Below are 213,371 nucleotides of genomic sequence, written 5' to 3' on the forward strand. Positions count from 1 at the left end.
GAGCGGGGAAATCGATGCGCAGCTAGCAGCACCCCCCCCCCCCCCCCCCCCCCCCCCCCCCCCCCCCCCCCCCCCCCCCCCCCCCCCCCCCCCCCCCCCCCGGCCGCCCAGCCCCTGGCGGCTGCCGGCCGGGGCACCCGGCGCCTACCAGCCCTGGAGCGGCGGGGACACCTCGCTCGGCGGCAGCTCCCACGGGCGGGTCAGCGACGCCCAGACGGCGAACGCGGCCGCGGCGGCGATCAGCAGCACCCAGCCGATCCGGCGCAGCACCCGGCGGCGCCGCACCAGCCGGTCCCCGCGTGCCGCGGCGGCGGCCGCCAGTCCGGCCGGGACCGGCGGGTGCGGCCCCGCCAGCAGTCGCCTGACCTGCTCTTCCTTGCGGTCCGGGAAGCTCACGCGGCCTCCCGGCCCGGGCGCATCGCGGCGACGGCCCGCGCGCTGAGCGCCCGTACCCGGTCGGCGGGCAGCCCCAGCTGCGCGGCCGCGACCTCCTCGGGGACGCCCTCGTGGACGCACAGCACCAGCGCGAGCCGCTCCTGCGGGGCGAGGCGGGCGAGGACGCCGGGGCCGTCGCGGTACCGGCGGGCGGTGCGGGCGTAGGCCGCGCACAGCTCGCGGCGGGTGTGGTCGTACGGGTCGTCGCCGCGGACCCGGTGCCAGTCGGCGTAGGTGCGGGCCAGCGCGCCCGCGAGGAGCCGCCGGGCACCCGGGCAGCCGGCACCGGACCCGGCATCGGACGCGTCGCCGGTCGCCGTGGCGGACTCGGCGGTCAGCAGCACGGCGACGTGCAGGAGCCGCCCCGCCGCGCCCGCGACGAAGGCCTCGAACTCGGCCCGGGGAACCGATCGGTGGTCCACAGGAGACATGGTGCGGGCAGCGCCACCGCCCCGGTCAAGGGGTCGGACGCCGCCGGGAAGCCCGGGGCGGCCGACGGCCGCGGGCCTGCGCTCAGGAGGCGGGGCCGGCCTCGGAGACGCTGCCCATCAGCTCGGACAGGGAGCCGTTGAAGCGGGTCAGCAGCGTGGTGAAGGACTCGCGCTCCTCCTCCGTCCAGCCGTCGGTGACGCGGGCCATCAGCTCGCGGCGCGAGTGCCGGACCTCCTCCAGCCGGGCCAGCCCGCGGGGGGACAGCGCGAGGACCACGGCCCGCCCGTCCTCGGGGTGCGAGGTCCGCTTGACCAGGCCGGTGTCCACGAGCGGGGCGACCTGCCGGGTCACCGTCGAGGAGTCGATGCCCATCCCGCACGCGAGCGCCTTGACGCCCATCGGGCCTTCCAGGTCGAGCCGGTTCAGCAGCAGGTACGCGGCGCGGTCCATCGAGTTGCGGGCCTGCCCGACCCCGCCCAGGCGGGTCTGCTCGGCGCGGCGCGCGAAGACGGCCACCTGGTGCTGGAGCGCGTCCAGGAGACCGGCGTCTGCGGGCGTCTCGGCCACCGCGGGCAGGTCGGAATTGGCCGGGTTGGAAGGCATGGCCGTGTGCTCTCTTCACGTGGGGCCGACAAGGATGGGGGACAGCGTACGCGGCCCCGCGGCGGCTCGTACGCCCCGTGGAAGAACTGATACGACCGGTACGAACCCGGTACGGACCAACCCCGCACAGCCGTCCCGCATGGCCGGATTTCGCCCCTTGTACGCCCTGTGCCGGGTCCGCCCCGGGCGATCCGGGGCGTACGCCGCGATCCGCGCGGGCTGCCAGACTGGCCCCATGAACTACCGCGTGCCCCAGCCGGTCCCGCAGGTCATCCTCGACGACGTACTAGGGGCGCAGAAGATGCTCTCGGGGGTCTCCCGGGTCACGCCCATGGAAGGCAGCAGGCACCTCTCCGCGCTCACCGGTTCCCCCGTCCACCTCAAGTGCGAGAACCTCCAGCGGACCGGCTCCTTCAAACTGCGCGGCGCCTACGTCCGCATCGCGGGCCTGCGCCCCGAGCAGCGGGCCGCCGGCGTCGTCGCGGCCAGCGCCGGCAACCACGCGCAGGGCGTCGCCCTGGCCTCCGCACTCCTCGGCGTGCACGCGACCGTGTACATGCCGGTCGGGGCGCCCCTGCCGAAGGTCGCCGCCACCCAGGAGTACGGGGCCGACGTACGCCTGCACGGCCAGGTCGTCGACGAGACCCTCGCGGCGGCCCAGGACCACGCCGAGCGCACCGGCGCCGTCTTCATCCACCCCTTCGACCACCGGGACGTCATCGCCGGCCAGGGCACCCTGGGCCTGGAGGTCCTGGAGCAGTGCCCGGAGGTCCGCACGATCCTCGTCGGCATCGGCGGCGGCGGACTCGCCGCGGGCATCGCGATCGCGGTCAAGGCGCTGCGCCCCGACGTGAAGGTGATCGGCGTGCAGGCGGCGGGCGCGGCCGCGTACCCGCCCTCGCTGCGCGCGGGCCACCCCGTCGCGATCGACAGCCCGACCACGATGGCCGACGGCATCAAGGTCGGCCGCCCCGGCGACATCCCCTTCCAGATCATCGGGGAGCTCGTCGACGACGTCCGCACCGTCACCGAGGACCAGCTCTCCAGCGCCCTGCTGCTGTGCATGGAGCGCGCCAAGCTGGTCGTCGAGCCGGCCGGCTGCGCCCCGGTGGCGGCGCTGCTCGCCGAGCCGGAGCGGTACGCGGACGGGCCGGTCGTGGCCGTCCTGTCCGGCGGGAACGTCGACCCGCTGCTGCTTCAGCGGATCCTGCGGCACGGCATGGCCGCGGCGGGCCGCTACCTGTCGCTGCGGCTGCGGGTGGCCGACCGGCCGGGCGCCCTGGCGGGGCTGCTGGCGGTGCTGTCGGACACCGACGCCAACGTGCTCGACGTCAGCCACGTCCGCACCGACCCGCGGCTGGGGCTGGCGGAGGTCGAGGTGGAGCTGCACCTGGAGACGAAGGGCCCGGAGCACTGCGCCGCGGTCGCGCGGGCGCTGCACGGCGCCGGGTACGCGGTCATCGGCTGACCGCCGCCCCGCCGCCCTGCCGGACTGCGGCGGAACGACGGCGGCGGAACGACGGAGCCGGAACGGCGGAGCCCCCCGCGGACGGATGTCCGCGGGGGGCTCCCGCGTGCGGTCGGCGGGCTGGGCCGCTCAGCCGGTGAAGGGCTTGACGCCGAGGATCTTGACCATGGCCGTCTTGCCGTTCGGCAGCTCGTAGTCGGCCTCCTCGCCGATCTTCTTGCCGAGCACGCCGGCGCCGAGCGGCGACTGCGGCGAGTAGGTCTCGATGTCCCCGGAGGCGTACTCGCGGGAGGCCAGCAGGAAGGACATCGTGTCGTCCTCGTCGCCGTCGAAGGCGATCGTGACGACAGTGCCCGGGGCGACCTCGCCGTCGCTGGCGGGGGCCGTGCCGACCTTCGCGTTCTCCAGCAGCTGCGTCAGCTGGCGGACGCGGAGCTCCTGCTTGCCCTGCTCCTCCTTGGCCGCGTGGTAGCCGCCGTTCTCGCGGAGGTCGCCCTCCTCGCGGGCGGCTGCGATCTTCGCTGCGATCTCCGTGCGGGCGGGACCAGAGAGGTAGTCCAGCTCGGCCTTCAGCTGGTCGTACGCCGCCTGGGTCAGCCAGGTGACGCTGTCGCTCGTCTGGGTCACGGGTGCTCCTCGTCGGTACAGGGGACTGCTTGTCCGCCGGTGGCGGGCGAAACCACGAGCCTAACAATTCGGGAAGAAAAGGGGGAGGACACCGTGTGTATGAAGTGTGTCATCGGGCCCGTGAGCAGGAAAGTGTCCGGACGGGCGTCCGATCCGGCCCGCGCCCGGCGCGCCGGCCCGCAGCCCGGCGGCGGACGGCCGACGGGGCCGGGGTCGGGGCCCGGGACCGGCAGCGCGGCGGGGGTCAGCCGGCGGAGGCGGAGCCGGACGCCTGGCAGCCCACCAGCTCGACCGCCGTGGCCCGCCCGGTCGTCTTCAGCGACACCAGCTCGTCGACCCGCGACTCCTGCTGCGGGAAGGCGAAGTCCGCCCGTCCCACCTCGCCGTGGTCGCGGTCCTGGGAGATCAGGGTGCACAACCCGGTGACCGAGGCGTCCTTGCGGACCTCCAGGTGCACCCGCACCTCGGAGTCCGACACCACCTGGAACTTGATCACCTCTGCGCTGACCGTCTGCCCGGCGACGTAGTCCCAGCCGATCCACCCGACCACGGCCAGCAGACCCACGCCCAGCACCGAGCCGAGGATCTTCAGCTTGCGGTCCGCGCGCTCGTCCGCCGACCGGCCGTAGCGGCCCTCGGGCAGTCCTTCGCGCACGGTGCTCATGATCGTTCCTTCCGGGAGGCCGGGCGGGCGTTGAATTTTCCGGTCCAACCCCGGAATTTTTCCACCCCCCGGTTCGGTCACTATAGAAGCCGTCCGCCTGACGAATCACAGAGGATCCTGTCTTGACCGAGCAGCTGCGACTGATGGCCGTCCACGCGCACCCCGACGACGAGTCGAGCAAGGGCGCGGCCACGATGGCCAAGTACGTGTCCGAGGGGGTGCCCGTGCTGGTCGTGACCTGCACCGGCGGCGAGCGCGGCTCGATCCTGAACCCCAAGCTCCAGGGTGACAAGTACATCGAGGAGAACATCCACGAGGTCCGCGCCAAGGAGATGGAGGAGGCCCGCCAGATCCTCGGCGTCGAGCAGGAATGGCTCGGCTACGTCGACTCCGGCCTCCCGGAGGGCGACCCGCTGCCCCCGCTGCCCGAGGGCTGCTTCGCCCTGGAGGACGTCGACGAGGCGGCCGGCCGCCTGGTGAAGAAGATCCGCGCCTTCCGGCCGCAGGTCATCACCACGTACGACGAGAACGGCGGCTACCCGCACCCCGACCACATCATGACCCACAAGGTCACGATGGTGGCGTTCGACGGCGCGGCCGACACCGCGAAGTACCCGGAGGACGAGTTCGGCCCGGCCTTCCAGCCCCAGAAGCTCTACTACAACCAGGGCTTCAACAAGCCGCGCACCATCGCCCTGCACGAGGCGCTGCTCGCCCGCGGCATGGAATCCCCGTACGGCGAGTGGCTGGAGCGCTGGAAGGAGTTCGAGCGCACCGAGCGGACGCTCACCACGCACGTGCCCTGCGCCGACTTCTTCGAGATCCGCGACAAGGCGCTCATCGCGCACGCCACGCAGATCGACCCGGACGGCGGCTGGTTCCGCGTCCCCATGGAGATCCAGAAGGAGGTCTGGCCCACCGAGGAGTACGAGCTCGCGAAGTCCCTCGTCGACACCTCCCTCCCCGAGTCCGACCTCTTCGCGGGCATCCGGGAGAATGTCCCGTCATGAGCGCTACCCACGCAGCACTGACGCAGCTCCTCCCGCTCGCGGGCGACACCTTCGACAAGAACAAGGTGACCCCCGGCGTCCTGGGCTTCATCGTGTTCGCGGCCCTCGCCCTCGCGGTGTGGGGCCTCATGAAGTCGATGAACCGGCACATGGGCAAGGTCGACTTCCAGGAGGCCGCCGAGCCGGCCCCGGCCGGCGCAACCCCGCCGGCCGACAAGGCGGCGTAGCCGCCGGTCCCGCCGTTGCGCGCCTGCCGCCGCGGGGCGCGCGGCCGCCTCCCCGGCCTGCCGGAGGGGCGGCCATCGGCGCGCGCTCGCGCGCGAGGGGCCGGCGTACGGGGGCACCGTACGGATGCGGTGCCCGGCGTCCGCTCGCCTGCTCGGCAGGGCCCGGCGCCGCGGGGCCGGTCGCGGGTCCGGCGCACGGCCCGGTGCCGGCCCGGCCTGCGCCGCTTCAGGGTGCGGGCGGCATCGGGACGCCCATGACCTCCTGCGCGTGCAGGTCCGGGACCATCGCCAGCCGCCATCCCTGCCAGCCCTCCGCCGGGTCCACGCCCCGCGCCAGAACCACCGCGTACGCCTCCAGGCAGTCCGCGAGCCGGCCGTCCCGCGCCGGGTGCGGCGCCTCCGCCAGCCGGCCCGACTCCGCCCGCGCCTCCTCCGTCCCGCCGCCCGGCGCCGCGTACGGCAGCAGGGTGCAGCGCATGAACCGCGCCCAGTCCTCCCCGCGCCGGTCCCCGTACGAGATGAACAGGCGGGCCGCCTCCTCGCACTGGTCCAGCGCCTGCCCCACCCGGTCGTTGCCCGCGTCGACCACCGCCAGCTCCAGGCACGTCCACGCCTCGCCGTGGGCCAGCCCGATCCGCCGGAAGTCCGCCCGCGCGTCCACCAGCAGCTGCCGGGCGAAGCCGGAGTTGCGGAGGCTGCCCGTCCGGGCCGCCCGCAGGTCGCGCGTCACCCGGCCCGAGTGGTGCCGGGCGTGCGCCAGCCCGTAGACGTCCCGCATCCGCGAGAACATCGTCCGGGCCCGCTCCAGCTCCCGCACCGCCTCGTCCGGCTCCCCGGCCTCCTCCAGCGCCTGCCCCAGGTAGTACAGCGTCCACGCCTCGCCGCGCGCGTCCTCCGCCTCCCGGTGCCGGGCCAGTGCCTCCCGCAGCCGCTCCACCGCCGTCCCCGGGTCGCCGTCCACCACCCGCGCCCGGCCCAGCTGCGTCATCGCCCAGGCCCGGCCGCGGTCGTCGCGGGTGCGCCCGTACAGGTCCAGCGCCCGGTGCAGCTCCTCCTCCGCCTGCGGGACCTCCCCGAGCCGCAGGTACACCTGCCCGAGCTGGAACTGCGCCCACGCCTCGCCGTGCACGCTCCCGTGCTCCCGATGCAGCGCGAGCGAGCGCCGCAGCAGCCCGAGCGCCTCCGCCAGGCGGGCCGAGTCCCGCTCGACCGCCGCGAGCGCGTGCAGCGCCCACGCCCGGTCGCCCGCCAGCTCCGCCGGCTCCTGGAGGTCCAGCGCCTCCCGGATACGGGCCGCGGCCTCGCGGAGCCGGCCCTGGTGGTGCAGCGTGATCCCGAGCGAGACCAGCGCCATGGCCGCCCCCGCGTCCTGCCGCGCCTCCCGGTACTGGTCCACCACCGACGACAGCGTCGTGCGGGCCCGGTCCAGCTCGCCCAGCTGGCGCGCCGCGATGCCCGTACGCCACTGCACCGAGCGCACCAGGCGGCCCTGGCCGGGCCGGCCCCGGCGGGCCGCCTCCACCGACCGCGTCAGCTCGTCGATCTCCCCGAGCCGGTACAGGTCGCCGCGCAGCAGGCAGAAGTCGCACAGCGCGCCCAGCAGGTCCAGCACCGCCTGCAGGTCGTCGACGTCCCCGGCGTGCCGCAGGGCCGCCGTGATGAAGCTCGACTCCTCGTCCAGCCAGCGCAGCGCCGCCTCCAGCGAGGCGAAGCCGTGGCCGCCGAAGTGGCCGGACCGCGTCGACATCTGGCCGTCCACCATCCGGATCACCGCGTCCGCGAGCTGGGCGTAGTCGCGGATGAGGCGGCCGTGCGCCGCCGCGGCGCCCGCCCGGTCACCGTCCGCCGCCAGGCGCGCCGCCGCGTACGCGCGCACCGCGTCGTGCAGGCGGAACCGCTCGCCGCGGACGTGGTCCAGCAGGCCCGCGCGGGCCAGCTCGTGCAGCAGCCGCGCGGCCTCGACCGGGCCGGTGCCGATCAGCGCGGCCGCCGCGGACGGGCCGAGCGAGGCCCGCCCGGCGAGCGTGAGCAGCCGCAGCAGCCGCTGCCGGTCCTCCGGCAGCCGCCCGTACGCCCGCTCCAGCGCCCGCTCCAACACCCCGCCGGCGCTGCCGCCGACACCCCCGCCCCCGCCCGCGCCGACGGGCGCCGCGGAGACGACCTGGTCCCTGCCTACGGGCGCCGCCGGGGCACCGTCGCCCCCGGCTGCGGTCGCCGCGTAGGCGCCCTCGCGCCCGTCGGCGGGCATGCCACCGGCGCCTTCCGGCCTGCCTGCGGGTACGCCGACCCCCTCGGCCCCGCCCGTGGCCGCCGCGGCGGCGGTGGGGGCGAGGGCGCGGAGGGCGAGCGGGAGTCCGGCGCCCAGGGCCACCAGCTCCGCCACGGCCGCGGCGTCCGGCTCGTCCGCGGCCCCGGCCCCGGCCCGGGCGGCGGCCGCCCGGACCAGTTCGGCCGCTTCCGCCGCGTCCAGCGGCTCCACCGGCAGCTGGTGCACCCAGGCCGCCGCCCCTGGCAGCTCCAGCGGCTCGCGAGCGGTGACCAGGACCATGCTCTCGGACCGCTCCGGCAGGAGCGTGCGGACCTGCTCCGCGTCCACCGCGTCGTCCAGCACCACCGTCACCGGCAGCCCCTGGAGCTGCTGGTGGTACAGCTCGCCGAGCCGGCGCACCTGCTGCTCCGCGGAAGAGCCCTCGCGGAAGAGCAGCTGCTCGCGCGGCGCGCCCAGCCGGTTCAGCAGGTGCAGCAGCGCCTCCCGTACCGGCAGCGGCGTCCGCCCGCCCGGGGAGCCGCCGCGCAGGTCCACCACGCAGGCGCCGCGGAACTGGTCCCGCAGCGCGTCCGCCGCCCGCAGGGCCAGCGCCGTCCGGCCGACGCCCGGCTCGCCGTGCAGCACGACCACCACCGGCCGGGTCTCCGTACTGGCCCGCGCCGCCTGCACCCACTGCGCGATGCGGGCCAGCTCGGCCCGCCGGCCCGTGAACCCCGCCGCCGGCTCCGGGAACTGCCCGAAGGACTGCTCCAGCACGCTGCGCCGCCGCGCCTGCGCACTGCGGTCGCCGCCGCGCAGCGGCGGCACCGCGGCAGGCCGGGCCTGCCGGGGCGGCCGGGCCGCGGCCGCCACCGCGCGCTGCTGCTCCAGGAACGGCCGTATCCCGCGTACCTCCAGGGCCGTCAGCCACTTCAGCCGCAGCTGTTCGGGCCCGCCGGGGCGCCCCCGCTCGCCCGCCCGCCGGTTCGCGGCCGGCAGGTGCCCGGCCGTCACCTTCGCGACCGCCGCGGCCGCGCCCGCGACCCCGGTGACGGCCCCGGCGGTCAGCGCCGCCCCGGCCGGGAACCCGAGCGACAGGTCAGCGCCGACCGCGGCGGCGGCCGCCACCGCCGTCACCAGCAGCGCCGTCGAGGTGTTCTGCCGCCGGAAGGCCTCGCCGAGCGACTCCGCCCCCGCGTCCGAGGCGTCCAGCGCCCGTACGTAGGCCTCGTACTCCTCGGCGGCGCTCGCCGCGAGGGAGTCCAGCGCCTCCCGCCCGCGGGTCAGCAGCACGGCCCTGTCGAGCGGCGCCCCCGCGCCGGCGGCCCGCCGTGCCTCTTCGTCCACGGCCCGCTCCAGCAGTCGCTCGGCCTCACCGCGATGGCTGTCCCGCATCGGCATCCCCTCAAGAGAGCTCCGGCAACATGCCCCAAGTGTGGGACCGGACCCCCCGATCCGCGACACAACTTGAGCTACATCAGAGCCAGTTGACCCCCCGCCCGCCCCCACCGCGCATATATCCACACCCCGCCCCCACCGAAGCCCGCCCGCGCCCATCCCGCGATCGCGGTGCCCGCCTCCTGCGCCCGCAAGCACCACGACCCCCGCACCGCCAAGCACGGCGCCCCCACACCGCCGACCCGGACGAGCCGCCCTGCCCGGACGCGCCCCCCGCTGCCCATGCCGGCGTTCACGCCCCTGATCGCCAACCGCGGCGGGTGCTGTGGAAGGCCGGAGTGCATGAACCACCTCGCGAACGAGACCAGCCAGTGTCTTAACCCAAGCAGGCGGCCCTGACCTGGGATTTTTCCGGAGAGCATGGCCGTGGGTGCGTACCGTGCGCGACGGAGTGAGGACGCGGGCACACCGTGCTGCTCTTGCTGGGCCGGAAACCTCGTCGTGGACGCCGTACGAGACCCGGGCCTCATATCCTGAGAGGCGACAGGAAGGAGCCGTTATGAGCGTGGATGCGGTCATGCACACGGAGTTCCCTGCCGGGTACGTGGTCCTCTTCGGTGTCGACGGGAAGGTGATCATGACCCCGCAGAGCTTCGAGCACTCCAGCACGATCAAGTCGATGCAGATCGACTCGCTCTCGCTCGGCCGGCACGCGAAGACCGCCTCCGACGTGTACATCGACTTCCCCGCCGACGAGAACTCGGCTCCGGACTTCGCGATCCTGCGGGAGGACGCGAAGCGACAGGGCAAGCGCTACGGCTTCGAGGACGTGCTGCTGATCGCGGAGGTGGTGCCGGTCTCCTCCGCTCGCAAGGATTACGACGACTGCACTGCGAAGTACGGCCGCTACGGCATCCCGGTCTACATGGTGGTGGACCCGTACGCCGCTGAGGTCGTCGTCCACACCCAGCCCGCCGGCTTCGGCTACATCGCGGCCCACACCTACAAGTACGGCTCCGGCAAACTGCCCATCGAGCTGGCCGACGGGCGGACGTACACCCTCGACCTGGACGAGCTGCCCCGACCCGAGGCTGACGCCCGCTGACGGCCGGTACCGGCTCGTGCACCGTCCGAAACGCCGACCGTACAGCGGGAGTGCCACGCTGAAGGACTGCGCCCGCGCGCTGGGTGGATCGTCTGCCGGCGGCGCAGTCGGCTCCGGAATGCTGGTCCTCCTTGGGACTGATCGTCAGGGGGGCTGCCGTGGTCGCGATCGAGTGGGCTCCGGGGCCGGGGTAACGCTCGCCAGCCGGTTGGCGAGAAATGTCGGCGTTCGCGCTTCGCAAAAACGGGGCGGGGCGGGCTCGTCAGGGCTTCGCCGGTCGTGCCGGACGCTGTGAGAGGCTGGGGCGTATGAACCGGTTGGCTGGCACGACCTCGCCTTATCTGCTTCAGCACGCCGACAATCCGGTCGACTGGTGGCCGTGGGAACCCGAGGCGTTCGAAGAAGCGAAACGGCGCGATGTGCCCGTTCTGCTGTCGGTCGGATACTCCGCGTGTCATTGGTGCCACGTCATGGCGCACGAGTCGTTCGAGGACGAGGCCGCGGCCGCCTACATGAACGAGCACTTCGTGAACATCAAGGTCGACCGCGAGGAGCGGCCCGACGTCGACGCCGTCTACATGGAGGCCGTGCAGGCCGCCACCGGCCAGGGCGGCTGGCCCATGACCGTCTTCCTCACCCCCGACGCCGAGCCGTTCTACTTCGGCACCTACTTCCCGCCCGAGCCGCGCCACGGCATGCCGTCCTTCACGCAGGTCCTGGAGGGCGTCAGCACCGCGTGGACGGGCCGGCGCGAGGAGGTCGCCGACGTCGCGCAGCGCATCACGCAGGACCTGGCCGGCCGGCAGCTGGACTACGGGCGGGCCGTCGCCCCCGGCCCCGGGGAGGCGGCGCAGGCGCTGCTGGCGCTGACCCGGGAGTACGACGAGGTGCGCGGCGGGTTCGGCGGGGCGCCGAAGTTCCCCCCGTCGATGGTCCTGGAGTTCCTGCTGCGCCACCACGCGCGCACCGGCGCGGAGGGCGCCCTGCAGATGGCCGCCGACACCTGCGAGGCCATGGCCCGCGGCGGTATCTACGACCAGCTCGGCGGGGGCTTCGCCCGCTACTCCGTCGACCGGGCGTGGGTGGTCCCGCATTTCGAGAAGATGCTCTACGACAACGCCCTGCTGTGCCGCGTCTACGCGCACCTGTGGCGGGCCACCGGGTCGGAGCTCGCCCGGCGGGTGGCGCTGGAGACCGCCGATTTCATGGTGCGGGAGCTGCGCACCCCCGAGGGCGGGTTCGCCTCCGCGCTCGACGCCGACAGCGAGGACCCGCGGACCGGGAAGCCCGCGGAGGGCGCCTACTACGCGTGGACGCCCGCGGAGCTGGACGAGGTGCTCGGCGCGGAGGACGGGGCGCTGGCCGCCGCCTGCTTCGGGGTGACGCAGGAGGGCACGTTCGAGCACGGCGCCTCCGTCCTGCAGCTCCCGCAGGGCGGGCCGGTCGTCGACGCCGGGCGGCTCGCCGGGATCCGGAGGCGGCTGCTCGAGGCGCGTGCGGCCCGGCCGGCGCCGGGCCGGGACGACAAGGTCGTCGCGGCGTGGAACGGCCTGGCGGTCGCCGCGCTCGCCGAGTGCGGGGCGTACTTCGACCGGCCGGATCTCGTCGAGCGGGCCACGGAGGCCGCCGACCTGCTCGTACGGGTCCACTTCCGGGCGGAGGACGGGCGCGCCCCGCGCCTGGCCCGCACCAGCAAGGACGGGCAGGTCGGGGCCAACGCGGGGGTGCTGGAGGACTACGGGGACGTCGCCGAGGGGTTCCTGGCGCTGGCCGCGGTGACCGGGGAGGGCGTCTGGCTGGAGTTCGCCGGGTTCCTGCTGGACCTGGTGCTGGACCGGTTCACCGCCGAGGACGGCTCCCTGTACGACACCGCGCACGACGCGGAGCGGCTGATCCGCCGGCCGCAGGACCCGACCGACACGGCCGCGCCCTCCGGGTGGACGGCCGCGGCGGGCGCGCTGCTGTCGTACGCCGCGCACACCGGCTCGGAGGCGCACCGCACGGCGGCCGAGCGGGCGCTCGGGGTGGTGCGGGCGCTCGGCCCGCGCGCCCCGCGCTTCATCGGGCACGGGCTGGCGGTGGCGGAGGCGCTGCTGGACGGGCCGCGCGAGGTGGCCGTGGTCGGCCGGCCGGACGATCCGGCGCGCGCCGGGCTGCACCGGACGGCGCTGCTGGCGACGGCCCCCGGGGCGGTCGTGGCGGTCGGCGAGCCGGCCGCGGACGGCGGACCGGGCGCGGCCGACGGCGAGTTCCCGCTGCTGGCGGGACGGACGCTCGTCGGTGACCGGGCGGCGGCGTACGTGTGCCGGCACTTCGTGTGTGCGCGGCCCGCGGCGGACCCGGCCGAACTCGCCGCACAGCTGGGCGGGCCGGCGGGTTCCTGACCTCCGGCCCCGCCCGCCCGTCAGTGCCGGTACGCGGCCAGCGAGATGCCGACGTAGTGTGCGACGAACGCGGCCAGCGTCAGCGAGTGGAAGACCTCGTGGAAGCCGAAGAAGCGCGGTGAGGGGTTGGGCCGCTTCATCCCGTAGATGACCCCTCCCGCGCTGTAGAGCAGCCCGCCGGCCACGACGAGCACGAGGACGGCGATGCCGCCAGCGCGCAGGAAGTCGGGCAGGAAGAAGACCGCCGCCCAGCCCATCGCGATGTAGCAGGGGGTGTAGAGCCAGCGCGGGGCGCCGACCCAGAAGACCCGGAAGGCGATCCCGGCGGCGGCCGCGAGCCAGACCGCCCACAGCAGCGTCCGTCCGGTGGAGGGCGGGAGGAGCAGGACGGTCAGCGGGGTATACGTGCCCGCGATGATCAGGAAGATGTTGGCGTGGTCGAGGCGGCGCAGGACCGCCTCGCCGCGCGGCCCCCAGGTGCCGCGGTGGTACACGGCGCTGATCCCGAACAGCAGGCAGGCGGTGAGCACGTACACCCCGCACGCCGCCCTGGCGCGCGCGGAGTCCGTGAAGGCCATGAGGGCCAGGCCCGCCACGACGACGGCGGGGAACATCCCTGCGTGCAGCCAGCCGCGCATCAGCGGCTTGGCCTCCGGCGCGGCAGCCGCCGCAGCGGCCTCCCGCACGACTGCGGCGTCAGAAGTCATGGTCCACATGCTACCTACGGGTCCGTAGGTTTCTCATAGTGTGCTTTACGGAAGATTGACGGGAGTGGCGATGCTCACGTGAGAGGCCCCCTGGACATATGCGCACACGCACCGGATGATCAGATGAGTGCGGTCGGCACCGGATGAGCGGAGCGCGAAGCGTCCGGGTCGCAGCCCCCACGGGGCATTCACCAAACGAACCCCTCAACAAGGAGCAATCGTGGCGCGCGACAACGCGGCTCCCACATCCGTCCCGACGAACCACAAGGACCTGATCGCCTGGGTCGACGAGATCGCGGCGATCACCCAGCCGGACAGCGTCGTCTGGTGCGATGGTTCCGAGGCCGAGTACGAGCGCCTGTGCGGGGAGCTCGTCGCGAAGGGAACCTTCCGCAAGCTCGACGAGACCAAGCGCCCGAACTCGTACTACGCCGCCTCCGACCCCTCCGACGTCGCGCGCGTCGAGGACCGGACCTTCATCTGCTCCGAGAAGGAGGAGGACGCCGGCCCGACCAACCACTGGAAGGCCCCGGCGGAGATGAAGGACATCTTCACCGGCGAGAACGGCATCTTCCGCGGCTCCATGAAGGGCCGCACGATGTACGTCGTCCCCTTCTGCATGGGCCCCCTCGGCTCCGAGCTCTCCGCGATCGGCGTCGAGATCACCGACTCCGCCTACGTCGCGGTCGCCATGCGCACCATGACCCGCATGGGCCGTGCCGTCCTGGACGAGCTCGGTGAGGACGGCTTCTTCGTCAAGGCCGTCCACACCCTCGGCGCCCCGCTCGCCGAGGGCCAGGCCGACGTGCCGTGGCCGTGCAACACCACCAAGTACATCTCGCACTTCCCGGAGACCCGCGAGATCTGGTCCTACGGCTCGGGCTACGGCGGCAACGCCCTGCTCGGCAAGAAGTGCTACGCCCTGCGCATCGCCTCCGTCATGGCCCGCGACGAGGGCTGGCTCGCCGAGCACATGCTGATCCTCAAGCTCACCCCGCCGCAGGGCGAGGCCCGCTACGTCGCCGCGGCCTTCCCGTCGGCGTGCGGCAAGACCAACCTCGCCATGCTGGAGCCGACCATCCCCGGCTGGACGGTCGAGACCATCGGCGACGACATCGCCTGGATGCGCTTCGGCGAGGACGGCCGCCTCTACGCGATCAACCCGGAGGCCGGCTTCTTCGGCGTCGCCCCCGGCACCGGCGCGCACACCAACGCCAACGCCATGAAGACGATGTACGCCAACACCGTCTTCACCAACGTCGCGCTCACCCCGGACGGCGGCGACGTCTGGTGGGAGGGCATGACCGAGGAGCCCCCGGCCGAGCTGATCGACTGGAAGGGCAACCCCTGGACCCCGGAGTCCGGGACCCCGGCCGCCCACCCGAACGCCCGCTTCGCCGTCCCGGCCGCGCAGTGCCCGACGATCGCCCCCGAGTGGGAGGACCCCAAGGGCGTCCCGATCTCCGCGATCCTCTTCGGCGGCCGCCGCGCCTCCGCCGTGCCGCTGGTCACCGAGTCCTTCGACTGGAACCACGGCGTCTTCATCGGCTCGAACATCGCCTCCGAGAAGACCGCCGCCGCCGAGGGCAAGGTCGGCGAGCTGCGCCGCGACCCGTTCGCCATGCTGCCGTTCTGCGGTTACAACATGGGCGACTACATGGCCCACTGGATCAAGGTCGGCGCCTCCGCGGACGCCGCGAAGCTCCCGAAGATCTACTACGTGAACTGGTTCCGCAAGAACGACGCGGGCAAGTTCGTGTGGCCCGGCTTCGGCGAGAACAGCCGCGTCCTGAAGTGGATCGTCGGCCGCCTCGACGGCACCGCCGAGGGCGTCGAGACCCCGATCGGCATCCTGCCGACCAAGGAGGCCCTCGACCTCGACGGCCTCGACATCGCCGACGAGGACCTCGACTTCCTCCTCACCGTCGACAAGGACGTGTGGCGGGACGAGGCCTCCCTGGTGCCCGAGCACCTCAACACGTACGGCGACCACACGCCCAAGGAGCTGTGGGACCAGTACCACGCGCTCGTGGAGCGCCTGGGCTGAGCCGTACCCCGCCCTGAACCAGGGCCCTTTGAACGTGGGAGTCCCCGACCAAGCGATTCCCACCGCTGTGGGAGCCCCCGACCAAGCGGTTCCCACCGCAGCCGCGGTCCCTCCCGGAGAGCCCCCGTGCTCCTCCGGGCGGGCCGCGCGCACCCGCCGGCGGCGGGCCCCCGGTGCACGGGGGCCCGCCGCTGCGCGTTCCGCCCGCGCGCGAGGCGTCCCGCGGCCCGCGGGCGGGCAGCCTGCTCCCGTCGACACGCACTTTTCACGGCGAGACGGGTGAGCGCACGGTGGCCGACCGGTCCCACTTCGAAACGGCGTACGCATCGGCGGGTGCTGGCAGCGGGCCCGCGGGGCCGCCAGGATCGTCCCCTGGGCGCGAGCGCGGAGGGCGCGGGGGACGCGCGGGACGTGATGGGCTGGGCGCGATGGGTGCGATGACGGCGTTGAAGCGGCACGGCCGGCTCCTCGGCCTGTCCGCGGTGGCGGCGGTGCTGGTGTTCACACCGCTGGGCCTGTACGTATGGGGCGGCGGCGGGCCGGCCGCCGCGCCGCCGCGCGACGCGGTGCAGGACGTACGAATCACCGGGTGCCGGGTCGACCCGGCGAGCCGGCGGGTGGTCGCCGCCGTCGAGGCCTCGGGGCGCCCTGGCGGCGCGGGGGCGTACGTGGTGACGGTGGAGTTCCGCGACGACGACGGGTCCCGGCCCGGCGGGCGGGCCGCGCAGGCCCTGGTGCGGATCCCCGGGGTGGCCCCGCGGGCCGTCGAACGGGCCGAGGCGGTCGGACCGGTGTGGCCGTTCGCGGCGGTGCCGTGGTGCGGGGTCGCGGGGGCGGAGTTCACGCCCGCGCCGTGAACTCCGGCGGCGGGGAGGCGTACGGGGCCGTACGGGGCCGTACGGCGGCATGGCTCCCGGTCCGGAGCCTCCGCGGCCCCGGACCGGGGCCGTCAGAGGCGCCCGGCGAGGTTCTCGGAGAACCGGCCCAGGGCGGCGGCGTGCGCGTCCATCAACTCGGCGGCGAGGATCGCGACGGTGGTGTCGGCGCGGGACGCGGCCACGACCAGCGCCCGGCCGGCGAGGTCGTGCGCCCGCCGGTGCAGCGCGGCGGGGTCCGCGGCGGGGTCGTGCGGCGCGCGGGCGGGGGCGGCGCCGCGCAGCCGGGCGACCTGGGCGGCGATGCGGTCGCCGGCGTCGCCCTGCCCGAGCGCGTCCGTGACGGCCAGCAGGGCGGTCAGGTGCCCGGCCAGCTGGTGGTCGAGCGCCTCGGCGCGGGTGCTGTGCGGATAGTCGGAGCGGCGGCCGCCCACACGGTGGACGGCCGGCTTGGTCCGGATCGGCTCGTACATGAGTGGCCTCCCGAAAGTCAGGAGACCATCCTACATTGGATTCGTTCTAAAGTTTTTCCAGATCCTGGACAGGGGGGCGGTGGAGCGGTGCCGGACCCCTCCACCGCCCCTCGGGCGTCCCTCGACCGCGGGCGCGCCCGCCGCCGTCAGTGCTGGCCGTAGCCGTCCAGGAACGTGCCGATCCGGGTGACGGCGTCCGCCAGGTCGGGGGCGGCGGGCAGCGTGACGATGCGGAAGTGGTCCGGCTCGGGCCAGTTGAAGCCGGTTCCGTGGACCACCATGATCTTCTCGGCCCGCAGCAGGTCGAGGACCATCTGGCGGTCGTCCTTGATCTTGTAGACGGCCGGGTCGAGCCGCGGGAACAGGTAGAGCGCGCCCTTCGGCTTCACGCAGGTGATGCCGGGGATCTGCGTCAGCAGGTCGTACGCGGTGTCGCGCTGCTCCAGCAGCCGCCCGCCCGGCAGGACCAGGTCCTGGATCGACTGCCGGCCGCCCAGGGCGGTCGCCACGGCGTGCTGCGAGGGCATGTTCGCGCACAGGCGCATGTTCGCCAGGATGGTCAGGCCCTCGATGTACGAGGCGGCGTGCTGCTTCGGGCCGCACACCGCCATCCAGCCGGCCCGGTAGCCGGCGACCCGGTAGTTCTTCGACAGGCCGTTGAAGGTGAGGGTCAGCAGGTCGGGCGCGATCGCCGCGGTGTTGGTGTGCGTGGCGCCGTCGTAGAGGATCCGGTCGTAGATCTCGTCCGAGCACACGATGAGGTTGTGGCGGCGCGCGATGTCGGTGAGGCCCCGCAGCATCTCGTCGTCGTAGACGGCGCCGGTGGGGTTGTTCGGGTTGATGATCACGATCGCGCGGGTGCGGTCGGTGACCTTCCGCTCGATGTCGGCCAGGTCCGGCATCCAGTCGGCCTGCTCGTCGCAGCGGTAGTGCACGGCCGTGCCGCCGGCCAGCGACACCGAAGCCGTCCACAGCGGGTAGTCCGGCGCCGGGACGAGGACCTCGTCGCCGTCGTCGAGCAGCGCCTGCATCGCCATCTGGATCAGCTCGGAGACGCCGTTGCCGAGGTAGATGTCCTCGACGTCCAGCTCGATGCCCTTGGTCTGGTAGTGCTGCATGACCGCGCGGCGCGCGGACAGCAGCCCCTTCGCGTCCCCGTAGCCGTGGGCGTCGCCCAGGTTGCGGAGCATGTCCTCCAGGATCTCCGGCGGGCACTCGAAGCCGAAGGCCGCGGGGTTGCCGGTGTTCAGCTTGAGGATGCGATGACCTGCCGCTTCGAGCCGCATGGCCTCTTCGAGGACGGGGCCGCGGATCTCGTAGCAGACATTGGCGAGTTTCGTTGACTGGATCACCTGCATGACGGGAGCTTACGGGCCCCGGGCCGGGCCCGCTGGGGATTCTGATGCCGGATCGCAGGGGTATATGTCCTGGTTCGCGTGATGGGAAGGGTGCGGGTCCGCTGGGCCTTGGAAACGCGGGCCGCGACCGCGCTCCACCTGCGGAATCGGTGTCTCCGCAACTGTCCGCCAGGGGTGGTGTTGCGCTCGTCACCCCGCCGCCGCGGGCGGGGCGCCGCCGGATGTACGGCGCCGGCGGGGGCACGCGGGTGCGGCGGGGGCGCATGCGTACGGCGCCTGAGTACGGATCATGAGTACGCGCACTCATGCAGCAGGCCCGCGCCCTGGCGGAGGGTGTCCTTCCGGGAGCACCGGGGACGGAGAGGCGGAGCAGTGGACTTCACAGTCGGCGACATGGCGATCACCACCGTGGGCACGGACGGGGACGACCGGGCGATCGAGTTCCTGGTACGCCCCCACCGCGACGGCCGCAGCGGCGGCCGCGTCGGCAGCGAGGGCCACTTCGCCATCCACCGCGAGCACGACCAGGGCTGGGAGGGCGCCCGCCTCACCATCGACCCCCAGTCGGGCAGCGTCCCGGTCGCCGCAGTCGAATGGGCGGTGGAGTTCGCCCGCGAGTACCTCTAGCACCGCGGCCGGGGTGCGGCGCGGCGCCGTCCTGCTTCCGGTCGAGCGTTCACAAAGATCGCGGCCCCTTGCCTGATCCTCCCGCCGGACCGCCTCCGCCGCCCCGGTGCGTGGTCGGATGGCGACCACGCCCGCTCGGGCGGCTTCACGCCATGGAAAGGCAGTCAGAGAATGAGCGCCCCGACGACCCGACGTCCGCTGCCGCACGATTTCCACCCGCCCGTTCCCGAACTGTCCGTCGCCGGCGCGGACCTGACGGACGGCGGGGTCCTGCCGGACGCGCACGTGTACGCGAAGGGCAACTCCTCGCCCCACCTGAGCTGGTCGGCCGGACCCGCGGGAACCCGCAGCTACGCGGTCACCTGCTACGACCCCGACGCACCCACCGGCAGCGGGTTCTGGCACTGGACGGTCTTCGACATCCCCGCGCACGTCACCGAGCTGCCGGCCGGGGCCGGAACCGGGGACTTCCGCGGGCTGCCGGCGGGCGCCCGACAGGCCAGGAACGACTACGGCACCCGGGACTTCGGCGGGGCCGCGCCGCCGCCGGGGGACGGGCCGCACCGCTACGTGTTCACCGTCCACGCCGTGGACAAGGAGCGGCTGGGGCCGGACGCGGACGCCTCACCGGCGCTCGTCGGCTTCCACCTGCGCTTCCACACCCTCGCCCGCGGCCGGCTCATCGCCGTGTACGAGGACACCGCAGCGTAGGAGCCGCCCGCGGCCCGGCCGGGGAACCGCACGATCTTCGCGTGCCCTTGCACGATCCTCTCACCGGCGGGAAGGGGCGGGCCGGCCCGTGGTGGGATGGGGGCATGTCCCTCGACGAGCTTCGCGACCTGCTGGAGCGGCACGCGCGGCCCGACCTGGCCACGGCCATCGACGGCGTCCGGATCTGCCGGGCCGAACCGGGCGCGGAGCCGGAGTACACGATGTCGGGCGTGATGCTGGCCGTCATCGCGCAGGGCGGCAAGCGTCTCGCGCTCGGCGAGCGCGTGTACGAGTACGGGGTCGGCCAGTACCTGGTCACCTCGGCCGACCTGCCGGTGACCGGACGCGTCGCGCCGGGCGGTCCGGAACTCGGCTTCGGAATGACGCTGGAGCCCTCCGTCATCGCCGAGTTGATGCTGCAGGCCGGACCGGGCGGCCTGCCCCGGCCGGCCGGGGCGCCGCGGCCGGGGATCACGGTCAGCCAGGCGCCGGCCGAGCTGATCGACGCGGTCGTCCGCCTGCTGCGCCTGCTGGACCGGCCGCGTGACCGCCGGGTGCTGGTCCCCCTGGTCAAGCGGGAGATCCTGTGGCTGCTGATGACGGGGGAGCAGGGCGAGACCGTCCGCCAACTGGGCCTCGCCGACAGCAGCCTGCGCCACATCACCCGGGCGGTCCACTGGATCCGGGACAACCACGCCCAGGCGTTCCGGGTCGAGGACCTGGCACGCGCCTCCGGGATGAGCGTCTCCGCGTTCCACCGGAACTTCCACTCGGTGACGGGGATGAGCCCCATCCGGTTCCAGAAGCAGATCCGGTTGCAGGCGGCGCGGCTGCTGATGGCCAGTCGGCCGCACGACGTGACCGGCGTCGGCCACCGCGTGGGGTACGACAGCCCCTCGCAGTTCAGCCGGGAGTACAAGCGCCAGTTCGGCGTGCCGCCGAGCATCGACGCGGCACGCCTGCGCGGACGCGCCGGCCACGCGGCAGCCGCCGTGGTCGTATAGGCCGCCTCTTCCGGATCTCGCTGGTTGAGCCCGCCTCGTCCGGTGCCGTGCACCGCAAGGTGTTCGGACAATTCACGTGCGGTCCGGTCGTCCCGCGTGATACTCCTCCCGGCTATGGTCGATCTCGTGACAGCGCGGCTCGTGCTTCATCCGATGACGGTCGGCGAGGCTGAGCGAGTGGTGGCGGGCGAGTCGGACGGCGGTGCCCGATGGGCGCCCGGATACCCCACCGAGGGTGACGTGTCCGCTGCCAGGCGCTTCCTGGGCACCTGCGCGGACACCGGTGATCCCCAGCCGTTCGGCAACTACGAGATCCGTCGCCGCGAAGACGGTCAGGCGATCGGCGGCCTGGGTTTCCACGGACCTGTGGACGAGAACGGCAGCGTCACCATCGGCTACGGCCTCATCCCATCAGCGCGAGGCAGGGGATACGCCTCCGAAGCCCTCCGCGGACTGCTGCTGTTCGCGCGGGCACACGGCGTCACCTGCGTCAAAGGCGACGCCGACCACGACAACGTCGCGTCCCAGCACGTCATGACGGCAGCCGGCATGCGGCCGACCGGAGAAGACGAACGCGTCAGGTACTTCGAGATCGCCTGGACCGGCGCGACGGCGGATACCGACCCACAGCACTAGGCGCATACGATCCGGGAACTTCCCTGGTGAGCGCGGGCGTTGTCCCGGAAGGGTGAGTTCGACCCGGCCTGCGGCGGCCGGGAGGCGATGTGCAGAATGACCCGTATGTCGATAGCGAACATCCCGCAGGCGGCCACCGCCGCAGACGCCCCGGAGATCGGCCGCACCCTGGCCCGCGCCTTCGGTGACGACCCGATGATGTGCTGGTTCTTCCCCGAGGAGGCCTCCCGCGAGGAGCGGCTCACGGAGTACTTCACCACCCTCTTCACCCGGCACTACGTACGGCACGGCGTCTGCGAGCGCACCGCCTCCGGAGCCGCCTTCTGGGTGGCCCCCGAGGCCGGCGAGCTCGGCATCCCCGACGCCGAGGCGCAGAAGGCCCTCCTGGAGGTCCTCGGCGACCGCGCCGGGATATTCGGCGAGGCCATCGGAGCCGCCGCCGCGCACACCCCGCAGGAGCCCCACTGGTACCTTGCCGCCGTCGGCGCCGACCCGGCCGCGCGCGGCCAGGGCCACGGCGCTGCCCTGCTGCGCTCCGGGCTCGCCAAGGCGGACGCGGCCGGCATGCCCGCGTACCTGGAGTCCTCCAAGGCGGAGAACCTCCCCTTCTACGAGCACTTCGGCTTCACCGTCCGCGAGGAGTTCGCCCTCCCCGGCGGCGGGCCCACCCTGTGGGCCATGTGGCGCGAGCCGCGGCAGGCGGCCCCCGCCGCCTGACCCCGCCGCGCCCCGGCGCACACGCGGGCGGACCGGGCGTCGCGTTCCGTAAACACTTGGACGCGGAACGTGTGACCAAGGGAGACTGCGGGTCTGCCCGCCGGCGGCCGGCGGGCTGCCGTACGACACCCGGGGTGGCGATGGGACCGTCCGCAACACGTTCCGCACCGCGCGGGGCGCCACCGGGCCGCGGCCCGGTGGCCCTCGCGCTCCGTTACTACGGCAGGGAGCTGGTCCGGCTCCGGCGGTTCGCGCTCCCCGCGATGCTGTCGCCGGCGCTCGGCAACATCGGCGTCAACTACATTGCGCCGCTGGTCGTCGCCAAACTCGTCGGCCGTATCGCCGACGGCGGCGCCGGCCTCGCGGCCACCGTGCCCTACGTGCTCGCCTTCGCCGGCGTCCTGCTCCTCGCGGAGGCCCTGTGGCGGGTCGGCGTGCACTGCCTGAACCGGCTCGACGCCCTCGGCATCGAGCGGCTCTACGTGATCGGCATCGACGAGCTGTTCGCGAAGGACGCCGCCTTCTTCCACGACAACTTCGCCGGATCGCTGACCAAGCGGGTCCTCGGCTTCGCCTCCCGCTTCGAGGAGTTCGTCGACACCCTCGCCTTCGCCGTCGTCGGCCGGTTCGTGCCGCTGCTGTTCGGCTCGGTCGTCCTGTGGCAGTACGAGCCGCTGCTCGTGGCCGGACTGCTGACGATGATCGCCGTCACGGCCCTGTGCGTGGCGCCGCTCGTACGCCGCCGGCAGGCGCTCGTCGGCCGGCGCGAGGCGGCCATCGCCCGGGTCTCCGGGCACGTCTCCGACAGCCTGGCGAACATGGACACCGTCCGCGCGTTCGCCGCCGAGCGGCGCGAGGCCGAGGAGCACCGGTCGCGGGTCGCGGAGTCGCGCCGGCTCACCCTGCGGGCCTGGGACTACGGCAACCTCCGCATCGACACGGTCGTCGCGCCGATGTCCGTCCTGACCAACTCCCTCGGCCTGCTGATCGCGGTCGCCGTCGTCGGCGGAGGCGCCGCCGCGGGCGGCGGGGGCGGGACCGGGCACGGCGTGGAGGCCGTCGTCGTCGCCTTCACCTACTACACCAACGCCACCCGCATCATGTTCGAGTTCAACCAGGTGTACCGCCGCCTGGAGCGGTCCATGACGGAGGCCGCCCAGTTCACGGAGCTGCTGCGCGAGCCGCCGACCGTCCTCGACCCGCCGGAGCCCGAGCCGGCGCCGCCGCCGCGCGCCGCGGACGTCCGCTTCGAAGGCGTCACCTTCGCCCACAAGGGCGCCCGGCCGCTCTTCGAGGAACTCGACCTGGCCGTGCCCGGCGGCGCCAAGTTCGGCCTCGTCGGCCGGTCCGGCGGGGGCAAGAGCACCCTGACCCGGCTGCTGCTGCGGATGACGGACGTCGACGGCGGCCGCATCCTCGTCGGCGGCCGCGACATCAGCCGGCTGCGCCAGGCCGACCTGCGCAGCCTGATCGCGTACGTGCCGCAGGACCCGGCGATGTTCCACCGCACCCTCCGCGAGAACATCGCGTTCGCCCGCCCGGGCGCCACCGACGCGGAGGTCCGGCGCGCGGCCGACGCGGCGCACGTCTCAGAGTTCGCCGACGTGCTGCCCGACGGCTTCGACACGCTCGTCGGCGAGCGCGGCGTCAAACTCTCCGGCGGGCAGCGGCAGCGGGTCGCCCTCGCCCGCGCCATCCTGCGGGACGCGCCGATCCTGCTGCTCGACGAAGCCACCAGCGCCCTCGACTCCGAGAGCGAGATCCTCGTCCAGGAGGCGCTGTGGCAGCTCATGGCCGGGCGCACCGCCCTCGTCGTCGCGCACCGGCTGAGCACCGTCGCCGCGATGGACCGGCTCGTCGTCCTCGACCGCGGGCGGATCGTCGAACAGGGCCGCCACGAGGACCTGCTCGCCTCCGGCGGCGCCTACGCCCGGCTGTGGCGGCACCAGTCGGGAGGCTTCCTCGGCGCCGAGGAGGGCGGCCCCCCGGCGGGAGGCGGCCCGGCGGGCGGCGGCCGCAACTGCGCGGACGCCCCGGCCGACGACCCGGGTACCGTGGGCCGATGAAGATCATCGACCTGGAGCCGGGAGACCCGCGGCTCGCCGCCGACCTGCTTCCCGTACTGCGGGAGCTGCGCCCGCACCTGACCGCCGACCTCCTCGCCGGGATCCACGCCGAAGGCCACCCGCAGGGCCTGCGGTTCAGCGCGGCGTACGACGACGACGGCGTGTGCGTGGGCGCGGCCGGCTGGCGCATCCTCGCCACCACCGTCGACATCCGCCGCCTGTACGTCGACGACCTCGTCACCGCGGCCCACGCCCGCTCCCGCGGCGTGGGCCGGGCCCTGCTCGCCCACCTGGAGGACCGGGCCCGCACGGCCGGCTGCCGGCTCCTCGACCTCGACTCGGGCACGCACCGCACCGGCGCGCACCGCTTCTACCTCCGCGAGCGGTTCGACATCGTCGCGTTCCACTTCGCCAAGGAGCTGGACTAGAGTCCGGCGCCCCGCCGTCGCGGGCACCGGGTCGAACGGGCGGGGGTGCGGGCCCGGGAGGGCTACGCCGGGTGCGGGGCGCGGGTGCGGTCCAGGATGACGACGGGGATGGTGCGGGCCGGGTGGGCGTGGGACTGGTAGTCGTCCAGGGCGGGCCAGAGGCCGGCCAGGGCCGGCCAGTAGACCTCGCGCTCGTCCTCGCCGGCCGTGCGGGCCAGGGCCGGGAGGACGTCCGGGCCGACCTGGACGCGGACCTCGGGGTGCGCGGCCAGGTTCCGGTACCAGTCCGGGTGCGCGGGCGCGCCCCAGGCGGCCGCGGCGACGACCAGGCGGGCCTCGTCCTCGGTGTAGATGAGGGGCGTGCGGGTGGTGCGGCCGGTGCGGCGGCCGACGGTGGTGAGCAGGAGGGTGGGCACGCCGTGCCAGAGGTGGCCGTCCTGGCCGCCGGTGGCCGCGTAGTCGCGGACGTGGTCGCGGGCGGGGCCGGGGCGGGGGTCGGCGGGGTGGTCCCAGTCGACGGTGATCGTCTGCATGCTGCTGCCTCCGTGTAGCGGACCCCGGAAGCCCCAACGATCCTGCGGCGGATCCGGATACGGCCGGTCACGCCCGTAGCGCAGGCATGGTGGTCTGGACCAAGCTCGTGTCATGGATCTGGAGTTGAGGCATCTCAAGATCATCCGGGCGGTCGCGGACGCCGGGAGCCTGACCCGCGCCGCCACCCGGCTCGGGCTCGCCCAACCCGCCCTCAGCACCCAGCTCAAACGGATCGAGCGGGCGCTCGGCGGGGCGCTGTTCGACCGCGGCCGGGACGGCGTACGGGCCACCGCACTCGGCGAACTCGTCCTCGACCGGGCGCGGGTGCTGCTGCCCGCGGTGTGCGAGCTCCAGGAGGAGGCGGCCCGGTTCGCCCGCCAGGGCACCGCCGGCCACCGCATCGGCGGGACGCACGGGCCGCTGCTCGGCGGGCTCGTCGACCGGCTCGCCCGGCAGGATCCCGGAGCGCCCGTGACCACGTACACGTCGTGGTCGGAGCGGGACATCGCCGGGTCCGTCGCCGACGGGCGGATCGACTTCGCGCTCATCGGCGTGTGCGGGGAGAGCCCGCCGCCGGAGCCGGGGCGGCTCGCGTGGAGGGAGGTCGCGCGGGACCCCGTGTACGTGATGCTCGCCGAGGACCATCCGCTGGGGCGGCGGGCCGAGATCGAGCTGACCGAGCTCGCGGCGGAGGCGTGGACCGACGTGCCGGGGGACGGGTGCTTCGGGGACTGCTTCGCCGCGGCGTGCGTGCGCGCCGGGTTCACGCCGGCCTGCGTGTACGAGGCGGACACCGCGTCCTGCGTGCATCTGGTGCAGGTGGGGCGGGCGGTGGGGCTGTGCCGGGCGACGTTCCCGGCGACCCCGGGGGTGGTCACCCGGCCGCTGGCCGGGGCCCCGCTGCTGTGGCGGCACCTGCTGGGCTGGCACCCCGCCGGGCGGGCCGCGGCCCGCGCCGCACACGTTCTTGAGCAGGCCCGTGCGGCCCATGCGGAAGCCGTGACCCGCTCCGCGGCCACCCCGACGGCGGCGCACCCCTGACCCCCGCGTCGGGGGTCCGCGAACCCTGCGCGCCCGACGCCACCGGACTCCGCCCGGGCCCGCGCCTCGAGCGCCGGCGGGGCTGGATGTGGCCGGGGCGCGGCGGGTCGGCGGTGCCTGGCGCGGCGGTGTCGCGGGCTCTGCCCGGACCCGCGCCTCTAACGCCGGCGGGGCTGGATGCGGCGGCGGTCGCCAGTCGGGTGCGGGGTGGGGCGGTGGGGGTGTCGGGGGCTGGGTGTGGTGTGCCGGTGCCTTGGTGCGGCGGTGTCGCGGGCTCTGCCCGGGCCCGCGCCTCAAACGCCGGCGGGGCTGGATGCGGCGGCGGTCGCCAGTCGGGTGCGGAGTGGGGCGGCGGGGGTGTCGGGGGCTGGGTGTGGTGTGCCGGTGCCTTGGCGCGGCGGTGTCGCGGGCTCTGCCCGGACCCGCGCCTCAAACGCCGGCGGGGCTGGATGTGGCGGCGGTCGCCAGTCGGGTGCGGGGTGGGGCCGGGGTGGGGCAGGGGGGTGCCGCGGGCTGGGCGCGGTGCGGCGGCGCCTGGCGCGGGTGTGCTGCGGCCTCTGCCCGGGTCCGCGCCCCAAACGCCGGCGGGGCTGTGACCGGCTGGGCTCTTGCTCGCCGGCGGGGGGCACGTACAGCCTCGCCGGCGTTTGAGGCGCGGGGTCTGGGGCGGAGCCCCGGGAAGTGCGGGCCGCGGAGAGCCGGCGGGCGGCGGGGGCCCGCCCCCGGTGGGGGCGGGCGTGGGCCGCAGCTAGGGGAGGTAGCGCTCGATGACCCTTCGGCCTTCCTTCTCGATCAGCTTTCGGGCCTTCTCGACCCGCTCCGGAGTCGGGTCGGCGCCCGTCGCCATGACGAGGTCCTCGGGGTCGTACGCCCGCTCCCCGCCCGTGAACAGCATCGACGAAGGGGTCACGGACTCACGCTGCTGGTCCGATTCTGTTCCCATCGGTTGCCTCCTAGGAGTACCTGCCTGGTGCCCCCATCCTCCGGCCGCAACTCCAAGAACGCACGTCGGCGCCCGGCGCCCGCCGCCCCAGCGTCCCCGGCCGCCCGGGCATAACACCGGGGGAGGGGCCAACAGGAAGTATCCGCGGGGCCGTTGGGGTCCCTACGGTTTCCGCATCCCCGCCGAAGACCGAAGGGACCCCCCATGCCCAAGCGACACGCCCGCACGGCGTGTACCGCCCTGGCCGCGGCCGGCCTGCTGCTCGCCGCGGCCGTCGGGACGGCCGCCGCCGAGCCGGCAGCCCGGACCGCGACCGCGCCGACCGCCGCCGAGACCCTGCGCACCGCCGACGCACAGCCCGAGCTGCTGGCCGCCATGCAGCGCGACCTCGGGCTGAGCCCGGACCGGGCCCGGGCCCGCCTCGCGCACGAGGCCGAGGCGGGGGCGGCCGCCGCCCGCCTGGAGAGCCGCCTCGGCCCCGCCTTCGCCGGCGCCTGGGTCGACGGCTCGGACACGGCCGGCCTGTCCGTCGCCACGACCCGCGCCTCCGACGCGGCGGCGATACGCGCCGCCAGCGCCCGGCCGGTGGTCGTCTCCCGCTCCCTCGCCTCCCTCGACGCCGCGAAGACCGCCCTCGACCGGGCCGCGACCGCCGGGACCCCGGTGCGCTACGTCGACCCCCGCACCAACACCCTCGTCGTCGAGGAGGCCGAGCCCGGCGCCGCGGCCCGCCTGCTCGCCGCGACCGGCACCGACGCCTCCCTCGTCACCGTGGTGCCGACCGAGGAGGCCCCGCGCCCGCTGTACGACCTGCGCGGCGGCGACGCGTACCACATGAACGGCAGCGGCCGCTGCTCCGTCGGCTTCCCGGTGACCCGCGGCACCACCCACGGCTTCGCCACCGCCGGGCACTGCGGCCGGGCCGGGACGACGACGACCGGCTTCAACCGGGTCTCCCAGGGCTCCTTCCAGGCGTCGGTGTTCCCCGGCAGCGACATGGCCTGGGTCGCCGCGAACACGAACTGGACGGCCACCCCGTACGTCAAGGGCAGCGGCGGTGCGAACGTGCAGGTCACCGGTTCCGTCCTGCAGCCCGTCGGCGCGTCGGTCTGCCGCTCGGGCTCCACGACGGGCTGGCACTGCGGCACCGTCCAGCAGCACAACACCAGCGTCACCTACCCCGAGGGCACCATTTCCGGCGTGACCCGCACGACGGTGTGTGCCGAGCCCGGCGACTCGGGCGGCTCCTACATCTCCGGCAGCCAGGCGCAGGGCGTCACCTCGGGCGGCTCCGGGAACTGCTCCGGCGGCGGCACCACCTTCTTCCAGCCGCTGAACCCGATCCTGTCCGCGTACGGGCTGACCCTGAGGACCACCGGAGGCGACCCGGGCCCCGGCCCCGGCGAGCCCGAGCCGGGCGGCACCTGGAAGTCCGGCACCGTCTACGCGGCCGGCGCGACCGTCACGTACGGCGGCGCGAGCTACCGCTGCCTCCAGGGCCACCAGGCCCAGGCGGGCTGGGAGCCGCCGAACGTCCCCGCGCTGTGGCAGCGCCTGTGACACGCCTCCCCGCCTGAGGACGGGGCGGGTGACCCGCGGCTGCCAAGGGGGGAGCCGCGGTGCACCCGCCCCGTGACCCTTTTCCGACCCCGCCCGCTATCCCGCCGTCGCCGCCGCCGCCGCCGTCGCCGCCGCCGCCGCCGTCGCCGCCGCCACTGCCGTCGCCGCCGCGATCGCCCCGCAGACCACCAGGTTGACCACCCGGTGCTCCCAGAAGACGGCGACGAACTCGCGGATGGTCGCGCTCGGCCAGAAGTAGCGGGCCGTCGGCGAGCCCACCACCTGCCCGTCCACCCCCGCCTTCCGTGCCATCATCGCCGCGCGGAAGGCATGGAAGTTGTTGGTGACGACGACGCACCGGTAGTCCGGACCGGCCTCCGCCTCCATCACCTCCCGGCTGAAGGCGAGGTTCTCGTCCGTCGTCCGGGAGCGGTCCTCCAGCCGTACCAGCTCGGGCGCCGCACCCCGCTCTATCAGCCAGTCCGCCATCGCCCGCGCCTCGGACACCTTCTCGTCCGGGCCCCGCCCGCCCGAGGCCAGCAGCAGCGGCACCCGCCCGCCGCGCGCCGCCTGCGCGGCCTGGAGCCGCAGGCCCTTCTCCAGGCGGGAGGCCAGCAGCGGCGACACCCGCTCGCCGCCGAGCAGGCCGGAGCCGAGGACCACCACGAAGTCGACGTCCCCGCGCACCGGCGTGCGCCCGTACAGGAAGGCGTACGCGAGGAAGCACACGAAGAGGAACGAGACGTACGCGACGAGCAGCACCAGCCCGCCGACGGCCGCGTCCATGGCGGGCGAGCCCCGGTCGGCGACGTACGCGACCAGCCCGATCAGCCCGAAGATCCCCGATCCGGCGGCCAGCGACAGCAGGTTGGCGGGGCTGCGGCCCTCCCGCCGGAGCATCGTGATGCCGTTGCCGACGAGGATGCCGCCCAGCACGAGCGTGCCCAGTGCCGGCACCAGCAGGATCAGCGCCACCGCGACGACCCTCAGCAGCGGCGGCAGCGACGGTATGAGGAACAGCACCCCGATCGCGGCCCATATGAGCGTCAGGCCCAGCAGGACGGCGTTGCGGAAGCGCCGGCGGTCCGCCCGCACGCTCACCAGGAACAGCAGCAGCAGGACGGCTGCGGGCGCGAAAGCGATCATGCGCCCCAGCGTACGGCCCGCCGGCGCCACCGGAACGGGGTTGACGGCGATGCCCGTGCGGTCGAGCCGGTCCGGGTAGCCGCCGACGGTGCGCCCGGTGGAGTCGGCGTCCTCGCCGTGGGCGAGCCGGGCCCGTTCCAGCCGGTGATCGCCGCCCGCACCTCGGCGAGGGTGCCGTCGTCGGCCGGCGCGCAGGAGAGGCCGTCGTGCAGCAGCGCCAGGTCGCTGTGGGCGTCATGTCGGCGAAGCCGGGCGCCAGGGCCGGCCCGGCGGCGCCGACGGGCAGCCGGCCGCCCGACCGGATCCGCCCGATCCGCGCGATCCGGGCCCCCCGGGCACGGCGATGTCGGCCGTGTACGGGGCCCGCCCGTGCCGTCGACGACGCGGGCCCCGCGGAGCACCAGGCCCAAGCCCTGCCCCCGGGTGAGCGGATCGGGTCCCGTGGCGCCGTTCAGAAGAAGTGGCGCCGTTCAGAAGAAGGTGCGGACCAGTTCCGTGACGGTGCCGTCGGGCCCGGTCACCGGGATCAGCGGCCACTTCTCGAAGATCGTGCAGGGGTGCGCCATGCCGAGCGCGACCCGGTCCCCGACCTCCAGTTCGGTGCCGGGCGCCGTCTCCAGCCAGGCGTGCTGGTCGGACAGCTTCGTGACGGTGATCCCGGTGCCGGGCCGCTCGGTGCCGTCGGCGCCGCGCACGGCGAGCACCTCGGGCAGGCCGAGGTCGTAGGCGATGTCGCGCTTGCCGGCGTTGACGAAGGCCTGGCCGGGCGTGGGCCGGGAGACCACCTGGGTCCACAGCCGGAAGGCCGGCAGCAGGCCGCCCTCCTCGGGGTGCCGGTTGAAGGGCGTGAGGCCCGAGTACCAGCCGTGGTCGTGCGAGACGTACGCGCCGGAGCGCAGCAGCCGCTGCACGGGCAGGGACAGCTCGGGGATGCCGGCGAAGACCTCGGCGACCGCGTCGAACCACTCGCTGCCGCCGGCGCTGACGACGATCCGCTCCAGCCCCGTGCCCTTGAACAGCCCGGCCGCGTCGAAGTCGGCGGCCAGGGCGACGAGGCTGCGCAGCCACCCCCGGACGCTCGCGGCGTCGGCGCCGGGCATGGTGGCCTCGTAGCCCGCGACGCCGGCCAGCCGCAGGGTCGGCGCGGCGGCCACGGCGCGGGCGACCTCCAGGCACTCGGCGGCGGTGCGCACGCCGGTGCGGCCCTCGGCGCCGGCGCCGAGTTCCACGACGACGTCGACGGGGCGGGTGGTGCGGCCGGCGAGGGCCGCGTCCATGAGGGCGACCCCGCGGACGGAGTCGACGTACGCGACGAACTCGAACTGCGGGTCGGCGGTCAGCTCCGCGGCGACCCAGTGCAGGGCGGGGGCGTCGACCAGCTCGTTGGCGAGGAAGATCCGGTCGATGCCGAAGGCGCGGCAGACGCGGGCCTGGTGCGGCATGGCGACGGTGATGCCCCAGGCGCCCCGCTCCAGCTGCCGCTCGAAGAGCGCCGGGGCCATGCAGGTCTTGCCGTGCGGGGCGAACTCCAGGCCGTGGCGCTCGCAGAACGCGGCGAGCGCGGCCAGGTTGTGCTCCAGCGCCTCGCCGTCGAGGGTGAGGACGGGGGTGGTGAAGCCGCCGGTGTGCAGGTCCCGGTGCTGGGCGGCCAGCTCCCCGACGGTGAGCCCGGCGTCCGCGGCGTCCGGCGGGAGGCCCTTGAAGCGGTGGTCGACGCGTTCGCGGTCGAGTTCCCGCACCGCCTCCCGGACCGTCGTGCGGGCCGGCTTCCCGTCCGTCGCGGGGTGCGGCTGCTGCCCGGCTGCCTCGGCGCTGGCCATGCGGTTCCTCCTTGCGCTGCGCCGCCGCCGCGTCGTGCGGTGCGGTCGGCGCGGGTGTTGTCCGGTGCTGTCTTACCTCCCCGGGGACGGCGGGGCAACGCCGGGCGGTTCCGGGCGCGGTGCGCGGGGCCGGGCGCGGGCACGGGCGGGGCGCCCCGGCGGAGGAGGCGCCCCGCCCGTGCGGGGTGCGTGCTAGGCGGTGCAGTACTGCGCTTCCTTGCCGATGGAGCGGTACATGCAGTCGGCGTTCTCCAGGAGTTGGAGGACGGCGTCGCGGTTGCGGGAGGTCTCGCGGTCGATCACCTCGTCGGGCGGGTAGAAGCCGCCGCCGCCGAAGCCGGACGGGTACATCTCGAAGGTGTAGCCGAAGATCTTCTGGCTGCCCCACAGCCAGTCGTCGATGGTGCCGTCGGTGATGTAGAGGTCGCTGGACTGCTCGGGCGTGTAGCCGTTGCTGTTCGCCATGCGGGTGCCGACGGTCTTGAAGACGGCGAGGTCGTCCGCGGTCAGGCCGGGGGCGGTGTCGTTGTACGTCCACCCGTACGGCCACAGCACGAGCTCGCTGTAGGTGTGGAAGTCGATGGCGGCCTTGATCTGCTGCTTGCCGCCGACGACGCGGCCGCGGACGAAGTCGGAGACGACCTTGACCTCGGGCGCCGACTCGGGTGCGGAGCCGCGGTAGGTCTCGGAGCCCTTGCTGCCGCTGGAGCCGCCGCAGCAGCCCCACTTGTAGTTCCAGTTGCGGTTCTCGTCGGTGCCGACGGAGGAGGAGCCGGAGTTCGGCTGGCGGTTCTTGCGCCAGGAGCGGTAGGAGCCGGTGGCGATGTCGTACTCGCCGCCGTCGGGGTTGAGGTCCGGGATGATCCAGATCTCGCGGCTGTCGACCATGCGGGTGACGCGGGCGTCGGTCCCGTAGGTGGAGCCGAACTCCTTGAGCAGGTAGAGCGCCATCTCGACGGTGAGGTGCTCGCGGGCGTGCTGGTGGTGCGTGAAGAGGACCTCGGGCTCGTTCTCGTCGGCGGCGACGTTGTCGCTGATCTTGATGGCGACGATGTCCCGGCCCTGGTACGACTTGCCGATCACCCGCTTGCTCATGATGGCGGGGTACTGGGCGATGCGCTGGTCGATCTCGGCGCTCATCTCGGCGTAGTTGTGGTAGCGGGAGTCCGCCGACGGGAAGTCCGCCGGGCCCGCCTGCACGCCGCGCTCGGAGCGGTCGGGCGGGCCGCCGAGGGGGATGGGCTCGTAGCCGAGGCGGCGCAGTGCCTTCGCCTGGAGGGGGTCGGCGCTGACGACGACCGAGCGGGCGTCGACCTCGTCGATGGAGACACCCGTACGGAGCAGGGCCGTTCGCTCGGCCGGCGTCGCCGGGCCCTTGATCTCGTACTGGGCGACGGACTCGTCGAGGGTCGCGGTGGAGGGGCTGGGCGGAGGGGCCGCCGTCGCGCTCATGCCGTAGGCGGGCGCGCCGAGCGCGAGCGCGAGCAGGGCCGCCGTGACGGCGGCCCTGCGTCGTGTGTGGAGCCGCATGCGTTCTCCTGGGTGGGGAGGTGGGGGTAGCCGTGCGGACGGGCACAGCGTGCTCTTGTGGCATGTCCAGGTCAAGAACCGGAAATCGGCCAGATTCCCTCGAAGCCACCCCCACTGGTACCGCCTACGGCAGGCCGTGAACCTTCGGACCCACCGCGTTGGACCAGGCGCTGCCCGCCTTGGCGTCCCAGTTCGTCGACCAGGTCATCGCCCCGCGCAGCCCCGGGTAGGTCTTCGACGGCTTGAAGGACCCGCAGTTGGTGCCCCGGGTCAGGCAGTCGAGGGCGTTGTTGACCACCGTCGGGGAGACGTAGCCGCTGCCCGCGCCGCTCGGGGAGGCCGGCACGCCGATGCCCACCTGCGAGGGGTCCAGGCCGCCCTCCAGCTGGATGCAGGCCAGCGCGGTGAGGAAGTCGACCGAGCCCTGGGAGTACACCTTGCCGTCGCAGCCGTTCATCGAGCCGCTGTTGTAGTACTGCATGTTGACGACGGTGAGGATGTCCTTGATGTTGAGCGCCGTCCGGAAGTAGCTCCCCGAGGTGGACTGCATGTCGATGGTCTGCGGGGCCATCGTGATGACGAGCGAGGGCCCGGCCTTCGCCGACAGGGCGCGCATCGCCTGGGTCATGTAGGTGGGGTTGAGGCCGTTCTCCAGGTCGATGTCGATCCCGTTGAAGCCGTACTCCTGCATCAGGGCGTACGCGGAGTCCGCCAGGTTCGCGGCGGAGGCCGCGTCGTTGACCGTGATCGTGCCCTTCTCCCCGCCGATGGAGAGGATGACGGACTTGCCGGCCGCCTTCTTCGCGGCGATGTCGGCCTTGAACCGGTCGACGGTGTAGCCGCCCAGGCCCGCGTTGTCGAGGTGGAAGGCGATCGCGCCCGGCGTGGGCGTGGCGTCGGCGAAGGAGACCGCGATGATGTCGTACTGCGGCGACACGTCGGAGAGCCGCTGGACGGTCGCGCCGTTGTCGAAGTTCTGCCAGTAGCCCGTCAGGGCGTGCTTCGGCACTGCCGGTCCGGGCGTCCCCGGACCGCCGCCGGTCGTCGTGCCGGTCACCGGCGCCGACTGCGGGCCCTCCCCGGCCGCGTTGTACGCGCTCACCCGGAAGGAGTACGAGGTCGAGGCGGCGAGCCCGGTGATCTGCGCGGGCGGCCCGGAGACCGTCCGTACGCGGACGCCGTCCTGGTACACGTGGTAGCCGGCGGCCCCGCCGACCGCGTCCCACGAAAGGGTGAGCGAGTTCGCGCCCTGGCCGGAGACGGCGGCACCCGCGGGGGCGCCCGGCAGCGACGGGCCGGGGTCGGTCGGGCCGCCGCCGTCGGGGCCGACCACGCTGAACTCGTCGACCGCGTAGCCCGGCTGGCCGTACCAGCCGTGCGCGTAGACGGTGACCTGCGTGGTGCTCGGGCCCGTGGTGAAGGTGGCCGACAGGCGCTGCCAGCCGCCGCCGGACCCGGGGGTCCAGGCCGACACGTCCTGCGTGCCGGTGCCGGAGGCGCCGAGGTGCACGTACGAGCCCTGGACCTGCGCGGCGATCGTGTACGTCGAGTTCGGCCTGACCGTGACGGTCTGGCTGCACCGGGCGTTGTCCAGGCCCGACGGCGCGGCCCGCAGCGCGGCGGCCCCGGTGTGGGCGGGGCCGGAGGCGGCGGCGCCGCTGCCGGGGCTGCAGTTCCAGTGCGTGAGCCCGGACTCGAAGCCGCCGTTGCGGGCGACGTCGACGTCTGCGGCCCGGGCGGTGCCGGCGGTCAGGGCGGTCATGCCGCCGGCGGTGAGGGTCGCGGCGCCCAGCAGGGCGAGTGCGCGTATGCGGTTCACGAGGACTCCGTGGGGGGAGTAGGGGAGGTGAACGGGGAGGCGAGAGGGGTGGCGCAGGAGGCCGTGGAGTGGCGTGGGGGGCCGGTCCTTCAACTTGGTCCAGACCAATCACGCTGTCAATGCTCTTTGCGAAGTGGCTTGAACTGATCGGCCGTCGGATCCCGGTTGTCCGGGTTTCCCGCCACCTGCGACCCGACGGCGCAGCACGGGAATTCCCAAGGCCCTGCCCCGCCAGGGGTGACGCGGATATGGTGCTGGGGCACGGGGGAGAACGCGTCGGCCGTTTGCGGTCGCGCAGGTCGACGCGGCCGCTGCGGCCGCTTGGGGGCACCGCCCGGCGCAAGCCGGGGGAGGCGCGGTGCACGGGGTGAACAGGGGGATGCGCATGCCGGTCGCCATTGCCGTCACCAGCGCCGATCTGGTGCTGCCGGCCCCGGACCGGCACACCCCGCCGGCCGCCGTCCTCACCCCGCCCGACCGCATCGCCCTCGAAGGCGCCCTCGCCGAGACCGCCTCCCTCCTCGAGCGCCACAGCCACGTCCTGGCCGTCGTGCCGCCCTGGCTGCCGCCCGCGGCCGTCCGCCGGCTGCGCACCGTCCGCGCCATCCTCGAAACCGACCGGATCGCGCTCCTCGACGTCGACCTGCCCCCGCTCGGCACCGCCCTGCTGGTCCGCCAGCTCCGCCAGCTCACCGTCTGCGACTTCAGCCCGGGCGTCGTCGCCGCGGCCGCCCGCCTGCTCTCCCACTACGTCCACGCCGGAGCCGTCCTCGGCTCCGTCGCCCGGCTCGACCGGGTCGACGTCAGCCTCAAGGCGCACGCCCGCTCCTGGTCCCCCGGAGCCCAGTTCGCCGTCCTCGCCCACCCCGTCCCCCACCTGGCCCGCCTCGGCCCCGCCGCCACCGGGTCCGGGAGCCGCGGGGCGCACGGCGCGGGCGGCCGCGGCCGGTCCCGCAAGGCCCCGGCCGCGGCGGGCGCCCTCCCCGAGGGCATGCCGACCGGACCCGCCTACGCCACCCAGCTGACCTTCGCCCGCGGCCGGCTCCCCTCCGACTGGGTGACGGACACCCTCGCCCCCGCCTGGCAGGTCCAGGGCGTCATGGAGAACCCGCTCCCGGCCGACTCGCCCGCCTGGTGGGGCACGCCCAAGCTCGTCGAGTTCGCCGCCGGCATCCCCGACCTGTCCGTCCTCTACCAACTCGTCGCCTCGGTGCGCCGCGAGGAGTGCCGCTGGTGCGGCCTGGAGCTCATCGGCGACCGCTGCGGCTTCTGCGCCGCCCCGCTCCACGCACCGCCGCCACCCGCCGCGGAGGCCGCCGCCCGCCCGGGCGCCCGTACGAGCGCCCGCACCGGCACCGCACGCTGAGCGGCCCCCCTCCCGGGGAGCCGCCGCACCACCGACCCACGACCGACCGGCCCGAACGAACGAAGAACGGCGAGGTAGTACGGCACATGAACTCACGCCAGCGCCGCGGCGTCATCCTGCTGCTCCTGTCGGTCCTGTGCGCCCTGGCGGCGTTCGGCGGGGTCCTCGTGGTGATCGGCGACGTCAACTCCAAGGTCGGCGCCGAAGTCACCGCCTACCGCGCCAAGGCCGACATCGCGCCCTACAGCCCGCTGTCCGCCGTCCAGTTCGAAGAGGTCAGCATCCCGCGGCGCTGGCTGTCCGAGACCGCCGTCGACGACCTCGGCACCCTCAAGGACAAGATCGCCCTGACCACCCTCAGGAAGGGCTCGCTGCTCCAGACCGACATGTTCGTCGACAAACCCCAGCTGCAACCGGGGGAGCAGGAGATCGCCATCATGATCGACGCGGCGACCGGTGTCGCCGGCAAGATCTACTCCGGCGCCAAGGTCAACATCATCGCCACCTTCAAGGGCGCCAAGGAGAGCGATCCCTCCCGCTCCGTCATCATCGTGGCCAACGCGCGCGTCCTCAACGTCGGCAAGCTCACCCCCCTCGACAAGGACGCCGACCGCAGGGGCCCCGCCGAGGCCGTCCCCATCACCTTCGCGCTGAACACCAAGGACACCCAGCGCGTCGCGTACGCCGAGTCCTTCGCGGAGCACGTACGCCTGGCCCTCGTGGCACCCGGCACCGACTCCGCGCCCGGAGCGGGCGACCGCACGTACACCCTCGACGGGGACAAGTGAGGCCCGGATGACCACCCGAATCCTCCCCGCAGCCGGCGACGCCGACGCCGCGCGCTCCCTCTCCGCCCTGCTCGGCCAGCTTCCGGACGCCGAGCCGGCCGCACCGCTCCCCGACTCCGGCGCGCTCCTCGACACCCTGGCGCGGCTGGCCGCCGGGTCCGTCGACGAGCTGCCCGAGGTCGTCCTCGTCCACGAGCGCATCGGGCCGGTCCCCGCCCTCGACCTCATCCGCGAAGTCGCCCTCCGCTTCCCCGCCGTCGGTGTCGTCCTGCTCTCCTCCGACACCGGGCCCGCCCTCTTCTCCGCCGCCATGGACTCCGGCGCGCGCGGCCTGATCGGCCTGCCGCCCTCGTACGAGGAGCTCGCCGCCCGCGTCCAGGCCGCCGCCCAGTGGTCCGCCGGAGTACGCCGCCACCTGGGCCGCCCCGCCGACCCGCCCGGCGGCCCCGGCGGGCGCGTCGTCACCGTCGCCGGGGCCAAGGGCGGCGTCGGCACCACTCTCACCGCCGTCCAGTTCGCGCTCGCCGCGGCCGCCGCCGGGCGGCGCACCGTCCTCGTCGACATGGACCTCCAGGCCGGCGACGTCGGCTCCTACCTCGACGTGCAGTTCCGCCGCTCCATCGCCGACCTCGCCGGCATCCACGACATCTCCCCGCGCGTCCTCCAGGACGCCGTCTACGACGACCGGACCGGCCTCGCCCTGCTGCTGGCGCCCGCCGAGGGCGAACGCGGCGAGGAGGTCGACGACCGGGCCGCCCGGCACGTCGTCACCGCCCTGCGCGGCCGCTACGAACTCGTCGTCGTCGACTGCGGCACCCAGGTGAGCGGCGCGAACGCGGCCGTGGTGGAGATGGCGGACACCGCCGCCCTCGTCACCACTCCGGACGTCATCTCCGTACGCGCCGCCAAGCGCATGGTCCGCATGTGGGAGCGGCTCCAGGTCCGCAAGGCCGAGGACACCGTGATGGTCGTCAACCGCTGGAGCAGGCACACCGAGATCCAGCCCTCCCTCATCGAGAAGATCACCAAGGCGCGGGTGGCGAACACCCCCGTCCCCGCGGCCTTCAAGGAGCTCCAGCCCGTCGTCGACGCGGGCCGCCTCCAGGACCTCGACAACCGGTCCGCCGTCAAACAGGCCCTGTGGGCCGTCGCCGGCGAACTCGGCCTCCTCGCCGCCACCGCCGACCCGGCCGACCCCGCCGGGGCGCAGGCCGCGCTCCCCGGCCGGGACACCGCCGGCGGCCGGGCCTCCGGCGCGGCCCTCGCCGTGCGGGCGGCCGGCCCCGTCGCCCGGCTGCGCCGCGGCGGCGACCGCGGCGCGCTCGGCCGCCGGCGCCGCGGCCGGGAGGGCTGACCGGTGGCCGCGCGCAGACCGCCCGACGGCCCCGGCCGCACCGGCCGCACCGGCCGCACCGGCCCCGCCGGCCCCCGCGCCGCCGGGGCCGGCGACCGCGGGCAGGTCGCCGTCGAGTTCGCCGGGATGGTCCCGCTGATCCTGCTGCTCGTCGCGGCAGTCTGGGAGTGCGTCCTCATCGGCTACGCCTTCTCCCTCGCCGGGAACGCGGCGGACGAGGCGGCCCGCGCGGGCGCCGTCAAGGGCGGCGCGGAGTGCCAGGCCGCCGCCGGCGAGCACATCGGCAGCGCCTGGGGCATGACCGCCGACTGCCGCGCGGAAGGCCGCCTCTACAAGGCCACCGTCCGTCTCGAGATCCCGGTGCTCCACCCGTCGCTGGGCTTCGGGGCCATCACCGGCGAGGCCGGCGCGGTACGGGAGAAGGAGGACTAGATGCCCCGACCCCGACCCCGACCCCGCCCCCGGCCCCGGCCCCGCCCCCGGCACGCCGGCACCCGACGCGGCGACCGCGGGCAGGTGGCCCTGGAGTACATCGGGTTCATCCCGGTCCTGCTGTTCGTCGCGCTGTGCGCGATCCAGCTCGGCTGGGTGGCGTACGTCCACGAGCAGGCCGACACCGCGGCACGGACCGCCGCCCGCGCGGAGGCCCGCGAGCGCGGCACCGGGGCCGCCGCCGGGGCGGCCGCCGTCCGGTCCGGGCTCGACCCGGTCGTCGACGTCGCCGCCGGCGGCGACGCCGTGACCGCGACCGTCACCATCACGATCAAGTCCCTCGTGCCCGGCCTGTCCCTCGACCCCGCCCGGGCGACGGCCGTGATGCCCAACGACGACCCGGAGGTCGGACCATGAGCCTGCGCGCCCGGGTCGCCACGCCCGACGACCGGCACGGCCCCCGCGAGGACGGCCTGCTGGTCTCCTCCTACCGCGCCAAGCTGCTGGAGGAGATCGACCTCGCCGAGATGTCCGCGCTCGCCCCCGCCGAGCGGCGGAGCCGCCTCGAGCGCGTCCTCGGCCACATCATCAGCCGCGAGGGCCCCGTCCTCTCCACCGCCGAACGGGCCCAGCTCATCCGCCGCGTCGTGGACGAGGCCCTCGGCCTCGGCGTCCTCGAACCGCTCCTGGAGGACCCGTCCATCTCCGAGATCATGGTCAACGGCCCCGACCAGATCTTCGTGGAGCGCGCCGGCCGGGTCGAGCAGCTCCCGCTCCGCTTCGCCTCGCACGAGCAGCTCATGCAGACCATCGAGCGCATCGTCTCCACCGTCAACCGGCGCGTCGACGAGGCCAACCCGATGGTCGACGCCCGCCTCCCCAGCGGCGAGCGCGTCAACGTCATCATCCCGCCGCTCTCCCTCACCGGCGCGACGCTGACCATCCGCCGCTTCCCGCGGGCCTTCACCCTGCACGAGATGATCGCCCTCGGCTCCCTCGACGAGCAGATGCTGCTGCTGCTCGCCGGGCTGGTCCAGTCGAAGATGAACGTGATCGTCTCCGGCGCCACCGGCACCGGCAAGACCACTCTCCTCAACGCCCTCTCCGGCCTCATCCCGGAGGGCGAGCGCATCATCACCATCGAGGACTCCGCCGAACTCCAGCTCCAGCAGGCGCACGTCATCCGCCTGGAGTCCCGGCCCCCGAACGTCGAGGGCAAGGGCCAGATCACCATTCGCGACCTCGTACGCAACTCCCTGCGCATGCGCCCCGACCGCATCATCGTCGGCGAGGTCCGCGGCGGCGAGACCCTCGACATGCTCCAGGCCATGTCCACCGGCCACGACGGCTCCCTCGCCACCGTCCACGCCAACAGCGCCGAGGACGCCCTGATGCGCCTCCAGACCCTCGCCTCGATGTCCGAGGTCGAAGTCCCCTTCGAGGCCCTCCAGGACCAGATCAACAGCGCCGTCGACATCGTCGTCCAGCTCACCCGCTTCGGCGACGGCTCGCGCCGCGTCACCGAGATCGCCGTCCTCGACTCGCACGGCCGCGAACCCTTCCGCATCACCACCGTCTGCCGCTTCGCGGCCCGGCCGATGGGCGCCGACGGCCGCGTCCACGGCTGGTTCGAGTACCACCCCCTGCCGCGCCGCGTCGCGGACCGCCTCTACATGAACAACCAGCCGATCCCGCAGGCCTTCGGCGTCGCCACGTCGGACGACCAGCTCGCCACCCGGACAGCCCTGTGAACCCACTCATCGCCCTCACGCTCGGCGCCACCCTGCTGGCCTGCGTCCTCGTCATCGCGGGCGCGCACGTCTACCTCGCCGGCCGGGCCCAGCGCGCCGCCCTCATCGCCCGCCTCGCCTCCGACGGCGCCCCCGAGCCGGCCGGACGGCGCCGCCGCTTCCCCGGCGTCGACCGCCGGCTGCGCGGGACCGCGCTCGGCCGGCGCATCGAGCGCAAACTCGCCGTCACCGGCCTCGACCTCACCCCCGGCGAGTTCTTCGTCTACGCCCTGATGTCCCTCGCCGGGATCTGGCTCCTCGCGGCCGCCTTCCTCGCCCCGTTCTTCGGCCCCGTCGCAGGACTCGTCGGCCTGTGGGCGGCCAACGCCTTCCTCGACTGGCAGCGGGCCCGCCGCACCGAGCGGTTCGTCAACCAGCTCCCCGAACTCGCCCGCATCCTCGCCAACGCCACCCAGGCCGGCCTCGCCCTGCGCACCGCCATCGCCATGGCCGCCGAGGAACTCGAAGCGCCCGCCGGGGAGGAGCTGGCCCGCGTCGCCGACCGCCTCGCCGTCGGCCACTCCATCGAGGAGTCCCTCGGCGAGATCGCCGAACGGCTCCCCTCCCGCGAACTCGTCGTCCTCGTCTCCACCCTGGTCCTCTCCGCACGCGCCGGCGGCGCCCTCGTCGGCTCCCTGCGCAACCTGACCGTCACCCTGGAGCAGCGCAAGGAGACACGGCGCGAGATCCGCACCCAGCTCTCCCAGGTCACCGTCACCGCCTACCTGGTCCCCGCGATCGGCCTGGGCTCGCTGCTGCTGGTGAACCTGATGATGCCGGGCGCACTGGACCGGATGACCGGGGCGTTCCTCGGCCAGAGCGCCGTGATCGTCGCGCTCGGCCTGTTCACCCTCGGGTTCGTGCTGATCCGCCGCCTTTCGAAGATCGACGTGTGAGGGGGAGCGAGCCGACGTGACCGCCCTGCTGCTGGCCGTGGCCCTCGGAGCCTCCGTCCTCGGGATCTTCCACGGCATCCGGCTCTACCGGGCCGAGACGAAACTCCCGTCCGACCTGGCGCTCGCCCTGGAGGTCGGCGCCACCCGCACCACCGCCGTCGGCTCGGCCGTCGACCGGATGGGCATCCGCTGGGCGCCGCTCGTGCTGCGCCTGATGGGACCCGCCCGCGTCGCCCGCAAGCGCCGCCAGATCGACATGGCGGGCAACCCGGCCGGCCTCACCATCGACCGCTACGCGGCCCGCCGAGCCGTCTACGGCTTCCTCGGAGCCGTCGGCGCCCTCGCGATGCTGCTCAACGGGCAGCTCGTACCGGCCCTGCTGATGGTCGCCTTCGGCCTGTTCTGGATCGAGGCCGGCCTGTGGTCGGCGATGCGGATGCGCCGCGACCACATCGAGCGGACCCTGCCCGACTTCCTCGACGTCCTCGCCGTCGTCGTCAGCGCCGGACTCGGCTTCCGGCAGGCGCTGGAACGCGTCGCGGACAAGTACGAGGGCCCCTGGTCGGACGAGATCCGCATCGCCCTCCAGCAGATGGACATGGGCGTCAGCCGCCGCCAGGCCTTCGACGAACTCCGCAGGCGCAACGACTCCGAACAGGTCGCCCAGTTCGTCACCGCCCTCCAGCAGGGCGAGGAACTCGGCTCCCCGATCGTCGACACCCTCATCGCCATCGCCGAGGACATGCGCCGCACCGACGCCCAGAACGCCCGCCGCCGCGCCGCCCGCGCCGTCCCCAAAGCCACCTTCGCGGTCACCCTGTTCATGCTGCCCGGGACACTGATCCTGCTGGTCTGCGGGTTCGTGTACGGGGCCGACGTCGACTTCGGCGCGATGCTCGGAGGCGGCTGATGGCACCGCTGCGCGTCCTCATCGCCGACGGCAACCCCGTCGTCCGCGCCGGCCTCGCCGCCCTCCTCGGCGCCGCGGGCGGCTTCGAGATCGCCGCGGAGGCCGCCGACGGCCGCGAAGCCCTCAGCCTCACCCGCCGCCACGCCCCGGACGTTGTCCTGCTCGACGTCCGCATGCCCGGAGTCGACGGCATCTCTGCCCTCCCGCACCTGGTGCGGCTGGCACCCGTGCTGATGCTGACGTACAGCCGGGAGGCGGAAATCGTCCGGGAAACGCTCCTGCTGGGCGCGGGCGGCTACCTCGTGCACGGCGAATTCACGGCGGACGACCTGGTCCGGGCGGTCCGCGACGTCCGCGAGGGCCGCGCCCACTTCACGCCGACGGCCGCCGGCGCGCTCCTCGCGGAACTCCGGGCCTCTTCGCAACCGCAACGAACTGTGGCACAGTCTCCGGAGCGGTTGCACAACTCTGTTCTGTTCGGGCTGAGTTCGCGGGAGGCGGAGATCATGGACCTGATCGCGTCCGGGATGAGCAACCAGCAGATCGCGGCCGCCTGCTTCATCAGCGAGAAGACGGTGAAGAACCACATCAACCGCATCTTCGCCAAGCTCCACAGCACCACCCGCAGCGAGGCGATAGCCCGCTGGCTGGGAACCGCCCGACCGGGGGTGACGGGACGTGGGTAGACGCAGCACGCAGTGGGTCCGCAATTGGGCCCCGGGACCCTTGGTGACGACCCGTAACGCGCCGTACGGTCCGCAGACCGACAGCGCCACCGGACCGGGAGGGACCCCTCATGATGCAGAGCACCCTGGCGCGGATGCGGAAGCGGTACGCCACGCCCCGAACCCGCGACCGCGGCCAGACGGCCTTCGAGTACCTGGGCATCATCCTGGTGGTGGTGGTCATCATCGGCGCGATCGTGGGCACGGGCATCGGCCAGGCCATTACCAACAAGATCAAGGATCAGATCACCGCCATCACGGCAGGCAAGTGATCGAACGGCTCGACGATGATCGCGGTCAGGCCTTCCCGATCTACGTCGTGGCGATAGCAGCGCTGCTCTTCGCGGCCTTGGCCTTCTTCGTCGTGGGCATGGCCGGTGCCACGCGAAGCAATGCCCAAGGTGCTGCTGATGCTGCTGCACTGGCCGCCGCCCGCGAGGCGCGGGACAACGTTTTCATCGGGTTGGACCTGACCGCCCTGCGGCCGACAGATTGGGAGAAGATTGTCGGGGGTGGTTCCTTCGAGGCTGGCGGCGCTTGCGCGAAAGCCGTTGATTTCGCCGCTCTGAACGACGCCACGGCACAGTGCAGGGCTGCACTTCCGAAGTTTGCCGTCTCAGTGACGACTAATGGAACCGTCGGCAGCTCGGTAGCCCCGGGCAGCTCAAGCATGCAGGCCAAGGCTTCTGCGACGGCGGTGATCGAACCTCGCTGCTCGCTCCGTTCGGCTTCCAACCCCGTGCCCGGTCCCACGGACTCTCCGAGTCCGATGCCGACCCCATCACCCTCTCCCGCTGCCGTGGGTGTCACCCTCACGTGCCGCGGCAAGCTCCTGCAGCTGGACCCCGCTCAGCCCGGCCCCTTGCAGCGACTGGCGAGAACACTCTTCACCGTACGACTGGCCGACTGACAGCGACGACAGACAAGGAATGGCGTAGATGAGCATGCGGCACACGGTGAAGGTCCGCGGGGGAGCGGCTGTTGTGGCCGTGGCAGCCCTGACCCTCACGCTGACCGGCTGTGGCGGCGGAGACGACGGCAAACCGACGGGCGCGCAGAGCTTGTCCGCCCCGCAGCCCGGGGCAGGGGGTTCACAGAGCCCTGCTCCGGACAAACCAGGTTCGGTTCCCACGGCCGTTATTGCCACGGCAGCAGGTGAAGATGGCATGGTGTTGGAAATCAACGAGGCGAAGCGGGACCAGGGTGGGTTCCTGACCGTGAGCGGTCACCTCAAGAACACCGGAGCGAAGGACTTCAACCACACGACCGCTTGGCGCGGCAATGAACTCACGGGCAGCGGTGAATCCGTAGCCGGTGCCACCCTGGTCGATAAAGCGGGCAAGAAGCGGTACTACGTGCTGAGGGACACTGAGGGCAGGTGCCTGTGCACCACCGGCGTGAACTCGATCGGCGCGGGCAAGGCGCTACCGTTCTTCGCCCAGTTCCCGGCGCCTCCCGCTTCAGCGACCGAGGTCGAGCTGAGCCTCCCGACGTTCGCCTCGGCGACGATCAAGATTTCCGGGTGACCCCATGACGAAACGCCACCGCGTCGCCGCGTCAGCAGCCGTGATCGGCATGGTCATGGCCGGATTCCAAGCCGCCGGCATCGGCGTCGGCACGGCCGTCGCCGACGACGTCAAGCCGTCCGTCCCGCCCGGCACGGAGCCTTCCGCCGCGGCGCCCGTCGCCATCGACTCCAAGGCTCCCGGCCTGAAGATCCCGCAGGGCGGGACCCTCGCGCCCGTCAAGGTGCTCGACATCGCCGAGGTCGTCGAGGACCTCGGCGGCGAGCAGCGCCGCCAGGAGACGAACCAGACCGTCATGATGGCCCTCCAGTCGGAGGTCCTCTTCCCGGAGAACAGCGCCGTCTTCAACGCGGCCGCCGCCGCCCGGATACAGGCCATCGCGCAGGAGATCAACACGCAGAAGGCCGTCCGCATCCGCGTCTTCGGCTTCACCGACGACCAGGGCAGCTACGAGCACGGCCAGGTGCTGTCCAAGCAGCGCGCGGACGCCGTGCAGGCGGAGCTGGCGAAGACGGTCACCGTGCCCGGCGTGGTGTACGACGTCCGCGGCTACAGCGAGGACTATCCGATCGCGGACAACAGCACGGAGGAGGGCCGCAAGAAGAACCGCCGGGTCGAGATCACCTTCCCCCGCAGCACGGGAGGCTAGGCCGCCTCTTCCGGATCTCGCCGGTCAAGCCCGCGTCGTCCGGTGCCGTGCGTCGCAAGGCGGAGGGCCGCCCGCGTACTGGATTGGGGTACGCGGGCGGCCCGACAACGCGGCGAGGCGCGGTCCCGCGCGGCGCGGGTGTGGGGGCACCTCCCAGCGGAGCTGGGGGAGCAAGGTCCGGAAGAGGCGGCCTGGCCCCGCTCAGCGGCAGCGGTACAGGTCGGCGTGCTCCCGCGCCCACGCCGCGAAGGTGCGCGGCGGGCGGCCGATGATCTCGCGCACGCTCGGCCGCTGGTCGAGGGTCCACCGGGTGAGTTCGGCGAGCCGGGCGCCGTACTCCCGGAGCGCGTGCAGCGTCACGTCGATGCCGTCGTCGGGCCAGCCGTGCCCGCGCCACGTCGCGCGGCTCTCGTCGGGTGTCGCCTCGACGGCGGTGATGTCCCGCCCGACGGCCTTCGCGAGGGACTCCACCCGCGCGCGGGTGGAGATCGGCGGCCCGACGGCTTCGAGGATCCTGCCGGCGTGGTCGCCGGTGCGCAGGGCCGCCGCCGCGACGGCCGCGAGGTCCTCCTCGTGGATGAAGGGGTAGTGGCCGCCGTGCAGGAAGGCCTCCCGTACGACGCCTTCGGCGCGGATGGTGTCGGCCCAGTCGGAGCCGGTCGCCGGGTAGGTGCCCTCGATGGCCGCGCCCATCACCGCGGAGGGGCGGATGTGCGTCCACTCCATGCCCGACTCCTCGACGGCCCGTTCGACGGCCAGCCAGAACCACGTCTCCGGCGGGTACGCCGCCTCGTACTCGGGCCCGTGCGAGGACAGTACGACGATCCGCCGCACCCCGGCGGCCCGGGCGGTGTCCAGCACCTCCCCGACCGTGGCCGGTACGGCGCCGGCGAGGAAGACGGCGTCCACGCCGTCGAAGACGTTCGCGCACTCCGCGGGTCGGGTGACGGAGCCGGCGGCCACCTCGGTGCCGGCGGGCCAGCCGTCGGTCTGGCCGGGCTCCGCAAGCACGCGCACCCGGTCGCCGGCGCCGGCGAGGTGCCGGGCCAGCCGGCGCCCGACGATCCGCGTGGGGCTGGATCCGGCGCCCTTGCGGGGGCGGACGGCGGTCAGCAGGTGCAGTCGGCTGCCGGACGTGTTCGTCGACGGCGTGATTCCGGGCACGGCAAGATCCTCCAACGCGGCAGCGGAGATCTTGCGCCGCCCCGGTACCGGGGCGGGTGCGGATCGGGGCGCCAACTGTACCCGGCGGGAACGGAGTCCGGAAGATCGGTGGCGGCAGGCCGCGCCGGGCCGGGGCTACGCGCCGGCGGTGCCGCCCCTCGGGCCGGTGGACGCCCACCAGGCGGTCACGCGGGCGGCCATGGCGTCGGGCCGCGAGGCCGAAGGCGCGAGGCCGAAGTGCTCCTCCAGCTCGTTCCGCAGGTACGCGGCGATCTCCGCCTGGTCCGCGCCGCGGCAGAGGCGTCCGAGGAGAGGGGCGAGCATGCAGTCGTACTCGTCGTGGACGAGGTCGGCGACGCCGATCGGATCCCACTCGTTGAGCAGGTGCCGCAGCTCTCTCCGCTGGGAGGTGCTCCAGGGTTCCACGGCCGTCAGGACGCGTGGTGGGCCTGGGTGATGAGGTCGGTCGCGACCTCCAGGGCCGCGACCCGGGTCTCCTCCGGGTCGCCCTCCACGTGCTGGAGGAACATCATCCCGGCGTGCAGCGTGAACAGCGCGCTGACGCAGCGGACCTGGTCCGTCAGGGGGCCGTCGTCGTTGCGGAGCAGCTCGACCAGGGTGAACAGGCGGCGCTTGACCGTCTCGCCGATGCTCAGCTCCCGCATCGTCGCCTGGTTCTCCTGCATGAAGCGGTACAGCTGCGCGCCCGCCGCCATGGCCTCGCTGTAGCGGCGCAGCACCTCGCGCTTGGTGTCCAGGGTGCGCGGCTGCTGCTGCGCCCACTCGATCAGCTCGTCGATCGGGCGGGTGACGTCGTCGAAGACGCTGATGATGATGTCTTCCTTGGTCTTGAAGTGGTAGTACAGCGCCGCCTTCGTGACCTCCAGCCGCTCCGCGATCTCGCGCAGCGACGTCTTCTCGTACCCCTGCTCGGCGAAGAGCTCCAGCGCGACGTCCTGGATGCGCTGGCGCGTGTTGCCTCGACGCCCCTGCGGACTGCTGCCGGCCATGCCTCTCCCCACACTGCTTGCTTGACGCCCGGCTAGTGGCGGGCTTACCTTCCCCAGTATAGTGAACTAGCCGGGCGGCAAGTAAGTACACCGTGCGCACGCTGGAGCGGGCCGCGGGACCGCCGTCCGGCAACCGGCGTGCAACGGGGAGCGGATCATGGTCGACAATGCCACAAAGACCGGGACGGCGGAGGAGGTGGAGCCGCGCAGCGTCCGGGTCGTCCTGATGGCGCTGATGATCGCCATGCTGCTGGCCATGCTCGACAACATGATCATCGGCACGGCGATGCCGACGATCGTCGGCGAGCTCGGCGGTCTGGAGCACCTGTCCTGGGTGGTCACCGCCTACACGCTGGCCACCGCCGCCTCCACCCCCATCTGGGGCAAGCTCGGCGACATGTACGGGCGCAAGGGCTCCTTCCTCGCCTCCATCGTGATCTTCCTGATCGGCTCGGCGCTCAGCGGCATGGCCCAGGACATGGGCCAGCTGATCGGCTTCCGCGCAGTCCAGGGCCTGGGCGCCGGCGGTCTGATGGTCGGCGTCATGGCGATCATCGGCGACCTGATCCCGCCCCGCGACCGCGGCAAGTACCAGGGCATGATGGCCGGTGTGATGGCCCTCGCCATGATCGGCGGACCGCTCGTCGGCGGCACCATCACCGACCACATGGGCTGGCGCTGGTCCTTCTACATCAACCTGCCGCTCGGCGCCGTCGCGCTCGCCATGGTCACCGCCGTCCTGCACCTGCCGAAGAAGAGGGCGCAGGGCAGGATCGACTACCTGGGTGCGGCCCTCCTGACCGTCGCCATCACCTCCACCGTGCTCGTCACCACCTGGGGCGGCAGCGAGTACGCCTGGGGCTCCGCCGAGATCATCGGTCTGATCGCCGTCGGCACGGTCGCCACGGCCGCGTTCCTGTTCGCCGAGACGAAGGCCGCCGAGCCCGTCATGCCGCTGCACATCTTCCGCAGCCGCAACTTCACCCTCATGTCGGTGATCGGCTTCCTCGTCGGCTTCGCCATGTTCGGCGCCGTGCTGTACCTGCCGCTCTTCCAGCAGTCCGTGCAGGGCGCCTCCGCCACCAACTCCGGCCTGCTGCTCCTGCCCATGCTGCTGTCGATGATGGCCGTCTCGCTGATCGCGGGGCGCATCACCACCAACAGCGGCAGGTACAAGGTGTTCCCCATCGCCGGCGGCGCCCTCATGGTCGCCGGGCTGTACCTGCTCGCGCAGATGGACACCGGCACCGGCCGCCTCCTCTCCGGCGTGTACATGGCCGTCCTCGGCGCCGGCCTCGGCTTCCTCATGCAGATCACCATGCTGGTGGCGCAGAACAGCGTCGAGATGAAGGACATGGGCGTCGCCTCCTCGACGGCGACCCTCTTCCGCACCCTCGGCGGCTCGTTCGGCGTCGCCCTGATGGGCTCCCTCTTCACCGGCCGGGTCACCGACGCGATGACCGAACGCCTGGGCCCCGACGCCGCCGGCTCGCTCGGCTCCGCCCAGCTCGACGCGGCCGGCCTGGCGAAGCTGCCGGAGGCGGTGCGCGAGGCGTACCAGTACGCGGTCGCCGCCGGTACGCACTCCGCGTTCCTGCTCGGCGCGGCCGTCGCCGTACTGGGCTTCGCCGCGGCCTGGTTCGTCAAGGAGGTCCCGCTGCGCGGCTCCGGCCCCGCACCGGCCGCCGCGCCCGCGGGCGGCGCCGGGGCGGCTCCCGCCGCGGCCCCGCAGGCGCCCGCCACCCGCTGACCGGACGCCGCCCGGCGGCGCGTACGGCAAGGCCCCGGCCCCCGCGGAATCCCCGCGGGGGCCGAGGCGTACCGCAGGCGTGCCCGTCCGCCCCTCCGGCCCCGGCCGCCCCGTGAGCCGCCAGGACCTTGTTTCGTCCGGTCAAGGACCAAGGTCCTCTACCAGGCCTTACGGGGCCAATGGTGGGAACTCTCGCACGGGCGTTCACGTCCTCACCCCTGGAAGGGCCGTCGGGAACGCCGATCGGGGAGGGGACGCCTCATGGGCCTCAGGGAGTTCACGGCACGCGCACGCCGGACGGGCATGCGCACGCGGGTGGCCGTCGCGGCATCGGGCGCGGCCGCGGCGATGACGGTGTGGGGGGTGGCCGCCTTCGCCGGCCCCGACCCCGCCGCCCCCGGCACCGCGGCGGACGGGAACGGCTCCGGCGGCCCGTCCGGAACCGCCGAGGACGGTGCCAAGGGCGGCGCCAAGGACGGCGCCGAGGACGGCGCCAAGGGCGGCGAGGCCCCCGCGCCGCGCATACCCGAGGACATAGCCCACGCCTCCGAAGGCGGCGCCGGCGCCGTCAACCTCACCATCGACGACGGCCCCGACCCCCAGTGGACCCCCCGCATCCTCGCCGTCCTGGAGGAGCACGGCGCCAAGGCCGTCTTCTGCATGGTCGGCCCCCGCGCCAAGGCCCACCCCGACCTGGTCAAGAAGGTCGTCGCCGGCGGCCACAGGCTCTGCAACCACGCCATGGACCACGACACCGCCATGGACCGCAAGCCCGTCGCCTACCAGGAGAAGCAGATCCTCGACGCGCAGAAGCTCATCGAGGAGGCGGCCGGCGGCGGCGCCCGTGTCGAGTACTACCGGGCTCCCGGCGGCGCGTTCACCCCCGACAGCCGGCGCATCGCCGCCGCCAACGGAATGCGCCCCCTCGGCTGGAACGTCGACACCAAGGACTTCCGGAAGCCCGGCGCCGCCGCCATCGCCGGCACCGTCAGACGGGAACTGGGCAACGGCCCGACCATCCTCCTCCACGACGGCGGCGGCGACCGCCGGCAGACCGTGGAGGCCCTCGGCCAGGTGCTCGACTGGCTGGAGCAGCAGGGCCGCCCCACCGGCTTCCCCGTCCGCACCGCCCCCGACACCCCGCAACCCCCCGCCCCCTGACACGCCGCCGGGCGGCGAACGGGTGAGGATCTGCGCCCGCCGCGCCCGCCGGGTGTTCCCTGATCTGCGCAACCGCGCGCACCCGTGCGCGCGCCCGACCAGGAGGTCCTCCGTGGCCATCGCTCCCGCCAAGCTGTCCGATCCCGTCGTCAGCGCGTTCGTCGCCGCCGTCAACGCACACGACAGGGACGCCTTCCTCGCCCTCCTCACCCCCGACGCGACGATGTCCGACGACGGCACGGACCGCGACCTGCACGAGTGGATCGACCGCGAGATCTTCGACTCCGGCGGCCACATGGACGTCCAGTCCGAGTCCGACGGCGGCCGCCGGCTCGTCGCCGACTACCGCAACGACACCTGGGGCGAGATGCGCACCGCCTGGCGCTTCACCGTCCGGGACGACCGCATCAGCCGCTTCGAGACCGGCCAGGCCTGACCGTCGCGCGCCCCGCGCGGCCGCGCCGGCCGCGCCGCGGGCCCGCGGGCTCCCGTACGGGTGAAAGCGCGGCGGCCCTCGTTCCGGGCCGCCGCGGGGCCCCGTTGGACCGGGCATGAAGCGCACCCGCTCCGCCGCCCTCACCGTCGCCGCCGCCGCGGCCGCCCTCGCGCCCGTCCTCGGCCAGGCCGCCACGGCCGCGCAGGGCACCTACCTCCAGGACCCGGCCGGCGACGACAAGGCGATGAAGTCCCTGTGGACCGAGGACGACATGCACAAGGTGGAGGCGCAGCTGCGCTTCCACCCCGGCATCCGCTACAAGACGGTGCCGCGCCCCGCCCACCCCGCCGCCCCCGACCACGAGCGGCGGACCGGCGACCCCAAGACCCTGGCCTGGGAGCCGGAGTTCGACTTCGGCTGGGCGGTGTCGGACTCGATGCTGGTCAAGAAGGCCGTGACGACCAAGGACGGCCGGCACCCGATCGTGCTGCACGCGGCCGTGCGCTCCGCGTCCCGCGGGACGGCCGTCGAGGTGCACCGGGAGCTCGCCGACCGGCCGGCGACGGGCCGCGAGAAGGTGCCGGGCGGCAAGCGGATCGCCTGCGACACCGGCGCGTACACGGTGGAGTGGTCCGTCACCCGGACCGGCTACGGGACGCTCCGGGGCTCCATGCCGTGGGACTCCAGCTGTGAGAACCACCGGACGGCGTTCTCGGCGGAGCACGGGAAGCACTGAGGGCGGGCGGCGGTCAGTTCTTCTTCCTGGCCCGGTAGGTCTTCGCGGCGATCTCCTCCAGGACCGCCTTGGGGTCGCGGCCCGGCTCGACGGCCCGGCCGATGTTGCGCTTGATGGTGTCGCTGACCTCCACCCAGGCCGGGTCGTTCACCGGGTAGAGCTGGGCGCCGCGCAGGGCCGTCAGGAACTGCTGGTCGTTGTCGTCGATCGCGCCCGCCGGGGTCCGCGTCGCCGAAACCGTCGAGGGCAGCAGGTGGTAGCGGCCCGCGAACTCCGACAGGTTCCTGTCCTGGTAGAGGAACTCCAGGAACCGCGCGATCCCGGCCCGCTTGCCGTTCTGCCGGAACGCCATGATCCAGTCGGCCACGCCCATGGTCGGCGGGGTCTCCCCGGAGGCGAGCGAGTCCGAGACCGGCATGGCGACGGCCCCCACCCCGATGCCCCGCGCACGGGCCTCGTGCGCGAGCGAGGGATAGCCGTTGAGCATGCCGACCTCGCCCCGCAGGAACGCGGCGAAGGCGTCCGCCCGGTTGAGCCGGGCCGGCGCCACCGGGCCCGTCAGGCCCGGGCCCACGAGGTTGTCCCGGACCCAGCGGAACGTCTCGATGTTCCGGTCCGAGGCCAGGCTGTAGTTGCCGGCGCTGTCCGCGTAGCCGCCGCCGTTGCTCAGCTCCCAGATCATCGCCTCGGCGTGCGCCTCCTCCGGGCCGAGCGGCATGGCGTACGGGAACCTCACGCCCTTGCCCTTGAGCGCCTTCGCCGCGTTCCGCAGCTCCGACCAGGTCTTCGGGGCGGCCGGCGCCCCCGAGGCGTTCACCAGGCCCGCCTGCCTGAACAGGGCCTCGTTGTAGAAGAGCAGCCGGCTGCTCGCCACCCACGGCAGGCCGTACAGGGTGTTCCCGATCGAGCCCGCCTCGACGAGCGGCGCCAGGAAGTTCGCCTCCGAAGCCACGGAGAGGAGTTCGTCAGCGGAATACAGCCGGCCGTCGGCCGCGAAATCCGAATAGGAGCCCATGAGGGCGATGTCCGGCGCCTTTCCCGCCTTCACCATCCGCGACACCTCGCGGTCGACATCCGCCCACGGTACGAGCCGCACCTGCACCGTGGTGCCGGGATGCGCGGCGGTGAATTCCTTCGCCACCCGGTCCCAGAAGGGCTTCGAACTGGTGGCCTTGTCGCCGCCGTATTCCGCGGCCACCAGGTGGAGCGTCCCGCTGTCGGAGCCCGCGCCGGAGCCGCATCCGGCCAGCGGGGCCAGGAGTCCGAGCACGGCCGCGGCCGCTCCCGCGCCGAAAATTCTTCGTTGCACCGGTGTTCTTCCCTGAATTCTTTCGAGTTCCGTCGCTGCTTATGGGGGGCTCCGGACCGGGGTGTCCGCCGGCGGCCCGATGGCCGGAATTCTGCCCCGTGCCGCGCGGATTGGCCCCATGGGGGCGGAACTTGTGTCCATTGCTCCAAGCGCGGCATTTACGGCTCGTGTTTTCCGCTGGAGAACCGGTTGCCGGGACGCGCGTAGAAATGCGGAAAGCCCGTTTCCGGCCGGTGCGGCCGGGAACGGGCTTCGGGGGGTGCGGGGGAGCGGATCAGGCCGCGGCGCCCGGCAGGGCGCCGCCGCCCGCGCGGTCAGGGGCCGAACTCGCCCGCATACGGGTCGGGGTCGCCGGTCTCCGGATTGCGGCCCTCCTGCCAGCGGCGCTGCGCCTTGCGCCAGTGGACGAAGCTCAGGCGCCCCCCGTCCCAGAAGGTCAGGCCGACCGGGCTCACGTCGAACTCGTCCGAGCACAGCCGGTACAGGAACTCCGCCATCCCGTACGGGTACACCGCGAACGGCTCCGCGGTGTGCCGGCCGACAACCAGGACGGGCCACCGGTCCGGGTCCGGGTCGGAGGCCAGCCAGCACAGGATGTCCGAGCCGCCCGTGACCCCCCAGGCGATGATCGCGTCCGGGTCCGCGTCCAGGGCGGCCCGGCCGCCCGCGGCGTGCCACGACTGCCGGGCGTTCGCGGTCTCCTCCGCCATGCCCGGCGGATCCCACTGCGGGCCCCGCTGGGGCAGCGGCGGCAGGATGCTCGCCTCGCCGTTGATGGAGCCCGCGCCGAAACGGCCCATGAACGCCACGAAATCGGCGGGGAAGCGGGTGTTCCAGAGGGCCTCCGCGGCCCGCCAGTCGATGTCCTCGTCGGCGCCGTGCGTCGCCGGCATGATCTGCTCCAGCGCCTTCACGCGCACGTTCTCCGTCATGCCGCTCCCCTGCCACCCCAGCCCAACCGCCCCAACCTACCGCCGGCCGGGCCCCCGCCCCACCCCGGGCCGGTGGCCTCCGGGGCGCTAGGCAGGCCCGGCAGGCCCCGGCTGCACCACCGCCACCCGGGTGCCGACCGCCAGGCCCCAGGCCGCCATCGTGCCCGCCTCCGCCTCCAGGACGTGCCGGGAGCGCAGCCGCGGCAGGCCCAGCCGGCCCGGCGCCATCGAGGCCAGCGCGACCACGCGCAGGTCCCGGTCCAGGTAGGCCACGTCGATCGCGAACCGCATCCCGAAGGTGTGCACACTGCCCGCAGGGGTGAGGAGCAGGGCGCCCGCGACCCCGTCGCGGCCCAGCAGCCCGCGCGTACGGGCCCGCCAGGACGCCGCCACCTCCAGCGGCACCCGCGCGCCCCCGGCGCCGATCCGCAGCTCCGCCCCGCCGTCCGCCCACCGCACGCCCGCCATGCGGCCACAGTAGACCGGCCCCCGGGTCCGCCGGTTGGGTCCCCGGGCCCATGCCGGGTGCGGGCGGCGGGGCCTACCTTCGGGCGGGTGGGCGTGGTCGTGATCATCGTTGCCGCCGGGTACGGGGCGGCCGCCGGGTGGCTGCTGCCGCGCGCCGCGTACCGGCTCTCCGTCGAACCCGGGGCCCCCTGGCGCACCCACTGCCCGCGCGGGCACCCGCTGCGCGGCCGGCTCGGCCCCGCCCGCTGCCCCGGCCGCCCCGCCGCCGGCACGGGGGCGTGCGGGCTGCGCTACGGGGCGCGCAGCGGGACCACCGCACTGGTCGCGGGCACCGCTTGCGCCGCGCTCGCCGCCGCGGCCGGCCCCCGCCCGGAGGCCGCCGTCTTCGCGGGGCTCGCGCCCGTCCTCGTCCTGCTCGCCCTCGTCGACCTCGCCGTGCACCGGCTCCCCGACATCCTGACCCTGCCGCTCGCCGCAGCCGCCGCGGCCGGCCTCGGCGCCGCCGCGCTCGCGCCGGGCGCCGCCGGGTCCTGGCGGCTCGCCCTGCTGGGCGGGGCCGCGCTGGGGGCCGCGTACCTGCTGCTGTTCCTGATCAACCCGGCCGGGATGGGCTTCGGGGACGTCAAGCTGGCGCTCGCCCTGGGCGTCGCTCTTGGGTGGTACGGGTGGGGGGTATGGCTCTTCGGAGCCTTCCTGGGCTTCCTCTACGGGGCCCTCTACGGGCTCGTTGTGGTCCTGCGCAGCCCGAACGGGCGGAAGCAGGCGTTCCCTTTCGGCCCCTTCATGGCGGCCGGCGCCCTCACCGGATTGCTGCTGGGCGGTTTCGGAGCGTAATCATCCGGCGCCGATGCACGCATCACGCTTTACGAAGGGTTATGGTGGAACCCCCCCCTCGGGCCGGTCCGTATCCCCCCCACGGACCGGCCCGTTTTCCTTTTCCGGTCCCGCGAGTGCGCCACGCCGGAAAACCGCAGGTCAGCCGCGCTGGGCCCAGATGTTCGTCCCGGGCGTGGAGACCGCGAAGGAGTCGATCTCCGCCAGCTCCTCCTGCGTCAGCGGCGCACCGGCCACCGCGGCCACGTTCTCCTCCAGCTGCCGGACGCTGGACGCGCCGATCAGCGCCGAGGTCATCCGCTCGTCCCGCAGCACCCACGCCAGCGCCAGCTGCGCCAGCGACTGCCCGCGCCGGGCCGCGATGCCCGCCAGCCCCTCCAGCCGGCCCAGCACGTCCTCCGAGAGCAGGCCCGGGTCGAGGGACTTGCCCTGCGAGGCACGCGAGCCCTCCGGGATGCCCTGGAGGTACTTGCCCGTCAGGAGGCCCTGGGCGAGCGGCGCGAAGGCGATGCAGCCCATGCCCTCCTCCTCCAGGGTGTCGAGCAGGCCGTCCTCCTCCGTCCAGCGGTTGATCATGGAGTACGAGGGCTGGTGGATCAGCGCCGGCACGCCCATCCCGCGCAGGATCCGCGCCGCCTCCGCCGTCTGCTCCGCGGTGTAGGAGGAGACGCCCGCGTACAGCGCCTTGCCCTGCTGGACCGCGGACGCCAGGGCGCCCATGGTCTCCTCCAGCGGCGTCTCCGGGTCGAAGCGGTGGGAGTAGAAGATGTCGACGTGGTCGACGCCCATCCGCCTCAGCGAGGCGTCCAGCGAGTTCAGCAGGTACTTGCGGCTGCCCCACTCGCCGTACGGGCCGGGGTGCATGTAATAGCCGGCCTTCGTCGAGATGACCAGCTCGTGCCGGTAGGGGGCGAAGTCCTGCGAGAGGATCTTGCCGAAGTTCAGCTCGGCCGAGCCGGGGGGCGGGCCGTAGTTGTTCGCCAGGTCGAAATGGGTCACCCCGAGGTCGAAGGCCCGGCGCAGGATTGCCCTCTGGGTCTCCAGGGGCTTGTCGTCGCCGAAGTTGTGCCAGAGGCCGAGGGAGATGGCGGGGAGCTTGAGGCCGCTGCGGCCCGTGCGCCGGTACTCCATGGAGTCGTAGCGCGCCTGCTCTGCCCGATAGGGATTGTTATCAGTCACGATGTCCTCCCTATCACGGACCTGTGACGGACCGAGTTGGGTACCCGATCCCGCCGCGCAGTAATGTGGCGGCTCGGGGGAGGGACCGCATTTCGCACGGGGGCACTGCACGGAGGGGCTGGAAGATCGTGAAGCTGCGCGACCTGGTGTACAGGCTGTACGCACGCCGGGTGGAAGGCCGCCTCGACCACGCCGCGTCGCCCAAGCACATCGGCGTGATCCTGGACGGCAACAGGCGCTGGGCGAAGGCGTCCGGAGGCACGACGGAGCAGGGCCACCAGGCGGGGGCCGACAAGATCTCCGAAATGCTCGGCTGGTGCACCGAGACCGACGTCGAGGTCGTCACCCTGTGGATGCTCTCCACGGACAACCTCGACCGGCCGGAGGTCGAGCTGCGCCCGCTCCTCCAGATCATCGAGAACACCGTCCGCGGCCTCGCCGCCGACGGCCGCTGGCGCGTCCACCACGTCGGCAACCTCGACATCCTCCCGGCGCAGACCCAGTCCGTGCTGAAGGAGGCCGAGCAGGCCACCCGCGGGGTGACGGGGATACTGGTCAACGTCGCCGTCGGCTACGGCGGCCGCCAGGAGATCACCGACGCCGTCCGCTCGCTGCTCCTGGAGCACGCCGAGAAGGGCACCACCATCGAGGAGCTCGCCGAGGTCCTCGACGTCGACCACATCGCCGAGCACCTCTACACCCGCGGCCAGCCCGACCCCGACCTCGTCATCCGCACCAGCGGCGAGCAGCGCCTGTCCGGATTCATGCTGTGGCAGAGCGCGCACTCCGAGTACTACTTCTGCGAGGTCTTCTGGCCGGCCTTCCGCAAGGTCGACTTCCTGCGCGCCCTGCGCGACTACGCCGCGCGCCACCGCCGCTACGGGGTCTGAGGACGGGGGCGCCTGACGCCCCCTTACGCCGCCGTCCCTCCGCGAGGCTTTCACCTGGGGTTCACCGAGCGTCCGTCATATGCCAAGGCATGGCCGAGGCCGATCGGGGAATACCCCTTTCAGGTCGATGCCCGATCCACGGGTGTCGAGTCTCAGCGGACGGCACGGGGTCGTCCGCCCGGGAGGCCCTTTGCACCAGGACGCACGTGCGGCTCGCACGGACGGAACGGGAGGGCCGGAAACCGGCCCTCGCAAGGGTGCCGATGACCGGTCCGGTCTTCATGGCCCGACCTCTTCCGAGGGGGTACGTCCTTCCGTGGTGACCAGCACCAAGCGCCGCCTGCCCGACAGGCGGACCTACGTCCTCGACACCAGCGTCCTGCTGGCGGACCCCAACGCGGTCACGCGATTCGACGAGCACGAGGTCGTGCTCCCGATCGTCGTGATCACCGAGCTGGAGGCCAAGCGCCACCATCCGGAGCTCGGCTACTTCGCCCGCCAGGCCCTGCGCCTGCTGGACGACTTCCGCGTCCGCAACGGCCGCCTCGACGCCCCCCTCCCCGTCGGGGAGCTGGGCGGGACGCTCCGCGTCGAACTCAACCACTCCGACCCCGGCGTCCTGCCGGCCGGCTTCCGGCTGGGGGACAACGACTCGCGGATCCTCGCGGTCGCCCGCAACCTCCAGGCCGAGGGCTACGACGTCACGGTCGTCTCGAAGGACCTCCCGCTGCGCATCAAGGCCTCCTCCGTGGGGCTGCTCGCCGAGGAGTACCGCGCCGAGCTCGCCATCACCGACGGCGGCTGGACCGGCATGAGCGAGCTCGCCCTCTCCGGCGAGCAGGTCGACCTCCTCTACTCCGAGGAGCGGCTGTACGCCCCCGAGGCCGCGGAACTGCCCGTGCACACCGGGCTCATCCTCCAGTCCGAGCGCGGCAAGGCGCTCGGCCGCGTCACCGCGGACGGCAGCGTCCGGCTCGTCCGCGGCGACCGGGAGGCGTTCGGGCTGCACGGCCGCAGCGCCGAGCAGCGCATCGCCCTCGACCTGCTGCTCGACCCCGAGGTCGGCATCATCTCCATGGGCGGCCGGGCCGGCACCGGGAAGTCGGCGCTGGCGCTCTGCGCGGGGCTGGAGGCGGTGCTGGAGCGCCGCCAGCACCAGAAGGTGATGGTCTTCCGGCCGCTGTACGCGGTCGGCGGGCAGGAGCTCGGCTACCTGCCCGGCGACCAGTCGGAGAAGATGAGCCCCTGGGCGCAGGCGGTCTTCGACACCCTCTCGGCGGTGGCCGGGCGGGAGGTCATAGAGGAGGTGCTGAACCGGGGGATGCTGGAGGTCCTGCCGCTCACGCACATCCGCGGCCGCTCCCTCCACGACGCGTTCGTCATCGTGGACGAGGCGCAGTCCCTCGAACGGAACGTGCTGCTGACCGTTCTGTCCCGGATCGGGGCCAATTCGCGGGTCGTCCTCACCCACGACGTGGCCCAGCGGGACAACCTGCGGGTCGGCCGGTACGACGGAGTGGTCGCCGTGGTCGAGAAACTGAAGGGCCATCCGCTCTTCGCGCACGTCACCCTGACCCGCTCGGAGCGCTCCCCGATCGCCGCCCTCGTCACGGAGATGCTGGAGACCCTGTAGGACCCCTAGGGGCAAAACGCCCATAGCGGTCGGCGGAGTTGACGCCGCCCGGCAAAGGCCCAGGAGCCTAGCCGGGCGGCGCCCTGCTGCACAGCCCTTCGTGCGAAACAGCGTCGGTACGGGGAGTGTGACCTTTCCCACGCAACGGGGAATTGCCTTGCGGCATCGGGGTCCGGCAGAGTCTGTTTTCCGTCAGGCCCCGCATACGGCACAGCCGTACCTCCTGTGAGGTGCGCGCAGCACCACAACTCCACAGTCGTCCGCCGTATGCCGCCCGAGCATCACGCGGCAGCCCCCGCAAGGGAGTTGCCCACGGGTCCGCGCCTCCAGTGACCGAAGCTCCACGGAGGCCAGCGTCGAGGGGCACTCTTGCGCCCGCCCGGTCACGCGGACGCTGCTGGAAGGACAACGTGTGAGCCGGATCTCGGTCCGGGGGTTCGCAGTGGCCTCGGCCACCGCGGTCACCACCGTCGGCGCCGTCGTGGGCGTCGCCGCAGGCGACCCCGCCTCCAACGATCTCGAGACCACCGCGTCCGGGGCGACGCTCCTCACCGACATCCCCGTCGGCGAGCAGGCCCAGATCCAGAGCGGATCCCTGGCGCTGCAGGCCGACGCCCTCGCCCAGGGCGCCGACACCGACGCCCGCCGCTCCGCCGAGGAGGCCGCCCGCCTCCAGGCCGCCGAGGACGCCAAGGCGAAGAAGGCCGAGGCCCAGAAGGCCGCGGAGGAGAAGGCGAAGAAGGAGCGCGAGGAGAAGGAGCAGGCCGCGAGCCGCTCCGCGACCCGCAGCGCCTCCGACTTCGCGCCGCAGAGCTCCTACACGGTGGCGCAGGTCAAGGAGATCGCCCGGCAGATCGTCCCGGCCGGCCAGTTCCAGTGCTTCTCCAACATCATCAACCAGGAATCCACCTGGAACTACAAGGCCGTGAACCCGTCCTCGGGCGCGTACGGCCTGGTCCAGGCGCTCCCGGGCTCGAAGATGTCCTCGGTCGCCGACGACTGGCGCACCAACCCGGCCACCCAGATCCAGTGGGGCCTCAACTACATGAACGGCCGCTACGGCAGCCCCTGCGCCGCCTGGACCTTCCACCAGGCCAACGGCTGGTACTAGGGCCCGGCGCGCACGCCCGGACCTCGGGGAGCCCCGCACCGTACAACGGTGCGGGGCTCCCGCGTGTACGGTCGATCGAGCGTGTTTGCGGACGGGGGAGAGGAACGACATGGCGAAGAGGCCAGGCTGGCTGGGCCGGCTCGGGAGCAGACTGAGCCGGATGGAGGCGAGGCTCGAAGCGCGGCGCGCGTCCGTGGAGGCCGGGACCGCCGACGTCGACCCGGCCCCGGCGCCGGCCCCGGCGCCCGCTCCCGCCGCCGCGCCCGCCGTGCCGCCCGCACCGGACGCCGCCGCCGCGTACTGCGGCCACCCGGTCCCGCCCGGCCCGGACGGGCGGCCGCACCCCGCGGCGGTGATCCCGTGGGGGATGCGGGTCGCCGCCGAGGTGAGCTGGCGGCTGCTGCTGCTCGCCGGGATGCTGTGGGTGCTGATGAGGGTGATCAGCGAAGTCCGCCTGGTGGTCCTGGCGTTCGCCGCGGCCCTGCTCGTCACCGCGCTGCTCCAGCCGTTCGTCGTCCGGCTGCGCCGGCTCGGCCTGCCGCGCGGCCTCGCGACGTCGGTCACCGCGGTCCTGGGCTTCGTCGTCATCGGGCTCGTCGGCTGGTTCGTGGTCTGGCAGGTCATGGAGAACCTGGACGACCTCTCGGACCGGGTCCGGGACGGCATCGACGAGCTCAAACTCTGGGCGCTGGACAGCCCGTTCCACGTGACCGAGAAGCAGATCAACGACATCGCCAAGAACCTCAGCGAGACCATCGGCACCAACACCGAGCAGATCACCTCCGCCGGCCTCCAGGGCGTGACCGTGCTGGTCGAGGTGCTGACCGGGATCCTCCTCGCGATGTTCTCGACGCTGTTCCTGCTCTACGACGGCGGCCGGATCTGGACCTGGGCGCTGGGCCTCGTCCCCGCGGCCGCCCGTCCCGGCGTGGCCGGAGCCGGGCCGCGCGCCTGGCGGACCCTGACCGCGTACGTGCGGGGCACGGTCCTCGTCGCGCTCATCGACGCCGTCTTCATCGGCCTGGGCCTCTACGTCCTCAAGGTGCCGATGGCGGTGCCGCTCGCGGTGTTCATCTTCCTCTTCGCGTTCATCCCGCTGGTCGGCGCCGTCGTCTCCGGCGCGCTCGCGGTCGTCGTGGCGCTGGTGACGCAGGGCCCGGTCACCGCGCTGCTGGTGCTGGCCGTGGTGCTGGCCGTCCAGCAGATCGAGGGGCACGTCCTCCAGCCCTTCATCCTGGGCCGGGCCGTACGGGTCCACCCGCTCGCGGTGGTGCTGTCGGTGGCGGCGGGCGGCATGGTCGCGGGGATCGGCGGGGCGGTCGTCGCGGTGCCGCTGGTCGCGGTCACCAACACGGTCGTCGGCTACCTGAAGGCGTACTCGCGCGAGCAGCTCCTGCACGGGGCCGCCGCGAGCGTCCCGGGCCCGCCGGGGGCGGCGGGACGGGACCAGGCCGCCGCGGAGGCCGACAGTGATCAGCGAGCCTGAACTCGAAGGCGGCTGGGACGCGGACCGGCCGGCCGGGCAGGCGGGGCGGCCCGCGGAGGCGCCGCCGGACGGGCGCGACCGGGCCGCGGTGCGGCGCCCGCGCGGGCCGTGGGTGTGGGCGCTGGCCGGGGCCGTGCTGGCGTCGGCGGGGTGGGCGGCCGTGCCGGAGGTCCGCGACCGCTACGCGGCGACGCCCCGGATCGCGTACCGGCACGCGGAGAACCTGTGCCGGGAGACCGGCCTGGACACCCTGGTGAAGGCGACCGCGCCGGTGATGACCCGCCACCCCAGCCACCGCGAGGGCCCGGCGGTGGACTGGGCGCACTGCGAGTACTTCACGGAGTGGGAGAAGGGCGGCACCTCCTACCAGATGCAGGTCCTGGTCGAACTGCACAAGAAGACGGACCCGGAGGCCGAGTTCGGGCAGGGTCCCGGCCTGGTCCCGGAGGCGCTGTCGGCGGCGGCGGCCGCGGAGGTGGCCGAGGTGCCGGGGCTGGGGGAGCGGGCGCTGATGGTGGAGGCGCCCGCGTTCATCAGCGGGCCGAGGCTCCGGGTCCTCGACGGCGGGGCGGTGTTCACGCTGTCCGTCACCTGGCTCGGGGACGTCGACAAGGGAGGCGGCACGCCCGGGCCGGACGAGGACGCCGTCAAGGCCGCGATGATCGAGGACATGCGCGCACTGATGGGCGGCCTGGCCAAGTAGCGCGGGAGCGCCGCGAACGCCAGGGGCCCCGCAGCCGTCGGACGGCTGCGGGGCCCCTCTCCCTGCACGGGGCGGCTGCTACTCGGCGGCGAGGGCGGCCTCGGCGTCGAGGGTGACCGCGACGGCCTGGATCACCGAGGCGATCTTGAAGGCCTCCTGGACCGTCTCGCGGTCGACGCCGGCCTTGCGCAGCACCTGCTCGTGCGAGTCGAGGCACTGGCCGCAGCCGTTGATCGCGGAGACCGCGAGCGACCACAGCTCGAAGTCGACCTTCTCCACGCCCGGGTTGCCGATGACGTTCATCCGCAGACCGGCCCGCAGCGTGCCGTACTCCGGGTCGGAGAGCAGGTGGCGGGTGCGGTAGAAGACGTTGTTCATCGCCATGACGGCCGCAGCCGACTTGGCGGCCGTGTACGCCTCGGGCGACAGGGCGGCCTTCGCCTCCGGCTCCAGCTCACGCAGGACGCGCGGGGAGCGGGCGGCGATGGCGCAGGACAGGACCGTGCCCCACAGCTGCTGCTGCGGCAGGCCGCTGTTGCCGATGACCGAGCCCAGGTTGAGCTTCAGGTCCTTGGCGAAGTCGGGTATCGAGGCCTTGAGGGAGTCGAGGGACATCCGTCACTCACCGGCCAGGAGGGCGCCCGCGTCGAGGGTGTCCTCGCCCTTGGTCCAGTTGCAGGGGCACAGCTCGTCGGTCTGCAGGGCGTCGAGGACCCGCAGGACCTCCTTGGGGTTACGGCCGACGGAGCCGGCGGTCACCATGGAGAACTGGATCTCGTTGTTCTGGTCGACGATGAAGACGGCGCGCTGCGCGAAGCCGTCCGCACCCTGCACGCCGCAGGCCTGCATCAGCTCGTGCTTGGAGTCGGCCAGCATCGGGAAGGGCAGGTCGCGCAGGTCGGCGTGGTCCTTGCGCCAGGCGTGGTGGACGAACTCGGAGTCGCCGGAGACGCCGAGGACCTGGGCGTCGCGGTCGGCGAACTCGTCGTTCAGCTTGCCGAAGGCGGCGATCTCGGTCGGGCAGACGAAGGTGAAGTCCTTCGGCCAGAAGAACACCACGCGCCACTTGCCCTCGTAGGTCTTGTGGTCGATCTGCGCGAACTCCTTGCCGGCCTCGAGCGAGACGCAGGCGGTCAGATCGTAGGTGGGGAACTTGTCACCGACAGTGAGCACGTGCTCTCCTTGCAGCAGGAAAAACGCCCTTTATGGGCGTCTTCCGAGGGGGTTGGACGTATCTCACATGCTGACACAGCTGCATTGATTGCAGAAATAGCTAGTCTTGTGCCGGGTGATCGGAGGTACCTATCAGTGGCCGTCAGTAATAAGGGGACGAAGCAGGCGACGCTCGCGCAGCTGCGCGCCTTCGCCGCCGTCGCCGAGCACCTGCACTTCCGCGACGCGGCCGCCGCCATCGGCATGAGCCAGCCCGCCCTCTCCGGGGCCGTCTCCGCGCTGGAGGAGGCCCTCGGCGTCCAGCTCCTGGAGCGCACCACCCGCAAGGTGCTCCTCTCCCCGGCCGGCGAGCGCATCGCCGCCCGCGCCCGCTCCGTCCTCGACGCCATGGGCGGGCTCCTGGAGGAGGCCGAGGCCGTACGCGCCCCCTTCACCGGGACCCTGCGCCTCGGGGTGATCCCCACCGTCGCCCCCTACCTGCTGCCGACCGTCCTGTCGCTGTTCCACCGGCGCTACCCCCGCATGGACCTCCAGGTCCACGAGGAGCAGACCTCCTCCCTCCTCGACGGCCTGGCTGCCGGCCGCCTGGACCTGCTGCTGCTCGCCGTGCCGCTGGGCGTCCCCGGCGTCACCGAACTGCCCCTCTTCGACGAGGACTTCGTCCTCCTGGCCCCCCGCGAGCACCCCCTCGCCGGGCGCCGCGACATCCCCCGCGAGGAGCTGCGCGGCCTCCAGCTGCTCCTGCTCGACGAGGGCCACTGCCTGCGCGACCAGGCCCTCGACATCTGCCGCGAGGCCGGGCGGACCGACGGGGCCGACGTCACCACGACCGCCGCCGGGCTCTCCACCCTCGTACAACTGGTCGCCGGGGGACTGGGCGTCACCCTGTTGCCGCGCACCGCGCTGCGCCTGGAGACCGCCCGCAACGAGCACCTGGCCACCGGGTACTTCGCCGAGCCGGCCCCCTCCCGGCGGATCGCCCTCGCGATGCGGACCGGCACCGCCCGCCAGGAGGAGTTCCGGGCCGTCGCCGCCGCCCTGCGCGAGGCGGTCCGCCCGCTGCCGGTCTGGCCCGCCGAGTAGGCCCCCGCCGCAGGGGAGCCGGGTGCGGCCATTCGTGGGGACTCGGCCGGCGGTCGAGGCGGCTCGGCCGTGCCCCGCGGCCCGGCTGGCACGTTGAGGGGCACCGGTCCGGCCCTGCTCCCCGAAAGGCGCGCCATGCACGCACCCCCCGCAGACACCGCCGCGCTCCCGCCGCAGCAGTCCGGTACGCCGGACCGGGCGGGCCCGGGGCCGGCCGGAGACCCGCCGGCAGCCGGCCGGGGCGGGCCGCCGCCGCTGTGGATGTGGGCCCTCGCCTCGGGGCTCTTCCTCGCGTACGCCGCCCTCTCGCTGCGCACCCACGAGCGCCTGCTGTCGCACAGCTTCGACCTGGCCATCTTCGAGCAGGCCGTCCGCTCGTACGCGGAGGGACGCCTGCCGGTCTCCGAGGTCAAGGGGCCCGGCTTCGCCGTCCTCGGCGACCACTTCTCCCCGGTCCTGGCCCTTCTGGCCCCCGCCTACCTGCTGTTCCCGTCGGCGCGCACGCTGCTCGTCGCGCAGGCCGCCCTGGTCGCGGCGAGCGTCCTGCCGCTCGCGCTGTGGGCGCGGCGGGCGCTCGGCGGCGCGGCGGCCGCCGTCATCGGCCTCGCCTACGGGCTGTCCTGGGGCGTCGCGAACGCGGTGGGCTTCGACTTCCACGAATGGGCCTTCGCCGTCCCGCTCCTGGCCTGCTCGCTGGCGGCCCTCGGCCAGGACCGGCTGCGCGCCGCCGCCCTGTGGGCGCTGCCGCTGCTGCTGGTGAAGGAGGACATGGGCGGCACCGTCGCCGTCATCGGCCTGCTGATCGCCTGGCGCGGCGGACCGGGCCGCCGGCGGCTCGGGCTCGCCACCGCCGCGGCGGGCGCCGCCTGGACGCTGCTCGCCGTGCTCGTCGTCCTGCCCGCCCTCAACCCTGCCGGGTCGTACTTCTACGCCGGCTTCCTCGGCGGGTCCGGCGGCGCGGGCGGCGGCTTCGCGGCGCTGCTGCACAAGGCGACCGCCGGGCTCGTGACCCCCGGGGAGAAGGCGGTGACGCTGGTGCTGCTGCTCGCACCGACCCTCTTCCTCGCCCTGCGCTCGCCGCTGCTGCTGGTCGCGGTGCCGACGCTGCTGTGGCGCGGGCTGTCGGACTACGCGCCGCACTGGGGGACCGGCTACCACTACTCGCTCACGGCGATGCCGGTCGTCTTCGCGGCCCTCGTCCACGCCCTGGAGCGGCGCGGCACGTCGGGCGCGGGGCTGCGCCGGGTCCTGGCCGGCGCGGCCGGCGTCTGCCTGCTGCTGCTCCCCGGGTCCTCGCTGGGGAAGCTCGCCGACCCGGCCCTGTGGCGGACCGACCCGCGGATCGCGGCCGCCCACCGGATGATGGCGCGGATCCCGGACGGGGCGCAGGTGCAGGCCTCCGACGGGCTCGTGCCGCACCTGGCGAACCGGACGAGCGTCAGCCTGTTCGGGTGGGCGGCCGGGCGGCCCGACCCGGAATGGGTCCTGGTGGACACGCAGGTCGCGCCGGAGCTGCGCTGGCCGCTGAGCGCGCGCGACGAGGCCCTCGCGCTCGCGCGGGCCCGCGCCGCGGGCTACCGGACGGTGGCCGAGGAGCAGGGCTTCGTCCTGCTCGGCCGCACCCGGGCGGGCTGACGGCCGGTCACGGGCCGGAGGCCGTCAGGGGCCGGGGGAGGAGCGGGGCGGCCGGCCGCGCGGCGGGATGGGGGCGGCGCCGCCCGGCAGCCGCCCCGTCTCGGCGAGGGCGCGCCGCAGCAGGAACTCGATCTGCGCGTTGGTGCTGCGCAGTTCCTCGCCCGCCCAGCGGGCGAGGGCCTCGTACACCTGCGGGTCGAGGCGCAGCAGCACCTGCTTGCGGGCGGCGCGGCCCGCCGCCCGCTGCCCGGCCGCCCGCTCCCCGCCGGCCCGTCCGGTGCCGCCGGAGGGGTCGCCGCTCACTGGTAGAGCGTCCCGGTGTTCACGACGGGCTGGGCGGCGCGGTCGCCGCAGAGCACCACCATGAGGTTCGAGACCATGGCGGCCTTGCGCTCCGGGTCCAGATCCACGATGTCCTCCTCCGTCAGGCGGTTCAGGGCCAGCTCGACCATGCCCACGGCGCCCTCGACGATCTGCTTGCGGGCCGCGACGACCGCGCCGGCCTGCTGGCGCTGGAGCATCGCCGAGGCGATCTCCGGAGCGTACGCGAGGTGGGTGAAGCGGGACTCGACGATGTGCACGCCGGCCGCCTCGACCCGGTCGTGCAGCTCGGCGGCGAGCTTCTCGGTGATCTCCTCGGCGTTGCCGCGCAGCGAGAGGCCGCCCTCGTCGTGGGCGTCGTAGGGGTACTCGATCGCGATGTGCCGGACCGCCGCCTCGGTCTGGGTCTCCACGAACTCGGTGAAGTCGTCCACCTCGAAGACGGCGCGCGCGGTGTCCTCGACCCGCCAGACCACGACCGCGGCCAGCTCGATGGGGTTGCCGTAGGCGTCGTTGACCTTCAGGACGGCCGTCTCGTGGTTGCGTACGCGGGTGGAGATCCTCTTCCGCGAGGTCAGCGGGTTCACCCAGCGCAGGCCGTCGGTGCGGATGGTGCCGCGGTAGCGGCCGAAGAGCTGGACCACCCGGGCCTCGCCCGGGGCCACCGTGTTCAGCCCGCACATCGCCAGCACCGACAGCAGTGCCAGGACGATCCCCCCTGCCACCAGCGCCGGTTGGGCGGAGGTGCCGTCCCCCTGGGCCCCGGCGGCGATGAGGCAGACGCCGCCCGCGACCCCCGCCAGGCCCGCCAGCAGGGCCAGCCCGCCGCCGACGCTGCGCGCCGGGAACTCGCGGATGCCGGTCCCGCCCTCTGTGGTGTTCGTCATGGTATGCCCCGTTCGCTTCGGCGACGGCCCCCCTTGGGCCTAGCAAAGTGATATCACTTTTGGTGGTTTCCGCAACCCTGGGCGCCCGGCACGCGTCGGTTCCCTTGATGTGGGTGCTGATTCTCACGTCCGAATTGACCGAAATTGGTCAGGCTTGGCAAACCTTTGTCACAACCTCCGGTGTTAGCTTTCAGAGCTGACGTCGGGGGGGAATTCGAGCGGAGCGGGAGCGATGGGCCGAGCAGATGCGCGTAGGGCGCAGCAGCAGCGCAGCGCGCGGCGGTCGCCGCGCGGGCGCGCGGACGGAAAGGGGCGCGCCGGCAAGCGGACCGGTATACGCCGCTTCTTCACCTGGAAGAAGGTCCTCGGGACGTTCTTCGGGTTGATGCTGCTCGGCATGGCAGCGCTCGTCGGCCTCTACTTCTACGTGGAGGAGCCCGACCCCAACGCCGAGGCGACCCTCCAGAGCAACACCTACAAGTACGCCGACGGCACCATCATGGCCCGCGAGGGCAAGATGAACCGCGAGATCGTCACCCTCGACAAGGTGCCGAAGGACGTCCGCAACGCCTTCATCGCGATCGAGAACAAGTCCTTCTACAAGGACCGCGGCGTCGACTTCATGGGCGTCGCCCGAGGCCTGTTCAACACGGCCACCGGCCGCGGCAAGGCGGGCGGCTCGACCATCACCCAGCAGTACGTCAAGAACTTCTACCTGACGCAGGACCAGACGGCCACGCGCAAGGTGAAGGAACTGGTGATCTCCCTCAAGGTCGACCAGCGCATGGAGAAGGACGACATCCTCGCCGGCTACCTGAACACCAGCTACTTCGGCCGCGGCGCGTACGGCATCCAGGCCGCCTCCCAGGCCTACTACGGCATCGACTCCAGCAAGCTCACCCTGGAGCAGGGCGCCTACCTGGCGGCCCTCCTCCAGGCCCCCAGCGACTACGACTGGGCCAGCGCGAGCGAGCGCGGCAAGAAGCTTGTCATGATCCGCTTCAACGGCGTCCTCGACAACATGGTCGAGATGGGCGAGCTGGACAAGGCCAAGCGCGACACCCTGAAGTTCCAGGAGCCGATCAAGCCCAAGCCCGCCCCCGGCCTCGAAGGCCAGAAGGGCTACCTGAAGCAGGCCGCGGACGCCGAGCTGCGCCGCCAGACGAAGATGTCCGCCGCCGAACTCCAGGCCGGCGGCTGGGAGATCGTCCTCAACATCGACCCGAAGAAGCAGGCCGCGCTGGAGAAGGCCGTCAACGACGAGCTGGAGTCCAAGCTCGACCGCAAGGACCGCCCCGTCGACGCCGCCGTCCAGGCCGGCGCCACCTCCGTCGACCCCAAGACCGGCGCCATCGTCGCCATGTACGGCGGCACGGGCATGTCCGACCACTGGGCGAGCAACGCGCTGCGCACCGACTACCAGCCGGGCTCGACGTTCAAGCCCGTCGTGCTGGCCTCCGCCCTGGAGACCAAGGCGGTCACCCAGGACAAGAAGCCGATCACCCCGAACGCCCTGTACGACGGCACCAGCAAGCGCCCGGTCGTCGGCAGCAGGATCCCGTTCAACCCGCAGAACCAGGACAACAAGAACTACGGCGACCCGATGATGACGGTGCAGGAGGCCACCAACTACTCGGTGAACTCCGTCTACGCCCAGATGATCGTCGACGTGAAGCCGCAGAACGCGAAGAAGACCGCGCTCCAGCTCGGCATGAAGGACCGCGAGGGCTGGCCCGAGGACAAGCCGGCCATGTCGCTCGGCACGATGAGCGCCAACACCGTCGAGATGGCCGCCGTCTACGCCACCCTCGACAACCACGGCAAGAGGGTCACCCCCTCGATCATCAAGAGCGCCGAGCACAGCATCCGCGAGTTCCAGAAGGTCGAGTCGGTCGGCGGCCAGGCGATCACCCGCGAGACCGCCGACACCGTGACCAAGGTCCTCACCGGCGTCGTCAACGACGGCTCCGGCAAGGCCGTCAAGAGCTCCGCGTACGAGGCCGCCGGCAAGACCGGCACCACCGAGTCCAACGTGTCCGCCTGGTTCACCGCGTACACCCCCGAACTCGTCACCGTCGTCGCGATGTTCGGCGAGGAGCCGGGCACCGGCAAGCAGGTCACCCTGACCGGCACCGCGGGCGGCGGCCGCGCCGGCGGCTCCAGCTTCCCCGCCGACATCTGGAAGGCGTACACGCTGGCCGCCCTCAAGGGCGTGAACACCGCGAAGTTCGACCTCTCCGAGGCGGAGATGGGCGCCGTCCAGACCCCGTCGCGCAGCACCTCCCCGTCGAACTCGCCCAGCTCGAGCAGCCCGTCGCCGAGCGGCAGCCAGCTCTCGCCCAGCCCGGACCCGAGCAAGCTCTCGCCGAGCCCGGACCCGAGCAAGAGCTCCGGCAAGCCGGACCCGACCAAGAGCGGCTCCATCAAGCCGGACCCGACGAAGAGCTCGGCCAGCCCGCCCGTCCTGCCGCCGTTCCAACAGCAGGACCAGCCGTGAAAGACCGCCGCCCCGCAGCACTGATGCTGCGGGGCGGCGGTCTTTCCGGCGGCGGGCGGCGGCCCGGCCGTCAGCGCCGGTCGCGCCCGGCGGGCAGCGGCAGCTCGAACCAGACCACCTTGCCGCTGCTCAGCCGGGTCGCACCCCAGCGGCGGGCCATCCGGTTCACCAGGAACAGCCCGCGGCCGCCCTCGTCGGTCTCGCGGGCGCGGCGCTGGCGCGGCAGCTGCGGGGAGTCGTCGCCGACCTCGCAGCGCAGCACGTCCGTCCGCAGCAGGCGCAGTGTGACGGGCCGCTCCGCGTAGCGGACCGCGTTGGTGACGACCTCGCTGACGAGGAGCTCCACCGAGTCCTCCAGCTCCTCCAGCCCCCAGCGGGTCAGCGCGCGCCGCGCGAAGCGGCGGGCCCGGCCCGGCGCGGTCTCCTCCGGGTCGAGGAACCAGTACGCGACGTCGCTGGGCGCGATCCCGTCGAAGCGGGCGGCGAGCAGCGCGATGTCGTCGTCCCGGTCGCCGGGGCCGAGCATGTCGAGGACGTCGTCGCAGAGGGCCTCCAGCGGCGGCGGGTGGTCCAGGCCCGTCAGCTGGGCGGTGGTGGCCAGGCGCTCGCGGAGCTGGTCGATGCCGGTCCACACGTCCCGCAGCCGGGACTCCACCAGCCCGTCGGTGTACAGCAGCAGGGTCGCCCCGGCGGGCGCGTCCAGCTCGACGGCCTCGAAGTCGACGCCGCCGACGCCGATGGGCGCGCCCGGCGGCACCCGCAGCACCTCGGCGCGGCCGCCCAGGTGGAGCAGGACCGGCGGCGGATGGCCCGCGTTGGCGATGGTGATGCGGTGCGACACCGGGTCGTAGACGGCGTACAGGCAGGTGGCCATGCGGTCCGAGCCGAGCCGCTGCGCCTGCTCGTCGAGGTGGTGCAGCACCTCGGCCGGCGGCAGGTCGAGCTGGGCCAGCGTCTGCGCGGTGGTCCGCAGCTGCCCCATGATGGCCGCGGACGTCATGGAGTGCCCCATGACGTCGCCGACGACGAGCGCGACGCGGCTGCCGGGCAGGGGTATGGCGTCGTACCAGTCGCCGCCGACCCGGGCCGTCTCCGCGGCGGGCAGGTAGCGGGAGGCGAGCCTGACGCCCGTCGGCTGGGGCAGGCTGTCCGGGAGCATGGTGCGCTGGAGCTCGTCGGCGATGTACGCCTCGCGGCCGTACAGGACGGCCTTGTCGATGCCGAGGGCGGTGTGCGTGGCGAGCTGGGCGGCGACCAGCAGGTCGTTCTGCTCGAACGCGGGCCGCTCCGGGCTGCGCAGGAACACGGCCGCGCCGATCACCCGGCGGCGGCCGCGCAGCGGGGCCAGGATGGCCCGCCGGCCGCGCGGGCGGGGGTGCCCGGCGCCCAGCAGCTCCGGCAGGGCGTCCTGGGCGCCCGCGGAGGAGCCGAAGACCGGGCGGACGCCGCGCAGCACCTCGGCGAGCGCCCCGCCGGGCATGATCTCGCAGAGTTCGGCGGCGGGCAGGTCGCCCTGCGGGCCGAGCAGCGGCAGCTGGCTGAAGTCGAGTTCGCCGGCGCCCCCCGCGGCCCCGGCGCCCTCGGCTCCGGTCAGGTCGTCGATCGGCCGGAGCCGGTCGGTGCGGCGCAGCCTTAAAACGACCGGGCCGACGGGCCGCTCGTCGCCGACCGGGAGCGGGTCGCGCAGGTAGACGAGGATGGCGTCGGAGAACGTCGGGACCGTGGCCCGGCACAGGCCGAGCACGATCTCGTCCAGGTCGATGCCGCGGGCGATCCGGCGCGTCGCGGCGCCCACGAACCGCAGCCGGTCGCCCTCGCGGCGGGCCGGCGACGCCCCGTCGGCGGCGGCCGGGTCGGCAGCCGGGTCTGCGGCGGCGTCGGCGGCGGCGTCCGGCAGGATGTCGCGGGCGTCCTCGGGACCGGCCGGCGGGGCCTGAGGCGCGGCGGGGGCCGCTTCCGGGGCCGGTCCGGCGGCGCCCCCGGGCGCGGTGTCCGGGAGGGCGGGGGAGGGGGCGGCCGGCGCGGAGGCGTTGCGGGCGGCGGCGCCGTCGCGGGTGCGGCGCTGGCGCGGCACGTCGGGGCCGACGCCCCCGTCGGCGTGGGCGCGGACCGGGCCGGCGCCCGGGGCCCCCGTGTCGCGTACGCCCTCGGCGGCCGGGGCCGGAGCCTTCCCGTGGCCGAGTTCGTCCGCGGCGCACGCCCCGCCGGACGCGCCGCGGCCCCGCCCGTCCGCGGCTCCGCCGGCCCCGGCGGGCAGGCCCGGGCCGCCCTGGGCCGGTGTCGCGGCGGCCGCGGCAGGCTGCGGGCCCTCCTGCGAGGTGGGGTACTCCGTCACGCGTGGCATTCCGTCCGTTTGCGCTCGATGTGCGCTGCACTCAACTCGGTCAGTCGCGGTATACCCGCTCAGCGGCGGGGGCACCACCGCCCCGCGGTTCCGCGTCCCGCTCGTTACCTCTCTCCGCGTTGACCTCCCGTCAAGTGCCGCGTACTGCGCGTGGTTTGCGCGCCGGCGGCAGGCGTGCGGTGTGCAGGGGACCTTGCGGAGGGAGATATTACGGTTCAACCCCGGGGGCGCATCAAGGGTCTCATGAGGTCATATGCGCCGGGGTGCGGTCCCAGTCCCCGGGCAGGGCCGGAACCGTCCATGCCGGATCGGGGCGCCAGTCCTCCCACCCGTCCGAGAACGGGGAGCCCCACGCCTTGACGGCCTCCAGCGCGGCCCGGCCGGCCTCCTGCACCCGGCGCGCCCGCTCCGGGCCCATCAGGCCGGCCCGCTGCGCCTGCGCGAACTCGTCCTCGTCGCGCCACGTCCAGGTGCGGTCGGGGTGGACGGAGATGTCGAGGAAGTGGTCGACGGAGTCGACGCCGCCCGACCAGCGCGTCCGGGGCTCCTCCAGGTTCACGTACCAGCTCTTGAACCGCCAGCCCGGCTCCCAGAAGAGCCACACCGACCACGGGTCCGCCGGCCGGGCCAGCTTCAGCACGCCGGTGCCGAACCAGCGTGAGCGCACCGTCGTCCGCGGCGCCGTGTACCGCGTCGCGAGCGGCTCCTCGTGGACGGGCGTGCCGTCGGCCAGGACGGGCTTGACGCATTCGGTGCCGGGCGCCATCCACACCGCCAGCAGGTCGGCGGTGTCCTCGACGACGGTGACCGGGCGGCAGATGTGGACCGCGCCCGGCAGGCCGCCCGGCGCGTGGTCGCGGTAGCGCCAGAGGACCTGCTCGCCCCGCCGCCACCGGACGCCCTGACCCTCGCCGCCCCCGCGGCCTGCGGTACCTGTCATGCGCAGATAGTAGGGGCGGGGCGGACGGGCCCGCTGCGGTGCAGGTCACGGAGGGGTTCGGGGGAGGGAAACGACCGGATCCGGCCCCTGGGAGGGGCGGTGTCAGGGCCGGGTCATGCGCAGGACGTCGAGGGCCTCGTCGAGCTGCTCCAGGGTCAGCTCGCCGCGGTCGACGTAGCCGGACTCCAGGACCACCTCCCTGATCGTCTTCCGCTCCGCGAGCGCCCGCTTGGCGACCCGGGCGGCCTCCTCGTAGCCGATGTGGCGGTTGAGGGGGGTGACCACGGAGGGGGAGGACTCGGCGTACTCCCTGGCCCGTGCCGTGTTGGCGGTGATGCCGTCCACGGTGCGGTCGGCGAGGAGGCGGCTGCCGGAGCCGAGGAGCCGGATCGACTCCAGCAGGTTCCGGGCCATCACCGGGAGCATCACGTTGAGTTCGAAGTTGCCCGCCGCGCCGGCGACGGCGACCGCGGTGTCGTTCCCCGTCACCTGCGCCGCGATCATCAGGACGGCCTCCGGGACTACCGGATTGACCTTCCCCGGCATGATCGAGGAGCCCGGCTGCAGATCCGGGAGGTTGATTTCGGCCAATCCCGTGCGGGGGCCGGAGGCCATCCAGCGCAGGTCGTTGCAGATCTTGGTCAGGGAGACCGCGATCGTGCGGAGCACGCCGGAGGTCTCCACCAGCGCGTCCCGCGCCCCCTGGGCCTCGAAGTGGTTGCGGGCCTCCGTCAGGGGCAGCCCGGTCGCCGCGGCGACCTCGGCGATCACGGCCTCCGAGAAGCCGGCCGGGGTGTTGATTCCGGTCCCCACCGCCGTTCCGCCGAGAGGCAGTTCGGCCAGCCGGGGCAGGGCCGACTCCAGCCGCTCGATGCCGAGGCGCACCTGGGCGGCGTACCCGCCGAACTCCTGGCCCAGGGTGACCGGGGTGGCGTCCATCAGGTGGGTGCGGCCGGCCTTGACGACCGCGGCGAACTCGGCCGCCTTGCGCTCCAGCGCCAGTTCGAGGTGGCGCAGCGCCGGGACGAGCTCGCGGGTGACGGCGGCCGTCGCGGCGATGTGGATGGACGAGGGGAACACGTCGTTCGAGCTCTGCGAGGCGTTGACGTGGTCGTTGGGGTGCACGTCCCGGCCGAGGCGCTCGGTCGCCAGGGTGGCGATGACCTCGTTGGCGTTCATGTTGGACGAGGTCCCCGATCCGGTCTGGAAGACGTCCACGGGGAAGTGGTCGTCCCAGCGGCCCTCGGCGACCTCGGCGGCGGCCTCGGCGATCGCCCCGGCGACGTCGTCCGCGATGACGCCGAGATCCGCGTTGACCTTCGCGGCGGCCGCCTTGATGCGGGCGAGGGCCTCGATGTGGGCGCGCTCCAGGCGCTGCCCGGAGAGGGGGAAGTTCTCCACCGCGCGCTGTGTCTGGGCCCGCCACTTGGCGTGCGCGGGGACCCTGACCTCGCCCATGGAGTCGTGCTCGGTGCGGTGGCCGCCGGCGGGGGACGTGCCGGCGTCCTGGTGCTGGTCGTTCGTCATGTGTGCTGCCTCCTTGAAAAGTTGAGCGATCGTCGTGTCCGACGTGTTCCCTTCTCCCCTGCCGCTCGGTAAGTACCGGCGGTAACAGCGACCTCGGGGAGGCGTACATGACACGTGTAGGTGCGAAACCCAGGCTCAGATGTACCTTCGCCGCCCTCGCGGCGGCCGCGGCCGCCCTCGGGGGCGCCACCGCCGTCACCCCCCTGGCCCACGCGGCCCCGGCGGCCACCGCCGCCGCGGACGCCAAGCCGCTGCCGCCCGCCCTGGAGGCCGTACGCGCCGCCGAGGCGACCCGCATCTACGGCGACCCGGCCGTCCGCCCCATGGCCGAACGCAAGACCGGCCTCATATCGCTCGGCGACAGCGAGATCTCCGGCGAGGGCACCGGCACCTACGACCCCGCCACCAACACCCCGTCCAACCAGTGCCACCGCTCACCCGAAGCGGCCGTCCACCGCACCGGCATCCCCGCCGACCTCACCTTCAACGCCGCCTGCTCCGGCGCGTACACCGGCAACATCCGCATCGGCGGCACCCCCCAGTACGCCGACGAACTCGTCCAGAGCGACACCCTCGCCATCAAGGCCCGCAACACCCGCATCACCATGGTCCTGCTCGTCGCCGGAGCCAACGACGACCTGCAGTTCGGCCCCGTCATGACCGACTGCGTCACCCGCTGGATCCTCTCCCAAGGCGCCTGCGAGCCCGCGTACGCCCCCGGCTGGCAGGCCCGCGTCGACGCCCTGCGGCCCAAGGTGGAGGCCACCGTCGCCGACCTCCGGACCGTCATGCGCGACGCGGGCTACGCCGACGCCGACTACCGGCTCGTCGTCATGGGCTACCCCAGCCCCATCGGCCCCGACTTCCGCGACAACCCCGCCTTCCCCGGCAAGCTCCCCGGCGGCTGCGCCGGATACGACTCCGACGCCGCCTGGGGCCGCAACCACGCCGTACCCGCCTTCCAGGAGGGCATCCGCGCCGCCGCCCGCGCCTCCGGCGCCGTCTACCTCGACAACTCCCGGCTCTTCCACGGCCACGAGGTCTGCATGGAGGACACCTGGGCCCGCGGGCTCTACCTCGACCTCGCCGACCACTTCCCGTGGGACGAGGACACCGCCCGCCAGTCCTTCCACCCGAACACCCGCGGCCACGCCGCCTTCGCGTCCTGCCTCACCCAGCTGTACGCCTCCGGGCTGCGCGAGGCCTCCTGCGCCGACCCCGCCTCCACCGGCACCCCGGTCCTCACCGCCGGCGCCTGGGACGACCTCTTCGGCCCGCTGCGCCACACGGCCACCGGCAACTGCCTCGACGCGGACGGCGCCGCCACCGCCAACGGCACCCGCGTCCTCGCCTGGGACTGCCACGGCGGCCGCAACCAGGGCTGGTGGTACGACACCCCCCGCCGGTCCCTCCGCAGCGAGCTCACCCACGACCGCTGCCTCGACGTCCCCGGCGGCGACTACCGCGCGGGTACCGGCGCCATCCTGTGGAACTGCCACGGCGGTACCAACCAGCAGTGGCTCCGCGACGGCGCCACCCTGCGCCCCGCCGCCGCCCCCGGCCTCTGCCTGGCCGTCTCCGCCCCGCGGCAGCCGGCCCGCCTCCAACCCTGCGACGGCACCCCGGCCCAGCGCTTCACGTAGGGCCGCCGCCGGGCGCGGCCGCGGACTCACCGCCGGCCGAGGTACTCCCGTACCTCACGCGGCCGGTTGGTGATCAGCGTGTCCACGCCGAGCCGCAGGCACAGCTCGACGTCCTCGACCTCGTCCACCGTCCACACCCGCACCCCGAGCCCCTTGGCCTTCAGCCGCCCCACCAGCCCCGGGTCCTTGCGGACGAGGTCGATGCCCGGCCCGGCGTGGCCCGCGAACGGCGGCCGCGGCGCGCGCACCGCCCGCTCGACCAGGTACACCGCGGGCAGCCCCGGCGCCAGCCGGTGCAGCCGCATCAGCGCGGTACGGGAGAAGCTCATCACCTCCACCAGCCCCTCCGCCCCGCCGGCCAGCCCGTGGTCCTTCAGGACCCGCACCAGCTCGGCCTCCAACCGGCCCCCGGCCCGCGTCGGGTGCTTCGTCTCCACGGCGAGCCCGACGGGCCGGCCCGCGGCCAGGGCCTCCTTCAACAGGTCCTCGAACAGCAGCACCTGCGCGCCGCGGTGCTCGTCGCCCTTCCAGGAGCCGAAGTCGAGCGCGGCGAGCTGCTCGTACGTCATGGCGGAGACGATCCCCGACCCGTCGGAGGTGCGGTCCACGCGCCGGTCGTGCACGCACACCAGCCGCCCGTCGGCACTGAGCCGCACATCGCACTCCAACGCGTCGGCCCCGTCGGCGATGGCCTGCCGGTAGGCGGCGAGCGTGTGCTCGGGATACTCGTGCGAAGCCCCGCGATGGGCGACGACCCGCACACCACGGGCCCCGGAAAACGCCTGGTACGTCATACGCCCCACGCTATAGCCCCACCCCCCGGGCCCCCGGCAGGGCACCGCCGGCACACGCCGCACCACCCGGCTCCTCCGCACCCGGCCCACCGCCGCGGAGGCCCGGGCCGCCTTGCGGCGAGCGACCCGACCAGCGCTCCCTCTGGCCGCGGCCTCTTCGGCGCAGATCGTGGAGGCTGCTGGCGCCCAGGCCGGCCGCGAAGCCGAGTACCCCCATACCCGAAGGGGCGGTTTTCGGAGGTCACACCTGGTAGAGCGTCGGGCGCTCTGCCACCTGGTCAGGGGTGAGGCCTTCGACGGTCAGGTTCCCTGTCCACAGGTGGTCACGGTTGGCGTAGGTCGCATCGAACCGGACGCGCTTGCCGCCGGGCTCCAGCTTCCACCCCCGTTCCCGGAACTGCCCGATGCGGTCGCTGCCGCAGACGAAGGCGCGGGTGGCCTGCGTGAGCACCCACTGCGCCTGCTCCGTCTCGCCGGCCGTGGGCCGTCCGCAGGTGCGGGCCATCTGCCACAGGCGTCCCCACTCGACTCCGGGAGTCAGAGGGCCGACGACTGCGACGTCTCCGATTCGCCGTTCGTCCAGGTGGTGCGTGGCGTAGCCGAAGACCACGCCGAACATGGCGAACACGGTGACCCGGCTGCTGCCGGTCGGACCCTCGTCGGATGCCATGGGCGGTACCTTCGCTCAGGGGAGGACCCGGGTACCTGTGACGTGCCCGGGCCCTCCTTCGTACGAGCGGATCACGACCTGACCCGCGTGTCCTGGGAGCGAGTCAGCACCCGTCGCCGTCGCCGCAGCAGGCGGGCTGGTTGCAGCCCTTCGCGGCGCCCCACATCCCCCCGTCGACGTAGAAGCCGGCCGCCTCGATCCGCTCCACCACGGAACCGATCAGGGGGCGGGTTCGAACGGCAGCCTTCGGTTCGTGGTGCAGGAAGTAGCCGAACTGTTCCTGACACCACGCGGCGTAGGCGGTGGTGTGGAGCGCGAACGAGTGCCACCCGGGGTCTACGGTGTTCGACGGGGTCATGTCGAACGCGCGGGCGTCGCCCATGACCTTGAGGAAGGCCAGGGCCTGGTCCACGATGTTGCGGGCCGTGGAGAGTTCGTGTCCGTACTCCTCGGCGCAGAACTCGGAGACCTTCTCGAACAGCTCGGGACTGACGAGGTCCCGACCCCGCCGCAAGGCGGCGGGCCCTTCGACCATGGTCGTCACAGGGAGACTCCTTCTGTTGTCGGTGGAGTTCAGGCGGCGGGCGGGGGCGGGAACTGGCTCCCACCCGTACCGCCGGACTTGTCGCCCGGATCGTTGACGCGCATTTCACATCACCCCCCCCTACCGGCTGTGGCTTGCGCTGCTTCCCGCCCTGCCGGGGGCGGGGGTTCGTGTCAGGTCCTGTCGACCCGATGAACAAGGGCGATGTCCTCGAATCCTCGGAGAAAGCGGCCGTGACCGGCGTTCAGGCCCGTGTGCGTCATGCACTGCCGATCCACCTCGGCTACGTCGGGGCCGGGAACAGCACCCCATCCGCAACCCTCGTGGAGGCAGCTCGCAACCACGGTGGGCGTGGATTCGGGGTCTCTGATGATTCGGTGCTCGGCGTACCGGAGGACTGAGCGCGTCATCGGCGCGACCCGTCCGCGTTGACGCACCGGGTGTGCCAGTAGGCGGCTTTCGGCGGGCCGTCCTTCTGCCCGAGCATTCCCCGTCGGGCAAGCTGCTGAACGGGGATGGGCATGCTGCACGACGGACACGTCTCCCGCTTTGCGGTGTACGTCACGTACTCGAAGCTGTCCGTACTGGCTGCCATCACGCACCCCTCCCGATGACTTCCCGGTCGATGTCATGACCCTAGTAAGGGGGCTAAGACGGCCTCTGCGAACTTGCACGACCTTGCAGGGAATCACCCGAGTGCGGCGATGGCTTCCGCGATCAACGCGCGTGCGGGCCGCCCATGGCAGGCAAGTTTGGCCAGCTCAGCGAACATGTGGGCGTACGTCTTGATCTCGCTGGGCTGCTTCACGGTCACCTGTGCCGTGGCTAGCTCGATGATCACTTGGTTGTCGTCGTAGATCCAGAAGCCTTCAACGGGCCACATGGCCCGTTCGGCGCTCATGGGGACGACGCCGAGGCTGACGTTAGGCAGCACGGCGATTCGGAGGAGGTGTCCGAGCTGGGCAGCCATGACATCCGGGCCACCGAAACGGGAGCGCAACGCCGACTCCTCCAGCACGATCCCAAAGTGCCGATGGGCGTCGTGTAGGTAGCGCTGTCGCAGCATGCGCACCTTGACCGCTGCTTCAACATCGTCCGGGATGTGCCTGAAGGCCACGATCCGCTTCATGATGGCGGTCGCATAGTCGGCCGTCTGGAGCAGGCCCGGGATCACCCCGGGCTCGTAGATGCGGAAACGGCTCGTCCGGGCGTACAGGGGAACGTGGGCCTCTTGGGCGTGCTTGAGGCCGGCGCGCTGCAATCGCTTCCACTCCACGTACATCTCGTCGATGCCGTGGGCCGTGGCGCGTAGGTCTTCGTAGTCTTCCGGGACGCCGCAGATGGTGACGTAGGAAAGGAGATCTTGGTCTGAGGGCGGAGTCTTGCCGTTCTCAATGCGAGAAGCCTTGGACTCGCTCCAACCCGCACGTGCGGCCAGCGCCCGCGCTGTCAGGCCGGTCGGCTTGCGAATATCTCGCAGCCGCCTGCCGAGGGCAGCACGGGCGTCTTGGACTGCTGATGAAGGTGACGTGTTCACGGGCGGGCAGGGGTCAGGTGGGCTGGTAATCCGAGTGCGGCGTGGCCCGTTCCCAGACGGCTTCGAACGCGCCCACGCACAGCTTCAGGATCGTCGGGTCCTGGGTGATCTCCAACCAGTCACCCGGGGCGCTCTCGCCGTTCCCGTCGAAGTGCAGGACGAGAACGGTCTTGTTGTCGAAAACCCAGAAGTCGTTCCCCGGGAAGGCGATGTCAGTAGCGTTGCGGCGCGGAAGCCACCGGATCTCCTCCCCAGCCTTCACGTTGGCGTCCGAGACGTGGTGCTCGAACCGGAGGTAGTCCGATTCCGGGACGGAGAACACCCGGGCTCGGCGGATGGACACGCCCCTGTCCGTGGCCTTGCGGACCCACTTCAGCCAGTGGCGGATTGCAGGGTCGTTGTCCTCGGGGAGGTCGCGGAGGCCCTGCTTCCAGGCCATGAAGCTGGGGTCGGACTCCATGTAGCCGTCCCGCATCTCCAGATGGATCGCGCTGTGCTCGGTCGAAGCGAGAAGCTCCTCAAACGACGGGACCGTCGGCACCCTTAACCTCCAAGAAGAACTGCACCATGCGTCGCGGCAGCTCGATGACATCCTCATGGGCGGGGATGTCCATCAGTTGCCTGCGTTCCGCGTCCGTCACCTTGAACCCCTGGACCAGGTACGTGTCACTGGCGTCGTCCAGGTAGATCGTGGGCGAGCCGCCGTCTTTGCTCTCAGGGTCCTTGCCAAGCTTGTGCAGAGCCATGGTGTCCTCCTCGCTCGGGGCTGACGATCTCTGTGTGCGAGCTTGCGTCGCAGGCACTCTCGGGCGCACCCAACTTGCACGAACTTGCGTGACAGATGCCCCTCTCTGGCCAGAAGCTGCCCGGGACAGACCTCTTGCGCGCCCCTGGGCGGCTTCTTCCCGCGGGTTGGGGGCACGGCAAGAGCCCCCGGCGGTCGGCGCCAGGGGCTCTCTGGGGGCGGGGGAGCGCTGGCTACGCCAGGCCGGGGCCGCGGACCGGGATGTGGGTGAACGTCGGCTCCGGGGCGGGGTTCTGGAAGAAGTCGTTGCCCTTGTCGTCCACCACGATGAACGCCGGGAAGTCCTCCACCTCGATCTTCCAGACCGCCTCCATGCCGAGCTCCTCGTACTCCAGGACCTCGACCTTCTTGATGCAGTCCTGCGCCAGGCGCGCCGCCGGGCCGCCGATGGAGCCCAGGTAGAAGCCGCCGTGCGTGCCGCACGCGTCCGTGACCTGCTGGGAGCGGTTGCCCTTGGCCAGCATGACCTTCGAGCCGCCCGCCGCCTGGAACTGCTCGACGTACGAGTCCATGCGCCCCGCGGTGGTCGGGCCGAAGGAGCCCGAGGCGTAGCCCTCGGGGGTCTTCGCCGGGCCGGCGTAGTAGACCGGGTGGTCCTTGAGGTACTGCGGCATGTCCTCGCCCGCGTCCAGCCGCTCCTTGATCTTGGCGTGCGCGATGTCGCGGGCCACGACCAGCGGGCCGGTCAGCGACAGCCGGGTCTTGACCGGGTGCTTCGTCAGCGTCGCGAGGATCTCCTCCATCGGCTGGTTCAGGTCGATGGAGACGACGTCCGACGCGGCGTCGAGGTGCTCGTCGGTGGTGTCCGGCAGGAAGCGCGCCGGGTCCCGCTCCAGCTGCTCCAGGAAGACGCCTTCGGCGGTGATCTTCGCGACGGCCTGGCGGTCCGCGGAGCAGGACACGGCGATGGCGACGGGGCAGGACGCGCCGTGCCGGGGCAGGCGCACCACGCGGACGTCGTGGCAGAAGTACTTGCCGCCGAACTGGGCGCCGATGCCGAGCTTCTGCGTCAGCTCGAAGACCTTCTCCTCCAGCTCCGTGTCGCGGAAGCCGTGGCCGAGGGGGGAGCCCTCGGTGGGCAGCTCGTCCAGGTAGTGCGCGGACGCGTACTTGGCGGTCTTCAGGGCGTGCTCGGCGGACGTGCCGCCGACGACGATCGCCAGGTGGTACGGCGGGCAGGCCGCCGTGCCCAGCGAGCGGATCTTCTCCTCCAGGAACTTCATCATGGAGGCCTCGTTCAGGACCGCCTTGGTCTCCTGGTAGAGGAAGGACTTGTTCGCCGAGCCGCCGCCCTTGGCCATGAAGAGGAACTTGTACGCGCCGCCGTCCGTCGCGTACAGCTCGATCTGCGCCGGCAGGTTCGAGCCGGTGTTCTTCTCTTCCCACATCGTCAGCGGGGCCATCTGCGAGTAGCGCAGGTTCAGCCGCGTGTACGCGTCGTAGATGCCGCGGGAGAGGGCCTCCTCGTCGCCGCCGGCGGTCAGGACGTTCTGGCCGCGCTTGCCCATGACGATCGCCGTGCCGGTGTCCTGGCACATCGGCAGCACTCCGGCGGCCGCGATGTTGGCGTTCTTCAACAGGTCGAGGGCGACGAACTTGTCGTTCGCGGAGGCCTCGGGGTCGTCGATGATGCGGCGCAGCTGCGCGAGGTGGGCGGGGCGCAGGAAGTGCTGGATGTCGTGGATGGCCTCTTCGGCGAGCTTGCGCAGCGCCTCGGGCTCGACCTTGAGGAACGTACGGCCGTCGGCCTCGAAGGTCGAGACGCCTTCGGAGGTCACCAGCCTGTACGGAGTGGTGTCCTCGCCCAGGGGCAGCAGGTCGGTGTACGCAAACTCTGGCATGACGGCAGTCATCCTCACTCGGCGGGAGCGCTGGCGACCGGATTGGCAGCGCGCAACCAGCGTAGGACCTCGCCGCGGGCGCTTGTCTGTGAGGTAAGGCTCACTCGGAACTATCGCGATCTATCGTGTCTCACTACACTGCTGTCATGGACCTGGAAAAGCACCCCGTCGCGCCTGCTGCCCCCGTCGCGCCTGCTGCCCCCGCCGCGCCGACGGCCCCCGTCGCGCCGGAGGCACCCCTCGCGCCGGCGGCACCCGCCGCGCCTCTTGCCCCCGTCGCGCCCGCTGCCCCCGTCGCGCCTGCTGCCCCCGCCGCGCCGACGGCCCCCGTCGCGCCCGCTGCCCCTGTCGCGCCTGCTGCCCCGGCCCCGGGCGGCCTGCGCGCCTCCGACGCCGACCGGGACCGGATCGCGCGGATCCTGGCCGACGCCGTCGCCGAGGGCCGGCTCACGCCGGACGAGCACTCCGAGCGCCTCGACGCGCTGTACGGCCGCAAGACCGTCGCCGAGCTGGACGCCCTGGTCCAGGACCTGCCCGCTCCGGGGGCCGCACCCGCCGGGTCCGCGTCAGCCGCGGCCGCGCACGCCCCCGCCTACGCCGGCACAGGCTCCGGCGCGCGCCCCGGCCCCTCCGAGACGGTCGTCGCCGTGTGCAGCAGCAGCGCCCGCAAAGGCCGCTGGCGGCCGCCGGCGCACACCCGGGCCGTCTCCGTCATGGGCGACATCAGCATCGACCTCACCCAGGCCGTCTTCGAGCAGCAGGTCACCGAGATCGAGGTGGCGTGCGTCCTCGGCAACGTGGAGGTCCTGGTCCCGGAGAACGTCACCCTCCGCGGGCACGGCAGCGGCGTCCTCGGCAACTTCGAAGTCAGCGGCAGCGGCACCGACAGCGTCGACCCGAACGCCCCCGTGGTCATCATCCGCGGCTTCGCCCTGCTCGGGAACATCGAAGCCCGCCCGAAGCTCGGCTCCCGCCTGGTCGACCTCGCCCGCAAGCTCCGCGACAACCTCCGCTAGTGCTGTGGCCGGACGCATGGACAACGGCCGGTCCCGCGGTCGTATTTCGGTCTTCTTCCGCCGGAGCCCCGGCAGCGCCGCACGCAGTGCATAGGGGCGCGTACAGCGGGTAGGGACAGGTGCATCGTCTCTCGCTTGCGTATCCGTCGTCAGGAGTAGACCGTGCAGCATCCGCCGCATCAGTCCCTGCAGGTAGCCGCCGTACCGAGCCTCACGGCCCGTCCGACAGCCGTGCCGAGGCCGCGGGTGCCGGCGAGGCAGGAGGAGGACGGCCCCTGGCACGCGGAGGCGGTGTGCCGCCGGGACGAGGCGGGACTGTTCTTTGCCCCCTCCAAGGAGCCCACGGCCGCCCGGCTCTCCCGCGAGGAGGCCGCCAAGCGGGTGTGCGCGCGCTGCCCTGTGATGGTCGCCTGCCGCGAGCACGCCCTGCTGCAACCCGAGCCGTACGGAGTCTGGGGCGGGCTCACCGCCGCCGAGCGGCGCGTCGTGCTGGCCCGCAGGCGCCGCCGCGCGGCCGAACTCCGTCAGACCCCGGGCGCGGGGACGATAGCCGCCGCGGGCTGAGCCCGTACGAGGCCACGCGAGAGGGGCGGTCCCGCCGCACACGGGAACCGCCCCTCTCGCTGTGCCGGCGCAGCCGCCGGCCCGGGTGCGCTCGTACGGGCGCTCCAGCCCCTACTGGGCCCGGTCGAAGTCGATGGCGCTGTACGCGCGCAGCTTCGACAGGCGGTGGGTGGAGTCGATCTTGCGGATCGTGCCCGACTTCGAGCGCATGACCAGGGAGGACGTCGTCGCGGTCTCCGAGCGGTAGTGCACACCGCGCAGCAGCTCGCCGTCCGTGATGCCGGTGGCGACGAAGAAGACGTTCTCGCCGGACACCAGGTCGTTCGTGGTCAGGACGCGGTCCAGGTCGTGGCCCGCGTCGACGGCCTTCTGCCGCTCCGCCTCGTCCTTGGGCCACAGCTTGCCCTGGATGACGCCGCCCAGGCACTTGATGGCGCAGGCCGAGATGATGCCCTCGGGGGTGCCGCCGATGCCCATCAGGAGGTCCACGCCGGTACCCTCGCGCACCGCCATGACCGAGCCGGCGACGTCGCCGTCGGAGATGAACTTGATGCGGGCGCCCGTCTCGCGGATCTCCCGGACGATGCCCTCGTGGCGGGGGCGGTCCAGGATGACGACGGTGACGTCCTCGACGGCCATGTTCTTGGCCTTCGCGACCCGGCGGATGTTCACCGACACCGGGGCGTTGATGTCGACGAAGTCGGCCGCCTCCGGGCCCGTGACCAGCTTCTCCATGTAGAACACCGCGGACGGGTCGAACATGGTGCCGCGGTCCGCGGCCGCCAGCACGGCGATCGCGTTCGGCATGCCCTTCGCGTTCAGGGTGGTGCCGTCGATCGGGTCGACGGCGATGTCCACCTCGGCGCCGGAGCCGTCGCCGACCCGCTCACCGTTGTAGAGCATCGGGGCTTCGTCCTTCTCGCCCTCGCCGATGACGACGACGCCGTTCATCGAGACGGTGGAGATCAGGGTCCGCATCGCGTTGACCGCCGCGCCGTCGGCGCCGATCTTGTCGCCGCGCCCGACCCACCGGCCCGCGGCCATGGCGGCGGCCTCGGTCACCCGGACGAGTTCCAGGGCGAGGTTGCGGTCGGGGGCTTCGGGGGCGACTTCGAGCTGGGGCGGCAGGTTGTGCTCGGTCATCGGAGCGCACCTTTCTGTACGACGACGGCCGGGAAGGTGAGGGTGTGGGAACTCTATCGCCACGCCGACAAACTGAGCAGACCGGGTCACGTATGAGCGGATTATCGGTCAGCCGTTTGTCCTGAGCGGCCGCCTTGCGGGCGCCCCGCGGGCGCCGTGCGCACGCCGCCCCCGGCGCGCCGCGCGGCCGGCGCCCCCACCCCGGCGGAGATCGCCGCCGGCCATGGGGGACGATGGGTGCGTGGCAGGTATGAAGGGCAAGCAGACGGTCTGGGACATGGTCCGGTCGCTGGCGGTCATCGGCGTGGTCGTGGCGGGGATCTACATGTTCGTCCCGCACGACGACGAGGCCGATCCGACACACGTCGTCGACTACCGGGTGGAGACGCTCACCGCCCGGCGGGCGGCGCCGTACCCGCTCGCGGCGCCGGTGGGCCTGCCGGAGGAGTGGCGGGCGACCTCGGTGAAGTTCGACCGGCGGGAGGCCCACCGCTGGCACCTCGGCTTCCTCGACCCGCGGAACCAGTACGTCGCCGTCGAGCAGTCCAGCGACCCCTCGGCCGCGTACCTGTCGAACGTCACCCAGAAGGCGAAGGCCACCGGGCAGACGCAGCAGGTGGCCGGCGTGGAGTGGGAGCGCTGGGAGGGCGAGAAGTACGACGCCCTGGTCCGGCAGGAGCAGGGCCACGTCACGGTGGTGACCGGGACCGCGCCGTTCGAGGACCTCGGCCGGATGGCGGCGGCCCTGGAGTTCAAGAAGGCCGAGTAGGCGCGGAAGGCGCCCGGCGCCCTGAGCGTGCGGAAGGCCCCGCCCCCGGGAACCGGCCGGGGTGCGGGGCCTTCGTGTGCCTGCGGGCGGCCGTCAGACGGTGGTGATGACCTCGTCGATGCCCAGGCGCGGGCCGCGCGGGTGCCAGGCGTCCGGGCCGGGCTTGCCGATGTTGACCACCATCAGCGGGGTGTGGTCGTCGTCCAGGAACTCCTTCTGGACGCCCGCGTAGTCCAGGCCGCCCATCGGGCCCGCGGCCAGGCCGGCGGCGCGGACGCCGACGATGAAGTACGCGGCCTGCATGGCGGCGTTCATCACCGCGGACTGCTCGCGGGCCGGGCGCTCGCTGAAGAAGACGTCCTTGGCCTGCGGGAAGTGCGGCAGCAGGGTCGGCAGCTCCTCGTGGAACTCGTTGTCCGCGGAGAGGATCGCGACGAGCGGCGCGGCGGCGGTCTTCGCCTGGTTGCCCTCGGCCATCAGGTTCACGAGGCGCTCGCGGGCCTCGGGGGAGCGCACGAGCGTGATGCGCAGCGGCGTGGAGTTGAAGGCGGTGGGGCCGTACTTGACCAGGTCGTAGATCGCCTGGACCTGCTCCTCGGTCACCGGCTCGTCGGAGAAGGTGTTGGCGGTGCGGGCCTCGCGGAACAGGAGGTCCTGGGCGGCGGGGTCAAGAACGAGGGACACGGGAAAGCCTTCTTCCATGCGGAGAGGTGCATCGATGCACCGACTGTACGCCCAAATTAGTCGAACTTTCAACTAAATCGGGCCGCCAGTGGCTCGAATCACCCTCCGGCCGCCCCGGGGGCCGCCGCCCGCCTCAGGCGTCCCGGCCCTCCTGCCCCTCCCCGGCCTCCTCGCGCGCGGCGAGCGCCGAGTCCAGCCGGGCGCGGGCGCCCTCCAGCCAGCGCCGGCACACCGCCGCCAGTTCCTCGCCCCGCTCCCAGAGCGCGAGCGACTCCTCCAGCGAGGTGCCCCCGGCCTCCAGCCTGCGGACGACCTCGATCAGCTCGTCACGGGCCTGCTCGTAGCCCAACGCAGTGTTCTCTGCTGCCATTCCCATTCCGCCTCGCATCTCGTCCACCCAGGTGCAACACGCACATGATTCGTCAAGTCGGGCCGGCAGGCCGCGCCGGCCGACCGCCGCCCGGCCCGTTCCGTTCCGTTCAGCCGCCCGACGGCCCGCTTTCGGCCACGCGGACGCAGAACTCGCCCTCCGCGACCCGCGCCCGCAGCTCCTCGCCCGCCACGGCCTCCTCCGGCGAGCGCACCACGTGCCCGTCGGCCCGCTGGAGCACCGCGTACCCCCGCTCCAGCGTCGCCGCCGGCGACAGCGCCACCACCCGCGCCAACGTGTGCGCCAGCTCCGAGTCGGCCCGGTCCAGCAGGTGCCGCAGCGTCCGCCGGCTGCGCCCCAGCAGGGCCTCCAACTCGTCCTCGCGCGCCTCCACCATCCGCTGCGGGTGCACGAACACCGGCCGCGCCAGCGCGTGCGCCAGCCCCCGCTCCTCCCGGTCGAGCAGCGCCCGTACGGCGCGCAGGCCCCGCCCCCGCAGCTGCTGCACCCGCTCCAGCTCCTCGCCCACGTCCGGTACGACCTTCTTCGCCGCGTCCGTCGGCGTCGAGGCCCGCAGGTCGGCGACCAGGTCCAGCAGCGGCGAGTCCGGCTCGTGCCCGATCGCCGACACGACCGGCGTACGGGCCGCGGCGACGGCCCGCACGACCTCCTCGTCGGAGAACGGCAGCAGGTCCTCCACGCTGCCGCCGCCGCGCGCCACGATGATCACGTCGACGTCGGGCAGGTCGTCGAGCTCCTTGACCGCCTGGACCACCTGCGGCACCGCGTGCACCCCCTGCACCGCGACGTTGCGCACCTCGAAGCGGACCGCCGGCCACCGCCGGCGCGCGTTCTCCAGCACGTCCCGCTCGGCCGCCGACGCCCGCCCCACCACCAGCCCGATCAGCTGCGGCAGGAACGGCAGCGGCTTCTTGCGGTCCAGCGCGAACAGCCCCTCCGAGGCCAGCGAGCGCTTGAGCCGCTCCAGCCGGGCCAGCAGCTCCCCGATCCCGACCGGCCTGATCTCCGCCGCGCGCAGCGACAGCTGCCCCCGCGGCGCGTACCACTCCGGCTTGGCCAGGACCACCACCCGCGAGCCCTCGGTCACCGCGTCCGCGACGTCGTCGAAGACCTGCCGGAAGCAGGTCACGGCGATCGAGACGTCGTGCGAGGGGTCGCGCAGCGTCAGGAACACCACCCCCGCCCCCGGCCGCCGCGACAGCTGGGTGATCTGCCCCTCCACCCACACCTGGCCGAGCCGGTCGATCCAGCCCCCGATGAGCCGGGACACCTGGCCGACGGGCAGCGGCGCCTCGGCCGACGTATTCAGACCCATGCACGCAGGCTAGCCGCCCGCGCCGACACCGTCTGCCGCGCCCGTGCCGCGGCCCGCCCCGCCGCCGCGCCCGGGCGGCGTACCGGCCGGCCGGCACCCCCGTACGATGGACCGCATGAGTGCTGCCGCCGCCCCTGCTCCCGCTTCCCGCCGCGTCCTGCTCGCCGCCCCGCGCGGCTACTGCGCCGGCGTGGACCGAGCCGTGATCGCCGTCGAGAAGGCCCTGGAGCAGTACGGGGCGCCGGTGTACGTCCGCCACGAGATCGTGCACAACAAGTACGTCGTCGAGACGCTCCGCAAGAAGGGCGCGATCTTCGTCGAGAAGACGGAGGAAGTGCCCCCGGGCAACATCGTGATGTTCTCGGCGCACGGCGTGGCCCCCGTGGTGCACGAGGAGGCGGCCCGCGGCAGGCTCGCCACGATCGACGCGACCTGCCCGCTCGTCACGAAGGTCCACAAGGAGGCCGTCCGCTACGCCAAGGACGACTTCGACATCCTCCTGATCGGCCACGAGGGCCACGAGGAGGTCATCGGCACCTCCGGCGAGGCCCCCGACCACATCACGATCGTCGACGGCCCCGACGACGTCGACAAGGTCGTCGTCCGCGACGAGTCCAAGGTCGTCTGGCTGTCGCAGACCACCCTGTCGGTCGACGAGACGATGGAGACGGTCGACGCGCTCAAGACCAAGTTCCCGCTGCTGGTCTCCCCGCCGAGCGACGACATCTGCTACGCCACCTCCAACCGGCAGGCCGCCGTCAAGGCGATGGGCGCCGACGCCGACCTGGTGATCGTCGTCGGCTCGAAGAACTCCTCCAACTCCATCCGCCTCGTCGAGGTCGCCCTCGACGCCGGCGCACGCGCCGCCCACCTCGTCGACTACGCGAGCGAGATCGACGAGGCCTGGCTGGACGGCGTCACCACCGTCGGCCTGACCTCCGGCGCGTCCGTCCCCGAGGTCCTCGTCGAGCAGGTGCTCGAATGGCTGGCCGAGCGGGGCTTCGCGGACGTCGAGATCGTCAAGACCGCCGAGGAGTCGATCACCTTCTCCCTGCCGAAGGAGCTCCGCCGGGACCTGCGCGCCGAAGCCGCGGGCCTGGTCGCAGACCGGTAGCGGTTTCCGTACCGTGTCTCCATGCAGCTCTTCGGTGTGGACATCGGCGGTACGGGGATCAAGGGCGCGCCCGTGGACCTCGACCGCGGCGACCTGGCGCAGGAGCGCCACAAAGTTCTGACACCGCAGCCGGCGACCCCCGACGGGGTGGCCGGCTGCGTCGTCGAGGTGGTCCGCCACTTCGACTGGGACGGCCCCGTCGGGGTCACCTTCCCCGGCGTCGTCACGGGCGGCACGATCCGTACCGCCGCCAACATGGACCCGGGGTGGATCGGCGTCGAGGCGGCTGACCTGCTCTCGCAGCGGCTCGGCGGCCGGGCCGTCACCGTCCTCAACGACGCCGACGCCGCCGGGGTGGCCGAGATGGCGTACGGCGCGGGCAAGGGCCGCGGCGGCACCGTCATGATGCTCACGCTGGGCACGGGCATCGGCAGCGCCCTCTTCACGGACGGCAGGCTCGTCCCCAACACCGAGCTCGGGCACCTGGAGCTCAAGGGGCACGACGCGGAGAAGCGCGCCTCGGTCAAGGCCAAGGAGGACCAGGACCTCAGCTGGGAGCGGTGGGCGCGCCGGCTGGAGAAGTACCTGGCGCACGTCGAGATGCTGTTCTCCCCGGACCTCTTCATCCTCGGCGGCGGCGTCAGCCGCAAGCCGGAGAAGTTCCTGCCGCTGATCGAGGGGATCCGGGCGGAGATCGTCCCGGCGGTGCTGCAGAACAACGCGGGCATCGTCGGCGCGGCGATGGCGGCGCGGGCGACGGCGCGGTAACGGCGGTCGCGGGGGCGGCGGCTTCGCCGGCCGGGCGGCGGGTCAGCCGGCCCGGCGGGGGACCCGCCGCTGCCCCATCAGCACCGCCTTGCGGACGACCGCGATCAGGGCGGCGGCGAGCGTCCCCGCGTACAGCCAGCCGGCGTGCAGCGACAGGGCCGACACGACGCCCATCACGTGCGCCCCGAAGCCGCCCGAGCCGCCGGAGATCGGCCAGACCCCGGCGGCGAACGCGATCGGCGCGGAGATCGGCGCGGTCACCAGGTCGGCGGGCCGCACCCACAGGGCCGTCGCGGACGCCACCGGCACGAACAGCAGCCCGTACACGAACAGCGAGCCGCCGAACAGCAGCCAGGCGATCCCGGCGACGAGCAGCATCGACGCGCACGCGAAGAGCCCGCCGCCCAGCCCCGTCAGCCGCGGCCGCGGCAGCCGGCCGCGCCGCGCCGGCACGGGCCGGGGCCGCCCGCCGCCCTGCGCGGGCACACCGGGCGCGGCGGGCCCGCCGCGGGCAGGCCGCCGCGGCTGCTGTCGCTGCGGGTGATCCGCCGGACGCGTCCTGTATGGCTCCACCCCACCAAACTAGGCGCGGCGGCCCTCCGATGCGTGCGGGGACACGCGTACATCGACCGCCGCTCATCGGAAAGTAAACTGTCCGGTGGCCCGCGCCCGGGCCGTCGCCCCCTCCAGCTACGGGAAGTCGCCAACGTGTCGCTCACGATCGGAATCGTCGGCCTGCCGAATGTCGGCAAGTCGACCCTGTTCAACGCCCTGACCAAGAACGACGTGCTGGCGGCCAACTACCCGTTCGCCACCATCGAGCCGAACGTCGGCGTCGTCGGCGTGCCCGACGCCCGCCTGGGCAAGCTGGCCGAGGTCTTCGGTTCGCAGCGGATCCTGCCCGCCACGGTCGACTTCGTCGACATCGCCGGCATCGTGCGCGGCGCGAGCGAGGGCGAGGGCCTGGGCAACAAGTTCCTGGCGAACATCCGCGAGTCGGACGCGATCTGCCAGGTCATCCGCGCGTTCAAGGACGAGAACGTCGTCCACGTCGACGGCAAGGTCTCGCCGAAGGACGACATCGAGACGATCAACACCGAGCTGATCCTCGCCGACCTGCAGACCATCGAGAAGGTCCTGCCGCGCCTGGCCAAGGAAGCCCGCATCAAGAAGGACATCGGCCCGAAGGTCGCGGCGGTCGAGGCCGCGAAGGAGATCCTGGAGAAGGGCGACACCCTCTTCTCGCAGGGCATCGTCCAGGGCTCCGACAAGGCCGAGCTGCTGCACGACCTGCACCTCCTGACGACCAAGCCCTTCCTCTACGTCTTCAACGTGGACGAGGACGAGCTGACGGACGACGCCTTCAAGGAGGAGCAGCGCGCGCTGGTCGCCCCGGCCGAGGCGATCTTCCTGAACGCCAAGCTGGAGGCGGACCTCGCCGAGCTCGACGAGGAGGACGCCATGGAGCTCCTCCAGTCCGTCGGCGCCGAGGAGCCCGGCCTGGCCACCCTGGCCCGCGTCGGCTTCGACACCCTGGGCCTCCAGACGTACCTGACGGCCGGCCCGAAGGAAGCCCGCGCCTGGACGATCAAGAAGGGCGCCACGGCCCCCGAGGCGGCCGGTGTGATCCACACCGACTTCCAGAAGGGCTTCATCAAGGCGGAGGTCATCTCCTTCCAGGACCTGGTCGACTGCGGCTCGGTGGCCGAGGCCCGCGCCAAGGGCAAGGCCCGCATGGAGGGCAAGGACTACGTCATGCAGGACGGCGACGTGGTGGAGTTCCGCTTCAACGTGTGAGCGGATGGGATAACACCACGTCGCTGACGTGGCAAACAGGCAGGTCGGAAGGGGTCGGACTCGATCGAGTCCGACCCCTTCGTCGTTACCGTGCCGGATGGGTGCCGGATACTCTGACGGCGGGTCAGCGGCAATCAGGTCTCATAAACGGTGGACCGGTGTCCCACATGAACAACCCAGACCACCAGCTCCCCGTTGTCGATCGTGTAGACCACGCGGTAGTCGCCGATGCGCAGACGGCGTCGTTCGGGCTGGGACACGAGTGCAGTGGTGTTGAAGCCGAGAGGGTCGGTCTCCAACTCCGTCAGCTTGGCCAGGATGCGCAGCGCCATGTCGCGGGGGATCTTCCGAAGCTCGGCCTGCGCCTCGGGGCGGAAGACGGTTCGGTACTCACTCACCGCGCGCCAGCGTCTCCCTCATGACGTCCTCGATCGGGATGCCGGGTGCCGGGTTGGCCATGCGCTCGTCGATGATCCGGTTGATCTCGCGCTCTTCCCATTCTTGGTACTTGCGCAGCACCTCGATGGAGACGACGGCGGCGACTTCCTTGCCTCGGCGGGTGATCACCGTGGGCACGTCGTCGCGGTCTGCGCGCTCCACGACCTCCGCCAAGTGTGCGCGCACGTCGCGGATGGACTCTATGGGCAGTGGCTGCGTCATGGACTCAAGCGTACCGAGTGTCCCATGTGTACACAACGGATGTCCTGGCGGTGGGCAGGCCCGCCTCGCCGCGGTCGCGCGTGCTGGATGTGCTGGATGAATGGGCACCGTGCTGGATCGGCGCTGGATGCTCGTGCTGGATGGTGGCGGGCCAGCTGACCGCCCATCAGGCGTCTCCCCTCCCGAAAGACGTCGAGAGTGGTACGTTATCAGGTGCCACTTGAGGGAAGAGGTCGGGATATGTCCATAACCGCGAGCCAAGCCCGCAAGGAACTCTTTCCGCTGATCAAGAAGGTCAACGAGAACCACGAGGCCATCGAGATCGTCTCCAAGCACGGCAACGCCGTGCTCGTCTCGGCCGAGGATTACGCTGCGCTGCGCGAGGGCTCGTACCTGCTGCGGTCCCCGGCGAACGCTCGTCGGCTGCTCAAGGCGTACGAGAACGCCCTGGCCGACATCAACGTGTCGGAGCGCGAGCTGATCGATCCGGAGTCGGCGGACGCCGGTGCGGGTGCCGAGTGAGGCTTGTCTTCGAGGATCAGGGCTGGGAGGACTACACGTCCTGGCTCAAGAACGACCGCAAGATGCTCGCCCGGATCAACAAGCTCATCGAGGACGTCAGGCGTGACCCGTTCTCGGGGATCGGCAAGCCCGAACCTTTGAAGTACCACCTGCCCGGGGCGTGGTCGCGGCGGATCGACGACGAGCACCGCCTCGTCTACCTGGTGACGGACAAGGAGATCGTCATCCTCGCTGCCCGATATCACTACTGACCGCCCGTGCCGGGATGGTGCTCAGCTGCTTCGGGGCGGTGTGAGCTTGTCGAGGTCCAGGCTGATCGCGAAAGGCGCAGGGCGCTGGAGGGTTCCCCGGAAGATGCCGGCGGGCGCGTACGCGCCAGTCGGTTCGTCGAGCTCGTAGACGTGGACCACGGGCGCCCCGTCCTCTTCTTCGATGCACCAGTAGTGCGGGATGCCGGCCTCTGCGTACTTGCGGAGCTTCACCGTGCGATCGCGATGGGCGGACTCGGGTGACACGGCCTCCACGACGAGCTTCACGTGCTCAGGGGCGTACCAGGTGCGGTCGGGGTCGTAGGGCAGGTCCGTCAGCAGGAGGTCCGGCTCGGGACGATTGCGGGCATCGAGGCGGATCGTCATCTCCCGCTCGACCTCGAGGCCGACCGGTGCCTGTGCCATCAGCGTGGTGGTCAGGGCGGTGACGAGGCGGCCGTGCCAGGCCCGCTGGGGCGACATCGCGAAGACAAGCGCTCCGTCGATGAGTTCGGTGTGGCGGGGTGCCTCGGGGAGGCGGTCCAAGTCCTCCGCGAACCAGCCTTCCGCGCGTGGCGGGCGCATCCAGTCGGGCAGTGCGGTCATGGCTTCACGGTAGCGGCCCGGAGGACCGGAGGTCCCGCCTCGGGAGAGGCGGGACCTTCCGGTTCGGTCGGATCCCGTCCTCCTCGTCTTGTGCGACGGGTGCGGTGGGCCGGTTGCGGCTGTGCGAGGAGCCCCGGTGGTGCGGAGGCGGCATGTCCGGCGACTGAGTTGTGACGCGATTCAGCGTCGGCGGGACCGGCTGTCGGCGAAGTCGCACTGGAGGTTGGTCCAGTGGTGTAGGTCAGCCGGGGTGTCGGGGGAGCGGCCCAGGTGGTGGCGCATGGCCTGCGTCCAGTGGTCCCAGAGGCCGCCGGGTTCGGTGAAGTGGTCGGCGTGGTGGGTGCCCAGGCGGGCGTCGAGGCGGAGGAGGGCGCCGAGGGCGGCCGGCTGGTCGTAGTCCAGGTCGGTGCGGGGGAGGTAGCGGGCGAGGTAGGCCGAGAGGAGCTCGGCGTCCGCGGGTTCGTCGAGGCGGGCCAGGGTGAAGCAGTAGGCGCTGCCGGCATACGGGGCCTCGCTCGCCAGGAGCAGGTCGCCGATGCGGGTGCGGAACCGGGCGCGGCGGTCGATGCCGATCAGCCAGGCGGCGGTGAGGCGTGAGCGCCATCCCTGCGCGAGGAGGGCTTGCAGTTCGGCGTCGGTGATCGCGGCGGCGTCGCGCAGGAGGTGGCGGGTGAAGCGGGTGGCGGGCCGCCGGCGGGGGCTCAGGTGGCGGCCGCTGTTCAGGATGAGGTAGCGCGGTACGCCCCCGTAAGCCTTTGACACGTAGGTGGTGCGTACGTCGGCCATCGTTGCAGTGTGGCGGTAGGAGGCCTCGGCGGGCCAGGGGTCTCGGGCCGCCCGGCGGCGCGGCCGGGCGGCCCGGCGGCGGTCAGAGGCCGCGGACCTCCGCGATCGTGAAGGGCGTGGGGTCGCCGTTGTTTCCCGCAGGGCCGCCCTTGTCGAACTGGGAGCGGACCACCAGGGTGCGGCCGCGGGTGTGGGTCAGGGTCGTCGGGATCTGGAGGGACGGGTCCGTGAGCGTGCGGGTCAGGCGGGCGCGGGTGCCGTCCCCGTTCGTGCGCCAGCGGGTCAGGGTGTTCGTCGTGTTGTGGACGACGCGGAGGGTGCCGTCCGGGGCGAGGTCGATGCCGTCGCCGTTGAGGAGGTTGCCGCCCTCCAGGGCGACGCGGGTGATCGCGCCGGTGCGCAGGTCGATGCGGAACAGCTCGCCCGCGATCATGTCGACCGTCAGCAGGTGACGGCCCCGCGGGTCGGCCGTGATGCCGTTGAGGCTGAACTGGCGGCCCGGGATGGGCGTCAGTGCGCTGGTCAGGTCGTATGCCGGGTGGAGGGTGCCGCCGCCCGTCGCGAGCTGTGCGCGGGTGACCCGGTAGACCACGGCCCGGACGCTGTCCGTGAGGTACGCCGTCCCGTCCGGGGTGATGGTCAGGTCGTTGACGAAGTGCGGGATGGTGCTCGGGACGTCGAAGCGCGCCAGGCGGGTCCCGGAGCGGGTGTCGTAGACCGTGACGCCGGCGGTGGAGTCGGTCACCCACAGGCGGCCGCGGTCGTCGACGCGCAGGCCGTTCGCCGTGCGGCGGCCGTCCGTGCCCGCCGGCAGGAACACCTCGGCGCGGGACCGCCCGGGCAGGGCCCGGTACACGGTGCCGTCGGCGTACGAGCCGACGTACACGGCGCCGGTGCGCGGGTCGGTGGCTATGCCCTCGGGGTAGACCCGCTCGCCGGGGAGCGTGAAGGCAGTCGAGATGCGGGCGTGCGGCGCCGCCGTGTGTGCGGACGGCTCGACCGGTGCGGCCGACGCCGCCTGGCCCGTGCCGGCCGACGCAGAGGCGGCCAGGGCGATCAGCGCCACAGCCAGTTTCTTCTTGTGCGACATCATTGTGTGACCTCTATTTGTTGGGTGAGGGCGAATGTATGTTAGAGGTCTAATGAGTGGCAAGGGGCTTAGGGTGGCTCCTATGACCTCCATGCCCCCCGAGGAGCGGATCGGCTCGCACGTCAAGCGGGCCGAGCAGGCGCTGCTCGCGGCGAAGAACGCCGCGCTCAGGCCCGCCGGGGTGACGGTCCCGCAGTACGCGGCCCTGCTCTGGCTGGCCGAGAAGCCCGGGATCTCCGCCGCCGCGCTGGCGCGCCTGTGCGGGGTGACGCCGCCGACCATGACGACCGTGCTGAAGAACCTCCAGGAGCGCGGGTTCGTCGAGCGCAGCCCCCACGAGTGGCACCGCAACGTCCTGGAGACGCGTCTCACCGCCGAGGGCCGGGCCGTGATGGAGCTGGCCGACGCGGGCGCGGTGCGGGTGGAGCGGGCGCTGGCCGCCGCCTTCACCGACGAGGAGCGGGAGCTGCTGGTCCGGCTGCTGGGGCGGTGCGCCGAGGTGCTCGACGCCCAGAGGTGAAACGGGCGCCGGAGGTTCCCCCCGGCGCCGGCCGGACCAGGTTTTTGCCGCGTTTTGGAACTGACTCCGCCGTTCGCACATCAGAACCAGGGGGAAGTCCAGCCGTTTGTCCCGCGCCCCGGGGGCATCCATGACCGTTCGGAGCCAAGTCCGTGCACCAGTACCCGCAGCGCCCGCGGCCTGACGACCAGCCGCACCCGCAGCACAGGCCCGCCGGGCCGTACGAGGCCCAGCACCCGCAGCAGCCGTACGGGGCCCCGCAGGGCGCGCCGTACGGGGCCCCGTACGGCGAGTACGCGCAGCCGCAGCAGTACGAGCAGTCCGGGCGCGGGCAGTACCAGGCCGGCCCCCCGGTCCCGCCGCCGCCCGGCCCGCGCCCCCACCCGGACGGTGGCGACCGGTACGACGACGCATACGAGGACGCGTACGACGACGAGCCGCGCCCCCGGCGCTCGCGCCGCGCGATATGGATCAGCGCCGTCGTGGTGCTCGCCCTGCTGCTCGGCGGCGGCGGCTTCGCCGCCTGGAAGCTGGAGTGGTTCTCCGGCAACGGCGAAACCGTGAGCTTCGGCAAGAACCCGGCCTCCGGCTCCGGGGGCGACGCGGGCAAGGCGGGCGGCGCGCCGACCCAGGCCGCCCCCAGCGGCGACCCGGACGTGCAGATGCCGACCGGCCCGAAGGCCCAGTTCAAGCAGACCGCCAAGCTCGACGACGGCACGATCGTCGCCAAGACGACGCTGGTCGGCGCCAAGTCCGGCTTCACCGGCGACGTGTGGGTGTGGGCCCCCAAGCAGTACGACGACCCGAAGTACGCCAAGAGCGGGTTCCCGGTGCTCATCGCGCTGCCCGGCGGCGAGGGCTACCCGACCAACTACTGGGCCGACCGCAGCCTCGGCCTGCACAAGGCGATCAGCGACGGCGTCGCGGCCGGCACCAGCCTGCCGTACGTCGTGATCATGCCGGTGCTCAACCCGGACAACAAGTACTACTACGACGGCTCCGACATCCCCGGCCAGCCCAAGATGGGCACCTGGATGGCCGAGGACGTCCCGGACTTCGCCAAGGCCAACTTCCGCACGTACAAGTCGCGTGACGGCTGGGCCTTCATGGGCTCCTCGTCCGGCGCCTTCGTCGGCATGAAGACCGTCCTCCAGCACCCGGACAAGTTCAAGGCCGTGATCGCCAGCGGCGGCGAGATCGTCCCGGACTCCCCGCTGTGGAAGGGCCACCAGGCGGAGATGGACGCGAACAACCCGGAGAAGCTCGCCAAGAAGCTGATCGACCGCAAGGGTCCGGAGGTCTACATCAACTTCCAGATCGGCACCAAGGAGGGCGGCAAGGACCGGATGGTCAAGTTCCAGCAGGAGTACGGCAAGGGACCGGTCAAGACCACCATCCGCGACATCCAGAACGGCGAGCACAACGGCTGGCACTACGTCCGGGGCATGAAGGAGGGCTCCCTGGAGTGGATCAGCAAGGTGCTGAAGGCCCCCAAGCCCGAAGCCGGCTGATCCGGCCCCGGCCCCCGGGACCCGCAGGACGCCCCGGCCCCGTCGCCCCCAGCGGGCGGCGGGGCCGCGCCGTTCCCGCGCCCCGTCACACCCGCCGCACGTCACCTCCGTCCCACGTCACACCCGTCCCAGGCAACCCTCCCCGTCGTTGGTCCCTCTGTAAGGGGTGTAAGGGGGACCGATCGGTCCGACCCCGCGCCCCCAGCGGGCGCCGGAGAGGGAACGGGACAATTCCGTGCAGCATGACCAGCTTCAGGGCGAGCGCCGCGACGCGGCCGGGGAGGGCCCCGTGACCGCGGGCCGCCCCCGCCCCGGGCGCCTGCGCAGGCGCCTGATCGGCGGAGGGCTCGCCTTCGTGCTCATCGGCGGCGGCGGTGCGGCCGCCTACGCGTTCGGCCTCTTCTCGGACATAGGGGATCCCATGTCCTTCGAGAAGACCAGGAAGCCCGCGGCGGCCACCGCCGAGGCCGTCCCGCCCGGGGTCAGCCTGCCGACCGGCCCGAAGGCCGAGTTCATCCGCACCAGCCGCCTGCCGGACGGCACGCAGATCGCCAAGACGACCCTGAAGGGTCCGAAGTCCGGGTTCACCGGCGACGTGTGGGTGTGGGTCCCCAAGGAGTACGACGACCCCCGGTACGCCAAGAGCGCGTTCCCCGTCCTGATCTCCCTGCCGGGCGGCCGCGGCTACCCGAAGAACTACTGGGGCACCGGCCCCGGCCTCGGCCTCCAGCAGGCCGTGTCCGACGGGGTGAAGGCGGGGACGAGCCTGCCCTTCATCCTCGTCATGCCGGTGATCAACGCCGACACCAAGAACCACTTCGACGGCTCGGACATCCCCGGACAGCCCAAGATGGGCACCTGGATGGCGGATGACGTCCCCGACTTCACCCGGGCCAACTTCCGCACCTTCGCCTCCCGCGACGGATGGGGCTTCATGGGCTCCTCCTCGGGCGGCTTCGGTGCCTTCAAGCACGTCCTCAAGCACCCCGACCGCTTCAAGGCCGTCATCGCGAGCGGCGTCGACATCGTCCCCGACTCCCCGCTGTGGAAGGGGAACACGAAGGCGATGGACGAGAACAACCCGGAGAAGCTCGCCGCCCGGCTGATCGCCGCCGGCGGCCCGGACGTCTACATCAACTTCCAGATCGGCACCGCCGAGTCCGGCCGCGACAAGGCGGAGAAGTTCATGAAGCAGTACGGCAGGGGCCCCGTGCACACCCGGCTGCAGGTGATCCAGGATGGTGAGCACAACGGAAAGTCGTACGTGCGCGGCATGAGGGAGGGCTCCCTGGAGTGGATCAGCAAGGTGATGTCTGCACCGACCCCCGACCCCGGCGCGCGCTGAGAGCCGTCCGGCGGGGGGCGACCGCGGCGGCCGCCGCGGGGGCGGCGGCCGCCCTCGTCGTCGCCTTCGCCCAGGCGGTGGACGAGGACGCCGGCGCCGTCCACCCCTTCCCCGGGGTCGGCGTGCTCATGGCGAACGGGGAGCACTGGTGCACGGCGAGCGTCGTCGACAGCCCCAAGGGGACGGTCGTCGCGACCGCCGCGCACTGCGTGGCCCCGGCCGGCGAGGACGGCGAGCCCGGCGAGGTCGCGCACGACGGCCGCGAGATCGGCGACCTGTCCTTCGCCCCCGCCTTCACCGGCGAGGGCGCGGGCCGGCAGCCCCTCGGGGTGTGGAAGGTACGGGCCGTCCACGTCGACGAGCGGTGGACGCGGTGGGGCGAGGACACCGCCGACTACGCCTTCCTCAGCATCGAGCCGGACGAGGACGGCCGGACCGTGCAGCAGGCCGTCCAGGAGGCGGTCGGCGGCGTCCGGGAGGCGCCCGTCCCGGAGTGGACCTCGGGCTACGAGCGCGAGGTCACCGTCGTCGGATACCCGGAGTCGGCCCGCAACCCGAAGAACCGGCCCGTCTCCTGCTCCACCCGGACCGCCCACGACGAGGACGACCCGGCGATGCTGTACATCGGCTGCGCCGGCTTCTGGACGGGCACCAGCGGCAGCCCCTTCATCGCGGACCGCGGCGGCCCGGGCAGCCCCGGCCGGCTGATCGGCGTCCTGAGCGGCGGCGACACGGACGTGGACTCCACCGCGGCGCTCTTCGACGAGCGGGCCCGCGCGCTGTACGAGCGGGCCGCGCAGGACTGACGGCCGGGGCCCGGGGAAGCAGCGCCCCGGCCGCCCCCGACCCCGCTCAGCCCTTGAGCAGGCCGTTCACCGCGCCGTACGGCAGGGCGTCGGCGACCGCGGTGTACGTGCCGTGCGCGAGGAGCTCCTCCGCGGCGCGCCGTACGACGCCGTACGCGGCCTCAGCCACCCGGGAGCCGAGGCTGACCCGGGCCGCGCCGAGGGCGCCGAACGCGGCGACGGACGGGTCGCCGGGGCCGGCCAGCACGTTGAGGGGGGCGCCGATCCCCTTGGCGAGCTCGGCCACCACGGCCGGGTCGGTGGTGCCCGGAACGAAGACGCCGGAGGCGCCCGCGCGCAGGTAGGCGGCGGCGCGGGCCAGGGTCTCGTCGAGCCGGCCCGCGGGGTCGCCGAGGCCGAAGAGGTAGGTGTCGATGCGCGCGTTGACGTACAGCGGGATCCCGGCCGCGTCGGCGGCGGCGCGGGCGGCGGCGACACGCTCGGCGTGCTCGGCCGGGGCGCGGGTGCCGTCCTCGATGTTGATGCCGACGGCGCCCGCGGAGAGGACCGCGGCGACGGTCTCCCCGACCCCCGCCGGGTCGGCGGCGAAGCCGCCCTCGATGTCGGCGGTGACGGGCACGGAGACGGCGGAGGCCACCCGGGCGACCAGGTCGACGGCCCGGTCGCGGGCCAGCGCGTCCCCGTCGGGCGCGCCGAGGGACCAGGCGACGCCGGCGCTGGTCGTGGCGACCGCGGGGGCGCCGGCGGCCTCGACGAGGCGGGCGCTGACGACGTCCCAGGCGTTGGCCAGGGCCAGCGGGGAGGCGGGGTCGTGGAGGGCCGCGAAGCGGCGGGCGAGGTCAACGGCAGTGGTCATGGCACCAGTTGACCAGCCGTCGGGCCGCCGCGTCCGGCGGTTTTCCGACACGTACGCCGCCACCCGCGGCCTGACCGGCCCGCCAAAGGCCGACCCGCGCGACCACGGCACCGGGCCGCCCGGCGCGCCCCGCCGCCCCCGCCCGCCCGTCCCTCAGGCCGCCGGCGACGCCTTCAGGCCCGCCCCGCACAGCGGCAGCACCGCCGTCCGCCCCTGCAGGGGGTCCGAGGGGGCCGCCGGGCCGACCGCGGCCCAGCAGGCGGCGGCCGTCGGCTCGACGAAGAGCCCGCGCCCGGCCAGGTCCCGGTGGGCGGCGCGCAGGGCCTCCTCCGAGACGGTCAGGAAGGTGCCGCCGGACTTCCGGACGGCGGCCAGGATCCGGCGGGCCCGCGGCGGCGCCGGGATCGCGATCCCCTCGGCGAGCGTGGGCCGCTGCTCCGCCGGGCCGGCGTCCTCGGCGCCGGCGGCGAACGCCGCGGCCAGCGGGGACACCGCCTCCGCCTGCACCGCGAACAGGGCCGGCGGGCGCACCCCGCGCCGGGCCAGCTCCTCCGCGGCCAGCGCGGCGCCCAGCAGCAGGGTGCCGTTGCCGACGGGGAGCACGAGGACCTCCGGAAGCCGGCCGCCGAGCTCCTCCCACACCTCGTAGGCGTACGTCTTGGTGCCGTGCAGGAAGTACGGGTTGTACACGTGGCTGGCGTAGAAGACGCCCGGCAGGTCCGCCTCCGCGCGCGCCGCGGCCGCGGCGGCCTCGCGACCGCCCGGAACGACCCGTACCGCCGCGCCGTGGGCGCGCATCTGGCCGGTCTTCTTCGCGGAGGTGCCCTCGGGCACGAAAACTTCACAACTCAGCCCGGCCCGTGCGCAGTACGCCGCCACGGCCGTTCCGGCGTTGCCGCTGCTGTCCGCGACCACCCGCTCGGGGCCCAGCCGCCGGGCCACTTCCGCGAGCATCACCGCGCCCCGGTCCTTGAACGACAGGGTGGGCATCAGGAAGTCGAGCTTGGCGTGAATCCGCTCCCCGAGCGGGATCAGCGGGGTGTTCCCCTCCGACATGGTCACGGAGAACGCCCCGGGCAGGGGCAGCGCGGAGCCGAACCGCCAGAGCGAGTTGGGCCCGGACCCGGGGGTGAGCGGACTGGCCGGATCGGGTGCGAAGTCGAGGTCCCACGGGCCGCCGCAGACGGGGCAGCACCAGGGCGCGGTCCGCACGTCGGCCCGCGTGCCGTCGTCGGGGCAGAGGTAGCCGGGGATTGCGTGCGTCATGTGCGGAGCGCCTTTGCTCTTTCATAACCGTTGTATGGCACGGATGTTACGCGTCCGCCGTCCCCTTGTGGGATGCGGACAGGCTGGGCCAACCTTTCGACAGGCGGTGCCGGGCCGGGCGTCCCCAAGTTTTGTCATGTCCATGGCTTACCGTCCGCCGTGCCGCCGCCATCCCCAGAGCTCCACCGACGAGGAGGACCCCCCACATGTCCATGCGTCGCACCCGCCGGAAGGCCGCCGCCGCCGGCGTGACCGCCGTCGCGGCCCTCGCGCTCGCCGCCGCCGCCGCACTCCCCGCGTCCGCGGCCGACCGCGCCCCCCAGGGCGTCATCGAGAACGCCGGCGCCCCCGGCGCCGTGGCGGGCAGCTACATCGTGACCCTGAAGGACTCCGCCGCCCGCTCCACCGCCGAAAGCGGCAAGGCCGTCGCCCGGAAGTACGGGGCGACCATCGACCGCACCTACAGCGCCGCGCTCAACGGCTACTCCGTCGAGGTCTCCGAGGCGCAGGCCCGCAAGCTCGCCGCCGACCCCGCCGTCAAGTCGGTCGTGCAGAACCGGGTCTTCACCGTCGACGGCGCCCAGGGCACCCAGCCCAGCCCGCCGTCCTGGGGCCTGGACCGCATCGACCAGCGGGCGCTCCCGCTGAACAGCAGCTACACGTACCCGGACAAGGCGGGCGAGGGCGTCACCGCCTACATCATCGACACCGGCGTGCGCATCACCCACTCGGACTTCGGGGGCCGCGCCTCCTACGGCTACGACGCCGTCGACAACGACAACACCGCCCAGGACGGCCACGGCCACGGCACGCACGTCGCCGGCACCGTCGCCGGCGGCGCGTACGGCGTCGCCAAGAAGGCCAAGATCGTCGGCGTCCGCGTGCTGAACAACCAGGGCTCCGGCACGACCGCCCAGGTCGTCGCGGGCATCGACTGGGTCACCCGCAACGCCGTCAAGCCGGCCGTCGCCAACATGTCCCTCGGCGGAGGCGCCGACTCCGCGCTCGACACCGCCGTGCGCAACTCCATCGCCTCCGGCGTCACGTACGCGGTCGCCGCGGGCAACGAGAGCACCGACGCCAGCACCAAGTCGCCGGCCCGCGTCGCCGAGGCCATCACGGTCGGCGCCACCACCAGCACGGACGCCAAGTCCAGCTTCTCCAACTACGGCAGCATCCTCGACATATTCGCCCCCGGCTCCTCCATCACCTCCGCCTGGGCCACCGGCGACACCGCCACCAACACCATCTCCGGCACCTCGATGGCCGCGCCGCACGTCGCGGGTGCGGCCGCCCTGCACCTGGCGGACAACCCGGCGAGCACGCCCGCCCAGGTCGCCCAGGCCCTCACCGCCGCGGCCACCCCGAACGTCGTGACCGGCCCCGGCACCGGCTCCCCGAACCGCCTGCTGTACGTCGGCGGCGGCACCACCACGCCGCCCGGCCCGCGCTTCGAGAACTCCGCCGACTACGCCATCAACGACAACGCGACCACCGAGTCCCCGGTCACCGTCAGCGGCGTGCCCGGCAGCGCCCCGGCGGCCCTGGCCGTGTCGGTCGACATCAAGCACACCTACATCGGCGACCTCAAGGTCGACCTGATCGCCCCCGACGGCACCGCGTACACCCTGCACAACCGCTCGGGCGGCAGCGCGGACAACATCATCCGCACCTTCACCGTGAACGCCTCCTCGGAGACCGCGAACGGCACCTGGAAGCTGCGCGTGAACGACAACGCGAACCTCGACACCGGCAAGATCGACTCGTGGGCGCTGCAGTTCTGACCCGGCACGGGGCCGCCTGCGGCCCGACCCGCACCCTCTGAGCCCGCACCGCCCGCAGGGGCGCCGGGCGAGCGGCGGGGGCGACCGACACCGCGGTCGCCCCCGCTGCGTACTATTTCGCGCATTCGCCTCCGCACCCCCCGGGATGGAGTCCCGCGCCCGTGAGCACCCCGCCGCCGCACGCCTGGCCGCCGCCGCACCACCGGCCGGCGGCGTCGCCGCAGGCGGACGGGGAGGCGGAGCTGAACGGGTTCGCGCCGGCCTCGCTGCTCGTCGGGCTGCTGTGCCTGCCGCCGCTCGGGATCGTCCTCGCGGTCGTGGCGCTCGTGCAGATCTCCCGCAAGGGCGAGCGCGGCCGGCCGCTGGCCCTCGCGGGCCTCGCCGTGTCGCTGGTGACGACCGCGGCCGCCCTCTTCGCCGCCGCCCAGGCCGCGGGGCCGCTGTTCGAGCGGCTGGACGCCATCGAGCAGTACGAGAGCACGGCGGGCGAGCTGACCGTCCCCGAGGAGCTCCAGGCGGGCGACTGCTTCAACGTCCCCGGCGGCGACCTCCTCGACGAGGACCCGCTCTTCTACCGGATCGACTGCGCGGAGGTCCACCACGGCGAGGTGACCTCCTCGACGCTGCTGGGCCAGCCCGCGTTCCCCGGCGGCCGGAAGGTCAAGCGGAGCGCTGCGCAGGCCTGTTGGCGGGCGCAGGACGCGTACGCGATGGACACCTGGGCCCTGCCCCCGTACGCGGACATGTTCTACTTCGCCCCCTCCCGCGACTCGTGGGGCGACGGCGACCGGCACCTGCTGTGCGTCATCGGCACCGCGGAGGCGGAGCACCGCGGCAGCCTCCGCAAGGACGCCGGCATGCTGCGGCCCGACCAGGCGGCCTACCTCGGCGCGGCGAACGAGGCGGAGCTGGCCCGGGGCGGCGCCCCCGACGACGACCTCGACGAGGCGCTCCCGGCATACCGGGAATGGGCCCGGTCGGTGGAGCGGGCGCTGGCCCGCGAGGCGGCGGTGCTCCGGGAGGCGCTGGCCCGGCCGGAGCTCGCGGAGCCCGCCGGGGTCCGGCTGAAGGAGGTCGAGGCCGCCCGGGCGGAGTGGCAGCGGGCCGGGGAGGCCGTGCGCCCGGACGGCTTCCGGGAGGCGTGGGAGCGGGCCGCGCGGGCGCTGACGGTGGGCGCGGAGCGGAACCTGCGGGGGGCGTACGGGCTCGCGACGACGGTGCCGGACTGGCTGGAGGCGAGGCCGGGGCCGAGCGGGCCGGAGGACCCGGAGGCGGACCCGGAGGAGGACCGGGAGGCGGACCCGGGGGCGGGCCCCGAGGCGGACCCGGACGCCGGTCCGCGGCCCGAGCCGGCGCGGCACCGGACGGGCGGGGACACCGCACGGCAGCGGGTTTGACTGACCTGCCTTCATCACTTCGGGTGAAACGCTGGCCTTCGCTTGCGGCGTACATCCGACCGTTGCCAGGGTGTGGCTGTCTGTCAACCTGATGGGAGTGCCCAGTGGCTTTCGGTGAGCAGCCGGCCTATCTCCGCGTCGCCGGGGATCTCCGACGGAAGATCGTCGACGGCTCCCTGCCCCCGCACGCCCGCCTCCCCTCCCAGGCCCGGATCCGCGAGGAGTACGGGGTCTCCGACACCGTGGCGCTGGAGGCCCGCAAGGTCCTGATGGCGGAGGGCCTCGTCGAGGGCCGCTCCGGATCGGGCACGTACGTGCGGGAGCAGCGGGTGCCCCGGCGGGTGTCCCGCTCGGGGTACCGCTCGGGCGGGTCCTCCACCCCGTTCCGGCAGGAGCAGGCCGAGGCGGGCGCGCGCGGCACCTGGGACTCCCGCAGCGAGCAGACGGCGGCGCCCGCGCCGATCGCCGAGCGCCTCGGCATCGAACCGGGGGAGCGGGTCATGCGGACCCGGTACGTCTTCCGCGACGCCGGCGAGGCGATGATGCTGTCCACCTCCTGGGAGCCGCTGTCGCTCACCGGCCGGACCCCGGTCATGCTGCCGGAGGAGGGGCCGCTGGGCGGCTCGGGCGTCGTGGACCGCATGGCCGCCATCGACGTGGTCGTCGACAACGTGGTCGAGGAGGTCGGCGCCCGGCCGGGCCTCGCGGAGGAGCTGGTGGTGCTCGGCGGCGTCCCCGGGCACGTCGTCCTGGTGATCGGCCGCACCTTCTACGCCTCCGGCCGCCCCGTGGAGACCGCCGACGTGGTCGTGCCGGCCGACCGCTACCGGCTCGCCTACCACCTGCCCGTGCGCTGAGAGGCCGCCGGGGCGCCGCCCGAAGGCGGCCGCGGGCGGCGGGTTTCGGTGCGATCGTGATCGCCCGGTCCTGTGCCGATGCCCCGGCGCACCGTCCCGTACGCGCCTCCCGGCTCCGCCCGCGGCCGCCCCGCGGGGCCGCGGAAGCGGCCGGTCCGGGCCGCTGCCCGCCGTGCTCCGGCGCCGCCGGGCCGCGCCCGGCCAGCGGGGATGCGGGTCCGGCCGCCCCGGAGGGGGCGCGCGGGGGTCCCCCCGCCGGGACCGCGTGCGCCGGTCCGCAGCCGGCGCGCACGGCTCACTCGTACGCGTGGCCGGATGCGTACGCCCGCAAGGTATCTCTTCGTAAAAACCTGTATCCGCTCAGTAAAGGTCGGGCGTAAGCTCGGGCATATGCGCAATGCGGTTTCCCGGGCCGGCGGACCGGCTGCCCGGGCACGTGGATCGGCGGAGGGTGAAGCGCGATGAACGACAGCGGTGCCCTGCTTCCGTGGCTGGTCATACGTCAGGACGACAACGGCAACCGCTACCGGGTGGGCCGGTACCCCACCCGGGCCGAGGCCCAGAAGGTGGTCGAGAGCCTCGAGCACCGAGGACACGAGCAGCTCTACTGGGTCGAGCGGATCGGCCGGACCGCCACGACGAACTGAGCGCCACGGCAGTGGCATAGGCTCCGCCCATGACGGATCGAGTGGTCGTGGGCGGGGCCCTGTGCCGTGCGGGCCGCCTGCTGGCCGCCCGCCGCAGCGCGCCCCCCGAACTGGCGGGCCGCTGGGAGCTGCCCGGGGGCAAGGCCGAACCGGGCGAGGCCGTCCCCGAGGCGCTGGTCCGCGAACTGCGCGAGGAACTCGGCGTGCGGACCGAGCCCGTCGAGCGCATCCCGGGTGAGTGGCCGCTGCGGCCGGGCCTCGTCCTGCACGTGTGGACCGCCCGCCTGCTGGACGGGGAGCCCGCGCCGCTGGAGGACCACGACGAACTGCGCTGGCTCGCCCCCGACGAGCTGGACTCGGTCGACTGGCTCGACCAGGACCGCCCCGCCGTCGCCGAGATCGGCCGCCGGCTGCGCGCCGCCCGCGCCGCGGAGCGGTCCGGCGGCGCCTGACCCGGAGCACGTCGGGTCGCACGGGGGCGCATACCGCTTGTGCGCTGGGCCGTCCGCGCCACAGTGCGCCGGGACATGCAAGACGGGTGGTACGGCGCCGCGATTATCGGGTATGTCGCTATTGGTCCTATTTGCGCAGTAAACCTCAAGGTGCCGTCCCCGCCGGACCGGACGGGCGGCCGCCCCCGGCCCGGGAAGTGATCGGCGTGATCGACACAGACGGCGAATGCGCCGAATGGGCCTTCCCCGCCGAGCCCGGCGCGGTCCGCACCGCCCGCCACGCCGTGCGCGGCACGCTCCACTCCTGGGGCCTGGAGTCCGTCGGCGAGGTGACCGTCCTGCTGGTCAGCGAGCTGGTCACCAACTCCCTGCGGTACGCCTCCGGCCCCATCGGCGTCCGCCTGGAGCACCGCAAGCAGATCGACGCAGACCCCTCCCTCGGACCCGCCCTCCTCGTGGAAGTCTCCGATCCGCTTCCGGATCCGCCCCGCGAACGCGTCGCCGGAGCCGACGACGAAGGGGGCCGGGGCCTGCACCTCGTGGCCGTCTCCGCGCGCCGCTGGGGCACCCGGCACGGAAAGTCGGGCAAGACCGTGTGGTTCGAGTTGGCTCTTCCTGGTGAGTAACAAGGTGGAGGGTGGCCGACGATCACCGGGCATGGCTCGAAACAGTCGGGACCTTTTCGTGATCGGGAACGCCGTGCCGTCCGGGGCCGTGGTGCTGAATACTTCGGTCATGGCCGGTCCGGTTGCGGTGAGCTGGAGGGGACGGTCGCGTGAGCGAGATACCTGCGCAGGCACATCAGGCCCGTGTGCCGGGGGAGGCATGGCACGACTCCCTGTGGCACAGCAGCCCGCCCGGCTCGCTGTACGACTACGTCAAGGCCGCCTCCTTCTCGATCGGACCCGACGGCCTCATCGACCAGTGGAGCCTGCGCGCCGAGGAACTCTTCGGCCTGACCGCCGCGGAGGCCGTCGGCCGCGACCCCGTCGACGCCTTCATGCCGGCCGGCCTCCGCGCAGGCGGCCACCGCCGCGTCGCCGAGATCCTCGACGGCAAGGAGTGGACGGGCCACGTCCCCTTCCGCATCCCCGGCGGGGGCGGCGCCCACGGCATCGCCGAGATCTACGTCATGCCGACCCTGACCGAAGCCGCCGAGCGGGCCGCGCTGTGCATCGTCGTCGACGTACGCGCCCTGCGCAGCATCGAATCCGACCTCGCCGCCTCACAGGCCATATTCGGCCAATCTCCCTTCGGCTTCCTGCTGTTCGGCACGGACCTGACCGTGCAGCGCGCCAACCGCCGCTTCGCCACCGTCTTCGGCGGCAGCGCCGAGGAGCACCGCGGCCGCACCGTCCACGACTACCTCCCCCCGGAGGAGGCCGACCGCATGGCCGAGGCCCTGCGCCGCGTCCTGGAGACCGGGGAGTCCGTCACCGACCTCCAGATCAGCGGCGCCGCCCCCGGCAGCCGCGAGAACCGCCACTGGTCCATCAACCTCTACCGGCTCCACGGCGGCAGCGGCCGCCCCATCGGCGTAGCCGGCCTCGGCACCGACGTCACCCGGCGCCACCTCGCCGCCCGCGAAGCCGCCGGCGTCCGCCGCAACCTCGCCCTCCTCAACGAGGCCGGGCACCGCATCGGCAACTCCCTCGACCTGGAGACCACCGCCCGCGAACTGCTCGACGTCACCGTCCCCGGCTTCTGCGACCTCGCCGCCGTCGACCTCTACCAGGGCCTCCTCCTCGGAGACGACGACCGGCCCGCCCGCCCCCAGGGCCCCGGCGTGCCCTCCCTGCCGCCCGGACTCGGCGCCGGCCGCGCCCCGTCCGCACCGCTGCGGCGCGTCGCCTTCTCCTCCGCCGTGTCCGACGCCCCCCTCTCCGGGCCCGGCGCCCCCGTCGCCGTCGGCGACATCCACCGCTACCCGGCCGCCTCGCCCGGCGCGCTCGCCCTGCGCACCGCACGGACCCGGCTCATCGAGGGCGGCGGACCGGACGACCTCGTCCAGTCCACCCTCGTCGTGCCGCTGGTGGCCCACGACACCGTCGTCGGCCTCGCCCAGTTCTCCCGCACCAAGGGCAGCGAGCCCTTCGGGGAACGCGACCGCGCCGTCGCCGTCGAACTCGCCGCCCGCGCCGCCGTCTGCATCGACAACGCCCGCCTCTACCGGCGCGAACACGAGCGCGCCCTGATCCTCCAGCGCAGCCTCCTGCCCCCCGGCGACCCGGAGGCCGCCGGCCTCGACATCGCCTGCCGCTACCTCCCCGGCAACGCCGCCACCGAGGTCGGCGGCGACTGGTTCGACGTCATCGAGCTGCCCGGCCACCGCACCGCCCTCGTCGTCGGCGACGTCATGGGCCGCGGACTGCGCGCCGCCGTCGCCATGGGCGAACTCCGCACCGCCGTGCGCACCCTCGCCCTGCTCGACCTGGAGCCCGCCGAAGTCCTCGCCGCGCTCGACGAGATCGCCCGCGGCCTCGGCGCCCCCGGCGGCTCCCAGCAGGCCTCCCGGGCCGCCCTCCACTCCCGCGACGCCGACCGCTCCGAGGTCTACCTCGCCACCTGCGTGTACGCCGTCTACGACCCGGTGACCCGGCGCTGCACCATCGCCAACGCCGGCCACATGCCGCCCGTCCTCGTCGAACCCGCCGAGCCCGGCGCCGCGCCGCGCGCGGGACTGCTGCTGGAGGTGCCGCCCGGAATGCCGCTCGGCGTCGGCGGCGAACCCTTCGAGGAGGTCGAGATCGACCTCCCCGAAGGCGCCCTCCTCGCCCTCTACACCGACGGCCTCGTCGAGTCCCGCGACCACCCCCTCGAAGAGGGGCTGCGCGGACTGCGCCACGCCCTCACCGACCCGGCGCGGCCGCTGGAGGACATCTGCGACCACGTCCTGAACACCCTCGACACCCGGCACGGCGAGGACGACATCGCCCTCCTCATGGCCCGCGTCCAGGGGCTCCCCGTCGACGCGGTCGGCGACTGGCACCTCCCGCGCGACGCCCGCTCGGTCGGCCGCGCCCGGGAACTCGCCCGCGCCAAACTGCCCGCCTGGGGCCTCGAAGGGCTGCTGGACACCACCGAACTGCTCGTCAGCGAACTCGTCACCAACGCCCTGCGGTACGGCGAGGGCGACATCCGGCTGCGGCTGCTGCTGGACCGCACCCTCGTCTGCGAGGTGTGGGACGCCAACCTCGTCCAGCCGCGCCGGCGCCGCGCCCGCGACACCGACGAAGGCGGGCGCGGCCTGCAGCTGGTCGGCCTGCTGTCGGCGGGCTGGGGCACCCGGCGCACCCACCGCGGCAAGACGGTCTGGTTCGAACTCCCGCTGCCCGGGGCCTCCGCCGAACCGGAGGGCGGGCTGTCGGCCGAGCAACTCCTCGGCCTGTACGGCTGACCGGGCGCCGGCGGCACGCGCCGCGGCGCCGTCGGGCCGGGCCGCTGCTCAGCCCCGGCCCGCGGACTTCAGCGCCGCCAGCCGGGCCTCGACCTCCTCGGCCCGCGCCAGGCCGTCCAGCGCCTCGAACTGCGCGTCCAGGGAGGAGGCCGCCAGCTCCTCGCGGCCCAGCGCCCGCGCCTCCTCCCGCCGCACCTTGTCCTCGAAGCGGCCCAGCTCGCTCGCCGGGTCCGCCACGTCGATACTGCGCACCGCGTCCAGCATCCGGTTCTGCGCCTCCGCGGTCCGCGCGCGGGCCACCAGCTCGTCCCGCTTCGCCGTCAGCTCGGCCAGCTTGCCCCGCATGGCGTCCAGCCCCTTCCGCAGCCGGCCCGCCACCTCCGTCTGCGCGGCGATCACCGGCTCGGCGTCGGCCGCCTCCTGCTCCGCCCGCAGCTGCCGCTCCAGCGCCACCCGGGCCAGCCCGTCGAAGCGGTCCGCCTCCGCCGCCGACCCGGCCGCCCGCAGCCCGTCCGCCCTGCGGCTCGCCGCGAGCGCCTTGCCGCCCCACTCCTCGGCCGCCGCCAGGTCCTCCGCGTGGTCCGCCTCCAGCAGCCGCAGGCCGCCGAGGACCGTCGCGACGGCCTGATCGGCCTCCGAGATGCTGTCGGTGTAGTCCCGGATCAGCTGGTCCAGCATCGTCTGCGGGTCCTCCGCCTGGTCCAGCAGGGCGTGGATGTTGGCGCGCGCCAGCAGGGCGACGCGGCCGAGGACGGTCTGCTTGCTCATCGGTCCAACGCTCCTCGGATCGGGAGGGGAGAACAGGAGGGGAAGGGGGCGCCGTGCCGCAGGAGTGTCAGAAGCGGCCACCTCCGCCCATCCGGCCGCGGGTGCCGCCCCCGCCGAACGAGCCCGGCCCGCCGCCGCCCCCGCCGAACACCCCGCCCCCGCCGAAGCCGCCCGGGAAGCCGCCGCCGTACCCGCCGCCGGCCCCGCCGCGCAGGATCCCGCCGAGGATGATCCCGCCCAGCACCGCCCCGCCCATGCCGCCGCGCCCGCCCGGGCCGCCGTACGGGTCCCCGTACTCCCGTACGTCCCGCTCGGCCAGCTCCTGCGCCTGCCGGGCCAGCGCGTCCGCCCGCTGCGCCTCCGCCAGCGCGCCCGGCGGGTCCGGCTCCGCCAGCGCCTGCGCCCGCTCCAGGTGCCGCCGCGCCTCCGCCAGCCGCGTCCGGGCCTCGCTGCCCACCGCGCCCCGGGCCGTCGTCACGTAGTCCGCCGCCGCGCCGATCGCGCTGCGCGCCGACAGCAGCGCCCGGTCCAGCAGCGCGGCCGCCCGCCGCCGGCCCGACTCCTCCTCCCGGGCCCCGGCCAGGGCCTCGTCCAGGGCCGCGTCCGCCTCCTCGACCCGGCGCAGCGCATCGAGAGGGTCGTACCGGCCGGCCGCCACCTCCTGCCGTACGGCGGCCGCCACGGCCTCGGCCCGGGCGATCCGCCCGGCGAGGTCCCCGGCGGGCGTTCCCGCGGCGGCCGCCGCCAGCAGTCCGCGCGCGTCGGCGAGGTCCGCGTCGGTCTCCGCGAGAGCCCCGGGCAGCTTCCCCGCGGCCTCCGCGAGCTCCTGAGCCCGCCGCTCCACCGCGTCCACCAGGATCGCCGCCTGGTCCACGGCGCCCTCGGCGGCCCGTACGTGCACGGCGGCCCGGCCGGTGTCCCCGGCGTCGACGGCGGCCCGCGCCCCGTCGAGCTGCTCCCCGGCGAACGCCAGCCGGTCCCCGGCCCGTTCGGCGTGGCCGCCGACCGGCGCGGACGCGGAGTCGGCGTACCGGCCGCGCAGCGCCGCCAGCGTCGCCGCCGCCGTCGCCGTGCGCCCCGCCAGGTCCCGCGCCCGCCCCTGTGCGGCGGCCAGCGCCTGCGGGGCGTTGCGCCCCAGGTCGCGCAGCCGGTCGAAGTCCGCCGCCTCCGCGTCCAGGCGCCGGTTCGCCTCGCTGCACCGGGCCACGATCTCGTCGAGCATCCGCCGCCGCGCCGCGTCGTCCTCCGGGTAGGCGTCGTCGAGCTGCTGGCGCAGCCGGAACGCGGCCGTCAACTCGCCCTCCGCGAACTCCACCGCCCGGGTGAAGGGCGCCACCGCCTCGTCGCCGAACTGGGCGGCCGCGAAGCCGAGCTCCTCGGTGGACGTGCGGACCGCGTCGTCGGTCTCCACCAGCAGCTCCCGCGCCCGCGCGTCGAGCCGGAGCAGCGGCACCGCCGTCGCCGTCCCGGGCTGCCCGCCCCAGCCGGTCGTCGTCCGACCGCCGCCCCGCCCGGCCCCGCGGCGGCGCCGGGAGTACGCGTACGCGGCGAGCGCCCCGGCCGCGCCGACGGCGACGACGGGGAGCACCAGGTCCCCCGCCCAGCCGGGGCCCGACCCGCCGCCGCCCGGGTCCGCCGGGCCGGGGGTGATCGGCGGCGGGGTGACGGGCCGGCCGGCGAGCACGGCGTCGTAGCCGTCGGCCGCGCCGATCGCGGCACCCGCCCAGTCGTTCGCGCGCAGCGCGGGCTCGACGGCCTCGCGGGCGACCTCCGCGAGCTGGTCCTCGGTGAAACCGGAGCCGGTGTCGGCCGAATAGCCGTACTGTCGGCCCCCCGTGGCCACCGCCAGGAGCAGGTCGTCCCGGCCGAGGCCGTTCTTCTGCGCGGTGGCGTCGGCCCAGCCCTGCGGGGAGCGCCCGGAGAAGTCCCGTACGTACGCCACGAACAGCTGGATCCGGCGGCGGTCGTACAGCCGGTCCAGCGCGTCGGCGACGGCGGCCTCCCGGCCGCGCAGCGCCCCCACCCGGTCGGTGACCTGGCCCTGCTCCGACAGGGTGACGGGGTCCTCGGCCCGGGCGGCGGGCGCCCCGGCCACGGCGCAGCCGCCGAGGGCCAGCAGCGCGGCACCCAGCGCGAGCCCGGCCCGGAGGCCGGGCCGCCCGGCGGGGGTGCGTCTCGACGGGGTCACGCAGGGAGCGTATGACCGCCCCCGGGCCCCCGCGACCGCAGCGCCGCCGCCCCCTCCCGCCGAGGGGGCGGCGGGAGGGCCAGGGGGTGTTGCGAAAGTCCCGCACGGCGCCCACGGCGCCCGGCACGCACTCTCGCCACACCGGCCGAAGTCCCGAGTGCGCCCATCGCAACACCCCCTACGGCGTGCCGGGGCGGCGCCGGAGGATCCTGTTCCCCAGCCACACCAGCGGGTCGTACTTGCGGTCGGCGACCCGCTCCTTCAGCGGGATCAGCGCGTTGTCGGTGATCCGGATGCCCTCGGGGCAGACCTCCGTGCAGCACTTGGTGATGTTGCAGTAGCCCAGCCCGTGCTCCTCCTGCGCCGCCCGCCGGCGGTCCAGGCCCGCCGCGGAGGCCGCGTCCAGCGGGTGCATGTCCAGCTCGGCGACCCGCATCAGGAAGCGCGGTCCGGCGAAGGCCTCCTTGTTCTCCTCGTGGTCGCGCACCACATGGCAGGTGTCCTGGCACAGGAAGCACTCGATGCACTTGCGGAACTCCTGCGAGCGGTCGACGTCGACCTGCTGCATCCGGTACTCGCCCGGCCCGACCCCCTCCGGCGGCACGAAGGCGGGCACCTCGCGCGCCTTGCGGTAGTTGAAGGACACGTCCGTCACCAGGTCGCGGACCACCGGGAAGGCCCGCAGCGGCGTGACCGTGACCGTCTCCGCCCGGTCGAAGACCGACATGCGGGTCATGCACATCAGCCGCGGCCGCCCGTTGACCTCCGCGCTGCACGAGCCGCACTTGCCGGCCTTGCAGTTCCAGCGCACCGCCAGGTCCGGGGCCTGGGTGGCCTGGAGCCGGTGGACGATGTCCAGGACGACCTCGCCGTCGTGCACCTCGACCGTGAAGTCCCGCAGCTCCCCGCCGCCGGCGTCGCCCCGCCAGATCCGGAACCGGGCGTCGTATGTCGTCACTCGGGCAGCTCCTCTTCGGCCAGGTACTTGACGAGTTCTTCCTTCTCGAAGAGCGCGAGCAGGTCCGGGCGGACGGGCTCGGTGCGGACCCGCTCCAGCCGGATCCGGCCCGCGGCCGGGTCCGCCGGGGGCGGCTCCACCGGGCGGCACAGCAGGTTCACCGGCCGCCAGGCGCGCTCCATCGCAGGGCAGTCCTCGCGGGTGTGCCCGCCGCGGCTCTCGGTGCGCTCCAGGGCCGCGCGCGCCACGCACTCGCTGACCAGCAGCATGTTCCGCAGGTCCAGCGCGAGGTGCCAGCCGGGGTTGAACTGCCGGTGCCCCTCCACACCCGCCCGGGCGGCCCGCTCCCGCAGGGAGGCCAGCCGGCGCAGCGCCTCCGCCATCTCGGCCTCGCGGCGGATGATGCCGACGAGGTCGTTCATCGCGCTCTGGAGCTCCTGGTGCAGGGTGTACGGGTTCTCCGCGCCCTCCCGCGCGTGGAACGGTGCCAGGGCCTCCGCAGCGGCCGCGTCCACCTGCTCCCGGGAGACCCGCGGCCGCGGGCCCGGAGCCGCCGCGAGGGCCGCGGCGTGCAGTCCGGCCCGCCGCCCGAACACCAGCAGGTCGGAGAGCGAGTTGCCGCCCAGCCGGTTCGAGCCGTGCATGCCGCCGGCGACCTCGCCCGCCGCGAACAGCCCGGGGACGCCCTCGGCCGCGGCCGTCTCGGAGCCCACCGCGACCCCGCCCATCACGTAGTGGCAGGTCGGCCCGACCTCCATCGGCTCGGCGGTGATGTCCACGTCCGCCAGCTCCTTGAACTGGTGGTACATGGACGGCAGCCGCCGCTTGACCCTCTCCGGGGACATCCGCGTCGACACGTCGAGGAAGACCCCGCCGTGCGGGGAGCCGCGGCCCGCCTTCACCTCGGCGTTGATGGCGCGGGCCACCTCGTCGCGGGGGAGCAGCTCGGGCGGGCGCCGGTTGCCGTCCGGGTCCTCGTACCAGCGGTCGGCCTCGTCCTCCGTCTGCGCGTACTTGTCCTTGAAGACGTCGGGGACGTAGTCGAACATGAACCGCCTGCCGTCGCTGTTGCGCAGCACCCCGCCGTCGCCGCGCACCGACTCGGTGACGAGGATCCCCTTCACCGACGGCGGCCAGACCATCCCCGTCGGGTGGAACTGCACGAACTCCATGTTCAGCAGCGGCGCACCGGCGAGCAGCGCCAGCGCGTGCCCGTCGCCCGTGTACTCCCAGGAGTTCGAGGTGGTCTTGAACGACTTGCCGATGCCGCCGGTCGCGAGGACGACCGCCGGGGCCTCCAGGACGAAGAAGCGGCCGCTCTCCCGTTCGTAGCAGAAGGCGCCCGAGACGCGGGCGCCGTCCTTGAGGACGCGCGTGACCGTGCACTCCTGGAAGACCTTCAGGCGCGCCTCGTGGTCGCCGTACGCGGCGAAGTCCTCCTGCTGCAGGGCGGTCGCCTTCTGCTGGAGGGTGCGGATCAGCTCCAGGCCCGTCCGGTCGCCGACGTGTGCGAGGCGCGGGTACTCGTGCCCGCCGAAGTTGCGCTGCGAGATCCTGCCGTCGGGGGTGCGGTCGAAGAGGGCGCCCCAGGTCTCCAGCTCCCACACCCGGTCGGGGGCCTCCCGGGCGTGCAGCTCCGCCATGCGCCACTGGTTGAGGAACTTGCCGCCGCGCATCGTGTCGCGGAAGTGCACCTGCCAGTTGTCGTGCCCGTTGACGTTGCCCATGGAGGCGGCGATCCCGCCCTCCGCCATCACGGTGTGAGCCTTGCCGAACAGGGACTTGCAGACCACGGCCGTACGGGCGCCCCGCTCGCGGGCCTCGATGGCGGCCCGCAGTCCGGCGCCGCCGGCCCCGATCACGACGACGTCCCACTGCTGCCGGTCGACTTGGGCCATGTCAGAAGATCCTCGGGTCGGTGAAGGCGCCGGTGGCGAGCAGGTACACGTACAGGTCGCAGGCGGCCACGCTGACCAGCGAGGCCCAGGCGAGCTGCATGTGGCGGGCGTTGAGGCGGCTGGCCCAGCCCCACATCCGGTAGCGCACGGGGTGCCGGGAGAAGTGCCTGAGGCGGCCGCCCATGATGTGCCGGCAGGAGTGGCAGGACAGCGTGTACGCCCAGATGAGGACCGCGTTCAGGAGGAACAGCAGCGTCCCCGCCCCCATGTGGCCCCACGCGTAGTCGGCGTCGCGGAAGGTGAGGACCGTGTCGTAGGTGAGGACCGCGGCGACCGGCACGGCCGCGTAGAAGAAGTAGCGGTGCAGGTTCTGCAGGACCAGCGGGAAGCGGGTCTCGCCGGTGTACCGGGCGTGCGGCTCGGCGACGGCGCAGGCTGGCGGTGACGCCCAGAAGCTGCGGTAGTAGGCCTTCCGGTAGTAGTAGCAGGTCAGCCGGAAGCCGAGCGGGAAGACGAGGATCAGCAGGGCGGGGGACAGGCCCCACCAGCTGCCGACGAGGTCGAGGTTGGGGCCGCCGCGCATCTCCTCGCAGTTCTCCGCCAGGCAGGGGGAGTAGAAGGGGGAGACGTAGGGGGCCGCGTAGTAGTCGGCGTTCGCGAAGGCCCGCCACGTCGAGTAGGCGACGAAGGCGAGCAGCCCGGCCGCGGTGCCGGCGGGGGCCGGCCACCACCGGTCGGTGCGCAGGTGGCGGGCGCGGATCGCGGCGCGGGAGGCGCCGTGGACGCCGGACGGCGGACGGGGAGGTCGGGTGCCTGTGGCCAAGGGGGACTCCGGGTGGAGTGGTCGGGGGTGGCCCGGGACGCCCGGCCCGCGGGGGCCGGGCCTGGGGTGGTGCGGGTGGCGGACCGCGGGCGGCGGGGGCCGGCGCGCGGTGCGCCCGCGGGCGGTCAGGGGGCCCGGCGGCCGCGGGCGCCGAGGCCCTCGTCGTCGCTGTCCGTCCACAGTGCGCTGTCGTACGGGGCGTCCGGGATGGTCACCATCGGCGGGGCGGCCGCCGGCCGGGCGGGCTCCGGCGGCTGCGGCGCGGTCCGCCGCTCCAGCTGCTCCACCTTGCGCGCCAGCTCGTCGAGGCTGCGCCGGACGTCGTCCAGTTCGTTCTGCTGGGACATGACTTGCCCTCACTTCCGCAGGGTGCGGCGGCAACGTTCATGTGCGCCTGCGAGTGTCGCGCCTTCCGTCCCCCGTTGTGAAGGGGACGTGCACCGGTTGCGGGCGCGCGGGCGCGATCCGTGCGCCCCTCGCCGATCCCTCTCCCATCCCCCTCCCGGGGGAACGCCGGCCCCGTCCGGCAGCGGGATTGGTCCGCACGGGTGGGCTTCGCGGCGTGGCGGGGGGCGGCTGCCCGGGGCGCGCCGGGCGGTCGATTTCAGTGTGTGTCGGCACCCGGTGTGATCAGCCGCAAATACCGCCGAACGTGGTCAGGCCGCCGGCCCGCCGTCTCACGTCGTCCACGCCCCGCCCGGAGGTGGCCCCCATGTCCCGTAGAAGGCGCAGGCCCTTGGCGCTCCTGACCTCGGGAGTCCTCGCACTGCCGCTGCTCGCGGGCTGCGGATCGGGCGACGACGCCGGTCCCGCCGCCGCGGGGCCGGACATCGCGCCCACCGCGCGCGAGAAGGTCGCCGACGGCGGTGTGCTGCGGTGGGCCGTCGACAGCCTCCCGGACACCCTGAACACCTTCCAGGCCGACGCCGACGCCACCACCGCCCGCATCGCCGGGGCCGTGCTGCCCCAGCTGTTCACGATGGACGCCAAGGGCCGGCCGGTGGCGAACCCGGACTACCTGGAGAAGGCGGAGATCGTCGAGCGGGAGCCCAAGCAGGTCGTCCTGTACAAGCTGAACCAGCAGGCCGTCTGGAGCGACGGCCGGGAGATCGGCGCGGCCGACTTCGTCTCCCAGTGGCGGGCCCTGAGCGGCAAGGACTCCGCGTACTGGACCGCCCGCAACGCCGGCTACGAGCGGATCGAGAAGATCGAGAAGGGGAAGACCGACCTGGAGGTGCGGGTCACCTTCCTCAAGCCGTACACCGACTGGCGCTCGCTGTTCTCGCCGCTCTACCCGAAGCAGGTCACCGGCACCCCGGACGCCTTCAACGAGGGCGCCCGGGGCGCGCTCAAGGCGACCGCCGGCCCCTTCGACCTGGGCGCCGTCGACAAGAAGACCGGCACCGCCTCGCTCACCCGCAACCCGCGCTGGTGGGGCCGGCCCGCCAAGCTGGACACCCTCGTCCTGACCGCGGTGCCCCGGGCCGAGCGCCCGGCGGCGCTCGCCGCCGGGAAGGTCGACATGGCCGAGGTCGACCGGGCCGGCGCCGACCGGATCGAGCGGGCCCGCAAGGAGGCGGGCACCCCGGCGGGTGCGGCCGGCGCGCCCGCGCCCGAGGCGGACCCGGCGGCCGCCGCGGCTGCGGCGACGCTGTCCTGGGCGGCCGCCCACGGCACCGACGAGGCGAAGGCCGCCGCGGAGGAGGAGCTGCGGGCGAAGGCCCAGGAGGCCGCGGCCCGCTACCCGGCCGAGCAGGCCGCCCTGCGGAACTTCACCGTGCGGAAGTCGCTGGAGCCCGCGTACACGCAGCTCGCCCTGAACGGGGCCTCCGGCCCGCTCGCCGACGAGCGGGTGCGCCGGGCCGTGGCCCGCACCCTGGACCGCAAGGAGCTCGCCGAGCTCGTCCTCAAGCCGCTGGGCCTGCCCGCCCGGCCGGTCGGCAGCCACGTGGCGCTGGCCGGGCAGCGGGCGTACGCGGACAACAGCGGCGCACTCGGCGGCCAGGACACCAAGGCGGCCCAGGCGCTCCTCGCGGACGCCGGCTGGCGCCGGGGCGGCAGGATCACCGAGCCGGCCGGCGCCAAGGCCGGCCCGGAGGCGGAGCCGCAGGACGACGGGAAGACGCCCTCCGCGGCGTCCGGCCCCGGCACCGGGAACGACGGGCTGTACATCGTGGGCCAGGACGACGGCCGCAACGGCGAGGCCCGCGGCGCGGCGGCCGACCAGCCCTCCCCGGTCCTCGCACCCGCCCCCTTCGCGGCGCAGCAGAAGGCCGTGCTGCTGGCCCAGGCGGCCGCTCTGTCCGCCGCGGCCGGGACGCCGGCCGACGCCAAGGGCGCCCCGCAGCGCGCCGACGGCGACGATGCCGACGGCGACGCCTCGCCCGCCCCGGCCCCGGCGCAGCAGACCCGCACCTCCGGATCCATGCTCGCCAAGGACGGCAGGATGCTGACCCTGCGATTCGTGGTGCCCTCCGGCCCCGGCTCGGAGGCGCTGCGCACGGTCGGCGAGCGGATCTCCCAGATGCTCCGCAGGATCGGCGTCAACACCGAGACGACGAAGGTCTCGGACGAGAGCTTCTTCAAGGACCACATCGCCTCGGGCCAGTACGACCTCGCCCTGTACTCCTGGCCCGCGACCGCCTACCCGGCCACCGACGCCCGCCCGATCTTCGCCAAGCCGGAGCCGGCCGCCGACGGCTCGCTGCTGGTGGAGCAGAACTACACGCGGGTCGGCACCGACCACATCGACCAGCTGTTCGACCAGGCGGTCGGCGAGCTGGACGAGGAGGCCTCCCGGGAGCTGGTCCGCAAGGCCGACGCCCGGATCTGGGCGGCCGCCGGCTCCATCCCCCTCTTCCAGCGGCCGCAGCTCGTGGCCGTCAAGCCGGACGTGGCCAACGCGGGCGCCTTCGGCATGGCCGCCCCCCGCTACCAGGACATCGGGTGGAAGAAGCCCGCGAAGGCGGCCGGGAAGGGCAGCGGGGCAGCAATGGAGAAGAACCGGTGACAATCAGGTGGCCCCGGGGGTGACCCGCGGGTCACAAGCTCAGAAGTGACTCAATTCCCTTGCCCGCCGGACCCCCGGCGGGCAAGGTCGTGGATACCCGTTGACCCGCGGCAGTACCCGTTCCACCACGGCCGGAGCTCCCCACCCCACATCCCGGCCGCGCTCAGCCGTACGGCCTCTTGACAGACCCCCTGGCGGGCGGTTCCCGCCATCCGACGTAGGATGGGGTAAGGCCGTGGCAGGTTTTCCGCCCGGCCAGGGCGCGCGTGCCGGACCGTACGCGACGCCATCCACGATCCCGGGAGAAGCGCCGCAGTGCCCACGCGCCACGACATCCGCAACGTCGCCATCGTCGCCCACGTCGACCACGGCAAGACGACCATCGTCGACGCCATGCTCAAGCAGGCCGGCGCCTTCGCCGCCCACCAGCAGCTCGACGACCGCATGATGGACTCGAACGACCTGGAGCGTGAGAAGGGCATCACGATCCTCGCCAAGAACACGGCGGTGAAGTACCACCCCAAGGACGGCGGGGCCCCGATCACGATCAACATCATCGACACCCCCGGCCACGCCGACTTCGGCGGCGAGGTCGAGCGCGGCCTGTCGATGGTCGACGCCGTCGTCCTGCTGGTGGACGCCTCCGAGGGTCCGCTGCCGCAGACCCGCTTCGTGCTCCGCAAGGCCCTCCAGGCCCGGATGCCCGTCATCCTCTGCATCAACAAGACGGACCGCCCGGACTCCCGGATCGACGAGGTCGTCAACGAGACGTACGACCTGTTCCTGGACCTGGACGCGGACGAGGACCAGATCGAGTTCCCGATCGTCTACGCCTGCGGCCGCGACGGCATCGCCTCGCTGACCAAGCCGGAGGACGGCACCGTCCCCGCGGACAGCGACAACCTGGAGCCGTTCTTCTCCACCATCCTGGAGCACGTCCCGGCCCCGACGTACGAGGAGGACGCGCCGCTCCAGGCCCACGTCACCAACCTCGACGCCGACAACTTCCTCGGCCGCATCGCGCTGCTCCGCGTCGAGCAGGGCGAGCTGCGCAAGGGCCAGACGGTGGCGTGGATCAAGCGCGACGGCTCGATCTCCAACGTGCGCATCACCGAGCTGATGATGACCGAGGCGCTCACCCGCAAGCCGGCCGAGGTGGCAGGCCCCGGTGACATCTGCGCCGTGGCCGGCATCCCCGACATCATGATCGGCGAGACGCTGGCCGACCCGGAGAACCCGGTCGCCCTCCCGCTGATCACGGTCGACGAGCCCGCGATCTCCATGGTCATCGGCACCAACACCTCCCCGCTGGTCGGCCGCGGCGGCTCCGGCAAGGGTGCCGACGCCAAGGCCGCGGTCAAGGACCGCAAGGTCACCGCCCGCCAGGTCAAGGACCGCCTGGACCGCGAGCTCATCGGCAACGTCTCGCTCCGCGTCCTCGACACCGAGCGCCCGGACGCCTGGGAGGTCCAGGGCCGCGGTGAGCTCGCGCTCGCCATCCTGGTCGAGCAGATGCGCCGCGAGGGCTTCGAGCTGACCATCGGCAAGCCGCAGGTCGTCACCAAGGAGGTCGACGGCAAGGTCCACGAGCCGGTCGAGCGCATGACGATCGACGTGCCCGAGGAGCACATGGGCGCCGTCACCCAGCTCATGGGCGTCCGCAAGGGCCGCATGGACAACATGTCCAACCACGGTTCCGGCTGGGTCCGCATGGAGTTCGTCGTCCCGTCCCGCGGCCTGATCGGCTTCCGTACGGAGTTCCTGACGCAGACCCGCGGCACGGGCATCGCGCACTCCATCCACGAGGGCCACGAGCCGTGGTTCGGCCCGCTGCAGACCCGCAACAACGGTTCGCTGGTCGCCGACCGCGCCGGTGCGGTCACCGCCTTCGCGATGACCAACCTGCAGGAGCGCGGCGTGCTGTTCACCGACCCCGGCACCGAGGTGTACGAGGGCATGATCGTCGGCGAGAACTCGCGCTCCGACGACATGGACGTGAACATCACCAAGGAGAAGAAGCTCACGAACATGCGGTCCTCGTCGGCCGACTCGTTCGAGGCGATCGTTCCGCCGCGCAAGCTCTCCCTGGAGCAGTCCCTGGAGTTCTGCCGCGACGACGAGTGCGTCGAGGTGACCCCGGAGGCCGTCCGCATCCGCAAGGTCGTCCTGGACCAGAAGGAGCGCTCGCGCACCGCCTCGCGCGCCAAGGCCGCCAAGTAGCCGGGTAGTTGGCGGACCCTCAGGGTCGGCCGCACTGCAGGGCAGCCCCCCTCGCCACGGAAACCCGTGGTAAGGGGGGCTGTTCGCGTTGTCAAGCGGATTATTGCGTTCAGGTGTCCGCATTCCGACCGTGACGCTCCGGATGGTGAGCCAACCGTCCGTTTCGCGCGTGTCTGTCTCTGTTCCCTTTGTCCGGATTTCGGGTTTCTGGCGCGGATCGATGTTGTGAAAACGAGACCACTGAAGTGTGGTTTACGGTCGGGCGGTCCCTGAGGATGGCTCCATTGAGCTCGGGTCAATGGGTCACACGCTGTGGGGAGCGTCGACTCACGAGCACACACGATGGGGCCGGTTTTCGCTGTCAGGGGTGTCAGCGGGCCGGGTTCCGTCACGTATCGACAGTGACTCCTGAGGAGGCAATAACCCATGCGCGGAGCAACGAGCGCCAAGTGGGTCGCCGGTGCCGTCATCGTGGCGATGGCTGCAACGGCTTGCAGCACCAGCAAGGAAGGCGACGGCAAGGCCAAGTCCGGTGGCAACATCACCGTGGTGCTCGGCGAGCCGCAGCACGGCCTGATCGGTCAGAACACCGCCGAGTCCGAGGGCGCCGAGGTTCTCAACGCCCTCTTCACCGGCCTGGTCGACTACGACAACAAGACCAACGAGCCGAAGCTCGCGGTGGCCGAGTCCATCGAGACCCAGGACTCGCAGACCTGGACCATCAAGCTGAAGGACGGCTACACCTTCCACAACGGTGAGAAGGTCGACGCCCAGTCGTTCGTCCGCGCCTGGAACTGGGGCGCCAACCAGGACAACGCCGCCGAGGGCCTGCCCTTCTTCTCGAAGATCGAGGGCTCCGACGAGCTGGCGCCGGGCAAGGACAAGAAGCCCACCGCCACCGAGCTCAAGGGCCTCAAGGTCGTCGACGAGAAGACCTTCACCGTCACGCTGAAGCAGCCCTTCTCGCAGTTCAAGACCATGCTGGGCTACAACGCCTTCTACCCGCTGCCGAAGGCGTTCGAGGCCGACCCGAAGAAGTTCGGCGAGGCCCCGATCGGCAACGGCCCGTTCCAGATGGACGGCGCCTGGGAGCACAACAAGCAGATCAAGGTCAAGCGCTTCGACAACTACGCCGGCAGCAAGGCGAAGCTCGACGGCGTCACCTTCAAGATCTACGACAACCTGGACACGGCGTACAACGACCTGCGCGCCGACACCATCCAGATCGTCGACAAGCTCCCCACCTCGGCGATGGCCACCGTCTCCCAGGAGTTCGGCGACCGCTACATCTACAAGCCGGAGTCGGGCGTCGGCTACGTCGGCCTGCCGATCTCCACCAACCCGGAGGCCTTCGGCAAGGTCGAGATCCGCAAGGCGATCTCCATGGCCATCGACCGGGAGGCGCTGACGAAGACCATCTTCAACGGCACCCGCAAGCCGGCCGACGACTTCATCAACCCCATCATCCCCGGCTACCGCAAGGGCGCCCTGGGCGAGGTCGGCACCTACAACCCGGGCAAGGCCAAGGAGCTGTGGACCCAGGCGGGCGGCGTTCCGGGCAACAAGATCGAGCTCGGCTACAACGCCGACGGCGGCCACAAGGAGTGGATCGAGGCCGTCGCCAACCAGCTGAAGGCGAACCTCGGCGTGGAGGTCACCGCCAAGCCGTTCGCCAAGTTCGGTGACATGCTCACCGACCTGGGCGACAAGAAGTACAAGGGCGCCTTCCGCATGGCGTGGTCCATGGACTACCCGGCCGCGGAGAACTACCTGCGTCCGATCTTCTCGAAGGTCGCCATCGACCACGGCTCGAACTACGGCGGCTACGTCAACGAAGAGTTCGAGAAGCTGATGGACGAGGCCGACAAGACCGTCGACCCGGCCGCCTCCATCAAGCTGTACCAGCAGGCCGATGACATCATCATCCGCGACCTGCCGTACATCCCGGTCTTCACCTACATGTCCTCCTCGGCCTACTCCAAGTCCGTGAAGAACGTCGAGATCGACGCCCAGGGCCGCATGGACCTGGCCAACGTCGAACTCAACTAACACGCTTCTTCACCAAGGGGAACTGACTCGGGGGCAAGCGGACGGAACAAGGGTTCCGTCCGCCTGCCCCCTGCCCCTGTTCAACTGCTGGAGGTCTGATGGGCCGCTACCTCATCCGCCGACTCATACAGGCGATCCCTGTTCTGCTCGGTGCCACTTTCCTGATCTACTTCCTCACCTTCGCGCTGGGCGGCGACCCCGTGCAGGCCCTCGCCGGCGAAAAGAAGGCCGACCCCCTCGTCGCCGCGATGCTGCGCGAGAAGTACCACCTCGACGACCCCTTCCTGGTCCAGTACTGGAACTACCTGACCGGTGTGCTGCAGGGGAACCTCGGAGAGACCCTGAACGGCCGCCAGGTCCTGGACCTCATCACCGAGGCCTTCCCGTACACGGTCAACCTCGCCATCGTCGCCTTCGCCATCGAGGCGCTCGTCGGCGTCACCGCCGGCATCATGGCGGCGCTGCGCCGCGGCAAGTTCCTCGACCAGCTGGTCCTGATCTCCACCCTGCTGGTCATCTCCATCCCGGTGTTCGTCACCGGCTTCGTCCTCCAGCTCCTCCTCGGAGTCGAGCTGAAGGAACTCGGGTTCGACTTCTTCCCCGTCTCCTTCAACGAGTCGGACGGGTTCAAGGCCTACCTGCTGCCCGGCTTCATCCTGGCCTCCACCTCCCTGGCGTACGTCACGCGCCTGACGCGGACCAGCCTGATGGAGACCATGCGCGCCGACTACGTGCGCACCGCCGTCGCCAAGGGCCTGCCCCGGCGCCGGGTGGTCGTGAACCACGCCCTGCGCAACGCGCTGATCCCGATCGTCACCTTCCTCGGCGCGGACCTCGGCTCCCTGATGGGCGGCGCGGTCATCACCGAGAACATCTTCAACATCAACGGCATCGGTGGCCTGATCGCCCAGGCCATCCGCCTCGACCAGGGCACCGTGCTCGTGGGCGTCGTGACGCTGCTCGTCCTCGTCTACCTGCTCGCCAACCTGATCGTGGACCTGCTCTACGCCGTGCTCGACCCGAGGATCCGCTATGCGTGACACGACTTCGGTGGAGGACTCGATGACCGACACCCAGACCGCCGGCGCCCCCTCCACGGGTACCGCCGCCAGTGGCCCCGCGGGCGGGAAGAAGGACGAGAAGCCGGAGCGGATCGCCAGCCTCTGGTCCGACGCCTGGCGCGACCTGCGCAGCAACCCGATCTTCCTGATCGGCGCCTTCCTCGTCTTCTGCATGCTCGTGCTGTCCGTCGTGCCCGGCTGGTTCACCTCCGGCACCCCGTTCGCGGCGAACGCCTGCACCCTGCAGAACTCCCTGAAGCCGCCGACCGGCGAGAACTGGTTCGGCTTCGACGTCCAGGGCTGCGACATCTACACCCGCACCATCTGGGCCGCCCGCAACTCCGTCATCGTCGGTGTCGTGACCACCACCCTGGTGCTCACCGTCGGCGGCGCGCTCGGCCTGCTCGCCGGCTGGCTCGGCGGAATCGTGGACAGCATCCTGTCCCGCATCACCGAGATCTTCTTCGCGATCCCGCTCCTCCTCGGCGGCATGCTCATCATGTCCGGCCGCGAGGGCAACGCCTGGACGGTCTCGGCGGTCCTCGCCACCCTGGGCTGGCCGCAGATCTTCCGGATCATGCGGTCGTCGGTGCTGCAGCACAAGAACAACGACTACGTCGTGGCGGCCCGCGCCCTCGGCGCGAGCACCATGCGCATCACCCTGCGGCACATCCTGCCGAACGCGGTGGCCCCGGTCATCGTGATCGGCGCGATCAGCCTCGGCGTGTACATCGGTGCGGAGGCGGCCCTGTCCTACCTCGGCATCGGCGTCCAGCCCCCGGAGATCTCCTGGGGTCTGATGATCAGCGACGCCAAGGACCGCTTCCTGCAGGCCCCGCACGTCCTGCTGTTCCCGGCCGCCGCCCTGAGCATCACCGTGCTCGCTTTCATCATGGTCGGCGACGCGGTCCGCGACGCCCTCGACCCGAAGCTGCGCTGAGGAAGGGCGTACGTTGACCAGCATCGACAAGACCACGAACGTCCCGGCGCCGCGCGCCGCGAGCGAGGGCACCCCCCTCCTCGAAGTGCGCGACCTGCACGTCGAGTTCCACACCCGCGACGGCGTCGCCAAGGCCGTCAACGGAGTCTCGTACTCCGTGGACGCCGGCGAGACCCTCGCCGTCCTCGGCGAGTCCGGCTCGGGCAAGTCCGTGACGGCGCAGGCCATCATGGGCATCCTCGACATGCCGCCCGGCAAGATCCCCTCCGGCGAGATCCTCTTCCAGGGCCAGGACCTGCTGAAGCTCCCGGCGGACGAGTACCGCAAGATCCGCGGCTCGAAGATCGCGATGATCTTCCAGGACGCGCTCTCCTCGCTGAACCCGGTGCACACCGTCGGCGCCCAGCTCGGCGAGATGTTCCGCGTCCACCGCGGGATGTCCAAGAAGGACTCCCTCGCCAAGGCCGTCGAGCTGATGGACCGGGTGAAGATCCCCGCCGCCAAGGCGCGCGTGGGCGACTACCCGCACCAGTTCTCCGGCGGCATGCGCCAGCGCATCATGATCGCCATGGCGATGGCCCTGGAACCGGACCTGATCATCGCCGACGAGCCGACCACGGCCCTCGACGTGACGGTCCAGGCCCAGGTCATGGACCTCCTCGCGGAACTCCAGCGCGAGATGAACATGGGCCTGATCCTGATCACCCACGACCTCGGCGTCGTCGCCGACGTCGCGGACAAGATCGCCGTCATGTACGGCGGCCGGATCGTCGAGACCGCCCCGGTCCACGAGATCTACAAGCGCCCCGCGCACCCGTACACCCGCGGCCTGCTCGACTCGATCCCGCGCCTGGACCTCAAGGGCCAGGAGCTGTACGCGATCAAGGGCCTGCCGCCCAACCTGCTGAACATCCCCTCGGGCTGCGCCTTCAACCCGCGCTGCCCGAAGGCGCAGGACGTCTGCCGCACCGACGTTCCGGTCCTGCACCGGGTGACCGAGCAGGACGGCACCGAGCTGCCGGGCCGCGGCAGCGCGTGCCACTTCTGGAAGGAGCAGATCCATGGCTGACCTCACCAAGGGCGAGCGCGAGCCGATCCTCCAGGTGCGCAACCTGGTCAAGCACTTCCCGCTGACCCAGGGCATCCTCTTCAAGAAGCAGGTCGGCGCGGTCAAGGCCGTCGACGGCGTCTCCTTCGACCTCTACCGGGGCGAGACCCTCGGCATCGTCGGCGAGTCCGGCTGCGGCAAGTCCACCGTCGCCAAGCTGCTGATGAGCCTGGAGCGCGCCACCTCCGGCGAGGTGTTCTACAAGGGCCAGGACATCACCAAGCTGTCCGGCCGCGCCCTGAAGGCCGTCCGCCGCAACATCCAGATGGTCTTCCAGGACCCGTACACCTCGCTGAACCCGCGCATGACGGTCGGCGACATCATCGGGGAGCCCTTCGAGATCCACCCCGAGGTGGCCCCGAAGGGCGACCGGCGCCGCAAGGTCCAGGAACTCCTGGACGTCGTGGGCCTGAACCCCGAGTACATCAACCGCTACCCGCACCAGTTCTCCGGCGGCCAGCGCCAGCGCATCGGCATCGCCCGCGGCCTCGCGCTCAACCCGGAGATCATCATCTGCGACGAGCCGGTCTCCGCGCTCGACGTGTCGGTGCAGGCGCAGGTCGTCAACCTGATGGAGAAGCTCCAGGACGAGTTCGACCTGTCGTACGTGTTCATCGCGCACGACCTGTCGATCGTCCGGCACATCTCCGACCGCGTCGGCGTGATGTACCTCGGCAAGATGGCCGAGATCGGCACCGACAACGAGATCTACGACCACCCGACGCACCCCTACACCCAGGCGCTGCTGTCGGCGGTCCCGGTCCCGGACCCGGAGGCCCGCGAGGGCCGCGACCGGATCATCCTGACCGGCGACGTCCCGTCCCCGGCCAACCCGCCGTCGGGCTGCCGCTTCCGCACCCGCTGCTGGAAGGCGCAGGACATCTGCTCCACCGAGCAGCCGCTGCTCGCCGTCCCCGAGCGCTACCAGGGCCAGAACACCCTCGCGGCGCACGAGTCGGCCTGCCACTTCGCGGAGGAGCGCGCGGTCCTCGCCGTCTGATCCTCCGCCGCACCAGCGGACGCACCTGCGGGGCGCCCGGCACCGGACACCTCCGGGGCCGGGCGCTCCGGCCTTTCCCCGCCCGGCGAAAACGCGTTGCGGGGCCGCGGGCGCCTCGCGGACAGTGGCCCGATGACCGACGTGATGACCGTGCGCCCCACCGGACCGGGGGACGCGGCCGACATATGCGCCCTGCTCAACGCCGTGGACGAGATCGAGATCGGCCGGGCCGAGACGGACCTCGCCTCCGTCGAAGCCGACCTGAACCACCCCGGAGTGGACCTCTCCACCGACTCCTGGCTCGTCTTCGAGGACGGCCGCCTCACCGGCTACGGCATGGTGTGGGCGGACTCCGAGCCGGGGCGCGTCGACTGCGACCACTACGTCCTGCCCGGCCGGGACGCCGCGGCCACCGCCCTCTTCGAGCGGATCGAGGCCCGCGCCCGCGAGATGGCCGCCGGGGCCCCGGAGGGCCGGCTGCGGCTCCAGCTCAACACCGCCCCCACCCTCGACCTCGGCCTGCTGGCCGGGCGCGGCTACCGCACCATCCGCCACTACCAGGTGATGACCCGCGCCCTCGACCCGGCCGCCGACCTGCCGCCCGCCCCGCCCGAGGGCCTCGTCCTGCGGCACTGCGGCAGCGACCCGGCCGACCCGCCCCGCGCCCACGCCCTCGTCGAGGAGTCCTTCGCCGCCCACTTCGGGCACGTGGACCGCCCGTACGAGAACTGGCTCGACCACATCGACGGCCGCCGCCTCGACTGGTCGCTGGTGTGGATCGCGAGCCTGCCCGGCCACGGCGACGCCGCCGTCCTCCTCACCCGCGACGACCGCGCCGGCATGGCCTGGATCAGCCACCTCGGCGTCCGCAAGGAGCTGCGCGGCCGCGGCATCGGCGGGCACCTGCTGCGCCACGCCTTCGCCGCCTACGCGGCCCGCGGCCGGGACACCCTCGGCCTCGGCGTCGACACCCGCAACGAGACCGGGGCGCTCGGCCTGTACGAGGCCCACGGGATGCGGCTCCACTATGCGGTGGACACCTGGGAGCTGCCTTTGCACCCGGTCGGGTGACAGCGGATCTCCCCACGGGTGCAATCGGTCGCACCAGGCGTGCGCCGGCACCCACATGGGGGGACATTGGCCCCGAAGCGAGTCCCGGGAGCCAGTAGGAGGCACTCCATGCGCGGAGCCACGCACGCCAGGCGGGCCGCATGCGCGGTGGCCGTCGCCCTCGCGGCGACGGCCTGCGGCGGCGGCAGCGACGGCGGCGGGGGCGGCGAGTCGGGCATCGTCAGCTCCTCGTGGGGTGATCCGCAGAACCCGCTGGAGCCGGCCAACACCAACGAGGTGCAGGGCGGCAAGGTCCTCGACATGCTCTTCCGCGGGCTCGTGCGCTACGACCCGGAGACCGGCGAGGCGCAGAACATGCTGGCCGAGCGGATCGAGACGCAGGACAGCCAGAACTTCACCATCACCCTGAAGGACGGCTGGACCTTCAGCAACGGCGAGCCGGTCACCGCCCAGTCCTTCGTGGACGCCTGGAACTACGGAGCGGACGTCCGCAACAAGCAGAACAACGCGCCGTTCTTCTCGGACATCGCCGGCTACGACGACGTGCACCCCGCCTCCGGCGACCCCACCGCCAAGACGATGAAGGGGCTCGTCGTCAAGGACGCCACGACCTTCACCGTCGCGCTGGACAAGAAGTTCTCCACCTGGCCCGACACCCTCGGCTACCAGGCGTTCTCCCCGCTGCCGAAGGCGTTCTTCACCGACCACGCCGCCTGGCTGGACAAGCCCGTCGGCAACGGCCCGTACACCGTGGACTCCTACACCAAGGGCACCGGGATGAAGCTGCGCCGCTGGGACGGCTACCCGGGGCCGGACAAGGCCGTCAACGGCGGCGTCGACCTCAAGGTCTACACCGACAACAACACCGCCTACACGGACCTGATCTCGGGCAACCTCGACCTGGTCGACGACATCCCCGCCCAGCAGCTGAAGAACGTCAAGAACGACCTCGGCGACCGGTACATCAACCAGCCCGCCCTGATCATCCAGACGCTCACCTTCCCGCTGTACGACCCGAAGTGGAGCAAGCCCGGCACGGAGAAGGTCCGCCGCGGCATCTCCATGGCCATCAACCGCGACGAGATCACCCGGCAGATCTTCCGCGAGACCCGCACCCCCGCCAAGGACTGGACCTCCCCGGCCCTCGGCGAGAAGGGCGGCTTCAACCCCGCCCTGTGCGGCGACGCCTGCACCTACGACCCGGCCGCGGCCAAGCAGCTCATCCGGGAGGGCGGCGGCCTGCCCGGCGGCAGGGTCACCCTCACCTCGAACGTGGACACCGGATCGCACCGCGACTGGATGGACGCCGTCTGCAACAGCATCAACAACGCCCTCGGCGAGGGCCCCGTGTGCACGGTCAACCCGGTCGGCACCTTCGCCGACTTCCGCAACCAGCAGAGCTCCTACAAGCTGACCGGCCCCTTCCGCTCCGGCTGGCAGGCGGACTACCCGCTGATCCAGAACTTCCTCCAGCCGCTCTACTACACGGGCGCCTCCTCCAACTACGGCAAGTTCAGCGACCCGCAGTTCGACAAGCTCGTCGACGAGGCCAACCAGGAGGCCGACCCGGCGCAGGCCGTCACCAAGTTCCAGGACGCGGAGAAGATCCTCGCCGAGCAGATGCCGGCCATCCCGCTCTGGTACCAGAACGGCAGCGCCGGATACGCCGAGCGCCTCTCGGACGTCGAGCTCAACCAGTTCAGCGTCCCCGTCTACGACCGGATCAAGGTCAGCTGACGCGCCCGGCGGACACACCGGCCCACCCACCCCCCGGAGCAGTCCATGGGACGTTACGTGATCCGGCGGCTGCTCCAGATGATCCCGGTGTTCATCGGCAGCACGTTCCTGATCTTCATCATGGTGTACGCGCTCGGCGACCCGGTCGCGGCCCTGTTCGGCGACAAGGCGCCCGACCCGGCGACCGCCGCGCGCATCCGCAAGGACCTCTACCTCGACCGGCCGCTGTGGGAGCAGTACCTCCACTACATGGGCCAGATCTTCCAGGGCGACTTCGGCACCGCCTTCAACGGCCAGCCGGTCACCGAGCTGATGGCCTCGGCGTTCCCCGTCACCCTGCGCCTGACGCTCGTCGCCATCACGATCGAGATCGTCGTCGGCATCACCCTCGGCGTGGTCAGCGGACTGCGGCGGGGCCGGACCGTCGACACCACCCTGCTGGTCCTGACCCTCATCGTCATCTCCGTGCCGACCTTCGTCACCGGCTACCTCCTGCAGTACCTGCTGGGCGTGAAGTGGGGCTGGGTCCGGCCCACCGTCTCCCCGGACGCCCCCCTCAACGAGCTGATCCTGCCCGGCATCGTCCTCGCGCTGGTCTCCCTCGCCTACGTCACCCGCCTCTCGCGGACCTCCATCGCGGAGAACACGAAGGCCGACTACGTCCGCACCGCGGTGGCCAAGGGCCTGCCCCGCCACCGGGTCATCACCCGCCACCTGCTGCGCAACTCGCTCATCCCGGTCGTCACCTTCATCGGCACGGACATCGGCGCCCTCATGGGCGGCGCGATCGTCACCGAGCGGATCTTCAACATCCACGGCGTCGGCTACCAGCTCTACCAGGGCATCCTGCGCAACAACTCCCCGACCGTCGTCGGCTTCGTCACCATCCTCGTCATCGTCTTCCTGCTGGCGAACCTGCTCGTCGACCTGCTCTACGCGGTCCTGGACCCGAGGATCCGCTATGCCTGAGCCGTACGACCCGCTGCAGCCCGGCGACAAGGAAGCCATCGCACCCACCGGAGCGGGCGGCCCCATGGACCTGGCCATCGAAGAAGCGGAAAGCCTGGAGAAGCCCCTCGGCGACGCCCCCGGCCCTTCCGGACCGGGCGGGAAGCCCCGCTCCCTGTGGTCCGACGCCTGGCACCAGCTGCGCCGCAACCCCGTCTTCGTCGTCTCCGCCCTGCTGATCGCCTTCCTCGTCGTCATCGCGATCTGGCCCCAGCTCATCGCGAGCGGCGACCCCCTGAAGTGCGACCTGTCCAAATCGCAGGAGGGCTCGGCCCCCGGCCACCCCTTCGGCTACGACACGCAGGGCTGCGACGTGTACACCCGGACCGTGTACGGAGCCCGCGCCTCCATCACCGTCGGCGTCTGCGCCACCCTCGGCGCCGCCCTGCTCGGCTCGCTGCTCGGCGGCCTCGCCGGCTTCTTCGGCGGCTGGGGGGACGCGACGCTCTCCCGCGTCGCCGACATCTTCTTCGGCATCCCCGTCATCCTCGGCGGCCTGGTCTTCCTGTCCGTGGTCACCAGCACCACCGTCTGGCCGGTCGTCGGCTTCATCGTGCTGCTCGGCTGGCCGCAGATCGCCCGCATCGCCCGCGGCTCCGTCATCACCGCCAAGCAGAACGACTACGTCCAGGCCGCCCGGGCGCTCGGCGCTGGCAGCACCCGGCTGCTGCTGCGGCACGTCGCCCCCAACGCGGTGGCGCCGGTCATCGTCGTCGCCACCATCGCGCTCGGCACGTACATCGCCCTGGAGGCCACCCTGTCCTTCCTCGGCGTCGGCCTGCGCCCGCCGACGGTCTCCTGGGGCATCGACATCTCCAATGCGGCCCCGCAGATCCGCAACGCCCCGCACATGCTGCTCTGGCCGGCCGGCGCGCTCAGCATCACGGTGCTCGCGTTCATCATGCTCGGCGACGCGGTCCGCGACGCCCTCGACCCCAAGCTGCGCTGAGGAGTGCCGGCCCCATGCTGCTCGAAGTCCGCGACCTCCACGTGGAGTTCCGCACCCGCGACGGCGTCGCCAAGGCCGTCAACGGAGTGAACTACTCGGTCGACGAAGGCGAGACGCTCGCCGTGCTCGGCGAGTCCGGCTCCGGGAAGTCGGTGACCGCCCAGGCGGTCATGGGCATCCTCGACGTGCCGCCCGGCCGCATCGCGGGCGGCGAGATCCTCTTCAAGGGCCGCGACCTGCTGCGGATGAAGGAGGACGAGCGGCGCCGGGTCCGCGGCGCGCAGATGGCGATGATCTTCCAGGACGCGCTGTCCGCGCTGAACCCGGTGCTGACCGTGGGCGCGCAGCTCGGCGAGATGTTCGAGGTCCACCGCGGGATGTCCCGCAAGGACTCCCGGGCGCGGGCCGTGGAGCTGATGGACCGGGTGCGGATCCCGGCTGCCCGGCAGCGCGTGGGCGACTACCCGCACCAGTTCTCCGGCGGCATGCGCCAGCGCATCATGATCGCGATGGCGCTCGCCCTGGAGCCCTCCCTGATCATCGCGGACGAGCCGACGACCGCGCTCGACGTGACCGTCCAGGCCCAGGTCATGGACCTCCTCGCGGAGCTGCGGCGCGAGCTGAACATGGGCCTGATCCTGATCACGCACGACCTCGGCGTCGTCGCCGACGTCGCGGACAAGATCGCCGTCATGTACGCGGGCCGGATCGTCGAGGCGGCCCCCGTCCACGAGCTGTACCGGGCGCCCGCGCACCCGTACACGCGCGGCCTGCTCGACTCCATCCCGCGCCTGGACCAGATGGGCCAGGAGCTGTACGCCATCAAGGGCCTGCCGCCCAACCTGGTGGACATCCCGCCCGGCTGCGCCTTCAACCCCCGCTGCCCCATGGCCCAGGCGATCTGCCGCACCGACGTCCCCCCGCTGTACTCGGTCACCGGTACGCCCGCGCGCCGGACGAGCGCCTGCCACTTCTGGAAGGAGTGCCTCGGTGGCTGAGCCGATCCTGGAGGTCCGCGACCTCGTCAAGCACTACCCGCTGACCCGCGGCATCCTCTTCAGGAAGCAGATCGGCGCGGTCAGGGCGGTCGACGGGGTCTCCTTCGGCCTGGCCCGCGGCGAGACCCTCGGCATCGTCGGCGAGTCCGGCTGCGGCAAGTCCACCGTCGCGCGGATGCTGGTCAACCTGGAGCGCCCGACGGCCGGCGCGATCTCGTACAAGGGCGAGGACATCACGAAGCTGTCCGGCCGCGCCTTGAAGGCCGTCCGCCGCAACATCCAGATGGTCTTCCAGGACCCGTACACCTCGCTGAACCCGCGCATGACGGTCGGCGACATCATCGGGGAGCCCTTCGAGATCCACCCCGAGGCGGCCCCCAAGGGCGACCGGCGCCGCAGGGTCCGGGAGCTGCTGGACGTGGTCGGGCTCAACCCCGAGTACGTCAACCGCTATCCGCACCAGTTCTCCGGCGGCCAGCGCCAGCGCATCGGCATCGCCCGCGGCCTCGCCCTGCGGCCGGAGGTCATCGTGGCCGACGAGCCGGTCTCCGCGCTCGACGTGTCCGTGCAGGCGCAGGTGGTCAACCTGCTGGAGCGGCTCCAGGACGAGTTCGACCTGAGCTACGTCTTCATCGCGCACGACCTGTCGATCGTCCGCCACATCTCCGACCGCGTCGGCGTCATGTACCTGGGGCGGGTGGTGGAGACCGGGACGGACGCGGAGATCTACGACCACCCGACGCACCCCTACACGCAGGCGCTGCTGTCGGCCGTCCCGGTCCCGGACCCGCAGGCCCGCGCGCACCGGGAGCGGATCGTCCTGGCCGGTGACGTGCCCTCCCCGGCCAACCCGCCGTCGGGCTGCCGCTTCCGCACCCGCTGCTGGAAGGCGCGGCAGCGGTGCGCCGACGAGGTGCCGCTGCTGGCGGTGCCGGAGGCCTTCCCGGAGGGGCCGGCGGCGCATCCGTCGGCCTGTCACTTCGCCGCCGAGAAGCACGTGGTGCCCGCGGCGGGGGAGCTGCCGCCGCCCCCGCCGCCGCCGGGGCCGCTGCACGGCGGCTAGCGCGTGCGCCTGCGGCGCATTCCCGTACCGATCATTTCCGGCCACCGCGATGGTTTCGCCGCGTGGTGGCGGCGCCCCCTCCGGTGCCCTCGCGCCCCTGCTCCCGCCGCCCCAATTCGCCTGCCAACAGGGCGAATTGGTCGCCTCTGTCAGGAGATGCGGGCTTCTCCGCACGGATGCGGGGCGGCCGTGTGGGCGCCGGCGACCGGCCGAGCCGGCGTACGCGCCCGGCGCCCGCGCATTCCCGTGACCCTGCGCATGCGCGGGGTGCGCCCCTCGTGCTGCCGGAATTCGATCGATGCGCTGGTACGGATAGTTATGATCCGTAGCGCACGGTGGGTATGACTCCGCCGAGCAGTGAGTACGAGTACGCGTACCGATGTCCGCTCGACGTGGAGGTGAAACGCCGTGGCACTCTCGATCTCGGCCGTGGTGCTGCTGGCGATCGTCGTCTTCCTGCTGGTCCGGCGATCGGGCCTGAAGGCGGGACACGCCGCCGTCTGTGTGCTCCTCGGCTTCTACCTGGCGAGCTCGACCATCGCGCCGACGCTCACCCAGCTCACCTCGAACGTGGCCAGCATGATCAGCGGTCTCAAGCTCTGAAGCCCCAGCCGCCGATCACCGCACTACGCTTGGCCCCATGAACGGTCTTCCCGCCCGTCGTCTGCTCCTCGTGCACGCACACCCGGACGACGAGTCGATCAACAACGGCCTCACCATGGCCAAGTACGCGGCCGAGGGTGCGCACGTCGCTCTGGTGACCTGCACCCTCGGAGAGGAGGGGGAGGTCATCCCGCCCTCCCTCGCCCACCTGGCGGCCGACCGCGACGACACCCTGGGCGCCCACCGCGTCGGCGAACTCGCCGCCGCGATGGCGGAACTGGGCGTCACCGACCACCGGTTCCTCGGCGGCCAGGGCCGCTTCCGCGACTCCGGGATGATGGGCCTGCCCCAGAACGACCGGCCCGGCTCCTTCTGGTCCGCCGACGTGGACGAGGCCGCCGCGCACCTCGTCGAGGTCATCCGGGAGCTGCGCCCGCAGGTCCTCGTCACCTACGACCCGGACGGCGGGTACGGCCACCCGGACCACATCCAGGCCCATCGCGTCGCCATGCGCGCCGCCGAACTCGCCGCCGAGGGCGCGTACCGGCGCGACCTGGGCGAGCCGCACCGGATCGGGAAGGTCTACTGGAACCGGGTGCCGCGCTCCGTGGTCGAGGAGGGCTTCGCGCGGCTGCGGGAGGCGGGCGAGAAGGTGCCGTTCCCCGGAGTCGCCTCGCCGGAGGACGTCCCCGGCGTCGTGCCCGACGAGCGCATCACCGCCGAAATCACCGCGGACGAGCGCTTCGTCGCCGCCAAGGCGGCCGCGATGCGCGCGCACGCCACCCAGATCGCCGTGGACGGGCCCTTCTTCGCCCTCTCCAACGACCTGGCGCAGCCGCTGTTCGCGCGGGAGTTCTACGAGCTGGTGCAGGGCGCTCCGGGAGCCCCGGCGGGCCGGCGCGAGGACGACCTCTTCGCGGGGGTGCAGGCATGACCCGGCCCTGGACCTCCGGCCGCATCGCCCTGCTCTTCGGGCTGTTGGTGCTCGGCGCGGTGGTCGGCCTGGCCGGCTGGCTCGTCGTGGACCTGTGGTTCCCGGGCGGGCTGGTGCTCGCCGTGCTGGCCGCCTTCGGGCTGTTCCTCGGCGGCAGGATCGCCGACGGCAGCGGCATCGGGGTGGGTGCCGGCGTGGTCGGCTGGTTCCTGGCGTACGTGGTGGTCGGCACCCCGCGCCCCGAAGGGGACTTCCTGCTCGGTTCGTCCGGAATCGCCACGTACGCCTACCTTTTGGGCGGGACGGTGGCCGCTGTGATCTGCGCCACGCTGCCCGGTCCGTTCCACCGCCCCGTTCAGGCCGCCCCGTCCGCGGAGTGACGTGCCGTTGAACTCGGTCGCGGTGTCAGTTCCGGGCCGTTGGGCGCCCCGCGGGGCGGCGTACGCCGGGGGCTTGGGGAGACCGAAGGGGAACCTCTGATTCCACTCGCTCAGTTGCTTCCGTGCCGCGGACAGTATGGTGGTCGGGCCGCCGAGCTGCCCGAGCACGCAACGACGGGCGGCGGAGCCAACCGGGAGAACCTGCCTTGAGTCGTGAAACCGACAGTCCGTCCGCCGGGCCCCAGGGGGGCGGTGGAGCCGCCTACCCCTCGGGCACGCAGCCGTACGGATCCGGCCAGCACCCGTCCACGGACCCAGCGGCGACTGCCTCGGAGGAGAACTCTGTGACCTCGAACCCGTCCACGCCCGACACCGACGGGCCGAAGACCGAGACCACCCTGACGACCCGGATCCGGATCAACATCCCGGGTTCGCGGCCGATCCCGCCGGTGGTCATGCGCAAGCCCGTCGCCGAAGCGGAGGCGGAGGCCGATGCCGCCGCGGCCCCGGCCGGCCGGCCCGGCGCCGAGCCCGAGCCGCCGCGGGCGCTCGGGCCCGCGCCCGCCCCCGCCCCCGCCCCCGCGCCCGAGCCGGCGGCCGAACCGGAGGGGTCGGCGAACAACTGGTTCGCCCCGCGCAAGCCGCCCCAGGCGGCCGCGGCCTCCTCCGCCGCCCCGGCGGCCCCCGCGCTGCCGAAGCGCACCCCGGCCGCGGAGGGCCCCGCCCCGGAACCGCTGCCGGTCCGCACCCCCGCCCCGCCCGTGCGCGGCGGCGCCCCCGGCGCCGGCTTCGCCCCGCCCGCGGCCCCCGCGGCCGGCGGCGCCCCCCAGGGCTTCGCCCCCGCCGCTCCGGCCGCCCCGCAGCCGCCCGCCCCGGCGGGCCCCGGCTTCACCGGCCCGCCGGTCCCGCCCCCGGCAGGGCCCGGCGCCGGCGTCGGCGCCACGCAGGGCTTCCCCGCCTTCCCCGGCGACGGCGGCCAGGCCGGTACACCCGCAGCCGAGGCGTTCCCCGGCGACGGCGGCCCCGCGACGGAGCCGTTCCCCGCGTTCGACGCCCCCGAGCGCCCCGGCCGCCCCGCCGGCCCGGCCGGCCCCACCGGCGGCCCCGCGCTCGGCTCCTTCCCCGTCGACGGCCCGCGCCCCGAGGCCGCCCCGCGCTGGCCCGGCCCCGACGCCGCCGCCGCGCGCACCCCCGTCCCGCCGCCCGGCCCCGCCGCCCCGGCGGCCCCCGCCGCGCCGGCCGGCCCCGCGGCCCCCCGCGCGCCCAAGCCGTCCGCCGACCGGCCGGCGGCGCCGCGGCCCGCCAAGGCGGCCGCGCCGAAGCCGACGAAGGTCGCCAAGGCGCGCTCGAAGCTGGTCCTGGTCGGCGGCGGCGTCGTCTCCCTGCTCGCGGTCGCGTACGGAGCCGGCCTGCTGCTGAACCACTCGGACGTCCCCAAGGGCACCACCGTCCTCGGCGTCGACATCAGCGGCAGCCGCGACGAGGCCGTCGCCAAGCTCCAGACGGCCTTCGGCAACCGCGCCGCCGCGCCGCTCCAGCTCACCGTGGGCGGCAAGCCGGTCGAGTTGAAGCCGGACAAGGCCGGCCTGAGCCTGGACGCCCAGACCACAGTCCGCAACGCCGCGGGCAGCGACTACAACCCCGTCACCGTCATCGGCTCCCTCCTCGGCAACGAGCGCGTCGCCGACCCGGTCATGCCGGTCGACGAGGAGAAGCTCCAGGTCGCCCTGCAGGAGCTGGCGGGCACCGCCGGCACCGTCACCGAGGGCACCATCAAGTTCGACACGGGCAAGGCCGTCGCCGTCCCCGGCAAGGCCGGCACCACCCTCGACACGGGCGCCTCCGCAGAACTCGTCACCAAGGCGTTCCGCGACATGGTCGCCACCGGCTCCGCCGCCCCCGTCGAACTCCCGGTCACCACCAAGGAGCCGGCCGTAGACCAGGCCGAACTCGACCGGGCCATGAAGGAGTTCGCCGAGCCCGCCATGTCCGGCATCGCCACCGTCAAGGCCGGCCCCAAGTCCATCCCGTTCGGCCCCAAGTCGCTGCCGAAGATCCTCAGCATGCAGGCCGTGGACGGCAAGCTCGTCGAGAAGTACGACCTGGAGGCCCTCAAGGCCATCTACGGCAACAGCTTCGACGGGGTGCTGATCACCCGCGGCACCGGCGAGAAGACCCCGGTCTCCCCGCAGGACGTCGCCGGGGCCCTCGGCAAGGCCCTGCGCGGCAAGACCACCGCCGAGCGCACCGTCACCATCGACACCAACCCCAGCTGACGGCGCGGCCAGCCGGGCACGCACACGGCCCCCGCCCCCCCGACACCGGAAGGGGCGGGGGCCGCCGTCCGTACGCCGGGCGCGCCCGGCGGGCGGTCAGTTCAGCAGGGCGCGCGCCGAGCGGGCCTCCGACCGGATCCGCGCCGCGGCCGCGGCGTCCACCGCCTCCACCACCTGCGCGTACGCCTCCAGCTCGGCCGCTCCGGCGGCGAACCGGCCGCGCTCCACCAGCAGCTTCGCCCGCTCGTAGCGCAGGGACGCCGGGTGCGAGGGAAGCAGCAGCGACAGCTCCAGCGCCCACAGCGCGACCCCCGACTGCTCGGGCCGCGTGGCCGCCCACGCCCGGATGTTGTTCAGGATCCGCAGCACGATGTCCAGCGTCCGCGCGGGAGTGCGCGGGCCCGACGCCTGCTCCGCCGGCCCCGCCCCCAGCGAGGCGCCGCCCGCGAACGGGTCCACCACCACGCCCTCCTCCGGGTCGCCGAAGCCCACGACGAAATGCCCCGGCAGCCCGAGCCCGTACACCGGCGCGCCCGCCCGCCGCGCGACCTCCAGCCACACCACCGACAGCAGGATCGGCAGGCCGCGCCGGCGCCGCAGCACCTCGTGCAGCAGCGAGGACGACAGCCGCTCGTAGTCCGCGGGCGTGCCGTGGAAGCCCATCCGGCCGCCGAGCAGCTCCGTCACCGCCGACGCCCAGGCCCGCGCCCCGCGCAGCCCGTACGGCAGCATGCCGGCCAGCCGGTCCAGCTCGATCTGCGCCTCGTCGAACGCCCGCTCGTCCAGCGCCGGGTCGGCCTCGGCCGCCAGCAGCAGGCACAGCACCGACAGGTCGGGGCGCTCCGCGCGGGCCTCCTCGGCGAACTGCTCCCGGAGCCGCGGGATCACGGCCGGGCCGCCCGGTAGTGGTGGTAGGCGTGGTGCGGGGCGAAGCCCAGGCCGTCGTAGAGCGCGCGGGCGGCGTCGTTGCCGGCCTCCACCTGGAGCCACGCCGCGGAGGCGCCCTCCTCCAGGGCCCGGGCGGCCAGCGCGGCCATCACCGCCGTCGCCAGTTTCTCGCGCCGCCGCTCCGGGGCGACCTCGACGGCCGCGAAGCCGGCCCACCGGCCGTCCACGACGAGGCGGCCGATCGCGGCGCCGGGCACGGTCGCGAACCACACCGACGGTCCGGCCTCCAGCACCCGGCGCGCCGTGTCCGGGTCGCCGACCCGGCCGTAGCGGGAGAGCCACTCCTCGTCCGGCGCCCGGGACAGCCGTACGGCCGCGGTGTCCGCGGCGGTGTCGGCCAGCGGCGCCAGGGCGGCGGTGCGGACCTCCGCCGACACCTCGCGCCGCCAGCCGCGCCGCTCCAGCTCCGCGAGGAGCACCTCCTGGGTGCCCGCGGCTCCCGTCGCCCCCTGCACATAGGGCGGAAGTCCTCGTTCCGCGTACCAGTCCGTCACCCGGGCGAGTGCTTCACCGAGCGGTATCCCGGGGTCGCCGAGCGCCAGGACGGAGTTGGCGCGCCGCGTGAACCCGGCGGCCGCCCGCAGCGTCCACCCGCCGAGCCGCTCGCTCTCCAGGGGCTGCCAGGCCCGCGCGCCGACGCGCGCCAGCTCCTCGAAGGAGGCCGCCGGGCCCCGGCGCCGGGCCGGCGCCGCGGGCACGACCTTGCCCGCCACCAGCGAGGATTCCGCGATGCGGACGGATTCCCCGTCCTTGCGTGTGATCGTCAGCACACCCCGGTCCCAGGATGTGAGAACCCCTACCGTGTCCGTGAACGCGGGCCTGCCGTCCGGACCCCCGTCCGACCGTCGTACGGAGACTCGTTTACCCACGTCAGCGGGGGTGATACGGATCTCCAGCAGCCCACCGGCAGTGATTTCCACAGCTCTGTCCGCCCCTCCTGTTCGGATCGTGCCCGGGAACGGAGATACTAGGCGTGGGCATCGACGACGCCGCGCTCCCGCGCGATATGGACAGCCCTACCGAGGAGGAACGAGAGCGTGACCTACGTCATCGCGGAGCCTTGTGTCGACGTCAAGGACAAGGCATGCATCGAAGAGTGCCCCGTCGACTGCATCTACGAGGGCCAGCGGTCCTTGTACATCCACCCGGACGAATGCGTCGACTGCGGCGCCTGTGAGCCGGTCTGCCCGGTCGAGGCCATCTTCTACGAGGACGACACTCCGGAGGAGTGGAAGGAGTACTACAAGGCGAACGTCGAGTTCTTCGACGAGCTCGGTTCGCCCGGTGGTGCCTCGAAGCTGGGTCTGATCGAGCGCGACCACCCCTTCGTCGCCGCGCTGCCGCCCATGGGCGAAGGCCACTGACGGCTGCCCCCACGCGGGCGGAACGCACCTCGGTCCCGTACGGCCCCGCGCCGCGCGGGACCGAGCCGTTCACCCGCCGCACCGGACCGCACGAGAGAGCAGAGAGCACCGTGGCCGCAGTATCCGCACGCCTTCCCGTCTTCCCGTGGGACAAGCTGGAGCCGTACAAGGCGACGGCCGCGGCGCACCCCGACGGCATCGTCGACCTCTCCGTCGGCACGCCCGTGGACCCGGTGCCGCAGCTGATCCGGAGCGCGCTCGTCGCCGCCGCGGACTCCCCGGGCTACCCCACCGTGTGGGGGACGCCCGCACTGCGCGACGCGATCACCGGCTGGCTGCGCGGCCGCCTCGGCGCGAGCGCCGCCGGCCACCGCAACGTCCTGCCCGTCGTCGGCTCCAAGGAACTCGTCGCCTGGCTGCCCACCCAGCTCGGCCTCGGACCCGGCGACAAGGTCGCCTACCCGCGGCTCGCCTACCCCACGTACGAGGTCGGCGCGCGGCTGTGCGGTGCCGAGGCCGTCGTCTACGACGACCCGACCGAACTCGACCCGGCCGGCCTGAAGCTGCTGTGGCTCAACTCGCCGTCGAACCCGACCGGCGCGGTCATCCCCAAGGACGAACTGGTCCGCATCGTGGCCTGGGCGCGGGAGCACTCGGTCCTCGTCTTCAGCGACGAGTGCTACCTGGAGCTGGGCTGGGAGGCCGAGCCCGTCTCCGTCCTGCACGACGACGTCTGCGGCGGCTCCTACGAGGGCCTCGTCGCCGTCCACTCCCTGTCCAAGCGGTCCAACCTGGCGGGCTACCGGGCCGCGTTCGCCGCCGGCGACGCGGACGTCCTCGGGGAACTCCTGGAGATCCGCAAGCACGGCGGCATGATGACGCCGGCCCCGGTGCAGGCCGCCACGGTCGCGGCCCTCGGCGACGACGCGCACGTCGCGGAGCAGCGCGGCCGCTACGCCGCCCGGCGGGCGGCGCTCCGCGCGGCCCTGGAGGCGCACGGCTTCCGCGTCGAGCACAGCGAGGCCAGCCTCTACCTGTGGGTGACCCGCGACGAGCCCTGCTGGGACACCGTCGCCCGCCTCGCGGACCTCGGCATCCTCGTCGCCCCCGGCGACTTCTACGGCGAGGCGGGCGCCCGGCACGTCCGCGTCGCGTTCACCGCGACGGACGAGCGCGTCGGCGCGGCGGTCAAGCGGCTCGCCTGAGGCGGCGCGCGCGGACCGGCGCGGACAGGCCGAGGGGCCGGGAGTGCGCACTCCCGGCCCCTCGGCGTCCTGCGGGTCCGTCAGCCGGCGGTGCCGTTCAGCGGCAGGGAGCCCAGGGGCAGCGCGTCCGTCGGCAGGGAGCCGGTCGGCAGCGCGTCCGTCGGCAGGCCCTGCGCCGGGACCGCGCCCGCGAGGTCGCCGGCCGGGACGGCGTCGGTCGGCAGGCTCCCGGCCGGCAGCCCGCCCAGCAGGGCGCCCGCGGTGTCGGCGACCTGCCCCGGCGCGGCCGGGACGGCCTGCGAGGCGGCGTCCGCGGCCTGCGGCCCGGTGAGGGCGCCCAGCTGCGGCAGGGACGAGTCCAGGCCCGCGGCGCTGGCCGCGCCGGCCGCACCGACCACGGGAGCGGCCCCGGCTGCGAGCAGCAGCGCGGTACGGGCGATCCGGCGGGTCAGGGGGAGGGACATGTTGCTCCTAAGCGGTAGCGGCTGAGTACGCCCGCTACAACCGCTCACGGGGCGGGGCGGGTTGCGGCGCCCTTCGGTAAAGGATCGGTAACGCATCGTTTAATCGGCTTCCGGGAAAAGCGCATTGGATGCCGACGACCAGCACTTCCTCGCCCCGGAGCCGCCGGAGGCCCGCCCCCCGGTTCACCCCCTGCGGGTGACCTCCCGTACGCGCGACCGGGCGGCCGGGAGCCCCCGGCTCAGCCCTTCACGAAGATGCGGACCTGTCCGCGCTGCGCCCCGCGCGCGTCCGCGCCGCCCTTGGCGTCGCCGCCCGCTGCCTGCCAGCGGCCCTTCTTCTCGCCGGCCACCCAGCTGCGGTCCGCGTACGAGACCCGCGCGACGCCCAGCGACGGCGCGTTCGCGACCGCCCAGCCGGCGATCGCCCGGCTGCCGCGCGCCGCCTGCTCCCCGCCGTCCGGCTTCTCCGCCAGCGCGACCTCGGCGTCCGCCGCCTGCGCGCCGCCGGCCGGCCCGGCCTGCTGCTTCGCGAAGGCGTGCAGCCCGCTCCCGCCGAAGATCCGCTCCAGCTCGCCGCGCACCCGCTGCGGATCGCCCGGCGCCGCCGGCGCCGGACCGCCGCAGGTCAGCTCGCCGGTCCCGGCGAACGCCGCCGTCAGCACCGCCGCGTCCGGCTCGTGCTTGGCGTACGCCTGCGGGTAGCCGCTCAGCTGCACCTTCTGCGCCGCCTCCGTCAGCGGCAGCCGCGAGTACCCCTTCACCTTGACGAGCCGGTCGTAGAAGATCCCCGCCGAGTAGACGGGGTCCCTGATCTGCTCCGGCGTCCCCCAGCCCTGCGAGGGCCGCTGTTGGAACAGCCCGAGCGAATCCCGGTCGCCGTGGTCGAGGTTGCGCAGCGCCGACTCCTGCATGGCCGTCGCCAGCGCGATGGTCACCGCCCGGTCGGGCAGCCCCTTGGCCACCCCGACCGCGGCTATCGTCGCCGCGTTCGCCGCCTGCTCGGGCGTCATGTCGTACGTACGGCGGCTGCCCCCGGGGGAGCCGTCCCCGGCCGAATCCGCGGCCGTGCAGTGCGGTGCGCCGCCCCCTCCCATCGACTCGAACCGGACGACGAGGTAGCCGGCCAGCGCGAGCAGGACGCACAGGCCGGCGGCCGTGCGGAGCCTACGGCGGCGGCGGGGGCGGGAGTGATCGCTTCGTGACACGCGGCCCACCGTACTTGAGCCACGTCGCACGTCCACCGGTCGGACGTGAGACGTTCGCCGCAGCACGGCGCGTTAGGGTCGGGGCATGTCCGAAACCGAGCTCGACCTCACCCTCGACGCCGCCCGGCTGACCGCGAGGCTCGTCGACATCCCGTCCGTGAGCGGCGACGAGAAGGCCCTCGCCGACCTCGTCGAACACGCCCTGCGGGGCCTGCCCCACCTCACGGTCGACCGGTACGGCAACAACGTCGTGGCCCGCACCCGCCTCGTCCGCCCCGAGCGCGTCGTCCTCGCGGGGCACCTCGACACCGTGCCCGTCGCCGGGAACGTCCCCTCCCGCCTCGACGGCGACGGCGTCCTGTGGGGATGCGGCACCACCGACATGAAGTCCGGCGTCGCCGTCCAGCTGCGCATCGCCGCGACCGTGCCCGAGCCCAACCGCGACCTCACCTTCGTCTTCTACGACCAGGAGGAGGTGGCCTCCCACCTCAACGGCCTGGGCCGGATCGCCGAGGCCCACCCCGACTGGCTCGCCGGGGACTTCGCGGTCCTGCTGGAGCCCTCGGACGCCGAGGTCGAGGGCGGCTGCCAGGGCACCCTGCGCGTCCTGCTGCACACCTCCGGCGAGCGCGCCCATTCCGCCCGCAGCTGGATGGGCTCCAACGCCATCCACGCCGCGGCCCCCATCCTGGCCAGGCTGGCCGCGTACGAGCCGCGCCGCCCCGTCATCGACGGCCTGGAGTACCGCGAGGGCCTCAACGCGGTCCGCATCGAGGGCGGCGTCGCCAACAACGTCATCCCCGACGCCTGCACCGTGACCGTCAACTTCCGCTACGCGCCCGACCGCAGCGAGGCCGACGCCCTCGCCCACGTCGAGGAGGTCTTCGCGGACTGCGGCGTCACCGCCCTCACCGTCGACGACTCCTCCGGCGGCGCCCTCCCCGGGCTCTCGCACCCCGCCGCGAAGGCCTTCATGGAGGCCGTCGGCGGCCGCGCCATGCCCAAGTTCGGCTGGACCGACGTCTCCCGCTTCAGCGCGCTCGGCGTCCCCGCCGTCAACTACGGCCCGGGCAACGCCCTGCTGGCCCACAAGGTCGACGAACGGGTCGACACCAAGGCGATCCTGCACTGCGAGGAACGACTCCGCGCCTGGCTGACCTCCTGAATTCCCCCTCCCGTCACCTCCGTGCGCCTACCCTGATCCAACGATCAGCAGGAGGGAGCACATCATGGGCAACCACCGCGATGCCGAGGGGGACGCCCCGCACCGCCCCGAGGAGCAGCAGCTCGGACCGGTGCTGCGCCGCCGCGGCCAGGTGCAGGCGGGCAGCACGACCGACCAGCGGCTGCTGGACTCGGCCGGGCCCTCCGAGTGGGTGCACACCGATCCCTGGCGGGTCCTGCGCATCCAGTCGGAGTTCATCGAGGGCTTCGGCACGCTGGCGGAGCTGCCGCCCGCGATCAGCGTGTTCGGCTCGGCGCGCACCCCGGCGGGCTCGCCGGAGTACGAGGCCGGCGTCCGCATCGGCAGCGCGCTCGTCGAGGCCGGCTTCGCCGTGATCACCGGCGGCGGCCCCGGCGCGATGGAGGCCGCCAACAAGGGTGCGCGGGAGGCGAACGGGGTCTCCGTCGGCCTCGGCATCGAGCTGCCCTTCGAGCAGGGGCTGAACGAGCACGTCGACCTCGGGCTGAACTTCCGGTACTTCTTCGTCCGCAAGACGATGTTCGTGAAGTACAGCCAGGGCTTCGTCGTCCTCCCGGGCGGACTCGGCACGCTCGACGAGCTGTTCGAGGCCCTGACCCTGGTCCAGACCCAGAAGATCACCCGCTTCCCGATCGTGCTCTTCGGCACGGACTACTGGAACGGGCTGGTCGAGTGGCTGCGGAACACGGTCATCGCCCAGGGCAAGGCCTCCGAGCGCGACCTGTACCTCTTCCACGTCACCGACGACGTGGAAGAGGCCATCGCGCTCGTCACGAAGGAGGTCGGCAAGTAGCCGCCCCCGCCGGGGCCCGGCTCAGGCCAGGCCCCGGCGGGCCACCGCCGGCTCCCGGTGCCCCTGGATCGCCCGGACCATCTCCAGGACCTGCCGGGTCTCGGCGACCTCGTGCACCCGGTAGACCTGCGCGCCCAGCCAGGCCGAGACCGCGGTCGTGGCGAGCGTGCCGAGCAGGCGCTCCTTGACGGGCCGGTCCAGGGTCTCGCCGACGAAGTCCTTGTTCGACAGCGACACCAGCACGGGCCAGCCGGTCTCCGCCATCTCCGCCAGGCGCCGCGTCGCCTCCAGGGAGTGCCGGGTGTTCTTCCCGAAGTCGTGCCCCGGATCGATCATGATCGCGTCGCGCCGGACGCCGAGGGCCGCGGCCCGCTCGGCCAACCCCACCGTCACCCGCAGGATGTCCGCCATCACGTCGTCGTACGCGGTCCGGTGCGGCCGGGTGCGCGGCTCGACCCCGCCCGCGTGGGTGCACACCAGGCCCGCCCCGTACCGGGCGGCGACCTCGGCGAGCTTCGGGTCGACCCCGCCCCAGGCGTCGTTCAGCAGGTCGGCCCCGGCCTCGCAGACCGCCTCGCCGACCTCGTGCCGCCAGGTGTCGACGCTGATCACCACGTCCGGGTGGCGGCGCCGGACCTCGGCGACGAAGCCGACCGTGCGCCGGGCCTCCTCGGCCGCGTCCACGTGCTCGCCCGGCCCCGCCTTGACCCCGCCGATGTCGATGATCGCCGCGCCCTCGGACACCGCCTGCTCCACCCGCTCCAGGGCGGGCTCGTCGCGGAACGTCGCGCCCTGGTCGTAGAAGGAGTCGGGCGTCCGGTTCACGATCGCCATGATCACCGGCTCGTGGGTGTCGAACTCGCGCGTGCCCAGTCGCAGCATCCCGTTCTTTCCTCCTCAGGGGGCCCTCGCGCCCCGTCCGCGACCTTAACCTGGTCACCTGGTGGTCCACCGGCCGCCGCCGGGAGGTGCCCCGCAAGTCTCTCAGGGAGTTGATCGTGTTCTGGTTCCTGCTGATCGCGCTGGTCGTGGTCGTCACCGCGGTCACCCTGGCCGTGATCGGGGGCGGTTCGGAGGCCGTCCTGCCCGAGGCGGAGCCCGACCGGGTCGCGGACGCCCTGCCCGAGACCCGTCCCGTCGCCCCGGCCGACATCGAGGCGCTGCGGCTGCCGGTCGCCGCGCGCGGCTACCGGATGGCCGAGGTGGACGAGGTCCTGGAGCGGCTCGCGGCCGAGATCGCCGAGCGGGACTCCCGGATCGCCGAGCTGGCGGCAGCGGTGGCGACCGCCGGGCGGCCCGCTGCCGCGGCCGGGGACGCGCCCCGGGGGGAGGCGGAGGCCGCCGCGAAGGAGCCGGAGCAGCAGCCCGCCGCCGTCGACCTCGGCAAGGACGCCCGGTGACCGCCCTCGCGGGCGCCGACGGCGCGCTGCGCTGCCCGTGGGCCCTGGCCACCGAGGACTACACCGCCTACCACGACACCGAATGGGGCCGCGCCGTCCACGGCGACGACGCCCTGTACGAGCGGCTGTGCCTGGAGGCCTTCCAGTCCGGGCTGTCCTGGCTGACGATCCTGCGGCGCCGCGAGGGCTTCCGCGAGGCCTTCGCGGACTTCCGGATCGAGGCCGTCGCCGCCTTCGACCACCGGGACGCCGAGCGGCTGCTCGCCGACGGGCGGATCATCCGCAACCGCGCCAAGATCGACGCGACGCTCGCCAACGCGCGGGTCCTCGCCGGCTGGAAGCCCGGCGAGCTCGACACCCTGATCTGGTCGCACGCCCCCGAGCCGGGCCGCCCCGCCCCCGCCTCGATCACGGACGTCCCGGCCGTGACACCGGAGTCCACGGCGCTCGCCAAGGCGCTGAAGAAGGCCGGCATCCGCTTCGTCGGGCCCACGACCGCCTACGCGCTGATGCAGGCCTGCGGCCTCGTCAACGACCACCTGGCCGACTGCACGGCCCGCACCCCGGCCGCCCCGGGGGCCGGGGCGGCCGGGGCGGCGCCGGGTCCGGCGGCCGGTCAGCGGCCGAGGTAGACCGGCGGCTGCTTGGCCAGGAAGGCCTGGACGGCGATCCCGTGGTCCTCGGAGGCGCCCGCCCGGGTCTGCAGGACGTCCTCGCGCTCCAGGGCGTCGGCGAGGGAGTGCGAGGCCCCGTACGCGAGGGACTCCTTCAGCGCGGCGTAGGCGACCGTCGGGCCGGCGGCCAGCGTGCGCGCCACGGCCTCGGCCTGCGCGTGCAGCTCCTGCGCCGGGACCAGCCGGTTCGCGATGCCCAGCTCGAACGCCTCCTGCGCCTTCACCGAGCGGGGAAAGAGCATCAGGTCGGCGGCGCGCGAGGCGCCGATCAGGCGGGGCAGCGTCCAGGAGACGCCCGAGTCGGCGGTCAGCGCCACCCCGGCGAAGGACGTGTTGAAGGACGCGGCCTCGGAGACGACCCGGAAGTCCGCGGCCAGGGCGAAGCCGAAGCCCGCACCGGCCGCGACGCCGTTCACGCCCGCCACGACCGGCTTCGGCATCTCCGCCAGCGCCCGCACGATCGGGTTGTAGTGCTCGGAGACCGTGGTCATGGTCAGCGACGAGCCGGTCTCCCGGTCGGCCTGCAGGTTCTGCACGTGCTCCCTGAGGTCCTGGCCGACGCAGAAGGCGCGGTCGCCCGCGGCGGTCAGCAGCACGGCCCGCACCGCCGGGTCGTCGGCAGCCGCCCGGACGGCGTCGCGCAGCGCGACCTTCGCCTCGGTGTTCATGGCGTTCATGGCGTCGGGACGGTTGATCGTGATGGTGGCGAGTCCGTCGGTGACGTCGTAGAGCACGCTGTCGGCCATGTCGGGGGTCCCCCTTCGTCGCGGGCTGGGCTACCGGCCGGTACCGGGCGGTGCAAGGGCCAGCATGGCGGACCGCGCCGCCCGAGGGCATGTGATGTGCGTCAAAGAAAGCGGGCGCGGCGCCCGCGCGGAGCGCGCGCAGTATCGCAGGCAGGTCCCCGAAATGAGTGGTTTTGGCAGAGGGCGTTGCCCAAGCGTTCCCTTCCGATGTTGGTCATCGGGTCCTGACATGCGGGATAATGGCCGGGAAGCAATGTGTTCGATGCCGGGTTCCAGGCGCCTGAATGGGGCCGTCGGCTGACGATGAGCTGGTTTCAGGAAGGGGAACGAGCATGGCGGCCATGAAGCCGCGGACGGGCGACGGCCCGCTCGAGGTCACCAAGGAGGGGCGGGGCATCGTCATGCGCGTACCGCTCGAGGGCGGCGGTCGGCTGGTCGTCGAGCTGACGCCGGACGAGGCGGACGCCCTGGGTGACGCCCTGAAGAAGGTCGTCGGCTGACCCGTCGGCAAGACCGTCTGCATACTCTGCGCTGCCCCGGCCCGCGATCCGCGTCCGGGGCAGCGTTGTGCGGTGCGCACGCCGGAGCATGAGCACCGGCCCGCCGGGCCCGTGTCCGCCGCGGCCGCGCCCGCCCGGCCCGCGTGCCCGCCGTGCGCCGCACCCCCGTCCGACCGCGCCGCGCCCGCCCCGCCCGATCCGCCCGGGTTCCCTTCCCCCGGCGGTCCGGGCCGCCTCCGCGCGCAGGGGCGGCGTACGCCGTTCCTTGAAAGCCGAGCCGTGACCGCCGCCCCTCCCGCCCCTCCCGCCCCGCCCGCCTTCGCCGACTGCACGCCCCGCCAGAAGGCCGCCCGGGTCCTGTCCGACGTCCTCGCGCCGGCCCACCTGGTCGTCCTGCTGCTGCTGGTGATCGGCCTGCACAGCACCGGGACGGCGGCCGGGCTCGGCTGGGGCCTGCTCGCCGCCCTGTTCTGCGGTGCGGTGCCGATCGGCATCGTCCGGCTCGGGGTGCGCCGGGGCGCCCTCACCGACCAGCACATCCGGGTCCGGCGCCAGCGCCTCGCGCCCATGGCGCTGAGCCTGGGCTCGGTGGCCGCGGCGGTGGGCCTGGGGCACGCCCTCGGCGCGCCCCGCGAGGTGCTCGCGCTGGTCGCCGCGATGCTCGTCGGGCTCGCGACGACCCTGCTGGTCACGGTGGGCTGGCAGATATCCGTGCACATGTCGGTGGCGGGCGGCACCGTCATGGTCCTCTGCCTGGCGTTCGGGCCGGCCGCGCTCCTCGCGGCGCCGCTCGCCGCGGCCGTCGGCTGGTCCCGGCTCGTCCTGCGGGCGCACACGCCCGCCCAGGTCGCCGCGGGCACCGCCCTCGGGGCGGTCACCGGGCTCACCTTCGCGCTGCTGCGCTGACCGGCCGCGCGCCCGTCCGCGTACGCCCGCGGTCAGCGCCGTACGGCGCACAGCAGGCCGTCGCCGACCGGGAGCAGGGCCCCTTCCAGCGCCGGGCTCTCCCGGACGCTGCGCAGCAGCTCGCGGACGCGCAGGACGTCCGCCTCCTGGGCCGCGGAGTCGACCGTGCGGCCGTCGCAGAAGACCCCCTCGAAGCACACCAGCCCGCCGGGCCGCAGCAGGCGCAGCGATTCGGCGAGGTAGTCGAGGGACTCGGTGGGGTCGCCGTCGCAGAAGACGAGGTCGTACCCGCCGTCGGCGAGGCGGGGCAGCACGTCGAGGGCGCGGCCGGGGATGAAGCGGGCCCGGTTGCCCGCGAACCCCGCGGCGCGGAACGCCTGGCGGGCGAAGGCCTGCCGGTCGGCCTCGGGATCCACGGTGGTCAGCACCCCGTCCGGGCGCATGCCGTGCAGGAGGTGGATGCCGGAGACGCCGGTCCCCGTGCCGATCTCGGCGACCGCCTTGGCGTCGGCACTGGCGGCGAGCAGGCGCAGCGCGGCGCCGGTGCCCGGCGAGACAGAGCGCAGGCCCGCCTCGCTGGCCCGGTCGCGGGCCCACCGCAGAGCGTCGTCCTCGGCGACAAACGCGTCGGCGAACGCCCAGCTCGTCTGCCGGTTGCCGGTAATGACCCTCTCCTGTCCCCATAGTTGGCGCAACGGTGACTGTATCCGCTGGCGTCGGGAACCCGCAGATGGGACCGGGCGTTGGAAAGGGCAGCGGACCTATGCCGGAAGGCGGGAAGGGCCCCGGGCGGGGCACAGAGGGGATGGATGGGGCGGCACCGGTAGGAACGGTGCGGCGACCCCCGACACCCCAGGCAAAGTTAGGGCAAAAAAGCTTATCCGGAGCTGACGGGAGGGGTGGCTATGGTAGGGGCTCCACTGGACACCACCAGAGCCGATAGGGGAGGTGCGGCTGCGCCTGTGGATCGTGGGGGCGTCTGGAGACGCCTCTTCTGGTCGGCGGGTGAGCCGAAATCCGTGACTGACACCGCTGACCGTTTCCACTCCGCCGTGACCGCAACCACCGCGACCTTCGCCGCCGATGCGGGCCCGCAGGCGTGGACCCCTCCCACGTGGGAGGAGATCGTCAGCACGCACAGCGCCCGGGTGTACCGCCTCGCCTACCGCCTGACGGGCAACCAGCACGATGCCGAGGACCTCACGCAGGAGGTCTTCGTCCGGGTCTTCCGCTCGCTGTCCACCTACACCCCCGGCACGTTCGAGGGCTGGCTGCACCGCATCACCACGAACCTGTTCCTCGACATGGTCCGCCGCAAGCAGCGGATCCGCTTCGACGCGCTCGGGGAGGACGCCGCGGAGCGGCTGGCGAGCCGCGAGCCGTCCCCGCAGCAGGTGCTCCACGACACGCACTTCGACGCCGACGTGCAGCAGGCGCTGGACACCCTCGCGCCCGAGTTCCGCGCGGCGGTCGTGCTCTGCGACATCGAGGGCCTCTCGTACGAGGAGATCGCCGCGACGCTCGACGTGAAGCTGGGCACCGTGCGCAGCCGCATCCACCGGGGCCGCTCGCACCTGCGCAAGGCGCTGAAGCACCGCTCGCCCGAGGCCAGGGCCGAGCAGCGGGCGCTGGCCGGGGTGGCCGTGGGCGTCCCGGGCAGCGGGGGAGAGGGCGGAGCCCAGTGACCGGAGTCAAACCCTCCCCTGCCGAGCATCACCTGGGCGACCGCCTTGCCGCCCTGGTCGACGGCGAGTTGGGCCACGACGCGCGGGAGCGGGTCCTGGCGCACCTCGCGACCTGCCCCAAGTGCAAGGCCGAGGCGGACGCGCAGCGCCGCCTCAAGGCCATGTTCGTCGAGAGCGCACCGCCGCCGCTGTCCGCCGGGCTGCTGGCCCGGCTCCAGGGGCTCCCCGGCGACGGGCCCGACGGGCCCGCCGGACCGCCCGGCGGCGACCTGTTCGGGTACCGGGCGCCCGAACCGCCGCAGCAGGGCTTCCGCATCGCCGAGGTCGGGCGGCCCCGGCGGCGCCTCGCCTTCGTCGCCGCCGGCGCGGTGTCCCTGGCGGCGATCGCCCTGGGCGGGACGTTTCCGCTGAACACGGTCGAGCCGAACGTGCGGGGCGAGTCGCCCGCGACCCGGCCCGGCCCCGCCCTGCCCGCTGCCCCCGCCTCCGGGGCCGGCCCGGGCCCCGGCAGCGGGCCCGGCGCCGTGTCCGTGGCCGACGCGGTCCTCCGCGACCGCGCGCGGCGGCCCGGCCCCGCCGCCGACCCGCAGGAGGAAGGCCCGCTGCCTCCGCTCCACCCCTCCGCCCCCACACCCTCCCGCCCGGTCTCGCTCCTCCGCTGACCCGGGCGGCCTGCCCCGCCCTGTCCCGGCCCGGCCGGGACAGGCCGCGGCTGCCGCCTCCGGGGAGCGCGCGGGCCCTGTTCGCCGGGGGCGCGGGGCCTGCGGGGTCCGGCAGGGCACCCGCCGCGCTGTCGGGCGGTCCGTGCTGTCGGGCCGTCCGCGCGGCCCACCGCCCTGCGGCGCCGGGCGCCTGCACCGCGGGCAGGACCGGCGCCCCTGAGACGAGCGGGCCTCGGGCCGCCATCCTCCGCCGCGCGCCGACCTGGTTGAATCTCCGGCAGGTGCGCCGCCCTGCGGCGGCAGGCAATCCGGGGAGCGCCCATGGCCGACGAGCAACAGTCCCAGCCGACTCCGCCGCGGCGGACCGGCCCCGCCGAAGCCCCGGCGGCGGCACCGGCAGCCGCCGCATGCCCGAACCCCGCCCCACCCGCCGAGCCCGGCCCGGTCCCGGCCCCCGAGCCCGCTGCCGCGGACGGACGGCCCGCCGGGCCCGATCCCGTACCGCTCGCGAAGGCCAACCCCCTGCCCGCCGGTTCGGACGGGCATCCCGCCGACGCCCGGCCGGTTCCGCCGGCTGCCTCGGAGGAGCCGTCCGTCGAACCCGGGCCGGTGGTGCTCCCCGCTCAGGACGTGGCCCCCGCCGAGGGCTGGTCCGGCTCGGGGGCCGGGCAGCGCGCGTACGACCCGTGGCAGGCGGGGACGTTCAGCATGCCCGATCAGGGCGCGGCGGCTCGGGGGACGGTCGTACGGCTGCGGCATGCCGTCGCCCTCGGGCTCGGGATCGCCCTGCTCGCCGGCGGCACCGGCGGCTGGCTCGGGGTGCTCGCCGAGCGGCAGGCCGGTACCCGCCTCGAACTCCCGCAGGCCGCGGCCGACAACAAGGACCGGGCCCCCGGCAGCGTCGCCGGCATCGCCGCGACCGCGCTCCCCGGCGTCGTCACCCTCCACGTCCGCGGCGGCGGGGGCGGCGGCACCGGCACCGGGTTCGTCCTCGACGGCCAGGGGCACATCCTCACCAACCACCACGTCGTGGCCGGAGCCAAGGACGTCACCGTCACCTTCAGCACCGGCGAGAGCACCACCGCCTCCGTCGTCGGCAGCGACAGCGGCTACGACCTCGCCGTCGTCCGCGTCACCGGCGTCCGCGGGCTGAAGCCGCTGGCCCTCGGCAACTCCGACGGCGTCCGGGTCGGCGACCCCGTCGTCGCCATCGGCGCCCCCTTCGACCTGTCCAACACCGTCACCGCCGGCATCATCAGCGCCACCGGCCGGCCCATCACCGCCGGCGGCGACAAGGACGGCAGCGACATCAGCTACGTCGACGCCCTCCAGACGGACGCGCCCATCAACCCCGGCAACTCCGGCGGCCCGCTCCTCGACGCCCAGGCCCGCGTCATCGGCATCAACAGCGCCATACGCGGAGCCGAGAAGACCGGCTCCGACCGGCAGAGCGGCAGCATCGGCCTCGGCTTCGCCATCCCCGTCAACCAGGGCAAGCGCGTCGCCGAGGAGCTCATCCGCACCGGCCGCGCCACCCACCCCGTCATCGGCGTCACCCTCGACATGCAGTACACCGGCGCCGGCGCCCGCGTCGGCGCGCAGGGCGAGGGCGGCAGGCCCGCCGTCACCCCCGGCGGCCCCGCCGCCCGGGCCGGCGTCCGACCCGGCGACGTGATCACCAAGGTCGACGGCGTGCGCGTCCACGGCGGGGACGAGCTCATCGTCAAGGTCCGCGCCCGCCGCCCCGGCGACCCGCTGCGCCTCACCCTGCTGCGGGACGGCCGCGAGCAGACCGTCCGGCTGGTCCTCGGTTCCGCGGAAGGGTCGTGACCCGCTGCCGAACCGGGGATGATGGAGGACCGATGTAGGGCCCCGGGCGCCCGGCCGGGTACCGTTGTCGTGGCCCGACGAGGAGAGAGCCGAGGAGCGGCAAGGTGTTCAACGACATAGGCGCACTCGAGCTGGTCACCATCGTGGTTCTCGCCATCCTCGTCTTCGGACCGGACAAGCTGCCGAAGGTCGTCCAGGACGTCGCCGGCTTCGTCCGCAAGATCCGCGCCTTCTCCGACAGCGCCAAGCAGGACATCCGCTCCGAGCTGGGACCGGACTTCAAGGACTTCGAGTTCGAGGACCTGAACCCCAAGACGTTCATCCGCAAGCAGCTCTCCACCAACGAGGACCTCCGCGACATCCGCAGCAGCTTCGACCTCCGCCAGGAGCTGAACGACGTCACCGACGCCGTCAACGGCCGCGACGGGGAGCCCGCGCCGGCCTCCGCCGCCTCCGGCCCGGACCTGGTGAAGAAGCCCGCCGCGCCGTCCTCCGAGCAGCGGACCCCGTTCGACGCCGACGCCACCTGAGCCCCGTCCTGCCCGGCGATCCGGGGTCCGGTGGCTATCCTCCATGAGTCCGGACCCAGGACGCCCGAGGGGGGCGGGCCGTTCCGGACCCCACGGAACGAGAGGCCCCATCGATGGAGACGACGAGCAGTAGCCGGGTCGGCGCCCAGCCCGCCGAAGCGCCCGAAGCACCCGCCGCCGAACCCGCCGCGACCGCCCCGCCGGCCACACCCGCCGCCCCGGCCGCGGCGGTCCCGCACACCGCCGCACCGCCCCACGAGGAGACCGCGGCCGCCCCCGTCCCGGCCGCCCGCCGCACCGCCGACGGCTTCCGCCGCGCCGGATTCCCCTGGTACGGGCTGGACAGCGCCTTCACCGGACACCGCTGGCTGATGCAGGTCGGCACCGGCGCCGACGGCACCGTCGAGCACGGCTCCACCGGCCACGGCGACGAGCCGTCCGTGCGCGGCGAAGTCGCCACCGGCGAGAAGGAGCGCTTCGCGGTCGTCGTGACCGTCGCCGCCAACCCGCACCGCCGCAGCAGCGACGGCACCGGCATCCTGGAGGCCACCTCCGTCTCCTCCGCCGCCTGGCTGGCCGGCTCCGGCCTGCTGGCCTACAGCTGGCCCGGCCAGATGGACCACACCCTGCGCGACGACTGGCTGGAGCAGCAGACCGAGGCGGCCTGGGAGCTCGCCGACCACCTCGACGGCCCGGACTGGTCCGCGCTGTCGCTGCCCGTCGACGGCGAGCCGACCCCCTTCCACTACCGCGAGTCCGAGTTCGGCTGGGTCCTCGCCGGCACCACCCCGGCGGGCGTCCACCTGGGCGCGTACGGCCGCGGCATGAGCGCCTACGGGATCGGCTTCGCCGTCATCGGCGACCTCGCCGCCTACGAGTAGCCGCGCCCGGACACGCCGGAGGGGCACCGCCGCAGCGGTGCCCCTCCGGTCGAGGCGGTTCAGAACTTGTTGCGCGGGGTGATCCCCAGCGACATGCCGGCCAGGCCGCGCGCCCGGCCGCCCAGCTTGCCCGCGATCGTGCGCAGCGCCGCACCCGCCGGGGAGTCCGGGTCGGACAGGACGACGGGCCGGCCCTCGTCGCCGCCCTCCCGCAGCCGGACGTCGATCGGGATGGAGCCCAGGACCGGCACCGTCGCGCCGACCGTCTTCGTCAGGCCGTCGGCGACCTTCTGGCCGCCGCCGGTGCCGAACACGTCGACCATCTCGTCGCAGTGCGGGCACGGCAGCCCGGACATGTTCTCCACCACGCCGACGATCTTCTGGTGGGTCTGGACGGCGATCGAGCCGGCGCGCTCGGCGACCTCCGCCGCGGCCTGCTGCGGGGTCGTCACGACGAGGATCTCCGCGTTCGGCACGAGCTGTGCCACGGAGATCGCGATGTCGCCGGTGCCCGGCGGCAGGTCCAGCAGCAGCACGTCCAGGTCGCCCCAGAAGACGTCCGCGAGGAACTGCTGGAGCGCACGGTGCAGCATCGGGCCGCGCCAGACGACCGGCGCGTTGCCCGGGGTGAACATGCCGATCGAGATGACCTTCACGCCGTTCGCCGACGGCGGCATGATCATGTTCTCGACCTGGGTGGGCCTGCCCTCCACGCCGAGCATGCGGGGCACGCTGTGGCCGTAGATGTCGGCGTCGACGACACCGACCTTCAGGCCGTCCGCCGCCATCGCCGCGGCCAGGTTCACCGTCACCGACGACTTGCCGACGCCGCCCTTGCCGGACGCGACCGCGTACACGCGGGTCAGCGAGCCCGGCTTGGCGAACGGCACCTCGCGCTCGGCGGTGCCGCCGCGCAGGGTGGCCGCCAGCTCCTTGCGCTGCTCGTCGCTCATCACGTCCAGCGTCACCTCCACGGAGGTGACCCCGGGGACCTTCGCGACGGCGTCCGAGACGTTCTTGGTGATGGTCTCGCGCATGGGGCAGCCCGACACCGTCAGGTAGACCGTGACCGCGACCGCGCCGCCGTCGCCGACCTCCACCGATTTGACCATGCCGAGCTCGGTGATCGGCCGGTGGATCTCGGGGTCGTTCACCGTCGCCAGCGCGTCCAGGATCGCGTCCTGCTCGGGCACGGCGGCGGAGCTTGTGTCGGTAGCCATGCGTCGATGGTACGGCTCGGTAGCGTGCCTCCGGAAAGGCCGCTAGCGGTCGCCTTCGTCACTCTCCTGCGGGAACATCCGCCGGTCGTCCATCTCCTTGATCAGGTCCTGGAACTCCGAGCGGATCCAGTCGCGCGTCGCGACCTCGCCCAGGCCCATCCGCAGCGCCGCGATCTCCCGGGTCAGGTACTCGGTGTCGGCGATGGACCGCTCGTTCTGCTTGCGGTCCTGCTCCAGGTTGACGCGGTCGCGGTCGTCCTGCCGGTTCTGCGCGAGGAGGATCAGCGGGGCCGCGTACGAGGCCTGGAGCGACAGCATCAGCGTCAGGAAGATGAACGGGTACTCGTCCCAGCGCAGGTGCCGCGGAGCGAACACGTTCCACAGCACCCACACCACGATGACCAGCGTCATCCAGACGATGAACCGGCCGGTGCCGAGGAAGCGCGCCACCCGCTCCGACAGCCGGCCGAACGCCTCCGGGTCGTACACCGGCAGCAGCCGCCGCCGGTCCGCCCGCGGCTGGTCCAGCCGTCCGCGCGCCGACCGGGTCAGCGCGCTCGACCCCGTCGCCGCGGCCCGCGCCCGCAGCCGCTCCGAGGCCTCCTCCTCCCGGCCGCTCTGGCCGTGCTCCCGCGCGTCCTCGCGCGCGTGCTCCCGCGCCAGCTCGCGGCGCACCCGCAGCTGCTCGCGGCGCCGCTCGCGCGCCGGGTCGCCCCGCCGCTCACCGGCCACCGGGGACCTCCTCGGAGTGGAGGTCCGTCTCCCGCCAGTCGTCCGGCAGCAGGTGGTCCAGGACGTCGTCCACGGTCACCGCGCCCAGCAGCGCGCCGCCCTCGTCGACGACGGGCACGGCGACCATGTTGTACGCGGCCAGGTAGCTCGTCACGGCCGGCAGCGAGGCGTCCGGCCGCAGCGGCGGCAGGTCCGTGTCGACGATCGAGCTGACCAGCGTGAACGGCGGGTCGCGCAGCAGCCGCTGGAAGTGCACCGTGCCCAGGTACTTGCCCGTCGGCGTCTCGTCCGGCGGCCGGCACACGTACACCTGCGCGGCCAGCGCCGGCGACAGGTCCGCCTGCCGGACGCGGGCCAGGGCGTCCGCGACGGTCGCGTCCGGCCGCAGCACGATCGGCTCCGTGGTCATCAGGCCGCCCGCGGTGTTCTCCTCGTACGACAGCAGCCGGCGCATGTCCGCGGCGTCGTCCGGCCGCATCAGCGTCAGCAGCCGCTCCTTGTCGTCCTCGGGCAGCTCGGACAGCAGGTCGGCGGCGTCGTCCGGGTCCATCGCCTCCAGGACGTCCGCGGCGCGCTCCTCCTTCAGCTTGCCGAGGATCTCGACCTGCTCGTCCTCGGGCAGCTCCTCCAGGACGTCCGCGAGCCGGTCGTCGTCGAGGGCGCTCGCCACCTCGGCGCGCCGCTTCGGCGTCAGGTGGTGCAGGACGTTCGCCACGTCCGCCGGGCGCATCTGCTCGAAGGTGGCGACCAGGTTCTCGGCGCCCTGGCCCTCCTCCTCCAGCGAGAACCCGGTCACCGCCGACCACTCCACGGTCAGCGTCTCGCCGCGGCGGCGCAGCGCGCCCCCCTTGCCCTTGCGTACGAAGATCTTGTCGATCTCCCAGTCGCGGCGGGCCGGCAGCTGCTGGATGGCCACGTCCAGGACGGTCGCCTCCTCGCCGGTCGCGGTCAGCCGCACCCGCCGGTCCAGGAGCTCGCCGAGGACCAGCCGCTCCGTGGGCCGCTGCTCGAAGCGCCGCATGTTCACCACGCCGGTGGTGATGACCTGGCCGGACTCCACCCCCGTCACCCTCGTCATCGGCAGGAAGATCCGGCGCCGGCTGACGACCTCGACCACCAGCCCCAGCAGCCGCGGCGGACGCCCGCCGACGCGCAGCATCGCCACGAGGTCGCGGACACGGCCCACCTGGTCGCCGTTGGGATCGAAGACGGGCACACCCGACAGATGCGAGACGAAGATCCGCGGGGCGCCTCCGGCCATTCCAGCGCCTCCCAGAGCGTCGATCACGGTCCTGCCTGCCGCCCCTCAGGCTAGCCCGTGGGGTGCGCGGCCGTCCTGGTGGGGCCGTCCGCCCGGGGTGCGCCGCCGCCCGCCTGCCCGCCGGACCGGGCACCCGCCGACCGCCGGCATACGGGCGGGTACGCTGCCTGCTGCCCAGGAAGCACGACGAGAGGCACCTGCACGTGACCGCCCTTTCCTCCGCCGCACGGCTGCGCCGCGCCGCCGTCGCCGGTGTCGTCTTCGCGGGCCTGGCCGTCGCCGGGACGGGCTGCGGCGCGGACCCCGACGAAGGCACCAACGGCGTCGGCAAGCTCTCCGCGGGCCAGATCGAGGGCAAGGCGAAGGCCGCCGCCGGCGCCGCGTCCTCCGTGCACCTGTCGGGGACCCTCGTCAGCAGCGGAAAAACCTTCACCCTCGACATGCGCCTCGGCAAGGAGGGCGGCTCCGGCGAGGTGAAGTCCAAGGAGGACACCTTCCAGCTGCTCCGCGTCGGCGACCAGCTCTACCTCAAGGCGAGCGCCGCCTTCTGGGGCACCTCCGAGGCGGCCGGCAAGCTCGGCGACAAGTACGTGAAGGTCCCTGAGAGCGACCCCACCTACAAGCAGTTCCGCGGCTTCACCGACATGCACGTGCTGCTCGACGGACTCCTCGGCCTCGACGGCAAGCTCGCCAAGGGCGACTACACCAAGGTCGGCCCGACCCGCGCCGTCCAGGTCACCGCCGACCAGGGCAAGGGCGGGAAGCTGGCGGTCTCCCTGGAGGGCACCCCGTACCCGCTGCGGATGGAGCGCGCCGGGGGAGCGGGCACCGTGGACCTGAGCGACTGGGGGCAGCCCGTGCAGCTGGACCCGCCGCCGGCGGACCAGACCCTCGACTACGGCTCCCAGCTGCCGACGACGAAGGAGCCCGGCGGCGGCCCGGCGCCCGCGCCGACCGGCCAGGGCTCGGGCCAGGGCTCGAACCCGGCCGGTTAGGGGGTGTTGCGAGAGTCCTGTGCGGCGCCGTGGGCGCCGTGCGGGACTCACGCAACACCCCCCTGGCCCGCCGGGTCCGCCTACGCCCCGCGGGCGGCCTTCTTCCGCTTCAGCAGCAGCTTCGGCAGGCCCGCCGGGACCGGCCGCCGCGTCACCGCCGGCGAGCCGACCGGCACCGCGGCCAGCGATCCGTCCGGCAGGTCGGTGCTCGCCGCGACCGGCTCCAGGCGCAGCAGCCGGCACTCGCGCGCCCAGCGTGCCGTCATCCCATCGGAGTCGGGGGCGTTCAGCCGCTTGCCCTTCAGCTCCGCGGCCGCCGCCTCCCACGCGTCGCCGCCGGGGGGCAGCTCGCGTACGGCCGCGGTCCAGGCGACCAGCCGGCCGCCCTTGTCCTTGCTGCGGACGGTGACCTCGGCCGTCGCCCCGTCGGCGAGGCCCGGCAGCGGCTGCTCGCCGGGGCCGTCGCCCAGCACGTGCGCCGCGCCGTCCACCCAGGCGTGCCACAGGGCGCGGTCGGCGCCGCCGCCGCGGACCCAGATCAGGCCGGACTTCTTGGTGGCCTCCTCGACGAGGGCCAGGTCGAGCGTGCTGAGAGTCATGCGCACCAGGGTAGGGGAGGGCCCGCACGGTCCGGAGGGCCGGCGGGGCGGGCCCGGGGGGCTGCTACAGCCAGCCGTGGCGGCGCAGCGCCCGGTGGATGGTGAAGCAGATGCCGACGATGGTGGCCATCACCATCGGGTAGCCGTACTCCCACTGGAGTTCGGGCATGTGCGTGAAGTTCATCCCGTACACGCCGCAGATCATGGTCGGCACGGCGATGATGGCCGCCCAGGAGGTGATCTTGCGCATGTCCTCGTTCTGCGCGACGGTCGCCTGGGCCAGGTTGGCCTGGAGGATCGAGTTCAGCAGCTCGTCGAAGCCGACGACCTGCTCGTGGACGCGCGCCAGGTGGTCGGCTACGTCGCGGAAGTACTTCTGGATGTCCGGGTCGACCAGCCGCATCGGGCGCTCGCTGAGCAGCTCCATCGGCCGCAGCAGCGGGGCCACGGCCCGCTTGAACTCCAGCACCTCCCGCTTGAGCTGGTAGATGCGGCCGGCCTCGCCGCCGCGCGCGACGCCCTTGGCGGGCGCGGCGAACACCGCGCTCTCGACCTCGTCGATGTCGTCCTGCACCGCCGCCGCGACCGCGATGTAGCCGTCGACGACGTGGTCGGCGATGGAGTGGAGGACCGCCGAGGGGCCCTTGGCCAGCAGCTCGGGGTCGTCCTGGAGGCGGTGGCGCAGGCCGCGCAGCGAGCCCTGCCCGCCGTGCCGGACGGTGATCACGAAGTCGGGGCCGGTGAAGCACATCACCTCGCCGGTCTCCACGACCTCGCTGGTCGCCGTGAGTTCCGCGTGCTCCACGTAGTGGATCGTCTTGAACACCGTGAAGAGGGTGTCGTCGTAGCGCTCCAGCTTCGGCCGCTGGTGGGCGTGGACGGCGTCCTCCACGGCCAGCGGGTGCAGGCCGAAGACGGCGGCGATCCCCGCGAACTCCTCCTCGGTCGGCTCGTGCAGCCCGATCCAGGCGAAGCCGCCGTCCTCGCGGACCCGCCGGATCGCCTCACGGGGCGTCAGGCAGGCCGAGCCGACGGCGCGCCGGCCGTCGCGGTACACCGCGCAGTCGACCACGGCACTGCTGGCCGAGGGGTCGCGGGTGGCGTCGTAGCCGGGCTGGACGGGGTTGGACCTGCGCAGCGCCGGTCGGACGGCGGCTCGGAGGTAGGGCAGCATCGACATGGCAGGCTCCTTCGCGCGCACGGCCGCGGTGGGCGTGCGGGGTGGGAGATCCCTCCGGCAGGGGCGGCCTGCCGGAGGCGGGCGCGCCGGCAGGGCGGAGGGAAAGGGACGGGAGGACAGACGTTCCGCCGTCGCTCTTCTGCTGATCGGATGATCAAACGGGGCAGGGTGCGCCCGTACCAGGGGCGGAAGAGCGATTGGTACTGCACGATCGACTTCGGTCCACGGCAGTCCCCACCTCCTCCGGCCGGTCCCCCGTGGGGGACGTCCTGTCGCCGGGGCCCCGAGGCACCGCTTCTGCGGTGCGGCCCCGACCAGCGGTCAACACTATCAGCCGACGGATGGTCAAGACCCGCCCTTTACCCGCCTGATACGAGTTCTATGCTCGGCGCATGGCAGAAATTCTGGCTCTCGTCGAAGCCCGGCTGCGCAGCGCCCTCGGCGAGCCCGACGCCCGCGCCGCCGTCACCTTCCTCGGCACCGACCGCATCGAGGTGCTCCGCTTCACCGGGGACGGCCTCGTGCGGTATGCGACGCTCGGCATGTCCGCGTCCCCGATGGCCGACCCGACCGCGGTGGTCGCCGACCCGCTGCGCGGCCCGCGGGCCGAGCTGGTGCTGACGGTGCGGGCGGGCCTGGCGCCCACCGACCGGGTGCTGCGGCCGCTCGCCGTGCTCGCCGCCTCCCCGCAGGTCGAGGGGCTGGTCGTGGCGCCCGGCGCGTCGCTCGACGTGGGCGAGCCGCTCTGGGAGGGCGCGCCGTTCACCTCGGTGCTCGTCGCGGAGCCCGGCGGGCTCGTCGAGGACCTCGAACTGGACGAGCCGATGGAGCCCGTGCGGTTCCTGCCGCTCCTGCCGATGACGGCGAACGAGGCCGCCTGGAAGCGGGTGCATGGCGCGGCGGCGCTCCAGGAGAGGTGGCTGGCGCGGGGGACGGACCTGCGCGACCCGCTGCGTACGTCCGTGGCGCTGGACTGAGGCATCCGGACGGGTGATCGCGTCTTGACGGGGCGCCGGGCGGGGAGGAGCGTGGCTCTCTATGAGGGGCGAACCGAGTTGCCCGAAGTGCGGTGGCCGGGTCAGGGCGCCCGGACTCTTCTCCGACTCCTGGCAGTGCGCGGTGCACGGCGCGGTGCACCCCCTGCAGCCCGTCATCCCGCCCAGCGTCGAGGCGCTGGAGGTCGTCGTGCGCCGGGCCAAGGTGCCGGTGTGGATGCCGTGGCCGCTGCCGGTGGGGTGGCTCTTCACGGGGGTGGCGGCGGCCGGTGACGACCGCAGCGGGGGCAGGGCGACCGCCGTGGCCTGCTCCGGGCCCGGACCGCTGGGCGGCCCCGGTGAGTTGGTGCTGATCGCCGAGGAGCTGGGCGTCGGGCTCGGCTCCCGCTACGCCGGCATCGACGGCCCCGACCCCGGCTCCGCCATCGACGTCTCCTCCCCGCCGCACGCCAAGGTCGTCGCCGGGGGCCGGCCGACACCGCTGTGGCACGTGAACGGGACCCCCGGCGACCGGGCCGTCTTCGCCGGCGAGGCGCGGGGCCTGTGGCTGTGGGCCATCGCCTGGCCCGAGCAGTCTGGCCTGCTGATGTACGACGAACTGGTCCTGACGGACCTGCGCGAGGCGGGCGCCGAGGTGGACATGCTGCCCTGCGGGGCCCTCAGCCCGCGGATCCTCGGCCTGTAGTGCCGCAACCGGGGGACGGGAGGGGCGCGGGCGGGCGTTATCCTGGGGTGTCCCCGCAACCCCGACCCCTGGAGCCATGGCCGTGCGCATCGACCTGCACGCCCACTCCACGGCGTCCGATGGGACCGACACCCCCGCCGAGCTGGTCCGCGCCGCGGCCGCCGCCGGGCTGGACGTCGTCGCACTCACCGACCACGACACCGTCGCGGGGCACGCCGAGGCTGTCGCGGCCGCCCCGGCCGGGCTGACCGTCGTCCCCGGTATGGAGCTGTCCTGCCGCCTCGACGGCATCGGCATGCACATGCTCGCGTACCTCTTCGACCCGGAGGAGCCCGAGCTGGCCCGCGAGCGGGAGCTCGTCCGTGACGACCGCACGCCGCGCGCCCACGCGATGATCGCCAAGCTGCGCGGCCTCGGCGTGGACGTCACCTGGGAGCAGGTCTCCCGGATCGCCGCCGGCGGCTCCGTCGGCCGGCCCCACATCGCCACCGCGCTCGTCGAACTCGGCGTCGTGCCCACCGTCTCGGACGCCTTCACCGCGGAATGGCTCGCGGACGGCGGGCGCGCCTACGCCGAGAAGCACGAGCTCGACCCCTTCGAGGCCGTACGCCTGGTCAAGGCGGCCGGCGGCGTCACGGTCTTCGCGCACCCCGCCGCCGTCAAGCGCGGCCGCTGCGTGCCCGAGTCGGCGATAGCCGAACTCGCCGCCGCCGGACTGGACGGCATCGAGGTCGACCACATGGACCACGACGACGCCGCGCGCGCCCGGCTGCGCGGCCTGGCCGGCGACCTCGGCCTGCTGGTGACCGGCTCCAGCGACTACCACGGCAGCCGCAAGACCTGCCGCCTCGGTGAGTACACCACCGACCCGGAGGTCTACGGCGAGATCACGCGCCGCGCGGCGGGGGCCTTCCCCGTCCCGGGCGCCGGCGGAGACACGCGCGCGTAAGGCCGCCCCGCCCGGCAGCCGCCGGGCCCGCGCCCGCACGCCCCGCCCCCAGCACCCTCCTCGGAAACACCCCTCTCTCTGCAAGGCATCACTGTGTTCGACTTCGCCGTCTTCGGATCCCTATTTCTCACCCTTTTTGTGATTATGGACCCTCCGGGGATCACGCCGATCTTCCTCGCCCTGACCTCCGGCCGCCCCGTCAAGGTGCAGCGGAGGATGGCCTGGCAGGCCGTGTGCGTGGCCTTCGGCGTCATCGCCGTCTTCGGCATCTGCGGCCAGCAGATTCTGGACTACCTGCACGTCTCCGTCCCGGCGCTGATGATCGCCGGCGGTCTGCTGCTGCTGCTCATCGCCCTCGATCTGCTGACCGGCAAGACGGACGAGCCCAAGCAGACCAAGGACGTCAACGTCGCGCTGGTCCCGCTCGGCATGCCGCTGCTCGCCGGGCCCGGCGCGATCGTCTCCGTCATCCTGGCCGTGCAGAAGGCCGACGGCGTCGCCGGGCAGGTCTCGGTCTGGGCCGCGATCGTCGCGATGCACGCGGTCCTGTGGCTCACGATGCGCTACTCGCTGGTGATCATCCGGATCATCAAGGACGGCGGTGTCGTCCTCGTGACGCGGCTCGCGGGCATGATGCTCTCCGCCATCGCCGTCCAGCAGATCATCAACGGCGTGCTCCAGGTCGTCCGCGGCGCCTGACGCCCGGCGCGCTCGCGCAGGCGAACGCCCCCGCACCGGACCGGTGCGGGGGCGTTCGGCGTGGGGGGGCGAAGCGTCAGGAGGACGCGCTCTCGGCCGGTCGGATCAGGATGCGCTGGCCGATCGAGGCCGCCTGCTGCACGATCCGGTTGACGGAGGCCGCGTCCACGACGGTGCTGTCCACGGCCGATCCGTCGACGTCGTCCAGGCGCAGAATCTCGAAGCGCACGGCTTCTCCCTTCGTCAGTGTTTCCCTTGCACTGTTCCAACGAGGTGGAGGATACAAACATTCCCTACGCTAAATAAATTTTTTCCCAGGCTAACTACCTGGCCGCGGACGCCTGCGCCTGGCGGGTGCGTGGCGCCGCCGGAGCGGTCCAGGCCACCACCGACCGGGCGCTGAACGTGGGAGGCGAGCTGCGTGGCGATTGGGTGATGCGAGTTCCCAGGGCCGTGATCAATCCGGATGCGGCGCGTTCCTGAGTGTGCAGGCGTCCCGTGAGCGTGCTGCCCGCCCTCCGCGAGACGGGTCCGCGCCTCCTGGGACCCCACACCCACTACTGCACTGCCGTGTCGCTCCGGCCGCTGGTGACGGGCTTCGGTGTCGGTGGCCGACGTGCGGCAGTAGAAGGAGGTCCGCAAGTGTCCACCTCAGTACGAGCTGTCGTCCCACGTCGTGACGCCGGGTCGCAGATCCGCTCCCTGGCGGCTGCGATGCTCGCCACGGGCGTGTCCCTGGCTCTTGTGCCGGCCCTGGCGAGCCCTGCCCGCGCGCAGGGCTCCTGTCTGCAAACGGGCAGCCAGGTGGCGTGCACGTTCGACTACACCGGGGCGGCCCAGACGTTCACGGTGCCCGCAGGTGTGACGCAGATGACCGTGGACGCCCTGGGCGCTTCCGGCGGTGCGGGAGGCAGCGATCCCGGCGGCAGCGGCGCCTTCGGAGGTGCCGGTGCCGAGACCGTCGCCACCCTGGCCGTCACACCGGGACAGACTCTGCAGGTCAACGTCGGCGGTGAGGGCGGTTGGGCCGCGGAAGGCGGTCCGGGCGCCGGCGGGTTCAACGGCGGGGCCGCCGGCGGGTCGTCGGACCTCTACCACGGCGGTGGCGGCGGGGGCGCCTCGGACGTCCGTTCCGGAGCCTTCGACCTGCTCTCCCGGCTGGTGACGGCCGCCGGCGGAGGAGGCGGCGGCGGAGGCGCCGAACTGGCCGGCGGCGCCGGTGGCGCCGGTGGCCAGACGGGAGTGGACGGCGCCAGCGGCGCCTCGGGCACCGCCACCACCGGCGGCGGTGGCGGCGAGGGTGCGACGCCCACCGCGCCGGGCGCGGGCGGAGCCGGTGGGGTCGGCGCCGATGGCACGGGCGGGGCCGGTGCCGCCGGCACCCTCGGCACCGGCGGCACCGGCGGCCCCGGCGAAGCCGGAGACCCGGGCAGCGGGATCACTGCCGGCGGTGGCGGGGGCGGCGGAGTCTTCGGCGGAGGCGGCGGAGGCGGCGGAGGCATCACCAACACGGAGTTCTCCGGCGCCGGCGGTGGCGGCGGCGGATCCAGCGCCGGACCGGTGGGCAGCGCCTTCACCACGGGCGCGAACTTCGGAAACGGGCGCGTCATCCTCACCTACACCCTGCCCGCGCCTCCTGACGGCAATGGCGGCACGTCCATCCTGCCCATCAATCTCAGCGGGCTGTTCTCGGTCTACAACAACACCAACACCAACACCAACACCAACATCAACAGCCCCAAGGCCAGCAACACCAACACCCAGACCTTCGGAGTCACCAGGCCCTGACAGCCGGCACCTCGAAGAGCCCCTCTCCCAGCACGGCCGCCCGGCGAGGGCCCAGTCACCGGGGCAGACCACACTCCTGGCCTGCCCCGGTGACCGCACCAGATCCCATCGACGCTGTCGGCGTAGCCACATGGCAGTAGTACTGACGGCGCAGGGAAGGCGTCATCCGCTCAGCTGGGCGGATGCCCCCCCCAGCTGTCCGGCCGCATGTCCCTGATGGGCGCCCGGCCGGGCAGCCAGCCCGCCGAGAAGGGACCACTCGGGCGAAACGGAGCAGACGTCGACACCCGGCGCCACATGTCCGTTCTGCGTGGCCTCAAGAGAGCAGGGCCCAGAACGATGCCAGCGCCTCGGCCGTGGCCTGCGGGTTCTCCGCGTTGGGGGAGTGCTCCGCCCCCGGTACGACCACCCGCCGCGCCCCGAGCCGGTCCGCCATGTCGTCCAGCAGCGGCACCGGCCACGCGTAGTCCACCTCGCCCGAGACGACCAGCTTGGGCAGGTCCACGGCGGCGAGCTCGTCGACCAGGTCCGGCTCGGAGACCAGCACCCGCCCCGTGGCGATCAGCTGCTCGGGGACGGTCGCCAGCCAGCGGTCGCGCAGGAACCGCTCCAGGTCCGGTGCGTCGGCCACCGCGTCCTCCGGATCGTAGGAGCGCATCGCGGTCCACACGCCCGCCATGTCCTCGCGCATCGCCTCCAGCGCCGCCACCAGCAGCTTCGTCCGCGCCTGCTGCTCCTCGGAGATCGCGCCCGGCCCGCTGCTCATCAGCGTCAGCGAGGCGAACGGCGAGGCGTCCCGCAGGACCGCGGCCCGCGCGACCAGGCCGCCCAGCGAGTGCCCGAGGAGGTGGAGCGGCCCCCCGCCGCCGAGCGCGGCGGCCTGCGCGAGGACATCGCGCGCCAGCTCCTCCAGGGCGTACGCGGACTCCGCACGCGGCCCCGGCGTCTCGTGCTGCCCGCGCCCGTCGACCGCGACGACCCGGTACCCGGCTGCCGCCAGCGGCTCCAGCAGCCCGAGGAAGTCCTCCTTGCTCCCGGTGAAGCCGGGAACCAGCAGGGCGGTGCCGCGCACCGGGGCACCCGCCTCGTGCACGGCGAAGTCGCCGCGGGCGGTGGTGAGGCGGTACGCGCGGGCGTCGGACGGGAGGGTCAGGCGGGGCGGCTTGCTCATGGCCCGAGGTTACCGGCCCGTAGGAGGCTGTCCACTCCTGGTCCGCCCGCCCCCGGGAACGCCGGAGGCCCGGCCCCCCGGGTGCGGGGGAGCCGGGCCCGTGTCCCTGCGCCGCGGCGGCTCTACGCCTCCGCGGCCGGCGCGACGGCCTTGCGCGTACGCGTGCGCTTCGGCTTGGCCGGGGCGTCCTCGGCGGCAGCGGCGGCCTCGGCCACCGGAGCCTCCGCGGTCGCGGCCGCCTTGCGGGTACGGGTGCGCTTCGGCTTGGCCGGGGCTTCCTCGGCGGCGGCGGCCACCTCGGCCACCGGGGCCTCCGCGGCGGGCGTGACGGCCTTGCGGGTGCGGGTGCGCTTCGGCTTGGCCGGGGCGTCCTCGGCCGCAGGGGCCTCGGCGACCGGTGCGGGCGCCGCGGCCGGAGCGGCAGCGGCGGCCTTGCGCGGCGGCCGGGTGGTGCGGCGGGCCGTCCGGACGGGCTCGGCCGCCGGCGCGATCTGGAAGTCCGGCTCCGGCCCGGCCGGCAGCGCCGGCGCCGCGACGGGCGCGGCCGCGGCCGCCGCCAGGATCGACGTCTGGGTGGGCTTGCGGGTCCGGGCCGCGCGGCGCGGCGCGGCCGCGGCCTTGGCCGGCGCAGCCTTCGCCGGCGCCTCGACGGCGCGGGCCTCGACCACGGCCGCCTCGGCAACCGGCGCCTCGGCAACCGGGGCCGCCGCGACGGCGGCAGCGGCGGCGTCCGCCGCCGACACCCGGGTCCGCCGGCGGCGCGGCCTGCGCGGCTCGTCCGCGGCGGGGGCCTCGGCGGCGGGCGCCTCGGCCACCGCGGCGGGGGCCGCAGCGGTCTCGGCAGCCTCGGCCACCTCGGCACCGCCGCGCGTACGGCGGCGCTGCCGCGGGGTGCGCGTCCGGGCCGGGCGCTCCGCCTCGGCGGAGGCCGCCGGGCGGCGCTCGCCGCGGCCGCCCCGGCCGCCCCGGCCGCCGGTCTCGCCCAGGTCCTCGATCTCCTCGGCGTCCAGGCCGGCCCGCACGCGCTCGGCGCGCGGCAGGACACCCTTGGTGCCGGCCGGGATGCCCAGCTCCTCGTAGAGGTGCGGGGAGGTGGAGTACGTCTCGACCGGGTTGTGGAAGTCGAGCTCCAGCGCCTTGTTGATCAGCTGCCAGCGCGGGATGTCGTCCCAGTCGACCAGCGTGATCGCGGTGCCCTTGTTGCCCGCGCGGCCGGTGCGGCCGACCCGGTGCAGGAAGGTCTTCTCGTCCTCGGGCGTCTGGTAGTTGATGACGTGGGTCACGCCCTCGACGTCGATGCCGCGCGCGGCGACGTCGGTGCACACCAGGACGTCGACCTTGCCGTTGCGGAACGCGCGCAGCGCCTGCTCGCGCGCCCCCTGGCCCAGGTCGCCGTGGACGGCGCCGGCCGCGAAGCCGCGCCGCTCCAGCTGCTCGGCGATGTCCGCCGCGGTGCGCTTGGTCCGGCAGAAGATCATGGCGAGTCCGCGGCCCTCGGCCTGCAGGACGCGCGCCACGAGCTCCGGCTTGTCCATGTTGTGCGCGCGGTAGACGCGCTGCGTGATGTTGGCGACGGTCGCGCCCTCGTCGTCCGGCGAGGTGGCGCGGATGTGCGTCGGCTGCGTCATGTACCGGCGGGCCAGGCCGATGACGGCGCCCGGCATGGTCGCCGAGAACAGCATCGTCTGCCGCTTGGCCGGCAGGTGGTTGATGATCTTCTCGACGTCGGGCAGGAAGCCGAGGTCGAGCATCTCGTCGGCCTCGTCCAGCACCAGCGCCTTGACGTGCGACAGGTCGAGCTTGCGCTGGCCGGCCAGGTCGAGCAGGCGGCCGGGCGTGCCGACGATGACGTCGACGCCCTTCCGGAGCGCCTCGACCTGCGGTTCGTACGCGCGTCCGCCGTATATGGCGAGGACGCGGACGTTGCGGACCTTTCCGGCGGTCAGCAGGTCGTTCGTCACCTGGGTGCACAGCTCGCGCGTCGGGACGACGACGAGGGCCTGGGGGGAGTCGGTGAGCTGGTCGGGCGTGGCCCGGCCGGCCTCGACGTCCGCGGGGACGACGACGCGCTCCAGCAGCGGAAGGCCGAAACCGAGCGTCTTGCCGGTTCCGGTCTTGGCCTGTCCGATGACGTCCGTGCCGGAGAGGGCGACGGGAAGGGTCATCTCCTGGATCGGGAAGGGGGTCGTGATGCCGACGGCTTCGAGGGCCTCGGCGGTCTCGGGAAAGATCCCGAGTTCTCGGAACGTAGTCAGGGTGCTGCCTCTTCTGTGAGACGCGGCACGAGGCGGCGAGGGGGTCCTACCGTGCCGGGCTTGCCGTACTGGGACGTGCGAAGCTGCGCGGGACCACTGCCTTCGCTCAAGCGCTTGCGCCGCTGAGGGGGCCCCTCTCGGACGCGGTACGCATGGACGTACGCATCACCGAGGGCGGTCGGGTTGGAGCCGATCGGGCCACCGACCGGGCATCCTCATTCGGATGGCCCGCCGAGTATTCGGCAGGCGCAATACCACTGTACCCCGGATTCCCGCAGGCGTGTCGGGTGAATTCACCTGGTCGTCGTGTCCGGGTCGACGGGACCTCCTGCGACGCGGTTGCCTCAGGGCCGTCGGGGGCGGGCTATTGTGCGGACCATGTCGACCGTAGAAAACGCAACGCCCGCCGACGACGGCGCCTCCGCCGGGTCCGGCGGCATCGCCGCCCAGGACTGGGCGACCGCCTCGGCCTCGCCGCAGTACCGGGCCGCCGTCGTGGACCTCCTGGGCGCGCTCGCGTACGGCGAGCTGGCCGCATTCGAGCGCCTCGCGGAGGACGCGAAGCTCGCGCCCACCCTCGACGACAAGGCCGAACTCGCCAAGATGGCCGCCGCCGAGTTCCACCACTTCGAGCGGCTGCGCGACCGGCTCGCCGCGATCGACGCCGAGCCGACCGCCGCGATGGAGCCCTTCGCCAAGGGCGTCGACGACTTCCACCGCCAGACCGCCCCGTCGGACTGGCTGGAGGGCCTGGTCAAGGCGTACGTGGGCGACTCGATCGCCAGCGACTTCTACCGCGAGGTCGCCAGCCACCTGGACGCGGACACCCGCGCCCTGGTGCTGGGCGTCCTCGACGACACCGGGCACGGCGGCTTCGCCGTGGAGAAGGTCCGCGCCGCCATCGAGGCCGACCCGCGCTGCGGCGGCCGCCTCGCCCTGTGGGCGCGCCGCCTGATGGGCGAGGCCCTCTCACAGGCGCAGCGGGTGGTCGCCGAGCGCGACGCCCTGTCCACCATGCTGGTCGGCGGAGTCGACGGGATGGCGGCCGGCTTCGACCTGGCGGCCGTCGGCGAGATGTTCGCCCGGATCACCAAGGCGCACACCAAGCGGATGGCGGCCCTGGGCCTCGCCGCCTGACAGCGGCGGATCCGGTCGTACGGCGGCCCCGGCGCGCGTACCGCGCACCGGGGCCGCGGTGTCACGTGCTGCCGGAGGGGCCGCCGGGCGGGCGCCCTCCGGTGCCGGAGCGGGGCGGGCGGGGACGGTCAGCCCCGCGACGGAAGCGAAAACGGAGCCCTGGGCGAGCCGCCGGCGGCTCCGCCCGGCCGCAGCAGCAGCGACAGCACCACGGCGGACACCAGCACCGCGCCGGCCAGCGTCGCCATCGGGCTGGCGTGCCCCGGGCCGAGCGCGTATCCCGTCAGCCAGGCCCCGAACAGGGCGCCGAGGACCCCGCTGACGAGCACCACCCGCGCGGCGGGCAGGCGCCGGGCGAGCAGCCGCACCGCCCCCGCCGCCAGGGCCAGGCCCAACAGGGCGGAGCCGAGCGCTTCCAGCAGCAGCATGAGGGCCTCCCGCAGGCCGGGGCCGAACCAGGTCAGAGCCGTCCTACCCGAAGCGGAAGACGCGGAAACGGCCCGGCGGAAGCTGCCGCCGGGCCGTTTCGGCCAGTTCCCGAGGCGCCCTGCAAGCGCCTCCGACACGGGTCAGAGCGCGCCGAAGCCGACCTTGCGGACGTTCGGCTCGCCCAGGTCCACGTACGACAGGCGGTCGGACGGCACCAGGATCCGGCGGCCCTTGTTGTCGGTGAGGCTGAGCAGCGGCTCCGAGCCCGTCAGCGCGGCCGAGACGATGCGCTCCAGCTCCTCGGCGCTCAGGTCGCTCTCCAGCACGATCTCCCGGGGTGCGTGCTGCACGCCGATCTTGACCTCCACGGCTTCGTCCCTCCGACGGTCGTTGTGCGCGATCAGCCGCGCCGTACCGGTCCACATTAGCCCGCAGAGGGGACGGGCGAGCCGTGCTCCGGGCACGCTCGCAGCGAACAGCGCGGGGGGGGGGGGGGGGGGGGACCCCCCCCCCCCCCCCCCCCCCCCCCCCCCCCCCCCCCCCCCCCCCCCCCCCCCCCCCCCCCCCCCCCCCCCCCCCCCCCCCGCCGCCGGTCAGGAGGCCGGACCCGCCGCGCCGCCGTCCGCGCCGTGCAGCGGGAAGCCGGCGATGCCGCGCCAGGCCAGCGACGTCAGCAGGCCCACCGCCTTGTCGCGGGCGACCGGGCTCTCGCTGGAGAGCCAGTACCGGGCCACGACCTGCGAGACGCCGCCCAGGCCCACCGCCAGCAGCATCGACTCGTCCTGGGACAGCCCCGTGTCCTCCGCGATCACGTCGGAGATCGCCTCCGCGCACTGGAGGGACACCCGGTCGACGCGCTCGCGCACCGCGGGCTCGTTGGTCAGGTCGGACTCGAACACCAGGCGGAACGCGCCGCCCTCCTCCTCCACGTACGCGAAGTAGGCGTCCATGGTCGCGGCGACGCGCAGCTTGTTGTCCGTCGTCGACTCCAGCGCACCGCGCACCGCCTGGAGCAGGTTCTCGCAGTGCTGGTCCAGCAGCGCCAGGTACAGGTCCAGCTTGCCGGGGAAGTGCTGGTAGAGCACCGGCTTGCTGACCCCGGCCCGCTCGGCGATGTCGTCCATCGCCGCCGCGTGGTACCCCTGCGCGACGAAGACCTCCTGGGCCGCGCCCAGGAGCTGGTTGCGTCGGGCTCGGCGCGGCAGGCGCGTGCCCCGAGGACGCGCTGCCTCCGTCTGCTCGATGGCTGTCACGCCGCCTCCCACTTTCTCTCATGCACAGTGCGCTCTGCGCCGCGCCCGCCATCGTACTTTTCGGTAACCGCGAGCGGGGGGTTCCGGTCGAGTTTTCTCGCTCTGCGGACCGCCCGGAGGCGCTGGTCAGGGCGCCCTGGCGGGTTACCGGGCGGTAGAAGGCAGCGGCGGACGGCTCAGCGGTAGTCCTCCTCGTCGAGGGGCACCACGCGCGCCTGCTCGACGGCGTCGCCGTCGGCCGCCTCGCCGCGCTCCACCCCCGTGACGCGGTCGTCGTCGTCATCCGGCCGGAGCTCCGCCAGCTGCTCCGCCGCATCGGCCTCCGGCGCCTCCGCGTCCAGCGACTCCCGGAACTTCCTCCGGAAGGTGTCCGGCTCTGCCGGGTCGACACTCATCTGGCTCTCCCCTTCCCTCACCCCTGGTCCTGCCTACCCAAAGCCTAGGAGGATCGCCGGTGCACCGCTACGCGGCCGGTCTCGGCCTGTGACGCCGAACACAAGAGTCCGGACGTGATCGTCTCGTAACATTGCCCCCATGTCTTCGACCGAGCCGCCGGGTGTGCGCTCCGCCGCCGAGCCGTCCCCCCGGGCCGGCGCCGCCCGGGTGGCCGAGGGGGAGCAGCTGCGCACCGACCGGCTGCCGGGCCTGGAACTCGCCGTGCGGTTCCGCCCCGCCGCCGCCCGCACCGGACTGCCGCCCGCCCTGTTCGTGCACGGCCTCGGCGGCTCCTCCACCAACTGGTCCGGCCTCATGGCGCACCTCGCGGACCGCGTCGAAGGCGAGGCCCTCGACCTCCCCGGGTTCGGCTGGTCTCCGCCGCCCGCCGACCGGAACTACTCGGTCACCGCGATGGCCCGCGCCGTGATCCGGCACCTCGACGCCTCCGGCCGCGGACCCGTCCACCTCGTCGGCAACTCCCTCGGCGGCGCCGTCACCACCCGCGTCGCGGCCGTCCGCCCCGACCTGGTGCGCACCCTGACCCTGGTCTCGCCCGCCCTCCCCGAGCTGCGCGTGCAGCGCTCCGCCGTGCCGACCGGCCTCCTCGCCCTGCCCGGGACGGCCGCGCTGGTCGACCGGCTCACCCGCGGCCTCACCGCCGAGCAGCGCACCCGCGGCGTGACCGAGCTCTGCTACGGCGACCCCTCGCTGGTGCCGCCGGAGGCCTTCGCGCAAGCCGTCGAGGAGATGGAGCGGCGCATGGCGCTCCCCTGGTTCTGGGAGGCGATGAGCCGCACCGCCCGCGGCATCGTCGACGCCTACACCCTCGGCGGACAGCACGGGCTGTGGCAGCAGGCCCGGCGCGTACTGGCCCCGACGCTCCTCGTCTACGGCGGCCGCGACCAGCTCGTCTCCTACCGCATGGCCCGCAAGGCCGCCTCCGCGTTCCGCGGCTCGCGCCTGCTGTGCCTGCCCGCGGTGGGGCACGTGGCGATGATGGAGTGCCCCGACGTCGTGGCGAAGGCCTTCCGGGAGCTCCTCGACGACACCGGGAAACATGTCCGATATACCGACGACGGCAGAGGCTGAGCACCTTGGGACGACACAGCCGCAAGGGCCCCGCTCCGGCAGGCCGGCCCCCCGAGGCCGCCCCCGCCGCGCCGCCGGCCCCGTACGGGCAGGGCGCAGGCCACGAGCCGTACGCGTACGGACACGAGGCCTACGGGCAGGCAGGCCACGGGCCGGACGCGTACGGGCAGTACCGGCCCTACGGGCAGTCCGGCCAGCAGCAGTACGAGCAGCAGTACGAGCAGCAGGACGAGCAGTACGAGCAGTACGCGTACGAGGAGCACGCCCCCGGCGGCAGGCACGCTCCGTACGGGGGGCGGCACAGACCGTACGAGCGGCCCGCCGGCCACCCCGAGCAGCGCGAGCCCGGCGGAGCCTGGGGCCCCGGCCCCGGCACCGCCTACGGCGACTGGCGCGGCCTCCCGGACGGCGGCGCGGACCCCGCCCGCACTCACCGGCCCGCAGCCGAAACCGTTCTCCCCGGCGCCGGCCCCGCCGCCCGCCGGCCCGGAACCCCGGCGGACCCCTCCGACGACCGCACCTCCACCGGCCCGCAGCGCCGGGTGCCCGCCCCCCGCGCGGACGGCGCCGAGGAGCCGCAGGCCGGCGGGCCCGGCGCGGGACGCAGCCGCAAGGCCCTCACCTACACCGGCATGGCCGCCGCGGCCGTCACCACCGTCCTCGCCGTCGTCGTCGCCGGCCACATGTCGGCCGACGCCGACGGCAAGTCCGCCTCCCCGCGCGCCGCGGGCACGGCCGGCGACCGGGCCCTGCCCGGCCAGTCCGCGGCATCCCGCTCCGACGGCCGGGCCGTCCCGCAGGCGCCCGAGGCCCCGGCGCCCGCGCCGGAGCTCACGTACGAGCAGAAGATGGCCCAGCAGCTCCCCATCGACGAGAAGCTCAAGGGGCCGGGGACCTTCGAGACGGTCCCCGGTGTCGCCGCAGCCCCCGGCAAGGGGCAGGTGGTCCGCTACCGGGTCGACGTCGAGACGGGGCTCGGGCTGGACGCGCAGCTGTTCGCCGAGGCCGTCCACCGCACCCTGAACGACGACCGCAGCTGGGCGCACGGAGGCCGCAAGACCTTCGAGCGGGTCCCGGGCGGCAGCGCCGACTTCGTCATCACCCTCGCCAGCCCCGGCACCACCGGCGTGTGGTGCGCGAAATCCGGGCTGGACACCACCATCGAGAACGTCTCCTGCGACTCCGCCAACACCGAGCGCGTGATGATCAACGCGTACCGGTGGGCGCAGGGCTCGCCGACGTACGGGGTGGACCAGATGTTGGCCTACCGGCAGATGCTCATCAACCACGAGGTCGGCCACCGGCTCGGCCACGGGCACGTGAACTGCCAGACCCCGGGCGCCCCCGCGCCGATCATGCAGCAGCAGACCAAGTCGCTGGAGATCAACGGGATCCGCTGCAAGCCCAACCCGTGGGTGTTCCCCGGAAACTGACGGGCGGCCTGGCGGCCGGACAGCCGGACAGCCGGAAAGCGCTTCGCTCCGCGGCTTGCCCGCCCCTTCGGGCCCCCTCCGGGTAGCGCGCTCGAACGCGAACCGTACGGGAAAGTTACGACTCTTCACCCCTTCCGGTGGCGCGACGGACAACCGTCCGCCGCGCCACCGGCGCATCCGCTTGAGTTCTCCCGCGGCCGGTCGCCGGACCGGCGGCCGCCGCCACAACGGGAGATTCGGGGGTGCCACTCGTGCGGATCGGACTGCTCACCGAAGGCGGCTATCCGTATGCCGCGGGCGAAGGCCGGCTGTGGTGCGAGCGCCTCGTGCGCGGACTGCCCCAGCACGAGTTCGAGCTCTACGCCCTGAGCCGCAGCGCCGAACAGGAGGAGCGCGGCCGGGTCGTGCTCCCCGAGCACGTCACCCGCGTCTGGACCGCCCCGCTGTGGGCGCCCGCCGACGACGGCCGCACCCACTCCCGGCGCGAGCGCCGCAGGTTCGCCGACGCGTTCGGGGAGCTGGTGGACGGCATCTGCACGGGCGCCGCCGAGCCCTTCGCCGCCGGACTGTACGGGCTCGCCGAACTCGCCCGCGAGCAGGGCGGCATGTACGCCGCCCTCCGCTCGGAGACCGCGGTGCGGACGCTGGAGTCCGCCTGCCGGGCGCCCGGCGCGCGCCGCTCCCTCCGCGAGGCCCAGGTGGCCGACTTGCTGGAGTCCGCCGACGCCCTGGAGCGGCTGCTGCGGCCGCTGTCCCTCGACTGGTACGAGGACCTCCGGGAGGTCGACGTCTGCCACGCCGCCGCGGGCGGGGTCGCGGCCCTCCCCGGACTGCTGGCCAAACGCTTCTTCGGGGTGCCGCTGCTGGTCACCGAGTACGGGGTGCGGCTGCGCGCGCACTACCTGGACCGCCCCGAGGGCGGCCGGCCCGCCGTGCGCGCCCTCCTCGCCGCCTTCCACGTCCGGCTCGCCAGCGAGATCTACGCCCGCGCCGACCTCCTCACCCCCGGCAACGCGCACGCGCGCCGCTGGCAGGAGCGGTGCGGCGCCACCCGCGACCGGATGCAGACCGTGTACCCGGGGATGGAGGCGGACCGATTCGCCGCCGTCGGCGAGGACCCGGCCTGCGGCGACCCCGGCACGCTCGTGTGGGTCGGCCGGATCGAGCCCGGCAAGGACCTCTTCGGACTGCTCCACGCCTTCGCCGAGGTCCGCAGGGCCGCACCCGGCACCCGGCTGCGGATCTTCGGCACCGCCGCCGCGGTCCCCGGCTACCTCGCCGACTGCCGCTCCCTCGCCGCCCAGCTCTTCCCCGACGAGGCCGCGGACGCCGTCACCGCCGGGGAGAACCCCGTCTCCTTCGAGGAGATCGGCGGGCCCGAGGCGGCCACCGCCGCCGAGGCCTACGGCAGCGGCCGCGTCGCCGTCCTGTCCTCCGTCGTCGAGGGCTTCCCCGCCGGCCTCGCCGAGGCGATGTTCTGCGGCCGGGCCACCGTCTCCACCGACGTCGGCGCGGTGTGCGAGGTCATCGGCGGCACCGGCCTCGTCGTCCCGCCCCGCAACCCGCGCGCCCTCGCCGACGCCTGCCTCGCCCTGCTGCGCGACCCCGAGCGCGCCCAGCGGCTCGGGGCGGCGGCCCGGGCCCGCGCCCTGGAGCTGTTCACCGTCGAGCAGAACGTGGCCGCCTTCCGGGAGGCCTACCTGCGGCTCCTCGCCCGCGGACCCGCCCGGCCCGGCGCCGGCGTCCTCTTCGGGCAGCCCCCCGAGGCCCGCGTCCCCGGCCACTGGACCAGCCCCGGCTGGGCCGACCCCGAGCCGGACCCCGAGCCGGAGCCCGACCCCGACGCGGCCGCCGCGGCCGGAGACCCCGCCGGCGCGCCCGCCCCGGCCCCCACCACGGAGGCGACCGTATGACCCCCGACGAAGCCGGGGCCGCGGCGCCCGTCGCCCCCACCCCCCGCCGCCGGGCGGCCGGGGACCCCGTCAAGACCCTGCTGCACCGGCACCGGGCGCTGTGCGAGCGGGCCGTGGACCCGCTGGAGATCGCGGCCGGGCTGGAGGCCGGCGGGATCACCGACCGCACCGCCGCCCGCTTCCGCCACCGCGACGTCTTCTCCCTCGCCGAGGAGCTGTACGCCCGCACCCCCCGCGCCCACGAGACCGCCGAGCCCGCCGCGGCCGGCCACCGCGACGCCCGCGCCCTGCGCGCCTTCGGGCTGGCGCTGCTGCCCGGCGCCGCCGCCCTCGCCGCGGCCGCCGCCGCGCTGCCGTACGCGGGCGCCCTCGCCGTCGCCGCCACCGTCGCCGCGCTCGCCCGGCCCGCCGCCTCCGGGCGGACCGCCCGCGGCCGCGGCGCCCTCGCGGTCCACCTCGCCGCCGCGGCCGCCGCCGGCTGGGCCGTCCACCGCCACGGCACCCCGCTCGGCGTCGCCCTCGCCCTCGCCGCCGCACCCGGCCACCTCGCCGCCACGGCGTTCGCCGCCCGCGCCCGCAGCCGGCTCGCCGCCAGCCGCGCCCTCGAGGACTTCGCCGCCTCCGCCCGGCCCCTGCTCCTCGCGGCCACCGCCGCCCAGACCGCCGCCGCAGCGGGGGCCGCCGCAATGGCCGGGGCGCCGCTCACCGAGGCCGTGCCGCTCGCCGTCCTGCTGTTCCTCGCCCGGCTGCTCCTCGGCCACGGCGCCCCCCGCCCGCCCGTCGCCGCAGCGCTCGCCCTCGCCCTGGTCCCCGCCGCGCCCGCGGCGACCGCCGCCGCGGCCGGCCTCCTCGCCCTCGCCCTGACCGTCCTGGCACGCGCCTCCGCGCACGCCCGGACCTGAGGGCCGCCCGCTCCCGGAGCCGACACGGAAGCGGCCAAGGCCCGCCCCACCCCTCCCGCCCGACCGAAGAAGAAGGAGACACCGCATGACCGGCCAGCCAACCAACCGAGGGGCCGCGCGATGAGGGTGCTGCTGATCGGAGCCAACGGATACCTCGGCCGCTACGTCGCCGACCGGCTGCTCGCCGACCCCGCCGTCCAGCTGACCGCGCTCGGCCGAGGCGACGACGCAGACGTCCGCTTCGACCTCGCCACCGGCAGCCCCGGCGCGCTCACCCGGTTCCTCGACGCCGTCCACCCGGGCGTCGTCATCAACTGCGCGGGCGCCACCCGCGGCGGCGCCCGCGAGCTGACCCGGCACAACACCGTCGCCGTCGCCACCATCTGCGAGTCCCTGCGCCGCAGCGGCTGCGGCGCCCGCCTCGTCCAACTCGGCTGCGCCGCCGAGTACGGGCCCAGCCAGCCCGGATCGTCGACCGCCGAGGACGCCGTCCCCAGACCCGGCGGGCCGTACGGGGTCAGCAAGCTCGCCGCCACCGAGCTGGTGCTCGGCTCCGGCCTCGACGCGGTCGTCCTGCGCGTCTTCTCGCCCGTCGGACCCGGCACCCCCGCCGGCTCCCCGCTCGGCCGGCTCGCCGAGGCCATGCGGCGCGCCATGCAGTCCGGGGACGGTGAGCTGAAGCTCAGCGGACTCGGGGTCCAGCGGGACTTCGTCGACGTCCGCGACGTGGCGCGCGCCGTGCACGCCGCCTCCCTGTCCGCCGCGCAGGGCGTCGTCAACATCGGGACCGGGCGCGCCGTCCGGCTCCGCGAGGCCGCCGCGGTCCTCGCCCGGGTCGCCGGGTACGGGGGCGCCCTCCATGAGATCGACGTCCCGCAGGGCGGACACGGCGGGCATCTGCAGGGCCACGGGCCGCACCACGGCGGCCACGGCCGGGCCCCCTCCCTCGCGGCGATCGGCGCCCCCCGCTCCGAGGCCACCGCCGAGCAGCTGGCCGCCGCCCCGCCCGCAGCCGCGTACCCCTACCCCGACGGCTGCGGCGCCTGGCAGCAGGCCGACGTCCGCACCGCCCGGGACCGGCTCGGCTGGCGGCCCCGGATCAACCTGGAGGAGTCCCTCGCGGACATCTGGATGGAGGCGGCGTGCCGCATCTGACCACAGAGGCACCGGCCGCCGCCGCCACCGGCTCCGGACGCCTCGGCCTCGGCATCCCCGGCTACGCGCACCCGCTGCTCGCTCCCGTCGAATGGGCCGAGCTGACCCGCCCCGGGACGCCCCTGCACTGGGCCGTGCTGAACGTCACCGACGGCCCCGGCTCCCGGCCCGACCCGCACTGCACGGAGGCGGTCGGCCGGCTCCGCGAGGCCGGCGGGACCGTCCTCGGGCATCTCGCGATGCGGGACGGCGAGCGGACGTTCGGCGAGCTGGTCTCCGACGCCCACCGCTTCGCCGACTGGTACCGGGTCGACGGCTTCTACCTGGACGGGGCCCCGGCCGACCGGTACGGGCTCGCCGAGGTGCGCCGCGTCGCCGACACCCTGCGCGGCCTCGGCCGGGACCTGCGGATCGTGCTCGGGCACGGCACCCACCCCCACGAGGGCTACGCGGACGTCGCCGACCAGCTGGTCACCTTCTGCGGGGCCTGGGCGGACTACCGCTGGTCGCAGGTGGCGGAGTGGACCGCCGACCACCCGCCGGAGCGGTTCTGCCACCTCGTCCACGGCGTGCCGCGCACGCACCTGGAGGAGGCGCTGCGGATCGCCCGCTGGCAGGGCGCCGGGACGATCTGGTTCACCGACCGGCGCGGTGCCCCGGGCCGGGACCCCTGGGCGTCGATGCCCGCGTACTGGGACGAAATCGTCTCACGTATCGGACCAGGTGTCTCGGAATGAAGAGGGGCGTGGCAGTGTTACGGAGAGAACCACCGTTCACGCATACCGATCTACGGAGTCCCCGTGTCGCTGCCACCCCTGGTCGAGCCGGCTGCCGAGCTCACCGTCGACGAGGTCCGTCGGTACTCCCGCCACCTGATCATCCCGGACGTCGGGATGGACGGCCAGAAGCGCCTGAAGAACGCGAAGGTGCTGGCCGTGGGCGCAGGGGGCCTCGGCTCGCCCGCCCTCATGTACCTGGCCGCGGCCGGCGTCGGAACGCTGGGCATCGTGGAGTTCGACGAGGTCGACGAGTCGAACCTCCAGCGCCAGATCATCCACAGCCAGTCGGACATCGGCCGCTCCAAGGCGGAGTCCGCCCGCGACACCGTCCTCGGCATCAACCCGTACGTGAACGTGGTCCTCCACGAAGAGCGGCTCGAAGCCGACAACGTGATGGACATCTTCGCCCAGTACGACCTGATCGTCGACGGCACCGACAACTTCGCCACGCGCTACCTCGTCAACGACGCCTGCGTGCTGCTCGGCAAGCCGTACGTGTGGGGCTCCATCTACCGCTTCGACGGCCAGGCCTCCGTCTTCTGGTCCGAGTACGGCCCCTGCTACCGCTGCCTCTACCCGGAGCCCCCGCCGCCGGGCATGGTCCCGAGCTGCGCCGAGGGAGGCGTCCTCGGCGTGCTCTGCGCGTCCATCGGCTCCATCCAGGTCACCGAGGCCATCAAGGTCCTCGCGGGCGTCGGCGAGCCGCTGGTCGGCCGCCTGATGATCTACGACGCCCTGGAGATGCAGTACCGCCAGGTCAAGGTCCGCAAGGATCCCGACTGCGCGGTGTGCGGCCCGAACGCGACCGTCAAGGAGCTCATCGACTACGAGGCCTTCTGCGGCGTCGTGTCCGAGGAGGCCCAGGAGGCGGCCGCCGGCTCGACGATCACTCCGAAGCAGCTCAAGGAGTGGATCGACGAGGGCGAGAACATCGAGATCATCGACGTCCGCGAGAAGAACGAGTACGAGATCGTCTCCATCCCGGGCGCGCGGCTGATCCCGAAGGGCGAGTTCCTGATGGGCACCGCCCTTCAGGACCTCCCGCAGGACAAGCGGATCGTCCTGCACTGCAAGACGGGTGTCCGCAGTGCGGAAGTCCTGGCGGTCCTGAAGTCCGCCGGCTTCGCGGACGCGGTCCACGTGGGCGGCGGCGTCATCGGCTGGGTCCACCAGGTCGAGCCCGGAAAGCCCGTCTACTAGGAGAGCGAACGGGCGGAAGGCGGCGCACTCCGCGCCGCGGCCCGCCCGGGGGTCCGCCCGAACCGGCCCCTGTCCCCGTGCGCGACGGCGCGGGGGCAGGGGCCGCCGGGCGTCCGGCGCCCGGTCAGGCGGCGGTGCAGACGGTGCCGCCGGCGGGCACCTTCCCGTCCAGCAGGTAGGCGTCGACCGCCTTCTGCACGCACGGGTCGCCGCTGTTGTACGCGCCGTGCCCCTGGCCTTTGTACGTCAGCTCCACCCCGACCCCCGGGCCGAGGCGCTCCACCATGCGCCGCGCCCCCTCGTACGGGGTCGCCGGGTCGCCGGTGTTGCCGATCACCAGGATCGGCGCCGAGCCGGGGGCCGACACGTCCGGCGTCTCCCACGCGCCCTCGACCGGCCAGCCGGTGCAGCTCACCAGGGCCCAGCCGAGGAAGTCCCCGAAGACGGGGGAGGCCTTGCGGAACTCGGGCAGCCGCTCCTCGGCCTGCTCCAGGGTGAACCGCTGCTTCGAGTCCGCGCAGTTGACCGCCGTGTTCGCGGCCCCGATGTTGCTGTAGCGGCCGTTCTCCTGCCGCCCGTTCAGCGCGTCGGACAGCGCCATCAGCAGCTGGCCCTGCCCGCCCTCCGCCTCGTCGATGCCCTGCTCCAGCAGCGGCCACAGCTCCTGCGAGTACAGGGCCTGCGCGATGCCGTTCGTCGCCGCCGAGTCCGTCAGCATGCGCCCGCCGAGACCCGGGATCGGCTTCTGCGCCAGGCTCTTCTGCAGCCGGAGCACCGTGTCCTCGACCTCCTGCGCGGTGGCGCCCTGGAGGCGGCACGCGTCGCCGCGGTCCACGCAGTCCTGCGCGAAGTTCTCCAGCGCGAGCTGGAAGCCCTTCGCCTGGCCGAGCGCGCTCTGCTCCGACGTCTTCGTCGGATCGACGACCGCGTCGAAGACGGCCCGGCCGACCTTGTCCGGGAACAGGTGGGCGTAGACCCCGCCGAGCTCGGTGCCGTAGGAGATGCCGAAGTAGTTCAGCTTCTTGTCGCCCAGCGCCTGGCGGATCCGGTCCAGGTCCCGGGCGGCGTTCTCGGTGCCCACGTACGGCAGCACCTTCCCGGAACGTGCCTCGCAGGCCTGCTGGTAGCGGCGGATCCCGTCCGCGAACTCCTTCTCCTCCGCCGGGGTGTCCGGCGTGTTGTCCCCGGCGTAGTACGCGTCCAGCTGCTTGTCCGTCTGGCACAGCACCGGCGCGCTCGCTCCGACGCCGCGCGGGTCGAAGCTCACCAGGTCGTAGCGCGAGCGCAGCGCCTGGTACTCCTCGGCCGCGCCCGGCAGCGTGCTGATGCCGGAGCCCCCGGGGCCGCCGAAGTTGAACACGAGCGAGCCCAGGCGCCGCTCCTTGTCCCGCGCGGGGGCCCGGATCAGTGCGATCGGGATCGTCTCCCCGCCGGGGTCGGCGTAGTCGAGCGGCACCTGCAGCGTGGCGCACTGCCAGTCCTTCGGCGGAGCGGGCCCGCCGCCCTGGGCGGCGGTCGGGGCGGCACAGGCGCCCCACTTCAGCGGCGGCGGCGCCGACGCGGTCCCGCCGGTGCGGGACGGGGCGCCGCCTCCCCCGCCGGAGCAGCCGGCGGCCCCGGCCACGGCCAGGGCGACGGCTCCGACGGCGGCCATCCGGAGGACGTGTCTCGACATGCCCCCATCCTCCGCCGCCCCCGCGCCCCCCGCCCCCGCACACGCCCGTTCGGGTGCCGCAGCCCCCGGCGGGACGGCGCGCCGCCCTGCGGCGGGATGCGTCCGGGGTCGGCGCCGGCGATCAGATCAGGGGCGGGTGCGGTTGTCCTCCGTGGCCGTTCAGGTCATGGCTCCCCCACGTGAGAGTGAACAGGGTCAGGGCGTGCAGTGGGGACCGGGACGGCGCCCAGCGGCGCCAAAGGGCCTCGAACGCGCGGTCGGAATTCGGGAACGTGAGTGAGGGGGCCGCCTTGCCGGCCCAGGTGCGCACGGCGAGGTCGCCGTGCGGGTAGACCGAGAAGTCGCCCGTGTAGTCGGCCGCGGCTGCTGCTGCGGTCCACGGACCGATACGGGGTACCTCGACAAGCTCTTTGATCAGGCTTTCGGCGTCGAGGGTTGACCACTTCTCGCCGCAGTCGAGGTAGGCCGCTGCGGCGGCGCGCAGGGCGCCGGTGTTGAACTTGCACCCGACGGCGGCGTAACCCTCGTCGGAGAGTTGCAGCAGGGTCTCGGGGGTCGGGGCGAGGGAGAGTTCGCCGGCGGCCGTGGTGAAGCTGCGTCCGTATGCGGCGTAGAGGCTGTGGTGCCGCTTCCGGGCCTGGCCCGCGGTCACGACCTGCCGCAGCAGCGCGGTCACGATCGCGTCCCACAACGAGGGGTTGTTGAGGCGAGCGACGGTGCCGAGGGACACGAGCTCGTCGAACAGCGGCTCGGCGCCGTCGGGTGCGGCGGGCAGCTCGATCGGCGAGGTGTATGCGACGGGCGGCTGCTCGCCCGCGGCGTCACCCGTAAGCGGCTGCAGGGCCAAGTGCGCGGCCTCGGGGTTCCAGAGGGCGAGCCACACGGCTCCCTGGTGCTCGACGAGGCGGGCACGCTCGCCCGTGCCGGTCGTCAGCCATGCGGGGTGTTCCGTGATGATCGTGGTGCTCATGAGCTCAATTCCGTTGGAGGGCAGCGGTGTTCGTGGGGGCGGCGGCACGGGCCGGAGGTGCGCAGTTCGAGGTACCGCAGTGGGCGCACCGACCACTCGGCGACCGCTCCGCTCCCGAATACCACGCTGAAGCCGGCGTGATGGCCCGAGTTGAGCAGCCCGAGGGCGTAGTGCCATCCGGAGTCCGCCCACTCGACGGCTCTCGCGATCTCCCGCGGAGTCATGCCGAACGCGTGAGCCGTTCGGATGTGAACGCGCATGGCCCGTACGGCGCTTGCGGCCGTGGGGAGGATGCGCGGTGCCTCGACAGGCACGGCGCGGTTTGAGTTCTGGGAGGTGTACCGCACGACCGTGAGCACGAATCCTCGTCTGACGAACCGCTCGGTCGACGTGAGCCGTGCGCCCGCCCTCGACTCGTGATCGGTAGCCAAACCTGCTGCGCGCATTCCCTGGCCCTCCAGGAATGGTGACGGGCTCCCTTTGCCGGCGGTGACTTGCTCCGGCTGAGGGCAGCCTGCGGAACCTCCCAGAAGGCTGCACGGGAGGCGGCGTTACGCACTGTGTGTGAGTCGCAACACTGCGACCGTACCGGCATTGGGACGACAGTCGCAACGCTGTGACGTCCCTACGTTGGACCGGCATATGCCAAGCGCCCCCGGCCGGTTGGACGGGGGCGCTCGGGGTGCGTTGCTCGTGGGCGGTTGTTCAGTCCTGCGAGGGGTCCTCGATCAAGTGGTCAAACTCGCCCGCCTTGACGCCTCGCACGAAGGCGGCGAAGTTCGCGCGGCTCGTAGCGATGACCGCCTCGGGCGTCTCGCTCTCGACGAGTTCGATCGTGCCCGGTTCGGCGCGGCGTACGTGTACGCAGTTCTGGTTGTTGTCCGCTCCCGAGAATGAGGATTTCTGCCAAGCGGTAGGGTTGATCATCTCTCTCACATTTCCTGTGCGACTCGGAGGATAAATTTTCGTGACTCGTGGGCGTCGAGTGAAATTTCCTCGACCGAATCGAGCAGTGCCCGATACTTGATCAGGTGTGGCTCTGCATCCAGAAATCCACCGTCGAATGCACTGTCGATCTGCACCGTGTCCAACTGGGGGATTGTCGCACCTGCGTAGAGCATGGAATGCACGGAGCCTGTAATCTGGGCGCTGAACGGTACAACCCTGATGGTGACACTGGGCCACGAGGACGCCTCAACCAAGAATTCGAGCTGCTCGCGCATTGTCTCAGGCCGGCAGTACCGCATCCGCAGCGCGGCCTCGTGGATCAGTGCTTGAAACTGGGGAGGCTGCGGGCGGTCGAAGATCTCGCGCCGCCGCATTCTGTGCTCGACCCTTATTCCGACCTCTTCCGAGGGCTCGGAAACGCTGCTGAGGATCAACTCTTTCGCGTATGCCTCGGTCTGGAACAGGCCCGGGATGTGCAACATGTCGATCGCTCGCATGTAGCGGGCGTGATGTTCCAGTTCGGCCAGATCAAGGAATCCGGGCGACAGGCGCCCCCGATATTCATCCCACCAGCCCTTACTGCGTTCCTCGGCCATATCGGCGAGTGCGTTGATCAAGTGCTTGTCGGTGGCTGAGCAGTGGGCGGCGAGCCTGCGCACTCGCTCGGCGCTCACGCCGTACCGGCCGGATTCGATGTGGCTCGCGGCCGCACGTTCACCGCCGAGAAAGCGGGCGATGTCGGCGCCGGAAAGGCCGGCGCGCTCCCTCATCTTGCGAAGCTCTGCCCCCAACCGCTTCTGCCGCGCCGTCGGATACGCCCTCGGTGGCATGGGCCCCCTCCCTCCTGTGTGCCTAGAGTGTGCCGCCCTTCCGGCCCGGTGGTCCACTCGCGATGTTGGTACGGCCGTCCCACTGTTGCGCCGTCCCAACGTTGTGCCCTAACGTCAAAACGGCGCCGCACCACCGTGGCGACTCGAAGTGCAGCCATCTGTACGCCGTTTGACGGTTCCTCGGGGGATGGCCAGGGACACGAGTCGTTGCCTTTGACCCGCGCTAGCCCCGTAGTTGGGAGACACAGACCATGACGACGAGTGCCTTACCTCCAGCACGTCCGCCCGACCAGGGCGTTGGCTTCACCATGACGGCGCCCCGTGCCGACACCACGCCGAAGATCGTCCGAGACTGGCTCGCCATGCTGCTGACAGCGTTCGGGCACCGCGAGATCGCCGAGCAGGCGCGTCTCTGCGCGTCCGAGGCGGTGACGAACGCCTGTCTGCACACCAGGATCGACCGGATCACGGTCGAGGTGGCCCTCGGCTCGACCGCCGTCACCGTGTCCGTGGACGACGACCGGCCCGGACGGCTTCCCCCGCCCGGCCCGCCGCAGTCGTGGCGTGAGGAGCGGGGCCGCGGGCTGAGCCTGATCAGAGCTCTCTCCGAGGACCTGTGCGTCGTCTCGAACGGCGAACTCGGAAAACGCGTGCAGTTCACCCTCCCCTACGGCGAGGCGGCGGGGCAGCAGCCCGGCACCGTGCACGTGGCCCTGCGTCGGGCACCGGAAGCGCAACCGCCCCCGACAACGCCACCCTCTCCTGAGGATCGCACCCCCTTCACGGGGTGAGGCGACGGTGAGAGCGCCCCGCTGCCTGCATCGCAGCCGGTAGCGGGAGCGCTTGCTCAGCAGTGGTCCGGCAGCGGCTAGATCGCTTCCTTGCGGGTGAGGTAGTTGAACGAGACCCAGCCCGGGAGGACCGGCAGCCAGAACGTCATCAGGCGGAACAGCAGGACCGCCGAGATCGCGACCTCCTTGTCCAGGCCCGCCGCGATCAGGCCCAGCGTCAGCGTCGTCTCGACGGCGCCGATGCCGCCCGGGGTCGGTGCGGCCGAGCCGAGGGCGTTGCCTGCGAGGAACACCACGGCGATGCTCGCGTAGCTCAGCGTCTCGCCGCCGCCGAAGGCGCGGATCGACGCGTCCAGGCACATCACGAAGCAGCCGGTCAGCAGCAGCATCCCGCCGATGCCCGTCATCAGCTTCTGCGGTCGCTGGAGCACGTCCAGCATGCGCGGCACGACACCCGCGAACAGGGCCCGCACCCGCGTCACGACGAACTTCCGCAGGAACGGCACCGCCGTGACGACGAGGACCAGCACGGCCACCGTCAGCAGGCCGGCGATGACCGTCCGGGACGGCGTCATCTCGGGGGTCTTCTCGGTGCCCGTCAGGTAGCCGAACGACAGCAGCAGCAGGATGTGCGCCGCCAGCCCGAACAGCTGCGAGGCGCCCACACTGGCCACCGCCAGCCCCGGCCGGACCCCCGCCCGCTGGAGGAACCGCGTGTTCAGCGCGACGCCGCCGACGGCCGCCGGGGCGACCAGCTTGACGAAGGAGCCGGCCACCTGGGCCACCACCGTCCGCAGGAACGGCACCCGCTCCGGCACGAACCCGAGCAGGCTCATCGCCGCGGCGAAGTACGTCAGCGCCGAGAACGCCAGCGCCGCCCCCACCCAGCCCCACTCGGCCCCGGCGACGATCGTCGCGAAGTCCACGTGGGCCAGCTGCGTCAGCAGGAAGTACGCGCCGAACGCGCCCGCGATGAACGAGACCAGGGTGCGCGGCCGGATCCGCTCCAGCCGGGCCGGCTCCACCGGCGCCTGCGGCCGGATCAGCAGCACCTGCTTGCGGATCTGGCTCAGCAGGTCCTCCTCGCGGGCCCCCTCCAGCGCGTCGTCCAGCGCCCGCTTCTCCGCCTTCCGCTCGGCCGCCGACGTGGCGGAGCCGGCCTTGGCGCCCGCCTTCGCCCCCGCGGCCTCGCGGGCCGCCTTCGCCGCGCGGGACGACTCCAGCACCGCCTCCCGCTGCCGGTCCGCCCGCTCCCGGGCGAGCCGGCGCAGCGTGGCCCGCGTCGACCGGCTCAGCGCGATCGGCTGGAGCAGCGGCAGGCAGTCCGCGACCGCGTCCGGGCCGAGCACCGACACCGCCGACGCCACCGCGCGCTCCGCGCCGACCCGCAGGCCGAGCGTGGTCAGCAGCTGCGCGATGTCCATCCGCAGCACCAGGTCGCCGGCCGCGATCTCGCCGCCGCGCAGGTCGGTGAGGATGACCCTGCCGGAACGATCCACCAGCAGGGCGTCGCCCGTCAGCCGGCGGTGCGCGATCCGGCGCGACTGCAGGGCGCGTACCTGCTCCCACGCGTGGCGGGCCAGCCCGTCGGTGATCTCCTCGTCCGGGACGGCGTCCAGCGGCCGGCCCTCCAGGTGCTCGTACACCAGCATCACGGCGTCCGGGCCGAGCTCGGAGGTCGCGATCAGCTTGTGCGCGTTCGCCCCGGCCGCGATCGCGGCGTACGCGAGGAGCGCCTCCTGCTCCAGCGCCTGGCGCAGCGACTGCAGGGAGCGGCGCGTCGTGATCCCGCGGAGGGTCATGCGGCGCCACACCCGGTAGAAGAACCCGTGCGCCTGCTGCTCCCGGTCGACGACGGTGACGTCGAGCGGCGGCCCGTCCTCCAGGGTGACGTGGTAGCGGCGCCCGCGGTCGCTGGCCTCGGAGGCGTCGGCGCCCTCCGCGGCCTCGGCGCGCGTCGCGCTGACCGGCTGGAAGCCGACCCGGCGCAGGCCGGCGAGCAGGTTCTGCCCGGTGGGGCGCACGTTCGGGGAGCCGACGGCGTACAGGGTGCCGTAGGCGACGCTCCAGCCGATCAGCACCGTCAGGATGATCGAGAAGGGGGTGGTGTAGCCGCTGACCAGCATCGCGAACGCGTCGAGCAGCAGCACCACCCACAGGGCGACCCGCCAGCGCGGCCGGCGCGTCATCCCGACGGCGGTCATGTACGCGATCACGGGTGCGAGGTAGCCGTGCACGGGGTCGGTGGGCGCGCCGCCGGCGCCCGCGGCGCGGGTCAGCGCGTCCCGGATGGTCTCCGGGGCGGCCTGGGAGACCCACAGGTCGGTGGCGAGGGTGACGCCGTGGGCGAGGACGGCGGCGAGGACGCCGTCGGCGATGCGCAGCCCGTCGCGTTTGATCAGCCGCTCGATCGCGAAGGCGACGGGGACGAGGAGGACGGCGATGCTGGACACCAGTCCCGCGACCTTGATCAGGAGGTCGGGGGCGGCCTGGGTGCCCTGGCTGATGTCGTCCTCCAGGCCGGCGGTGGTGCCGTGCGCGAAGGCGGCGATGCCGAGGACGACGGCGATGCCGAGGAGTCCGACGAGGAAGCGGACGAGGTCGGAGGGGCGGTGCACGCGGGCGGCGAGCAGCGGCTCGTCGACCTCCACCGCGTCGGCGGGGACCGCTGCGGAGGCGTCTGCGGCGGGGGGCGCGTCGGCGGGGCGGACAGCGTCCGGGGTGCGAGCGGCGTCCGCGGGGGAGGGGGCGGCGGCCGGGCCGTCGGCGGGCGCGCCGGGGGCCCCGTCGCGGGGCGCGCCGGGGTGCGGCTCGGGGCGCGCGCCGTCGTCCTCGGTCGCGCCGTCCGGAGGGCTCACACCCTGCTCCTTCGTCGTCACAGCCGTCTCTTCTTGATCACGTATCACCACTCACCGCCCGGAAGATGGTGGCACGGACCGGCGGTCCCGGGGGGCGGCAGGGTGCGCGCCGGTGCGGAAGGAAACGCTCCGCGCAGGGGCCCGCCACGTCCGGCACCATGGGCGGAATGAGCGAGGAGCTGCCTGCGTACGCGGAGCGCGTGCTGGACGCGGCCGAGCGGATTCCGCCCGGCCGGGTGATGACCTACGGGGACGTCGCCGAATGGCTCGGGGAGGGCGGCCCCCGCCAAGTCGGCCGCGTCATGGCCCTGTACGGCGGCGCCGTCCCCTGGTGGCGCGTGGTGCGCGCCGACGGCCGGCCCCTGCCCGGCAGCGAACCCCGCGCCCTGGAGCACTACCGGACCGAGTCCACCCCGCTGCGCCTCACCGCCGGCGGCGAGGCCCGGCTGGACATGCCGCGGGCACGCTGGGACGGCGGCGGGCACGGCACGGCGGGCGACGAGGGTCACATCTGACAGCTTCCGCCACAGGAGGCCCCGCGCGCCGGTCGAGAACCGGGGCCGGGGACCGTCCGGGGGACCGGAGACCGCCCGCCCGGACCCCCGCCCACCCGCCCGCACCGCGCCCCGGCGGAGCCCCGCCGCACGGCCCGCTGCCGCCCCGCCGGCCGGACCCGGGGCCGGACCTCGGGGAACTGCACGGGGCGCGCCGCTTGCCGTAGCGTTGCCTCTTCGGCGGTCGCGGCCGGCCCCCCGGCGGGTGCCCGTGCGGCGACCGCGGACGCCGCACGACCCGTACGCCCCGCAGCACGAACACCAGGACCGGCACCTCACGTGATCACCTCTTCCTCCGACCGCCCCGAGCGGCTGCGTACGCGGACCCCCGACGCGTACCGTCTCGTGCGCAGCGGGCCGGGGCGGGCGGAGCCCCCTGTGCTGGACGCAGCGCAGCAGGCGGTGGTTGACCACACCCGCGGACCGCTGCTCGTCCTCGCCGGGCCCGGCACCGGCAAGACCACCACCCTCGTCGAGGCCGCCGCCGCCCGCGTCGAGGCCGGCACCGACCCCGCCCGGATCCTGATCCTCACCTTCGGCCGCAAGGCCGCTGTGGAACTGCGCGACCGCGCCGCCCTCCGGCTCGGCGGCGCCCGCGCCCCGCAGGCCACCACCTTCCACTCCTTCTGCTACGGGCTGGTCCGCGCCCACCAGGACAGCGACCTGTTCGCCGACCCGCTGCGCCTGCTGTCCGGGCCCGAGCAGGACGTCATGGTCCGCACCCTGCTGGAGGGGCAGCGCGAGATCCGCTCCATCCGCTGGCCCGACGACCTGCGGGCCGCCCTGACCACCCGCGGCTTCGCCGACGAGGTCCGCGCCGTCCTCGCCCGCGCCCGCGAGCTCGGCCTCGGCCCGGCGGCCCTCGACGCGTTCGCCTCCCGGATCGGCCGGCCCGACTGGAAGGCGGCCGCCGCCTTCCTCGCCGAGTACCTCGACGTCCTCGACATGCAGGGCACCCTCGACTACGCCGAGCTGCTGCACCGCGCCGTGCTGCTCGCCGAGCGGACGCCCGGCCTGGCCGCCGCCTACGACGTGATCTACGTGGACGAGTTCCAGGACACCGACGCCTCGCAGCTGCGGCTGCTGCGGGCGCTGGCCGGCCCGGGCGGCACGCTGGTCGCCTTCGGCGACCCCGACCAGTCGATCTACGCCTTCCGCGGCGCCGACATCAACAACATCCTCGACTTCGAGGGCGCGTTCCCCGGCGCTGCCGTACGGGCCCTGACGGTCGGCCGCCGCTCCGCCTCCGCCGTGCTCGCCGCGACCCGGCTGCTGACCACCCGCATGCCGGTGCCGCGGCTGCCCGCGGAGGCCGTCCGCGCCCACCGGGGGCTCACGCCGGTGCGGGAGGGCGGCCGCGTCGAGGTGTACACGTACCCGACGGCCGGCGCCGAGGTGGACAACATCGCGGACATCCTGCGCCGCGCCCACCTGGAGGACGGCGTGCCCTGGCAGGACATGGCCGTCCTGGTGCGCGCCGGAGGGCGCACGCTGCCGGCGATGCGGCGGGCCCTGATCGCGGCGGGCGTCCCCGCGGAAACGGACGGCACGGACATCCCCCTGCGCCACGAACCGGCGGTCGCCCCCCTCCTGACGGCCCTCCGCACGGTGGCCCTGGCGACCCCGCCGCCGGCCGGAGCCCCCGCCATCCCGGCGGACGCCGACGCCGACGCCGGCATGCCGGCGGACGAACCCGGTGCTGCGGTCCCCACCGCCGTCCCGGGCGATGCCGAGGCCGGCGGAGCCCGGACGGCGGGACCGGCCGACGGACCCGCGTCCGCCGCCCCGGCGGACCCCGCCGGCGGGCCGGGCGCCGCGACCGCCTCTGCCGTCGGCGTGCCGGGCACGGCGGGCGATACGTCCCCTCGCGGCGACAGGCCCGGCCCGGCCGTCCGGGGCGGCTCCGCCGCCGTTGGCGGCGCAGCCGCCGCCGGGGACTCCGCCGCGGGTGGTCCCGCCGCCGCACACGGGTTCGGCCCGGCCGATCACGCCGCCGGCCCGGACGCCGCGTCCGTCCCCGCCGCCGGGGACGGCTCCGCCGGTGCAGGGAGCGGCGCGGCCGGGCACGGTGCCGCGGGTGCCGCCGCTCGGGGGGATGCCGCCATCCCGGCGGGTGCCGCCGCTCCCGGTTCTGCCGAGGACGCCGCCGGCGCGCAAGGTGCCGCCGCCGAGGATGCCGCTGCCGCGCCGGGTGCCGCCGAGGGCGCCGACGCCGTGCGGCTCGCTGCCGACGGCGCCGATGCGGCCGTGGACGCCGCTGCCGGGCAGGACGTCGGCGGGGCGGTTTCCGCGGGGGATGCGGGGGAGGGGTGGATCGGGGTCGACGCGGCCCTGTCGCTGCTCGCCTCACCGCTCGGCGGGATGGACGCCGCCGACCTGCGGCGCCTCGGGCGGGCCCTGCGCGACGAGGAGCGCGCGGCCGGCACCGCCGTGCCCGCGCCCTCCGACGTGCTGCTCGCCCGCGCGCTCGCCGAGCCGGAGCGCCTCGTCGCGCACGACCCCGCGTACGCGCGCGGCGCCCAGCGCCTCGGCCTGCTCCTGCGCAAGACGCGCGAGCTGCTCCAGGGCGGTGGCACCGCCGAGGAGGCCCTGTGGACCCTGTGGGACGGCACGCCCTGGCCGCAGCGCCTGGAGCGCAGCGCCCGACGCGGCGGCCCGGCCGGCCGCAACGCCGACCGCGACCTCGACGCGGTCTGCGCGCTCTTCGACACCGCCGCCCGCGCCGAGGAGCGCACCGGCGGCCGCGGCGCCCTCAACTTCCTCGAACAGCTCGAAGCCGAGGACATCGCCGCCGACACCCTCACCCGCCGCGCCACCCGCCGCGAGGCGGTCCGGCTGATGACCGCGCACCGCTCCAAGGGCCTCGAATGGGGCCTCGTCGTCGTCGCCGGCGTCCAGGAGGGCCTCTGGCCGGACCTCCGCCGCCGCGGCTCCCTCCTCGAAGCCGACCGGATCGGCCGCGACGGCCTCGCCGAGCCCCTCGGCGCCGGCTCGCTCCTCGCCGAGGAGCGCCGCCTCTTCTACGTCGCCGCCACCCGCGCCCGCGACCGGCTCGTCGTCACCGCCGTCAAGGCCGCCGCCGAGGACGGCGACCAGCCCTCCCGGTTCCTCACCGAACTCGGCGTGCCCCCCAAGGACGTCGCGGGCCGGCCCCGCCGCCCCCTCGCCGTCCCCGCGCTCGTCGCCGAACTCCGCGCCACGACCGTCGACCCCGCCGCCTCGCCCGCGCTGCGCGACGCCGCCGCCCGCCGCCTGGCCCGCCTCGCCGCGCTCACCGACGAGGACGGCCGGCCGCTCGTGCCCGCCGCGCACCCGCAGCGCTGGTGGGGCCTGTACGAGCCCACCCGCAGCCGGGTGCCGCTGCGCGACCGCAGCCGGCCCGTCGCCCTCTCCGGCAGCGCCCTGGACCAGCTCGCCAACACGTGCTCCCTGCAGTGGTTCCTCGGCCGCGAGGTCAAGGCCGACACCCCCGCCACCGCCGCCCAGGGATTCGGCAACGTCGTCCACGTCCTTGCGGACGAGGTCGCCTCCGGCCGCACCCCCGCCGACCTGGCCGTCCTCATGGAGCGCCTCGACTCCGTCTGGGACGCCCTCGCCTTCGACGCCCCCTGGAAGTCCCGCCAGGAGAAGGACAGCGCCCGCGCCGCGCTGGAGCGCTTCCTGCGCTGGCACACCACCGACCGCGGGGGCCGGGCGGCCGTCGCCACCGAGCACGACTTCGACGTCACGCTCGAAGCGGGCGAGTACGCCGTCCGGATCCGGGGCTCCATGGACCGCGTCGAGGCGGACCCGCAGGGGCGGGCGTACGTCGTCGACTTCAAGACCGGCAAGGCCGCGCCGACGAAGGACGAGGTGGCCCGCCACCCCCAGCTCGCCGTCTACCAGCTCGCCGTCCGCGAGGGCGCCGTCGACGAGGTCTTCGACGGGCTGCGCCCCGAGCCCGGCGGCGCCGAACTCGTCCACCTGCGCCAGGGCGCCGCCGCACGCGACGGCGGCGACACCGCTCCCAAGGTGCAGGCGCAGGAGGCGCTGCCGCCCGGGCCGTCCGGCGAGTGGGTCGGGGACCTGCTGGCGACGGCCGCCGGGCGGGTCCTGGACGAGCGCTTCGCGCCCGCCCCCGGCCGGCACTGCGACCACTGCTCCTTCCGCAGCTCGTGCAGCGCGCGCCCCGAGGGCCGCCAGACCGTGGAGTGAGCTGCCGCACAGCCCGAGGCCGCCGCGGGGTGCGTGCGGTGGGCGCCGTCCACCGGGCGCACCCGCCGCCACCCGCCGTACGGCACCGCCCGGCGGGCCCGCCGGGGGCCGGTCCGCGGCGCCCGGCACCCGCCCGCCCGCACCCGGCGGTGTGAGCCGCGTCGCGGGCGGTGTCGGCCCGGACGGCTAGCCTTTCCGGGTGTCCGCGCGCCCGTCCCCCCTCACCGACCCCGAGCAGCTCAAGGAGCTCCTCGGCATCCCGTTCACCCCCGAACAGCTCGACTGCATCACCGCCCCGCCCGCCCCGCAGGTCATCGTGGCCGGCGCGGGCTCCGGCAAGACGACCGTCATGGCCGCCCGCGTGGTCTGGCTGGTCGGCACCGGCACGGTCGCGCCGGGCGAGGTCCTCGGCCTCACCTTCACCAACAAGGCCGCCGGCGAACTCGCCGAACGGGTCCGGACCGCCCTCGCCCGCGCCGGCGTCACCGACCCCGACCCGGCACCGGCCGTCGACCCCGCCGCCGCGGACGCCGCCGCCGGCGAACCCCGCATCTCCACCTACCACGCCTTCGCCGGCCGCCTCCTGAAGGACCACGGCCTGCGCATCGGCCTGGAACCCAGCGCCCGGCTCCTCGCCGACGCCACCCGCTTCCAGCTCGCCGCCCGCGTCCTGCGCGAGGCGCCCGGCCCCTACCCGGCGCTCACCAAATCCCTGCCCGACCTGGTCAGCGACCTGCTCGCCCTCGACGGCGAACTCTCCGAGCACCTCGTCACCCCCGAGCGGCTGCGCGCGTACGACACCGCGCTGCTCGACGAACTGGCCGGGACCCGCCTGACCAACGAGGACCTCCGCAAGGTCCCCGAAGCCGTCCGCGGCCGCCTCGAACTGCTGGAGCTGACCGAGCGCTACCGGGCCGCCAAACGCTCCCGCGACCTCCTCGACTTCAGCGACCAGATAGCCCTGTGCGCGGAGCTGGCCACCACCCGGCCCGAGGTCGGGGCGCTGCTGCGCGACGAGTTCCGCGTCGTCCTCCTCGACGAGTACCAGGACACCTCCGTCGCGCAGCGGCTGCTGCTCTCCGGCCTGTTCGGCGGCGGCACCGGGCACGCCGTCACCGCCGTCGGCGACCCCTGCCAGGCCATCTACGGCTGGCGCGGCGCCTCCGTGGCCAACCTCGACGACTTCCCCGAGCACTTCCCGCACGCCGACGGCACCCCCGCCACCCGCTTCTCCCTCAGCGAGAACCGGCGCAGCGGCGGCCGCCTCCTCGACCTCGCCAACGGGCTCGCCACCCCGCTCCGCGCCATGCACGAGGGCGTCGAGGCGCTGCGCCCCGCACCGGGGGAGGAGCAGGCCGGCTCCGTGCGCTGCGCACTGCACACCACGCACGCCGAGGAGCTCGACTGGCTCGGCGACTCCGTCGCCCACCTGGTCCGCACCGGCACCGAGCCGCGGGACATCGCCGTGCTGTGCCGGTCGTCCGGGGACTTCGCGCAGATCCAGGCCGCGCTCGCGGCCCGCGAGGTGCCCGTCGAGGTCGTCGGCCTGTCCGGGCTGCTGCACCTGCCGGAGGTCGCCGACCTCATCGCCGTGTGCGAGGTGCTCCAGGACCCCGGCGCCAACGCCTCCCTCGTCCGGCTGCTGATCGGCCCGCGCTGGCGCATCGGCGCCCGCGACCTGGCGCTGCTGGGCCGGCGCGCCCGCCTGCTGGTCGGCCGGGCGCGCGGCGAGGCGGACCCGGACGGGCGGCTCGCCGCCGCCGTGGAGGGCGTGGACCCGGCAGAGGTCGTCTCGCTGGCCGACGCCCTCGACACCTTCCTCGAGGGCCACGGCGGCCACGGCGGCTCCGGCGGCCCCGCCGGGGACGACGGCCTGCCGTTCTCCGCGGACGCCCGCGTCCGCTTCGCCCACCTGGCGCAGGAGCTGCGCGACCTGCGGCGCTCCCTAGCCGACCCGCTGATGGACGTCCTGCACCGGGTGCTGGCCGCGACCGGCCTGGACGTGGAGCTGTCGGCCTCCCCGCACGCCCTGGCCGCGCGCCGCCGCGAGACCCTGTCCTCGTTCCTCGACGTCGCGGCCGGCTTCGCCTCCCTCGACGGCGAGGCCTCCCTGCTGGCCTTCCTCGGGTTCCTGCGGACCGCCGTCCAGTACGAGAAGGGCCTCGACCACGCCCTGCCCGGCGGGGAGAACACCGTCAAGGTGCTCACCGCCCACAAGTCCAAGGGGCTGGAGTGGGACGTCGTCGTCGTGCCCGACCTGTGCGCGGGCTCCTTCCCGAAGCAGAAGCCGCCGGAGGCGTGGACCTCGTACGCGAAGGTCCTGCCGTACGCGCTGCGCGGTGACGCGGCCACCCTGCCGGGCGACCCGGAGTGGACCTCCGCGGGCCTGAAGTCGTTCAAGGCGGCGCTGAAGGAGCACAAGGCGGTCGAGGAACTCCGCCTCGGCTACGTCACCTTCACCCGGCCGCGCTCCCTGCTGCTCGCGTCGGGGCACTGGTGGGGGCCGTCGCAGAAGAAGCCGCGCGGGCCGTCGCCGTTCCTGGAGGCGCTGTACGCGCACTGCGCGGCGGGGCACGGCGAGATCGAGGCCTGGGCCCCCGAACCGGAACCGGAGGAGGAGAACCCGTCGCTGACGGCGGCCCAGGAGGCCGAGCACGCCTGGCCGCTGCCGCTGGACCGGCAGTCGCTGGAGATGCGGCGCAGGGCCGCGGCCCTGGTGGAATCCCACCTGTCGGCCGCCGCCCGGACCCCCGCCCCCGAACCGGCGGACGAGCCGGCCGACGCGCTGTGGCCCGAGGACTGGGCCGCACCGGCCGACGGCCGGCACCCGGAGCACGACTCCGGCCCGCCCGCGCCTGCGGCGCCGTCCGCCGTCCCGGCTGGGTCGGCGGCGGCCGTCGTGCATCCGGCCGCGCCGGGGGACGACCTGTGGCCCGAGGAGTGGGCCGCTGCGTCCGGTGCGGCCTCCGGTCCGGCAGAGGCCGCCGCCCCGGCCGACGACCTGTGGGACGGGGAGTGGGCGGCTCCGCCCGACGACCTGCGGCCGGAGCACGACTCCGGCCCGCCCGCGCCTGCGGCGCCGTCCGCCGTCCCGGCTGGGTCGGCGGCGGCCGTCGTGCATCCGGCCGCGCCGGCGGACGACCTGTGGCCCGAGGAGCGGGCCGCCCCGGCGGCTGCCGTCCTGCCCGGCGCAGTCGGCGGCACGGTCGAGCACGCCGAGCCCGCCGACGACCCGTGGGGCGGGCGCCCGGCAGCCGCGGACCGGCGGGGCTTCGGCGTGTCCGCGCCCGCCGTGCCGGCTGCCCGCCGCGGCGGCTCCGTGGACGCGGGGGCCGGGCTCAGCCCCGAGGAGGCGCGGGCCGTCGCCTCGTGGGACCGCGACCTCGACGCCCTGGAGGGCGAGCTGCGCCGTTCGCGGGCCGCCGTCCGCGACGTCGAGCTGCCCGCCTCGCTCTCCGCGAGCCAGCTGCTCCGCCTCGCCGCCGACGAGCAGGGCTTCGCCCGCGACCTGGCCCGCCCCATGCCGCGGCCGCCGCAGCCCGCCGCCCGCCAGGGCACCCGCTTCCACGCCTGGGTGGAGTCCCGCTTCACCGAGCTCCCGCTGCCGTTCCTCGACGTCCTCGACCCGGCGGCCGACCTCCCCGGCTCCGACCAGGAAGTCGCCGACGAGGCCGACCTCGCCGCCCTCAAGGAGGCCTTCGAGCGGAGCCCGTACGCCGAGCGCGTCCCGCACCGCCTGGAGGTGCCCGTCCAGGTCACCCTCGCCGGGCGGGTCGTCCGCGGCCGGATCGACGCCGTGTACCGCGCGCCCGCCGGCTCCCCGTACGCGTACGAGATCGTCGACTGGAAGACCGGCCGCTCCACCGACGCGGACCCCCTCCAGCTCGCCGTATACCGCCTCGCCTGGGCCGAAACCACCGGCACCCCGCTGCGCCGGGTGTCCGCCGCCTTCCTGCACGTCCGCAGCGGACGCCTCATCCGGCCCCGCAACCTCCCCGGCCGGGCCCGCCTTGAGCGGATCCTCCAAGGCAAAACGGGCGCGGACAGCGGCCGCCGGACGGGCGGATAGGCTCGTGGACATGAGCGAAACCCCGGCGGACAACGTCGTCCGCACGTACATCGACACCCACCGCGAGGCCTTCCTGGAGGACCTCGCCGAGTGGCTGCGCATCCCGTCGGTCTCCGCCCAGCCGGAGCACGCGGACGACGTACGGCGCAGCGCCGAGTGGCTCGCCGCCCACCTGGCCAAGACCGGCTTCCCCGTCGCCGAGGTGTGGGAGACCCCCGGGGCCCCCGCCGTGTTCGCCGAATGGCCCAGCGACGACCCGGGGGCGCCCACCGTGCTGGTGTACGGCCACCACGACGTGCAGCCCGCCGCGCTCGCCGACGGCTGGCACACCGAGCCGTTCGAGCCCGTCGTCAAGGACGGCCGGATGTACGCCCGGGGCGCCGCCGACGACAAGGGGCAGGTGTTCTTCCACACGCTCGGCGTCCGCGCGCACCTCGCCGCGACCGGGGCCGCCGCCCCCGCCGTCCACCTGAAGCTGCTGGTCGAGGGCGAGGAGGAGTCCGGCTCCGCGCACTTCCGCGCCCTCGTCGAGAGGGAGGCCGACCGGCTCGCCGCGGACGCCGTCATCGTCTCCGACACCGGCATGTGGTCCGAGACCACCCCGACCGTCTGCACCGGAATGCGCGGCGTCGCCGACTGCGAGATCGACCTCCACGGCCCCGACCAGGACATCCACTCCGGGGCCTTCGGCGGGGCCGTGCCCAATCCGGCCACCGTCGCCGCCCGCCTCGTCGCCGCGCTGCACGACGCCGACGAGAGGGTCGCCATCCCCGGCTTCTACGACGGTGTCGCCGAGCTGACGGACGAGGAGCGGCAGCTGATCGCCGAGCTGCCGTTCGACGAGGACGAGTGGCTGCGCACCGCCAAGTCGCACGCCGCGGCCGGCGAGAAGGGCTACTCGACGCTGGAGCGCGTCTGGGCCCGCCCCACCGCCGAGGTCAACGGCATCGGCGGCGGCTACCAGGGCCCCGGCGGCAAGACCATCGTCCCCGCCTCCGCCCACCTGAAGCTGTCGTTCCGCCTGGTGTCCGGGCAGGACCCGTACGAGATCGAGGCGGCCGTGCGGGACTGGGTCGCGGCCCGCGTCCCCGACGGCATCCGCCACTCCATCGTCTTCGGCGCCCCGACCCGGCCCTGTCTGACCCCGCTCGACCACCCGGCGCTGCGGTCCGTCGTCCGCGCCATGGAGCGCGCCTTCGGCGAGAAGGTCCGCTTCACCCGCGAGGGCGGCTCCGGGCCCGCCGCCGACCTCCGGGACGTCCTCGGCGCGCCCGTGCTGTTCCTCGGCATCTCCGTGCCGTCGGACGGCTGGCACGCACCCAACGAGAAGGTCGAACTCGGCCTGCTCCTCAAGGGCGCCGAGACCGCCGCCCACCTGTGGACCGACCTCGCCGCCCACTGGAGGCCCACCGCCTAGACCGGCGCGCCCGCCCGCCCCGCGCGGCGCACCCAAGAGCACGAGTCACGCGTCACCGAGCCTGCCCGACCACGCCCCGGGGGAATTGGAAGCACCTGTGAGCACCCACACCGAGCACCCGATCACGCTCGCCGAGCCCGGCGGCATCGACCGCGCGGCGCACCACCGCCTCGACGAGGCCTGGCTCGCCGCCGCCTGGAGCCACCCGACGACGCGCGTCTTCGTGGTCTCCGGCGGCCAGGTCCTGATCGACGACACCCCCGACGGGGGCACCGGCATCGTCATGACCCCGGCCTTCGAGGCGCCGCTCACCGAGACGCACCGCTACTTCCTGGGCACCGACGAGGACGGCGTACGGTACTTCGCGCTCCAGAAGGACGCCCTGCCCGGCCGCATGGACCAGTCGGCCCGCCCGGCCGGCCTGCGCGAGGCCGGGATGCTGCTGTCGCCGCGCGACGCCGGGCTGATGGTCCACGCCGTCGCCCTGGAGAACTGGCAGCGGATGCACCGCTTCTGCTCCCGCTGCGGCGAGCGCACCGTCGTGGCGGCCGCCGGGCACATCCGCCGCTGCCCCGGCTGCGGCGCCGAGCACTACCCCCGCACCGACCCGGCGGTGATCATGCTGGTCACCGACGGGCAGGACCGGGCCCTGCTCGGCCGGCAGGTGCACTGGCCGGAGGGCCGCTTCTCGACGCTGGCCGGGTTCGTGGAGCCCGGCGAGTCGATAGAGCAGTCGGTGGTCCGGGAGGTCTGGGAGGAGGCGGGCGTCCGGGTCGGCGGGGTCGAGTACGTCGCCAGCCAGCCGTGGCCGTTCCCGTACAGCCTCATGCTCGGGTTCACCGCCCGCGCCGTCTCCTCCGAGATAGCCGTCGACGGCGAGGAGATCGAGGAGGCCCGCTGGTTCTCCCGGGAGGACCTGCGGGAGGCCATCGAGTCGGGCGAGGTGCTGCCCCCGTCGGGGATCTCCATCGCGGCCCGGCTGGTCGAGCGCTGGTACGGGCAGCCGCTGCCGCGGCCCCTGGGGCTGTGACCCCCGCCCCCTGACCGCGGACGCGCGAAGGCCCCCGCCGACGGCGGGGGCCTTCCGCACACCCCCCCCGTCCGCGGACGGGGGACCGGTCAGACGGCGAGCGCCTGCTGCACCTGGGCCAGGCTCGGGTTCGTCATGACCGACTCGGTGCCGGCCGGCGAGACGACGAGCACGGTCGGGACGGTCTGGTTCCCGCCGTTCGCCTTCTCGACGAACGCCGCGGACTCCGGGTCCAGCTCGATGTTGATCTCGTTGTACGCGATGCCTTCCCGGTCCAGCTGGCTCTTCAGCCGGCGGCAGTAGCCGCACCAGGTCGTGCTGTACATCGTCACGGAACCCGTGTCCTGCATGCTGCGCTCCTTCGTGGGGTGGGGGCCTGGGGTGGTCCGAGTACTCGAACGTACGGGACCGCGGAGCCATTCCCGCACCCGTGGGGCGCCCGGTACGTCAAGTACGACCGCGGCGGCCCCCTGTGGACGCCGGATCCCGCCGCCCCGGCGGACCTGGCAGCATGGCGGGGTGACAGCAGCAACGCCCTTCCCGTCCTTCCCTTCCGGCACCGAGGGGCCCGACGGCCCGGCCGACGCGGTGCTCCTGGGGCTGGACCCGGAGCAGCGCGAGGTCGCCACGACCCTGCGCGGACCGGTGTGCGTGCTGGCCGGAGCCGGTACCGGCAAGACCCGGGCGATCACCCACCGCATCGCCTACGGCGTCCGGTCCGGGCAGCTCGCCCCGGCCAGTGTGCTGGCCGTCACCTTCACCAACCGGGCGGCCGGCGAGATGCGCGGCCGGCTCCGCGCGCTCGGCGCGGGCGGGGTCCAGGCGCGGACCTTCCACTCGGCCGCGCTGCGCCAGCTCCAGTACTTCTGGCCGCGGGCGATCGGCGGGGAGCTGCCCCGCCTCGTCGAGCGGAAGGTGCAACTCGTCGCCGAGGCGGGCGCCCGCTGCGGCATCCGCCTCGACCGCAGCGAGCTGCGCGACGCCACCGGCGAGATCGAGTGGGCGAAGGTCACCCAGACCGTGCCCGCCGACTACCCGGCGGCCGCCCGGAAGGCGGGCCGCGAGGCCCCCCGCGACCCGGCCGAGATCGCCCAGCTGTACGGGATGTACGAGCAGCTCAAACGCGACCGCGTACTGATCGACTTCGAGGACGTCCTGCTGCTGACCGTGGGCATCCTCCAGGACCGCCACGACATCGCCGAGCAGGTCCGCAGCCAGTACCAGCACTTCGTCGTCGACGAGTACCAGGACGTCAGCCCGCTCCAGCAGCGGCTGCTGGAGCTGTGGCTCGGCGACCGCGACAGCCTGTGCGTCGTGGGCGACGCCAGCCAGACGATCTACTCCTTCACCGGCGCCACCCCCGACCACCTGCTGGACTTCCGCCGCCGCTACCCGCACGCCACCGTCGTCAAGCTGGTCCGCGACTACCGCTCCACCCCGCAGGTCGTCCACCTCGCGAACGGGCTGCTGGCCCAGGCGAGCGGCCGGGCCGCCGACCACCGGCTCGAACTGGTCTCCCAGCGCGAGCCCGGCCCCGAACCCGTCTACGCCGAGTACGCCGACGAGCCCGCCGAGGCCGAGGGCACCGCCGCCCGGATCCGCGACCTCATCGCTGCCGGCGTGCCCGCCGGCGAGATCGCCGTGCTCTTCCGCATCAACGCCCAGTCCGAGGTCTACGAGCAGGCCCTCGCCGACGCCGGGGTCCCCTACCAGCTCCGCGGCGCCGAGCGGTTCTTCGAGCGGGCCGAGGTGCAGAGGGCGCTGCTCGCGCTGCGCGGCGCCGCCCGCTCCGCGGGCAACGACCCCCTCCTCGACGACGTCGTCGAGCTCGGCGCCCAGGTCCGCGCCGTCCTCGGCTCCGCCGGCTGGAGCCCCGAGCCGCCCGCCGGGTCGGGGGCCGTCCGCGAGCGGTGGGAGTCGCTGGCCGCGCTGGTCCGCCTCGCCGAGGACTTCGCCCGCGCCCGGCCCGGCGCCACCCTGGCGGACCTCGCGGTGGAGCTGGAGGAGCGCCGGGCCGCCCAGCACGCCCCGACCGTCCAGGGCGTCACCCTGGCCTCGCTGCACGCGGCGAAGGGCCTGGAGTGGGACGCCGTCTTCCTCGCCGGCCTCACCGACGGCATGGTGCCGATCACCTACGCCAAGACCGACGAGCAGGTCGAGGAGGAGCGCCGCCTCCTCTACGTCGGGGTCACCCGGGCGCGCCACCACCTGACCCTCTCCTGGGCGCTCTCCCGCTCCCCGGGCGGCCGGCCCTCCCGCGTCCCCAGCCGCTTCCTGAACGGCCTGCGCCCGGGCTCCGGCGCCCGCGCCTCCCGCCCCGGCGGCGGGGGAGCGGGCGTCGAGCGCGGCCCGGCGCGCCGGCGGGCGCACCGCGGGCCCGTCCGGTGCCGGGTCTGCGGCCGGACGCTGACCGAGGCGGGCGAGCTGAAGCTGATGCGCTGCGAGGACTGCCCCTCCGACATGGACGAGGGGCTGTACGAGCGGCTGCGCGCCTGGCGCGGCATCCAGGCCGGCCGGCAGGGGCTGCCCGCGTACTGCGTCTTCACCGACAAGACGCTGATGGCGATCGCGGAGGCGGCGCCCGGCGAGGCCGGCGAGCTGGCGGTGATCCCCGGAGTGGGCGGCCGCAAGCTCGACCGGTACGGGGCCGAGGTCCTCGCCATCTGCGCAGGCAGGGAGCCCGACGCCGGGCACGGCGCCGACGCGTGAAAACTCGTCGGAAAAATAGTTTGCACATGCCCGCCGGATCCCCATAGGTTCTTAGCAACGGAAACGGTGGCTTCTCCGAAGCTCCGACTCTGTGCTGTACTTATCCGAATACGCATGGGACAGGCCCCCGGGCCCCCGTCCCCGAGACGCCGAGAGGAGGCGAGACCAGTGACCAGCTTCATCACCACCACCGCAAGGACCGATCGCTCGGTCGCCGCTTCCTGCACGCTCGGCTCCTCCTCGCTCCTCCCGCTCACGGGTACCGGTCTGTCCGCGATTTGCGCCGACAGCCGCGCCCTGCTGGCCGCGCCCGCCGCGCTGCTCGCGAGCGAGCGGAATGAGCGACCGACCCAGGCACCGGTGGCAGTAAAGGCAGAAGCCCAGGCGCACGCCTATGGCTTTGCCGCGGCCGGTGCCGGATCCAAGACGAAGCAGACGAAGCAGCAGCACCACCTGATGTGGGCCTTCCGTGGGCTCGAACCCTGGAGTGATCCAGCCTGATCCAGCGATCAGGCCGGCGCCTTCAGGGCCGCGGAACCCCACCCGGGATCCGCGGCCCTTCTGTTTGTCCCCGAACGGGGACGGCGGACCGAAGGAGCCTCGGGACTGGCAAGACCAGGTACCAGCCGCCCCCGGCCGAACCGGGCCGGAACGACTAGACGAACAAGACGAGGAAGAAAACACCGTGCAACTCGAAGCGCACGCCCCGTCCGTACCGCAGACCCAGACGATCTCCCCGCCCGCAGTCCCGGAGGACTCCGCCTTGACTCCCCTCACCGCGCTGACCGCGCTCGACGACGCCATCGAGAACCTCGGCGTGCCCGTCGCCTGCCGCACCTACGACCCGGAGGTCTTCTTCGCCGAGTCCCCGGCCGACGTCGAGTACGCGAAGTCCCTCTGCCGCACCTGCCCGCTCGTCGAGGCCTGCCTCGCCGGCGCGCTCGAGCGCCGCGAGCCCTGGGGCGTCTGGGGTGGCGAACTCTTCGTCCAGGGTGTGGTCGTGGCCCGCAAGCGGCCCCGCGGCCGCCCGCGCAAGAACCCGGTTGCCTCGGCATGAAAGCCACCGGAACCATCGACCGCCCCCTGACGCACGACCCCCTGAAGCAGGCCCCCATGACCGACCACACGACGAGCGAGAAGCCGCACGGCTCCGCCCCCGCAGACTTCACCACCACCGGCGCGATCACCTCGCGTCAGAACAGGACCCGCGAAATGCAACTCATCCCAGAAGCCCTGGCCCGTGCCCATATGGACGACCGGATGCGTGAGGCCGACGCCGAGCGTCACGCCCTGCGCCTGGTCGCCGCCCGCCGCATGCAGCGGCGAGCCGAGCGCGTCTCGCTGCGCGCCCGCAGGGCCCTCGCCATGGCCGTCATGCACTGACAGCAGCCGCCGCGCCGCCGCCACCCGGGCGGCGCACCGGCCGCCCGGGGGGACCGGTCCGCACGGACCGGTCCCCCCGGTGCGTTGCGGTGCCGCGCGGCCCCGGCGGGGATATCGTCTGGAGGTGGACCAGCACACTCCCCCTCCCGACCCGTCGGGAACCGAGCCCGAGCCCGCCGTCTGCGCGCGCTGCGGCACACGGTCCCCCGGCGGAGCCCCTCCCACCTGGACCTGCTCCGTGGAGAACGGGACCAGACAGTTCTTCTGCGTGGACTGCGCCCGCGCCAACCTCCGTGCGATCGAGGGCCGCCTCGACTCGTCCTGGTGGTGACCGCCGCCCGCAGTCCCCGCCCGCTCACTCCTCCGGCACGAACCCCGGCAGCCACGACTCCAGTTCGCCGCGCAGCCGCACCGTCGCCCCGAGCTGGCACAGCACCCCGATGGTGCTCAACGTCACCCGGTGGATCAGCAGGTACGACGGCGGCAGGCTGATCTGCCGGCCCAACTGGTGGGCGGGAGAGCGGGGATCGGCTATCCGGGCCGCCTGCCCGCGCAGCCACGACCGCGTGAAGGTGAACTCCTCGGCCTCGATGGGCTCGACGATCGGCCTGAGGTACTCCAGCACCGCCTGCGGATCCAGCTCGATGGACTCCCGCACGAAGCCCTCGCCGCACAGGTGCCCGTAGATCCCCTCCGCATCGTCCTCCAGCGTCATCCGCAGCGAGGTGCCGATCGGCTCCGGCCAGCCGCCCGGCAGCCGGTCGACCGTGCCGAAGTCCAGCACGCCCAGCCGCAGCCGGCCGTCCTCCCCTTCCAGGAGCCGGAAGTTGCCCGGGTGCGGATCCGCGTGCAGCAGCCCCGTCCGCGCCGGCCCGGTGAAGAGGAACCGGGCCAGCAGCTGACCCGCGCGGTCCCGCTCCTCCCGGCTGCCGCCGGATATCACCTCCGACAGCGGGGTCCCCTGCAGCCACTCCGTCACCAGCACTTGCTCGCCCTGGTGCACCACCTGCGGCACGACCACGTCCGGATCGCCCTCGAACGCCTCCGCGTGCGTCCGCTGCGCCTCCGCCTCCAGCGCGTAGTCGAGCTCCTCCGCGACCCGCTCCTGCATCTCCTGGATCAGCGGCTTGAGGTCCATCCCCGGCACCAGCGGACCCAGCAGGCCTGCGAAACGGCCCAGTTGGCGCAGGTCCGACAGCAGCGCCTCCCCGGCCCCCGGGTACTGCACCTTGACGGCGACCTCCCGGCCGTCGTGCCACACCGCCCGGTGCACCTGCCCGATCGACGCCGCCGCGGCCGGCTCGTCCGCGAACTCCCGGAACAGATCCCGCCACTGCGGCCCCAGGCGCTCGGCCAGCACCTGGTGGACCGTCTGCGCGGGCAGCGGCGGAGCCGCCTCCTGGAGCTTGGTCAGCGCAGCCCGGTACGGGCCGGCGAAGTCCTCCGGCAGGGCCGACTCGAAGACGGAGAGCGCCTGCCCCAGCTTCATGGCACCGCCCTTCAGCTCGCCGAGGGTGCGGAACAGCTGGTCGGCGGTGCGCTGTTGGATCTCGCGCGCCACGATCTCCGCCGACTTGCCCCCGATCCGCTTGCCCAGCCCCCAGGTGGCCCGGCCTGCGATGCCGAGAGGCAGAGCGGCCAGCTTGACGGTACGGGTGACCGCCTTCCGGGGAAGATCAGACATGCGCCCCTCCAATTCCCAGAGTGCCGTGAGCAGGCCGCGGTTCGGGGGTGTCCGCCCCGCACCTGCGTCACAGCGCATCCTGTCATGACGCCTCCCGCGCCCTCCGGGCCGCATCCGGAGGCCGCCCGCGCAGGCGGCGCCCGCCGCCCTCACGCCCCCGCCTCCTGCTCCGCCGGCACCACCGCCGCCGCGCACGGGCAGTCCGGATGCGGCCGTACGGCCGTCCGCTCCCAGTGCAGTCCCGGGAGCGCCGCCTCCCAGCGGGCGGCCGTGGAGGCCGGCAGCTCCCCGTCGAGGAACGACAGCGCATGGGCCGCGGCCAGCCCCGCGACAGCCGTGGCCAGCCCCAGATCGCAGGCGGCGGCGGTCCGGCGCCGGTGGACGGAGCGCCACTGCACCAGCATCCGCGGCCAGGCCGGATCCCGGTCGACGCGCTCCCGCTCCATGCACCCCGCGCACGCCGTGACCCCCGGCAGCACCAGCGGCCCCACCACGCCCGTCCCCTCCAGCACCCCCGCGTAGAGATGCGGCACCCCGGTGGCGATCCAGTCCGACGACACCCCCGGATCCGGCGACCACACCTGGAGCCCGTCCCGGGGCGCGACCACCACCAGCGCCGGGCACGCCTCGTACCCGCCTCTCCCGGCGGACCGCGGGGCCCGCCCCGGCGCGGCCTCCCGGACCAGCGCCGCGGCGGCCTCCGCCCTGAGCCGGCCGACGCTGCCGGGCCCCAGCCCGCCCGGAGCGACATCGGCCGGCTCCACCCGGCCCCCGTCGAGCACCTCCACCCGGCCCACGCCCGCAGCGGCCAGCACCGCGGCGACGACGCCGCCCACCCGGCCGCTGCCGCGCACCACGACCCGTATCGCCCGCCGCGCCGCCACCCCGCGCAAGTCGCCGCCGGGCTCCCGGTGCACCAGCGACAGCGACCCCAGGTCGGGCCCGAGCCGCTCCAGCGTCTCCGGCCGGCTGCGCACCGCCTGGGCCGGCGGCCCGCCCGCCGTGGCGTCGTCGAGCAGCCCGGCCGCCGCCAGCCGCCGCACCAGCCCGTCCGCCTGCCCCTGCGGCAGGCCCATCGCCGACGCCTCCTCGCGGAGCCGGTCCATGCCCCGCGTCCCGTCGATCCGGTCGATCAGCGACCCCGTCGCCGTATCCACCGGGCCCAGCACCACCGCGTGCGCCGGCGTCACCCCGAACTGGACCGTCTGCAGATCCCGCCACGCCCTCGCCAGGGCCGGCTTCACCTTCGGATACACGGCTCCCCCTTCTCCGGTACGTCCGCCCATCGCCCCGTACCGCCTCGGCCTCCCGTCCCCGCAACAGTGCCCGCCCCGCGCCCCGGCCGCCCGTGTTTGTCCACAGGCGTGACCTATAAGGCATATGAGATGCCGAACAATGGGGCGTTCCGCGCTGTTTGCACCGATTCCTGACGACCCCGTCACCGCCCCCGTCCGAACCGCGGAGCGCCGGTCCCCCGCCCGCCGCGAACCGGTACGGTCGAAGGCGTGTCCGCCGACCCACCGCAGCGCTCCGTGGAAGTCCGCCGCAGCGCCCGCCGCCGCAAGACCGTGTCCGCCTACCGCGAGGGCGACCGCACCATCGTCCTCATCCCCGCCCGGATGTCCGAGGCGGAGGAGCGGCGCTGGGTCGGCGCCATGCTCGACAAGCTCGCCGCCAGGGAGAGCCGGAACACCGTGGGCGACGGGGAACTGATCGGGCGCGCCGAGCGTCTGTCCGGGCAGTACCTCGGCGGCCGCGCCCGCCCGAGCTCGGTGCGCTGGGTCGCCAACCAGAACACCCGCTGGGGCTCATGCACCCCCGCCGAGGGCAGCATCCGGCTCTCGCACCGCCTCCAGGGGATGCCCGAGTACGTGGTCGACTACGTGCTGCTGCACGAGCTCGCCCACCTCCTCGTGGCCGGCCACGGTCCGCGCTTCTGGGAACTCCTGGAGGCGTATCCCCGCACCGAGCGGGCCCGCGGCTACCTGGAAGGGGTGGCCGCGGCGGAACGGCACCCCAACGTGCCGCCCGCGCGCGGAGAATGAGCCGGAAGGGCGGCGCGCACCCGCACGCCGCCGCGGCCTGGCCGCCGCTGCCGCCGGATACCGGGTTGATACCGACTTGGCCGGATGTCGTCGGATGCGGCTAGCCTGTGCGCCACGCAATTCACTGTCGGGATGGGGGACGGTCGTTACGTATGGCCAGGGAATTCCAACGCGGTCACAAGGCCAGGATCAGCGATCTCACTGCGGGCACCGATCTGTACGTGGGCGTGCAGATCGCCGGCCCCGGGCTCGCCTTCGACATCAGCTGCTTCGGACTCGACGCCGACGAGCGGCTCTCTGACGACCGCTACTTCGTCTTCTACAACCAGCCGAAGTCGCCGGAGGAGTCCATCCAGCAGCTCGGGGCGCAGGCCGGCGACACCGAGTCGTTCCGCGTGACGCTGGACCGCATCCCGGCGAACATCCACAAGCTGTCCTTCACCGCCACCATCGACGGCGACGGACAGATGTCGCAGATCGGGCCGGGCTACATCCGGATCGTGGCCGGCGGCGAGGAGGTCGTCCGGTATTCCTTCTCCGGTGCGGAGTTCAGCACCGAGCGGGCCGTGATGCTCGGCGACTTCTACCTCAAGGACGTCTGGCGCTTCGCGGCCGTCGGCCAGGGCTTCGACGGCGGGCTCGCCGCCCTGCTGCAGAACTTCGGCGGCGAGGTCGCCGAGGAGCCGGAGCAGCAGGCCCCGGCGGCCGCCGCCCCCGCGGCCGCGCCCGGATTCGCCCCGCCGCAGGCCGCCGCACCGGCCTTCGCCGCCCCCGCAGCCCCGGCGCCCGCCCCTGCCCCCGCGCCGTCGTTCGCCGCCCCGGCGGCCCCGTCGCCCCAGGCTCCGCCGCCGCAGCAGCCCCAGGCCCCCGCACCGCAGTACCAGCAGCCCGCCCCCGCCGCGCCGGTGCACTCGGCCCCCACCATGGCCGCGCCGATCGCCCCGCCGGCCCCGCAGGCCCCGGCCCCGTACGGCCAGCAGCCCGGCACCCCCTCCTACGGCCAGGTCCCGCAGCCGTACGGCCAGCCGCCCCAGCCCTCGTACGGCCAGGTCCCCGGCCAGCAGCCGGGCCCGTACGGCCAGGCGGCCCCGGGCCCCTACCCGCAGCCCGTCCCCGGCCAGGCCCCCGGCCCGCAGGGCCCGCGGGCCGCCGGACCCGGCCTCGGCGCGGCCCTCCAGCCGTACAAGGAGGTTCCCACCGGCGCCCGCTGGACCGCGCAGAACCAGCAGCTCGTCCGGGTCGACCTGGCCATGGGCGGCCAGCCCGTCCTCGCCCGCCAGGGCAGCATGGTCCTCTACCAGGGCAAGGTCGACTTCAGCTACAAGGGAGCCGGCTTCGCCGGCCGCGTCGTCGGCAACGCCACCGGCCAGGAGATGCAGCTGATGCGCTGTACCGGCCGAGGCCAGGTCTTCCTCGCCGAGAACGGCGCCCACCTGCACACCGTCGAACTCCAGGGCGACGGCATCTGCGTCTCCGCCGAGAACGTCCTCGCCTTCGACGAGTCCCTCCACCACGAGGTCCGCCGCATCGAGGGCCACGGCATCCCCGGCGGCGCGCTCTTCACCATGCTCTTCCAGGGCACCGGCACCGTGGTCGTCAAGACGCACGGCACGCCCGTCGTGCTCCCCGTCACCCCGACCACCTTCGCCGACAGCAACGCGATCGTGGCGTGGTCGGCCGCCTCCCAGGTGATCGTTTCCAGCCAGGTCCGGCTGCGGCGCAACGCCTACCCCGGCCACAGCGGGGAGACCGTGAACCTCCAGTTCCGCGGCGCACCCGGCAACTTCATCGTCGTCCAGCCGTACGAGGTCTGAGGGAGCCCGTCATGAACGCAACGAACCAGCAGCTCGCGGGCTACGCCCCCACCCCCGTCACGGCCCGCATGGAGAACCACGGCCCGTCCATGCTCAAGGTCGCCATGCAGACCGGCCAGGACCTCTTCGCCCGCACCGGGTCGATGGTCGCCTACGAGGGCTTCATCCAGTACGAGCCCAACCCGCCGGCCCTGCGCCAGAGGGCCTCGCAGTGGCTGACCGGCGAGGGCGCGCCCGTCATGAAGTGCAGCGGCGACGGCCTGCTGTACCTCGCCGACTACGGCGCGGACGTCGTCGTCGTCAACCTCGACAACGACGCCCTCTCGGTCAACGGCACCAACCTCCTCGCCTTCGACGCCCACCTCCAGTGGGGCGTCGAGCGCGTCAAGGGCATGGCCAAGTTCGCCGGCCAGGGCCTGTTCAACGTGCAGGTCGCGGGCACCGGCTGGGTCGCGATCACCTCCCGCGGCACCCCGATCGTCGTCGACTGCGGCCGCGGCGAGGACGAGACGTACGTCGACCCGGACGCGCTCGTCGCCTGGTCCCCGAACCTCAAGGTGAAGGGCAAGCGCAGCTTCAAGGCCTCGTCGATGATCGGCCGGGGCAGCGGGGAGGCCTACCAGATGGCCTTCTCCGGCCAGGGCATCGTCGTCGTACAGCCCAGCGAGGACAGCACCGACCGGCTCCGGACCCGGGGCTGAGGGGGAGCGGACACCATCATGCAGAGCTCACTTTTCGCACACGCCGAGCAGCAGTCCCAGGACCGCTACGCCGTCCAGAACCCGCAGCTGCTGCGGGTCTCCCTGACCGGCAGCGACGACGTTCTGGCCCGCAAGGGCGCCATGGTCGCCTACCAGGGCCTGATCGACTTCGACGGCGAGTACCAGACCGGCAACCAGCGCAGCGCCCGCCGCAACACCGGCGAGGGCCTCGACCTGATGCGCTGCTCCGGCCAGGGCACCGTCTACCTGGCCAACCTGGCCCAGTACGTCCACGTCGTCGACGTCGACCACGAGGGCCTCACCGTCGACAGCAGCTACGTCCTCGCCCTGGACTCCGCCCTGCACACCGAGGTCATCGCGGTGGACAGCCAGTACGGCATCTCCGGCTCGGGCAAGTACCAGCTGAACATCTCGGGCCGCGGCAAGGTCGCCCTGATGACCTCCGGGCAGCCGCTGATGCTCCAGGTCACGCCCGACAAGTACGTCAACGCCGACGCCGACGCCGTCGTCGCCTGGTCCACCTCGCTGCGCGTGCAGATGCAGGCCCAGACCCACTCCAGCGGGGTGTGGCGCCGCCGCGGCAACACCGGCGAGGGCTGGGAGCTCAGCTTCCTCGGCACCGGCTTCGCCCTGGTGCAGCCCAGCGAGGTGCTGCCCCCGCAGAACGCCCAGCTCGGGCAGGGCGTCGCCGCCCAGTTCGGCATGGGCCAGCACGGGGCGCGCGGACAGAACCAGAACAACGCCTGGAACTGACCGCGCCGGCCGCCCGCTGCCGTACGGCCCGGGGGGGGGGGGGGGGGGGGGGGGGGGGGGGGCGGCGGGGGGGGGGGGGGGGGAGGGGGGGGGGGGGGGGGAGGGGGGGGGGGGGGGGGCGGAGGGGAGGGGGGGGGGGGGGGGGGGAATCAACAACACAACGAGAGGGAAGGGGGGGGGGGGAAGAGGGACCATT

General features: G+C 73.7%; 203 protein-coding genes and 1 pseudogene. 121 read left to right on the forward strand and 83 right to left on the reverse strand.

The genetic code is table 11. The features are described 5' to 3' along the window. Positions 1–144: 144 nt before the first annotated feature. The 3 genes from ACZ462_RS00860 to ACZ462_RS00870 form a co-directional block, all read right to left on the reverse strand. Positions 145–396, reverse strand: a complete 252-nt coding sequence (locus tag ACZ462_RS00860) for a hypothetical protein (RefSeq protein WP_467808697.1) — start codon at positions 394–396, stop codon at positions 145–147. Then, entirely contained in the window at positions 393–857 is a 465-nt protein-coding gene (locus ACZ462_RS00865; RefSeq protein WP_467808698.1) for a sigma factor-like helix-turn-helix DNA-binding protein, read from the reverse strand. The genes ACZ462_RS00860 and ACZ462_RS00865 overlap by 4 nt, the downstream gene beginning before the upstream one ends. 91 nt (positions 858–948) lie before the next feature. Beyond that, positions 949–1,470, reverse strand: coding sequence for a MarR family winged helix-turn-helix transcriptional regulator (locus tag ACZ462_RS00870; RefSeq protein ID WP_189808153.1), 522 nt, complete (start codon positions 1,468–1,470; stop codon positions 949–951). A 235-nt stretch (positions 1,471–1,705) separates the two neighbouring features. Here ACZ462_RS00870 and ilvA point away from each other — a divergent pair, with 235 nt between their 5' ends. Beyond that, a complete protein-coding gene (gene ilvA / locus ACZ462_RS00875) occupies positions 1,706–2,938 on the forward strand; it encodes a threonine ammonia-lyase (RefSeq protein ID WP_467808700.1) in 1,233 nt (410 codons plus the stop codon). Positions 2,939–3,067: 129 nt separating this feature from the next. Here ilvA and greA read toward each other — a convergent pair whose 3' ends face one another. Further along, positions 3,068–3,565: a transcription elongation factor GreA gene (gene greA, locus ACZ462_RS00880; RefSeq protein WP_467808701.1), complete on the reverse strand. Its 498-nt coding sequence runs from the start codon at positions 3,563–3,565 to the stop codon at positions 3,068–3,070. Between the two features lie 244 nt (positions 3,566–3,809). Then, entirely contained in the window at positions 3,810–4,229 is a 420-nt protein-coding gene (locus ACZ462_RS00885) for a DUF4307 domain-containing protein (RefSeq protein WP_467808702.1), read from the reverse strand. 122 nt (positions 4,230–4,351) lie between these two features. Here ACZ462_RS00885 and mca point away from each other — a divergent pair, with 122 nt between their 5' ends. Continuing rightward, positions 4,352–5,239 (forward strand): mycothiol conjugate amidase Mca, encoded by an 888-nt coding sequence (gene mca / locus ACZ462_RS00890; RefSeq protein WP_467808703.1) that lies wholly within the window; start codon positions 4,352–4,354, stop codon positions 5,237–5,239. After that, the gene (locus ACZ462_RS00895) at positions 5,236–5,466 is read left to right on the forward strand and encodes a hypothetical protein (RefSeq protein WP_467808704.1); all 231 of its coding nucleotides are present in this window, start codon (positions 5,236–5,238) and stop codon (positions 5,464–5,466) included. The genes mca and ACZ462_RS00895 overlap by 4 nt, the downstream gene beginning before the upstream one ends. A 226-nt stretch (positions 5,467–5,692) precedes the next feature. Here ACZ462_RS00895 and ACZ462_RS00900 read toward each other — a convergent pair whose 3' ends face one another. Further along, positions 5,693–9,109, reverse strand: a complete 3,417-nt coding sequence (locus tag ACZ462_RS00900; RefSeq protein ID WP_467808705.1) for a tetratricopeptide repeat protein — start codon at positions 9,107–9,109, stop codon at positions 5,693–5,695. A gap of 562 nt (positions 9,110–9,671) precedes the next feature. On the opposite strand from ACZ462_RS00900, the gene ACZ462_RS00905 reads away from it, so the two are divergent. Then, complete coding sequence (locus tag ACZ462_RS00905; RefSeq protein ID WP_467808707.1) at positions 9,672–10,217, forward strand: Uma2 family endonuclease; 546 nt, start codon at positions 9,672–9,674, stop codon at positions 10,215–10,217. 308 nt (positions 10,218–10,525) lie between these two features. Continuing rightward, positions 10,526–12,601 carry a thioredoxin domain-containing protein gene (locus ACZ462_RS00910; RefSeq protein WP_467808708.1) on the forward strand — a complete coding sequence of 692 codons (2,076 nt, stop codon included), beginning with the start codon at positions 10,526–10,528 and terminating at the stop codon, positions 12,599–12,601. 20 nt (positions 12,602–12,621) lie between these two features. Here ACZ462_RS00910 and trhA read toward each other — a convergent pair whose 3' ends face one another. Continuing rightward, complete coding sequence (gene trhA / locus ACZ462_RS00915; RefSeq protein WP_467808710.1) at positions 12,622–13,308, reverse strand: PAQR family membrane homeostasis protein TrhA; 687 nt, start codon at positions 13,306–13,308, stop codon at positions 12,622–12,624. 220 nt (positions 13,309–13,528) lie between these two features. On the opposite strand from trhA, the gene ACZ462_RS00920 reads away from it, so the two are divergent. Next, positions 13,529–15,355: a phosphoenolpyruvate carboxykinase (GTP) gene (locus ACZ462_RS00920; protein ID WP_467808711.1), complete on the forward strand. Its 1,827-nt coding sequence runs from the start codon at positions 13,529–13,531 to the stop codon at positions 15,353–15,355. 437 nt (positions 15,356–15,792) lie between these two features. Further along, complete coding sequence (locus ACZ462_RS00925; protein WP_467808712.1) at positions 15,793–16,212, forward strand: hypothetical protein; 420 nt, start codon at positions 15,793–15,795, stop codon at positions 16,210–16,212. A gap of 92 nt (positions 16,213–16,304) precedes the next feature. On the opposite strand, the gene ACZ462_RS00930 is transcribed toward ACZ462_RS00925, so the two are convergent. Together ACZ462_RS00930 and ACZ462_RS00935 are read right to left on the reverse strand one after the other, a co-directional pair. Beyond that, complete coding sequence (locus ACZ462_RS00930; protein WP_467808714.1) at positions 16,305–16,703, reverse strand: SCO4983 family protein; 399 nt, start codon at positions 16,701–16,703, stop codon at positions 16,305–16,307. A gap of 146 nt (positions 16,704–16,849) precedes the next feature. Further along, positions 16,850–18,061 (reverse strand): pyridoxal phosphate-dependent aminotransferase, encoded by a 1,212-nt coding sequence (locus ACZ462_RS00935; protein ID WP_467808715.1) that lies wholly within the window; start codon positions 18,059–18,061, stop codon positions 16,850–16,852. Positions 18,062–18,454: 393 nt separating this feature from the next. Here ACZ462_RS00935 and ACZ462_RS00940 point away from each other — a divergent pair, with 393 nt between their 5' ends. The 7 genes from ACZ462_RS00940 (at position 18,455) to ACZ462_RS00970 (ending at position 24,250) form a co-directional block, all read left to right on the forward strand. Further along, positions 18,455–18,688, forward strand: a complete 234-nt coding sequence (locus ACZ462_RS00940) for a hypothetical protein (protein ID WP_468142641.1) — start codon at positions 18,455–18,457, stop codon at positions 18,686–18,688. A gap of 171 nt (positions 18,689–18,859) precedes the next feature. Further along, entirely contained in the window at positions 18,860–19,399 is a 540-nt protein-coding gene (locus tag ACZ462_RS00945) for a YbhB/YbcL family Raf kinase inhibitor-like protein (RefSeq protein WP_467808717.1), read from the forward strand. Positions 19,400–19,503: 104 nt separating this feature from the next. After that, positions 19,504–20,403 carry an AraC family transcriptional regulator gene (locus ACZ462_RS00950; protein WP_467808718.1) on the forward strand — a complete coding sequence of 300 codons (900 nt, stop codon included), beginning with the start codon at positions 19,504–19,506 and terminating at the stop codon, positions 20,401–20,403. A 114-nt stretch (positions 20,404–20,517) separates the two neighbouring features. Further along, on the forward strand, positions 20,518–21,039 hold the full coding sequence (locus ACZ462_RS00955; protein WP_467808719.1) for a GNAT family N-acetyltransferase: 522 nt from the start codon (positions 20,518–20,520) through the stop codon (positions 21,037–21,039). 96 nt (positions 21,040–21,135) lie between these two features. Then, positions 21,136–21,756, forward strand: a complete 621-nt coding sequence (locus tag ACZ462_RS00960) for a GNAT family N-acetyltransferase (protein WP_467808721.1) — start codon at positions 21,136–21,138, stop codon at positions 21,754–21,756. 140 nt (positions 21,757–21,896) lie between these two features. Next, a complete protein-coding gene (locus tag ACZ462_RS00965; protein WP_467808742.1) occupies positions 21,897–23,822 on the forward strand; it encodes an ABC transporter ATP-binding protein in 1,926 nt (641 codons plus the stop codon). After that, positions 23,819–24,250 (forward strand): GNAT family N-acetyltransferase, encoded by a 432-nt coding sequence (locus tag ACZ462_RS00970; protein ID WP_467808722.1) that lies wholly within the window; start codon positions 23,819–23,821, stop codon positions 24,248–24,250. The genes ACZ462_RS00965 and ACZ462_RS00970 overlap by 4 nt, the downstream gene beginning before the upstream one ends. 62 nt (positions 24,251–24,312) lie before the next feature. On the opposite strand, the gene ACZ462_RS00975 is transcribed toward ACZ462_RS00970, so the two are convergent. Further along, positions 24,313–24,783 (reverse strand): nitroreductase/quinone reductase family protein, encoded by a 471-nt coding sequence (locus ACZ462_RS00975; RefSeq protein ID WP_467808723.1) that lies wholly within the window; start codon positions 24,781–24,783, stop codon positions 24,313–24,315. 112 nt (positions 24,784–24,895) lie between these two features. Between ACZ462_RS00975 and ACZ462_RS00980 the strand changes: the two genes are divergently transcribed. Further along, positions 24,896–25,825 (forward strand): LysR family transcriptional regulator, encoded by a 930-nt coding sequence (locus tag ACZ462_RS00980; protein ID WP_467808724.1) that lies wholly within the window; start codon positions 24,896–24,898, stop codon positions 25,823–25,825. A 748-nt stretch (positions 25,826–26,573) separates the two neighbouring features. Here the strand turns inward: ACZ462_RS00980 and ACZ462_RS00985 are convergent. Beyond that, on the reverse strand, positions 26,574–26,768 hold the full coding sequence (locus tag ACZ462_RS00985; RefSeq protein WP_467808725.1) for a hypothetical protein: 195 nt from the start codon (positions 26,766–26,768) through the stop codon (positions 26,574–26,576). Positions 26,769–26,972: 204 nt separating this feature from the next. On the opposite strand from ACZ462_RS00985, the gene ACZ462_RS00990 reads away from it, so the two are divergent. Continuing rightward, complete coding sequence (locus ACZ462_RS00990) at positions 26,973–28,328, forward strand: carbohydrate-binding protein (RefSeq protein WP_467808726.1); 1,356 nt, start codon at positions 26,973–26,975, stop codon at positions 28,326–28,328. 96 nt (positions 28,329–28,424) lie between these two features. Here the strand turns inward: ACZ462_RS00990 and ACZ462_RS00995 are convergent, their stop codons facing one another. The 5 genes and pseudogenes from ACZ462_RS00995 to ACZ462_RS01015 form a co-directional block, all read right to left on the reverse strand. Next, a complete protein-coding gene (locus tag ACZ462_RS00995; RefSeq protein WP_467808743.1) occupies positions 28,425–29,474 on the reverse strand; it encodes a YdcF family protein in 1,050 nt (349 codons plus the stop codon). A 15-nt stretch (positions 29,475–29,489) separates the two neighbouring features. Beyond that, positions 29,490–29,884 (reverse strand): annotated as a pseudogene (locus tag ACZ462_RS01000) (D-aminoacylase); the annotation flags it as partial. 60 nt (positions 29,885–29,944) lie between these two features. Continuing rightward, entirely contained in the window at positions 29,945–31,294 is a 1,350-nt protein-coding gene (locus ACZ462_RS01005; RefSeq protein WP_467808727.1) for an alanine racemase, read from the reverse strand. Positions 31,295–31,486: 192 nt separating this feature from the next. Continuing rightward, entirely contained in the window at positions 31,487–32,824 is a 1,338-nt protein-coding gene (locus ACZ462_RS01010; RefSeq protein ID WP_467808728.1) for a M14 family metallopeptidase, read from the reverse strand. A gap of 124 nt (positions 32,825–32,948) precedes the next feature. Further along, positions 32,949–34,586, reverse strand: a complete 1,638-nt coding sequence (locus tag ACZ462_RS01015; protein ID WP_467808744.1) for a chitinase — start codon at positions 34,584–34,586, stop codon at positions 32,949–32,951. Positions 34,587–35,028: 442 nt separating this feature from the next. Here ACZ462_RS01015 and ACZ462_RS01020 point away from each other — a divergent pair, with 442 nt between their 5' ends. The 13 genes from ACZ462_RS01020 to ACZ462_RS01080 all read left to right on the forward strand — a co-directional run bounded on the left by ACZ462_RS01020 (position 35,029) and on the right by ACZ462_RS01080 (position 45,079). Then, positions 35,029–36,009 carry a hypothetical protein gene (locus ACZ462_RS01020; RefSeq protein ID WP_467808729.1) on the forward strand — a complete coding sequence of 327 codons (981 nt, stop codon included), beginning with the start codon at positions 35,029–35,031 and terminating at the stop codon, positions 36,007–36,009. An 86-nt stretch (positions 36,010–36,095) separates the two neighbouring features. Further along, positions 36,096–36,797, forward strand: a complete 702-nt coding sequence (cpaB, locus tag ACZ462_RS01025) for a Flp pilus assembly protein CpaB (protein ID WP_467808730.1) — start codon at positions 36,096–36,098, stop codon at positions 36,795–36,797. A gap of 7 nt (positions 36,798–36,804) precedes the next feature. Beyond that, positions 36,805–38,151, forward strand: coding sequence for an AAA family ATPase (locus ACZ462_RS01030; RefSeq protein WP_467808731.1), 1,347 nt, complete (start codon positions 36,805–36,807; stop codon positions 38,149–38,151). A gap of 3 nt (positions 38,152–38,154) precedes the next feature. After that, positions 38,155–38,583, forward strand: coding sequence for a TadE/TadG family type IV pilus assembly protein (locus ACZ462_RS01035; RefSeq protein WP_467808732.1), 429 nt, complete (start codon positions 38,155–38,157; stop codon positions 38,581–38,583). After that, positions 38,584–39,000, forward strand: a complete 417-nt coding sequence (locus tag ACZ462_RS01040) for a TadE/TadG family type IV pilus assembly protein (RefSeq protein WP_467808733.1) — start codon at positions 38,584–38,586, stop codon at positions 38,998–39,000. Further along, positions 38,997–40,334, forward strand: coding sequence for a CpaF family protein (locus ACZ462_RS01045; protein ID WP_467808734.1), 1,338 nt, complete (start codon positions 38,997–38,999; stop codon positions 40,332–40,334). The genes ACZ462_RS01040 and ACZ462_RS01045 overlap by 4 nt, the downstream gene beginning before the upstream one ends. Then, a complete protein-coding gene (locus ACZ462_RS01050) occupies positions 40,331–41,269 on the forward strand; it encodes a type II secretion system F family protein (protein WP_467808735.1) in 939 nt (312 codons plus the stop codon). Before ACZ462_RS01045 ends, ACZ462_RS01050 begins: the two co-directional genes overlap by 4 nt. 16 nt (positions 41,270–41,285) lie before the next feature. Next, positions 41,286–42,179, forward strand: a complete 894-nt coding sequence (locus ACZ462_RS01055) for a DUF5936 domain-containing protein (protein ID WP_467808736.1) — start codon at positions 41,286–41,288, stop codon at positions 42,177–42,179. Beyond that, positions 42,179–42,865: a response regulator gene (locus ACZ462_RS01060; protein ID WP_467808737.1), complete on the forward strand. Its 687-nt coding sequence runs from the start codon at positions 42,179–42,181 to the stop codon at positions 42,863–42,865. Before ACZ462_RS01055 ends, ACZ462_RS01060 begins: the two co-directional genes overlap by 1 nt. A 110-nt stretch (positions 42,866–42,975) precedes the next feature. Further along, a complete protein-coding gene (locus tag ACZ462_RS01065; RefSeq protein WP_467808738.1) occupies positions 42,976–43,176 on the forward strand; it encodes a hypothetical protein in 201 nt (66 codons plus the stop codon). Then, entirely contained in the window at positions 43,173–43,814 is a 642-nt protein-coding gene (locus ACZ462_RS01070) for a pilus assembly protein TadG-related protein (RefSeq protein ID WP_467808739.1), read from the forward strand. The genes ACZ462_RS01065 and ACZ462_RS01070 overlap by 4 nt, the downstream gene beginning before the upstream one ends. A gap of 28 nt (positions 43,815–43,842) precedes the next feature. Continuing rightward, on the forward strand, positions 43,843–44,430 hold the full coding sequence (locus ACZ462_RS01075) for a hypothetical protein (RefSeq protein ID WP_467808740.1): 588 nt from the start codon (positions 43,843–43,845) through the stop codon (positions 44,428–44,430). A 4-nt stretch (positions 44,431–44,434) separates the two neighbouring features. After that, the gene (locus ACZ462_RS01080; protein ID WP_467808741.1) at positions 44,435–45,079 is read left to right on the forward strand and encodes an OmpA family protein; all 645 of its coding nucleotides are present in this window, start codon (positions 44,435–44,437) and stop codon (positions 45,077–45,079) included. 201 nt (positions 45,080–45,280) lie between these two features. Here the strand turns inward: ACZ462_RS01080 and ACZ462_RS01085 are convergent, their stop codons facing one another. The 3 genes from ACZ462_RS01085 to ACZ462_RS01095 form a co-directional block, all read right to left on the reverse strand. Continuing rightward, entirely contained in the window at positions 45,281–46,243 is a 963-nt protein-coding gene (locus tag ACZ462_RS01085) for an NAD(P)H-binding protein (protein ID WP_467806144.1), read from the reverse strand. A 135-nt stretch (positions 46,244–46,378) separates the two neighbouring features. Beyond that, positions 46,379–46,669: a hypothetical protein gene (locus tag ACZ462_RS01090; RefSeq protein ID WP_467806146.1), complete on the reverse strand. Its 291-nt coding sequence runs from the start codon at positions 46,667–46,669 to the stop codon at positions 46,379–46,381. Between the two features lie 5 nt (positions 46,670–46,674). After that, positions 46,675–47,253 (reverse strand): TetR/AcrR family transcriptional regulator, encoded by a 579-nt coding sequence (locus tag ACZ462_RS01095; protein ID WP_467806148.1) that lies wholly within the window; start codon positions 47,251–47,253, stop codon positions 46,675–46,677. 157 nt (positions 47,254–47,410) lie between these two features. Here ACZ462_RS01095 and ACZ462_RS01100 point away from each other — a divergent pair, with 157 nt between their 5' ends. From ACZ462_RS01100 to ACZ462_RS01115, 4 genes are all read left to right on the forward strand, one after another. Then, complete coding sequence (locus ACZ462_RS01100) at positions 47,411–49,003, forward strand: MDR family MFS transporter (RefSeq protein ID WP_467806150.1); 1,593 nt, start codon at positions 47,411–47,413, stop codon at positions 49,001–49,003. A 303-nt stretch (positions 49,004–49,306) separates the two neighbouring features. Further along, entirely contained in the window at positions 49,307–50,164 is an 858-nt protein-coding gene (locus ACZ462_RS01105) for a polysaccharide deacetylase family protein (RefSeq protein ID WP_467806305.1), read from the forward strand. Between the two features lie 112 nt (positions 50,165–50,276). After that, positions 50,277–50,600, forward strand: a complete 324-nt coding sequence (locus ACZ462_RS01110) for a nuclear transport factor 2 family protein (protein ID WP_467806151.1) — start codon at positions 50,277–50,279, stop codon at positions 50,598–50,600. A 115-nt stretch (positions 50,601–50,715) separates the two neighbouring features. Continuing rightward, a complete protein-coding gene (locus ACZ462_RS01115; RefSeq protein ID WP_467806153.1) occupies positions 50,716–51,336 on the forward strand; it encodes a hypothetical protein in 621 nt (206 codons plus the stop codon). A 13-nt stretch (positions 51,337–51,349) separates the two neighbouring features. Here ACZ462_RS01115 and ACZ462_RS01120 read toward each other — a convergent pair whose 3' ends face one another. The 3 genes from ACZ462_RS01120 to ACZ462_RS01130 form a co-directional block, all read right to left on the reverse strand. Continuing rightward, a complete protein-coding gene (locus ACZ462_RS01120; protein ID WP_467806154.1) occupies positions 51,350–52,645 on the reverse strand; it encodes an extracellular solute-binding protein in 1,296 nt (431 codons plus the stop codon). Between the two features lie 314 nt (positions 52,646–52,959). Further along, positions 52,960–53,577: an SMI1/KNR4 family protein gene (locus ACZ462_RS01125; RefSeq protein ID WP_467806156.1), complete on the reverse strand. Its 618-nt coding sequence runs from the start codon at positions 53,575–53,577 to the stop codon at positions 52,960–52,962. An 87-nt stretch (positions 53,578–53,664) separates the two neighbouring features. Then, positions 53,665–54,045 (reverse strand): DUF192 domain-containing protein, encoded by a 381-nt coding sequence (locus ACZ462_RS01130; RefSeq protein ID WP_467806158.1) that lies wholly within the window; start codon positions 54,043–54,045, stop codon positions 53,665–53,667. Positions 54,046–54,132: 87 nt separating this feature from the next. Here ACZ462_RS01130 and ACZ462_RS01135 point away from each other — a divergent pair, with 87 nt between their 5' ends. Further along, positions 54,133–54,879, forward strand: a complete 747-nt coding sequence (locus ACZ462_RS01135) for a prepilin peptidase (protein WP_467806159.1) — start codon at positions 54,133–54,135, stop codon at positions 54,877–54,879. A gap of 141 nt (positions 54,880–55,020) precedes the next feature. Here ACZ462_RS01135 and mgrA read toward each other — a convergent pair whose 3' ends face one another. Then, complete coding sequence (mgrA, locus tag ACZ462_RS01140; protein WP_467806161.1) at positions 55,021–56,058, reverse strand: L-glyceraldehyde 3-phosphate reductase; 1,038 nt, start codon at positions 56,056–56,058, stop codon at positions 55,021–55,023. A gap of 128 nt (positions 56,059–56,186) precedes the next feature. On the opposite strand from mgrA, the gene ACZ462_RS01145 reads away from it, so the two are divergent. The 5 genes from ACZ462_RS01145 to ACZ462_RS01165 all read left to right on the forward strand — a co-directional run bounded on the left by ACZ462_RS01145 (position 56,187) and on the right by ACZ462_RS01165 (position 61,881). Further along, positions 56,187–56,948 (forward strand): isoprenyl transferase, encoded by a 762-nt coding sequence (locus tag ACZ462_RS01145; protein WP_467806163.1) that lies wholly within the window; start codon positions 56,187–56,189, stop codon positions 56,946–56,948. A 316-nt stretch (positions 56,949–57,264) separates the two neighbouring features. Further along, complete coding sequence (locus tag ACZ462_RS01150; RefSeq protein ID WP_467806165.1) at positions 57,265–58,581, forward strand: PhoH family protein; 1,317 nt, start codon at positions 57,265–57,267, stop codon at positions 58,579–58,581. 412 nt (positions 58,582–58,993) lie between these two features. After that, entirely contained in the window at positions 58,994–59,692 is a 699-nt protein-coding gene (locus ACZ462_RS01155) for an aggregation-promoting factor C-terminal-like domain-containing protein (RefSeq protein ID WP_467806167.1), read from the forward strand. A 109-nt stretch (positions 59,693–59,801) separates the two neighbouring features. Next, positions 59,802–61,178: an AI-2E family transporter gene (locus ACZ462_RS01160; protein ID WP_467806169.1), complete on the forward strand. Its 1,377-nt coding sequence runs from the start codon at positions 59,802–59,804 to the stop codon at positions 61,176–61,178. Further along, positions 61,162–61,881, forward strand: coding sequence for a hypothetical protein (locus tag ACZ462_RS01165; RefSeq protein WP_467806171.1), 720 nt, complete (start codon positions 61,162–61,164; stop codon positions 61,879–61,881). Before ACZ462_RS01160 ends, ACZ462_RS01165 begins: the two co-directional genes overlap by 17 nt. Before the next feature lie 78 nt (positions 61,882–61,959). On the opposite strand, the gene ACZ462_RS01170 is transcribed toward ACZ462_RS01165, so the two are convergent. Beyond that, positions 61,960–62,496, reverse strand: coding sequence for an alkyl hydroperoxide reductase (locus ACZ462_RS01170; RefSeq protein WP_467806172.1), 537 nt, complete (start codon positions 62,494–62,496; stop codon positions 61,960–61,962). A 3-nt stretch (positions 62,497–62,499) separates the two neighbouring features. Continuing rightward, the gene (locus ACZ462_RS01175) at positions 62,500–63,054 is read right to left on the reverse strand and encodes a peroxiredoxin (protein WP_114053955.1); all 555 of its coding nucleotides are present in this window, start codon (positions 63,052–63,054) and stop codon (positions 62,500–62,502) included. Between the two features lie 135 nt (positions 63,055–63,189). Here ACZ462_RS01175 and ACZ462_RS01180 point away from each other — a divergent pair, with 135 nt between their 5' ends. Together ACZ462_RS01180 and ACZ462_RS01185 are read left to right on the forward strand one after the other, a co-directional pair. Continuing rightward, positions 63,190–64,137 (forward strand): hydrogen peroxide-inducible genes activator, encoded by a 948-nt coding sequence (locus ACZ462_RS01180; RefSeq protein ID WP_467806174.1) that lies wholly within the window; start codon positions 63,190–63,192, stop codon positions 64,135–64,137. A 135-nt stretch (positions 64,138–64,272) separates the two neighbouring features. After that, positions 64,273–65,772, forward strand: a complete 1,500-nt coding sequence (locus ACZ462_RS01185; protein WP_467806176.1) for a DUF2079 domain-containing protein — start codon at positions 64,273–64,275, stop codon at positions 65,770–65,772. 24 nt (positions 65,773–65,796) lie between these two features. Here the strand turns inward: ACZ462_RS01185 and ACZ462_RS01190 are convergent, their stop codons facing one another. Both ACZ462_RS01190 and ACZ462_RS01195 read right to left on the reverse strand, forming a co-directional pair. Further along, positions 65,797–66,075 carry a type II toxin-antitoxin system antitoxin gene (locus tag ACZ462_RS01190; protein WP_467806177.1) on the reverse strand — a complete coding sequence of 93 codons (279 nt, stop codon included), beginning with the start codon at positions 66,073–66,075 and terminating at the stop codon, positions 65,797–65,799. Beyond that, the gene (locus ACZ462_RS01195) at positions 66,072–66,980 is read right to left on the reverse strand and encodes an SPFH domain-containing protein (protein WP_467806179.1); all 909 of its coding nucleotides are present in this window, start codon (positions 66,978–66,980) and stop codon (positions 66,072–66,074) included. The genes ACZ462_RS01190 and ACZ462_RS01195 overlap by 4 nt, the downstream gene beginning before the upstream one ends. A gap of 232 nt (positions 66,981–67,212) precedes the next feature. On the opposite strand from ACZ462_RS01195, the gene ACZ462_RS01200 reads away from it, so the two are divergent. Further along, entirely contained in the window at positions 67,213–69,477 is a 2,265-nt protein-coding gene (locus tag ACZ462_RS01200) for a transglycosylase domain-containing protein (RefSeq protein WP_467806181.1), read from the forward strand. Between the two features lie 70 nt (positions 69,478–69,547). On the opposite strand, the gene ACZ462_RS01205 is transcribed toward ACZ462_RS01200, so the two are convergent. From ACZ462_RS01205 to ACZ462_RS01215, 3 genes are all read right to left on the reverse strand, one after another. Beyond that, on the reverse strand, positions 69,548–71,821 hold the full coding sequence (locus tag ACZ462_RS01205) for a SpoIIE family protein phosphatase (protein WP_467806183.1): 2,274 nt from the start codon (positions 71,819–71,821) through the stop codon (positions 69,548–69,550). 241 nt (positions 71,822–72,062) lie between these two features. After that, positions 72,063–72,761 carry a cytidylyl-2-hydroxypropylphosphonate hydrolase gene (fomD, locus tag ACZ462_RS01210; protein WP_467806185.1) on the reverse strand — a complete coding sequence of 233 codons (699 nt, stop codon included), beginning with the start codon at positions 72,759–72,761 and terminating at the stop codon, positions 72,063–72,065. A 102-nt stretch (positions 72,762–72,863) separates the two neighbouring features. After that, positions 72,864–74,288, reverse strand: coding sequence for a class II fumarate hydratase (locus tag ACZ462_RS01215; protein WP_467806186.1), 1,425 nt, complete (start codon positions 74,286–74,288; stop codon positions 72,864–72,866). Positions 74,289–74,395: 107 nt separating this feature from the next. Here ACZ462_RS01215 and ACZ462_RS01220 point away from each other — a divergent pair, with 107 nt between their 5' ends. Beyond that, positions 74,396–75,931, forward strand: a complete 1,536-nt coding sequence (locus tag ACZ462_RS01220; protein WP_467806188.1) for a ricin-type beta-trefoil lectin domain protein — start codon at positions 74,396–74,398, stop codon at positions 75,929–75,931. A 26-nt stretch (positions 75,932–75,957) separates the two neighbouring features. Here the strand turns inward: ACZ462_RS01220 and ACZ462_RS01225 are convergent, their stop codons facing one another. The 8 genes from ACZ462_RS01225 to ACZ462_RS01260 form a co-directional block, all read right to left on the reverse strand. Next, on the reverse strand, positions 75,958–76,725 hold the full coding sequence (locus tag ACZ462_RS01225) for a glycerophosphodiester phosphodiesterase (protein WP_467806189.1): 768 nt from the start codon (positions 76,723–76,725) through the stop codon (positions 75,958–75,960). Between the two features lie 241 nt (positions 76,726–76,966). Then, a complete protein-coding gene (locus ACZ462_RS01230; RefSeq protein WP_467806191.1) occupies positions 76,967–77,395 on the reverse strand; it encodes a hypothetical protein in 429 nt (142 codons plus the stop codon). Between the two features lie 103 nt (positions 77,396–77,498). Next, entirely contained in the window at positions 77,499–77,930 is a 432-nt protein-coding gene (locus tag ACZ462_RS01235; RefSeq protein ID WP_467806306.1) for a glycine-rich domain-containing protein, read from the reverse strand. 182 nt (positions 77,931–78,112) lie between these two features. Beyond that, positions 78,113–78,349 (reverse strand): DUF7848 domain-containing protein, encoded by a 237-nt coding sequence (locus ACZ462_RS01240; protein WP_467806192.1) that lies wholly within the window; start codon positions 78,347–78,349, stop codon positions 78,113–78,115. Between the two features lie 278 nt (positions 78,350–78,627). Continuing rightward, positions 78,628–79,476, reverse strand: a complete 849-nt coding sequence (locus tag ACZ462_RS01245; protein ID WP_467806196.1) for a helix-turn-helix domain-containing protein — start codon at positions 79,474–79,476, stop codon at positions 78,628–78,630. 13 nt (positions 79,477–79,489) lie between these two features. After that, a complete protein-coding gene (locus ACZ462_RS01250) occupies positions 79,490–79,951 on the reverse strand; it encodes a DUF6879 family protein (protein ID WP_467806197.1) in 462 nt (153 codons plus the stop codon). Between the two features lie 43 nt (positions 79,952–79,994). Next, positions 79,995–80,222: a hypothetical protein gene (locus tag ACZ462_RS01255; RefSeq protein WP_467806199.1), complete on the reverse strand. Its 228-nt coding sequence runs from the start codon at positions 80,220–80,222 to the stop codon at positions 79,995–79,997. Positions 80,223–80,454: 232 nt separating this feature from the next. Further along, the gene (locus ACZ462_RS01260) at positions 80,455–82,122 is read right to left on the reverse strand and encodes a fumarate hydratase (protein ID WP_467806201.1); all 1,668 of its coding nucleotides are present in this window, start codon (positions 82,120–82,122) and stop codon (positions 80,455–80,457) included. A gap of 146 nt (positions 82,123–82,268) precedes the next feature. Here ACZ462_RS01260 and ACZ462_RS01265 point away from each other — a divergent pair, with 146 nt between their 5' ends. Together ACZ462_RS01265 and ACZ462_RS01270 are read left to right on the forward strand one after the other, a co-directional pair. Then, positions 82,269–83,138: a DUF1707 SHOCT-like domain-containing protein gene (locus ACZ462_RS01265; RefSeq protein ID WP_467806203.1), complete on the forward strand. Its 870-nt coding sequence runs from the start codon at positions 82,269–82,271 to the stop codon at positions 83,136–83,138. Between the two features lie 162 nt (positions 83,139–83,300). After that, the gene (locus ACZ462_RS01270) at positions 83,301–83,702 is read left to right on the forward strand and encodes a WhiB family transcriptional regulator (protein WP_467806205.1); all 402 of its coding nucleotides are present in this window, start codon (positions 83,301–83,303) and stop codon (positions 83,700–83,702) included. 111 nt (positions 83,703–83,813) lie between these two features. Here the strand turns inward: ACZ462_RS01270 and glpX are convergent, their stop codons facing one another. Continuing rightward, complete coding sequence (gene glpX, locus ACZ462_RS01275; protein WP_114053972.1) at positions 83,814–84,845, reverse strand: class II fructose-bisphosphatase; 1,032 nt, start codon at positions 84,843–84,845, stop codon at positions 83,814–83,816. 250 nt (positions 84,846–85,095) lie between these two features. Here glpX and ACZ462_RS01280 point away from each other — a divergent pair, with 250 nt between their 5' ends. Then, positions 85,096–85,614, forward strand: a complete 519-nt coding sequence (locus tag ACZ462_RS01280; protein WP_467806307.1) for a DUF4245 domain-containing protein — start codon at positions 85,096–85,098, stop codon at positions 85,612–85,614. A gap of 93 nt (positions 85,615–85,707) precedes the next feature. Here ACZ462_RS01280 and ACZ462_RS01285 read toward each other — a convergent pair whose 3' ends face one another. The 3 genes from ACZ462_RS01285 to xseA form a co-directional block, all read right to left on the reverse strand. Continuing rightward, positions 85,708–86,298: a malonic semialdehyde reductase gene (locus tag ACZ462_RS01285; RefSeq protein ID WP_125543863.1), complete on the reverse strand. Its 591-nt coding sequence runs from the start codon at positions 86,296–86,298 to the stop codon at positions 85,708–85,710. Between the two features lie 133 nt (positions 86,299–86,431). Next, entirely contained in the window at positions 86,432–86,668 is a 237-nt protein-coding gene (locus ACZ462_RS01290) for an exodeoxyribonuclease VII small subunit (RefSeq protein ID WP_467806207.1), read from the reverse strand. A 109-nt stretch (positions 86,669–86,777) separates the two neighbouring features. Next, positions 86,778–88,004 carry an exodeoxyribonuclease VII large subunit gene (gene xseA / locus ACZ462_RS01295; protein WP_467806208.1) on the reverse strand — a complete coding sequence of 409 codons (1,227 nt, stop codon included), beginning with the start codon at positions 88,002–88,004 and terminating at the stop codon, positions 86,778–86,780. Positions 88,005–88,110: 106 nt separating this feature from the next. Between xseA and ACZ462_RS01300 the strand changes: the two genes are divergently transcribed. After that, a complete protein-coding gene (locus tag ACZ462_RS01300; protein WP_467806210.1) occupies positions 88,111–89,118 on the forward strand; it encodes a 4-hydroxy-3-methylbut-2-enyl diphosphate reductase in 1,008 nt (335 codons plus the stop codon). Between the two features lie 21 nt (positions 89,119–89,139). Further along, on the forward strand, positions 89,140–89,886 hold the full coding sequence (gene ppgK / locus ACZ462_RS01305) for a polyphosphate--glucose phosphotransferase (protein ID WP_467806212.1): 747 nt from the start codon (positions 89,140–89,142) through the stop codon (positions 89,884–89,886). Between the two features lie 42 nt (positions 89,887–89,928). Here the strand turns inward: ppgK and ACZ462_RS01310 are convergent, their stop codons facing one another. Beyond that, entirely contained in the window at positions 89,929–90,339 is a 411-nt protein-coding gene (locus ACZ462_RS01310) for a DUF6542 domain-containing protein (RefSeq protein ID WP_467806213.1), read from the reverse strand. Positions 90,340–90,594: 255 nt separating this feature from the next. Here ACZ462_RS01310 and ychF point away from each other — a divergent pair, with 255 nt between their 5' ends. After that, entirely contained in the window at positions 90,595–91,683 is a 1,089-nt protein-coding gene (gene ychF / locus ACZ462_RS01315; protein WP_467806215.1) for a redox-regulated ATPase YchF, read from the forward strand. Positions 91,684–91,817: 134 nt separating this feature from the next. Here the strand turns inward: ychF and ACZ462_RS01320 are convergent, their stop codons facing one another. Beyond that, a complete protein-coding gene (locus tag ACZ462_RS01320; RefSeq protein WP_467806216.1) occupies positions 91,818–92,081 on the reverse strand; it encodes a type II toxin-antitoxin system RelE family toxin in 264 nt (87 codons plus the stop codon). Then, positions 92,074–92,343 carry a type II toxin-antitoxin system Phd/YefM family antitoxin gene (locus ACZ462_RS01325; protein WP_071271322.1) on the reverse strand — a complete coding sequence of 90 codons (270 nt, stop codon included), beginning with the start codon at positions 92,341–92,343 and terminating at the stop codon, positions 92,074–92,076. The genes ACZ462_RS01320 and ACZ462_RS01325 overlap by 8 nt, the downstream gene beginning before the upstream one ends. 240 nt (positions 92,344–92,583) lie before the next feature. On the opposite strand from ACZ462_RS01325, the gene ACZ462_RS01330 reads away from it, so the two are divergent. Both ACZ462_RS01330 and ACZ462_RS01335 read left to right on the forward strand, forming a co-directional pair. Further along, positions 92,584–92,865 (forward strand): type II toxin-antitoxin system Phd/YefM family antitoxin, encoded by a 282-nt coding sequence (locus tag ACZ462_RS01330; protein ID WP_467806218.1) that lies wholly within the window; start codon positions 92,584–92,586, stop codon positions 92,863–92,865. Beyond that, positions 92,862–93,116 carry a Txe/YoeB family addiction module toxin gene (locus ACZ462_RS01335; RefSeq protein WP_168530032.1) on the forward strand — a complete coding sequence of 85 codons (255 nt, stop codon included), beginning with the start codon at positions 92,862–92,864 and terminating at the stop codon, positions 93,114–93,116. Before ACZ462_RS01330 ends, ACZ462_RS01335 begins: the two co-directional genes overlap by 4 nt. 21 nt (positions 93,117–93,137) lie before the next feature. Here the strand turns inward: ACZ462_RS01335 and ACZ462_RS01340 are convergent, their stop codons facing one another. From ACZ462_RS01340 to ACZ462_RS01350, 3 genes are all read right to left on the reverse strand, one after another. Then, positions 93,138–93,719 carry a Uma2 family endonuclease gene (locus ACZ462_RS01340; protein ID WP_467806220.1) on the reverse strand — a complete coding sequence of 194 codons (582 nt, stop codon included), beginning with the start codon at positions 93,717–93,719 and terminating at the stop codon, positions 93,138–93,140. Between the two features lie 180 nt (positions 93,720–93,899). Next, positions 93,900–94,505 carry a DUF6000 family protein gene (locus ACZ462_RS01345; protein ID WP_467806222.1) on the reverse strand — a complete coding sequence of 202 codons (606 nt, stop codon included), beginning with the start codon at positions 94,503–94,505 and terminating at the stop codon, positions 93,900–93,902. A gap of 82 nt (positions 94,506–94,587) precedes the next feature. Continuing rightward, complete coding sequence (locus ACZ462_RS01350; RefSeq protein ID WP_467806223.1) at positions 94,588–95,598, reverse strand: SMP-30/gluconolactonase/LRE family protein; 1,011 nt, start codon at positions 95,596–95,598, stop codon at positions 94,588–94,590. Between the two features lie 79 nt (positions 95,599–95,677). On the opposite strand from ACZ462_RS01350, the gene ACZ462_RS01355 reads away from it, so the two are divergent. The 4 genes from ACZ462_RS01355 (at position 95,678) to ACZ462_RS01370 (ending at position 99,777) form a co-directional block, all read left to right on the forward strand. After that, positions 95,678–96,115: a MarR family winged helix-turn-helix transcriptional regulator gene (locus ACZ462_RS01355; RefSeq protein ID WP_467806225.1), complete on the forward strand. Its 438-nt coding sequence runs from the start codon at positions 95,678–95,680 to the stop codon at positions 96,113–96,115. A gap of 482 nt (positions 96,116–96,597) precedes the next feature. After that, the gene (locus ACZ462_RS01360) at positions 96,598–97,626 is read left to right on the forward strand and encodes an alpha/beta hydrolase (protein ID WP_467806308.1); all 1,029 of its coding nucleotides are present in this window, start codon (positions 96,598–96,600) and stop codon (positions 97,624–97,626) included. 235 nt (positions 97,627–97,861) lie between these two features. Continuing rightward, complete coding sequence (locus ACZ462_RS01365) at positions 97,862–98,971, forward strand: alpha/beta hydrolase (RefSeq protein ID WP_467806226.1); 1,110 nt, start codon at positions 97,862–97,864, stop codon at positions 98,969–98,971. Further along, on the forward strand, positions 98,920–99,777 hold the full coding sequence (locus ACZ462_RS01370) for a trypsin-like serine peptidase (RefSeq protein ID WP_467806228.1): 858 nt from the start codon (positions 98,920–98,922) through the stop codon (positions 99,775–99,777). Before ACZ462_RS01365 ends, ACZ462_RS01370 begins: the two co-directional genes overlap by 52 nt. Positions 99,778–99,823: 46 nt before the next feature. Here ACZ462_RS01370 and ACZ462_RS01375 read toward each other — a convergent pair whose 3' ends face one another. After that, complete coding sequence (locus ACZ462_RS01375; RefSeq protein ID WP_467806230.1) at positions 99,824–100,633, reverse strand: isocitrate lyase/PEP mutase family protein; 810 nt, start codon at positions 100,631–100,633, stop codon at positions 99,824–99,826. Positions 100,634–100,786: 153 nt separating this feature from the next. Next, on the reverse strand, positions 100,787–101,899 hold the full coding sequence (locus ACZ462_RS01380) for a pyridoxal-phosphate dependent enzyme (protein WP_467806232.1): 1,113 nt from the start codon (positions 101,897–101,899) through the stop codon (positions 100,787–100,789). A 212-nt stretch (positions 101,900–102,111) separates the two neighbouring features. Here ACZ462_RS01380 and ACZ462_RS01385 point away from each other — a divergent pair, with 212 nt between their 5' ends. From ACZ462_RS01385 to ACZ462_RS01415, 7 genes are all read left to right on the forward strand, one after another. Further along, entirely contained in the window at positions 102,112–103,683 is a 1,572-nt protein-coding gene (locus tag ACZ462_RS01385) for a S8 family peptidase (protein WP_467806309.1), read from the forward strand. Positions 103,684–103,844: 161 nt separating this feature from the next. Beyond that, complete coding sequence (locus ACZ462_RS01390; RefSeq protein WP_467806234.1) at positions 103,845–105,080, forward strand: DUF4190 domain-containing protein; 1,236 nt, start codon at positions 103,845–103,847, stop codon at positions 105,078–105,080. Positions 105,081–105,184: 104 nt separating this feature from the next. Next, positions 105,185–105,937 carry a GntR family transcriptional regulator gene (locus tag ACZ462_RS01395; RefSeq protein ID WP_467806236.1) on the forward strand — a complete coding sequence of 251 codons (753 nt, stop codon included), beginning with the start codon at positions 105,185–105,187 and terminating at the stop codon, positions 105,935–105,937. 461 nt (positions 105,938–106,398) lie between these two features. Further along, positions 106,399–106,584: an SPOR domain-containing protein gene (locus tag ACZ462_RS01400; protein WP_467806237.1), complete on the forward strand. Its 186-nt coding sequence runs from the start codon at positions 106,399–106,401 to the stop codon at positions 106,582–106,584. A gap of 29 nt (positions 106,585–106,613) precedes the next feature. Next, positions 106,614–107,036, forward strand: coding sequence for a (deoxy)nucleoside triphosphate pyrophosphohydrolase (locus ACZ462_RS01405; RefSeq protein WP_467806238.1), 423 nt, complete (start codon positions 106,614–106,616; stop codon positions 107,034–107,036). 197 nt (positions 107,037–107,233) lie between these two features. Then, positions 107,234–107,662 carry an ATP-binding protein gene (locus ACZ462_RS01410; protein WP_467806239.1) on the forward strand — a complete coding sequence of 143 codons (429 nt, stop codon included), beginning with the start codon at positions 107,234–107,236 and terminating at the stop codon, positions 107,660–107,662. Between the two features lie 149 nt (positions 107,663–107,811). Beyond that, positions 107,812–110,433: a SpoIIE family protein phosphatase gene (locus ACZ462_RS01415; RefSeq protein WP_467806241.1), complete on the forward strand. Its 2,622-nt coding sequence runs from the start codon at positions 107,812–107,814 to the stop codon at positions 110,431–110,433. Between the two features lie 48 nt (positions 110,434–110,481). Here ACZ462_RS01415 and ACZ462_RS01420 read toward each other — a convergent pair whose 3' ends face one another. The 6 genes from ACZ462_RS01420 to ACZ462_RS01445 form a co-directional block, all read right to left on the reverse strand. Beyond that, the gene (locus tag ACZ462_RS01420; protein ID WP_467806242.1) at positions 110,482–111,201 is read right to left on the reverse strand and encodes a PspA/IM30 family protein; all 720 of its coding nucleotides are present in this window, start codon (positions 111,199–111,201) and stop codon (positions 110,482–110,484) included. A gap of 67 nt (positions 111,202–111,268) precedes the next feature. Then, on the reverse strand, positions 111,269–113,389 hold the full coding sequence (locus ACZ462_RS01425; RefSeq protein ID WP_467806244.1) for a TPM domain-containing protein: 2,121 nt from the start codon (positions 113,387–113,389) through the stop codon (positions 111,269–111,271). A gap of 178 nt (positions 113,390–113,567) precedes the next feature. Next, complete coding sequence (locus ACZ462_RS01430; protein ID WP_467806245.1) at positions 113,568–114,347, reverse strand: succinate dehydrogenase/fumarate reductase iron-sulfur subunit; 780 nt, start codon at positions 114,345–114,347, stop codon at positions 113,568–113,570. Then, positions 114,344–116,245: a fumarate reductase/succinate dehydrogenase flavoprotein subunit gene (locus ACZ462_RS01435; RefSeq protein ID WP_467806246.1), complete on the reverse strand. Its 1,902-nt coding sequence runs from the start codon at positions 116,243–116,245 to the stop codon at positions 114,344–114,346. The genes ACZ462_RS01430 and ACZ462_RS01435 overlap by 4 nt, the downstream gene beginning before the upstream one ends. A 1-nt stretch (position 116,246) precedes the next feature. Further along, positions 116,247–117,068: a hypothetical protein gene (locus tag ACZ462_RS01440; RefSeq protein ID WP_467806248.1), complete on the reverse strand. Its 822-nt coding sequence runs from the start codon at positions 117,066–117,068 to the stop codon at positions 116,247–116,249. A gap of 125 nt (positions 117,069–117,193) precedes the next feature. Next, positions 117,194–117,415: a hypothetical protein gene (locus ACZ462_RS01445; RefSeq protein WP_467806249.1), complete on the reverse strand. Its 222-nt coding sequence runs from the start codon at positions 117,413–117,415 to the stop codon at positions 117,194–117,196. A gap of 365 nt (positions 117,416–117,780) precedes the next feature. Between ACZ462_RS01445 and ACZ462_RS01450 the strand changes: the two genes are divergently transcribed. The 17 genes from ACZ462_RS01450 to ACZ462_RS01530 all read left to right on the forward strand — a co-directional run bounded on the left by ACZ462_RS01450 (position 117,781) and on the right by ACZ462_RS01530 (position 139,475). Next, a complete protein-coding gene (locus ACZ462_RS01450) occupies positions 117,781–120,078 on the forward strand; it encodes an ABC transporter family substrate-binding protein (RefSeq protein ID WP_467806250.1) in 2,298 nt (765 codons plus the stop codon). A 315-nt stretch (positions 120,079–120,393) separates the two neighbouring features. Next, positions 120,394–122,298 (forward strand): translational GTPase TypA, encoded by a 1,905-nt coding sequence (typA, locus tag ACZ462_RS01455; protein ID WP_467806252.1) that lies wholly within the window; start codon positions 120,394–120,396, stop codon positions 122,296–122,298. A gap of 426 nt (positions 122,299–122,724) precedes the next feature. Next, on the forward strand, positions 122,725–124,347 hold the full coding sequence (locus ACZ462_RS01460) for a peptide ABC transporter substrate-binding protein (RefSeq protein WP_467806254.1): 1,623 nt from the start codon (positions 122,725–122,727) through the stop codon (positions 124,345–124,347). Positions 124,348–124,445: 98 nt separating this feature from the next. Then, positions 124,446–125,387 (forward strand): ABC transporter permease, encoded by a 942-nt coding sequence (locus ACZ462_RS01465; protein ID WP_114054001.1) that lies wholly within the window; start codon positions 124,446–124,448, stop codon positions 125,385–125,387. After that, positions 125,380–126,348 carry an ABC transporter permease gene (locus ACZ462_RS01470; RefSeq protein WP_467806255.1) on the forward strand — a complete coding sequence of 323 codons (969 nt, stop codon included), beginning with the start codon at positions 125,380–125,382 and terminating at the stop codon, positions 126,346–126,348. Before ACZ462_RS01465 ends, ACZ462_RS01470 begins: the two co-directional genes overlap by 8 nt. A 13-nt stretch (positions 126,349–126,361) precedes the next feature. Beyond that, entirely contained in the window at positions 126,362–127,417 is a 1,056-nt protein-coding gene (locus ACZ462_RS01475) for an ABC transporter ATP-binding protein (RefSeq protein ID WP_189810273.1), read from the forward strand. Further along, positions 127,410–128,456, forward strand: coding sequence for an ABC transporter ATP-binding protein (locus tag ACZ462_RS01480; protein WP_467806257.1), 1,047 nt, complete (start codon positions 127,410–127,412; stop codon positions 128,454–128,456). Before ACZ462_RS01475 ends, ACZ462_RS01480 begins: the two co-directional genes overlap by 8 nt. Positions 128,457–128,588: 132 nt before the next feature. Beyond that, positions 128,589–129,527: a GNAT family N-acetyltransferase gene (locus ACZ462_RS01485; protein ID WP_467806258.1), complete on the forward strand. Its 939-nt coding sequence runs from the start codon at positions 128,589–128,591 to the stop codon at positions 129,525–129,527. A 108-nt stretch (positions 129,528–129,635) separates the two neighbouring features. Continuing rightward, positions 129,636–131,264: a peptide ABC transporter substrate-binding protein gene (locus ACZ462_RS01490; protein WP_467806259.1), complete on the forward strand. Its 1,629-nt coding sequence runs from the start codon at positions 129,636–129,638 to the stop codon at positions 131,262–131,264. 45 nt (positions 131,265–131,309) lie between these two features. Next, positions 131,310–132,233, forward strand: a complete 924-nt coding sequence (locus ACZ462_RS01495) for an ABC transporter permease (RefSeq protein WP_467806260.1) — start codon at positions 131,310–131,312, stop codon at positions 132,231–132,233. After that, positions 132,226–133,221: an ABC transporter permease gene (locus ACZ462_RS01500; protein WP_467806261.1), complete on the forward strand. Its 996-nt coding sequence runs from the start codon at positions 132,226–132,228 to the stop codon at positions 133,219–133,221. The genes ACZ462_RS01495 and ACZ462_RS01500 overlap by 8 nt, the downstream gene beginning before the upstream one ends. A gap of 14 nt (positions 133,222–133,235) precedes the next feature. Next, a complete protein-coding gene (locus ACZ462_RS01505; protein WP_467806262.1) occupies positions 133,236–134,219 on the forward strand; it encodes an ABC transporter ATP-binding protein in 984 nt (327 codons plus the stop codon). Then, positions 134,212–135,282: an ABC transporter ATP-binding protein gene (locus ACZ462_RS01510; protein ID WP_467806263.1), complete on the forward strand. Its 1,071-nt coding sequence runs from the start codon at positions 134,212–134,214 to the stop codon at positions 135,280–135,282. The genes ACZ462_RS01505 and ACZ462_RS01510 overlap by 8 nt, the downstream gene beginning before the upstream one ends. A gap of 408 nt (positions 135,283–135,690) precedes the next feature. Further along, positions 135,691–135,885 (forward strand): hypothetical protein, encoded by a 195-nt coding sequence (locus ACZ462_RS01515; protein ID WP_114054011.1) that lies wholly within the window; start codon positions 135,691–135,693, stop codon positions 135,883–135,885. A 37-nt stretch (positions 135,886–135,922) separates the two neighbouring features. After that, positions 135,923–136,819, forward strand: coding sequence for an N-acetyl-1-D-myo-inositol-2-amino-2-deoxy-alpha-D-glucopyranoside deacetylase (gene mshB / locus ACZ462_RS01520; protein WP_467806264.1), 897 nt, complete (start codon positions 135,923–135,925; stop codon positions 136,817–136,819). Beyond that, a complete protein-coding gene (locus ACZ462_RS01525; RefSeq protein ID WP_467806265.1) occupies positions 136,816–137,199 on the forward strand; it encodes a DUF6113 family protein in 384 nt (127 codons plus the stop codon). The genes mshB and ACZ462_RS01525 overlap by 4 nt, the downstream gene beginning before the upstream one ends. Before the next feature lie 206 nt (positions 137,200–137,405). Beyond that, positions 137,406–139,475 carry a peptidoglycan binding domain-containing protein gene (locus tag ACZ462_RS01530; protein ID WP_467806266.1) on the forward strand — a complete coding sequence of 690 codons (2,070 nt, stop codon included), beginning with the start codon at positions 137,406–137,408 and terminating at the stop codon, positions 139,473–139,475. Between the two features lie 96 nt (positions 139,476–139,571). Here the strand turns inward: ACZ462_RS01530 and ACZ462_RS01535 are convergent, their stop codons facing one another. Both ACZ462_RS01535 and ACZ462_RS01540 read right to left on the reverse strand, forming a co-directional pair. Continuing rightward, on the reverse strand, positions 139,572–140,363 hold the full coding sequence (locus ACZ462_RS01535; RefSeq protein ID WP_467806267.1) for a transglutaminase family protein: 792 nt from the start codon (positions 140,361–140,363) through the stop codon (positions 139,572–139,574). Beyond that, positions 140,360–141,343: a GNAT family N-acetyltransferase gene (locus ACZ462_RS01540; RefSeq protein WP_467806268.1), complete on the reverse strand. Its 984-nt coding sequence runs from the start codon at positions 141,341–141,343 to the stop codon at positions 140,360–140,362. The genes ACZ462_RS01535 and ACZ462_RS01540 overlap by 4 nt, the downstream gene beginning before the upstream one ends. Positions 141,344–141,460: 117 nt before the next feature. Here ACZ462_RS01540 and fdxA point away from each other — a divergent pair, with 117 nt between their 5' ends. Next, the gene (gene fdxA, locus ACZ462_RS01545) at positions 141,461–141,787 is read left to right on the forward strand and encodes a ferredoxin (protein ID WP_467806269.1); all 327 of its coding nucleotides are present in this window, start codon (positions 141,461–141,463) and stop codon (positions 141,785–141,787) included. Positions 141,788–141,897: 110 nt separating this feature from the next. Next, positions 141,898–142,992, forward strand: a complete 1,095-nt coding sequence (gene dapC, locus ACZ462_RS01550) for a succinyldiaminopimelate transaminase (RefSeq protein ID WP_467806270.1) — start codon at positions 141,898–141,900, stop codon at positions 142,990–142,992. An 80-nt stretch (positions 142,993–143,072) separates the two neighbouring features. On the opposite strand, the gene ACZ462_RS01555 is transcribed toward dapC, so the two are convergent. Both ACZ462_RS01555 and ACZ462_RS01560 read right to left on the reverse strand, forming a co-directional pair. Next, complete coding sequence (locus ACZ462_RS01555; protein WP_467806271.1) at positions 143,073–143,456, reverse strand: ATP-binding protein; 384 nt, start codon at positions 143,454–143,456, stop codon at positions 143,073–143,075. A 239-nt stretch (positions 143,457–143,695) separates the two neighbouring features. Further along, positions 143,696–144,661: a hypothetical protein gene (locus tag ACZ462_RS01560; protein WP_467806272.1), complete on the reverse strand. Its 966-nt coding sequence runs from the start codon at positions 144,659–144,661 to the stop codon at positions 143,696–143,698. Between the two features lie 85 nt (positions 144,662–144,746). Here ACZ462_RS01560 and dapE point away from each other — a divergent pair, with 85 nt between their 5' ends. Both dapE and ACZ462_RS01570 read left to right on the forward strand, forming a co-directional pair. Beyond that, on the forward strand, positions 144,747–145,826 hold the full coding sequence (gene dapE, locus ACZ462_RS01565; protein ID WP_467806273.1) for a succinyl-diaminopimelate desuccinylase: 1,080 nt from the start codon (positions 144,747–144,749) through the stop codon (positions 145,824–145,826). Positions 145,827–145,890: 64 nt separating this feature from the next. Continuing rightward, positions 145,891–146,658 carry an LOG family protein gene (locus tag ACZ462_RS01570; protein WP_467806274.1) on the forward strand — a complete coding sequence of 256 codons (768 nt, stop codon included), beginning with the start codon at positions 145,891–145,893 and terminating at the stop codon, positions 146,656–146,658. Between the two features lie 21 nt (positions 146,659–146,679). Here the strand turns inward: ACZ462_RS01570 and folP are convergent, their stop codons facing one another. Then, entirely contained in the window at positions 146,680–147,540 is an 861-nt protein-coding gene (gene folP / locus ACZ462_RS01575; protein WP_467806276.1) for a dihydropteroate synthase, read from the reverse strand. A 110-nt stretch (positions 147,541–147,650) separates the two neighbouring features. On the opposite strand from folP, the gene ACZ462_RS01580 reads away from it, so the two are divergent. Together ACZ462_RS01580 and ACZ462_RS01585 are read left to right on the forward strand one after the other, a co-directional pair. Continuing rightward, complete coding sequence (locus tag ACZ462_RS01580) at positions 147,651–148,058, forward strand: DivIVA domain-containing protein (RefSeq protein ID WP_467806310.1); 408 nt, start codon at positions 147,651–147,653, stop codon at positions 148,056–148,058. Beyond that, a complete protein-coding gene (locus tag ACZ462_RS01585; RefSeq protein WP_467806277.1) occupies positions 148,055–148,690 on the forward strand; it encodes a DNA-3-methyladenine glycosylase I in 636 nt (211 codons plus the stop codon). Before ACZ462_RS01580 ends, ACZ462_RS01585 begins: the two co-directional genes overlap by 4 nt. Here the strand turns inward: ACZ462_RS01585 and chcB are convergent. Continuing rightward, positions 148,675–149,478 (reverse strand): 2-cyclohexenylcarbonyl CoA isomerase, encoded by an 804-nt coding sequence (gene chcB / locus ACZ462_RS01590; RefSeq protein WP_467806278.1) that lies wholly within the window; start codon positions 149,476–149,478, stop codon positions 148,675–148,677. The two genes, ACZ462_RS01585 and chcB, sit on opposite strands and share 16 nt — an antisense overlap. A 332-nt stretch (positions 149,479–149,810) precedes the next feature. Between chcB and ACZ462_RS01595 the strand changes: the two genes are divergently transcribed. Both ACZ462_RS01595 and ACZ462_RS01600 read left to right on the forward strand, forming a co-directional pair. Then, complete coding sequence (locus ACZ462_RS01595) at positions 149,811–149,978, forward strand: DUF3117 domain-containing protein (RefSeq protein WP_003966491.1); 168 nt, start codon at positions 149,811–149,813, stop codon at positions 149,976–149,978. 279 nt (positions 149,979–150,257) lie between these two features. Beyond that, entirely contained in the window at positions 150,258–150,884 is a 627-nt protein-coding gene (locus ACZ462_RS01600) for a hypothetical protein (RefSeq protein WP_467806279.1), read from the forward strand. Between the two features lie 32 nt (positions 150,885–150,916). Here ACZ462_RS01600 and ACZ462_RS01605 read toward each other — a convergent pair whose 3' ends face one another. Next, a complete protein-coding gene (locus tag ACZ462_RS01605) occupies positions 150,917–151,579 on the reverse strand; it encodes an O-methyltransferase (protein ID WP_467806280.1) in 663 nt (220 codons plus the stop codon). A 210-nt stretch (positions 151,580–151,789) separates the two neighbouring features. On the opposite strand from ACZ462_RS01605, the gene sigE reads away from it, so the two are divergent. The 5 genes from sigE to ACZ462_RS01630 all read left to right on the forward strand — a co-directional run bounded on the left by sigE (position 151,790) and on the right by ACZ462_RS01630 (position 156,472). Continuing rightward, positions 151,790–152,569 (forward strand): RNA polymerase sigma factor SigE, encoded by a 780-nt coding sequence (gene sigE / locus ACZ462_RS01610; RefSeq protein WP_467806282.1) that lies wholly within the window; start codon positions 151,790–151,792, stop codon positions 152,567–152,569. Next, a complete protein-coding gene (locus ACZ462_RS01615; RefSeq protein WP_467806284.1) occupies positions 152,566–153,231 on the forward strand; it encodes an anti-sigma factor family protein in 666 nt (221 codons plus the stop codon). The genes sigE and ACZ462_RS01615 overlap by 4 nt, the downstream gene beginning before the upstream one ends. A gap of 321 nt (positions 153,232–153,552) precedes the next feature. Continuing rightward, a complete protein-coding gene (locus ACZ462_RS01620) occupies positions 153,553–155,061 on the forward strand; it encodes a S1C family serine protease (RefSeq protein WP_467806286.1) in 1,509 nt (502 codons plus the stop codon). A 104-nt stretch (positions 155,062–155,165) separates the two neighbouring features. After that, complete coding sequence (locus ACZ462_RS01625; protein WP_467806287.1) at positions 155,166–155,591, forward strand: sec-independent translocase; 426 nt, start codon at positions 155,166–155,168, stop codon at positions 155,589–155,591. A gap of 113 nt (positions 155,592–155,704) precedes the next feature. Further along, positions 155,705–156,472: a hypothetical protein gene (locus ACZ462_RS01630; RefSeq protein ID WP_467806289.1), complete on the forward strand. Its 768-nt coding sequence runs from the start codon at positions 155,705–155,707 to the stop codon at positions 156,470–156,472. A gap of 59 nt (positions 156,473–156,531) precedes the next feature. Here the strand turns inward: ACZ462_RS01630 and ACZ462_RS01635 are convergent, their stop codons facing one another. From ACZ462_RS01635 to ACZ462_RS01645, 3 genes are all read right to left on the reverse strand, one after another. Further along, positions 156,532–157,692: an Mrp/NBP35 family ATP-binding protein gene (locus ACZ462_RS01635; protein WP_467806290.1), complete on the reverse strand. Its 1,161-nt coding sequence runs from the start codon at positions 157,690–157,692 to the stop codon at positions 156,532–156,534. A gap of 42 nt (positions 157,693–157,734) precedes the next feature. Then, entirely contained in the window at positions 157,735–158,280 is a 546-nt protein-coding gene (locus tag ACZ462_RS01640; protein ID WP_467806312.1) for a DUF1003 domain-containing protein, read from the reverse strand. Positions 158,281–158,413: 133 nt separating this feature from the next. After that, positions 158,414–159,685, reverse strand: coding sequence for a magnesium transporter MgtE N-terminal domain-containing protein (locus tag ACZ462_RS01645; RefSeq protein ID WP_467806291.1), 1,272 nt, complete (start codon positions 159,683–159,685; stop codon positions 158,414–158,416). A gap of 203 nt (positions 159,686–159,888) precedes the next feature. Here ACZ462_RS01645 and ACZ462_RS01650 point away from each other — a divergent pair, with 203 nt between their 5' ends. Then, a complete protein-coding gene (locus ACZ462_RS01650) occupies positions 159,889–160,680 on the forward strand; it encodes a hypothetical protein (protein WP_467806292.1) in 792 nt (263 codons plus the stop codon). Between the two features lie 80 nt (positions 160,681–160,760). Here the strand turns inward: ACZ462_RS01650 and ACZ462_RS01655 are convergent, their stop codons facing one another. Together ACZ462_RS01655 and ACZ462_RS01660 are read right to left on the reverse strand one after the other, a co-directional pair. After that, a complete protein-coding gene (locus ACZ462_RS01655) occupies positions 160,761–161,279 on the reverse strand; it encodes a hypothetical protein (protein WP_467806294.1) in 519 nt (172 codons plus the stop codon). A 64-nt stretch (positions 161,280–161,343) separates the two neighbouring features. Next, the gene (locus tag ACZ462_RS01660; RefSeq protein WP_467806296.1) at positions 161,344–162,459 is read right to left on the reverse strand and encodes a magnesium and cobalt transport protein CorA; all 1,116 of its coding nucleotides are present in this window, start codon (positions 162,457–162,459) and stop codon (positions 161,344–161,346) included. A gap of 392 nt (positions 162,460–162,851) precedes the next feature. Between ACZ462_RS01660 and ACZ462_RS01665 the strand changes: the two genes are divergently transcribed. The 4 genes from ACZ462_RS01665 to ACZ462_RS01680 all read left to right on the forward strand — a co-directional run bounded on the left by ACZ462_RS01665 (position 162,852) and on the right by ACZ462_RS01680 (position 165,787). Next, positions 162,852–163,436 carry a suppressor of fused domain protein gene (locus tag ACZ462_RS01665; protein WP_114054037.1) on the forward strand — a complete coding sequence of 195 codons (585 nt, stop codon included), beginning with the start codon at positions 162,852–162,854 and terminating at the stop codon, positions 163,434–163,436. 61 nt (positions 163,437–163,497) lie between these two features. Next, positions 163,498–164,139, forward strand: coding sequence for a DUF6758 family protein (locus ACZ462_RS01670; protein ID WP_467806297.1), 642 nt, complete (start codon positions 163,498–163,500; stop codon positions 164,137–164,139). Positions 164,140–164,221: 82 nt separating this feature from the next. Continuing rightward, a complete protein-coding gene (locus ACZ462_RS01675; protein WP_467806313.1) occupies positions 164,222–165,088 on the forward strand; it encodes a PHP domain-containing protein in 867 nt (288 codons plus the stop codon). Positions 165,089–165,181: 93 nt separating this feature from the next. After that, on the forward strand, positions 165,182–165,787 hold the full coding sequence (locus ACZ462_RS01680; RefSeq protein WP_467806298.1) for a MarC family protein: 606 nt from the start codon (positions 165,182–165,184) through the stop codon (positions 165,785–165,787). A gap of 76 nt (positions 165,788–165,863) precedes the next feature. Here the strand turns inward: ACZ462_RS01680 and ACZ462_RS01685 are convergent, their stop codons facing one another. Then, positions 165,864–166,016 (reverse strand): hypothetical protein, encoded by a 153-nt coding sequence (locus ACZ462_RS01685; RefSeq protein ID WP_174250346.1) that lies wholly within the window; start codon positions 166,014–166,016, stop codon positions 165,864–165,866. A gap of 269 nt (positions 166,017–166,285) precedes the next feature. Here ACZ462_RS01685 and ACZ462_RS01690 point away from each other — a divergent pair, with 269 nt between their 5' ends. Beyond that, on the forward strand, positions 166,286–167,575 hold the full coding sequence (locus tag ACZ462_RS01690; protein ID WP_468251031.1) for a hypothetical protein: 1,290 nt from the start codon (positions 166,286–166,288) through the stop codon (positions 167,573–167,575). A 316-nt stretch (positions 167,576–167,891) separates the two neighbouring features. On the opposite strand, the gene ACZ462_RS01695 is transcribed toward ACZ462_RS01690, so the two are convergent. Continuing rightward, positions 167,892–168,746 carry an alpha/beta fold hydrolase gene (locus ACZ462_RS01695; RefSeq protein ID WP_467806301.1) on the reverse strand — a complete coding sequence of 285 codons (855 nt, stop codon included), beginning with the start codon at positions 168,744–168,746 and terminating at the stop codon, positions 167,892–167,894. 122 nt (positions 168,747–168,868) lie between these two features. After that, positions 168,869–170,911 (reverse strand): DEAD/DEAH box helicase, encoded by a 2,043-nt coding sequence (locus ACZ462_RS01700; RefSeq protein ID WP_467806302.1) that lies wholly within the window; start codon positions 170,909–170,911, stop codon positions 168,869–168,871. A 468-nt stretch (positions 170,912–171,379) separates the two neighbouring features. Here ACZ462_RS01700 and ACZ462_RS01705 point away from each other — a divergent pair, with 468 nt between their 5' ends. Beyond that, positions 171,380–172,138, forward strand: coding sequence for a ferritin-like fold-containing protein (locus ACZ462_RS01705; RefSeq protein WP_114058456.1), 759 nt, complete (start codon positions 171,380–171,382; stop codon positions 172,136–172,138). Positions 172,139–172,266: 128 nt separating this feature from the next. Here ACZ462_RS01705 and ACZ462_RS01710 read toward each other — a convergent pair whose 3' ends face one another. The 4 genes from ACZ462_RS01710 to ACZ462_RS01725 all read right to left on the reverse strand — a co-directional run bounded on the left by ACZ462_RS01710 (position 172,267) and on the right by ACZ462_RS01725 (position 174,215). Next, the gene (locus ACZ462_RS01710) at positions 172,267–172,566 is read right to left on the reverse strand and encodes a hypothetical protein (RefSeq protein WP_467806303.1); all 300 of its coding nucleotides are present in this window, start codon (positions 172,564–172,566) and stop codon (positions 172,267–172,269) included. 141 nt (positions 172,567–172,707) lie between these two features. Next, the gene (locus ACZ462_RS01715) at positions 172,708–172,935 is read right to left on the reverse strand and encodes a DUF3107 domain-containing protein (protein ID WP_467806314.1); all 228 of its coding nucleotides are present in this window, start codon (positions 172,933–172,935) and stop codon (positions 172,708–172,710) included. A gap of 225 nt (positions 172,936–173,160) precedes the next feature. Continuing rightward, complete coding sequence (locus ACZ462_RS01720) at positions 173,161–173,820, reverse strand: TetR/AcrR family transcriptional regulator (RefSeq protein WP_467809125.1); 660 nt, start codon at positions 173,818–173,820, stop codon at positions 173,161–173,163. Positions 173,821–173,996: 176 nt separating this feature from the next. Next, a complete protein-coding gene (locus tag ACZ462_RS01725) occupies positions 173,997–174,215 on the reverse strand; it encodes a hypothetical protein (RefSeq protein ID WP_467809127.1) in 219 nt (72 codons plus the stop codon). Positions 174,216–174,354: 139 nt separating this feature from the next. Here ACZ462_RS01725 and ACZ462_RS01730 point away from each other — a divergent pair, with 139 nt between their 5' ends. The 7 genes from ACZ462_RS01730 (at position 174,355) to moeZ (ending at position 182,729) form a co-directional block, all read left to right on the forward strand. Further along, on the forward strand, positions 174,355–175,347 hold the full coding sequence (locus ACZ462_RS01730) for an alpha/beta fold hydrolase (protein ID WP_467809128.1): 993 nt from the start codon (positions 174,355–174,357) through the stop codon (positions 175,345–175,347). 5 nt (positions 175,348–175,352) lie between these two features. Then, positions 175,353–176,780 carry a DUF3152 domain-containing protein gene (locus tag ACZ462_RS01735; RefSeq protein ID WP_467809129.1) on the forward strand — a complete coding sequence of 476 codons (1,428 nt, stop codon included), beginning with the start codon at positions 175,353–175,355 and terminating at the stop codon, positions 176,778–176,780. Between the two features lie 251 nt (positions 176,781–177,031). Beyond that, positions 177,032–178,693 carry a DUF3492 domain-containing protein gene (locus ACZ462_RS01740; protein WP_467809130.1) on the forward strand — a complete coding sequence of 554 codons (1,662 nt, stop codon included), beginning with the start codon at positions 177,032–177,034 and terminating at the stop codon, positions 178,691–178,693. After that, positions 178,690–179,595, forward strand: coding sequence for a hypothetical protein (locus ACZ462_RS01745; RefSeq protein ID WP_467809131.1), 906 nt, complete (start codon positions 178,690–178,692; stop codon positions 179,593–179,595). The genes ACZ462_RS01740 and ACZ462_RS01745 overlap by 4 nt, the downstream gene beginning before the upstream one ends. Positions 179,596–179,715: 120 nt before the next feature. Further along, entirely contained in the window at positions 179,716–180,750 is a 1,035-nt protein-coding gene (locus ACZ462_RS01750; RefSeq protein ID WP_467809132.1) for an NAD-dependent epimerase/dehydratase family protein, read from the forward strand. Beyond that, complete coding sequence (locus tag ACZ462_RS01755) at positions 180,738–181,487, forward strand: spherulation-specific family 4 protein (protein WP_467809133.1); 750 nt, start codon at positions 180,738–180,740, stop codon at positions 181,485–181,487. Before ACZ462_RS01750 ends, ACZ462_RS01755 begins: the two co-directional genes overlap by 13 nt. A gap of 63 nt (positions 181,488–181,550) precedes the next feature. Further along, positions 181,551–182,729, forward strand: a complete 1,179-nt coding sequence (gene moeZ / locus ACZ462_RS01760; RefSeq protein ID WP_467809134.1) for an adenylyltransferase/sulfurtransferase MoeZ — start codon at positions 181,551–181,553, stop codon at positions 182,727–182,729. A gap of 124 nt (positions 182,730–182,853) precedes the next feature. Here moeZ and ACZ462_RS01765 read toward each other — a convergent pair whose 3' ends face one another. The 4 genes from ACZ462_RS01765 to ACZ462_RS01780 form a co-directional block, all read right to left on the reverse strand. Continuing rightward, entirely contained in the window at positions 182,854–184,404 is a 1,551-nt protein-coding gene (locus ACZ462_RS01765) for an alpha/beta hydrolase (protein ID WP_467809135.1), read from the reverse strand. A 121-nt stretch (positions 184,405–184,525) separates the two neighbouring features. Beyond that, complete coding sequence (locus ACZ462_RS01770; protein WP_467809136.1) at positions 184,526–185,374, reverse strand: DNA glycosylase family protein; 849 nt, start codon at positions 185,372–185,374, stop codon at positions 184,526–184,528. Positions 185,375–186,079: 705 nt separating this feature from the next. Further along, entirely contained in the window at positions 186,080–186,301 is a 222-nt protein-coding gene (locus tag ACZ462_RS01775) for a DUF397 domain-containing protein (protein ID WP_467809137.1), read from the reverse strand. Between the two features lie 5 nt (positions 186,302–186,306). After that, positions 186,307–187,152 (reverse strand): helix-turn-helix domain-containing protein, encoded by an 846-nt coding sequence (locus tag ACZ462_RS01780; protein ID WP_467809139.1) that lies wholly within the window; start codon positions 187,150–187,152, stop codon positions 186,307–186,309. Between the two features lie 308 nt (positions 187,153–187,460). On the opposite strand from ACZ462_RS01780, the gene ACZ462_RS01785 reads away from it, so the two are divergent. Then, positions 187,461–187,943, forward strand: coding sequence for an ATP-binding protein (locus tag ACZ462_RS01785; protein WP_467809140.1), 483 nt, complete (start codon positions 187,461–187,463; stop codon positions 187,941–187,943). Positions 187,944–188,020: 77 nt separating this feature from the next. Here the strand turns inward: ACZ462_RS01785 and ACZ462_RS01790 are convergent, their stop codons facing one another. Continuing rightward, positions 188,021–190,801 carry a lysylphosphatidylglycerol synthase transmembrane domain-containing protein gene (locus ACZ462_RS01790; protein WP_467809141.1) on the reverse strand — a complete coding sequence of 927 codons (2,781 nt, stop codon included), beginning with the start codon at positions 190,799–190,801 and terminating at the stop codon, positions 188,021–188,023. A 158-nt stretch (positions 190,802–190,959) separates the two neighbouring features. On the opposite strand from ACZ462_RS01790, the gene ACZ462_RS01795 reads away from it, so the two are divergent. From ACZ462_RS01795 to nudC, 5 genes are all read left to right on the forward strand, one after another. Beyond that, on the forward strand, positions 190,960–191,316 hold the full coding sequence (locus tag ACZ462_RS01795) for an MGMT family protein (RefSeq protein WP_467809143.1): 357 nt from the start codon (positions 190,960–190,962) through the stop codon (positions 191,314–191,316). A gap of 318 nt (positions 191,317–191,634) precedes the next feature. Beyond that, positions 191,635–195,549 (forward strand): UvrD-helicase domain-containing protein, encoded by a 3,915-nt coding sequence (locus tag ACZ462_RS01800; RefSeq protein WP_467809144.1) that lies wholly within the window; start codon positions 191,635–191,637, stop codon positions 195,547–195,549. Between the two features lie 199 nt (positions 195,550–195,748). Continuing rightward, complete coding sequence (locus tag ACZ462_RS01805; RefSeq protein ID WP_467809145.1) at positions 195,749–199,618, forward strand: UvrD-helicase domain-containing protein; 3,870 nt, start codon at positions 195,749–195,751, stop codon at positions 199,616–199,618. A 10-nt stretch (positions 199,619–199,628) separates the two neighbouring features. Next, positions 199,629–201,035, forward strand: coding sequence for a dipeptidase (locus ACZ462_RS01810; protein ID WP_467809147.1), 1,407 nt, complete (start codon positions 199,629–199,631; stop codon positions 201,033–201,035). A gap of 85 nt (positions 201,036–201,120) precedes the next feature. Then, complete coding sequence (nudC, locus tag ACZ462_RS01815) at positions 201,121–202,065, forward strand: NAD(+) diphosphatase (RefSeq protein ID WP_467809148.1); 945 nt, start codon at positions 201,121–201,123, stop codon at positions 202,063–202,065. An 89-nt stretch (positions 202,066–202,154) separates the two neighbouring features. Here the strand turns inward: nudC and ACZ462_RS01820 are convergent, their stop codons facing one another. Beyond that, entirely contained in the window at positions 202,155–202,415 is a 261-nt protein-coding gene (locus tag ACZ462_RS01820) for a glutaredoxin family protein (RefSeq protein WP_114054058.1), read from the reverse strand. A gap of 169 nt (positions 202,416–202,584) precedes the next feature. On the opposite strand from ACZ462_RS01820, the gene ACZ462_RS01825 reads away from it, so the two are divergent. The 5 genes from ACZ462_RS01825 (at position 202,585) to ACZ462_RS01845 (ending at position 206,488) form a co-directional block, all read left to right on the forward strand. Then, complete coding sequence (locus ACZ462_RS01825) at positions 202,585–204,774, forward strand: ATP-dependent DNA helicase UvrD2 (protein WP_467809149.1); 2,190 nt, start codon at positions 202,585–202,587, stop codon at positions 204,772–204,774. Positions 204,775–204,942: 168 nt separating this feature from the next. Then, on the forward strand, positions 204,943–205,275 hold the full coding sequence (locus tag ACZ462_RS01830; protein WP_467809150.1) for a hypothetical protein: 333 nt from the start codon (positions 204,943–204,945) through the stop codon (positions 205,273–205,275). 184 nt (positions 205,276–205,459) lie between these two features. Then, a complete protein-coding gene (locus ACZ462_RS01835) occupies positions 205,460–205,831 on the forward strand; it encodes a WhiB family transcriptional regulator (protein ID WP_114054060.1) in 372 nt (123 codons plus the stop codon). Beyond that, complete coding sequence (locus tag ACZ462_RS01840) at positions 205,828–206,157, forward strand: hypothetical protein (protein WP_467809151.1); 330 nt, start codon at positions 205,828–205,830, stop codon at positions 206,155–206,157. The genes ACZ462_RS01835 and ACZ462_RS01840 overlap by 4 nt, the downstream gene beginning before the upstream one ends. A 124-nt stretch (positions 206,158–206,281) precedes the next feature. Then, positions 206,282–206,488: a hypothetical protein gene (locus ACZ462_RS01845; RefSeq protein ID WP_467809152.1), complete on the forward strand. Its 207-nt coding sequence runs from the start codon at positions 206,282–206,284 to the stop codon at positions 206,486–206,488. A gap of 24 nt (positions 206,489–206,512) precedes the next feature. On the opposite strand, the gene ACZ462_RS01850 is transcribed toward ACZ462_RS01845, so the two are convergent. After that, the gene (locus tag ACZ462_RS01850; RefSeq protein WP_467809153.1) at positions 206,513–207,841 is read right to left on the reverse strand and encodes an ABC1 kinase family protein; all 1,329 of its coding nucleotides are present in this window, start codon (positions 207,839–207,841) and stop codon (positions 206,513–206,515) included. Between the two features lie 149 nt (positions 207,842–207,990). Beyond that, on the reverse strand, positions 207,991–209,097 hold the full coding sequence (locus ACZ462_RS01855; RefSeq protein ID WP_467809154.1) for a ThiF family adenylyltransferase: 1,107 nt from the start codon (positions 209,095–209,097) through the stop codon (positions 207,991–207,993). A 249-nt stretch (positions 209,098–209,346) separates the two neighbouring features. Between ACZ462_RS01855 and ACZ462_RS01860 the strand changes: the two genes are divergently transcribed. The 4 genes from ACZ462_RS01860 to ACZ462_RS01875 all read left to right on the forward strand — a co-directional run bounded on the left by ACZ462_RS01860 (position 209,347) and on the right by ACZ462_RS01875 (position 213,175). Continuing rightward, positions 209,347–209,886 carry a M48 metallopeptidase family protein gene (locus ACZ462_RS01860; protein ID WP_467809155.1) on the forward strand — a complete coding sequence of 180 codons (540 nt, stop codon included), beginning with the start codon at positions 209,347–209,349 and terminating at the stop codon, positions 209,884–209,886. 152 nt (positions 209,887–210,038) lie between these two features. Then, positions 210,039–211,700, forward strand: coding sequence for a TerD family protein (locus ACZ462_RS01865; RefSeq protein ID WP_467809156.1), 1,662 nt, complete (start codon positions 210,039–210,041; stop codon positions 211,698–211,700). An 11-nt stretch (positions 211,701–211,711) separates the two neighbouring features. After that, a complete protein-coding gene (locus ACZ462_RS01870) occupies positions 211,712–212,401 on the forward strand; it encodes an AIM24 family protein (RefSeq protein WP_467809157.1) in 690 nt (229 codons plus the stop codon). 18 nt (positions 212,402–212,419) lie between these two features. Continuing rightward, the gene (locus tag ACZ462_RS01875; protein ID WP_467809158.1) at positions 212,420–213,175 is read left to right on the forward strand and encodes an AIM24 family protein; all 756 of its coding nucleotides are present in this window, start codon (positions 212,420–212,422) and stop codon (positions 213,173–213,175) included. The last annotated feature ends 196 nt before the right edge of the window (positions 213,176–213,371 follow it).

Source organism: Streptomyces sp. NPDC031121, assembly GCF_055570615.1.

What these genes read in the sequence shown, in the direction of transcription:
- ACZ462_RS01700 (WP_467806302.1), bottom strand. Translation starts at nt 170,911, where the DNA reads ATGACCCTTCCCGTCGCCCTCTCCGGCACGGACGTCATCGGACAGGCC.
- ACZ462_RS01630 (WP_467806289.1), top strand. Translation starts at nt 155,705, where the DNA reads ATGGAGACGACGAGCAGTAGCCGGGTCGGCGCCCAGCCCGCCGAAGCG.
- ACZ462_RS01230 (WP_467806191.1), bottom strand. Translation starts at nt 77,395, where the DNA reads ATGGCATCCGACGAGGGTCCGACCGGCAGCAGCCGGGTCACCGTGTTC.
- ACZ462_RS00925 (WP_467808712.1), top strand. Translation starts at nt 15,793, where the DNA reads ATGACGGCGTTGAAGCGGCACGGCCGGCTCCTCGGCCTGTCCGCGGTG.
- ACZ462_RS01655 (WP_467806294.1), bottom strand. Translation starts at nt 161,279, where the DNA reads ATGACTCTCAGCACGCTCGACCTGGCCCTCGTCGAGGAGGCCACCAAG.
- ACZ462_RS01405 (WP_467806238.1), top strand. Translation starts at nt 106,614, where the DNA reads ATGACGGATCGAGTGGTCGTGGGCGGGGCCCTGTGCCGTGCGGGCCGC.
- ACZ462_RS01170 (WP_467806172.1), bottom strand. Translation starts at nt 62,496, where the DNA reads ATGTCCCTCGACTCCCTCAAGGCCTCGATACCCGACTTCGCCAAGGAC.
- ACZ462_RS00965 (WP_467808742.1), top strand. Translation starts at nt 21,897, where the DNA reads ATGGGACCGTCCGCAACACGTTCCGCACCGCGCGGGGCGCCACCGGGC.
- ACZ462_RS01350 (WP_467806223.1), bottom strand. Translation starts at nt 95,598, where the DNA reads ATGATGTCGCACAAGAAGAAACTGGCTGTGGCGCTGATCGCCCTGGCC.
- ACZ462_RS01765 (WP_467809135.1), bottom strand. Translation starts at nt 184,404, where the DNA reads ATGTCGAGACACGTCCTCCGGATGGCCGCCGTCGGAGCCGTCGCCCTG.
- ilvA (WP_467808700.1), top strand. Translation starts at nt 1,706, where the DNA reads ATGAACTACCGCGTGCCCCAGCCGGTCCCGCAGGTCATCCTCGACGAC.
- ACZ462_RS01875 (WP_467809158.1), top strand. Translation starts at nt 212,420, where the DNA reads ATGCAGAGCTCACTTTTCGCACACGCCGAGCAGCAGTCCCAGGACCGC.
- ACZ462_RS00980 (WP_467808724.1), top strand. Translation starts at nt 24,896, where the DNA reads ATGGATCTGGAGTTGAGGCATCTCAAGATCATCCGGGCGGTCGCGGAC.
- ACZ462_RS01445 (WP_467806249.1), bottom strand. Translation starts at nt 117,415, where the DNA reads ATGTCCCAGCAGAACGAACTGGACGACGTCCGGCGCAGCCTCGACGAG.
- ACZ462_RS01750 (WP_467809132.1), top strand. Translation starts at nt 179,716, where the DNA reads ATGAGGGTGCTGCTGATCGGAGCCAACGGATACCTCGGCCGCTACGTC.
- xseA (WP_467806208.1), bottom strand. Translation starts at nt 88,004, where the DNA reads ATGGGTCTGAATACGTCGGCCGAGGCGCCGCTGCCCGTCGGCCAGGTG.
- sigE (WP_467806282.1), top strand. Translation starts at nt 151,790, where the DNA reads ATGGTAGGGGCTCCACTGGACACCACCAGAGCCGATAGGGGAGGTGCG.
- ACZ462_RS01480 (WP_467806257.1), top strand. Translation starts at nt 127,410, where the DNA reads ATGGCTGACCTCACCAAGGGCGAGCGCGAGCCGATCCTCCAGGTGCGC.
- ACZ462_RS01500 (WP_467806261.1), top strand. Translation starts at nt 132,226, where the DNA reads ATGCCTGAGCCGTACGACCCGCTGCAGCCCGGCGACAAGGAAGCCATC.
- ACZ462_RS01660 (WP_467806296.1), bottom strand. Translation starts at nt 162,459, where the DNA reads ATGTCGATGCTGCCCTACCTCCGAGCCGCCGTCCGACCGGCGCTGCGC.
- ACZ462_RS01015 (WP_467808744.1), bottom strand. Translation starts at nt 34,586, where the DNA reads ATGACCGCCCTGACCGCCGGCACCGCCCGGGCCGCAGACGTCGACGTC.
- ACZ462_RS01300 (WP_467806210.1), top strand. Translation starts at nt 88,111, where the DNA reads ATGGACCGCATGAGTGCTGCCGCCGCCCCTGCTCCCGCTTCCCGCCGC.
- ACZ462_RS00985 (WP_467808725.1), bottom strand. Translation starts at nt 26,768, where the DNA reads ATGGGAACAGAATCGGACCAGCAGCGTGAGTCCGTGACCCCTTCGTCG.
- ACZ462_RS01795 (WP_467809143.1), top strand. Translation starts at nt 190,960, where the DNA reads ATGGGCGGAATGAGCGAGGAGCTGCCTGCGTACGCGGAGCGCGTGCTG.
- dapE (WP_467806273.1), top strand. Translation starts at nt 144,747, where the DNA reads ATGTCCGAAACCGAGCTCGACCTCACCCTCGACGCCGCCCGGCTGACC.
- ACZ462_RS01770 (WP_467809136.1), bottom strand. Translation starts at nt 185,374, where the DNA reads ATGAGCACCACGATCATCACGGAACACCCCGCATGGCTGACGACCGGC.
- ACZ462_RS01220 (WP_467806188.1), top strand. Translation starts at nt 74,396, where the DNA reads ATGACACGTGTAGGTGCGAAACCCAGGCTCAGATGTACCTTCGCCGCC.
- ACZ462_RS01490 (WP_467806259.1), top strand. Translation starts at nt 129,636, where the DNA reads ATGCGCGGAGCCACGCACGCCAGGCGGGCCGCATGCGCGGTGGCCGTC.
- ACZ462_RS01250 (WP_467806197.1), bottom strand. Translation starts at nt 79,951, where the DNA reads ATGCGGGACGGCTACATGGAGTCCGACCCCAGCTTCATGGCCTGGAAG.
- ACZ462_RS00990 (WP_467808726.1), top strand. Translation starts at nt 26,973, where the DNA reads ATGCCCAAGCGACACGCCCGCACGGCGTGTACCGCCCTGGCCGCGGCC.
- ACZ462_RS00935 (WP_467808715.1), bottom strand. Translation starts at nt 18,061, where the DNA reads ATGCAGGTGATCCAGTCAACGAAACTCGCCAATGTCTGCTACGAGATC.
- ACZ462_RS01045 (WP_467808734.1), top strand. Translation starts at nt 38,997, where the DNA reads ATGAGCCTGCGCGCCCGGGTCGCCACGCCCGACGACCGGCACGGCCCC.
- ACZ462_RS01865 (WP_467809156.1), top strand. Translation starts at nt 210,039, where the DNA reads ATGGCCAGGGAATTCCAACGCGGTCACAAGGCCAGGATCAGCGATCTC.
- ACZ462_RS01400 (WP_467806237.1), top strand. Translation starts at nt 106,399, where the DNA reads ATGAACGACAGCGGTGCCCTGCTTCCGTGGCTGGTCATACGTCAGGAC.
- ACZ462_RS00930 (WP_467808714.1), bottom strand. Translation starts at nt 16,703, where the DNA reads ATGTACGAGCCGATCCGGACCAAGCCGGCCGTCCACCGTGTGGGCGGC.
- ACZ462_RS01040 (WP_467808733.1), top strand. Translation starts at nt 38,584, where the DNA reads ATGCCCCGACCCCGACCCCGACCCCGCCCCCGGCCCCGGCCCCGCCCC.
- ACZ462_RS00995 (WP_467808743.1), bottom strand. Translation starts at nt 29,474, where the DNA reads ATGATCGCTTTCGCGCCCGCAGCCGTCCTGCTGCTGCTGTTCCTGGTG.
- ACZ462_RS01355 (WP_467806225.1), top strand. Translation starts at nt 95,678, where the DNA reads ATGACCTCCATGCCCCCCGAGGAGCGGATCGGCTCGCACGTCAAGCGG.
- ACZ462_RS01265 (WP_467806203.1), top strand. Translation starts at nt 82,269, where the DNA reads ATGGACCTGGAAAAGCACCCCGTCGCGCCTGCTGCCCCCGTCGCGCCT.
- ACZ462_RS01380 (WP_467806232.1), bottom strand. Translation starts at nt 101,899, where the DNA reads ATGACGCACGCAATCCCCGGCTACCTCTGCCCCGACGACGGCACGCGG.
- ACZ462_RS01555 (WP_467806271.1), bottom strand. Translation starts at nt 143,456, where the DNA reads ATGTCCCTCCCCCTGACCCGCCGGATCGCCCGTACCGCGCTGCTGCTC.
- ACZ462_RS00945 (WP_467808717.1), top strand. Translation starts at nt 18,860, where the DNA reads ATGAGCGCCCCGACGACCCGACGTCCGCTGCCGCACGATTTCCACCCG.
- ACZ462_RS01125 (WP_467806156.1), bottom strand. Translation starts at nt 53,577, where the DNA reads ATGACGGAGAACGTGCGCGTGAAGGCGCTGGAGCAGATCATGCCGGCG.
- ACZ462_RS01020 (WP_467808729.1), top strand. Translation starts at nt 35,029, where the DNA reads ATGCCGGTCGCCATTGCCGTCACCAGCGCCGATCTGGTGCTGCCGGCC.
- ACZ462_RS00870 (WP_189808153.1), bottom strand. Translation starts at nt 1,470, where the DNA reads ATGCCTTCCAACCCGGCCAATTCCGACCTGCCCGCGGTGGCCGAGACG.
- ACZ462_RS00895 (WP_467808704.1), top strand. Translation starts at nt 5,236, where the DNA reads ATGAGCGCTACCCACGCAGCACTGACGCAGCTCCTCCCGCTCGCGGGC.
- ACZ462_RS01080 (WP_467808741.1), top strand. Translation starts at nt 44,435, where the DNA reads ATGACGAAACGCCACCGCGTCGCCGCGTCAGCAGCCGTGATCGGCATG.
- ACZ462_RS01450 (WP_467806250.1), top strand. Translation starts at nt 117,781, where the DNA reads ATGTCCCGTAGAAGGCGCAGGCCCTTGGCGCTCCTGACCTCGGGAGTC.
- ACZ462_RS01280 (WP_467806307.1), top strand. Translation starts at nt 85,096, where the DNA reads ATGAAGGGCAAGCAGACGGTCTGGGACATGGTCCGGTCGCTGGCGGTC.
- ACZ462_RS01130 (WP_467806158.1), bottom strand. Translation starts at nt 54,045, where the DNA reads ATGGCGGGCGTGCGGTGGGCGGACGGCGGGGCGGAGCTGCGGATCGGC.
- ACZ462_RS00910 (WP_467808708.1), top strand. Translation starts at nt 10,526, where the DNA reads ATGAACCGGTTGGCTGGCACGACCTCGCCTTATCTGCTTCAGCACGCC.
- ACZ462_RS01290 (WP_467806207.1), bottom strand. Translation starts at nt 86,668, where the DNA reads ATGGCAGCAGAGAACACTGCGTTGGGCTACGAGCAGGCCCGTGACGAG.
- ACZ462_RS01710 (WP_467806303.1), bottom strand. Translation starts at nt 172,566, where the DNA reads ATGCTGCTGCTGGAAGCGCTCGGCTCCGCCCTGTTGGGCCTGGCCCTG.
- ACZ462_RS01325 (WP_071271322.1), bottom strand. Translation starts at nt 92,343, where the DNA reads ATGACGCAGCCACTGCCCATAGAGTCCATCCGCGACGTGCGCGCACAC.
- ACZ462_RS00975 (WP_467808723.1), bottom strand. Translation starts at nt 24,783, where the DNA reads ATGCAGACGATCACCGTCGACTGGGACCACCCCGCCGACCCCCGCCCC.
- ACZ462_RS01460 (WP_467806254.1), top strand. Translation starts at nt 122,725, where the DNA reads ATGCGCGGAGCAACGAGCGCCAAGTGGGTCGCCGGTGCCGTCATCGTG.
- ACZ462_RS01205 (WP_467806183.1), bottom strand. Translation starts at nt 71,821, where the DNA reads ATGCCACGCGTGACGGAGTACCCCACCTCGCAGGAGGGCCCGCAGCCT.
- ACZ462_RS01670 (WP_467806297.1), top strand. Translation starts at nt 163,498, where the DNA reads ATGAGGGGCGAACCGAGTTGCCCGAAGTGCGGTGGCCGGGTCAGGGCG.
- ACZ462_RS01030 (WP_467808731.1), top strand. Translation starts at nt 36,805, where the DNA reads ATGACCACCCGAATCCTCCCCGCAGCCGGCGACGCCGACGCCGCGCGC.
- ACZ462_RS01385 (WP_467806309.1), top strand. Translation starts at nt 102,112, where the DNA reads ATGCGTCGCACCCGCCGGAAGGCCGCCGCCGCCGGCGTGACCGCCGTC.
- ACZ462_RS01840 (WP_467809151.1), top strand. Translation starts at nt 205,828, where the DNA reads ATGAAAGCCACCGGAACCATCGACCGCCCCCTGACGCACGACCCCCTG.
- ACZ462_RS00900 (WP_467808705.1), bottom strand. Translation starts at nt 9,109, where the DNA reads ATGCGGGACAGCCATCGCGGTGAGGCCGAGCGACTGCTGGAGCGGGCC.
- ACZ462_RS01260 (WP_467806201.1), bottom strand. Translation starts at nt 82,122, where the DNA reads ATGCCAGAGTTTGCGTACACCGACCTGCTGCCCCTGGGCGAGGACACC.
- ACZ462_RS00960 (WP_467808721.1), top strand. Translation starts at nt 21,136, where the DNA reads ATGACCCGTATGTCGATAGCGAACATCCCGCAGGCGGCCACCGCCGCA.
- ACZ462_RS01200 (WP_467806181.1), top strand. Translation starts at nt 67,213, where the DNA reads ATGGGCCGAGCAGATGCGCGTAGGGCGCAGCAGCAGCGCAGCGCGCGG.
- chcB (WP_467806278.1), bottom strand. Translation starts at nt 149,478, where the DNA reads ATGGCCGACAGCGTGCTCTACGACGTCACCGACGGACTCGCCACCATC.
- ACZ462_RS01595 (WP_003966491.1), top strand. Translation starts at nt 149,811, where the DNA reads ATGGCGGCCATGAAGCCGCGGACGGGCGACGGCCCGCTCGAGGTCACC.
- ACZ462_RS01775 (WP_467809137.1), bottom strand. Translation starts at nt 186,301, where the DNA reads ATGATCAACCCTACCGCTTGGCAGAAATCCTCATTCTCGGGAGCGGAC.
- ACZ462_RS01780 (WP_467809139.1), bottom strand. Translation starts at nt 187,152, where the DNA reads ATGCCACCGAGGGCGTATCCGACGGCGCGGCAGAAGCGGTTGGGGGCA.
- ACZ462_RS01240 (WP_467806192.1), bottom strand. Translation starts at nt 78,349, where the DNA reads ATGACGCGCTCAGTCCTCCGGTACGCCGAGCACCGAATCATCAGAGAC.
- ACZ462_RS01160 (WP_467806169.1), top strand. Translation starts at nt 59,802, where the DNA reads ATGGCGAAGAGGCCAGGCTGGCTGGGCCGGCTCGGGAGCAGACTGAGC.
- ACZ462_RS01705 (WP_114058456.1), top strand. Translation starts at nt 171,380, where the DNA reads ATGTCGACCGTAGAAAACGCAACGCCCGCCGACGACGGCGCCTCCGCC.
- ACZ462_RS01495 (WP_467806260.1), top strand. Translation starts at nt 131,310, where the DNA reads ATGGGACGTTACGTGATCCGGCGGCTGCTCCAGATGATCCCGGTGTTC.
- ACZ462_RS01345 (WP_467806222.1), bottom strand. Translation starts at nt 94,505, where the DNA reads ATGGCCGACGTACGCACCACCTACGTGTCAAAGGCTTACGGGGGCGTA.
- ACZ462_RS01105 (WP_467806305.1), top strand. Translation starts at nt 49,307, where the DNA reads ATGCGCACGCGGGTGGCCGTCGCGGCATCGGGCGCGGCCGCGGCGATG.
- ACZ462_RS01095 (WP_467806148.1), bottom strand. Translation starts at nt 47,253, where the DNA reads ATGGCCGGCAGCAGTCCGCAGGGGCGTCGAGGCAACACGCGCCAGCGC.
- ACZ462_RS01185 (WP_467806176.1), top strand. Translation starts at nt 64,273, where the DNA reads ATGCACGCACCCCCCGCAGACACCGCCGCGCTCCCGCCGCAGCAGTCC.
- ACZ462_RS01485 (WP_467806258.1), top strand. Translation starts at nt 128,589, where the DNA reads ATGACCGACGTGATGACCGTGCGCCCCACCGGACCGGGGGACGCGGCC.
- ACZ462_RS01695 (WP_467806301.1), bottom strand. Translation starts at nt 168,746, where the DNA reads ATGAGCAAGCCGCCCCGCCTGACCCTCCCGTCCGACGCCCGCGCGTAC.
- ACZ462_RS00885 (WP_467808702.1), bottom strand. Translation starts at nt 4,229, where the DNA reads ATGAGCACCGTGCGCGAAGGACTGCCCGAGGGCCGCTACGGCCGGTCG.
- ACZ462_RS01235 (WP_467806306.1), bottom strand. Translation starts at nt 77,930, where the DNA reads ATGGTCGAAGGGCCCGCCGCCTTGCGGCGGGGTCGGGACCTCGTCAGT.
- ACZ462_RS01465 (WP_114054001.1), top strand. Translation starts at nt 124,446, where the DNA reads ATGGGCCGCTACCTCATCCGCCGACTCATACAGGCGATCCCTGTTCTG.
- ACZ462_RS01665 (WP_114054037.1), top strand. Translation starts at nt 162,852, where the DNA reads ATGGCAGAAATTCTGGCTCTCGTCGAAGCCCGGCTGCGCAGCGCCCTC.
- ACZ462_RS01810 (WP_467809147.1), top strand. Translation starts at nt 199,629, where the DNA reads ATGAGCGAAACCCCGGCGGACAACGTCGTCCGCACGTACATCGACACC.
- ACZ462_RS01330 (WP_467806218.1), top strand. Translation starts at nt 92,584, where the DNA reads ATGTCCATAACCGCGAGCCAAGCCCGCAAGGAACTCTTTCCGCTGATC.
- ACZ462_RS01870 (WP_467809157.1), top strand. Translation starts at nt 211,712, where the DNA reads ATGAACGCAACGAACCAGCAGCTCGCGGGCTACGCCCCCACCCCCGTC.
- ACZ462_RS01725 (WP_467809127.1), bottom strand. Translation starts at nt 174,215, where the DNA reads ATGAGTGTCGACCCGGCAGAGCCGGACACCTTCCGGAGGAAGTTCCGG.
- ACZ462_RS01375 (WP_467806230.1), bottom strand. Translation starts at nt 100,633, where the DNA reads ATGACCACTGCCGTTGACCTCGCCCGCCGCTTCGCGGCCCTCCACGAC.
- ACZ462_RS01115 (WP_467806153.1), top strand. Translation starts at nt 50,716, where the DNA reads ATGAAGCGCACCCGCTCCGCCGCCCTCACCGTCGCCGCCGCCGCGGCC.
- ACZ462_RS01525 (WP_467806265.1), top strand. Translation starts at nt 136,816, where the DNA reads ATGACCCGGCCCTGGACCTCCGGCCGCATCGCCCTGCTCTTCGGGCTG.
- ACZ462_RS01005 (WP_467808727.1), bottom strand. Translation starts at nt 31,294, where the DNA reads ATGGCCAGCGCCGAGGCAGCCGGGCAGCAGCCGCACCCCGCGACGGAC.
- ACZ462_RS01255 (WP_467806199.1), bottom strand. Translation starts at nt 80,222, where the DNA reads ATGGCTCTGCACAAGCTTGGCAAGGACCCTGAGAGCAAAGACGGCGGC.
- fomD (WP_467806185.1), bottom strand. Translation starts at nt 72,761, where the DNA reads ATGACAGGTACCGCAGGCCGCGGGGGCGGCGAGGGTCAGGGCGTCCGG.
- ACZ462_RS00970 (WP_467808722.1), top strand. Translation starts at nt 23,819, where the DNA reads ATGAAGATCATCGACCTGGAGCCGGGAGACCCGCGGCTCGCCGCCGAC.
- ACZ462_RS01645 (WP_467806291.1), bottom strand. Translation starts at nt 159,685, where the DNA reads ATGGCCGGAGGCGCCCCGCGGATCTTCGTCTCGCATCTGTCGGGTGTG.
- ACZ462_RS00950 (WP_467808718.1), top strand. Translation starts at nt 19,504, where the DNA reads ATGTCCCTCGACGAGCTTCGCGACCTGCTGGAGCGGCACGCGCGGCCC.
- ACZ462_RS01470 (WP_467806255.1), top strand. Translation starts at nt 125,380, where the DNA reads ATGCGTGACACGACTTCGGTGGAGGACTCGATGACCGACACCCAGACC.
- ACZ462_RS01100 (WP_467806150.1), top strand. Translation starts at nt 47,411, where the DNA reads ATGGTCGACAATGCCACAAAGACCGGGACGGCGGAGGAGGTGGAGCCG.
- ACZ462_RS01195 (WP_467806179.1), bottom strand. Translation starts at nt 66,980, where the DNA reads ATGACGAACACCACAGAGGGCGGGACCGGCATCCGCGAGTTCCCGGCG.
- ACZ462_RS01620 (WP_467806286.1), top strand. Translation starts at nt 153,553, where the DNA reads ATGGCCGACGAGCAACAGTCCCAGCCGACTCCGCCGCGGCGGACCGGC.
- mshB (WP_467806264.1), top strand. Translation starts at nt 135,923, where the DNA reads ATGAACGGTCTTCCCGCCCGTCGTCTGCTCCTCGTGCACGCACACCCG.
- ACZ462_RS01435 (WP_467806246.1), bottom strand. Translation starts at nt 116,245, where the DNA reads ATGGCCCAAGTCGACCGGCAGCAGTGGGACGTCGTCGTGATCGGGGCC.
- ACZ462_RS01225 (WP_467806189.1), bottom strand. Translation starts at nt 76,725, where the DNA reads ATGACGTACCAGGCGTTTTCCGGGGCCCGTGGTGTGCGGGTCGTCGCC.
- trhA (WP_467808710.1), bottom strand. Translation starts at nt 13,308, where the DNA reads ATGACTTCTGACGCCGCAGTCGTGCGGGAGGCCGCTGCGGCGGCTGCC.
- ACZ462_RS01785 (WP_467809140.1), top strand. Translation starts at nt 187,461, where the DNA reads ATGACGGCGCCCCGTGCCGACACCACGCCGAAGATCGTCCGAGACTGG.
- ACZ462_RS01820 (WP_114054058.1), bottom strand. Translation starts at nt 202,415, where the DNA reads ATGCAGGACACGGGTTCCGTGACGATGTACAGCACGACCTGGTGCGGC.
- ACZ462_RS01635 (WP_467806290.1), bottom strand. Translation starts at nt 157,692, where the DNA reads ATGGCTACCGACACAAGCTCCGCCGCCGTGCCCGAGCAGGACGCGATC.
- ACZ462_RS01570 (WP_467806274.1), top strand. Translation starts at nt 145,891, where the DNA reads ATGGGCAACCACCGCGATGCCGAGGGGGACGCCCCGCACCGCCCCGAG.
- ACZ462_RS01505 (WP_467806262.1), top strand. Translation starts at nt 133,236, where the DNA reads ATGCTGCTCGAAGTCCGCGACCTCCACGTGGAGTTCCGCACCCGCGAC.
- folP (WP_467806276.1), bottom strand. Translation starts at nt 147,540, where the DNA reads ATGCTGCGACTGGGCACGCGCGAGTTCGACACCCACGAGCCGGTGATC.
- ACZ462_RS01420 (WP_467806242.1), bottom strand. Translation starts at nt 111,201, where the DNA reads ATGAGCAAGCAGACCGTCCTCGGCCGCGTCGCCCTGCTGGCGCGCGCC.
- ACZ462_RS01065 (WP_467808738.1), top strand. Translation starts at nt 42,976, where the DNA reads ATGATGCAGAGCACCCTGGCGCGGATGCGGAAGCGGTACGCCACGCCC.
- ACZ462_RS01730 (WP_467809128.1), top strand. Translation starts at nt 174,355, where the DNA reads ATGTCTTCGACCGAGCCGCCGGGTGTGCGCTCCGCCGCCGAGCCGTCC.
- ACZ462_RS01075 (WP_467808740.1), top strand. Translation starts at nt 43,843, where the DNA reads ATGAGCATGCGGCACACGGTGAAGGTCCGCGGGGGAGCGGCTGTTGTG.
- ACZ462_RS01340 (WP_467806220.1), bottom strand. Translation starts at nt 93,719, where the DNA reads ATGACCGCACTGCCCGACTGGATGCGCCCGCCACGCGCGGAAGGCTGG.
- ACZ462_RS01745 (WP_467809131.1), top strand. Translation starts at nt 178,690, where the DNA reads ATGACCCCCGACGAAGCCGGGGCCGCGGCGCCCGTCGCCCCCACCCCC.
- ACZ462_RS00940 (WP_468142641.1), top strand. Translation starts at nt 18,455, where the DNA reads ATGGCGATCACCACCGTGGGCACGGACGGGGACGACCGGGCGATCGAG.
- glpX (WP_114053972.1), bottom strand. Translation starts at nt 84,845, where the DNA reads ATGACCGAGCACAACCTGCCGCCCCAGCTCGAAGTCGCCCCCGAAGCC.
- ACZ462_RS00955 (WP_467808719.1), top strand. Translation starts at nt 20,518, where the DNA reads ATGGTCGATCTCGTGACAGCGCGGCTCGTGCTTCATCCGATGACGGTC.
- ACZ462_RS01060 (WP_467808737.1), top strand. Translation starts at nt 42,179, where the DNA reads ATGGCACCGCTGCGCGTCCTCATCGCCGACGGCAACCCCGTCGTCCGC.
- ACZ462_RS01850 (WP_467809153.1), bottom strand. Translation starts at nt 207,841, where the DNA reads ATGTCTGATCTTCCCCGGAAGGCGGTCACCCGTACCGTCAAGCTGGCC.
- ACZ462_RS00905 (WP_467808707.1), top strand. Translation starts at nt 9,672, where the DNA reads ATGAGCGTGGATGCGGTCATGCACACGGAGTTCCCTGCCGGGTACGTG.
- cpaB (WP_467808730.1), top strand. Translation starts at nt 36,096, where the DNA reads ATGAACTCACGCCAGCGCCGCGGCGTCATCCTGCTGCTCCTGTCGGTC.
- ACZ462_RS01010 (WP_467808728.1), bottom strand. Translation starts at nt 32,824, where the DNA reads ATGCGGCTCCACACACGACGCAGGGCCGCCGTCACGGCGGCCCTGCTC.
- ppgK (WP_467806212.1), top strand. Translation starts at nt 89,140, where the DNA reads ATGCAGCTCTTCGGTGTGGACATCGGCGGTACGGGGATCAAGGGCGCG.
- ACZ462_RS01215 (WP_467806186.1), bottom strand. Translation starts at nt 74,288, where the DNA reads ATGACGAACGACCAGCACCAGGACGCCGGCACGTCCCCCGCCGGCGGC.